General features: G+C 71.3%; 191 protein-coding genes, 44 pseudogenes and 2 riboswitches (2 of these 237 running past the window's edge). Of the genes and pseudogenes, 132 read left to right on the top strand and 103 right to left on the bottom strand.

Going from position 1 to position 227,735, the window contains the following annotated elements:
• Positions 1-133 (top strand): annotated as a pseudogene (locus MTP03_RS17810) (LuxR C-terminal-related transcriptional regulator) (it extends 537 nt beyond the left edge of the window).
• A 9-nt stretch (positions 134-142) separates the two neighbouring features.
• Here the strand turns inward: MTP03_RS17810 and MTP03_RS17805 are convergent.
• Both MTP03_RS17805 and MTP03_RS17800 read right to left on the bottom strand, forming a co-directional pair.
• Positions 143-1,303, bottom strand: a complete 1,161-nt coding sequence (locus tag MTP03_RS17805; RefSeq protein ID WP_248489353.1) for a serine/threonine-protein kinase — start codon at positions 1,301-1,303, stop codon at positions 143-145.
• Positions 1,304-1,319: 16 nt separating this feature from the next.
• Positions 1,320-1,868, bottom strand: coding sequence for a CGNR zinc finger domain-containing protein (locus MTP03_RS17800; RefSeq protein ID WP_248489352.1), 549 nt, complete (start codon positions 1,866-1,868; stop codon positions 1,320-1,322).
• A 49-nt stretch (positions 1,869-1,917) separates the two neighbouring features.
• Here MTP03_RS17800 and MTP03_RS17795 point away from each other — a divergent pair, with 49 nt between their 5' ends.
• The 5 genes and pseudogenes from MTP03_RS17795 (at position 1,918) to MTP03_RS17770 (ending at position 9,902) form a co-directional block, all read left to right on the top strand.
• On the top strand, positions 1,918-3,417 hold the full coding sequence (locus MTP03_RS17795) for an amino acid permease (RefSeq protein ID WP_305852765.1): 1,500 nt from the start codon (positions 1,918-1,920) through the stop codon (positions 3,415-3,417).
• 91 nt (positions 3,418-3,508) lie between these two features.
• A pseudogene (locus MTP03_RS17790) lies at positions 3,509-5,637 on the top strand (DUF6421 family protein).
• Positions 5,634-6,344 carry an SDR family NAD(P)-dependent oxidoreductase gene (locus tag MTP03_RS17780; protein WP_248489350.1) on the top strand — a complete coding sequence of 237 codons (711 nt, stop codon included), beginning with the start codon at positions 5,634-5,636 and terminating at the stop codon, positions 6,342-6,344. Before MTP03_RS17790 ends, MTP03_RS17780 begins: the two are co-directional and overlap by 4 nt.
• Positions 6,341-7,389, top strand: a pseudogene (locus MTP03_RS17775) (low specificity L-threonine aldolase). The gene MTP03_RS17780 and the pseudogene MTP03_RS17775 overlap by 4 nt, the downstream one beginning before the upstream one ends.
• A gap of 927 nt (positions 7,390-8,316) precedes the next feature.
• Positions 8,317-9,902: pseudogene (locus tag MTP03_RS17770) on the top strand (DNA polymerase Y family protein).
• Positions 9,903-9,920: 18 nt separating this feature from the next.
• Here MTP03_RS17770 and MTP03_RS17765 read toward each other — a convergent pair.
• From MTP03_RS17765 to MTP03_RS17755, 3 genes are read right to left on the bottom strand one after another with little or no spacing between them, the layout of a single operon-like run.
• Positions 9,921-10,844 (bottom strand): serpin family protein, encoded by a 924-nt coding sequence (locus MTP03_RS17765; protein ID WP_248489349.1) that lies wholly within the window; start codon positions 10,842-10,844, stop codon positions 9,921-9,923.
• Entirely contained in the window at positions 10,736-11,185 is a 450-nt protein-coding gene (locus MTP03_RS17760; RefSeq protein ID WP_248489348.1) for a hypothetical protein, read from the bottom strand. Before MTP03_RS17760 ends, MTP03_RS17765 begins: the two co-directional genes overlap by 109 nt.
• A 10-nt stretch (positions 11,186-11,195) precedes the next feature.
• On the bottom strand, positions 11,196-11,921 hold the full coding sequence (locus tag MTP03_RS17755; RefSeq protein ID WP_371820798.1) for an amidohydrolase family protein: 726 nt from the start codon (positions 11,919-11,921) through the stop codon (positions 11,196-11,198).
• Positions 11,922-12,180: 259 nt separating this feature from the next.
• Here MTP03_RS17755 and MTP03_RS17750 point away from each other — a divergent pair, with 259 nt between their 5' ends.
• On the top strand, positions 12,181-12,609 hold the full coding sequence (locus tag MTP03_RS17750; RefSeq protein WP_248489346.1) for a hypothetical protein: 429 nt from the start codon (positions 12,181-12,183) through the stop codon (positions 12,607-12,609).
• A 111-nt stretch (positions 12,610-12,720) separates the two neighbouring features.
• Here the strand turns inward: MTP03_RS17750 and MTP03_RS17745 are convergent, their stop codons facing one another.
• Entirely contained in the window at positions 12,721-13,734 is a 1,014-nt protein-coding gene (locus MTP03_RS17745; RefSeq protein WP_248489345.1) for an NAD(P)/FAD-dependent oxidoreductase, read from the bottom strand.
• Between the two features lie 184 nt (positions 13,735-13,918).
• Between MTP03_RS17745 and MTP03_RS17735 the strand changes: the two genes are divergently transcribed.
• The 3 genes from MTP03_RS17735 (at position 13,919) to MTP03_RS17725 (ending at position 16,606) form a co-directional block, all read left to right on the top strand.
• Complete coding sequence (locus MTP03_RS17735; RefSeq protein WP_248489344.1) at positions 13,919-14,452, top strand: hypothetical protein; 534 nt, start codon at positions 13,919-13,921, stop codon at positions 14,450-14,452.
• A gap of 20 nt (positions 14,453-14,472) precedes the next feature.
• Positions 14,473-15,609: a DUF222 domain-containing protein gene (locus MTP03_RS17730; RefSeq protein ID WP_371820797.1), complete on the top strand. Its 1,137-nt coding sequence runs from the start codon at positions 14,473-14,475 to the stop codon at positions 15,607-15,609.
• A gap of 451 nt (positions 15,610-16,060) precedes the next feature.
• Positions 16,061-16,606, top strand: a complete 546-nt coding sequence (locus MTP03_RS17725) for an HNH endonuclease signature motif containing protein (protein ID WP_248489343.1) — start codon at positions 16,061-16,063, stop codon at positions 16,604-16,606.
• Between the two features lie 183 nt (positions 16,607-16,789).
• Here the strand turns inward: MTP03_RS17725 and MTP03_RS17720 are convergent, their stop codons facing one another.
• Together MTP03_RS17720 and MTP03_RS17715 are read right to left on the bottom strand one after the other, a co-directional pair.
• The gene (locus MTP03_RS17720; RefSeq protein ID WP_248489342.1) at positions 16,790-17,371 is read right to left on the bottom strand and encodes a type II CAAX prenyl endopeptidase Rce1 family protein; all 582 of its coding nucleotides are present in this window, start codon (positions 17,369-17,371) and stop codon (positions 16,790-16,792) included.
• A 20-nt stretch (positions 17,372-17,391) separates the two neighbouring features.
• Positions 17,392-17,721, bottom strand: coding sequence for a YnfA family protein (locus MTP03_RS17715; protein WP_248489341.1), 330 nt, complete (start codon positions 17,719-17,721; stop codon positions 17,392-17,394).
• Between the two features lie 88 nt (positions 17,722-17,809).
• On the opposite strand from MTP03_RS17715, the gene MTP03_RS17710 reads away from it, so the two are divergent.
• Positions 17,810-21,094 carry an error-prone DNA polymerase gene (locus tag MTP03_RS17710; RefSeq protein ID WP_248489340.1) on the top strand — a complete coding sequence of 1,095 codons (3,285 nt, stop codon included), beginning with the start codon at positions 17,810-17,812 and terminating at the stop codon, positions 21,092-21,094.
• A gap of 4 nt (positions 21,095-21,098) precedes the next feature.
• Here MTP03_RS17710 and MTP03_RS17705 read toward each other — a convergent pair whose 3' ends face one another.
• Both MTP03_RS17705 and MTP03_RS17700 read right to left on the bottom strand, forming a co-directional pair.
• On the bottom strand, positions 21,099-21,590 hold the full coding sequence (locus MTP03_RS17705; RefSeq protein ID WP_248489339.1) for a pyridoxamine 5'-phosphate oxidase family protein: 492 nt from the start codon (positions 21,588-21,590) through the stop codon (positions 21,099-21,101).
• Entirely contained in the window at positions 21,587-22,024 is a 438-nt protein-coding gene (locus MTP03_RS17700; RefSeq protein WP_248489338.1) for a PaaI family thioesterase, read from the bottom strand. Before MTP03_RS17700 ends, MTP03_RS17705 begins: the two co-directional genes overlap by 4 nt.
• A gap of 56 nt (positions 22,025-22,080) precedes the next feature.
• Between MTP03_RS17700 and MTP03_RS17695 the strand changes: the two genes are divergently transcribed.
• Positions 22,081-22,683, top strand: coding sequence for a TetR/AcrR family transcriptional regulator (locus tag MTP03_RS17695; RefSeq protein ID WP_248489337.1), 603 nt, complete (start codon positions 22,081-22,083; stop codon positions 22,681-22,683).
• The gene (locus MTP03_RS17690; RefSeq protein WP_248489336.1) at positions 22,680-23,108 is read left to right on the top strand and encodes a DUF4440 domain-containing protein; all 429 of its coding nucleotides are present in this window, start codon (positions 22,680-22,682) and stop codon (positions 23,106-23,108) included. Before MTP03_RS17695 ends, MTP03_RS17690 begins: the two co-directional genes overlap by 4 nt.
• Positions 23,109-23,167: 59 nt before the next feature.
• Here MTP03_RS17690 and MTP03_RS17685 read toward each other — a convergent pair whose 3' ends face one another.
• A complete protein-coding gene (locus tag MTP03_RS17685; protein ID WP_248489335.1) occupies positions 23,168-24,634 on the bottom strand; it encodes a patatin-like phospholipase family protein in 1,467 nt (488 codons plus the stop codon).
• A gap of 41 nt (positions 24,635-24,675) precedes the next feature.
• Between MTP03_RS17685 and MTP03_RS17680 the strand changes: the two genes are divergently transcribed.
• Positions 24,676-24,909: a DUF167 domain-containing protein gene (locus tag MTP03_RS17680; protein ID WP_248489334.1), complete on the top strand. Its 234-nt coding sequence runs from the start codon at positions 24,676-24,678 to the stop codon at positions 24,907-24,909.
• 107 nt (positions 24,910-25,016) lie between these two features.
• Positions 25,017-25,150: riboswitch (cobalamin riboswitch) on the top strand.
• Positions 25,151-25,314: 164 nt separating this feature from the next.
• A pseudogene (gene metE, locus MTP03_RS17675) lies at positions 25,315-27,601 on the top strand (5-methyltetrahydropteroyltriglutamate--homocysteine S-methyltransferase).
• 60 nt (positions 27,602-27,661) lie between these two features.
• Here metE and MTP03_RS17670 read toward each other — a convergent pair.
• From MTP03_RS17670 to prpD, 7 genes and pseudogenes are all read right to left on the bottom strand, one after another.
• A pseudogene (locus MTP03_RS17670) lies at positions 27,662-28,465 on the bottom strand (metal ABC transporter permease); the annotation flags it as partial.
• 82 nt (positions 28,466-28,547) lie between these two features.
• Positions 28,548-29,285, bottom strand: a pseudogene (locus MTP03_RS17665) (metal ABC transporter ATP-binding protein); the annotation flags it as partial.
• Positions 29,285-30,217 (bottom strand): metal ABC transporter substrate-binding protein, encoded by a 933-nt coding sequence (locus MTP03_RS17660; protein WP_248489333.1) that lies wholly within the window; start codon positions 30,215-30,217, stop codon positions 29,285-29,287. The gene MTP03_RS17660 and the pseudogene MTP03_RS17665, both read right to left, overlap by 1 nt.
• 54 nt (positions 30,218-30,271) lie before the next feature.
• A pseudogene (locus MTP03_RS17655) lies at positions 30,272-33,653 on the bottom strand (pyruvate carboxylase).
• Positions 33,646-34,768 (bottom strand): annotated as a pseudogene (locus MTP03_RS17650) (bifunctional 2-methylcitrate synthase/citrate synthase). Before MTP03_RS17650 ends, MTP03_RS17655 begins: the two co-directional pseudogenes overlap by 8 nt.
• Positions 34,768-35,670, bottom strand: a pseudogene (prpB, locus tag MTP03_RS17645) (methylisocitrate lyase); the annotation flags it as partial. The pseudogenes prpB and MTP03_RS17650, both read right to left, overlap by 1 nt.
• Positions 35,671-35,707: 37 nt before the next feature.
• A pseudogene (gene prpD, locus MTP03_RS17640) lies at positions 35,708-37,206 on the bottom strand (2-methylcitrate dehydratase PrpD).
• 148 nt (positions 37,207-37,354) lie between these two features.
• Between prpD and MTP03_RS17635 the strand changes: the two are divergent.
• Both MTP03_RS17635 and MTP03_RS17630 read left to right on the top strand, forming a co-directional pair.
• Positions 37,355-38,796, top strand: a pseudogene (locus MTP03_RS17635) (short-chain fatty acyl-CoA regulator family protein).
• A 28-nt stretch (positions 38,797-38,824) separates the two neighbouring features.
• Positions 38,825-40,593 (top strand): annotated as a pseudogene (locus tag MTP03_RS17630) (alpha/beta hydrolase).
• On the opposite strand, the pseudogene MTP03_RS17625 reads toward MTP03_RS17630, so the two are convergent.
• Positions 40,590-41,053: pseudogene (locus MTP03_RS17625) on the bottom strand (tRNA (cytidine(34)-2'-O)-methyltransferase). The pseudogenes MTP03_RS17630 and MTP03_RS17625 overlap by 4 nt on opposite strands.
• A 48-nt stretch (positions 41,054-41,101) precedes the next feature.
• The gene (locus MTP03_RS17620; RefSeq protein WP_248489332.1) at positions 41,102-41,683 is read right to left on the bottom strand and encodes an HdeD family acid-resistance protein; all 582 of its coding nucleotides are present in this window, start codon (positions 41,681-41,683) and stop codon (positions 41,102-41,104) included.
• Between the two features lie 87 nt (positions 41,684-41,770).
• On the opposite strand from MTP03_RS17620, the gene MTP03_RS17615 reads away from it, so the two are divergent.
• The 3 genes from MTP03_RS17615 to MTP03_RS17605 all read left to right on the top strand — a co-directional run bounded on the left by MTP03_RS17615 (position 41,771) and on the right by MTP03_RS17605 (position 44,477).
• Positions 41,771-42,637 (top strand): bifunctional methylenetetrahydrofolate dehydrogenase/methenyltetrahydrofolate cyclohydrolase, encoded by an 867-nt coding sequence (locus MTP03_RS17615; RefSeq protein ID WP_248489331.1) that lies wholly within the window; start codon positions 41,771-41,773, stop codon positions 42,635-42,637.
• Positions 42,637-42,948, top strand: coding sequence for a DUF3017 domain-containing protein (locus MTP03_RS17610; RefSeq protein ID WP_248489330.1), 312 nt, complete (start codon positions 42,637-42,639; stop codon positions 42,946-42,948). Before MTP03_RS17615 ends, MTP03_RS17610 begins: the two co-directional genes overlap by 1 nt.
• A 152-nt stretch (positions 42,949-43,100) precedes the next feature.
• Complete coding sequence (locus MTP03_RS17605; protein ID WP_248489329.1) at positions 43,101-44,477, top strand: hypothetical protein; 1,377 nt, start codon at positions 43,101-43,103, stop codon at positions 44,475-44,477.
• Positions 44,478-44,504: 27 nt separating this feature from the next.
• On the opposite strand, the gene MTP03_RS17600 is transcribed toward MTP03_RS17605, so the two are convergent.
• Positions 44,505-45,647 carry a homoserine O-acetyltransferase gene (locus MTP03_RS17600; RefSeq protein ID WP_371820990.1) on the bottom strand — a complete coding sequence of 381 codons (1,143 nt, stop codon included), beginning with the start codon at positions 45,645-45,647 and terminating at the stop codon, positions 44,505-44,507.
• Positions 45,648-45,662: 15 nt separating this feature from the next.
• Positions 45,663-45,778: riboswitch (SAM riboswitch) on the bottom strand.
• 30 nt (positions 45,779-45,808) lie between these two features.
• On the opposite strand from MTP03_RS17600, the gene MTP03_RS17595 reads away from it, so the two are divergent.
• The 6 genes and pseudogenes from MTP03_RS17595 to MTP03_RS17570 form a co-directional block, all read left to right on the top strand.
• The gene (locus tag MTP03_RS17595; RefSeq protein WP_248489327.1) at positions 45,809-47,065 is read left to right on the top strand and encodes an MFS transporter; all 1,257 of its coding nucleotides are present in this window, start codon (positions 45,809-45,811) and stop codon (positions 47,063-47,065) included.
• Between the two features lie 11 nt (positions 47,066-47,076).
• A complete protein-coding gene (locus tag MTP03_RS17590; RefSeq protein WP_248489326.1) occupies positions 47,077-47,535 on the top strand; it encodes a ribonuclease domain-containing protein in 459 nt (152 codons plus the stop codon).
• The gene (locus MTP03_RS17585; RefSeq protein WP_248489325.1) at positions 47,532-47,960 is read left to right on the top strand and encodes a barstar family protein; all 429 of its coding nucleotides are present in this window, start codon (positions 47,532-47,534) and stop codon (positions 47,958-47,960) included. Before MTP03_RS17590 ends, MTP03_RS17585 begins: the two co-directional genes overlap by 4 nt.
• Positions 47,957-48,765, top strand: a pseudogene (locus MTP03_RS17580) (exodeoxyribonuclease III). The gene MTP03_RS17585 and the pseudogene MTP03_RS17580 overlap by 4 nt, the downstream one beginning before the upstream one ends.
• A 46-nt stretch (positions 48,766-48,811) precedes the next feature.
• Positions 48,812-49,837, top strand: coding sequence for a tryptophan--tRNA ligase (gene trpS, locus MTP03_RS17575; protein WP_248489324.1), 1,026 nt, complete (start codon positions 48,812-48,814; stop codon positions 49,835-49,837).
• Positions 49,838-49,875: 38 nt separating this feature from the next.
• Positions 49,876-50,550, top strand: a pseudogene (locus MTP03_RS17570) (YhjD/YihY/BrkB family envelope integrity protein); the annotation flags it as partial.
• A gap of 323 nt (positions 50,551-50,873) precedes the next feature.
• On the opposite strand, the gene MTP03_RS17565 reads toward MTP03_RS17570, so the two are convergent.
• Positions 50,874-52,364, bottom strand: coding sequence for an APC family permease (locus MTP03_RS17565; RefSeq protein WP_248489323.1), 1,491 nt, complete (start codon positions 52,362-52,364; stop codon positions 50,874-50,876).
• On the bottom strand, positions 52,365-53,669 hold the full coding sequence (locus MTP03_RS17560; protein ID WP_248489322.1) for a D-alanyl-D-alanine carboxypeptidase family protein: 1,305 nt from the start codon (positions 53,667-53,669) through the stop codon (positions 52,365-52,367).
• A gap of 32 nt (positions 53,670-53,701) precedes the next feature.
• Between MTP03_RS17560 and MTP03_RS17555 the strand changes: the two genes are divergently transcribed.
• The 5 genes from MTP03_RS17555 (at position 53,702) to MTP03_RS17540 (ending at position 57,283) form a co-directional block, all read left to right on the top strand.
• The gene (locus MTP03_RS17555; protein WP_248489321.1) at positions 53,702-54,589 is read left to right on the top strand and encodes a sucrase ferredoxin; all 888 of its coding nucleotides are present in this window, start codon (positions 53,702-53,704) and stop codon (positions 54,587-54,589) included.
• A gap of 26 nt (positions 54,590-54,615) precedes the next feature.
• A complete protein-coding gene (locus MTP03_RS17550) occupies positions 54,616-55,089 on the top strand; it encodes a nitroreductase/quinone reductase family protein (protein WP_248489320.1) in 474 nt (157 codons plus the stop codon).
• Positions 55,090-55,201: 112 nt separating this feature from the next.
• Positions 55,202-55,684 (top strand): PadR family transcriptional regulator, encoded by a 483-nt coding sequence (locus MTP03_RS17545; RefSeq protein WP_248489319.1) that lies wholly within the window; start codon positions 55,202-55,204, stop codon positions 55,682-55,684.
• Positions 55,657-55,782 (top strand): hypothetical protein, encoded by a 126-nt coding sequence (locus tag MTP03_RS22900; RefSeq protein ID WP_256465165.1) that lies wholly within the window; start codon positions 55,657-55,659, stop codon positions 55,780-55,782. Before MTP03_RS17545 ends, MTP03_RS22900 begins: the two co-directional genes overlap by 28 nt.
• Positions 55,772-57,283, top strand: a complete 1,512-nt coding sequence (locus tag MTP03_RS17540; RefSeq protein WP_371820796.1) for an MFS transporter — start codon at positions 55,772-55,774, stop codon at positions 57,281-57,283. Before MTP03_RS22900 ends, MTP03_RS17540 begins: the two co-directional genes overlap by 11 nt.
• A gap of 24 nt (positions 57,284-57,307) precedes the next feature.
• Here MTP03_RS17540 and MTP03_RS17535 read toward each other — a convergent pair whose 3' ends face one another.
• Positions 57,308-57,880: a TetR/AcrR family transcriptional regulator gene (locus MTP03_RS17535; RefSeq protein WP_248489318.1), complete on the bottom strand. Its 573-nt coding sequence runs from the start codon at positions 57,878-57,880 to the stop codon at positions 57,308-57,310.
• Here MTP03_RS17535 and MTP03_RS17530 point away from each other — a divergent pair.
• Positions 57,813-58,796, top strand: a pseudogene (locus MTP03_RS17530) (hypothetical protein); the annotation flags it as partial. The gene MTP03_RS17535 and the pseudogene MTP03_RS17530 overlap by 68 nt on opposite strands.
• A 114-nt stretch (positions 58,797-58,910) precedes the next feature.
• Here MTP03_RS17530 and MTP03_RS17525 read toward each other — a convergent pair.
• From MTP03_RS17525 to sdhC, 8 genes and pseudogenes are all read right to left on the bottom strand, one after another.
• The gene (locus tag MTP03_RS17525; protein ID WP_248489316.1) at positions 58,911-59,681 is read right to left on the bottom strand and encodes an ABC transporter permease; all 771 of its coding nucleotides are present in this window, start codon (positions 59,679-59,681) and stop codon (positions 58,911-58,913) included.
• On the bottom strand, positions 59,678-60,472 hold the full coding sequence (locus tag MTP03_RS17520; RefSeq protein WP_371820989.1) for an ABC transporter ATP-binding protein: 795 nt from the start codon (positions 60,470-60,472) through the stop codon (positions 59,678-59,680). Before MTP03_RS17520 ends, MTP03_RS17525 begins: the two co-directional genes overlap by 4 nt.
• A 25-nt stretch (positions 60,473-60,497) precedes the next feature.
• Complete coding sequence (locus MTP03_RS17515) at positions 60,498-61,352, bottom strand: DUF4097 family beta strand repeat-containing protein (RefSeq protein ID WP_248489315.1); 855 nt, start codon at positions 61,350-61,352, stop codon at positions 60,498-60,500.
• Positions 61,353-61,457: 105 nt separating this feature from the next.
• Positions 61,458-61,973, bottom strand: a complete 516-nt coding sequence (locus MTP03_RS17510) for a histidine kinase (RefSeq protein ID WP_248489314.1) — start codon at positions 61,971-61,973, stop codon at positions 61,458-61,460.
• 116 nt (positions 61,974-62,089) lie between these two features.
• Positions 62,090-62,830 (bottom strand): succinate dehydrogenase iron-sulfur subunit, encoded by a 741-nt coding sequence (locus MTP03_RS17505; RefSeq protein ID WP_248492273.1) that lies wholly within the window; start codon positions 62,828-62,830, stop codon positions 62,090-62,092.
• Between the two features lie 25 nt (positions 62,831-62,855).
• A pseudogene (gene sdhA / locus MTP03_RS17500) lies at positions 62,856-64,606 on the bottom strand (succinate dehydrogenase flavoprotein subunit).
• 25 nt (positions 64,607-64,631) lie between these two features.
• Positions 64,632-65,099 carry a succinate dehydrogenase hydrophobic membrane anchor subunit gene (locus MTP03_RS17495; RefSeq protein ID WP_019202496.1) on the bottom strand — a complete coding sequence of 156 codons (468 nt, stop codon included), beginning with the start codon at positions 65,097-65,099 and terminating at the stop codon, positions 64,632-64,634.
• Between the two features lie 14 nt (positions 65,100-65,113).
• A complete protein-coding gene (sdhC, locus tag MTP03_RS17490) occupies positions 65,114-65,521 on the bottom strand; it encodes a succinate dehydrogenase, cytochrome b556 subunit (RefSeq protein ID WP_248489313.1) in 408 nt (135 codons plus the stop codon).
• Between the two features lie 241 nt (positions 65,522-65,762).
• Here sdhC and MTP03_RS17485 point away from each other — a divergent pair, with 241 nt between their 5' ends.
• Both MTP03_RS17485 and MTP03_RS17480 read left to right on the top strand, forming a co-directional pair.
• Positions 65,763-66,164, top strand: coding sequence for a cytidine deaminase (locus tag MTP03_RS17485; protein WP_248489312.1), 402 nt, complete (start codon positions 65,763-65,765; stop codon positions 66,162-66,164).
• A pseudogene (locus tag MTP03_RS17480) lies at positions 66,161-67,467 on the top strand (thymidine phosphorylase). Before MTP03_RS17485 ends, MTP03_RS17480 begins: the two are co-directional and overlap by 4 nt.
• Here MTP03_RS17480 and MTP03_RS17475 read toward each other — a convergent pair.
• Entirely contained in the window at positions 67,464-68,390 is a 927-nt protein-coding gene (locus tag MTP03_RS17475; protein ID WP_248489311.1) for a D-2-hydroxyacid dehydrogenase family protein, read from the bottom strand. The pseudogene MTP03_RS17480 and the gene MTP03_RS17475 sit on opposite strands and share 4 nt — an antisense overlap.
• Before the next feature lie 97 nt (positions 68,391-68,487).
• Between MTP03_RS17475 and MTP03_RS17470 the strand changes: the two genes are divergently transcribed.
• The 4 genes from MTP03_RS17470 to MTP03_RS17455 are packed head-to-tail and all read left to right on the top strand — an operon-like array spanning position 68,488 to position 71,543.
• Positions 68,488-69,522: a sensor histidine kinase gene (locus MTP03_RS17470; RefSeq protein ID WP_248489310.1), complete on the top strand. Its 1,035-nt coding sequence runs from the start codon at positions 68,488-68,490 to the stop codon at positions 69,520-69,522.
• Entirely contained in the window at positions 69,495-69,752 is a 258-nt protein-coding gene (locus tag MTP03_RS17465; protein ID WP_248489309.1) for an ATP-binding protein, read from the top strand. Before MTP03_RS17470 ends, MTP03_RS17465 begins: the two co-directional genes overlap by 28 nt.
• A gap of 9 nt (positions 69,753-69,761) precedes the next feature.
• On the top strand, positions 69,762-70,388 hold the full coding sequence (locus MTP03_RS17460) for a response regulator transcription factor (protein WP_248489308.1): 627 nt from the start codon (positions 69,762-69,764) through the stop codon (positions 70,386-70,388).
• A gap of 36 nt (positions 70,389-70,424) precedes the next feature.
• Positions 70,425-71,543: an adenosine deaminase gene (locus MTP03_RS17455; protein WP_248489307.1), complete on the top strand. Its 1,119-nt coding sequence runs from the start codon at positions 70,425-70,427 to the stop codon at positions 71,541-71,543.
• Positions 71,544-71,554: 11 nt separating this feature from the next.
• Here MTP03_RS17455 and MTP03_RS17450 read toward each other — a convergent pair whose 3' ends face one another.
• From MTP03_RS17450 to MTP03_RS17440, 3 genes are read right to left on the bottom strand one after another with little or no spacing between them, the layout of a single operon-like run.
• Positions 71,555-72,856, bottom strand: coding sequence for a primosomal protein (locus MTP03_RS17450; protein WP_248489306.1), 1,302 nt, complete (start codon positions 72,854-72,856; stop codon positions 71,555-71,557).
• Positions 72,857-72,905: 49 nt separating this feature from the next.
• The gene (locus MTP03_RS17445) at positions 72,906-74,087 is read right to left on the bottom strand and encodes a C40 family peptidase (RefSeq protein WP_248489305.1); all 1,182 of its coding nucleotides are present in this window, start codon (positions 74,085-74,087) and stop codon (positions 72,906-72,908) included.
• A complete protein-coding gene (locus tag MTP03_RS17440) occupies positions 74,084-74,386 on the bottom strand; it encodes a hypothetical protein (protein ID WP_248489304.1) in 303 nt (100 codons plus the stop codon). Before MTP03_RS17440 ends, MTP03_RS17445 begins: the two co-directional genes overlap by 4 nt.
• A gap of 79 nt (positions 74,387-74,465) precedes the next feature.
• On the opposite strand from MTP03_RS17440, the pseudogene upp reads away from it, so the two are divergent.
• Positions 74,466-75,093 (top strand): annotated as a pseudogene (gene upp, locus MTP03_RS17435) (uracil phosphoribosyltransferase).
• Here upp and MTP03_RS17430 read toward each other — a convergent pair.
• The 3 genes and pseudogenes from MTP03_RS17430 to MTP03_RS17420 all read right to left on the bottom strand — a co-directional run bounded on the left by MTP03_RS17430 (position 75,094) and on the right by MTP03_RS17420 (position 78,043).
• The gene (locus MTP03_RS17430; RefSeq protein WP_248489303.1) at positions 75,094-75,642 is read right to left on the bottom strand and encodes a hypothetical protein; all 549 of its coding nucleotides are present in this window, start codon (positions 75,640-75,642) and stop codon (positions 75,094-75,096) included.
• Positions 75,624-77,240 (bottom strand): phospho-sugar mutase, encoded by a 1,617-nt coding sequence (locus MTP03_RS17425; protein WP_248489302.1) that lies wholly within the window; start codon positions 77,238-77,240, stop codon positions 75,624-75,626. The genes MTP03_RS17430 and MTP03_RS17425 overlap by 19 nt, the downstream gene beginning before the upstream one ends.
• Positions 77,241-78,043: pseudogene (locus MTP03_RS17420) on the bottom strand (purine-nucleoside phosphorylase).
• Between the two features lie 51 nt (positions 78,044-78,094).
• Between MTP03_RS17420 and MTP03_RS17415 the strand changes: the two are divergent.
• From MTP03_RS17415 to MTP03_RS17405, 3 genes and pseudogenes are all read left to right on the top strand, one after another.
• Positions 78,095-78,805 (top strand): enoyl-CoA hydratase/isomerase family protein, encoded by a 711-nt coding sequence (locus MTP03_RS17415; RefSeq protein ID WP_248489301.1) that lies wholly within the window; start codon positions 78,095-78,097, stop codon positions 78,803-78,805.
• A 2-nt stretch (positions 78,806-78,807) separates the two neighbouring features.
• Positions 78,808-80,008: pseudogene (locus tag MTP03_RS17410) on the top strand (amidohydrolase).
• The gene (locus tag MTP03_RS17405; protein WP_248489300.1) at positions 80,005-81,198 is read left to right on the top strand and encodes an amidohydrolase; all 1,194 of its coding nucleotides are present in this window, start codon (positions 80,005-80,007) and stop codon (positions 81,196-81,198) included. Before MTP03_RS17410 ends, MTP03_RS17405 begins: the two are co-directional and overlap by 4 nt.
• 209 nt (positions 81,199-81,407) lie before the next feature.
• Here the strand turns inward: MTP03_RS17405 and MTP03_RS17400 are convergent, their stop codons facing one another.
• Positions 81,408-82,160, bottom strand: a complete 753-nt coding sequence (locus MTP03_RS17400; protein WP_248489299.1) for a helix-turn-helix domain-containing protein — start codon at positions 82,158-82,160, stop codon at positions 81,408-81,410.
• A 56-nt stretch (positions 82,161-82,216) separates the two neighbouring features.
• On the opposite strand from MTP03_RS17400, the gene MTP03_RS17395 reads away from it, so the two are divergent.
• A complete protein-coding gene (locus MTP03_RS17395; RefSeq protein WP_248489298.1) occupies positions 82,217-82,429 on the top strand; it encodes a hypothetical protein in 213 nt (70 codons plus the stop codon).
• Positions 82,430-82,456: 27 nt separating this feature from the next.
• Here MTP03_RS17395 and MTP03_RS17390 read toward each other — a convergent pair whose 3' ends face one another.
• A complete protein-coding gene (locus MTP03_RS17390; RefSeq protein WP_248489297.1) occupies positions 82,457-82,957 on the bottom strand; it encodes a gamma-glutamylcyclotransferase in 501 nt (166 codons plus the stop codon).
• An 87-nt stretch (positions 82,958-83,044) separates the two neighbouring features.
• Between MTP03_RS17390 and MTP03_RS17385 the strand changes: the two genes are divergently transcribed.
• A complete protein-coding gene (locus tag MTP03_RS17385) occupies positions 83,045-84,448 on the top strand; it encodes an NAD(P)H-quinone dehydrogenase (RefSeq protein ID WP_248489296.1) in 1,404 nt (467 codons plus the stop codon).
• Here the strand turns inward: MTP03_RS17385 and MTP03_RS17380 are convergent.
• The gene (locus MTP03_RS17380) at positions 84,445-85,311 is read right to left on the bottom strand and encodes a CdaR family transcriptional regulator (protein WP_248489295.1); all 867 of its coding nucleotides are present in this window, start codon (positions 85,309-85,311) and stop codon (positions 84,445-84,447) included. The two genes, MTP03_RS17385 and MTP03_RS17380, sit on opposite strands and share 4 nt — an antisense overlap.
• Positions 85,312-85,330: 19 nt before the next feature.
• A complete protein-coding gene (locus tag MTP03_RS17375; RefSeq protein ID WP_248489294.1) occupies positions 85,331-85,714 on the bottom strand; it encodes a hypothetical protein in 384 nt (127 codons plus the stop codon).
• Between the two features lie 90 nt (positions 85,715-85,804).
• On the opposite strand from MTP03_RS17375, the gene MTP03_RS17370 reads away from it, so the two are divergent.
• From MTP03_RS17370 to MTP03_RS17310, 13 genes and pseudogenes are all read left to right on the top strand, one after another.
• Positions 85,805-86,743 (top strand): TauD/TfdA family dioxygenase, encoded by a 939-nt coding sequence (locus MTP03_RS17370; RefSeq protein ID WP_248489293.1) that lies wholly within the window; start codon positions 85,805-85,807, stop codon positions 86,741-86,743.
• A gap of 28 nt (positions 86,744-86,771) precedes the next feature.
• Positions 86,772-88,214: an aldehyde dehydrogenase gene (locus MTP03_RS17365; RefSeq protein ID WP_248489292.1), complete on the top strand. Its 1,443-nt coding sequence runs from the start codon at positions 86,772-86,774 to the stop codon at positions 88,212-88,214.
• 33 nt (positions 88,215-88,247) lie between these two features.
• Positions 88,248-89,276, top strand: coding sequence for an MFS transporter (locus MTP03_RS17360; protein WP_248489291.1), 1,029 nt, complete (start codon positions 88,248-88,250; stop codon positions 89,274-89,276).
• On the top strand, positions 89,261-89,578 hold the full coding sequence (locus MTP03_RS17355) for an MFS transporter (protein WP_248489290.1): 318 nt from the start codon (positions 89,261-89,263) through the stop codon (positions 89,576-89,578). The genes MTP03_RS17360 and MTP03_RS17355 overlap by 16 nt, the downstream gene beginning before the upstream one ends.
• 5 nt (positions 89,579-89,583) lie before the next feature.
• Complete coding sequence (locus MTP03_RS17350) at positions 89,584-91,248, top strand: long-chain-fatty-acid--CoA ligase (protein ID WP_248489289.1); 1,665 nt, start codon at positions 89,584-89,586, stop codon at positions 91,246-91,248.
• Entirely contained in the window at positions 91,245-91,613 is a 369-nt protein-coding gene (locus tag MTP03_RS17345) for a YidH family protein (RefSeq protein WP_248489288.1), read from the top strand. Before MTP03_RS17350 ends, MTP03_RS17345 begins: the two co-directional genes overlap by 4 nt.
• Positions 91,614-91,686: 73 nt before the next feature.
• A complete protein-coding gene (locus MTP03_RS17340; protein WP_248489287.1) occupies positions 91,687-91,953 on the top strand; it encodes a hypothetical protein in 267 nt (88 codons plus the stop codon).
• A gap of 136 nt (positions 91,954-92,089) precedes the next feature.
• Complete coding sequence (locus MTP03_RS17335) at positions 92,090-93,793, top strand: sodium:solute symporter family protein (protein ID WP_248489286.1); 1,704 nt, start codon at positions 92,090-92,092, stop codon at positions 93,791-93,793.
• A gap of 14 nt (positions 93,794-93,807) precedes the next feature.
• Positions 93,808-94,113 carry a hypothetical protein gene (locus MTP03_RS17330; protein WP_248489285.1) on the top strand — a complete coding sequence of 102 codons (306 nt, stop codon included), beginning with the start codon at positions 93,808-93,810 and terminating at the stop codon, positions 94,111-94,113.
• Complete coding sequence (locus MTP03_RS17325) at positions 94,100-94,894, top strand: DeoR/GlpR family DNA-binding transcription regulator (RefSeq protein WP_248489284.1); 795 nt, start codon at positions 94,100-94,102, stop codon at positions 94,892-94,894. The genes MTP03_RS17330 and MTP03_RS17325 overlap by 14 nt, the downstream gene beginning before the upstream one ends.
• A complete protein-coding gene (galT, locus tag MTP03_RS17320) occupies positions 94,891-95,994 on the top strand; it encodes a galactose-1-phosphate uridylyltransferase (RefSeq protein WP_248489283.1) in 1,104 nt (367 codons plus the stop codon). The genes MTP03_RS17325 and galT overlap by 4 nt, the downstream gene beginning before the upstream one ends.
• A pseudogene (gene galK, locus MTP03_RS17315) lies at positions 95,991-97,084 on the top strand (galactokinase). Before galT ends, galK begins: the two are co-directional and overlap by 4 nt.
• Positions 97,065-97,958, top strand: a complete 894-nt coding sequence (locus MTP03_RS17310) for an aspartate/glutamate racemase family protein (protein WP_371820795.1) — start codon at positions 97,065-97,067, stop codon at positions 97,956-97,958. The pseudogene galK and the gene MTP03_RS17310 overlap by 20 nt, the downstream one beginning before the upstream one ends.
• A gap of 10 nt (positions 97,959-97,968) precedes the next feature.
• Here MTP03_RS17310 and MTP03_RS17305 read toward each other — a convergent pair whose 3' ends face one another.
• Positions 97,969-99,000, bottom strand: coding sequence for an ATP-dependent 6-phosphofructokinase (locus MTP03_RS17305; RefSeq protein ID WP_248489282.1), 1,032 nt, complete (start codon positions 98,998-99,000; stop codon positions 97,969-97,971).
• Positions 99,001-99,176: 176 nt separating this feature from the next.
• On the opposite strand from MTP03_RS17305, the gene MTP03_RS17300 reads away from it, so the two are divergent.
• From MTP03_RS17300 to eno, 4 genes are all read left to right on the top strand, one after another.
• Positions 99,177-100,139 carry a sugar-binding transcriptional regulator gene (locus tag MTP03_RS17300; protein ID WP_248489281.1) on the top strand — a complete coding sequence of 321 codons (963 nt, stop codon included), beginning with the start codon at positions 99,177-99,179 and terminating at the stop codon, positions 100,137-100,139.
• 128 nt (positions 100,140-100,267) lie between these two features.
• Positions 100,268-101,296 (top strand): class II fructose-bisphosphate aldolase, encoded by a 1,029-nt coding sequence (fbaA, locus tag MTP03_RS17295; protein ID WP_248489280.1) that lies wholly within the window; start codon positions 100,268-100,270, stop codon positions 101,294-101,296.
• 82 nt (positions 101,297-101,378) lie between these two features.
• Positions 101,379-102,398: a type I glyceraldehyde-3-phosphate dehydrogenase gene (gap, locus tag MTP03_RS17290; protein ID WP_248489279.1), complete on the top strand. Its 1,020-nt coding sequence runs from the start codon at positions 101,379-101,381 to the stop codon at positions 102,396-102,398.
• Positions 102,398-103,681, top strand: a complete 1,284-nt coding sequence (eno, locus tag MTP03_RS17285) for a phosphopyruvate hydratase (protein WP_248489278.1) — start codon at positions 102,398-102,400, stop codon at positions 103,679-103,681. The genes gap and eno overlap by 1 nt, the downstream gene beginning before the upstream one ends.
• 15 nt (positions 103,682-103,696) lie before the next feature.
• On the opposite strand, the gene MTP03_RS17280 is transcribed toward eno, so the two are convergent.
• Positions 103,697-104,854, bottom strand: a complete 1,158-nt coding sequence (locus MTP03_RS17280; RefSeq protein ID WP_248489277.1) for a PLP-dependent aminotransferase family protein — start codon at positions 104,852-104,854, stop codon at positions 103,697-103,699.
• A 92-nt stretch (positions 104,855-104,946) separates the two neighbouring features.
• Positions 104,947-106,506 carry a glycerol kinase GlpK gene (glpK, locus tag MTP03_RS17275; protein ID WP_248489276.1) on the bottom strand — a complete coding sequence of 520 codons (1,560 nt, stop codon included), beginning with the start codon at positions 106,504-106,506 and terminating at the stop codon, positions 104,947-104,949.
• A gap of 27 nt (positions 106,507-106,533) precedes the next feature.
• Here glpK and MTP03_RS17270 point away from each other — a divergent pair, with 27 nt between their 5' ends.
• The 3 genes from MTP03_RS17270 (at position 106,534) to MTP03_RS17260 (ending at position 110,217) form a co-directional block, all read left to right on the top strand.
• Complete coding sequence (locus tag MTP03_RS17270) at positions 106,534-108,333, top strand: glycerol-3-phosphate dehydrogenase/oxidase (protein WP_248489275.1); 1,800 nt, start codon at positions 106,534-106,536, stop codon at positions 108,331-108,333.
• A 121-nt stretch (positions 108,334-108,454) separates the two neighbouring features.
• Complete coding sequence (locus tag MTP03_RS17265) at positions 108,455-109,468, top strand: sensor histidine kinase (RefSeq protein ID WP_248489274.1); 1,014 nt, start codon at positions 108,455-108,457, stop codon at positions 109,466-109,468.
• 104 nt (positions 109,469-109,572) lie between these two features.
• Positions 109,573-110,217: a response regulator transcription factor gene (locus tag MTP03_RS17260; RefSeq protein WP_248489273.1), complete on the top strand. Its 645-nt coding sequence runs from the start codon at positions 109,573-109,575 to the stop codon at positions 110,215-110,217.
• Here MTP03_RS17260 and MTP03_RS17255 read toward each other — a convergent pair.
• Both MTP03_RS17255 and MTP03_RS17250 read right to left on the bottom strand, forming a co-directional pair.
• Complete coding sequence (locus MTP03_RS17255; RefSeq protein WP_248489272.1) at positions 110,214-110,750, bottom strand: META domain-containing protein; 537 nt, start codon at positions 110,748-110,750, stop codon at positions 110,214-110,216. The genes MTP03_RS17260 and MTP03_RS17255 overlap by 4 nt on opposite strands.
• 50 nt (positions 110,751-110,800) lie before the next feature.
• The gene (locus tag MTP03_RS17250; protein WP_248489271.1) at positions 110,801-112,351 is read right to left on the bottom strand and encodes an MDR family MFS transporter; all 1,551 of its coding nucleotides are present in this window, start codon (positions 112,349-112,351) and stop codon (positions 110,801-110,803) included.
• Positions 112,352-112,479: 128 nt separating this feature from the next.
• Between MTP03_RS17250 and MTP03_RS17245 the strand changes: the two genes are divergently transcribed.
• The 3 genes from MTP03_RS17245 to MTP03_RS17235 all read left to right on the top strand — a co-directional run bounded on the left by MTP03_RS17245 (position 112,480) and on the right by MTP03_RS17235 (position 114,245).
• Complete coding sequence (locus MTP03_RS17245; RefSeq protein WP_248489270.1) at positions 112,480-112,923, top strand: SRPBCC domain-containing protein; 444 nt, start codon at positions 112,480-112,482, stop codon at positions 112,921-112,923.
• Between the two features lie 102 nt (positions 112,924-113,025).
• Positions 113,026-113,634, top strand: coding sequence for a hypothetical protein (locus MTP03_RS17240; protein WP_248489269.1), 609 nt, complete (start codon positions 113,026-113,028; stop codon positions 113,632-113,634).
• Positions 113,635-113,663: 29 nt separating this feature from the next.
• Positions 113,664-114,245, top strand: coding sequence for a dihydrofolate reductase family protein (locus MTP03_RS17235; protein WP_248489268.1), 582 nt, complete (start codon positions 113,664-113,666; stop codon positions 114,243-114,245).
• Positions 114,246-114,265: 20 nt separating this feature from the next.
• On the opposite strand, the gene MTP03_RS23990 is transcribed toward MTP03_RS17235, so the two are convergent.
• From MTP03_RS23990 to MTP03_RS17210, 6 genes and pseudogenes are all read right to left on the bottom strand, one after another.
• Positions 114,266-114,769, bottom strand: coding sequence for a GlxA family transcriptional regulator (locus MTP03_RS23990; protein WP_371820794.1), 504 nt, complete (start codon positions 114,767-114,769; stop codon positions 114,266-114,268).
• 115 nt (positions 114,770-114,884) lie between these two features.
• Positions 114,885-115,217: pseudogene (locus MTP03_RS23985) on the bottom strand (DJ-1/PfpI family protein); the annotation flags it as partial.
• Between the two features lie 16 nt (positions 115,218-115,233).
• Positions 115,234-116,457, bottom strand: coding sequence for an IS110 family transposase (locus MTP03_RS17225; protein WP_248489267.1), 1,224 nt, complete (start codon positions 116,455-116,457; stop codon positions 115,234-115,236).
• 271 nt (positions 116,458-116,728) lie between these two features.
• A complete protein-coding gene (locus MTP03_RS17220) occupies positions 116,729-116,944 on the bottom strand; it encodes a dodecin (RefSeq protein WP_248489266.1) in 216 nt (71 codons plus the stop codon).
• Positions 116,945-116,998: 54 nt separating this feature from the next.
• Positions 116,999-117,385: a PaaI family thioesterase gene (locus MTP03_RS17215; RefSeq protein ID WP_248489265.1), complete on the bottom strand. Its 387-nt coding sequence runs from the start codon at positions 117,383-117,385 to the stop codon at positions 116,999-117,001.
• A 268-nt stretch (positions 117,386-117,653) separates the two neighbouring features.
• Positions 117,654-122,114: pseudogene (locus tag MTP03_RS17210) on the bottom strand (ATP-dependent helicase).
• 302 nt (positions 122,115-122,416) lie between these two features.
• On the opposite strand from MTP03_RS17210, the gene MTP03_RS17205 reads away from it, so the two are divergent.
• Positions 122,417-123,037, top strand: coding sequence for an LGFP repeat-containing protein (locus MTP03_RS17205; RefSeq protein WP_248489264.1), 621 nt, complete (start codon positions 122,417-122,419; stop codon positions 123,035-123,037).
• A 3-nt stretch (positions 123,038-123,040) separates the two neighbouring features.
• Here MTP03_RS17205 and MTP03_RS17200 read toward each other — a convergent pair whose 3' ends face one another.
• From MTP03_RS17200 to MTP03_RS17125, 16 genes and pseudogenes are all read right to left on the bottom strand, one after another.
• Positions 123,041-123,490, bottom strand: coding sequence for a hypothetical protein (locus MTP03_RS17200; protein ID WP_248489263.1), 450 nt, complete (start codon positions 123,488-123,490; stop codon positions 123,041-123,043).
• A gap of 23 nt (positions 123,491-123,513) precedes the next feature.
• Entirely contained in the window at positions 123,514-123,741 is a 228-nt protein-coding gene (locus MTP03_RS17195) for a hypothetical protein (RefSeq protein ID WP_248489262.1), read from the bottom strand.
• 10 nt (positions 123,742-123,751) lie between these two features.
• Positions 123,752-125,560, bottom strand: coding sequence for an acetyl/propionyl/methylcrotonyl-CoA carboxylase subunit alpha (locus tag MTP03_RS17190; RefSeq protein ID WP_248489261.1), 1,809 nt, complete (start codon positions 125,558-125,560; stop codon positions 123,752-123,754).
• Between the two features lie 131 nt (positions 125,561-125,691).
• Entirely contained in the window at positions 125,692-127,155 is a 1,464-nt protein-coding gene (locus MTP03_RS17185) for a condensation domain-containing protein (protein ID WP_248489260.1), read from the bottom strand.
• A 21-nt stretch (positions 127,156-127,176) separates the two neighbouring features.
• Positions 127,177-127,612: pseudogene (locus MTP03_RS17180) on the bottom strand (SufE family protein).
• Positions 127,609-128,501, bottom strand: a pseudogene (locus MTP03_RS17175) (sulfurtransferase). The pseudogenes MTP03_RS17180 and MTP03_RS17175 overlap by 4 nt, the downstream one beginning before the upstream one ends.
• A gap of 23 nt (positions 128,502-128,524) precedes the next feature.
• The gene (locus MTP03_RS17170) at positions 128,525-129,889 is read right to left on the bottom strand and encodes a hypothetical protein (RefSeq protein WP_248489259.1); all 1,365 of its coding nucleotides are present in this window, start codon (positions 129,887-129,889) and stop codon (positions 128,525-128,527) included.
• 9 nt (positions 129,890-129,898) lie between these two features.
• Positions 129,899-131,233: a hypothetical protein gene (locus tag MTP03_RS17165; RefSeq protein ID WP_248489258.1), complete on the bottom strand. Its 1,335-nt coding sequence runs from the start codon at positions 131,231-131,233 to the stop codon at positions 129,899-129,901.
• Entirely contained in the window at positions 131,214-132,692 is a 1,479-nt protein-coding gene (locus MTP03_RS17160) for an MFS transporter (protein ID WP_248489257.1), read from the bottom strand. The genes MTP03_RS17165 and MTP03_RS17160 overlap by 20 nt, the downstream gene beginning before the upstream one ends.
• Positions 132,689-133,507 carry a GDSL-type esterase/lipase family protein gene (locus tag MTP03_RS17155; protein WP_248489256.1) on the bottom strand — a complete coding sequence of 273 codons (819 nt, stop codon included), beginning with the start codon at positions 133,505-133,507 and terminating at the stop codon, positions 132,689-132,691. Before MTP03_RS17155 ends, MTP03_RS17160 begins: the two co-directional genes overlap by 4 nt.
• Entirely contained in the window at positions 133,504-134,931 is a 1,428-nt protein-coding gene (locus tag MTP03_RS17150) for a condensation domain-containing protein (protein ID WP_248489255.1), read from the bottom strand. Before MTP03_RS17150 ends, MTP03_RS17155 begins: the two co-directional genes overlap by 4 nt.
• Positions 134,932-134,944: 13 nt before the next feature.
• Positions 134,945-136,384, bottom strand: coding sequence for a condensation domain-containing protein (locus MTP03_RS17145; protein WP_248489254.1), 1,440 nt, complete (start codon positions 136,382-136,384; stop codon positions 134,945-134,947).
• Between the two features lie 39 nt (positions 136,385-136,423).
• Positions 136,424-137,356, bottom strand: a complete 933-nt coding sequence (locus MTP03_RS17140) for a hypothetical protein (RefSeq protein WP_248489253.1) — start codon at positions 137,354-137,356, stop codon at positions 136,424-136,426.
• Positions 137,357-137,621: 265 nt separating this feature from the next.
• Positions 137,622-138,251 carry a nucleoside triphosphate pyrophosphatase gene (locus MTP03_RS17135; RefSeq protein ID WP_248489252.1) on the bottom strand — a complete coding sequence of 210 codons (630 nt, stop codon included), beginning with the start codon at positions 138,249-138,251 and terminating at the stop codon, positions 137,622-137,624.
• Entirely contained in the window at positions 138,166-138,540 is a 375-nt protein-coding gene (locus MTP03_RS17130; RefSeq protein WP_248489251.1) for an acyl-CoA carboxylase epsilon subunit, read from the bottom strand. The genes MTP03_RS17135 and MTP03_RS17130 overlap by 86 nt, the downstream gene beginning before the upstream one ends.
• Positions 138,537-140,191: pseudogene (locus MTP03_RS17125) on the bottom strand (acyl-CoA carboxylase subunit beta). The gene MTP03_RS17130 and the pseudogene MTP03_RS17125 overlap by 4 nt, the downstream one beginning before the upstream one ends.
• Positions 140,192-140,255: 64 nt before the next feature.
• Here MTP03_RS17125 and MTP03_RS17120 point away from each other — a divergent pair.
• The 4 genes from MTP03_RS17120 to MTP03_RS17105 are packed head-to-tail and all read left to right on the top strand — an operon-like array spanning position 140,256 to position 142,293.
• Positions 140,256-140,435, top strand: a complete 180-nt coding sequence (locus tag MTP03_RS17120; RefSeq protein ID WP_248489250.1) for a hypothetical protein — start codon at positions 140,256-140,258, stop codon at positions 140,433-140,435.
• On the top strand, positions 140,396-141,058 hold the full coding sequence (locus MTP03_RS17115; protein WP_371820988.1) for a biotin--[acetyl-CoA-carboxylase] ligase: 663 nt from the start codon (positions 140,396-140,398) through the stop codon (positions 141,056-141,058). Before MTP03_RS17120 ends, MTP03_RS17115 begins: the two co-directional genes overlap by 40 nt.
• A 3-nt stretch (positions 141,059-141,061) precedes the next feature.
• A complete protein-coding gene (locus tag MTP03_RS17110; protein ID WP_248489249.1) occupies positions 141,062-141,607 on the top strand; it encodes a PH domain-containing protein in 546 nt (181 codons plus the stop codon).
• Positions 141,604-142,293 (top strand): response regulator transcription factor, encoded by a 690-nt coding sequence (locus MTP03_RS17105; RefSeq protein ID WP_248489248.1) that lies wholly within the window; start codon positions 141,604-141,606, stop codon positions 142,291-142,293. Before MTP03_RS17110 ends, MTP03_RS17105 begins: the two co-directional genes overlap by 4 nt.
• A gap of 26 nt (positions 142,294-142,319) precedes the next feature.
• On the opposite strand, the gene MTP03_RS17100 is transcribed toward MTP03_RS17105, so the two are convergent.
• Positions 142,320-143,627, bottom strand: coding sequence for a HAMP domain-containing sensor histidine kinase (locus tag MTP03_RS17100; protein WP_248492269.1), 1,308 nt, complete (start codon positions 143,625-143,627; stop codon positions 142,320-142,322).
• A 34-nt stretch (positions 143,628-143,661) separates the two neighbouring features.
• Positions 143,662-144,207 carry a GtrA family protein gene (locus MTP03_RS17095; protein ID WP_248489247.1) on the bottom strand — a complete coding sequence of 182 codons (546 nt, stop codon included), beginning with the start codon at positions 144,205-144,207 and terminating at the stop codon, positions 143,662-143,664.
• Positions 144,208-144,438: 231 nt separating this feature from the next.
• Between MTP03_RS17095 and MTP03_RS17090 the strand changes: the two are divergent.
• The 5 genes and pseudogenes from MTP03_RS17090 (at position 144,439) to MTP03_RS17070 (ending at position 149,450) form a co-directional block, all read left to right on the top strand.
• A pseudogene (locus tag MTP03_RS17090) lies at positions 144,439-145,622 on the top strand (5-(carboxyamino)imidazole ribonucleotide synthase).
• Complete coding sequence (gene purE, locus MTP03_RS17085; protein WP_248489246.1) at positions 145,615-146,139, top strand: 5-(carboxyamino)imidazole ribonucleotide mutase; 525 nt, start codon at positions 145,615-145,617, stop codon at positions 146,137-146,139. Before MTP03_RS17090 ends, purE begins: the two are co-directional and overlap by 8 nt.
• 250 nt (positions 146,140-146,389) lie before the next feature.
• Positions 146,390-147,283, top strand: a complete 894-nt coding sequence (locus MTP03_RS17080) for a hypothetical protein (protein WP_248489245.1) — start codon at positions 146,390-146,392, stop codon at positions 147,281-147,283.
• A gap of 264 nt (positions 147,284-147,547) precedes the next feature.
• A complete protein-coding gene (locus MTP03_RS17075; protein ID WP_248489244.1) occupies positions 147,548-148,708 on the top strand; it encodes an acyl-CoA dehydrogenase in 1,161 nt (386 codons plus the stop codon).
• A 517-nt stretch (positions 148,709-149,225) separates the two neighbouring features.
• Positions 149,226-149,450, top strand: coding sequence for a hypothetical protein (locus MTP03_RS17070; RefSeq protein WP_248489243.1), 225 nt, complete (start codon positions 149,226-149,228; stop codon positions 149,448-149,450).
• 3 nt (positions 149,451-149,453) lie between these two features.
• On the opposite strand, the gene MTP03_RS17065 is transcribed toward MTP03_RS17070, so the two are convergent.
• Both MTP03_RS17065 and MTP03_RS17060 read right to left on the bottom strand, forming a co-directional pair.
• A complete protein-coding gene (locus tag MTP03_RS17065) occupies positions 149,454-150,203 on the bottom strand; it encodes a TIGR03089 family protein (RefSeq protein ID WP_248489242.1) in 750 nt (249 codons plus the stop codon).
• Positions 150,191-151,717: an LCP family protein gene (locus tag MTP03_RS17060; protein ID WP_248489241.1), complete on the bottom strand. Its 1,527-nt coding sequence runs from the start codon at positions 151,715-151,717 to the stop codon at positions 150,191-150,193. The genes MTP03_RS17065 and MTP03_RS17060 overlap by 13 nt, the downstream gene beginning before the upstream one ends.
• A gap of 299 nt (positions 151,718-152,016) precedes the next feature.
• Between MTP03_RS17060 and rfbD the strand changes: the two genes are divergently transcribed.
• The 7 genes and pseudogenes from rfbD (at position 152,017) to MTP03_RS17030 (ending at position 158,239) form a co-directional block, all read left to right on the top strand.
• Positions 152,017-152,958, top strand: coding sequence for a dTDP-4-dehydrorhamnose reductase (gene rfbD / locus MTP03_RS17055; RefSeq protein ID WP_371820793.1), 942 nt, complete (start codon positions 152,017-152,019; stop codon positions 152,956-152,958).
• A 9-nt stretch (positions 152,959-152,967) separates the two neighbouring features.
• Positions 152,968-153,893: pseudogene (locus MTP03_RS17050) on the top strand (glycosyltransferase).
• Positions 153,893-154,995 (top strand): annotated as a pseudogene (locus MTP03_RS17045) (sugar phosphate nucleotidyltransferase). Before MTP03_RS17050 ends, MTP03_RS17045 begins: the two co-directional pseudogenes overlap by 1 nt.
• A 9-nt stretch (positions 154,996-155,004) precedes the next feature.
• Positions 155,005-155,799: an SGNH/GDSL hydrolase family protein gene (locus MTP03_RS17040; protein ID WP_248489240.1), complete on the top strand. Its 795-nt coding sequence runs from the start codon at positions 155,005-155,007 to the stop codon at positions 155,797-155,799.
• A gap of 99 nt (positions 155,800-155,898) precedes the next feature.
• Entirely contained in the window at positions 155,899-156,810 is a 912-nt protein-coding gene (locus MTP03_RS17035; protein ID WP_248489239.1) for an aminoglycoside phosphotransferase family protein, read from the top strand.
• A gap of 101 nt (positions 156,811-156,911) precedes the next feature.
• Positions 156,912-157,241, top strand: a pseudogene (locus MTP03_RS23980) (AAA family ATPase); the annotation flags it as partial.
• Between the two features lie 14 nt (positions 157,242-157,255).
• Entirely contained in the window at positions 157,256-158,239 is a 984-nt protein-coding gene (locus MTP03_RS17030; RefSeq protein WP_248489238.1) for an ATP-binding protein, read from the top strand.
• A 52-nt stretch (positions 158,240-158,291) separates the two neighbouring features.
• Here the strand turns inward: MTP03_RS17030 and MTP03_RS17025 are convergent, their stop codons facing one another.
• A complete protein-coding gene (locus MTP03_RS17025; protein WP_371820792.1) occupies positions 158,292-158,945 on the bottom strand; it encodes an O-methyltransferase in 654 nt (217 codons plus the stop codon).
• A 208-nt stretch (positions 158,946-159,153) separates the two neighbouring features.
• Between MTP03_RS17025 and sigE the strand changes: the two genes are divergently transcribed.
• The 7 genes and pseudogenes from sigE (at position 159,154) to MTP03_RS16995 (ending at position 163,619) form a co-directional block, all read left to right on the top strand.
• Positions 159,154-159,828 carry an RNA polymerase sigma factor SigE gene (gene sigE / locus MTP03_RS17020; RefSeq protein ID WP_248489237.1) on the top strand — a complete coding sequence of 225 codons (675 nt, stop codon included), beginning with the start codon at positions 159,154-159,156 and terminating at the stop codon, positions 159,826-159,828.
• A gap of 119 nt (positions 159,829-159,947) precedes the next feature.
• A complete protein-coding gene (locus MTP03_RS23155; protein ID WP_305852764.1) occupies positions 159,948-160,325 on the top strand; it encodes a hypothetical protein in 378 nt (125 codons plus the stop codon).
• Positions 160,326-160,932: 607 nt separating this feature from the next.
• A pseudogene (locus MTP03_RS23975) lies at positions 160,933-161,268 on the top strand (S1C family serine protease); the annotation flags it as partial.
• A gap of 92 nt (positions 161,269-161,360) precedes the next feature.
• A pseudogene (locus MTP03_RS23970) lies at positions 161,361-161,423 on the top strand (hypothetical protein); the annotation flags it as partial.
• A gap of 156 nt (positions 161,424-161,579) precedes the next feature.
• The gene (locus MTP03_RS17005; protein WP_248489235.1) at positions 161,580-161,822 is read left to right on the top strand and encodes a PDZ domain-containing protein; all 243 of its coding nucleotides are present in this window, start codon (positions 161,580-161,582) and stop codon (positions 161,820-161,822) included.
• Positions 161,823-161,851: 29 nt separating this feature from the next.
• A pseudogene (gene tatB / locus MTP03_RS17000) lies at positions 161,852-162,265 on the top strand (Sec-independent protein translocase protein TatB); the annotation flags it as partial.
• A gap of 430 nt (positions 162,266-162,695) precedes the next feature.
• On the top strand, positions 162,696-163,619 hold the full coding sequence (locus MTP03_RS16995; protein ID WP_248489234.1) for a hypothetical protein: 924 nt from the start codon (positions 162,696-162,698) through the stop codon (positions 163,617-163,619).
• Between the two features lie 736 nt (positions 163,620-164,355).
• On the opposite strand, the gene MTP03_RS16990 is transcribed toward MTP03_RS16995, so the two are convergent.
• The 3 genes and pseudogenes from MTP03_RS16990 to MTP03_RS16980 all read right to left on the bottom strand — a co-directional run bounded on the left by MTP03_RS16990 (position 164,356) and on the right by MTP03_RS16980 (position 167,603).
• The gene (locus MTP03_RS16990) at positions 164,356-165,492 is read right to left on the bottom strand and encodes an Mrp/NBP35 family ATP-binding protein (RefSeq protein ID WP_248489233.1); all 1,137 of its coding nucleotides are present in this window, start codon (positions 165,490-165,492) and stop codon (positions 164,356-164,358) included.
• A gap of 45 nt (positions 165,493-165,537) precedes the next feature.
• A complete protein-coding gene (locus MTP03_RS16985; RefSeq protein ID WP_248489232.1) occupies positions 165,538-166,866 on the bottom strand; it encodes a lytic transglycosylase domain-containing protein in 1,329 nt (442 codons plus the stop codon).
• Positions 166,867-166,965: 99 nt separating this feature from the next.
• Positions 166,966-167,603: pseudogene (locus MTP03_RS16980) on the bottom strand (dTMP kinase).
• Between the two features lie 52 nt (positions 167,604-167,655).
• Here MTP03_RS16980 and mtrA point away from each other — a divergent pair.
• The 6 genes from mtrA to MTP03_RS16955 are packed head-to-tail and all read left to right on the top strand — an operon-like array spanning position 167,656 to position 172,528.
• A complete protein-coding gene (gene mtrA, locus MTP03_RS16975; protein WP_248489231.1) occupies positions 167,656-168,342 on the top strand; it encodes an MtrAB system response regulator MtrA in 687 nt (228 codons plus the stop codon).
• Between the two features lie 28 nt (positions 168,343-168,370).
• The gene (gene mtrB / locus MTP03_RS16970; RefSeq protein ID WP_248489230.1) at positions 168,371-170,056 is read left to right on the top strand and encodes an MtrAB system histidine kinase MtrB; all 1,686 of its coding nucleotides are present in this window, start codon (positions 168,371-168,373) and stop codon (positions 170,054-170,056) included.
• Positions 170,049-170,849, top strand: a complete 801-nt coding sequence (locus tag MTP03_RS23965) for a hypothetical protein (protein ID WP_371820791.1) — start codon at positions 170,049-170,051, stop codon at positions 170,847-170,849. The genes mtrB and MTP03_RS23965 overlap by 8 nt, the downstream gene beginning before the upstream one ends.
• A complete protein-coding gene (locus MTP03_RS16965) occupies positions 170,732-171,088 on the top strand; it encodes a hypothetical protein (protein WP_371820790.1) in 357 nt (118 codons plus the stop codon). Before MTP03_RS23965 ends, MTP03_RS16965 begins: the two co-directional genes overlap by 118 nt.
• The gene (locus MTP03_RS16960; protein ID WP_248489228.1) at positions 171,088-172,095 is read left to right on the top strand and encodes an LpqB family beta-propeller domain-containing protein; all 1,008 of its coding nucleotides are present in this window, start codon (positions 171,088-171,090) and stop codon (positions 172,093-172,095) included. Before MTP03_RS16965 ends, MTP03_RS16960 begins: the two co-directional genes overlap by 1 nt.
• Positions 171,980-172,528 (top strand): ComF family protein, encoded by a 549-nt coding sequence (locus MTP03_RS16955; protein WP_248489227.1) that lies wholly within the window; start codon positions 171,980-171,982, stop codon positions 172,526-172,528. Before MTP03_RS16960 ends, MTP03_RS16955 begins: the two co-directional genes overlap by 116 nt.
• Before the next feature lie 387 nt (positions 172,529-172,915).
• Here MTP03_RS16955 and MTP03_RS16950 read toward each other — a convergent pair whose 3' ends face one another.
• Both MTP03_RS16950 and MTP03_RS16945 read right to left on the bottom strand, forming a co-directional pair.
• Positions 172,916-173,170 (bottom strand): antitoxin, encoded by a 255-nt coding sequence (locus tag MTP03_RS16950; RefSeq protein ID WP_248489226.1) that lies wholly within the window; start codon positions 173,168-173,170, stop codon positions 172,916-172,918.
• 44 nt (positions 173,171-173,214) lie between these two features.
• Positions 173,215-173,367, bottom strand: coding sequence for a hypothetical protein (locus MTP03_RS16945; protein WP_248489225.1), 153 nt, complete (start codon positions 173,365-173,367; stop codon positions 173,215-173,217).
• A 283-nt stretch (positions 173,368-173,650) separates the two neighbouring features.
• Here MTP03_RS16945 and hpf point away from each other — a divergent pair, with 283 nt between their 5' ends.
• The gene (hpf, locus tag MTP03_RS16940; RefSeq protein ID WP_248489224.1) at positions 173,651-174,379 is read left to right on the top strand and encodes a ribosome hibernation-promoting factor, HPF/YfiA family; all 729 of its coding nucleotides are present in this window, start codon (positions 173,651-173,653) and stop codon (positions 174,377-174,379) included.
• Between the two features lie 116 nt (positions 174,380-174,495).
• Complete coding sequence (gene secA / locus MTP03_RS16935) at positions 174,496-177,198, top strand: preprotein translocase subunit SecA (RefSeq protein ID WP_248492266.1); 2,703 nt, start codon at positions 174,496-174,498, stop codon at positions 177,196-177,198.
• 31 nt (positions 177,199-177,229) lie between these two features.
• Here the strand turns inward: secA and MTP03_RS16930 are convergent, their stop codons facing one another.
• The 3 genes from MTP03_RS16930 to MTP03_RS16920 all read right to left on the bottom strand — a co-directional run bounded on the left by MTP03_RS16930 (position 177,230) and on the right by MTP03_RS16920 (position 179,241).
• On the bottom strand, positions 177,230-177,904 hold the full coding sequence (locus MTP03_RS16930; RefSeq protein ID WP_248489223.1) for a hypothetical protein: 675 nt from the start codon (positions 177,902-177,904) through the stop codon (positions 177,230-177,232).
• Positions 177,905-177,908: 4 nt separating this feature from the next.
• Entirely contained in the window at positions 177,909-178,589 is a 681-nt protein-coding gene (locus MTP03_RS16925) for a 1-acyl-sn-glycerol-3-phosphate acyltransferase (protein ID WP_248489222.1), read from the bottom strand.
• Between the two features lie 64 nt (positions 178,590-178,653).
• The gene (locus MTP03_RS16920) at positions 178,654-179,241 is read right to left on the bottom strand and encodes an Rv3235 family protein (RefSeq protein WP_248489221.1); all 588 of its coding nucleotides are present in this window, start codon (positions 179,239-179,241) and stop codon (positions 178,654-178,656) included.
• A gap of 118 nt (positions 179,242-179,359) precedes the next feature.
• Between MTP03_RS16920 and MTP03_RS16915 the strand changes: the two genes are divergently transcribed.
• The 8 genes from MTP03_RS16915 (at position 179,360) to MTP03_RS22895 (ending at position 187,727) form a co-directional block, all read left to right on the top strand.
• Positions 179,360-180,835 (top strand): wax ester/triacylglycerol synthase family O-acyltransferase, encoded by a 1,476-nt coding sequence (locus MTP03_RS16915; protein WP_248489220.1) that lies wholly within the window; start codon positions 179,360-179,362, stop codon positions 180,833-180,835.
• Positions 180,771-181,292 (top strand): hypothetical protein, encoded by a 522-nt coding sequence (locus MTP03_RS16910; protein WP_248489219.1) that lies wholly within the window; start codon positions 180,771-180,773, stop codon positions 181,290-181,292. The genes MTP03_RS16915 and MTP03_RS16910 overlap by 65 nt, the downstream gene beginning before the upstream one ends.
• Positions 181,293-181,366: 74 nt before the next feature.
• Positions 181,367-181,861, top strand: a complete 495-nt coding sequence (locus MTP03_RS16905) for an META domain-containing protein (protein WP_248489218.1) — start codon at positions 181,367-181,369, stop codon at positions 181,859-181,861.
• A gap of 10 nt (positions 181,862-181,871) precedes the next feature.
• Complete coding sequence (locus MTP03_RS16900) at positions 181,872-183,017, top strand: ferredoxin reductase (RefSeq protein ID WP_248489217.1); 1,146 nt, start codon at positions 181,872-181,874, stop codon at positions 183,015-183,017.
• 90 nt (positions 183,018-183,107) lie between these two features.
• Positions 183,108-184,367 (top strand): fatty acid desaturase, encoded by a 1,260-nt coding sequence (locus tag MTP03_RS16895; protein ID WP_248489216.1) that lies wholly within the window; start codon positions 183,108-183,110, stop codon positions 184,365-184,367.
• Positions 184,368-184,984: 617 nt separating this feature from the next.
• On the top strand, positions 184,985-186,271 hold the full coding sequence (locus MTP03_RS16890) for a fatty acid desaturase (RefSeq protein ID WP_248489215.1): 1,287 nt from the start codon (positions 184,985-184,987) through the stop codon (positions 186,269-186,271).
• Between the two features lie 33 nt (positions 186,272-186,304).
• Positions 186,305-187,570, top strand: coding sequence for an acyl-CoA desaturase (locus tag MTP03_RS16885; protein ID WP_248489214.1), 1,266 nt, complete (start codon positions 186,305-186,307; stop codon positions 187,568-187,570).
• A gap of 34 nt (positions 187,571-187,604) precedes the next feature.
• Positions 187,605-187,727 carry a hypothetical protein gene (locus tag MTP03_RS22895; protein ID WP_256465164.1) on the top strand — a complete coding sequence of 41 codons (123 nt, stop codon included), beginning with the start codon at positions 187,605-187,607 and terminating at the stop codon, positions 187,725-187,727.
• Positions 187,728-187,768: 41 nt separating this feature from the next.
• Here MTP03_RS22895 and MTP03_RS16880 read toward each other — a convergent pair.
• Positions 187,769-188,657: pseudogene (locus MTP03_RS16880) on the bottom strand (universal stress protein).
• Positions 188,654-190,480, bottom strand: coding sequence for an amino acid permease (locus MTP03_RS16875; protein WP_248489213.1), 1,827 nt, complete (start codon positions 190,478-190,480; stop codon positions 188,654-188,656). Before MTP03_RS16875 ends, MTP03_RS16880 begins: the two are co-directional and overlap by 4 nt.
• Positions 190,481-190,699: 219 nt before the next feature.
• On the opposite strand from MTP03_RS16875, the gene MTP03_RS16870 reads away from it, so the two are divergent.
• On the top strand, positions 190,700-191,422 hold the full coding sequence (locus MTP03_RS16870; RefSeq protein WP_248489212.1) for a gamma-glutamyl-gamma-aminobutyrate hydrolase family protein: 723 nt from the start codon (positions 190,700-190,702) through the stop codon (positions 191,420-191,422).
• Between the two features lie 90 nt (positions 191,423-191,512).
• Here the strand turns inward: MTP03_RS16870 and MTP03_RS16865 are convergent, their stop codons facing one another.
• Both MTP03_RS16865 and MTP03_RS16860 read right to left on the bottom strand, forming a co-directional pair.
• Positions 191,513-192,895, bottom strand: a complete 1,383-nt coding sequence (locus MTP03_RS16865; RefSeq protein ID WP_248489211.1) for an aspartate aminotransferase family protein — start codon at positions 192,893-192,895, stop codon at positions 191,513-191,515.
• 35 nt (positions 192,896-192,930) lie between these two features.
• Positions 192,931-194,460 (bottom strand): CoA-acylating methylmalonate-semialdehyde dehydrogenase, encoded by a 1,530-nt coding sequence (locus MTP03_RS16860; protein ID WP_248489210.1) that lies wholly within the window; start codon positions 194,458-194,460, stop codon positions 192,931-192,933.
• Positions 194,461-194,541: 81 nt separating this feature from the next.
• Between MTP03_RS16860 and MTP03_RS23150 the strand changes: the two genes are divergently transcribed.
• From MTP03_RS23150 to msrA, 5 genes are all read left to right on the top strand, one after another.
• The gene (locus tag MTP03_RS23150) at positions 194,542-195,456 is read left to right on the top strand and encodes a PucR family transcriptional regulator ligand-binding domain-containing protein (RefSeq protein WP_305852763.1); all 915 of its coding nucleotides are present in this window, start codon (positions 194,542-194,544) and stop codon (positions 195,454-195,456) included.
• Positions 195,393-196,103, top strand: a complete 711-nt coding sequence (locus tag MTP03_RS16850) for a CdaR family transcriptional regulator (protein ID WP_248489209.1) — start codon at positions 195,393-195,395, stop codon at positions 196,101-196,103. The genes MTP03_RS23150 and MTP03_RS16850 overlap by 64 nt, the downstream gene beginning before the upstream one ends.
• A 75-nt stretch (positions 196,104-196,178) precedes the next feature.
• Entirely contained in the window at positions 196,179-197,549 is a 1,371-nt protein-coding gene (locus tag MTP03_RS16845; RefSeq protein ID WP_248489208.1) for an NADP oxidoreductase, read from the top strand.
• A 98-nt stretch (positions 197,550-197,647) separates the two neighbouring features.
• Entirely contained in the window at positions 197,648-198,580 is a 933-nt protein-coding gene (locus MTP03_RS16840) for a metal-dependent hydrolase (RefSeq protein ID WP_248489207.1), read from the top strand.
• A gap of 44 nt (positions 198,581-198,624) precedes the next feature.
• A complete protein-coding gene (msrA, locus tag MTP03_RS16835) occupies positions 198,625-199,161 on the top strand; it encodes a peptide-methionine (S)-S-oxide reductase MsrA (RefSeq protein WP_248489206.1) in 537 nt (178 codons plus the stop codon).
• Between the two features lies 1 nt (position 199,162).
• On the opposite strand, the pseudogene rsgA reads toward msrA, so the two are convergent.
• A pseudogene (gene rsgA, locus MTP03_RS16830) lies at positions 199,163-200,153 on the bottom strand (ribosome small subunit-dependent GTPase A).
• Positions 200,146-201,447 carry a 3-phosphoshikimate 1-carboxyvinyltransferase gene (gene aroA / locus MTP03_RS16825; protein WP_248489205.1) on the bottom strand — a complete coding sequence of 434 codons (1,302 nt, stop codon included), beginning with the start codon at positions 201,445-201,447 and terminating at the stop codon, positions 200,146-200,148. The pseudogene rsgA and the gene aroA overlap by 8 nt, the downstream one beginning before the upstream one ends.
• Positions 201,448-201,519: 72 nt before the next feature.
• Between aroA and MTP03_RS16820 the strand changes: the two genes are divergently transcribed.
• From MTP03_RS16820 to MTP03_RS16800, 5 genes are all read left to right on the top strand, one after another.
• A complete protein-coding gene (locus tag MTP03_RS16820; RefSeq protein WP_248489204.1) occupies positions 201,520-202,371 on the top strand; it encodes a hypothetical protein in 852 nt (283 codons plus the stop codon).
• 33 nt (positions 202,372-202,404) lie between these two features.
• The gene (gene soxR / locus MTP03_RS16815; protein WP_248489203.1) at positions 202,405-202,857 is read left to right on the top strand and encodes a redox-sensitive transcriptional activator SoxR; all 453 of its coding nucleotides are present in this window, start codon (positions 202,405-202,407) and stop codon (positions 202,855-202,857) included.
• A gap of 9 nt (positions 202,858-202,866) precedes the next feature.
• A complete protein-coding gene (locus MTP03_RS16810) occupies positions 202,867-203,625 on the top strand; it encodes an SOS response-associated peptidase (RefSeq protein ID WP_248489202.1) in 759 nt (252 codons plus the stop codon).
• A 64-nt stretch (positions 203,626-203,689) separates the two neighbouring features.
• Positions 203,690-204,025, top strand: coding sequence for a hypothetical protein (locus tag MTP03_RS16805; RefSeq protein ID WP_248489201.1), 336 nt, complete (start codon positions 203,690-203,692; stop codon positions 204,023-204,025).
• Complete coding sequence (locus MTP03_RS16800; RefSeq protein WP_248489200.1) at positions 204,022-204,276, top strand: hypothetical protein; 255 nt, start codon at positions 204,022-204,024, stop codon at positions 204,274-204,276. Before MTP03_RS16805 ends, MTP03_RS16800 begins: the two co-directional genes overlap by 4 nt.
• On the opposite strand, the gene MTP03_RS16795 is transcribed toward MTP03_RS16800, so the two are convergent.
• Entirely contained in the window at positions 204,257-205,609 is a 1,353-nt protein-coding gene (locus MTP03_RS16795; protein ID WP_248489199.1) for an NAD-dependent succinate-semialdehyde dehydrogenase, read from the bottom strand. The two genes, MTP03_RS16800 and MTP03_RS16795, sit on opposite strands and share 20 nt — an antisense overlap.
• Positions 205,602-206,078, bottom strand: coding sequence for a VOC family protein (locus tag MTP03_RS16790; protein WP_248489198.1), 477 nt, complete (start codon positions 206,076-206,078; stop codon positions 205,602-205,604). The genes MTP03_RS16795 and MTP03_RS16790 overlap by 8 nt, the downstream gene beginning before the upstream one ends.
• A gap of 60 nt (positions 206,079-206,138) precedes the next feature.
• Between MTP03_RS16790 and MTP03_RS16785 the strand changes: the two genes are divergently transcribed.
• On the top strand, positions 206,139-206,837 hold the full coding sequence (locus MTP03_RS16785; protein WP_248489197.1) for an AraC family transcriptional regulator: 699 nt from the start codon (positions 206,139-206,141) through the stop codon (positions 206,835-206,837).
• A 44-nt stretch (positions 206,838-206,881) separates the two neighbouring features.
• Here the strand turns inward: MTP03_RS16785 and MTP03_RS16780 are convergent.
• Positions 206,882-208,998 (bottom strand): annotated as a pseudogene (locus MTP03_RS16780) (SDR family oxidoreductase).
• A gap of 67 nt (positions 208,999-209,065) precedes the next feature.
• Positions 209,066-209,552 (bottom strand): annotated as a pseudogene (gene ybaK / locus MTP03_RS16775) (Cys-tRNA(Pro) deacylase).
• 99 nt (positions 209,553-209,651) lie between these two features.
• Between ybaK and MTP03_RS16770 the strand changes: the two are divergent.
• The 5 genes from MTP03_RS16770 (at position 209,652) to rsrA (ending at position 211,854) form a co-directional block, all read left to right on the top strand.
• Entirely contained in the window at positions 209,652-209,885 is a 234-nt protein-coding gene (locus MTP03_RS16770; RefSeq protein ID WP_248489196.1) for a hypothetical protein, read from the top strand.
• On the top strand, positions 209,866-210,192 hold the full coding sequence (locus MTP03_RS16765; protein ID WP_248489195.1) for a type II toxin-antitoxin system PemK/MazF family toxin: 327 nt from the start codon (positions 209,866-209,868) through the stop codon (positions 210,190-210,192). The genes MTP03_RS16770 and MTP03_RS16765 overlap by 20 nt, the downstream gene beginning before the upstream one ends.
• A 139-nt stretch (positions 210,193-210,331) precedes the next feature.
• A complete protein-coding gene (locus MTP03_RS16760; protein WP_248489194.1) occupies positions 210,332-210,799 on the top strand; it encodes a nitroreductase family deazaflavin-dependent oxidoreductase in 468 nt (155 codons plus the stop codon).
• Between the two features lie 102 nt (positions 210,800-210,901).
• Complete coding sequence (locus tag MTP03_RS16755; RefSeq protein ID WP_248489193.1) at positions 210,902-211,576, top strand: sigma-70 family RNA polymerase sigma factor; 675 nt, start codon at positions 210,902-210,904, stop codon at positions 211,574-211,576.
• A gap of 50 nt (positions 211,577-211,626) precedes the next feature.
• Entirely contained in the window at positions 211,627-211,854 is a 228-nt protein-coding gene (gene rsrA, locus MTP03_RS16750; protein WP_231706929.1) for a mycothiol system anti-sigma-R factor, read from the top strand.
• 96 nt (positions 211,855-211,950) lie between these two features.
• Here the strand turns inward: rsrA and MTP03_RS23960 are convergent, their stop codons facing one another.
• Entirely contained in the window at positions 211,951-212,025 is a 75-nt protein-coding gene (locus MTP03_RS23960; RefSeq protein ID WP_371820987.1) for a 50S ribosomal protein bL37, read from the bottom strand.
• Positions 212,026-212,109: 84 nt separating this feature from the next.
• Here MTP03_RS23960 and MTP03_RS16745 point away from each other — a divergent pair.
• Positions 212,110-213,605, top strand: a pseudogene (locus tag MTP03_RS16745) (sensor histidine kinase).
• 64 nt (positions 213,606-213,669) lie between these two features.
• Here MTP03_RS16745 and MTP03_RS16740 read toward each other — a convergent pair.
• Positions 213,670-213,924 (bottom strand): WhiB family transcriptional regulator, encoded by a 255-nt coding sequence (locus MTP03_RS16740; protein ID WP_248489192.1) that lies wholly within the window; start codon positions 213,922-213,924, stop codon positions 213,670-213,672.
• Positions 213,925-214,325: 401 nt separating this feature from the next.
• Positions 214,326-215,321 carry a diacylglycerol kinase family protein gene (locus MTP03_RS16735; RefSeq protein ID WP_248489191.1) on the bottom strand — a complete coding sequence of 332 codons (996 nt, stop codon included), beginning with the start codon at positions 215,319-215,321 and terminating at the stop codon, positions 214,326-214,328.
• A 40-nt stretch (positions 215,322-215,361) separates the two neighbouring features.
• On the opposite strand from MTP03_RS16735, the gene MTP03_RS16730 reads away from it, so the two are divergent.
• Positions 215,362-216,030, top strand: a complete 669-nt coding sequence (locus MTP03_RS16730) for a hypothetical protein (RefSeq protein ID WP_248489190.1) — start codon at positions 215,362-215,364, stop codon at positions 216,028-216,030.
• A 190-nt stretch (positions 216,031-216,220) separates the two neighbouring features.
• Here MTP03_RS16730 and MTP03_RS16725 read toward each other — a convergent pair.
• Positions 216,221-216,834, bottom strand: a pseudogene (locus MTP03_RS16725) (acid phosphatase).
• Positions 216,835-216,871: 37 nt separating this feature from the next.
• On the opposite strand from MTP03_RS16725, the gene MTP03_RS16720 reads away from it, so the two are divergent.
• The gene (locus MTP03_RS16720) at positions 216,872-217,663 is read left to right on the top strand and encodes a ParA family protein (RefSeq protein WP_248489189.1); all 792 of its coding nucleotides are present in this window, start codon (positions 216,872-216,874) and stop codon (positions 217,661-217,663) included.
• Positions 217,664-217,668: 5 nt separating this feature from the next.
• On the opposite strand, the gene MTP03_RS16715 is transcribed toward MTP03_RS16720, so the two are convergent.
• From MTP03_RS16715 to MTP03_RS16700, 4 genes and pseudogenes are all read right to left on the bottom strand, one after another.
• Positions 217,669-217,971 carry a hypothetical protein gene (locus tag MTP03_RS16715; RefSeq protein ID WP_248489188.1) on the bottom strand — a complete coding sequence of 101 codons (303 nt, stop codon included), beginning with the start codon at positions 217,969-217,971 and terminating at the stop codon, positions 217,669-217,671.
• Entirely contained in the window at positions 217,968-218,903 is a 936-nt protein-coding gene (locus MTP03_RS16710; protein ID WP_248489187.1) for a PQQ-binding-like beta-propeller repeat protein, read from the bottom strand. The genes MTP03_RS16715 and MTP03_RS16710 overlap by 4 nt, the downstream gene beginning before the upstream one ends.
• Positions 218,904-218,927: 24 nt before the next feature.
• Positions 218,928-219,155: a DUF3107 domain-containing protein gene (locus tag MTP03_RS16705; protein WP_248489186.1), complete on the bottom strand. Its 228-nt coding sequence runs from the start codon at positions 219,153-219,155 to the stop codon at positions 218,928-218,930.
• Positions 219,156-219,220: 65 nt separating this feature from the next.
• Positions 219,221-219,890 (bottom strand): annotated as a pseudogene (locus tag MTP03_RS16700) (ferritin-like fold-containing protein).
• 191 nt (positions 219,891-220,081) lie between these two features.
• Here MTP03_RS16700 and MTP03_RS16695 point away from each other — a divergent pair.
• A complete protein-coding gene (locus MTP03_RS16695) occupies positions 220,082-221,719 on the top strand; it encodes a DEAD/DEAH box helicase (RefSeq protein WP_371820789.1) in 1,638 nt (545 codons plus the stop codon).
• Positions 221,720-221,794: 75 nt separating this feature from the next.
• Positions 221,795-222,949: a DUF418 domain-containing protein gene (locus tag MTP03_RS16690; protein WP_248489185.1), complete on the top strand. Its 1,155-nt coding sequence runs from the start codon at positions 221,795-221,797 to the stop codon at positions 222,947-222,949.
• A gap of 8 nt (positions 222,950-222,957) precedes the next feature.
• Here the strand turns inward: MTP03_RS16690 and MTP03_RS16685 are convergent, their stop codons facing one another.
• Positions 222,958-223,659, bottom strand: a complete 702-nt coding sequence (locus MTP03_RS16685; RefSeq protein ID WP_371820788.1) for a TetR/AcrR family transcriptional regulator — start codon at positions 223,657-223,659, stop codon at positions 222,958-222,960.
• Between the two features lie 74 nt (positions 223,660-223,733).
• Between MTP03_RS16685 and MTP03_RS16680 the strand changes: the two genes are divergently transcribed.
• The 3 genes from MTP03_RS16680 (at position 223,734) to moeZ (ending at position 227,001) form a co-directional block, all read left to right on the top strand.
• Complete coding sequence (locus MTP03_RS16680) at positions 223,734-224,690, top strand: alpha/beta fold hydrolase (protein ID WP_248489183.1); 957 nt, start codon at positions 223,734-223,736, stop codon at positions 224,688-224,690.
• 52 nt (positions 224,691-224,742) lie between these two features.
• Positions 224,743-225,744 carry a DUF3152 domain-containing protein gene (locus tag MTP03_RS16675; protein WP_248489182.1) on the top strand — a complete coding sequence of 334 codons (1,002 nt, stop codon included), beginning with the start codon at positions 224,743-224,745 and terminating at the stop codon, positions 225,742-225,744.
• Positions 225,745-225,819: 75 nt separating this feature from the next.
• Positions 225,820-227,001 carry an adenylyltransferase/sulfurtransferase MoeZ gene (moeZ, locus tag MTP03_RS16670; RefSeq protein WP_248492260.1) on the top strand — a complete coding sequence of 394 codons (1,182 nt, stop codon included), beginning with the start codon at positions 225,820-225,822 and terminating at the stop codon, positions 226,999-227,001.
• Here the strand turns inward: moeZ and MTP03_RS16665 are convergent.
• Positions 227,002-227,735, bottom strand: a pseudogene (locus MTP03_RS16665) (acyl-CoA synthetase); it runs 791 nt beyond the window's last position.

The following is a 227,735-nucleotide window of genomic DNA, read 5'->3' as shown; positions in this document are numbered from 1 at the left end:
CGAGATCGCCGAGGACCTGTTCATCTCCGTCAAAACCGTTGAGACGCACGCCTCGAACGTGTTGCGGAAGACCCAGCAGAGCAACCGCAACGCGCTGACGCGCTGGGCGCACACCCGCCACCTCGCCGACTGACCGAGCGGGCTACCCGATCGCGATGATCACGCCCGCCACGACGACGGCGAGGACGAGGAATCCGAGGATGATCCACACGGCCAGCATGGTGTTGGACATCTTCGTCGGCGGCGCGACGGGCGGCGGGACGTAGGGGCTCGGCCGGGGTGCGGGCGGGGCGGGCCGCTTGCGCTCCACCGGTCCCGAAGCACGGTCGGAGAAGGACGCTCCGGACCGTTCCCCGGCGGACCGTCGGAGCCACACGGCGGGGGCGCCCTCGGAGGACTGCAGGGGAGATGCCAGCACCGCGGCGGGGTTCCCGCCGGCGGCGGCGACGCCGGCGAGCCGGTCGCGGGCCTCTTCCAGCGTGGGCCGCTTCTTCGGGCTCGGCTGCAGCATGTCCAGGACCACGGCCATCAGCGGTCCGTCGTGCTTGGGCGGGTTGATCTGCCCGCGGGCCACCTTGTGCAGCAGGGCGATCGAGTCCTCGTCCACGCCGAACGGCGGTGCGCCCTCGACCGCGGTGTACAGCGTTGCGCCCAGGGAGTACAGGTCCGAGACCTCGGACGGCTCGGTGCCGCGCGCCACCTCGGGCGCGAAGTAGGCGGGCGTGCCGGTGATGATGCCGGCGGGTCCGGCCTCGTCGCCCTTGACCCGCGCGATGCCGAAGTCGGAGAGCTTCACCGTGCCCGACGCCCGCCCGCGGTTCGCGATGAGGATGTTGCCCGGCTTGATGTCCCGGTGGACGATGCCCGACTCGTGCGCCTCGACGAGCGCGTCGGCCACCTGCGCACCGAGCTGCGCCACCTGCCGCTCGGGCATGCTCCCGGTCATGTGCAGCACCTGCGCCAGCGACCGCGACGGCAGGTACTCCATCACCAGCCACGGCTCGCCGCGGTCGAGCGCCACGTCGTACATCGCGACGGCGTTGCGGTGTTGCAGCCGCGCCGCGATCCGGCCCTCGTGCAGCGCGCGCTTGCGCAACTCGTCGGCCTCCTCCTGGCTGAGGCCCTCGGTCGAGATCGCCTGCTTGGCCGCCACCTCGCGGTCGAGACGCTCGTCGCGGGCCAGCCACACGGCGCCCATGCCGCCCCCGCCGATCTTCGACCGCAGCCGGTACCTTCCCGCCACGAGATAGTCGGGCCCGGGCACGCCCCTGCCGGTGCCGGTCGTTCCCGTCGTCTCAGCCACGTCGATGATCCTAGGGTCAGGCGCGTCGCGCGCGGTACGCGGCCACGTTGAGCCTGTTGTTACAGCCGTCGTCGCAGAACCTGCGTGAGCTGTTGCGGGAGAAGTCCACCAGGACTCCCGCGCAGTCGGGGGCGGCGCACCGTCGCAGGCGATCGAGCGCCCCGGCGCGCACCATGTCCACCATGCCCATCGCGGGCTCCGCCAGGAACCTCTCGGCTATCGGCGTCGCGTCGTTCCAGCCGTGCAGGTGGTACGGCCAATCGTCGTGGCGCACGAGCTGCGGCAGTACGGCCGCGTCGCGCAGCATCCGGTTCACCAGTTCGACGGTGCGCGGCTCGTCCCCGTCCGCGTCCCACAGGCCGCGCAGCACCCGGCGGGCGGCGTGCACACGGTCCAGTTCGTCTGCGCGCAGCGGGATGGGACCGGTCCAGCCCCAGCGCTCGACGAACGCCCGCAGCGAGGCGACGTCGGGGAGGCGCTCGGCGCGGCCCGTGCGCGCGTCGGGGGCGGTGTTCACCAGGTCGGCCGCGCTGGCGAGCGCGGATCGGGTGTCGTAGGAGAACATGGCGTCCGAATGCTAGCCCGAGCGTCGTTGCGGTCGCTACTCTCATCGGGTGTCCAGCCCCCTTGGAATCACCCCGGACGAGTCCCTCCGGCAGGGACTACAGAGTCGCCACATCAGCATGCTCGCGCTGGGCGGTGCCATCGGCACCGGCCTGTTCGTGGCGTCCGGCGCCACGATCCATGACGCGGGCCCCGGCGGCGCGCTCGCGGCGTACGCGCTCATGGGCGTCATGGTCTTCTTCCTCATGCAGAGCCTCGGCGAGATGTCGGCGTACATCCCGTGCAGCAATCCCTTCGAGGAGTACGGCACCCGCTTCGTCAGCAAGTCGTTCGGCTTCGCCGCCGGTTGGAACTACTGGTTCAACTGGTCCATCACGCTGGCCGCGGAGGTGGTGGCGGCCGGCCTGATCATGAAGTTCTGGCTGCCCGACGTGCCCTCGTGGATCTGGTCGCTGATCTTCATGGCCGGCCTGCTCGCGTTGAACCTGTTCGCGGTCAAGGCGTTCGGCGAGGCCGAGTTCTGGTTCGCGTCGATCAAGGTGATCGCCGTGGTGATCTTCCTGATCGTCGGCGCGCTCATGGTGTTCGGCGTGGTCGGCGGTCCGTCGCCGGGGTTCGAGAACTGGACGATCGGCGACGCGCCGTTCGTGGACTGGCCGCTGGGCATGCTCTCGGTGTTCCTCATCGCCGGATTCGCGTTCCAGGGCACGGAGATGATCGCGGTCGCGGCGGGCGAGGCCGTGGAGCCCAAGAGTGCCATCCCGAAGGCCGTGCGCACGGTGTTCTTCCGGATCCTGCTGTTCTACATCGGCACGCTCACGATCATCGCGTTCCTCATCCCGTACACGAACCCCGACCTGCTGGACGCGTCCGACGAGAACGTCGCCGTCGCCCCGTTCACCCTCGTGTTCAAGCTCGCGGGCATCGACGCCGCCGCGTCGATCATGAACGCCGTCATCCTCGTCGCCATCCTGTCGGCCGGCAACGCCAGCCTGTTCGCCGCCACCCGCGCGCTGTACGGGCTGGGGCTCGACGGCAGCGCCCCGCGGATCTTCGGCCGGGTCAGCCGCACGGGCGTGCCCGCCGCGGCGGTGGCCGCGACCGCCGCGATCGGTGCGCTGTGCTTCATGGCCAGCAAGGTGGGCGACGGCAAGGCGTACACGGTGCTCGTCACCGCGTCGTCGGTGGCGGGCTTCGTCACCTGGATCGGCATCGCCTGGGCGCACTACCGCTTCCGCCGGGCGTGGAACGTGCAGGGCAAGGATCTTGCGGTGCTGCCCTACCGGGCGTGGCTGTACCCGGTGGGGCCGATCGTGGCGCTGCTCATGTGCGTCGCCGTGATCGCCGGCCAGTACTACGTGGCCGTCCGCGGCGGCGAGGAGGGCGGCTGGGAGCTGTGGCTCACTTCGTACGCCGCGCTGATCCTGTTCCTCGGCCTGTGGTGGGGCCACAAGGTGATCACCCGCACACCGACGGTCGACCCGGCCACCGCGGATCTGACGCCCGTCGCCGCGGCCTCGGCGCACCACGATCCCAACCGCGTCGGCTGAGCCCGTCTCCACACCCGTTCGTCGCGCGCCTGTGACTGTGACGCGTTAAGATCGCGTCAATACATGTAAGAGGTGAACGATCGGAACGGTTATGTCTGGTAGCGCTGTCTTCCCGCGGGTCGTGGTTGAACAGGCCCGGAGCTGCTCGTGGGCGACCACGCTCGAGCGCGCTCGCGAGATGGTCCCCGTCAACCCGGGGGACGTGAGCCTGGCCGGAGCCGTCGAGGCCCTGCGGCACCGCGGGACGACGGTGTGCGACGGCCTGTTCCCGCAGGTCACCGTCGATTCCCTGGACGGCACGGACGTGTACGTGATCCCGCACCTGGCCCGCGCCGGGGTCGAGCGCACGACGGGCGATCTGCCGCCGGTGTACGCGCCCGACGAGCTGGATGCGATCGACGCCTACGTGCGGGCCGGGGGCGGTCTCGTGGTGCTCGCGGAATGCGATACGGCCACGTCCGGCAACAACCTGTCCGAGCTGCTCGCGCGCTTCGGCGTGAGCGTCGAGTCCGTGGTGGTCCAGGAGGCGCCCGGGGATCGGCGGCACGGCGGCAACGCCACGTGGGTGCGCTCGGTGGTCGCGCCGGAGCTGGACGGGCAGGGCATCGCCGCGTCGGTCGAACAGGCGTGCTTCTACCGCACCGGCGTTCTCGACGTACCCGCCGAGGCCGTCGTGCTCGCCCGCACCAGCCCCACCGCTTCGCCGGGCGACCGCCCGCTCGCAGCAGTGCTGCAGGTGGGACTCGGTCGCGTGGTGGTGTTCGCCGATTCGGACCTGTTCGGCGACGACTGCATCGACGACTTCGACCATCGCGCGCTCTGGGTGAACGTCGTCACCTGGGCGGCGGGCGCGCACGCCGACGGTGCCGCCCGCCACCCGTCGGGCGCAGCCGGGACGGCGGACTGGGCGGCGCTCAAGGCCGCGGTCGAGGAGTTGCGTGGGCTCCAGGGCGACGACGGGGCCGTTCCCGAGCCCGCGGCGCACCCGCGTGCGGCGGAGCTGGTCGACGAGATGATCGCCCGGATCGAGGCGCTGGCACCGCTGTTCGCGCACGACGCCGAGTACCTGGCGGCCCTGCCGCGCGACTTCCGTCGCTGGGCCGAGGGCGGGTTCGGCCGGCCCGACTTCGGGGCGTCGCTGGCCGCGTTCCGCCCGGACCTGGACCGCGCCGACGGTGCCGAGCATCTCGTGGTGTTCCCCATGTACACGCAGAACGGCAACGCGGGCAAGGTGTTCGAGGCGGTGCTGCTGAACGTGGTGTGGCCGTCCTGGCTGGCCGAGGTGGAGCGCCGGTACGACAACGCGCAGTTCCTCCCCGTGACCTTCGAGGACTTCACGCCCGGCTACGACACGAACTCCGCGGTGCTGTTCCCCGAAACGGTCACGGTGGCGCAGACCCCGCAGTTCCACTGGGGCGCCATCTTCTGCGACCGCGAGGCCGCGCGGTTCCGCGCCGTCACCGGTGCTGCGGCGGAGATCCTCTCGCTGCGGCTGCCGCCCGACGGTGCGCGGCTGGTCGCCTCGCAGGCCCTGGCGCAGAACGCGTTCGCGCTGTGGGACCTGATCCACGACCGTACGCACAGCCGCGGCGACCTGCCCTTCGACCCGTTCATGATCAAGCAGCGCATGCCGTTCTGGCTGTACTCGCTCGAGGAGCTGCGGTGCGACCTGACCACGTTCCGGGAGGCGCACCGGTTGGCGGGGGAGGGCAACCCGTACGGCCTGCCGGTGCAGCTGGCCATCCTGTGCGACCGGCTGTTCCGCTTCCCGATCACGGGTGAGCGGGTGCGCAACTACGACGGCCTCGGCGGCCAGTTGCTGTTCGCCTACCTGCACCGACACGGCGCGCTCCGCTGGCGCGACAACCGCCTTTCCTTCGACTGGAAGGCGTTGCCGGGGCAGGTGATCGCGCTCGGCGAGGAGATCGAGGAGTTGTACCGCACGGGCATCGACCGGTCCAAGGTGGGGCAGTGGCTCGCCACGTACGAGTTCGTCTCGTCGTACGTCGCGCCCGGCCCGGGTCGGTCTGGGCGGAGGGGCGCAAGGCACTCCCGCTCGACGGTGAGCCGCGCGCCCTGGTCGACCTCGTCCTGCCGGACGAGTTCCCGCTCAACGTGTTCTACGAGGCGCTGCGCCGTAAGATGCGGCCGGTACTCGAGTCCGTACGCGGGATCACCGCGGCGGGTCCGGCGTCGACGTCGAGGGAGGTGACCGCATGAGTGGAGTCCAGGGGCGCACCGTCGTGGTGACGGGCGCGAACGGCGCGCTCGGCCAGGAGGTCGTGCGGCGGTTGGTGGCGGAGGGCGCGACGGTCGCCGCGATCGTGCGCGGCGAGGTGGCTGCGGAGATCGCCGAGCTGCCGGGTGTCTCCGGCTACCGCGCGGACCTGTCCGATCACGCGGCCACCGCGGATGCGGGCCGGGCGATCCTCGCTGAGCACGGCGGAGTCGACGGCCTGCTGCACCTGGTGGGCGGCTGGCGCGGCGGCACGCCGATCGACGAGGCGGACCCGGCCGACTGGGACTTCCTGGAGCAGGGGCTGATCCGCAGTCTGCAGAACACCACGCAGGCGCTCTACCCGGCGCTGGCCGCGAGTTCCGATGCGCGGGTGGCGATCATCTCGTCGGTCTCGGTGGCGAAGCCGACGGCGTCCAACGCGGCGTACGCCTCCGCGAAGGCGGCGGCGGAGGCGTGGACGCTGGCGCTCGCGGACGCCTTCTCCGGCGGCTCGGCCGCGGCCGTGATCCTGCGGGTGATGGCTCTGCTGACGCCGCAGATGCGGGCGGATCAGCCGGAGCGGAAGTTCCCGAGGTACACGCCGATCGGCGATGTCGCCGAGCGACTCGTGGGCCTGTGGGACGTGCCGGTCGGCGAGGTGAACGGCACCGTCGTCACCCTGGTGCCGGAGCCGGGGGCGGGCGCGTGACCCGGCTGCACGATCCCGCCAGGCGCGGGTTCGCGAGCGACAACTACGCCGGCGTGCTCCCGGAAGTCCTTGCGGCCGTGGCCGAGGCGAACCTCGGTCACCAGGGCGCGTACGGCGGGGACGTGTACACCGCGGCGCTCGGGGAGCGGGTCGTCGAGCTGTTCGGCGCGGGCGCGCAGTCGTTCCCGGTGTTCAACGGCACCGGCGCGAACGTGGTCGCGCTGTCCGCGGTGAGTGACCGCTGGTCGGCCGTAGTGTGCGCGGACACCGGGCACATCCACGTCGACGAGGGCGGCGCCCCCGAGAAGCTCGCCGGCCTCAAATTGTTCGTCGTCCCCACCGAGGAGGGAAGCTGACCCCCGAGGCGATCGCCGCCGCGGTCCCGGACCGGGCCGGCGACGTGCACTGGGCCCAGCCGCGGGTGCTCTCGGTGGCGCAGTCCACGGAGCTCGGCACCGTCTACACCCCGGACGAGCTGCGGGCACTGGCGGAGTACGCCCACGAGCACGGCTGGCTGCTGCACATCGACGGTTCCCGGCTCGCCAACGCCGCCGCGAGCCTGTCGGTTCCGCTGCGCGCCATCACCACCGACATCGGCGCCGACATCGTGAGCGTGGGCGGCACCAAGTCCGGCCTGCTCGGTGCCGAGCTCGTGGTGGTGTTGAATCCCGATGCGGCGCAGGGGATCGAGTACGTGCGCAAGCTGTCGATGCAGCTCGCCTCGAAGCAGCGTTTCCTGTCCGCTCAGTTCCTCGCCCTGTTCTCCGACGATCTGTACCTGCGGGTCGCCGGGCACGCCAACGCGATGGCGCGGCTGCTGGCCGAGCTGGTGGGCGGGATCGACGAGGTCGAGCTCACTCAGCCCGTGCAGTCCAACGCCGTGTTCGCGGAACTCCCGCACGCCGCCGCCGAGGCTCTGATGGAGCGGGTCCCGTTCTACTTCTGGGACGAGGTCCGCGGCGAAGTGCGCTGGATGTGCTCCTGGGACACCACCGAGGACGACGTCCGCTCCTTCGCCGACCTGGTCCGCGCCCGGCTCGCCTGAGCCGGGAACGACTCCCTCGGCGCTTGACGCCGCCGGAGCGGCGGATCTACGCTTGAATCAGATCGAACAGAAGTTCTAGTCATGTCTTCCCCGTGGCTCGGCTTCCGCACTGATCGGCAATGCGGATCCGAACGTAGGGGAGGGGACTGACAAGTGTCCGTTGCACGAGTTCGCGCGGTGCAGGGCGACCGTGAGGAGAAGCTGGCGGAGCTGCGCAAGCGGCTCGCGGCGCTGCCGGACAGGCACCGTCCGGCCAAGGAACAGGCGCCGCCCGCGGCGCCGGTGGGGGAATCGTCGCAGTTCACCAGGGCTGCGTACCAGTTCTCCGGGGCTGTCCTCCCGGTGCACGAGGAGCTGGCGCGGCTGCTCCCGGCGGCGGCCTGCCGCGCGGCAGCGTGGCAGTGCTCGACGGCGCGGGCTCGCTCGCGGTGTCGCTGGTGGCCTCGGTCTCGCGGGCCGGATCGCGGGTGGCGCTGTGCGGGGTCTCGGGTTTCGGTATGGCCGCGGCCCTCGAACAGGGGGCCGATCCGGAGCGCATCGCCCTCGTCGAGGGCCCGCTGGCAGACCCGGTGTCGGTCGCGTCGATCCTGCTCGACGGTGCCGACGTGGTCCTGTGCGCCCTCGGCGGCATCGCGGTGCCGCCCAGCCGCGGCCGGGCCATCGCGGCCCGCGCCCGCACCCACGGTTCGATCCTGCTCGTCACGGGCGGCCGGTGGGACGGTGCCTCCCTGCACCTCGGGGCCCGGGTGCGGGGCTACACCGGCCTCGGCAGCCGCCCCGGGCGCGGCCGCATCCGCGGCATCGACCTGGTGTTCTCCGCCCGCGGCCGCGGCTGCGCGAACCCGCAGCGCGGCGCGGCACCGTCGGCGGGCCTGGCGGTGGCCGGTGAGCACGCGGTCGCCCTCTGCTCCTGCGCAGCCGCAGCGCATTCTCGCCCTGTGGTGCCCGGACTGGCCGGCCGCCGCGGCGGCCGCGGATGCCGACCTCGCCCCGGACCGCCCCGTCGCCGTGCTGTACGGCAACCGGGTGGTCGCGTGCAACGCCCCGGCCCGAACGGAGGGTGCGCCGCGGCATGAAGCGCCGCGAATCGCAGGCCCGCTGCCCGGACGTGCACATCGCGCAGGCCGACGAGGGACGCGACGCGCGTGTCTTCGAGCCTGTGGCCGGCGCCGTGGCCGCGCTGATCCCGCTCATCGAGGTGCTCCGACCGGGTCTGATCGTGCTCCCGGCCCGCGGCGCCGCCCGGTTCTTCGGCGGCGAGGAGCAGGCCGCCGAACGCCTGGTGGACGCCGCGTCCTCGGTCGGCGCCGAGTCCCTCGCCGGTGTCGCCGACGAGGTGTTCACCGCGGCGCTGGCCGCCCGCCGGGGCGTGAACGTCGCGCCCGGCGGGTCGACCGCCTTCCTGGCCCCGCTCCCCATCGCCGAGCTCGGTGCCGAGCCCGCCCTGGCCGCCGAGGACCGCGCCGAGCTGATCGACCTGCTGCGCCGGCTGGGCCTGCGCACCGTCGAGGCCTTCGCGGAACTGTCCGCGACCGACGTTGCCACCCGGTTCGGGACCGACGCGATCGCGGCGCACCGTCAGGCCCGGGCGGTGGCCGACGAGGCCGCCGTCCACCGCGCCCCTGCCTCCCGGCCTGGAGGTGGAGCTGCGGCCCGATCCGCCGATCGACCGGGTGGACGCGGCGGCGTTCGCCGGCCGCGCCCTCGCGGCGGAACTGCACGGCAAGCTGTCCGCCGCGGGCGTGGCCTGCCTGCGGTTGGAGGTGTCCGCGATCGCCGAGAACGGCGAGCGGAACACCCGCATCTGGCGGTGCGCGCAGCCGCTCACCCCGGACGGCACGGCCGATCGCGTGCGCTGGCAGATCGACGGCTGGCTCACCGGCGGCCGGTCCGCGAGCCGCTCCGCGGAACAGGGAGGGCCGGCCCGGGCGCCCCGATCTCGCTGCTGCGGCTCGAGCCGGTGGAGGTGGTGGACGCGGGCGCGCTGCAGGCCACCCTGGGCGGCGACCTCGACGACGGTGCCGAGGGCGCGGCCCGGTTCCGTCGTGCCCTGGTCCGCGTGCAGGGCCTGCTCGGCGGCGAGGCGGTGCGGGTGCCGGTGCGCAGCGGCGGCCGCGGCCCCGCCGAGCAGGTCGCTTGGATCGCCCTCGGCGACGAGCAGGTCCCGGCCCGGAACCCCGATGCGCCGTGGCCCGGCCGGATGCCGCAGCCTGCGCCGGCGCGGTTGATCGCCGGCGCCCCCGTCATGATGACCGACGCCGCGGGCGAGCCGGTGCGCGTCACCGAGCGGGGTGGCTTCACCGGCGAACCCACGCATCTGGCGTGGGGCTCGCGCGGCTGGGCGCTCAGCTGGTGGGCCGGGCCGTGGCTGGTGGACGAGCGCTGGTGGGAGCCGCCGCCGCGCCCCGGGCCGGGCCCAGGTCCTGCTCGAGCCCGCCCCCGGCCGGGACGACGGTCGCGCTCTGCTGCTGCAGTACGCCGGAGGATGGGAGGTGGAGGGCGTGTACGAGTGAGCGCCCGCCGCACGGCGACTACGCCGGCCGGTTCACGGTGCCCATGATCAGCGGCAGCCCGGTCGCGGTGTCCACCACGGAGTAGGCGAACGCGCGGTCCACGGCGAACGGAGCCGGGCCGGGCGCCGGCTCGGGGGCCGGCGGCGTCCCGGGGGCGACGGTGTCCGCCGCCGTCCCCTTCTCGCCCACGGTGAGCACGGCGGCGGCGCGGGCGTCGGCCACCGTCGGAGCGCCCGGCGCGATGCCCGACAGCCCGGGCCCGGCGAACAGGTCCGTCAGGCCCACCTCGCGGAGCGGGTCGGCGAGCGCGGTCCACGCGGCGGTGCGCCATTTCGGCAGGCTCACCTCGTGCGGGGCCGACGGTGCCGCCGCGAGCGCGACCCGCGCTGCGGTGAACCGGGCCTCGGTGGCGGCGTCGGCGAGCGCGATCCCGGGCGCGGGCAGCACGATCTGCAGCGCCAGCGTGGTGCCGTAATCGAGCTGCAGCGCGGTGAAACCGTCGCCGGCGGCCACCCGGGCGGGCAGCGTGCCGTGCATCGTCGGCGGGTCGAGCACCGTCCCGTCCGCGGCGGTGAACAGGGCCGGGCGGGTGCGGGCCGGGTCGAACCCGAAGCGCCACGCCGCGGCCAGGTACGCGGTCGCCGCCGCCGCGAGCCGGGTGCCGCCGTCCACGCGCAGCGGGGCCGAGGTGAGCGCGCTGCCGGTGTTCACCGCGACCCACTCGCCCAGCGGCTCGCTCACGTCGAGGCCGAAGTCCATCGGGTACACGCCCGTGCCGTACGCGGCGGCCAGCGCGTCCAGGTAGTCCGGCTTCACCGCGGGCTCCTTGGCCGTCAGCAGCGCCACCTGGGACTGGAACAGCGGCGCCGCGGGCGGCGTGGCAGCCGGCACCGTGCCGGGGTCGCCCGCCCACTGCGCGGTCTGGCCGGTGAGCGCGGCCATCGCGCGGGGAGGTCCTTCGCGGCGCCGAGCCCGGCACCGTCGAGCTGCGCGGCGGTGGAGCCCTCCGCGCCCGCCCGGAGCATGCCCAGCAGGCTCAGCACCGACCAGGACGGCACCGCCGTGCTGCCCGCGCGGGTGTCGCGGGTCGCGAGCCGCGCCCCAAGACGCGTGGCCGCGGCGACCAGCGCGGTGACGTCCTGCCGGGTCTCGTCGATCCCCACCTGCTCGAAGGCCTTCTCGGACCGTTCGAGGGCCAGGGCCTTCGGGCTCGACGGTGCGCCGCCGCACGCCGCGAGGGTGGTCGCGGCGAGCAACGCGATCGCGGCCCGTCGGAAGTGCATGACGGCCAGCCTATCGGTCGAGCAGCTTCCGGCCGTTGTGCCACAGGACCTTGCGCATCCACTCGTCGCCGAGGCCCAGGCGCGCGAGACCGAACAGCTGGTGCGCGTACTGGTACGGGATGTTGGGGAAATCGCTGCCCAGCACCACCTTGTCGGCGAGGGCGCCGAGCCGCTCCACGTAGCCCGGCGGCATCGGTGCGCTGCGCTCGGTGAAGTCGGTCGCGGCCATGGTGGTGTCCAGGTACACGTTCGGGTGCTGCTCCGCGAGGTCGGCGAACCGGTCGTACTCCGGCATGCCCAGGTGCGCGATCACCAGCGTCAGGTCCGGGTGCCGGCGCAGCACCTCGGCGACCCGGTCCGGCCCGGTGTACGGGCCCTCGATGGGGCCGGACCCGGCGTGGATCACCACGGGGATGTGGTGGCGCGCCAACACATCCCACGCGGGGTCCAGCAGCGGGTCGTCGGGCGCGAACACGCCCACCTGCACGTGCATCTTGAACAACCGCGCACCGTCGGAGACGGCCCGGGCGACGTAGTCGCCCACGCCGGCTCGGGGTAGAGCGTGGCACAGTGGATCGCGTCGGGCACGCGCCGGGCGAACTCCGCACACCAGTCGTTGAGCCACACCGCCATGCCGGGCTTGTGCGGGTACGTGAGCGCGGGGATCGCGGTCACCCCCATGCCGCGGATCAGCCGGAGGCGGGTGTCCTCGTCGAACCGGTACTCGATGGGCCACTCGCGGCCGTACTCGGTGCTCGCGCGGTCGAAGAAGTCCCACACCTTCACCAGCATCGGCTCGGGGAGGAAGTGCACGTGGATGTCGGCGAGGCCGGGGAGGCCGAGAGCGTCCAGATAGGCGGGGATGTCCGCGTCGGTCACCGGCCCGGAGTGGTGTGCGGTCGGCTCATGCGACCAATGTAGCCACGCCGGTGATCCGCCGTTCACCGAAATCGGTCACGAGTAGGCTTTCCCGGAAAACGACACAGGAGGGCACGGTGCCGGACACGGACGACGCGCGATGGCTGTCCGCCGAGGAGATGGCGGCCTGGCTGCCGCTCATCAACGTCGCGATGCGCCTGCCCGCCAAGCTGGACACGCAGCTGCGCGCCGATGCCGGGATCACCCACTACGAGTTCATGGTGCTGACACAGCTCTCCCAGGCGCCGGAGCGCACGCTCGGGCTCTCCGCGCTGGCCGAGGCGGCCAACTCGTCGCCGTCCCGGCTGTCCCACGTCCTGCGCAAGCTGGGGAGCGCGGCTGGCTCGTACGCCACGCGGACGGCCGGCAGGCGTCGGCGGAGCTCACCGACGCCGGGCTCGCAGCGCTCGACGGTGCCGCCCGCGGCCACGTCGAGGAGGTGCGGCGGCGGGTGTTCGACCATCTGTCCCCGCGCGATGTCGCCGCACTGGAGAAGGCATTGGTGAAGCTGGGGCCGGCGCTCGCCGAGGGACCCTGAGCCGGGCGAGGCGGCCGGAGTCAGGCGACCGCGGCCACCGCCCGGAGCGCGAGGTCGCGCGGCGCCCGCAGCCGCGTCGTCAGCGCGACGTGCCGCATCGCCCGGGAGAGCAGCATCGTGCGCTGCCCTGCGCGCCGGCGCGCCTCCTCGTAGGCGCGTAGCGCCGTGGCTGCGGCACCGCCGGACCCCGAGGCCGTGGCTGCGGCACCGTTGAAGTCCCCTGCCGCGCCCAGAGCGTCGGCGAGCGCCGCCGCGTCGAGCAGTGTTTCGCACGCGCCGCGGCCAGGTTGGGGGCCATGGCGTGCGCGGCGTCGCCGATCAGCGCGACGTTGCCGCGCACGATCCGCGGCAATCGCGGCAGATCGCGGGAGCGGTAGTGCAGGGCGGTCGCCTCGTCGATCCCCTCGATGGTCTCGAGCACGCGCGGCGCCCAGCCGTGGTACAGCGCGCGGAGGAACGCCCGCGGCTCGGTGCCCGGGTCCGCGGTGCCCGCGGGGACCGCTCGCGGGTCGAACTCGGAGTACCAGTTGATGTAGCCGCCGTCGCGCGGCGTCACGCCGAACAGTCGTCCCGGCCCCCAGAATTCGGTGAAGACGTCGGTCTCGCCGGGGCAGCGGCCGATCAGGACGTCCACGCCCAGCGGACGCGGATCCACCCGGCGCCCGAGGACGTGCGTGCGGGCGATGCTGCCGATCCCGTCGGCGCCGACGATCACGTCGTGGTCGAGCCCCGCGAGAGCGGCGCGGCGGTCGCCGAAGCGGACCGTCGGTGCGCAGGCGGCGAGGGCCTCGAGGAGCCGGGGACGGGAGATGATGACGGTGGCGCCCTTCGCCCGGACCTCCGGCCCCAATCTGTGCCCGTCGCGGCTGCGGATCTCCGCGGTCCGCTGGTCGATCCCGATCTCGCGCACCCGGGGCGCCGCGCCGACCCGGTCGAGGACCGCCATGGCCTCGGGCCACATGCCGAGCGCCGTGCCGGTGCTGGGGAGTGAATCGGCGCGCTCGAAGACCTCCACCTCCCAGCCCTGGGCGGTGAGGAGGGCCGCGGTGGCGAGTCCGCCGATGCCGCCGCCGATGATCGCTGCCGTTGCCATCGGGTCACTGTACTACATATGTAGTAGTTGTACTGTTGCGCCTCATGGGACGGCGGGACGAGGTGCTCGACGCGGCGATCGAGGTGCTGGGCACCGTCGGGCTGCGCGGCCTCACGCACCGGGCCGTCGACGGTGCCGCCGGCGTCCCGTCCGGAACCACGTCGAACCACTTCCGGTCCAGGGGGTGCTCGTGCGCGGGGTGGTCGAGCGGCTCGTCGAGCAGGATTTCGCCTTCTGGTCCGGGTTCGACGGTGCCGCCCCGGAACCCGGGTTCGACGGTGCCGCCCCGGAACGCGGGAACGACGGTGCCGCCCCGGAACCCGGGTTCGACGGTGCCGTCCCGGAACCCGGGTGCGACGCGGTGCTGGCACGGATCGCGGCGTACGTGCGCTGGTCGGTGACCGACGGGCGGGTGCGCAGCGTCGCCCGGTTGAACCTGTTCGCGGCGGCGGCGGTCGAGCCGGAACTGCGCGAGCCGTTGCGGCGCGGGCGCGCTGAGGTGGAGCGGATGGGGGCGTCGATCGGCGCCGCGATCGGGCTGGGGGAGGTGGCGTCGGCGCTGGTCATGGACGTGTGCGACGCCCTGATCTCCCGGCAGCTCGCGATGCCGGACGATGCCTTCGATCCGCAGCCGGCTCTCACATCGCTGCTGTCCGCGCTCCTCCCGACCGATGGCAACGATTCGAACACAGTTAACGAAGAGTGGCGTAGATCATAGAACACGTGTATGATTGACGTATGGCACTTCCGGCGGCGTTGCGCGAGTTACCCGGGGATCTGATTCCCGGGAGGCTGGCCGGTGCGTCCGGGGAGCGCGCGATCTCGGAGCTGGTGTTCGAGCGTCGGCGCAGCGAGAACATGGCCTACTGCCACACCCTGGTGAGTGTGTATTCGCTGCACAGGTCGATGTACGCGGATCAGGAGGCGGAGTATCTCGCGGGACCGGGCGATTACGCGGCGGCGGTGGCTGCGCGGCGGAGGTTGTCGGCGGCTGCGGAGGCGTTGCAGGCGCAGGTGTCCACGCTGCTGCGGGTCGGCCAGACGGCGGCGTCGCACGTGATCGAGGTCGCGATCGGCATGGTCGAGCGGGTGCCGCAGGTGTTCGCGCTGGTCGGGCGGAACGTGATCTCGGCGAAAGCCGCGGAGACCGCGCTCGGGGCGTCGCGGACGCTCACTGCGGAACAGGTCCGGCAGTTCGATGCGGCGCTGGCGGATCGGCTGACGGTCGAGTACGAGGTGCTGTCGCTTCCCGCTTTTCGGGAGGCCGCCGACCTGCTGGTCAAGCGGATTGATCCGGAGGCTGTCGAGCGTCGACGCAGCCTTGCTGAGCAGGACCGGCGGATCACGTTCCGGCCGGCGGAGGACGGCATGGCGGCGGCGTTCGCGCTGCTCCCGGCGGCCGATATGAGCGAGGTATCGGCGCGGGTGGAGTACATCGCTGGCACGGTGTGCGATGCGGATCCGCGCACCGTGCCGCAACGCCAGGCCGACGGATTCGCGCAACTGATCCGTGGGTACTCGACGTTGGGCTGCCTGTGTGGGGCCGAGGGCTGCAAGTATCGGACGGCTCGATATGCGGGTGAGCCGGATGCCGATGGCGCGGTCACGCGGTTCATCACGATGATCAACGTGGTGGTCAACGAGAGGGCCTCGTGGAGCCTGCGCCGGCTGAGGCGTCAGCCGCCGGTCGGGCTGCGGCCGACCGTGATACGGCTGAATCCGCCGAATCCGGGCCCGGTCCGCGCCCACCGCATCCGCGCCCACCGCATCCGCGCCTGCCGGATTCGCGTACCTGGCGGGGTACGGGCCGATCGCTGCAGAGCACGCGCGGGAGCTCGCCGCGCGCTCGGATGCGAAGGTGCGCGAGTTCGGTGAGCGTATCCCCAAGCCCTTCTCCACTCCGGGCCTCGACGCCGAATGTCCGGCCGCGGTGAGCGACACGGCTCAGGCGAGCGGCACGGCTGACGCCGAAGCGCCGCACGGGACGATCGACTTCGCGTGGGAGTGGGCCCAGATCGTGCTCGGCTTCGTGCTGCATTCGGGGCCCGATGGGGGCGCCGGTCCCGACAGTTTCGCCGGTCCGGACGGTCCCGCCGGCGGTGGGCCCGACGGTGGTGCTCCTGACGGAGGTGCCCCCGACGGCGGCGACGCTCCTGATCCTGGTGGCTCACCTGATGGCGGTGGTGGACCTCCCCGCGGCGGCGGCGGTTCCGGTCCGGATCCGGGTCCTCAGGACCCGCGGGCGTTGGTGCGGGCGCGGGGGAGTTCGGGGTATCGGCCGTCGGCGGATCTGTTTCGTTACGTGCGGTTGGTGTTCCCGCGGTGCGTGTTCCCGTTCTGTGGTCGGCCGGCGTCGCGTGCGCAGATCGATCACCGGACTGAGTTCGACCATCGCGACCCGGGGCTCGGCGGTGCGACGACGGCGGAGCAGTTGCAGCCGCTGTGTGTGCCGCATCACCAGCTCAAGACGGCGGGCGCGTGGATCGATGCGCGATTGCCTGACGGGCGGATCCTGTGGACGTCGCCGCACGGACGGCGATACATCGTCGATCCCAGCGGGATTGTGCTGCAGCTGTTCCCGGATCTTCTTCGGGTGCAATGGCTGATCCCCGACGGTGCCGTACCCGGTTCGGTCGTGTCGGCGCGTGGACGGCTCGTTCCCGAGGCGGCCCACTCCGGCGGGCGAACCCGACTGCAGCGCGAGCACGCCCGGCGTGAACGCCTCCGCGAGCGCAACGTCGCGGCGCTGCTGGCCGAGCAGTCCGCCGCGGCGCAAAGCCGCAGCGCCGTCGAAGATTCGGTGCTGCGCGCGATCGGTGTCACCCCGCCCCTGCCTCGAATGCCGACGGACGACGAACCGCCGCCCTACTGATCCGCGGGCGCTCTCATGGCAGTGGACGGCGGAGCGTGCGCCGGGGTGCACGGCGCTTCGCGGTCGTTGCCACCCCGGCTAGGAGCGCCGCGGCGCCGGTCATGGCGAGGGCGCTCAGGGCGGGGGAGTACGCGTCTACCTCTTCGGCGGCGGTCCAAGCCACGTTCGACGCCGCGTGTCCGATCACCGCCACGATCGGTGCCGCACAGACCCCGCCTGGCGCGTCCGGCGCCGTGCTCGCCGTGACCATGAGCAGCACCAGCGCCACCCGCAGCGCCACGGTGAACCAGCACTGCGCCACGAGGTCGGGATCGAGTACCCGGCCTGGACGTACGGGATCACGTGCCAGAGCGCCCACGCCACGCCGATGAGCAGACCCGTGGACACCGGACTGTGCCGACGCAGCAGCACCGGCGCGAGCACCACACTCCAGCCGATCTCCTCGAACGCCGCCGCCACGAGGTAGAGCGCCGCCGAGGTGCCGAGTTCCGGCCCCAGCGGCAGCCCGTCCGACGCCGTCGCGATCGCGGCCGGCGGAATCACGAGGGCGCCCAACAGTGGCAGGGCCGTCGGTCGCCGGGCCAGCGCCGTCAGCGGCTCGCGCACCCCGCCGCAGGCCACCATCGCGGCGATGGCGGGGCAGACGAACATCAGTGCGCTCACCGGCAGGCCCGCCGGCCCTACCGCCGCGTCGGAGACGGCGCCCCACGCGTAGAACGGGAGACTGGTGATCGCGAGCGCCACCCAGAAGCGGCGCAGCGACACCCGTCGTCACGGCGATACCGTCATCGCGGGGCGTACATGATCACACCCACGCCCACCAGCGCGATCAGCGCGCCGATCACGTCCCAGCGGTCGGGGCGGAAACCATCGGCCACCATCGCCCACAACAGTGATCCGGCGATGAACACGCCTCCGTACGCGGCGAGGATGCGGCCGAAGTTCGCATCCGGCTGCAGAGTGGCGACGGCGCCGTACAGCCCTAGCGCCGCGACCCCGGCGCCGATCCACAGCCACCCGCGGTGCTCGCGGATACCCTGCCACATCAGCCAGGCGCCGCCGATCTCGAACAGGGCGGCCACGGCGAACAGCAGGATCGACTTCGTCACGGTCACGGCGCCACCCTATCTGCTCGCTGCTCGCCACCACCCATCGTGTTCGAGTGTATGGCGGCAATCGAACGCATGGGCGTACTCTGGGTTCATGGGTTGGGGAAACGGGCCCCGCAGCTGGGCGGAAATGGAACGGGTGTTGTCAGGTCGCGCCCCGGTCCATCGCGCAGAGCCGCCGGGCGACGGGGGTGACGCCCCGGCGTGGTCGCGCAAGCGTGAGCCGTACGTTCCGCTCGGGGGAGGCTCGGGCGCGTCCCGCATCCCGTACGCCGAGCTGCACGCCCACACCGCGTTCAGCTTCCTCGACGGTGCCGCCCAGCCGGAGGAGATGATCGAGCAGGCGCACGCCCTCGGCCTCAAAGCTCTCGCGATCACCGATCACAACGGCTTCTACGGCGTGGTCCGCTTCGCGGAGGCGGCGCTGGAGCTCGGCGTCCCCACCGTATTTGGGGCGGAGCTGTCCCTGCAGCACGACGCGGAACGCACCGGCGCCGAGGACCCGTCGGGCGATCACCTGCTCGTGCTCGCCCGCGGCCAGGAGGGCTACCGCCGCCTCTCGCGCGCGATGGCCGAGGCGCACATGGAGGCGGGGGAGAAGGGCCTGCTCCGCTTCCACCCGGACCGTCTCGCCGAATGGTCGGGCGGCCACTGGCACATCCTCACCGGCTGTCGCAAAGGCGCGGTCCGGCGCGCCCTCGCCGAGCGGGGTCCCGACGGTGCCGCTGCCGCCCTCGCGGGCCTCGTCGACCGGTTCGGCGAGGAGCGGGTGAGCATGGAGCTCACCGTGCACGGCGTGCCGGAGGACGACGAGCGCAACCACCTCCTGGCCGGCGTGGCCGCGCGGATGGGGGTCGGCACCGTCGCCACCACGGGTGCGCACTTCGCCCGGCCCGGCCAGCGGCGCCTCGCGTCGGCCCTCGCCGCGATCCGCGCGCGCCGCAGCCTCGACGAGCTGGACGGCTGGCTGCCGGCGGCGGGCGGAGCGCACCTGCGCTCGGGTGATGAGATGGCGCTGCTGCTTCCCGAGCATCCGGGGGCCATCGCGGCCGCCGCCGAACTGGGCGCCGAGTGCGCCTTCAGTCTCAAGCTGATCGCGCCGAAGCTGCCGCCGTTCGACGTCCCGTCGGGCTACACGGAGGCCACGTGGCTGCGCGAGCTGACCCGGCGCGGCGCGCTGGAACGTTACGGCCCGCCGGAGCGGCACCCGAAGGCGTACCGGCAGATCGCGCACGAACTGAACGTGATCGAGACGCTCACCTTCCCCGGCTACTTCCTCATCGTGCACAGCATCGTCGAGTTCTGCCGCCGCAGAGACATCCTGTGCCAGGGCCGCGGCAGCGCCGCCAACTCCGCGGTCTGCTTCGCCCTCGGCATCACGGCGGTGGACCCGGTCCGCAACGATCTGCTCTTCGAGCGTTTCCTGGCGCCGGAGCGCGACGGCCCGCCCGACATCGACGTCGATATCGAGTCCGACCGCCGCGAGGAGGCGATCCAGTTCGTCTACCGGAAGTACGGCCGCGAGTACGCCGCGCAGGTCGCGAACGTGATCACCTACCGCGGACGGTCCGCGGTCCGCGACACCGCGCGGGCACTCGGCTACTCGCAGGGGCAGCAGGACGCGTGGAGCAAACAGGTCTCCAGCTACGGCTGGCGGCAGGATCCGGTGCCCGAGGGGGTCCCGGACCGCGTGCTGGAGCTGGCCACGCAGATCGCGGACCTGCCGCGGCACTTGGGGATCCATTCCGGCGGCATGGTGATCTGCGACCGCCCGATTGCCGACGTGTGCCCCACGGAGTGGGCCCGGATGGAGGATCGCAGCGTGCTGCAGTGGGACAAGGACGACTGCGCCGCAGCGGGTCTGGTGAAGTTCGACCTGCTGGGTCTCGGCATGCTCAGCGCATTGCACTACGCGAAGGACCTCGTCGCCGAGCACAAGGGCATCGACGTGGACTTCGCGCAGCTCGACCTCGCTGATGCAGGCGTGTACGAGATGCTGTGCCGCGCGGACTCCGTGGGCGTGTTCCAGGTGGAGTCCCGCGCGCAGATGGCCACGCTGCCGCGGCTGAAACCACGGAACTTCTACGACCTGGTGGTGGAGGTCGCCCTCATTCGCCCCGGCCCCATCCAGGGCGGCTCGGTGCACCCGTACATCCGCCGCCGCAACGAGCAGGAGGAGCCCACCGTCGAGCACCCGTCGATGTGGAAGGCGCTGAAGCGCACTCTGGGGGTGCCCCTGTTCCAGGAGCAGCTCATGCAACTCGCGGTCGACGTCGCGGGGTTCAGCCCCGCCGAGGCCGATCAGCTGCGCCGCGCGATGGGGTCGAAGCGGTCCACCGAGAAGATGGAGCAGCTGCGGCAGCGCTTCTACGACGGTGCCGCCCGCCTGCACGGCATCGAGGGCGAGACGGCCGACCGGATCTTCGAGAAGCTCGCGGCGTTCGCCAACTTCGGTTTTCCCGAGAGTCATTCGCAGTCGTTCGCGTCGCTGGTCTTCTACTCCTCGTGGTTCAAGCTCTACCACCCGGCGGCGTTCTGCGCGGCGCTGCTGCGGGCCCAGCCTATGGGCTTCTACTCGCCCCAGTCCCTGGTCGCCGATGCGCGCCGGCACGGCGTCACCGTGCAGGGGCCGTGCGTGAATCGCAGCCTGCCGTGGGCGAACCTGGAGAACGCGGGGCAGGAGGTCCGGCTCGGGCTGGCCGCGATCCGCACCATCGGCGACGACCTCGCCGAACGCATCACCGGTGAGCGGGACGCGCACGGCGCCTACGCGAGCCTCACCGACCTCACGGCCCGGGTCGAGCTCACCGTCGCCCAGTCCGAGGCCCTCGCCACCTCCGGGGCGCTGGACTGCTTCGGCCGTGACCGCCGGCAGGCCCTGTGGGAGGCGGGCGCCGCGGCACGGGAGCGGCGGGATCGCCTGCCCGGCACCGCGACCGCCGGGCTCCCGCCCGCGCTGCCCGGCATGAGCGAGACGGAGCTCGCGGCGGCGGACGTGTGGGCCACGTCGGTCACCGTCGGGAAGTACCCCACGGAATTCCTCCGGCCCACACTGGACCGGCTCGGCGTCGTCCCGGCCGACCGCCTCCTCGCGCTGCCCGACGGTGACCGCGTCCTGGTGGGCGGGGCGGTCACGCACCGCCAGCGGCCGGCCACCGCGGGCGGTGTCACCTTCCTCAACCTCGAGGACGAGACCGGCATGGTGAACGTCGTGTGCAGTCAAGGGCTCTGGGCGCGCTACCGGCGGCTGGCGCAGTCGGCGCCCGCGCTGCTGGTGCGGGGCCGGGTGCAGAACGCGGAGGGGGCGGTCACGGTGGTGGCGGACCGGCTGCAGCGCATGGACCTGGCGGTGCCCTCCCGCTCGCGCGACTGGCAGTGACGGTTCAGGTCGCCGTCATGCGGCCGAGTCGGAGGAAGCGGATGCTGTCGACCCGCAGATCACGCACGCGGGAGAGGTCCGCCCACATCGCGCGGCCGCCGGGGAGGCGACCCAGTGGGCCGACGGCGGAGCGGAAACGAGCCGCCTCGTCCGGCGTGGCGAGCCTGGCTGCCCCGGCCGTGCCGGAGAGCTGCACGCCGGGAGGGACGTCGAACCGGCCACGGAGCATCGCCCGTCCCCACCGCAGCGGCCCGGAATCGACGGCCAGCACCGTGACTCGGGGATCGGCTGCGAGGTTCCGGGCGAGCCGCGCGTTGAACACATCGAAATAGATGCCCGATCTCTCGTCCCGGTCCAGCAGGAGCGAGCCGATCGGAGTCACGTGAGGCGAGCCGTCGGCGTTGCGCGAGCTCACCGCGCAGTGCAACGACGAGCGGATCGCCCGATGCACCGACCTACGCGCCGCCGCCCATTCGGCGTCGTCGTGCGTCGTCACGACGTCGCCTTCGGTGCGGTGACGAAGACCGTGCCGTGCGCGATCGCGCAGAGCCGGGGTTCCCCGTCGCCGGGTTCGTGCCAGATCTCGCCGGTGACCACGGCGTGTCTCCGGCTCCGGTGGGCCACCGACGCAACGGCACGCAGCCGACCTGTGCGGACGGCGCGCAGGTAGTCCACGGACACGCCGCCGGTGATCACGTCCGGGCCGACGGCGGATCCCGCGGCGAAGGTGAGCACGTTGTCGGCGAGATAGGCCATGACGCCGCCGTGGACGACGCCGTACTGCTGCCGGTGCCGTTCTTCGACGTCGAGCACCAACTCCGCCGTGCCGTTGCGGAACGCCGTCACCCTGGCGCCGACCAGGGCGTTGAAGGGCTGCGCGTCGAGTACCGCGACCGCCGGCGCGAGCGGATCGTCATCAGTGGCCGTCATGGTGGATCCTTTCTAGTTACTTCTCTCTAAAACTGGTCTAGCATAGGATCGCGGCCGTGGGAAGGCCGACTCTGCATGACCCGGACCAGCTGCTCGACGCCGCCGTCCGGCTGTTCGCGCGCGAGGGCGCGCGCGGCCTGACCGTGGCCGCCGTCGCACGGGAGGCCAAGGCGCCCAGCGGCTCCGTGTATCACCGGTTCCCGGACAGGCAGGCGCTCCTCGCCGCCGTCTGGCTCCGCACTGTCCGGAGCTTCCACGACGCCTACGTGCGGGAGTTCGCGGACGTCGCCACAGCGCGTGAGGCGATGCGAAGCGCCCGTTGGATCGTCGAGCGGTGCAGGGCCGAACTCGGAGAGGTGCTGGTGCTCCAGGCCGGGGAACACGCCTTCGGCGCCGACTCGTGGTCCCAAGCGGCGGTAGATGAATGGGCCGCCCTGAGCGCCGAGCGGGACGCGACCACGTCGGCGATCGTCCGGCGCGTGGCCGCGGAGTCGAAGAGGCCGCGCGCCGACGTCGCCTTCGCGCTGTACGACCTCCCGCTGGCAGTGGTGCGGCGGCATCTGCTCGCCGGCGAGGCGCCGCCCGGCGGCGCCGCCGGGCTGGCCGAGCGGTTGGCCGGACGGATCCTCGGCGTCGAGGACGATCGGGGCGGTCGATGAGCAAGTGGGATCCGAGTGACCTTCCCGTCGAGCGGGAACCGGACCGGACCACCGCGCGTGAACTGCGTGAGGTGCTGGCCGACCTGCGGCGGCGTGAGCCGGTGTTCCACGGACCGGAGTGGACTACCCGCGAGGCCTTCCTCGCGGGGACGGCGCCCGACTTCTGGGAGGTCGGCGCGTCGGGGTGTCGCTACAGTCGTGACTACGTGTGGTCCGTGATCGAGCGGCGCCAGCAGGATCCGCAGGACGACGAATCGGAGTGGGAGACCAGCGATTTCCAGGTGCGCGCGATGGGGGCCTCGGTCTACCTGCTCACCTACACCCTGACGCAGGGCGACCGCATCACCCGGCGGCTGACCGTATGGCGCCGCCGCGAGAACCACTGGTCGGTGATGTTCCACCAGGGCACGATGGTCGGCGAATAGCGCCGCACCGCCCCCGTGACGGGGAGCGCACGCCGCCGAAGCGCGCAGAACCTCGTCGTCTACGCCCGGTGCAGCGCCGCGGTCGCGGCGTCCCGGCCGATCTGCACGGCGCGGGAGATCAGCGGACCGTCGTTGGAGAGCCGGCCGACGGCCGGACTGCCCTCGGGGACCCAGATCTGCAGGACTTCAGCGGTTCCCGGTGTCGCCGGCACGGGCTCCGGGGCCGCACGCCGGGCCGTGAAATACGCGTCGAGGATCCACTTCTCGGCGCGGGAGGACTTCCGCGGCTCGTTGCAGACAGTGCGCAGCATCATCACGTGCGTCGCGCCCTGCGCGATCGGGGTGGCCAGCGGCACCTTCTCGGCGAGGCCACCGTCGAACCACTCCCGCCCGCCGAGGCGCACGGGCGGACCGGCGAGCAGCGGCAGGGCGGTGGTCGCGCGGAGCGCGGACCGCAACGTCTCCTCGTCGACGATGTGCGGCGCGAGATCGGCGGCACGCCGCGTGTGCGCGTCGACGGCGAGCGGATGGAGCGTGATCGGGTTGGCAAGGATCGCGGCGAAGTCCATCGGCGTCACGGCGGAGTAGACCCGCTCCACCAGATGTCGGGTGTCCACCGCGACACCGCCGCGCAGTACCCGCCGCGGGAGCACCACCCGCTCCGCCAGCACGTCGTCCCAGCCCCACGACGGCAACCATCGCCGCCCCTCGCCGGAGACCAGCCAGGCGGCGTTCAGCGCTCCGCCGGAGGTGCCGTACACGGCGTCGAACGCGGGTAGGAGGCCGAGCTCGTCGACGGCCATCGCCATCCCCGCCGAGTACGCCGACCGCGAGCCGCCACCCTCGATGGACAACGCGATCCGCAGGCCGTCGGAGCGCTCCCCGGGGCGGCTGTCGGAGGCGATGCGCGCGCGGAGTGCCGCGATCACGTTCATGCGACGGGGTTCCCGTACCCGACGATGCCGGCGGTGTCGGAGAGTCGGTAGGTGTACGCCGAGATCCCCGCCCTGATTGCCGCCCACGGTGATGACGGACCCGCCGTCGACGGCGACGACGAAGTTGGTGTGCTGGCCCAGCTGGTGGCCGGGGGCGTAGAGCACCACGTCACCCGGAGCCGGCACGTGGCCGTTGGGGCGGAACGTGTTCCGCTGCTGGAAGTACTCGGTCAGCGTGTAGACGCCGGGGATGCGCCACGTGCCTGAGTTCGGATTGCGCAGTGGCAGACCGGAATCGCGGAGCACCGTCGAGACGAAGTCGGCGCACCACGGCTCCTCCACACCTTCGGAGTAGTGCGTGCCGGGGCGGTTCGCGTCGAACTCGCGGCGCACGTTCTCGAGGATCCGCACCCGCGCGGGCTCCAGCCCTGTCGTCTCGACCGCCGGGAAGACGCGCGGCTTCAGCTCCGCGGGCAAGTGCTTCGTGAGCGGCGTCTCGTACGTGCTGGAGAACCACACCAGACCGCCCACGAGCATCACCAGCGCGGCGATCACGGCGGCGACGCCGAGCACGGCCTTCCTCAGTCCCATGAATCCACTGTACTCAGTGGTGAACCTGCGATCATGGGACGATGAGCCCGCGCACCGTGACCTGCACGATCAAGCCGGGTAGCCGTAAGGGGCCCGTCGTCGAGGTCGACGATGCCGGCGCGCTCACCCTGTTCGTGCGCGAGCCGGCCACCGAGGGTAGGGCCAACAGGGCCGCCGTCGTGCTGCTCGCCTCCCACCTCGGCGTGCCGAAGTCGCGGGTGCGGCTGGTCGCCGGGCAGACCAGCCGGATCAAGCGCTTCGCCGTCGACGACTGAGGCGCCGCCCGGCCACGCGCGACGGCGTGGCATGCTGGACGGGCAGCTGGTATGTCGCGCCGAAGCCTCGGGCCGCGACATCGCTGTGCCGCAGCCGCGACGCAGCGAGGGAACCCGGTGAGAATCCGGGACTGTCCCGCAGCGGTGAGCAGGAACGAAAGTCGCGACGATGCACTGGGTGAAGAACCTGGGAAGCAGCGACCGGTAGGGGCCCAGGGCGTGCCTGCGAGTCCGAATACCTGCCCGTTGTACCGGACGCGCCGCGTCCGGTGGTGTGCCGCCTCGTGGACTGGGTGTGCGACCGCACTGCGGAACGGACGTCGCACGCCGACGGTCCGCGAGTCGTGCGTACGTGCGTCCGGACGGGTGGCCGCCCTGGCTACGCACGAAAGGAACGGTCCTGCAGTGACCGCACCGAATTTCACCCGCACCGTCCTCGGTGTTCCCCGTATCGGACCCCGTCGCGAACTCAAGCGCGCGATCGAGGGGTACTGGAAGGGCTCCACGTCCCGGGCCGACCTCGAATCCACCGCCGCCGGGCTCCGGCGCGCCCAGTGGGCCCGACTGGTCGGCGCGGGGTTGGACTCCGTCCCCACCAACACGTTCAGCTACTACGACCAGATCCTCGACACCGCGGAGATGCTCGGCGCCCTGCCGTCGCGCGTCTCCGGCATCGAGGACCCGCTCGACCGGTACTTCGCCGCGGCGCGGGTACCGCGGAGGTCACCCCGCTCGAGATGACCAAATGGTTCGACACGAACTATCACTACCTGGTCCCCGAGATCGGGCCGGGCACGGCGTTCTCGCTGCACCCGGAGAGGGTTCTCGCGGATCTCGACGAGGCCTTGGCGCAGCGTGTTCCGGCGCGCCCCGTGATCGTCGGGCCGCTCACCTTCCTGGCGCTGTCCAAGGCGGTCGACGGGGCCGGGGATCCGTTGGCCCGCATCGACGAGGTGCTCCCGCTCTACCGGGACCTCCTGGAGCGCTTGGCCGCCAAGGGAGCCCAATGGGTGCAGCTCGACGAGCCGGTGCTCGTCAGCGAGGGGGCCTGGGACTGGCCGACGAGGCGGCCCGGGTGTACTCCGACCTCTCGGGTTCGGCTCAGCGCCCCGCCGTGCTCGTGGCAACCTATTTCGGCTCGCCCGGCCCGTCACTGGCGGCACTGGCGGGCACCGGGGTTGAGGCGATCGCCGTCGATCTGGTCACTGAGACGCACACCGTCGACGCGGTCGCCACCACCCCGGGCCTGCAGGGCAAGCTGCTGGTCGCGGGCGTCGTCGACGGCCGCAACGTGTGGCGCACCGACCTCGAGGCCGCGCTCGGATCCCTCGGAACCGTGCTCGGTTCCGCGGCGGCGGTCGCCGTCAGCACCTCCTGTTCGCTGCTGCACGTGCCCTACACCGTGGCCGCCGAGACCGCGCCGGAGCCGGCCGCCGCCGAGGGGGTCCGGTCCTGGCTGGCTTTCGCCGCGGAGAAGGTCGAGGAGGTCGTCACGTTGTCGCGTGCCCTCGCCGACGGGCGGGAAGCGGTAGCCGCTGAATTCGGCCGGAGCGCCGCCGTGCGGGCGGCCCGCGCGGCCGACGCGCGCCTGAACGATACGACGGTGCGGACCCGTCTCGCGTCGCTGCGCGCGGCCGGGACCGGCCGCGCCGCGGCGGCAGATCGTGCTGCGGCCCAGCGGGATCGGCTCGGGCTGCCGCTGCTCCCCACCACCACGATCGGCTCCTACCCGCAGACCGGTGCCATCCGCGTCGCGCGTGCCGACCTGCGCGCCGGGCGGATCGACGAGGCCGAGTACGTGCGGCGCATGCAGGCGGAGATCGCCGATGTCGTGCGGCTCCAGGAGGACCTCGGCATCGACGTACTCGTGCACGGCGAGCCCGAGCGCAACGACATGGTGCAGTACTTCGCCGAGCGCCTCGACGGCTTCCTCGCGACGGACTTCGGCTGGGTGCAGTCGTACGGCACCCGGTGCGTGCGCCCGCCGATCCTGTTCGGCGACGTCCACCGTGCCGAGGCGATGACGGTCTCCTGGATCACGTACGCGCAGACACTCACCGAGCGCCCGGTCAAGGGGATGCTCACGGGGCCGGTGACGATCCTCGCCTGGTCCTTCGTGCGCGACGACCAGCCGCTGGCCGACACCGCCGATCAGGTGGCGCTGGCGATCCGGGACGAGACGGTCGATCTGGAGGCGGCCGGTGTGAAGATCATCCAGGTCGACGAGCCCGCGCTCCGCGAACTTCTGCCCCTACGGGCGGCGGACCGTCCGGCCTACCTCGGCTGGGCCACCGGCTCGTTCCGGCTGTCCACTTCGGGCGTCGAGGACGACACCCAGATCCACACGCACCTGTGCTACTCGGAGTTCGGCGACGTCATCGGGGCCATCTCCGATCTCGACGCGGACGTCACCTCGATCGAGGCGGCTCGCTCACGGATGGAGATCCTGGCCGATCTCAACGAGGCCGGCTTCGCGAATCAGGTGGGCCCGGGCGTGTACGACATCCACTCGCCGCGCGTTCCGGCGCAGGACGAGGTCGAGGCGTCCCTGCGGGCGGCGCTGGAAGCCGTTCCCGCCGAGCGGCTCTGGGTGAACCCTGACTGCGGCCTGAAGACCCGCGGCACGGAGGAGACGGTGGCCTCGTTGCGCAACCTGGTCGCCGCCGCGAAGGCGGTCCGCGCCACGTTGTGACACTGCCGGGCACGCGGGTGCCGCAGGAGGCTCAGCCTGCCAGCGGCGCCGCGCGCGGCTTCGGGATCGGCTCCGGCGCCGGGACCCGATCACGCCGTGGGACGGGCTGAACACGTACGCGAAGGCGAACACCAAGCCCTGCATGACCACCACCATTCCGCCGGGCGACGTGTCGGCGTGGTACGAGACCAGCAGCCCGACGATCCCGCTGGCGGCCGCGCTCACCGGTGCGATCACCAGCATGCGGGAGAACCGGTCGGTGTAGAGCCTCGCGGTGGCTCCCGGGATGATGAGCATCGCGACCACCAGGACAATGCCCACCACCTGCAGTGCGGTGACGGCCGTGAGCGCGAGGAGGGCGAGGAGCAGGCCGCCGAGCAGCCGCGGGCTCAATCCGATGGCGAAGGCGTGCGTCGGATCGAAGGCGTAGAGCCTGAGGTCGCGGCGCTTGATCAGTAGCACCGCGGCGACGATCGCACCGAGCACCGCGATCTGCAGCAGGTCGGACGGCGACACCCCGAGCAGATTGCCGAAGATGATGTGGCCCAGATCGGTCTGGCTGGGCGTGACCGAGATCAGCACGAGGCCGAACGCGAACAGTGTCGTGAACACGATGCCGATCGCGGCGTCCTCCTTGATCCGACCGCGGTCTCGGACAGCGCCGATCATCGCGACCGCCAGGAAACCGAACAGGACGGCGCCGACAGCGAACGGCGCGCCCACGATGTAGGCGAGCACGACGCCGGGGAGTACGGCGTGCGAGACGGCGTCGCCCATGAGCGACCAGCCGATCAGCACCAGCCAGCACGACAGCAGTGCGCACACCGTCGATGCGATGACGGTGGCCGCGAGGGCCCGCACCATGAAGGTGTAGTCGAACGGGGCGAGGAGCAGTTGCTCGAGGAGGTCCACGGATACTCCTAACCGGCGGCGCGGTCGGCGTCGCCCTGGTCCAGGGGTCGAGTCCGAACGCGCGGATCAGGTTCTCCGGCGCCAGGACCTGCTCGGGCGGGCCTTGCGCGAGTACGCGTCGCATGAGGAGGACCGCCTGATCCGCGAGCCGGGGGAGGGCGTGCAGATCGTGCGTGGACACCAGGACCGTGGCACCGTCGTCGGCGAGCTCGCGCAGGAGCGACGAGATCGTCGCCTCCGTGCGCTTGTCCACGCCGGCGAAGGGCTCGTCGAGGAGCAGAACGCGCGCCTCCTGCGCGATGCCGCGGGCCACGAACGCCCGTTTGCGCTGTCCGCCGGACAGCTGCCCGATCTGCCGGTCGCGGTACTCGGTGAGCTCGACCCGTTCCAGGGCCCGGTCCACCGCCTCCCGGTCCGCGCGGCCCGCCCGCCGCGTGAGCCCCATCCGGCCGTACCGCCCCGTCATCACGACGTCCCGCACCGAGACCGGGAAGCTCCAGTCCACGTCCTCCGACTGCGGCACATAGCCGACGGTGCCGTTGCGCCGGGCCCGCGACGGCGGCGCCCCGTCGATGAGGACCCTCCCGGACTCCGGCTCGACCAGCCCCATGATGGCCTTGAACAGCGTCGATTTGCCCGAGCCGTTCATGCCGACGAGGCCGCACACGGTGCCGCTGCCCAGGGCGAGCGTCGCGCCGTCGAGGGCGATCGTGTCGCCGTAGCGCACGGTGACGTCGTCGACGGTGACGGCCCGAACCGGCCCGGGCGCCATCAGGGCGCCTTGCCGGTGAGCCCGGTGACGATCGTGCGCGTGTCGTGCCGGAGCAGGTCGAGATAGGTGGGGACGGGGCCGCCCGCCTCCGACAGCGAGTCGACGTACAGGACACCGCCGAACCGCGCGTCCGTGGCCTCCACGACCTGCTGCATCGGCTTGTCGGAGACGGTGGACTCGCAGAAGACCGCCGGGACGCGTGCGCTGCGGACGAAGTCGATGGTCGAGGCGACCTGCTGCGGGGTGGCCTGCTGCTCGGCATTGACCGGCCAGATGTAGCGCTCGGTGAGGCCGGCGTCGCGGGCGAGGTACGAGAAGGCGCCCTCGCAGGTGACGAGGGCTCGCTCGTTGGCGGGCAGGGCGGAGAGGTCCCGCGTCAGATCCTGCTGTACGACACGCAGTTTCTCCTGGTACGCGGCGCCGTTGGCGCGGAAGGCGGCGGCACCGTCGGGGTCGAGGCCGGAGAACGCCCGGACCAGGTTGTCGACGTACTTCTCGACGTTGACCGGGCTCATCCACGCGTGCGGGTTGGGCTTGCCGGCGTACGCGTCGCTCGCGATGTCGATCGGCTGGACGCCCTCGCTCGCCACCACGTGCGGGACGTCGAGACCCTGGACGAACTGCTGGAACCACGCCTCCAGATTCAGGCCGTTGTCCACGATGAGTGCGGCCTCGCTCGCCCGGCGGATGTCTCCGGGCGTGGGCTCGTAGCCGTGGATCTCCGCGCCGGCCTTCGTGATCGACTCGACCCGCAGGCGATCGCCAGCGACGTTCGAGGCGATGTCGGCGAGCACCGTGAAGGTGGCGAGAACCACCTTCTTCCCGTCGTCGTTCGCCCCGCGTGCGCACCCGGTCAGCGCGACGGCCGCGACCACGACGACAGCGGCCATCGCCCTGAGGTGCCGGCGGGTTCCCAGACTCTTCTGCGACATGTCCTCAACAATAAGTTCGGACTGCCGAAAAATCTAGTTCGGAGAGTTGTTGACTCAGCTCTCGATCACCGCGACCAGGTCGCCTCCGTCCACCTGGGTGGCGCCGGCCAGAGCGACGCGGGCGACCGTTCCGGCGACGGGGGCGGTGATGGTGGCCTCCATCTTCATGGCCTCGATGGTGGCGATCTGGTCGCCCACTTCGACGGTGGATCCGGCGTGGACGGTGGGGGTGACCATTCCGGCGAACGGCGCGGCGACGTGGCCGGGGTTGCTCTTGTCGGCGCGTTCGGCGGCGGGGACGTCGGCTTGGACCGAGTTGTCGCGGACGGCGACGGTGCGCAGCTGGCCGTTGAGCGTGCAGACCAGCGTTCGGTTGCCGTGCTCGTCCGGCTCGCCGACGCCGTCGAGCTTGATCAACAGCTCGACGCCGGTGGCGAGCTGGACCCGATGCTCCTCGCCCTGTCGCAGTCCGTAGAGGAACTGGTTGGTCGACAGCTTCGAGACGTCGCCGAACTCCGCGCGGTGCTCGGTGAACTCGCGCATCGGTCCCGGGAACAGCAGGCGGCTCAGGGCGGCCCGCCGCTGCTCGCTCGTGCCGGCCAGTTCGGCGGCCTCGTCGGCGGGGACGTCGCTGATCGGCGGCGCGTCGGCCCGGCCCTCGAGCGCCCGGGTCCGCAGCGGCTCCGGCCAGCCGCCGGGCGGGGTGCCGAGCTCGCCGCGGAGGAAGCCGATCACTGAATCCGGGATGTCATAGCGGCCGGGATCGGCGGCGAAGTCGTCCGGGCTGACGCCCGTGCCGACGAGCGCGAGCGCGAGATCACCCACGACCTTGGACGACGGGGTCACCTTGACGAGCCGACCGAGCATCCGATCCGCTGCGGCGTAGGAGTTCTCGATGTCCTCGAACCGTTCGGCGAGGCCCAGTGCTCCGGCCTGCTGCCGCAGGTTCGACAGCTGGCCGCCGGGGATCTCGTGGTGGTAGACCCGCCCCGTCGGGGCCTTGAGGCCGGACTCGAACGGCGCGTAGGCCCGCGCACGGCCTCCCAGTAGGGCTCGAGCGCGCAGACCGCGTCGAGGTCGATGCCGGTGTCGCGCTCGGTGTGCGCGGTCGCGGCGACGATCGACGACAGCGAGGGCTGGCTGGTGGTGCCGGAGAGGAGCTGCCGCGCCGTCGACGGCGTCCGCCCCGGCGGTCCACGCCGCGAGGTAGGTGGCGAGCTGCCCGCCCGGGGTGTCGTGGGTGTGCACATGCACCGGGAGGTCGAACTCCTTGCGCAGTGCGGTGACCAGGGTCGTGGCCGCGGCGGGACGCAGGAGACCGGCCATGTCCTTGATCGCGAGCACGTGCGCCCCGGCCTGCACGATCTTCTCCGCCACGCCCAGGTAGTAGTCGAGGGTGTAGAGCCGTTCGCCTGGGTTCGACAGGTCGCCCGTGTAGGAGAGGGCGCCCTCGGCGACGGCGATGCCGGTCGCGAGGACGGCCTCGATCGCGGGCCGCATCTGCTCGACGTCGTTGAGGGCGTCGAAGATCCGGAAGATGTCGACGCCGGTGGCGGCGGCCTCTGCGACGAAGGCGTCGGTGACCTGCTGTGGGTACGGGGTGTAGCCGACGGTGTTGCGGCCGCGGAGCAGCATCTGCAGGCAGACGTTCGGCAGTCCCTCCCGCAGGGTTGCCAGGCGCTCCCACGGGTCCTCGTGCAGGAATCGCAGCGCCACATCGTAGGTGGCGCCGCCCCACGCCTCCACCGAGAGCAGCTGCGGCGTGAGCCGGGCCTCGTACGGCGCGATCGTCGCCAGCGCCGAGGTGCGCACCCGGGTCGCGAGCAACGACTGGTGCGCGTCGCGGAACGTCGTGTCGGTCACCGCCAGCGCGGTCTGCGCGCGCAGGTCCGCGGCGAAGCCGGAGGGCCGAGCCGATCCAGCCGCTGCTTCGATCCCTCCGGTGCCGGCGCTGAGAGGTCCACCGCGGGAAGCTTGTCGACCGCGTACACCTTCGTCGGACGCACGCCGTGCGGCTTGTTGACGGTCACGTCCGCGAGGTAGCGCAGGATCTTGCTGGCCGTGTCCGAGGAGCCGCGCGCGGTGAGCAGCTCCGGGCGCTGCTCGATGAACGACGTGGTCACCTCACCGGCCACGAAGGCCGGATCGGCCAGGACCGCCTGCAGGTAGGGGATGTTCGTCGCCACACCGCGAATACGGAACTCGGCGAGTGCACGGCGGGCCCGGACGATCGCCGTCGCCCGGTCGCGGCCGCGCGCGGTCAGCTTGACCAGCATCGAATCGAAGTGCGGGCTGATCTCCGCACCGACCGACGTGCCCCCGTCGAGGCGGATGCCCGCGCCGCCCGGCGAACGGTACGCGGTGATCCGGCCCGTGTCGGGGCGGAAGCCGTCGGTGGGGTCCTCGGTCGTGATGCGGCACTGGAGTGCGGCGCCGCTCAGCCGGATCTGGTCCTGCGTCAGGCCGAGTTCGGGCAGGGTGGCGCCCGCAGCGATCTTCAGCTGCGCGGCCACCAGGTCCACGTCGGTGACCTCCTCGGTCACCGTGTGCTCCACCTGGATCCGCGGGTTCATCTCGATGAAGACGTGCCGGCCCTCGGGGTTCACCAGGAACTCGACGGTGCCCGCGCAGCTGTACCCGATCTCCTTCGCGAAGTTCACCGCGTCGTTGCAGAGCCGCTCGCGCAGCTCGTCGGAGATGTTCGGCGCCGGCGCCATCTCGATGACCTTCTGGTGGCGCCGCTGCAGCGAGCAGTCGCGCTCGTAGAGGTGGATCACGTTGCCGGCGTTGTCCGCAAGGATCTGCACCTCGATGTGCCGCGGGTCGATCACGGCCTCCTCGAGGAACACCGTCGGGTCCCCGAACGCGGATTCCGCCTCCCGCGAGGCGATCTCGATCGCGTCCCGCAGATCCTCGATCGCCTCGACGCGGCGCATGCCGCGGCCGCCGCCACCTGCGACGGCCTTGACGAACACGGGGAAGTGCATGTCCTCGGCCGCGCTGAGCAGTTCGTCGATGTCCGACGACGGGGCGGACGAGTCGAGCACCGGCAGGCCCGCCGCCCGCGCCGCCGCGATCGCCCGCGCTTTGTTGCCCGTCAGCTCCAGCACGTCCGCCGACGGCCCGACGAAGGTGATGTCGTTCGCCGCGCACGCCGCCGCCAGGTCGGGGTTCTCCGACAGGAAGCCGTACCCGGGGTAGACGGCGTCCGCGCCGGCCTGGACCGCGATCCGGATGATCTCCCCGACGGTCAGGTAGGCGCGGACCGGGTGCCCTCGGCACCGATCTGGTACGCCTCGTCCGCCTTCTGACGGTGCGGGGAGTTGCGATCCTCGTACGGATACACCGCGACGGTCTTCGCGCCGCTCTCCACAGCGGCGCGCAGGCCTCGGATCGCGATCTCGCCGCGGTTGGCCACCAGGACTTTCTTAAACATACTTTGCTACCACCGGTCTTTGTGGGACTCCGACGTACTCACCAGCGGACGAATCAATGCGTTCGCCGCTGCCTGCTCGATGATATGGGCCGTCCACCCGGTGATCCGGGACATCACGAAGATCGGGGTGAACACCTCGGTGTCGAATCCCAGTAGGTGGTATGCGGGTCCGGTCGGGAAGTCGAGGTTCGGCTGAATCCCCGTCGCATCGACCATCGTCTTCTCGAGGATGTCGTACATCTCGATGAACCGGCCCCCGTCGGTCCGGTTCGCGATGTCGACGAAGGCCCGCTTCATCGTCGGGACCCGGGAGTCGCCGTTCTTGTAGACGCGGTGACCGAACCCCATCACCTTCTCCTTGCGGGCAAGCTTGTCCTTCATCCAGGCCTCGGCGCGGGCCGGATCGCCGATCTCCTCCATGTCGTGCATCACGGCCTCGTTCGCGCCGCCGTGCAGCGGGCCCTTGAGGGTTCCGATCGCCGCGGTGACGGCGCTGTACATGTCCGACAGGGTCGAGGTGACGACCCGCGCCGCGAAGGTCGAGGCGTTGAAACCGTGCTCCGCGTACAGGATCAGAGAGACTTCGAACGCTCGGACCAGCTCGGGTTCCGGGACGGAACCGAAGCACATGTTCAGGAAGTTGGCGGCGAACCCGAGGGTGTGATCGGGAGCGATGGGCTCCTGGTCGTGCCGGCGCCGGTGGTCGGCGGCGACCACGGTGGGGAGCACTGCTAGCAGCCGTAGCCCTTGTCCTGCAACGCCTTGGGGCCGGTGTTCCACTCGTCCGCGTCCTCGGCGCCGAGGACGCTGACGGCGGTCCGCACGACGTCCATGGGATGGCAGGATTCGGGGAGGCGCGCGATCAGGCCGAGCAGTGAGCGGTCGGCGCGGCGGGCGGCGCGTTCCCTCTGCGTGAACTGCTGCAGTTGCGCGTCCGTCGGCAGCTCGCCGTTCCACAGGAGGTACGCGACCTGCTCGAAGCTGCAGCGTGCGGCCAGGTCCTGAACGGCGTACCCGCGATACGTGAGGGAGTTCGTCTCGGGCACGACCTTCGACACCGCGGTCGTGTCGACGACGACGCCGGCGAGGCCCTTGTAGATGGTCGGACTGGTCATCACCGGCTCCTGGACAGGGCGAAGTTGAAGATGCCGGAATCGAAGTCGTTGTACCGCTCGTACTGCAACAGCTCGTACAGGCGGCTCCGGTGCTGCATACGGTCCAGCAGGCCGGACTGGGTGCCCTCCGCGGCGATGGCCCGCAGGCCCTCCTCCGCGGCGAACATCGCCAGGCGCAGGGTGGTGACCGGGTAGATCACCGCGTCGTAGCCGATCGACTCGAGCGTGCCCGCATCGATCAGGTCGGACTTGCCGAATTCGGTCATGTTCGCCAGAAGTGGTGTGTCCACTGCGGATCGGAACCTCTCGAAGTCGGCCGTGGTATGGAGCGCCTCCGTGAAGATGAGATCTGCGCCGGCGTCGACGTACGCCTTCGCGCGGTCGATCGCGGCGTCGATGCCCTCGATCCCCGCGGCATCGGTACGTGCGCAGATCACGAAGTCGGGATCACGTCGCGCCGCGACCGCGGCCCGCAGGCGGCGCGCCGCCTCGTCGACGGGGACGACGGCCTTGCCGTCGAGGTGGCCGCACCGCTTCGGGTTGACCTGGTCCTCGAGGTGCAGGCCCGCGAGCCCCGCGTCCTCGAGGACGGTGACGGTGCGGGCCGCGCTCATCGGCTCGCCGAACCCGGTGTCCGCGTCCACGAGCGTGGGCAGGTCCGTGACTCTGGCGATCTGCTGGGCCCGGGTCGCCACCTCGGTGAGGGTGGTGAGCCCGATGTCCGGAAGGGCCAGATCGGCGGCGACGGCGGCCCCGGAGACGTACACGCCCTCGAAGCCGATCTCGGTGATCAGCTTCGCGGTCAGCGGGTTGAAGGCACCCGGCAGCCGGACGATCCGATCGGAGGCCAGGCCGGCCCGGAAGGCTGCGCGCTTGTCGTTCGCGGACGGCGTCGCGGTTAGAGGCCAGCGACGCCGGAACCACCGTCTCCTCCGCTCATCAGAAGAGCCCCGGGTTCAACGTCGGGGTGCGGGAGAGCGCCTCGTCCGAAGCGGTGAAGGTGAGCCGGTCGAGCTCGCCGGCGGCGAGGCTCGGGGTGCGCTGCGCGACGTCCAGGAAACGGTCCTGCTCGGCCTTCTCGATCACCCCGTCGGCCAGAATGCGGAACTTCTCGATGTACTGCTCGCGAGCGAAGGGCCGCGCTCCCAGCGGGTGCGCGTCGGCCACGGCGAGCTCGTCGACGATGACCTCGCCCGAGCGTAGAGTGATCTCGGCGCGGGCGCCGAAGGCCTTCTCGGCCGGGTCCGTCGAGTGGTACCGGCGGGTCCATTCCGGGTCCTCAGCGGTGGAGATCTTCTTCCACAGCGCGACGGTGTCGGGCCGCTGCGCCCGCTCGGGGCGTACGAGCGCTCATGGTGCCAGCCGCCGTCCTGCAGGGCTACGGCGAAGATGTACATCACCGAGTGGTCCAGCGTCTCGCGGGAGGCGTGCGGGTCGAACTTCTGCGGGTCGCCCGAGCCCGTGCCGATCACGTAGTGGGTGTGGTGGCTGGTGCGCAGCACGATCTTCTCGATCTGGTCCGGTCCCCGACGCGGTCCCGCATGCGACGGGCGAGATCGATGGGGGCCTGGCTCTGGTACTCCGCGGAGTGCTCCTTGGTGTACGAGTCTCCGATCGCGCGCTTGGCCTCGCCCGGCCCGGGCAGGGGCACGTCGTAGCTCGCGTCGGGACCGCCGAGGAGCCGGGCGATCACGCCGTCCTCGCCCTCCCAGATCGGCGACGGAGCGCCCTCGCCGCGCATCGCCCGGTCGACAGCCTCGACCGCCATCTTGCCGGCGAACGACGGTGCGTACGCCTTCCAGCTCGAGATCTCACCCTTGCGGGACTGGCGGGTGGCGGTCGTGGTGTGCAGCGCCTGGCCGATCGCCTGGTAGATGGTCTCGGCGGGCAGGCCGAGCAGGGTGCCGATGCCGGCGGCGGCCGATGGACCGAGGTGCGCGACGTGGTCGATCTTGTGCTCGTGCAGGCAGATGGCGCGCACCAGGTCGATCTGGATCTCGTAGCCGGTGGCCAGACCACGGATGAGGTCCGCACCGGTCGAGCCACGGTGCTGCGCGGTGGCGACGATCGGCGGGATGTTGTCGCCGGGGTGGCTGTACTCCGCGGCGAGGAAGGTGTCGTGGAAGTCCAGTTCGCGGACCGCGGCGCCGTTGGCCCAGGCAGCCCACTCGGGGAGAACCGGCCCGGCACGCCGAAGACCGTGGCGCCGGGGGAGTAGGGGTGCGAAAGCGCCTGCGCCCGGGCGTTCGCGACCGGCCGCCGCGTCAGCGAGGCCGCCGCCACGGATGCGTTGTCGATGATCCGGTTGATGACCATTTCCGAGGTGTCGTCCGGGACCGCGACCGGGTCGGCCGCGACCTGGGCGATCTTCCACGCGAGATGCTCCTCGCGGGGAAGGTCTCAGCTGAGCGGTGGGTGCGCACGTGGTGCGTCTGCACGTCGGGACTCCTTTGTGCTGGGATCGGGTGATTCACACGGTATGCATGACCAGTCCGGAGCGAAACCTGTTGCACGTGTGGAAACGTGTGTACGGCGGGTCGCCCGGTTGCGAACATTGCGAAATTCGTGCGGGGTAGTATTCGCAGCATGCAGAAGCTCTTCGTCGGTGCGCGCATCAAGCGCCTGCGGGACGAGCGCGGGCTGACGCAGACCGCGCTGGCGAAGGTGCTCGGCCTGTCGGTCAGCTACGTCAACCAACTCGAGAACGACCAGCGCCCGCTGTCCGTGCCGGTGCTCCTCAAGTTGAACTCGACCTTCGACCTCGACGTCGGGTTCTTCGCGGCGGAGTCGGATGCCCGTCTCGTCGCAGACCTGCAGGACGCCCTGGCCGACGGCGGTACCGGGGCGGCGGTGACTCCCGGCGAAGTGGAGGACCTGGTGGCGCGGTCGCCCGGGGTCGCACGGACGATGGTCGCCCTGCACCGCCGACTGCGCGGAGCGACGGAGCAGGTGGAGCGGCTGTCGTCCGGCGTCACCGCCGGCGCCGGCGGAGCGGTCGCCACACCGTACGAGGATGTGCGGGACTTCTTCTACGACCACCGCAACCACATCGCCGAACTGGACGACGCCGCGGAGGAGCTCTTCATCAGTCGCGGTCTCGCCATCGGCGGACTCGATCTGCAGCTCGCGCGGCTGTTGCGGGATGAACACGGTGTGACGGTGCGGATTCGGGACGGGGAGCCCGACCGGCCGGGGCACCGGAGGACCTTCGATCGGGATGCCCGCGTTCTGACCCTCGCGCGACGACTCGACCACGGGCAGCGAGCGTTCCAGATCGCCACGCAGATAGCACTTCTCACGCAGTCGGAGGTCATGGACCGGATCGTCGGGGAGTCGGCGTCGTTGCCCACTCGGTCGCGCGCGCTGGCGCGGGTGGGCCTCGCGAATTACTTCGCCGGTGCGCTCGTGCTGCCGTACGAGCGATTCCTGCGCGCTGCTGAAGACCTGCGCTACGACATCGACCTGCTCGGTGTGCGTTTCGAAGTGGGGTTCGAAACCGTGTGTCATCGTCTGTCCACGTTGCAGCGATCCGGTAGACGCGGCGTCCCCTTCTTCCTCGTGCGCACCGACCGAGCGGGAAACATCTCGAAGCGGCAGTCCGCCACCGCTTTCCACTTCTCCAGGGTGGGCGGTAGTTGTCCGTTGTGGGTCGTGCACGACACCTTCGCCACGCCCGGCCGGATCCGGACCCAGGTCGCGCAGATGCCCGACGGTCGTACCTACCCGTGGGTGGCGCGGACGACGTCGGATCGCGGGTCCTCCGGATACCTGGGCCAGGGACGCGATTTCGCCGTCGGCCTCGGCTGCGACATCGCTCACGCGGATCGCCTGGTGTATTCCAGGGCCTCGCGCTCGACGATCCCGAGTCGTTCGTCCCCATCGGGGCGGGATGCAAGGTGTGCGATCGTCCCCGGTGCGCCCAGCGTGCCTTCCCGCAGCTCGGCAGAGTCATCGAGGTGGACGAGAATCGCGCCGAGCAGATCCCGTACACCTTCGCGCCCACAGCGGGCGCCGACGCGGCAGGATGACGGCAACACACGCCGTAGGGGAGGTTCGATGAACGACGACGCTGAGCGCACGGGCGCCGATGTCGAAGACGAAACCGAAGCCACCGCGGTGCCCCCGGCGTTGCCCGAGCGGTTCGGCCGGTGGTGGACGGCGCGGTACATGTTCACCGGCACCGCGGTCGGGCTGGTGTTCGTGTGGCTCTCGCTCACGCCGTCGCTACTGCCCCGTGGGCCGCTGTTCCAGAGCCTGGTGAGCGGCGGGTCCGGCGCGATCGGGTACGGCATCGGGGTGTTCGCGGTGTGGCTCGTGCGGTTCATGCGCTCGAAGGACTCCAGTCCGCAGGCCCCCGCCCGCGCGTGGTGGGCGCTGATCGCGGTCGGCGTCGTCGGCACCGTCGCAATGGTGGTCTTCTTCGACAACTGGCAGGACCAGCTCCGCGACATGATGAGCACGACGCGCCTGGGCGTCGGGGCGTACGTGCAGATCGGCGTCATGTCGATCGTCGTCCTGTACCTGCTGGTCGAGGTGGGCAAGGGCGTGCGGTGGCTGGTCCGGTGGATCGTCGGCCACCTCAACCGGGTGGCGCCGCCGCGGGTGTCCGCGGTGATCGCCGTGGCGCTCGTCGTGTTCCTCGGCATCGAGATCGTCAACGGCGTGGTGGTCCGCGGCACCATGGACGTGCTCAACTCGACCTTCGCGAAGGTCAACGACGAGGGCGGCTCGATCTCCCGGCGCCCACCAGCGGACTGCGATCCGGCGGTCCGGGCTCACAGGTGAGCTGGGCGTCCCTGGGCAAGCAGGGGCGGGTGTTCGTCTCCAACGCGCAGCCCGTGGCCCGTCTCTCCGCGTTCAACGGCGCGCCCGCGACCGAGCCGATCCGCGCCTACGCCGGCCTGGGCTCGGTCCCGGCCGATGCCGACAACGAGTACCGGGCGATCGCCGATCTCGCCGCGTCCGAACTCGAACGCACCGGCGGCCTGCAGCGCGCGGTGGTCGCCGTGGCAACGACGACCGGCACGGGCTGGATCAACGAGGCCGAGGCGGGCGGGCTGGAGTACATGTACAACGGCGACACCGCCATCGTGAGCATGCAGTACTCGTTCCTCCCCAGCTGGCTATCGTTCCTGGTCGATCAGGAGAACGCGCGCCAGGCCGGGCAGTACCTCTTCGAGGCCGTCGACAAGCGGATCAAGTCGCTGCCCGAGGGCAGCCGGCCGAAGTTGGTGGTGTTCGGCGAGAGCCTCGGCTCGTTCGGCGGGGAGGCCCCCTTCCTCTCGGCCAACAACATCCTGGCCAGGACCGACGGTGCGCTGTTCTCCGGTCCGACGTTCAACAACACGATGTGGGAGCGGGTGACCCGCGACCGGGATCCGGGCTCGCCGCAGTGGCTGCCGGTGTACCGGGGCGGCGAGAACGTCCGGTTCGCTGCGGACGCGGCTGATCTCGCGGCGCCCGCGCAGCAGTGGGGCCGCCCGCGAGTGGTGTACCTGCAGCACGCGTCGGACCCGATCGGGCGGTGGAACCCCGACATGGTGTTCAGCGAGCCCGACTGGCTCAAGGAGCGGCGCGGTCGCGACGTGCTGGCGAGTACCCGCTGGATCCCGATCGTGAGCTTCCTGCAGGTGTCCGCCGACATGGCGGTCTCCACGAACGTCCCGGACGGACACGGCCACAGCTACGTCAAGGCGGTCGCCGACGCATGGGCCGCGATCCTGGAGCCGCCCGGCTGGACGGCGGACAAGACCGCGCGCCTGCGTCCTTTGCTCAACGCCCAGACGGGAGATCCGCCCGCGTCGGCAGGACTGCCGGGGCGCTAGAGCGCACCGTCGAACCCGTTCTGCCGCCACGCCTCGTAGGCGACGATCGCGGCGCTGTTCGCGAGGTTGAGGAGCGTCGCCCGGCGAGCATGGGGATGCGCAGGGCGTCGGTGATGTGGGGGTCGGCGAGGACCTCGGGCGGCAGTCCCGTGGGCTCGGGGCCGAAGAGCAGGACGTCGCCGGGGGAGTAGGCGACCTCGTGGTGATGCCGCGTGGCGTGCGCAGTGTAGGCGTACACACGCTCCGGGGCGAGCGCGGCCCACGCGGCGGCGAGGTCGGCGTGGACGCGCACGTGGGCGAGGTCGTGGTAGTCGAGTCCGGCGCGGCGGAGCTTGGGCTCGGACAGGTCGAAGCCGAGCGGCTCCACCAGGTGCAGCTCGCATCCGGTGACCGCGGCGATGCGGATCGCGTTCCCGGTGTTCGGGGCGATCCGGGGCTCGAAGAACAGAATGCGGAACACGGGTGACGATCCTGTCACCCGTGCTCCGCATTTGCGGGACGAGGGCTGCTACCGGCCGGCGAGATCGGACACACGCTGGTCGATCTTCTTGGCCGCGCTGCGCAGCTGGAACGCCGAGAGCACCTGCGCGACGCCGATGGCGATCGCCCAGATGCCGGACACGAGCACCAGCACGCCGACCGAGAACGGCGAGGCGATGAGCACCGCGCCGCCGATCAGGCTGATGATGCCGAGGATGACCACCCAGGCGCGGTTGGGCGCCGCGCTGTCGCTGATGCCGATCGTGATCGAGGTGACGCCCGAGAATATCCAGCTGATGCCGATCCAGATGCCGAGGATCGCGACGGAGTTGATCACATCATCGCGGAAGCAGGACACGCCCAGCACCAGCGACAGGGCGCCGCTGATCACCGTGAGCACCCGGTGCTGGGTCTCTCCGAGGATGCCGGCGATCACCTGGAACGCGCCGCTGACGAGCAGGAAGACACCGAACAGGATGCCGACCACCAGCGTGGTGGGGCCGGGCCACGCCGCGATGATGGCACCGAGGATGATGGACAGGACGCCGAGTGCCAGGATCGCCTGCCAGGTCGCCTTGACGCCCTGTTGGAGGGGAGTTGGGGTTGTCATGGGTTCATTATCGGACGCGGCCCGACCGTGCGCGACTCGAACCAGCGGTAGTCGTCGCACGGAATCGTGCGGGATAGGATGACGGCCGTGACAGCTGAAGTACTGGACGGCAAGGCGACCCGCGACGAACTCTTCGAGAACTTCCGGGAGCGCGTGAGCGCCCTGCGGGCCCGTGGTGTGGCTCCCGGGCTCGGCACCGTCCTCGTCGGTGACGATCCCGGGTCGCGGTCGTACGTCAAGGGCAAGCACGCGGACTGCGCGAAGGTGGGCATCGAGTCGATCCGCCGAGACCTTCCCGCGGACATCTCGCAGGCCGAGCTCGAGGCGGTCATCGACGAACTCAATGCGGATCCCGCATGCACCGGCTACATCGTTCAGCTCCGGTTGCCGAAGCACTTGGACGAGAACGCGATCCTGGAGCGGGTCGATCCCGCCAAGGACGCGGACGGTCTGCACCCGACGAACCTCGGTCGGCTCGTGCTGGGCGCCCCGGGGCCGTTGCCGTGCACGCCGCACGGCATCGTCCACCTGCTGCGCCGGTACGGCGTTCCCATCGACGGCGCGCACGTGGTCGTGATCGGTCGCGGTGTGACAGTGGGCCGCCCCATCGGGCTGCTCCTCACGCGTCGTTCGGAGAACGCGACGGTCACCCTGTGTCACACGGGAACCCGCGATCTCGCGGCCGAGGTCCGCCGCGCCGACATCATCATCGCCGCCGCCGGCGTGCCCGGCCTCATCACCGCCGACATGGTCAAGCCCGGCGCCGCAGTGTTGGACGTGGGTGTCAGCCGCACCGCGGACGGGCTGCGCGGCGACGTCGCGGACGGCGTCGCGGAGGTGGCGGGGCACCTGTCGCCGAACCCCGGCGGGGTGGGGCCGCTCACCCGAGCGTTCCTGCTGGGCAACGTGATCGAGGCCGCGGAGCGCGACCTCGCCCGCGCGGGCGAGGCCTAGTGGCGGACGCCGCCGAGCAGTTCCGCCGCGCGCGGATCGTCCGCGCGGTGGTCGCCAACGTGGGCTTCGCGGTGGTGGTGGCGATCCTTGCGGTCGGCATGGTCCTGGTGGGGCTCGAGTACTGGCGTCGCGGCCTGTACGTCTTCGGGTTCGGAACGGGGTTGGCGGCGGCGCTGCGGGCGGTTCTCCCCGAACATCGGCAGGGCCTGCTGCGGGTCCGCAGCCGCTGGTTCGACGTGTCTGTTCTCGCCCTCGCCGCGGTGGCGATCCTGGCGGTGGCCTACGGGATCAGTTCGCTCGGCACGAAGTGATGCCTCACCTTAATCGAAATCGCAGATTCATATCGCTGTATGTAACGTTTCGGCATCGGGTACGATGTGCTGAGGTAACGGCTCGGTGAGTGACCCTGATCGGAGGTGCCCATGGCGATCTCGTCGTTCGGCGCGTCCGTGGGTCCCGGCCCGTGCACTGCGTACTGCTCGACATCGAGGACGGCCGCATCGTCGGCCAGCAGGCCCGGACCATCGATCCCGGCCCGTACCGCCTCGGTCGTCGCGGAAACCTCCTGTCCTCAGGGTTCGACCTTCTCGCGAGCCATTCGGACCGCGCGGTCGACGCCTCTGCGGTCGCCGTCCGCTCGCGGCGTGACCTTCTGTCCGTGCGCTTCGGAGCGCGCGGCGGGGTGCGGGCCGCGGGCGTGGTCCGCGAACCGGAGGCCGTGCTCCGCGCGCTCGACGAGCGGGGCACCATCGCCCGGTACGGCACGGCACTCGTCGCCGACCTCGGCGCCGGGGGAATGCGCGTGTTCACCGTGTCCGACGGTGCCGTCGCCGCCGAGCGACACACGCGCACCGTCGCCGCCGCACGGCCGGAGGGAGGCGCCGGAACCGCGCAGGGTGCCGCCGACTTCGTCCGGTCGTCCATCGCCCGCGCGTCCGCCGCGCCGGAGGCCGTCGTCCTCGTCGGCAGCGGCGCCCAACTCCCCGCGGTGCGGGAGGCGGTGTCCGACGTGGCGCGCGCCGCCGGCGCGGAGCCCGTCACCGTCGAGGATCCGGAGGGCGTCGCGGCCACCGGCGCGGCGCTGCTGGCGGCGGACCGTCGGGCTGCCGGAACCGCACCGTCATCGGTGGTGGGCAACGGAATCGGTGCCATCGGCGGCCACAGCGTCCGGCTGACCGCCGCGGCAGTGCCGCTCCTGGTCCTGGCCGCGCTGACCGGCGCCGTCCTGGCGGCGGGGTACTTCACGGGGATCATCGGCCCGGCAGGGGAGAGCACTGAGCAGGTACCCACCTCCTCGTACTCGGACACCACCGTGGCGGAGCCCACGTCGATCCTCCGCCCGGCCTCCGTGACGTCCACGCTCCCACCGGCCGAGACGAGCCTGCCGCCCACCGTCCAATCGCCGCGGGAGACCTCGCAGGACGACGGTGTGACCCCCACCATGACCACGTTCGCCCCGCCGCCGGTGGTTCCGACGACCACGCGGCCGGTGCCGACGACCACGCCGTCGCCGACTACGCGCACGCCGACATCGGAGCTCCCGACAACGATCCTGCCGTCCGTCCCGACGGGGCCCCCGTCGGTGTCGCCGTCCGGCTCGGAGACGCCCGGTGGCTCGGTGGCGCCCGGCCCGTCCGGCGGTGCAACGGCCCCGGCCGGGGGTGCACTGCCGGGGAACGGGCTGGTCGCGCCGGATCGGACGGCCGCCGGGTCGAGCTCCGGACCGTCGGCGACGGTGGGTACGAATTCCGCCACCGCGCAGGACCAGTCGGTGACGGTCGAGGGCGACGACGCGGTCGCTCAGGCCGATGCGCCGACGGTGACCGCGCCGGCCCCGTAGGGCCGTCGGCAGTGCCGTGCAGGGCAGTCAGCGGCGGGCGAGATCCAGCGTCCGGCTGAGCAATTCGGCGATTGCATCCATCTCGGTGAGGAAGCCGTCGTGCCCGTCGCGCGAGTGCACGACGACCAGCTCCGCGGTGTTCGGCAGTAAGTCGGCCAGCTCCTGCTGCAGGCGCAGCGGATAGAGCCGGTCCGAATCGATCCCGCCGACCACGACGGGCACCGTGCACGACCGCAGAGCGGCCTCGACGCCGCCGCGGCCGCGCCCGACGTCGTGATGATTGAGAACCTCGGAGAGCACCACGTAGCTGCCGGCGTCGAACCGGTCCACCAGCTTGGCGGCCTGATGGTCGAGGTACGACGTGACGGCGTAGCGGCCGCCGGCACGGGGCTCCTCGTCGTCCTGCGGGTCGTTGCGGAACCGGCTGTCGAGCTCGATCTCCGTGCGGTATGTCAGGTGCGCGATGCGGCGGGCGACGCCGAGGCCGGCCTCGGGCGCAACGCCCGTGCCGTGGTAGTCGCCGCCCTGCCAGTGCGCGTCGGCCTTGATCGCCGCGATCTGCGTCGTCTGCGTGCCGATCTGGTCGGCCGTCGCGCGGGCGCCGACGGCGAGAACCAGCGCCGAACGGACGAAGTCGCCGTACATCAGGGCCCATTCGAGGGCGCGCGCCCCGCCCATCGACCCGCCGACGACGGACGCGATGTCGTGCACGTCGAGTGCGCGCAGCAGTGCCGCCTCCGCCTCAACCTGGTCGCGCACCGTGATCGTCGGGAAGCGGGAGCCGTACGGCCGCCCGTCCGGCGCGATCGACGACGGCCCCGTCGAACCCGAGCAGCCGCCCAGCACGTTCGCCGAAACGACGCACCACTCGTCGGTGTCCACCGCGGCACCGGGGCCGATCAGGCCGTCCCACCAGCCCGCGGCGCGGTGCTCCGCGTCGGCGGGGCCGGTGACGTGCGAATCGCCCGTGAGGGCGTGCAGCGCCAGCAGCACGTTGTCGCGAGCGGCGTTGGGCGTGCCCCAGCGCTGAAAGGCGATCGTGACGTCCTCGAGGACGACGCCGGATTCGAGCACCAGCGGGCCGAGGTCGATCGCCTGCATCGCACCGTCGGGCACCCGGGCCCAGTCCCTCTCGGCACTGTCGACGGGTCGACCTGTACGGATGCTGATGGTCACCGAACCTCTCCCTCGCGCTTGCCCCCGGCACGGCGACCGGGAAACCAGGTCATCACCCGGGGCACCCCACCGCGGCGGAGGGTTGCCGGTCAGCGAGCCGGGGCTTGGCGCTGACACTCATGACCTCGTTCTGCATCATAACCGAACCGTTTCCCGTGAACGAGGTCACAGGCGAGTGGGGAACGCGGGACGGGGCCGCTGCGTTGCACCGACGCGTGGAATCCTCGACCCGCAACGCCCTCGCCGTCGGCGCCATGGCCCTCGGTGGCTTCGGCATCGGAACCACCGAGTTCGCGGCGATGGGCCTGCTGCCTGATATCGCCGCCGACCTGGGAGTCACCGAGCCCGTCGCGGGCCACGTGATCGCGGCCTACGCGCTGGGCGTCGTCGTCGGTGCGCCGTTCATCGCCGCGGCCTTCGCCCGCGTGCCGCGGCGCGCACTGCTGATCGGCCTGATGGTGGCCTTCACCGTCGGCAACGCGCTCTCGGTGTTCGCGCCGACGTACGGCACGCTCGTCGCGGCCCGCTTCCTGGCCGGCCTGCCGCACGGCGCGTTCTTCGGGGTCGCGGCCCTCGTCGCCGCGCACCTGGCCGGACCACAGGGCCGGGGCCGAGCGGTCGGTCGGGTGCTGATGGGTCTGTCGGTCGCCAATGTCGTGGGCGTCCCGCTCGTGACCTGGCTGGGGGCGGCGATGAACTGGCGGTACGCGCTGGGTGTGGTCGTCCTCATCGGCGCGGTGACCGTCATCGCGCTGCTCGCACTACTGCCGTCCGTCGACATCCCCGCGACCAACCCGCTCACCGAACTCGGCGCCCTGGCGCGCCCGCAGGTGTGGTTCGCGCTGCTGACCGGCGTCGTCGGGTTCGGCGGCATGTTCGCGGTGTACACGTACATCTCGACCACGCTGACCTCGGTATCCGGGCTGGGCGCCGGATCCGTCCCGGTGGCGCTGGCGATCTACGGCGTGGGAATGACGATCGGCAACGTCGTCGGCGGTCGCGCGGCGGACCGGTCCGTGGCGCGGTCGATCGCGGGCTCGCTCATAGCGCTGGTGGTGCTGCAGGCGCTGTTCTCGTTGTTCGCGCCGCAGCCGTTCGCGGCGGTGAGCCTGTTCTTCCTCATCGGGCTCACGGCCTCCGCGCTTGTGCCGGCGCTGCAGACCCGCCTGATGGACGTGGCGGGCGAGGCGCAGACACTGGCGGCCACCCTCAACCACTCCGCGCTGAACATCGCCAACGCGCTCGGCGCGTTCCTCGGCGGCGCGGTCATCGCGGCGGGCTGGGGGTACACGGCGCCGGCGCTCGTGGGCAGCGCCCTCGCGGTCGCGGGCCTCGCCGTGTTCGCGGTCGGGACCCTGGTGGCGCGGCGGGGCGCGCGGACGGTCGCGGAACCTGTCGGTGGCCCTCGGTAGGGTCTGGGGCCATGCGAAGGATTCTCGCGCTGTGCGCGATCGCGCTGCTCACCGTCTTCGGACTGGTGGCTTGCGGAAAGTCGTCCGCGCCCGATGCCGAACCGGTCACGTTCGGCGCGGCGGCACCGTCGAAGGCGTCGACGGTGACGGCGAAGCCCGGCCCGGCCCGCGGGACGTCGGCGGGGAAGTCCGCGGTGCCGCAGCGGGTGGCCGCCACCCTGGCGCGGATCGACGCCGGCACCTGGCCGCCGAACGACGGATCGGGAACGCAGGGCGGCCGGCACTTCGGCAACTTCGAGGGCCGGCTCCCGAAGACCGGTGCGAACGGCAGGCCGGCGAAGTACACGGAATGGGACGTCAACGTCAAGAAGCCCGGGCGCGGTCGCGACGCCGAACGCATCATCACCAGCGCCGACGGCGGCGCCTGGTACACCTTGGACCACTACGAGAGCTTCACGAGGATCCGATGAGCACCCTTCCGCAGTTCCTGGCGTCCGGCACGGGCGCGGCCCTGACCGCCGCGGACCTCGACTCCCTCAAGGAGAGCACGCGCCCGCGGGTGCTCGTCGCGCGCGGCAGCCGCATGCGCACGAAGGCCGCACTGCTCGACGAGGTGTCCGCCGCCCTGCAGTTCCCGCTGGACTTCGGGGCCAACTGGGACGCGCTGGCGGACAGCCTCGGCGACCTGTCGTGGCTGGGCGGGCCCGCGCTCGTGGTCCTGGGCGTGGCGCAGGCGGAGCAGGTCATGGCCGATGAGGACGGTCTCGCCGTATTCGTGGAGATCCTGGGCGATCGCGGGGTGCGCGTCCTGCTCGGCGTGTCCGACGCGGCGGCCGTGCCCCGGGTGCGTTCCGAGTGGGCCGGCGCCGGCCTGACCGTGGAGGCACTCGGATGATCATCACCTCGATCAACGTCAACGGCATCCGCGCCGCGGTCAAGCAGCGCTCCGAGGAGAACCTGGGCATGTTGCCCTGGCTCCGGGAGACCGCGGCGGACGTCGTGCTCCTTCAGGAGGTGCGCGCCACGCATAAGCAGACCCTCGCGGCCCTCGCTCCCGCGCTCGAGGAGGGCTGGCACCGGCCGCCGCGGAGTCGTCCACAGCAGGTCGCAATGGCGTCGCCGTCCTGTCCCGGCGTGAGCCGGATGCGGTGCGGATCGGCTTCGGCAGCGCGGAGTTCGATCCCGCCGGCCGGTACATCGAGGCGGACTTCGGCGGTTTCACGGCGGCGTCGCTGTACCTCCCGTCGGGGGACGTGGGCACCGATCGGCAGGACGAGAAGGACCGGTTCCGTGCGGAGTTCGGTGCCTACCTGGCGAAGCTCGGCCGCCGGCGCCGCGAGGTGGTGGTGTGCGGTGACTGGAACATCGGGCACACCGAGCTGGACATCAAGAACTGGAAGGGCAACGTCAAGAACTCGGGTTTCCTCCCCGAGGAGCGGGCGTGGATGAGCGAGTTCATCGGCGAGGGGCGTGCGTTCAAGGACGTGGTGCGCGAACTGCATCCCGGCGAGCCGGGCCCGTACGCCTGGTGGTCGTGGCGGGGCAAGGCCTTCGACAACGACTCGGGCTGGCGCATCGACCTGCAGGTCGCGAACAACGCGCTCGCCAAGCGCGCGTCGACGGCGCGGGTCGAGCGCGCCGCCGCCTACAACCTGCGCTGGTCGGACCACGCGCCCGTCACCGTGGAGTACGCGGACTAGATACGGAGGAGACGGGGCCGCATCGCGCTCGATAGACTCGCTCCCCGTGACCGGAACCGCACCCACCCCCGTGAAGCGGCAGCGCGCGCTGTCGGGCATCCAGCCGACCTCGGACTCGTTCCACCTCGGCAACTACCTGGGCGCGGTGCGGCAGTGGGTGCAGCTGCAGGACGAGTTCGAGACGTTCTACTTCATCCCGAACATGCACGGCATCACCACGCCGCACGACCCGAAGGCGCTGCGCGAGCGCACCGTCTTCGCCGCGGCGCAGCTGCTCGCGCTCGGTGTGGACCCCGCCCGGTCGACGATGTTCGTGCAGTCGCAGATCCCCGAGCACGCGGAACTGACCTGGGTGCTCAGCTGCATCACCGGGTTCGGCGAGGCAAGCCGGATGACGCAGTTCAAGGACAAGTCGGCGAAGAACGGCACCGACAGCTCGTCGGTGGGCCTGTTCACCTACCCGATCCTCATGGCCGCCGACATCCTGCTCTACCGCCCGCAGCTCGTGCCGGTGGGCGAGGACCAGCGCCAGCATCTCGAGCTCACCCGGAACCTGGCGCAGCGCTTCAACACCCGGTTCAAGAAGACCTTCGTGGTGCCCGAGGCGTACATCGTCGCCGATACCGCCAAGATCTACGACCTGCAGAACCCCACCGCCAAGATGAGCAAGTCGGCGGAGTCCGACGCGGGCCTGATCAGCATCCTCGACGACCCGAAGGTGATCGCGAAGCGGGTCAGGTCGGCGGTCACCGACACCGAGCGGGAGATCCGGTTCGACCGCGAGAACAAGCCGGGCGTGTCGAACCTGCTCACCATCGAGTCGGCGTTCACCGGCACCCCGATCGCCGACCTCGAGGTCAAGTACGAGGGTAAGGGCTACGGCGACCTGAAAGGCGAGGTCGCGGACGTTCTGGTCGAGTTCGCGACGCCGCTGCGGGCCGCGGTGAAGGGCTACCTCGACGACCGCGCCGAGCTGGACAAGGTGCTGGCGTCCGGCCGCGAGCGGGCCCGCGAGATCGCTTCGCGGACCCTCGCCGACGTCTACGACAGGGTAGGGTTCCTGGCGCCGTAGCGACTGCACTGCCGCGAACCGCAGGAGGGCGATCGAGAATGCTTCAGAAGTACCGCGAGCGCTGGCCCTGGTTCGACCACCTCGTGGCCGCAGCCATGAGGTACCAGGCCAAGAAGGGCGACTACTTCGGTGCCGGGATCACGTACTTCAGTGTGTTCGCGCTGTTCCCGCTCATCATGGTCGCGTTCGCGATCGGCGGCTACATCCTGGCGGGCAACGCCGAACTGCTCGACGACATCAAGGAGAAGATCGCGGGCGCGGTGAGCGACCAGTCCGTGCGCGATTCCATCAACCAGCTGATCGACCAGGCGATCGACTCCCGCGGCACGGTCGGCGTCATCGGCCTCGCCGGCGCGCTGTGGGCCGGCCTCGGGTGGATGGCGAATGTGCGCGCGGGGCTCACCGAGATGTGGGACAGCGAGGTCCCGGAGAGCAACTTCGTCAAGACCAAGCTCGGCGATCTGGGGGCGCTGGCCGGGCTGTTCGTCGCGCTCGTCGCGTGCGTCGCGCTCATGGCCGCGGGGAGCAGCCCGCTCACGGGCACGCTGCTCGCCGCGGTCGGTCTCGACCACGCACCGGGCCTGCACTTCCTCATCAGCGGCGCCACCCTGCTGATCTCCCTGCTCGCCATGTGGGTGCTGTGGACGTTCGTGATCGCGCGGCTGCCGCGAGTGCAGTTCCCGTGGCGCAACGCGGCGCGCGCCGGGCTGCTCACCGCGGTGGCCTTCACGATCCTGACCCAGCTGGCGACTCTGCTCATCGGGTCGGTGATGAAGGCCCGCGGGCGCCACGTTCGGCCCGATCCTCGGCATCATGCTGTTCATCTACTTCACCGCCCGGATCGTGCTGTTCGCGACCGCGTGGGCCGCGACCGACCCGCGCAACCAGCGCTACGTGATTCCGGCGGCGCCGGACCCGGTGGTCATCTCCCCGGTCGTCCGGCAGGAGTCGGACCCGGGGCGGGCCGCAGTCGCAGGTGCCGCGGGCCTGATCGCGGGCGTCGGCATCGGCTCGCTCCTGCGCCGCAGGCGCTGATTCAGGCCTCGACAGTGGCGCTCTCGCGCGGCAACGTCTCGCCGCGGAAGAACCCGGGGCGCGTGGCCGCGCACGCGAGCATCAACGGCACGCCCAGCACCAGCATGCCGATGCCGATCACGAAGACCCCGCCGATACCGCCGATCACGGTCTCGCCGTAGTCCGGCGCAACCATGTCGATCGCGCTCCGGCAGAACGCCCAGATCATCGCGATCCCGCCCAGAACCGGGAAGATCAACCGCAGCACCAGGTTCCGTAGCGACCGCCGCACGGTCCGCCGGAAGTGCCAGGCGCAGGCGAAGGCGGTGACCGCGTAGTAGAACGCCACCGCGAGGCCCAGCGAGCTGATCGAATCCTCGAGCGTGTTCCGGCTCAGCAGCGCGAGTACGAGGTAGAACACCAGCGCCGACGCCCCCATCATCACCGTGCCGAACGACGGCGTCAGGTACTTCGGTTGCACCCTCGCGAACCGTTCGGGGACGGCCCGGTACACCGCCATCGCGAGGGTGCCGCGGGCGGTGGGGAGCACCGTCGACTGGGTGGAGCTGAGCGCCGAGAGCGCGACGGTGAGAACCAGCAGGCCGGACAGCACCGCCCCGCCCACGGGCTCGCCGAGCACCGTCAGGACGTCGTCGTGGTTGTCGGGGTTGCCCAGTCCCAGCCCCTCGGAACCGAATCCGGAGTAGGCCTGGACTGCGATCGCGACCAGGACGTACGTGCTCATGAGCACCACGGTGGCGAGGACGGCCGCCCGGCCGGGCGTGGACGACGACTCCTTCGTCTCCTCGCCGACCGCCAGGCACGCGTCCCAACCCCAGTACAGGAAGATGCACAGGATGACGGCCGCGGCCACCTGGGACGAGTTCAGCCCGGTGGGGTCCAGCCAATCCCAGCTCGGCCGGACCGCCTGCGGCCCCGCGTCGTCCGCGTACACCGACCACAGTGCGGCGGCCGCCGCGAGCGCGAGCACGGCGAACTGGATCGACATGAGCACGTTCTGCATTCGCTCGGAGACCACGATGCCGCGGTACGATACCCAGGTCATCGCGACGATCAGCAGGCAGCCGAACCCGACCACCGCGACGCGGTCGTCCGCCACCGACCCCAGCCCGGCGAAGCGCAGCAGGTAGGTCGCCGAGATCTCCGCGACGTTCGCCAGACAGATGATGGCGGACACGGCCAGGCCCCAGCCGCCCATCCACCCGATCCACGGACCGAAAGCCCGTGCGCCCCAGGTGAAGGTGGTGCCCGCATCCGGGGTGTCGGCCGCGAGCTCCCGGTAGGCGCAGGCCACCATGAGCATCGGCACGAACGCCACGACGAACATCGCGGGCGCCTTGCCGCCGACGTGCGCCACGACCGCGCCGAGCGTCGCGGCGAGGCTGTACGCGGGCGCCGTCGAGGACAGGCCGATGGCCATGTTGCCGAAGAGGCCCAACGAGTTCGATCGCAGGCCCTTGTCCGGGACGGCGGATGCCCGTGACGCGACCACTCACCTGCTCCGGTTCGTGCGCATCGCCGCACCGACGAGGGCCGCGATCACCGCGAGCCCGCCCAGCCCGATCAGCAGGCGGGTGCCGTTACCCATCCCCGAGGGTCCGCTCTCGACCACGGTCTCGGTCTCGCCGCCGTGCTCGCTCGCCGGCGGTGTCGCCTCGGAGGACACGAGGGTGCCGACGGACTTGCCGCGCAACGCGACTCCGTAGTCCAGCAGCCGTCGGTACTGGTCCCAGTAGGTGTTGCCGGTGTGCGAGAGGCCGAACATCTGCACGATGATGTAGCGGTGGCCGTCGCGGTCGACGGCTCCCACGAACGTCTTCTTCGCATCGTCGGTGTAGCCGTTCTTCCCGGCCACGGCGCCGGGGAAGTCGGTGAGCAGGCGATTCTCGTTGACGATCGGGTACGGCGCCACCGACGTGGGCGACGGCGGCGGGCTCGCGCCCGGCGGCAGCGGAGTGGCCGGCGCCGTGGTCGGGACCGGCGGGTGCCCGGGGAAGGTGATCCGCCGGGTGGACGCGATCTCGACGAACCGCTTGTCCTGCAGCGCGGCCCGTAGGATCAGCGCCATGTCGTACGGGCTCGAGCTCATCCCCGGACCGTCCAGTCCGGAGGGCGTCGCGGCCCGGGTATCGCGCGCACCGAGCGAGGCGGCGAGCTTGTTCATCTTGCGCACCGCCTCGTCCACGCCGCCGAGCTGCCGGGCCAGCGCGTGCGCGGTGTCGTTGCCCGAGATCAGCAGGAGTCCCTCGAGCAGGTCCTTGACGGTGTACCGCCCGCCGGGTGCCACGCCCGCGGCGTCCCCTTCCTGCCCGTCGTCCTCGGCGGTGCCCTCGACGACGGTGTCCAGGTCGAGATCGCGCAGCGCGACCTGTGCCAGCAGCAGTTTGATCGTGCTCGCGGGGCGGTACCGCCCGTGCGGATCCTTCGCCGCGACGACGGCGCCGTCCGTCGCGTCGGCCACGAGCCAGCCGGCCGAGTCGATGCCGGGCGGGACGGGCGGCGCACCGTCGGGCACGACGAGGCCGCACCCGCTCAGCTTCTCGCCCCCGACCGGCGGGTCCGGGACGGGCAGCGGCGACGGTGCCGGTTGCCCCGGCTTCGGGACCTCCGATGCGTCGACGGCGGGCGGCGGCACCTGCTTGTGCGGGCAGGCGTCGGTGACCAGGGTCTTCACGGCCGGTCCGGGGGTGGGTGACGGTGCCGGGACCGGCGTCGCGGCGGCCGGGGCGACGAGGGCGCCGAGGAGGCCGACCGTCGCGATCGTCCGGCCGGCGGCGGAGAGGGTGCGCGCGATCATCGGGGCTCATGCTAGTCCGATACGGTGGCGATATGACGGAGCTGGACGGTCGGGTGCGCTGTTCGGGTTTCGCCGACGAGCCGCTCCCCGGCACAGCTGCCACCGAGACCGGCTGGCTGTGCATCGAGAACGACGGCGGCTGGGGGCGCGACCCGTTCTCGGGCGAGACGTTCACCCCGGAGGCGGGCGCCGCGATCGAGGCGTTCGCGAAGGCCCGGGGATTGCGGGTGCTGCTGATCCGCCGGCCCGGTCGCGCCGGCGGCTTCCGCGCACGGATGCGGGTGTTCGTCGCGACCTCGGTGGTGGGGGAGGCCACGCTGCGGATGTTCACGGTGGCCGATTACGCGGAGGTCCCCGGACTGCCCGTGGACGACCCCGCGGCCGGGGAACCCGCGGAGCCGATCGCGCTGGTGTGCACCAACGGCAAGCGGGACGTGTGCTGCGCGGTGCTCGGGCGCCCCATCGCCGCGTCGCTCGCCGGTTGCTACGCCGACCCGGCGGTCTGGGAGTGCTCGCACACCGGCGGGCACCGGTTCGCGCCCGTCCTGATCGTGCTGCCCACCGGGTACACCTACGGCCGGATGACGGGCGCGCTCGCCAAGGAGGCGTTGGACGCGGCGCGCGCCGGCGTCGTGTCGACCGGCGGGCTGCGCGGGCGCTCGTCGACCCCGCCCGCCGAACAGGCCGCCGAGGTCGCGGTGCGGGAGGTGATCGGTCCGGCCGGGCCCGACGTCCTGCGCACCGAGTCCGACGGTGCCGGCCGGGACGGCGCCGCCGTCACCGTCCGGCACGAGGACGGCCGGGCCTGGGCGATGACGGTGACTCCGCAGGATCTGCCACCACGGCCGGCGTCGTGCGGGAAGCCGCCGGCTGCGGCGCGCGCGTGGCGCGTGTCCGGCCTCCAAGCGGACGAAAACTGACACCAATACCCACGAGACTCGTGGGTATGACTGAGACGACACCGGAACCGGGCTCCTACGACGACCCGGAGATGCCCTGGAACACGCTGACCGAGGAGACCATCGGCGACTGGAACCGGAACGTGATCGCCGAGTTCCGGGCGAACGACGGGGTCGTCGGAGGCGCCTACGAGGGCGGCGCGATGATCCTGCTCACCACGACCGGGGCGCGCTCCGGCCGACCGCACACGGTCCCGCTGGGCCCGCTGTTCCGCGGCGAGCAGATGTACGTGAGTTCGTTCATCGAGAAGGCCTATCCGGCGTGGTGGCACAACGTCCGGAAGAACCCGGCCGTCACGATCGAGATCGGTGCGCGGACGGTCGCGGCGATCGCGCGGGTGCTCGAGGGCGACGAATACGCGGAGTTCGCCGCCTGGGCGCTCGCGGACAACCCCGACCTCGCGGCTTTCCAGGCCACCGTCGACCGGCCGATCCCGCTGGTGACTCTCACGCCTCAGTGATGTGGGTGTCATCACAGGGCGGTTCGTCCGGGTTCGGGCTGACTCCCCCGATTCGAATATTCCATACGGAGTAATAGGGGAGTAGCGTGGCCTCCGGGCGCGACGATCGGAGGTGGCTGTGGGACGGGCGTTGAGTCCGCTGGCGATCGCGGCGCTGGCGCTGCTGATCGAGCGGGACATGCACCCCTACGAGATGTTCACCACCATGGTGGAACGGCACGAGGAGCTCGTGGTCAAGCTCCGCGCGGGTTCGCTCTACCACGCCGTGAAGCGCCTGGCGGACGATGCGCTCGTCGTCGCGGTGGGGACCGAGCGCGACGGGAACCGCCCCGAGCGGACCACCTACGCGATCACGGAGCGGGGGCGGGAGCGGTTGCGGTCCACCGTCGCCGGGATGCTGGCCGGCCCGACCGAGGAGTACCCGCAGTTCCCGCTCGCGATCGCCGAGGCGCACAACCTCGACCGGGGCCTGGTGCTCGACCTGCTCCGGTCGCGGCTGGCGCAGCTCGAGGCGCAACTGGTCGCGATGCGCGACGGGCTGGCCCGGCTCTCGGACGGACCGCCGAGATGTACCTGCTGGACCTCGACTACCTGATCGCCATGCGCACTGCCGAGGCCGACTGGCTGCGGCGCACCGTCGGGCGGCTCGACGACGGAACTCTGACCTGGAAGGTGACCGACGATGGCGAATGACGCCACCACCACGCAGACGTACGACCCGGGCGCGCTGCCCGGCCTGCCCTCGGGCTACCGGCCGTGGCCGGCGCTCTGGGCGCTCGTCGTGGGCTTCTTCATGATCCTCGTGGACTCGACGATCGTCTCGGTGGCGACCGATGCGATCTGGATCGACCTCACGAAGGGCACCGACCTCAACGGCGTCATCTGGGTCACCAGCGGCTACCTGCTGGCGTACGTGGTGCCACTGCTGCTGGCGGGCCGCCTGGGCGACATGTTCGGACCCAAGCGACTGTACTTGCTGGGCCTGACGATCTTCACGCTGTCCTCGGCGTGGTGCGGGCTCTCGGGCACGATCGGCATGCTGATCGCCGCCCGCGTGGTGCAGGGCATCGGTGCGGCGCTGATGACGCCGCAGACGATGGCCGTCATCACCCGCACCTTCCCGCCGAACAAGCGCGGCACCGCGATGGCCCTGTGGGGCTCGGTGGCCGGCGTCGCGATCCTCGTCGGCCCGCTGGCCGGCGGTGTGCTCGTCGACCAGTTCGGTTGGGAGTGGGTGTTCTTCGTCAACGTTCCCGTGGGCATCGTCGCGTTCATCGCAGCGGTGATCCTGGTGCCGAACCTGCCGACCCACAAGCACCGGCTGGACTTCCCCGGCATCGCGCTCAGCGCCGCCGGATTGTTCCTCGTGACCTTCGGCCTGCAGGAGGGGCAGAAGGAGGACTGGTCGACCGGGATCTGGGCGATGATCGGCGGCGGCGTGGTGCTGCTCGTGGTGTTCGTGTGGTGGCAGTCCCGGGCCGCCGAGCCGTTGATGTCGCTGTCGCTGTTCAAGGACCGCAACTTCACGCTCTCCAACGCCGCGATCGCGTGCATGGGCTTCTCCGTGACCGGCATGGCGATCCCGTTGATGCTGTTCGCGCAGAAGTCGATGGGGCTCACACCGACCCGGTCGGCGCTCCTGCTGATCCCGCTCGCGGTGCTCTCCGGGGCGCTGGCGGCACCGTCGGGCAAGTTGGCCGACAGGGTGCACCCGCGCTACCTCACGGGATTCGGCTTCGCCGCCAACGCGATCGCGCTGTTCTGGCTCGCGTTCGTGGCGCACGACACCACGCCCGTGATCGGGATCCTCGCCCCGATCGGCCTGATGGGCATCGGCAACGCGTTCATCTGGGGGCCGCTGGCCGCCACCGCGAACCGGAACCTGCCGCTGCAGTTGGCGGGCGCGGGCTCGGGTGTGTACAACATGACCCGCCAGGTGGGCGCGGTGCTCGGCAGCGCAGCGGTGGGCGTGCTCATGCAGCATCAGGTCGCGGCGAAGTTCGAGGCCGCCACCGGGCACGCGCAGAGCGGTGGCGGCGGTGCGATGGCCACCGGTGCACTGCCGGAGTTCCTGCGCGGGCCCTTCGCCGACGCCATGGGCTCGACGATCGTCCTGCCTGCGGCGGCCCTGGTGGTCGCGTTCGTCCTGGTGCAGTTCTTCGCCACGCCGACGCACCAGAAGGCAGCCGCGTAGCGGGTTCCCGGGCCGCCGGCCGGGCTACGAGCCCGGTACGAGCAGATCGCGCAGGCGCGTGAGGTGGGCCGTCCACGCGGCCCCGGTCGGCAGGCTCGACGGTGCCGCCGCGGCCAGCTGGGCATGGCCGAGGTACAGCGCGACCGCGGCCACGGCGGCGCTCCGGGCGGCGGCCTCATCCAGCCCCGCGGCGCGGTACAGCTGCTCGACGTGGGCGACGCGGCGTTCGGTCACCCGGGCGACCGCCGCGCCCACGCTCGGGTCGTCGACGGCGGCGAGCAGCGCGAGTTCCAGTGGGTCGCCGATGGTGGCGAACACCGCGTGCAGCAGGTCGGTGATGCGTTCGGCCGCGGCCGGGGCCTCCGCGGTCGCGGCGATCACCGCGTCGGTGTGCGCTTGCTCCCAGGCCCGCATCGTGCGGTCCAGCAGCGCGCGCCGGTTTTCGAAGTGCCAGTAGAAACTGCCCTTCGTGGCGCCGAGGCGCTTGGCGAGCGGCTCGACCGCCGCGGCATCGACGCCGCCCTCCGCGATGGCCGCCAGCGCGGCCGCGGTCCAGTCGTCCGCGGTGAGTCGCCGTCGAGGGATGGATCCGTCCATGGGCATACGGTACCGTATGGAAACCATACGCAACCGTACGGAGGTGTTCTGTGGTCGGCCGGATCCACAACGTGCACGAACGAGTCGTCGCGGCACCGCCCGATGCGCTCGCCCCGCTCCTCGACGCACTCGGCGGGACCGAGGACGTCCTGTGGCCGGCGCCGGCGTGGGAGCCGATGATCCTCGACGGTCCGCCCGTCGCCGGGGCCGACGGCGGCCACGGGCCCATCCGCTACCGGGTGGTCGAAGCGGAGCGCGGGCGACGGATCCGGTTCGAGTTCCACTCCACGCCGGGGATCGAGGGGTACCACGAGATCTCGGTGGAGGACGCTGCGGGCGGGGCGACCTTGATCCGCCACGTGCTCGACTGCCGGGCCCACGGCCGGATGCGGCTCGTCGGTCCCGTGCTCCTCGAGCCCCTGCACGACGCCGTGCTCGAGGACCTGCTCGACAACGCCGAGCGGGGCACCACCGGCGCCGTGTCGCGGCCCGCGCGCTGGTCGCGGTGGGTGCGCCTGCTGCGCGTCCTCGACCGGCCCGCGGTGCACGCGGTCGGCGTCCCCGGCGGCGCAGTGCTCGCCCGACGGGCCCTCGCGGACCAGGCGGAGAGCTCCGGAGCGCTCGTGGACGCCTTCGCGGTCCCGGTGTGGCGGGGCTGCCCGTCGACCCGCAGTACTGGGCCGACGCGATCTTCCGGGACCCACCCCGGTGGGTGCGTGCGGCGTTCGCGGTGCGCGGGGTCGTGGCGCGGTTGTGCGGACTCGGCGGCGAGGAATCGGCGGGCGGCTTCGCGACGCGGGAGCGGACGGCGAACGAGGTTCTGCTGGGCGCGGATCCGGAGCACCTGCGGTTCCGGGCCTCGGTCCTCGTGGCGGACGGTGCCGTGACCCTGACGACGGTCGCGGCACCGTCGAACGCGACGGGCCGGAGGTATCTGGCGGTGGTGCGGCGCGTGCATCCGGCCGTGGTGCGCGCGAAGCTGCGCCGCGCGCATCGGCGCGCGGCGCAGCAGCCCCGGTCGGCGCGGCCGTCAGCTGATCCGGCGGCGGTACGCCAGCAGCGCGGCGCCGTAGGCGACCGCGAGGATGCCCGTGCACCACGCGAGGGCGGAGACGAGATCGGCGGTGTCGACGGGGCGCTGCGCGAGCAGTGCGGAGATCGTGTTGACGATCGACGTCACCGGCTGGTGCTCGGCGAAGGCGCGCACCGGGCCGGGCATGGTGTCGGTGGGCACGAACGCCGAGCTGATGAAGGGCAGGAAGATCAGCGGGTACGAGAACCCGGTGGCGCCGTCCACCGACTTCGCCGTCAGCCCGACGGCCACCGCGATCCATGTGAGCGCCAGCGTGAACAGCGCCAGGATCCCGGCGACGCCGAGCCAGGCGAGCGGGCCGGCGGACGAGCGGAAGCCCATGAGCAGGCCCACCCCGATGATGATCACCACCGTGATCGCGTTCGCCACCATCGACGTCAGGACGTGCGCCCACAGCACCGACGACCGCGCGATCGGCATGGACTGGAAGCGCTCGAAGATGCCGCCCTGCATGTCGTTGAACAACCGCAGCGCCGTGTAGGCGATGCCGGACGCGATGGCCATCAACAGGATTCCCGGCAACAGGTAGTTCACGTAGTTCGTGCCGCCCGTGCTGCCCTTGATCGCCCCGCCGAAGACGTAGACGAACAGGAGCATCATCGCGATCGGCGTGATCGCGGTGGTGATGATGGTGTCCGCGCTGCGGGTGATGTGCTTGAGCGAGCGGCCCAGCAGCGCACCGGTGTCGGCGACGGCGTAGGTGGTCATGATCGGTCCTCGGGGGTCGTGGTGGAATCGGTGCGGGCTCCGGTGAGCGCGAGGAAGATCTCCTCGAGCGTGGGCTGCTTCTCGACGTACTCGACCTTCGCCGCTGGCAGCATCCGCTTGAGCTCGGCGAGGGTCCCGTCGGCGATGATCCGGCCGTCGCGGAGGATGGCGATGCGGTCGGCGAGCTGTTCGGCCTCCTCCAGGTACTGCGTGGTGAGCAGCACCGTCGTGCCTCGGGTCGCCAGTTCCTGCACGACCTCCCAGACGTCGATGCGCGCCTCGGGATCGAGGCCGGTGGTGGGCTCGTCGAGGAAGATCACCGCCGGATCGCCGATGAGGCTCATGGCGATGTCGAGGCGGCGGCGCATGCCGCCGGAGTAGGTGGCGACCTTCCGGCCGCCGGCGTCGGTCAGCCGGAACCGTTCCAGGAGTGCGTCGGCGACGGTGCCGGGGTCGCGCTGGTGCCGGAGCCGGGCGACGAGGACCAGATTCTCCCGGCCCGTGAGGATCTCGTCGACCGCGGCGAACTGGCCGGTGAGGCTGATGGATTCGCGCACCCGCTGGGCGTCGGCGGTCACGTCGTAGCCGTGCACCGCGGCGGTGCCGGCGTCCGGGCGCAGCAGGGTGGAGAGGATGCGCACGAGCGTGGTCTTGCCCGCGCCGTTGGCGCCGAGCAGGGCGAAGATGCTGCCGGGGACGACGTCGAAATCGACGCCGCGGAGCACCGGCAGGTCGTCGTAGGACTTCTCGATACCGCGGACCTCGATGGCCGCGGTGGTGGTCATGGTCATGGTGATCTCCTCGGGGTGGGCGCGCTCAGCGAGCACGGCGGATGTCGATGTCGCCGAACTTGGCCCGGGCGCGGACGGCGACGTGGGCGCCGGTGGTCGACTCGGGGAGGCCCTCGTCGAGGTGGTTGCGGACCCGTCCCTCCTTGGAGGAAAGGTCGAGCCACGCCGGGATGCCCTCGGCCACACCGACGGTGAGCTTGCCGTAGCTGCTCTCGAGGTCGATGACGCCGTCGGAGACCTCGTTCACGGTGATGGCGCCGTAGGCCGTCTTCGCCAGCACGGACGCGGTGGCGCGGTCGATGTCGAGGTCGCCATAGGACAGGTTCGCTTCGACGCCGCCGTTCGTCTCTCCGACGCGGATGCTGCCGTGCGAGGCCTTGAGCACGGCATCGCCGGCGATCGAGCCGATGCGGATCTGGCCGTGGTCCGCCGTGATCTCCGCCGAGCCGTCGACGGTGCCGGCCGTGGCGTTGCCGTGCCCGGCGCGCAGCCACAGGTCTCCCGTCGCGTCCAGTTCGACGGTGCCCGTGCTCGCCTTGATCCGGGAGGCGGCGAGCCGGCCCTCGGTGCGGACGCTGCCGACGGAGCTCTCGGCGGTGAACCGGGAGCCCGCGGGGAGCTCGATGACGACGTCCACCGACTCGGTGGCGCCGATGAAGCTCATGAGGCCGAGCTTCGGCTTGGGGCCGATCACGGTGAGCCGGGCACCGTCGAATTCGACTCGGGTGGCTTCGGCGCCGCGCTGATCGGCGGGCTTGTTCGGCGCGGTGGGCGTGACGGTGACGACGGCGTCGGTGCGGTCGGTCGCGATGACCTCGATGTCGCCGACCTGCAGGTTGACGGCCAGGTCGATGGGGTGGGGCGCGGGGAAGACGGGCATGGCGGGACCTTTCGAAGGGTGTGCTCGGCCGACCCCGCGGGAGCGGGTTCTCGTCGGGCTGTGCGGTTGTGTGTGGGGAGTGGGTGTTCCGGGGAGTACTGAGGGTCAGCGGGCCCAGCCGGCGAAGTCGTCGCCGGTGCGCAGGGTCCGCTGCGCGGATCGTCGCTTGCGCGGTGCGAGGGCCGCGGCGACGGCGCGGACCAGCCAGGTGTTCACCGAGACGCCCTCGGCGGCGGCGGCCTCGTCGACCTGCGACTTGAGGACGTCGGGCAGGCGGAGGGTGGTGCGTGAGGTGCTGGTGTCGTCGAACTCGGCGCCGGAGGCGGTCGCCCGCGCCTCGTCGTCCTGCTCGGCGCGCGCCGCGGCGACGACGAAGTCCACGTCACGGCCGCGCAGCCGCAGGTCGACGGAGCCGGGAACCAGGTCGCGGGTGATCTCGCCGGCCGCGGCCGACAGGGCGTCGAGGAGAACGAGCCGGGTCGCGGCGTCGAGGCCCGCGGCGAGGCGCTCCGCCGCGGCTCGGGCATCGTCGACGCCGTTGTCGCCGGCGTCGACGAAGTCCCGCTCGGCGGCGTCGACGAGCCGGCGTTGGAGGTCGCTGACGAAGGGTGTGATGTCCATGACGTCAACTATGACACCACTATGGTGTCACGTCAACCGTTGAATGGTGTCAGAACAGAACGGTGCCCCGGACCTCGCTTCAGGTCCGGGGCACCGTCGGGCTGCAGGGAAATGCTCTAGCGGCTGAACAGGAGGGCGCGCTTGACCTCCTGGATGGCCTTCGTCACCTGGATGCCACGGGGGCAGGCATCGGTGCAGTTGAAGGTGGTGCGGCAACGCCACACGCCGTCGACGCCGTTGAGGATCTCGAGGCGCTCGGCGGCGCCCTCGTCGCGGCTGTCGAAGATGAAGCGATGGGCGTTCACGATGGCGGCCGGACCGAAGTACGACCCGTCCATCCAGTACACCGGGCAGCTGGTGGTACAGCAGGCGCAGAGGATGCACTTGGTGGTGTCATCGAAGCGTGCCCGGTCGGTGGGGGACTGGATCCGCTCGCGCGTCGGCTCGTTGCCCGAGGTCATCAGGTAGGGCTTCACGGCGCGGAAGGCGTCGAAGAAGGGCTCCATGTCGACGACGAGGTCCTTCTCCACCGGCAGGCCGCGGATGGGCTCCACCGTGATGGTGATGTCCTTGTCGCCGTCGAGGAAGTCCTTCATCAGCATCTTGCACGCGAGCCGGTTGACGCCGTTGATGCGCATGGCGTCGGAACCGCACACGCCGTGCGCGCACGAGCGACGGAACGTGAGCGTGCCGTCCAGGTAGCCCTTGACGTAGAGGAGCAGGTTAAGGAACCGGTCCGAGGGGAGCGCCGGGACCTTGAAGCTCTGCCAGCCGGCCGCGTCCGGGTCCTCCGGGTTGAACCGGAAGATCTTGAGCGTGACCATCGTCGAGCCGGGCGGCACGGGGGCTGCACGGATGCGGGGGTGTCAACTGCAGCGGTCATCAGTACTTACGCTCCATCGGCTCGTAGCGGGTCTGCACGACGGGCTTGGTGTCGAGACGGATCTCGGCGCCCGTGCCCTCGCCCTCCTTGTACGCCATGGTGTGCACCATGAAGTTCTCGTCGTCGCGGTTCGGGTAGTCCTCGCGGGCGTGGCCGCCGCGGGTCTCCTTGCGGTTGAGGGCGCCGACGACGGTGACCTCGGCCAGTTCGAGCAGGAAGCCGAGCTCGATGGCCTCGAGCAGGTCGCTGTTGAAGCGCTTGCCCTTGTCGGTGACGGTGACGTGCTCGTACCGCTTCTTCAGCGCGCGCACGTCGGTGAGCGCCCGCGAGAGCGTCTCCTCGGTGCGGAAGACGGCCGCGTTGTCGTTCATCGTCTGCTGCAGCTCGGTGCGGATGGTCATCACGTTCTCGTTGCCGTGATCGCTGAGCATCGCGGCCACCCACTCCTCGACCATGGTCGCGGGGTTCTCGGGCAGCGGCACGAAGTCGTGCGTGTTGGCGTACTCCGCGGCGGCGATGCCGGAGCGGCGTCCGAAGACGTTGATGTCGAGCAGCGAGTTGGTGCCCAGGCGGTTGGCGCCGTGCACCGAGACGCACGCGCATTCGCCGGCGGCGTACAGGCCGGGGACGACGTGGTCGTTGTCGCGCAGCACCTCACCGTGGATGTTGGTGGGGATGCCGCCCATCACGTAGTGGCACGTGGGGTACACGGGCACCAGCTCGGTGACCGGATCCACGCCCAGGTAGGTGCGGGAGAACTCCATGATGTCCGGCAGCTTGGCCATCAGGGTCTCCTCCGGGATGTGCGTGACATCCAGGAGCACGTAGTCCTTGTTCGGGCCGGCGCCGCGGCCCTCGAGCACCTCGAGCACCATCGAGCGGGCGACGATGTCGCGCGGCGCGAGGTCCTTGATCGTGGGGGCGTAGCGCTCCATGAACCGCTCGCCGTCGGCGTTGCGGAGGATGCCGCCCTCGCCGCGGACGCCCTCGGTGATGAGGATGCCCAGGCCCGCGAGGCCCGTCGGATGGAACTGGTGGAACTCCATGTCCTCCAGGGCAGGCCCTTGCGGAAGACGATGCCCATGCCGTCACCGGTCAGGGTGTGCGCGTTGGAGGTCACCTTGTACATGCGTCCCGAACCGCCGGTGGCGAACACGATCGCCTTGGCGTGGAACACGTGGATCTCACCGGTGGCGAGCTCGTACGCGACGGCGCCCGTGGCGACGGGGCCGTTCTCGGTCTCCGTCAGCGCGATGTCGAGCACGTAGAACTCGTTGAAGAACTCCACGTCGTGCTTGACGCAGTTCTGGTAGAGCGTCTGCAGGATCATGTGGCCGGTGCGGTCCGCCGCGTAGCAGGCGCGGCGCACGGGCGCCTTGCCGTGGTCGCGGGTGTGGCCGCCGAAGCGGCGCTGGTCGATCTTGCCCTCGGGCGTCCGGTTGAAGGGCAGGCCCATCTTCTCCAGGTCGAGCACCGCGTCGATGGCCTCCTTGGCCATGATCTCCGCGGCGTCCTGGTCGACGATGTAGTCGCCGCCCTTGACCGTGTCGAAGGTGTGCCACTCCCAGTTGTCCTCCTCGACGTTGGCGAGGGAGGCGCACATGCCGCCCTGTGCCGCGCCGGTGTGGGAGCGGGTGGGGTAGAGCTTGGTGAGCACCGCGGTGCGGGCACGGGGCCCGGCCTCGATGGCTGCACGCATCCCGGCGCCGCCGGCGCCGATGATCACCACGTCGTAACGATGTTCCTGCATGATGCGGGTGAGTCCTTCCTGGCCGCTACTGGGCGGTGGGCACGGATGCCGGTTCGAACGAGAGGAGCGCGTACGAGCCGAGGCCGACCACCAGGATCATCGACAGCACGAGCAGGGTCTTGAGCCAGAACCGGGTGCGGTCCTTGCGGGCGTAGTCGTCGATGATCACGCGCAGGCCGTTGCCGCCGTGCAGCTGCGCCAGCCAGAGCATCGTGATGTCCCAGATCTGCCAGAACGGGCTGGCCCAGCGCTCGGCGACGAACGCGGCGCTGATGCGGTGCACGCCCTGGCTGTCGAGCGCCAGCATGATGAACACGTGCCCGAACACGAGCACGAGGAGTGCGATGCCCGAGAAGCGCATGAACAGCCACGCGTACTTCTCGAAGTTGCCCGCCGCGGGGCGGTGCGGGGAGCGCGGGTTGTCGAGCGACGCCGGGCGGTCGTACTGCTTGAGCAGCGTCTTGGCGAGCTTGGGTTCGTTCGCAGTAGTCATATCTGTTCGTCCCCCTATGCGTGCGAGATCATGATGTAGAGGAGACGCGCCGCCATGCCCGCGCCGGTGATGAGGAAGACGGCCCACACCACGATGGACATCGCCTTCTGGTACTGCACGCCCTTGCTCCAGAAGTCCACGAGGATCACGCGGATGCCGTTGAGGGCGTGGAACAGGATGGCCATCACGAGGCCGATCTCGAGCAGGCCGATGATCGGGGTCTTGTACGTCTTGATGATCGCGTCGTACGCCTCGGGATCGATGCGGATGACCGCGGTGTCGAGCACGTGCACGAACAGGAAGAAGAAGATGGTGACGCCGCTGATGCGATGCAGCACCCAGTTCAACATTCCCGGGTCGCCCTTGTAGAGGGAGACGCGGCGCGGCTCCTCGGCGGCCGCCACCTCGCTTGTACTAGTCATCGAGCCCTGCCTTCGACGTCGTTGATGGACGCGGCGGGATACGGTCGGTCGAGAAGGGCGCTGAGCCCTCTCGGCGACGCCTCACCCGACGTGTACCTGAACCCACGCCTTGACCTTAAACCCACGGGAATGTGGAATCGAAACCACGGTCCCGATCCATTGGGGCCGAACAGATTTAGTTAGGTTTGCCTGACCGAAATTGATCCGGAATCAACAAGGCTCCGGAAGGGAGTGATCGGCCATGCCCGAGATCGACTGGGAGGTCTTGCGGCGCACCGCCGTCGACGCGATGCGGCACGCCTACGCGCCCTATTCGAAGTACCCCGTCGGGGCCGCGGCATTGGTCGACGACGGTCGAGTCGTGTCCGGTTGCAATGTGGAGAATGTCTCATACGGATTGACGCTCTGCGCGGAATGCGGACTCGTGGGCGCGCTCCATTCGACCGGCGGCGGCAGGCTCCTCGCTTTCAGTTGCACCAACGCCAACGGCGACGTCCTGCTGCCCTGCGGGCGGTGCCGCCAACTGCTCTACGAACACGGCGGCGGCGATCTCCTGATCGATCACCGGTCGGGCCCGATGCCGCTGCACCGACTCCTTCCCGATGCGTTCGGGCCCGACGATCTCGAAGAGGTAGACCGATGAGCTCCGACTCCACCGAAGTGTTCGACGCCGTGTCCGTCATCGCGACCAAACGCGACGGGCGCCCGCTCACCGATGGCCAGATCGACTGGGTGATCGAGAACTTCACCACCGGCACGGTGGCCGACTACCAGATGTCCGCGCTCGCGATGGCGATCTTCCTGAACGGCATGGACCGCCGCGAGATCGCCCGCTGGACCGCCGCGATGATCGCCACCGGCGAGCGCATGGACTTCTCCGGCCTCCGCCGCGACGGGCGCCCGCTGACCACCACCGACAAGCACTCCACCGGCGGCGTCGGCGACAAGATCACCCTGCCGCTCACGCCGCTCATCGCGTCCTACGGCGTGGCCGTACCGCAGCTCTCCGGCCGGGGACTCGGCCACACCGGCGGCACCCTCGACAAGCTCGAGGCGATCGCGGGCTGGCGCGCCGACCTCACCAACGAGCAGATGTTCGACCAGCTCGAGCGGGTGGGCGGGGTCATCTGCGCCGCCGGCTCGGGCCTCGCGCCGGCCGACAAGAAGCTCTACGCCCTGCGGGACGTCACCAGCACCGTCGAGGCCGTTCCGCTGATCGCCAGCTCGATCATGAGCAAGAAGATCGCCGAGGGCACCGCCTCGCTCGTGCTCGACGTCAAGGTGGGCAAGGGCGCGTTCATGAAGACCGCCGAGCAGGCCCGCGAGCTGGCCGAGACGATGGTGGCGCTCGGCCACGACTCGGGCGTGAACACCGTCGCCCTGCTCACGGACATGTCCACCCCGCTCGGCCGCAGCGCCGGCAACGCCCTCGAGGTCGCGGAGTCCCTCGAGGTCCTGGCCGGCGGCGGACCGTCGGACGTAGTGGAGCTGACCCTCGCCCGGCGCGCGAGATGCTCGCCCTCGCGGGCGTCGACGCCGACCCCGCCGAGCATCTGGCCAACGGGAGGGCGATGGACAGCTGGCGGGCGATGATCGCGGCCCAGGGCGGCGACCCCGACGCCCCGCTGCCCGTCGCGCGGCACACGCGCACCGTCGCCGCGCCCGCCTCGGGCGTGCTCACCGAGCTCGATGCGATGGGCGTCGGCATCGCCGCTTGGCGTCTGGGTGCGGGCCGCGAGCGGCAGGGCGAACCGGTGCAGGCGGGCGCCGGCGTCACCTGGCATGCGACCGTCGGCGACACTGTGACGGCGGGCGAGCCGCTGTTCACGCTGCACACCGACACCCCGGAGAAGTTCGACGGTGCCCTCGCCGCGCTCGAGGGCGCGGCCGTCATCGGCGACGGCGCCCCGCGCGGTTCGCTGGTCCTGGACCGGGTGTCCGTTTAGGGGCTCATGACGCGGACGGGCGCGCCCGCGAGGTAGGCGCGCACGTCTTCGGCGGCGTCCGCGTAGAACACCCGGTACTGCTGCTCGGTGACGTACCCGACGTGCCCCGTCAGCACCGAATTCGGCAGGTCGCGGAGCGGGTCGTCGGCGGGCAGCGGCTCGGCGTCGAACACGTCCAGCGCGAGGCGGATGTCGCCGCGCCGGGCGGCGGCCGCGGCGGCCGGGGTGTCGAGGACGCCCGCGCGCGACGTGTTGACCAGGAGCGCACCGGGTTTCATACGGGCGATGTCGGCGGCGCCGACGATGCCGCGCGAGCGGTCGGAGAGCACGTAGTGGATCGTGACCACGTCGGCGCGCTCGAACAGCTCCTGCTTGGTGACCGCCGTTGCGCCGACCTCGGCCGCGCGCTCGGCGTCGAGGTTGCTGGACCAGGCGATCACCTCCGCGTCGAAGGCGTTCGCGATCCGCGCGACGCGCCGCCCGAGCCCGCCCAGCCCGACGATGCCGATGGTGCTCTCGTGCAGCTCCCGTCCGACGGTGCCCTGCCACCGCCCGGCGCGGATGTTCGCGTCCTCCGTCGGCACGTGGCGCAGGGCCCCGAGGATCAGGGCCCACGTGTGCTCGGCGGCCGCCGCAGGACGGTATCCGGTGTGGCACACGGTGATCCCGAGCTCCGACGCGGCTGCGAGGTCGATGGCGGCGTTGCGGCGGCCCGTCGACACGAGCAGCCGCAGCGCGGGCAGGGACCGCAGCACGGCGGCGGGGAAGCGCGTGCGCTCGCGCATCGCGACGATCGCGTCGAAGCCGGCCAGCTGCCCGGGCACGTCGGTGAGCGGCTCCGTGAAGACGGTGACGTCCAGGCCGGAGAAGTCCCCGTACTCGCGGGAGACGTCCTGGTAGTCGTCGAGGATCGCGATGCGCATACCGCCACGGTAGCGGCCCGGGGTAGTGCTGGCACCACCCCGGATTCTCCCGCTGGGACCAGGGACTCGCGGCCGTGCGGTACCTACCGTCTACGGCATGATCGAATACGTGACCCCGTCCCCGGTGCTCCGCGAGCCCGAGCCCGAGCGCGGCGCGCTCGCCGCGCCGCTCCGCGAGCCCCTGCGCTTCCTCACCACCTCCGCGCCGTGGCGCGGCCTGGCCTACTTCGCCGGCTCGATGCTCGTCGGGTGGGCGCTCTTCCTCCTGTACGTGGTGGTGGTCCTGCTGCCGTTCGCGCCCGCCTGGTCGTTCGGGCTCGCGAAGCTGGAACGCCTGCGGGTCACCTGGCTCGGCGCACCGGCGATCGGCGATCCGCATCCGCCCGTGACGGGCAGCCTCTCGGCCCGGGCCGGCGCCCGGCTGGGGGAGCGCGCGACGTGGCGCGAGGTCGCGTACTCGCTGCTGCTCGCGGTGCTCACCCCCATCGTCTTCCTCGGTGCGGTCGTCGGCTGGACGGTCGGCCTCGGGCTCGTGTTCGGTCCCCTCCTGTCCGACGAGGTGAACGTCATGGGCACCACGGTCGACGGGGTGATCAGGCAAGCCGTATGGGGCGCGATCGGCGCGGTGATCTGCGCTGTGGGGCTGTACCTCACGTACGCCGTCTCGGTGGCGCAGGCCGCCACCGCGCGACTGCTGCTCGGACCGACCGAGGAGGAGCTGCGCCGCCGTGTGACCGCGCTGGAGACCTCCCGCGGTGTGCTGGTTACCTCGTTCGAGGACGAGCGCCGCCGGATCGAGCGGAATCTGCATGACGGCCCGCAGCAGGACCTCGCGAGCCTGTCGCTGCAGTTGGGCGAGCTGCAGCAGAGCCTGCCGGAGACCGCCGACGAGTCGCTGCGCGGCCAGGTGGCCGAGGCACAGGTGCGGCTCGAGCGCGCCATGGCGGGGCTGCGCGACACCGTGCGCGGTGTGCACCCGCAGGTGCTCGACGACGCCGGGGTCGAGGCTGCGTGCGCCGAGCTCGGCGGGGCGATCCGGGTGGATGTGATCGCCGGTGACGGCTGGGAGCCGGGCGCCGCCTGGCCGCCGAGATCGAGCAGGCCATGTACTACACCGCCAGCGAGGCGGTGACCAACGCGATCAAGCACGCGGGCGCGAACACCGTGTGGATCACCTTCGCGGCGGGCGTGCTCGGGGTGTCGATGACGGTCATGGACGACGGTGCGGGTGGCGCGGATCCCGCCGGCGGCACCGGCCTCGCGGGGCTGATCGAGCGCGCCGAGTCGATCGGCGCGACGCTGACGGTGCTCAGCCCGCCCGGAGGGCCGACCACGCTCTACTGGGCGAAGGCCGTGTCGTAGTCTGCCGCTGTGCGGATTCTGATCGCGGAGGACTCGGTGCTGCTGGCCGAGGGCCTACGGCGGATCGTCGAACGGGCCGGGCACGAGGTGCTCGGCCTGCTCGGCGACGCGGACGCGCTCCGGGCGCACGACCCCGGCACCGTCGACCTCGTGGTGACGGACGTGCGGATGCCACCGGGGCACGGGGACGACGGCCTGCGGGCCGCGCTCGACCTGCGGGCCGGGCGGCCCGACCTGCCCGTCCTGGTGCTGTCCCAGTACGTCGCCGCGGCGTACGCGCGGCGCCTGCTGGACTCGGGCGGCGGCGTCGGTTACCTGCTCAAGGAACGGGTCGGCCGGGTGGACGACTTCCTGCGCGCCCTGGACACCGTCGCGTCCGGGGGAGTGGTGGTCGACCCGGAGGTGGTGGCCAAGATGTTCACCCCGACGGTGCTCGACCGGCTCACCCCGCGCGAGGGCGAGGTGCTCGCGCTGATGGCGGAGGGGCGCTCGAACCCGGAGATCGCGGCGAGCTTCGTGGTGTCGGACGCGGCCGTCGCCAAGCACGTGGCCAACATCTTCGCCAAGCTGGACCTGCCGCCCGAGGAGGGCAACCGCCGGGTCCGCGCGATCCTCGCCTACCTGACGGAGCGGTAGCCGGTGGTACCGGACGGTAGCCGGTAACTTTGCCCTATGGCGAATCCCGTTGGTCCCACCCCGATCGATCTGCCCGCCCTCCGCCGCGCCCCGAAGGTGCTGCTGCACGATCACCTCGACGGCGGGCTGCGGCCCGCCACCGTGCTCGAGCTCGCGGCCGATACCGGTTACGAGAACCTGCCCGCTGCAACGGAACCCGCGCTTGCGGAGTGGTTCCGCGACGCCGCCGACTCCGGCTCACTGGTGCAGTACCTGGAGACGTTCGAGCACACCGTCGGGGTGATGCAGACGCCGGAGGCGCTGGCCCGGGTCGCGCGCGAGTGCGCCGAGGACCTCGCCGCCGACGGCGTGGTCTACGCCGAGGTGCGGTTCGCTCCGGAGCAGCACCTGCAGGGCGGGCTGTCGCTCGACGAGGTGATGGAGGCGGTGCTGTCCGGGTTCGCGTCCGGCGAGTCGGCGGCCGGGGTGGCCGGTCGCCCGATCGTCGTGCGCTGCCTGGTGACCGCCATGCGGCACGCCGCCCGCTCGCGGGAGATCGCGGAGCTGGCGGTGCGCTGGCGCGACCGCGGGGCAGTCGGGTTCGACATCGCGGGCGCGGAGGCGGGCTTCCCGCCCAGCCGCCACCTCGACGCGTTCGAGTACATGCGAGATCACTCGGCGCCGTTCACCATCCACGCGGGTGAGGCGTTCGGGTTGCCGTCGATTCACGAGGCGCTCGCCTTCTGCGGGTGCGACCGGCTCGGCCACGGCGTGCGGATCGTCGACGACATCGAGGGCGTGGAGCCCGGGGCGGCGGACTTCTCCGCTGCCCGGCTCGGCCGCGTCGCCGCGCGGGTCCGCGACGCCCGCATCCCGTTGGAGCTGTGCCCCAGCTCCAACGTCCAGACGGGGGCCGTCGCCTCCCTGGAGCAGCACCCGTTCGACCTGTTGGCGCAGTTGCGATTCCGGGTCACCGTGAACACCGACAACCGGCTGATGAGCGACACCTCGATGAGCCGGGAGATGCTCAAGTTGGTCGAGACGTTCGGGTACGGCTGGTCGGACCTGCAGCGCTTCACGATCAACGCGATGAAGTCGGCGTTCCTGCCGTTCGACGAGCGGCTGGCGATCATCGACGAGCAGATCAAGCCCGGCTACGCCGTGCTGATCGGGTAGCGGCGGGGCGCCTACTTCTTGCTGAGCCGGTCCTCGAACTCGTGCTCGAGGGCCCGCCAGGCCTCCGCCTCGTTGTCGAAGGGACCCGACGGCGCCAGCCGGCGCGGCTGCGGGTCGAGCGCGTACGAGACGAAGAAGCCGAGCGGCGTGGTGGGCCGCAGCGCCTCCCGCACCGAGGCGTCGTCGGCGAAATCGGCGGAGTCGAGCAGCAACTCGACGGCGAGGTCCAGCTGGTCGCGGTCGATCCGGCGCGGACCGTCGGCGATGTCCTCACCGATGCCGGGCAGCACGTACACGTTGTCGTCGTAGACCTCGACCTCGAGCGAACCGTCGGTCGCGGCCACCTGCACCTCGGAGTAGGTGGACACGGCGGCGAGGTCGGTGTCGTTGTCGTCCGCCAGGTACCGCGCGAGCGCGCCCTCGGAGTCGAAGACGAAGATCTTTCCCTTGCGTCCCAGGAAGATCGGGTTGTCGTCCAGGTAGCAGCGCAGGGTGTAGTACTCGCCGTCCGAGGTGATGATCTTGATCGGGTCGATCCCGACCTGGCCCCAGAACGAGTCGTCCTCCTCGAACTCCTCCTCGTCGTCCTCGGTGTCGTCGACGTCCACCGCGTCGAGGTCGTCATCGTCGGCGTCCGCGTCGAGGTCGTCGTCGAGATCGTCGAGGTCGGTGTCGAGCTCGTCCTCCGCGGCGGCGAGCGCGGCGGCCTTCTCGGCGGCCGCGGCGAGCTCCTCCTCCGCCGTGGCGGTGACGCTCGCGGACACCTTCGGCGTGCTGACCACGCCCTCGATCGCGTCCACCACGTCGTCCCACTTGCGGGCGATCAATTCGCCCACCTTGTGCCACATCTCGGCGCCCTCGCGGCCCTCGAAGTTGCGGGTGCCGATCCGGACGGTGCCGAGCACGGGGTTGCCGTTGAAGAACTTGGTGACGTCGATCAGCTCGCACACCTCGCCGATGAGGCCGACGATCTCGAGAGTGTCCTCGAGCTCGGCGATCACCTCGGGGGTGGGGTCCTCGGCGGCCAGCTCGGGCACCGAGATCAGGTCGAAGCTGCGGTCGTCACGCGGGACGAAGGCCTCCGCGGGCAGCGTGGTGAGCGCCTCCCACGCGGGGTGGTCGTCGAGGTCGTTCGCCTTGCCGCTGCGGGCGAAAGCGACGAGCTCCGCCACGGACGAGAAGCCGTACAGGTCCTCGTCGAGGCCGAGGAAGGCCTCCCATTCGTCCTCCCCGTCACGCCACCGCGGTGCCCACAGGGTGTACACCGGGCCGTCGGTGAGGCCGAGCTCGATCGGGACGATGTCAGACGCCATGGCGCCCAGCGTAGTGCACTGGGCGGGCTCGGCGTCGGCCGTACACCCGTCAGCCGGTGGGGCGGAAGAAGCCATGGAACTGCTGGCCGATGTTGTCGGTGCGGACGGAGGAGATCTGCACGGGGTCGCCGGCCTCGATCATGCGTCCGTCGCCGATCACCATCGCCACGTGCCCGCTCCACACCGCGAGGTCGCCGGGGCGTAGGTCGGACGCGCTCACGGAGAAGCCCACCGCCTGCTGGTCCGCCAGCCGCGGCAGCTCGATCCCGGCCTGCCGGTAGGCCCACTGCGTGAAGCCGCTGCAGTCCAGGCCGACGCCCGGGGTGGTCCCACCCCACGCGTAGGGCACGCCGAGTTGCGTCAGCGCGGCCTGGACCGCGGCGGCGGCCTTGGCGTTGGGCGCCTTCACCACCGTGCCGTCGGGCAGCCGCACGTCGAACCCGCCCTTGCCGTCCGCCGTCACCGTCGTCTTCGCCGACGTGCGGGAGGCGCGCACCGTCGACGCCCCGGAGCCGCGGCCCTTGCCGCTACCGGATCCCGAGCCCGAGCCCGTGAGGGCGGAGGTCAGCGCACTCACCGGCGAGCCGGACGATCCAGAGCCGCCGCCGGTCCCTCCGCCCGTCCCGCCTCCGGAGCCTGACGGTGCCGCGCTCGCGGGGAGCGTGGACGCCGACGTCGAGGCCGGGTTCGTGGCGGCGCCGCCGTCGACGGTGCCGGGCGCCGTCGGCGTCGCCGACGCGAGCCCGGCGACCTTGTCGGATTCGCCGTCGAGCTCGCCGCGGGCCCGTTTCAGCACCTCCAGCGCCTGCTGCAGATGGTCCGCGGCCAGGGTGAGGACCGCGATCAGCCCCGTCGGGTTGAGCAGCGTGGGGTTCGCGGTCTCGGCCTTCTGCACGAACGAGTCGAGCACGGCCTTGAGCTCGGTGTGGCCCTTGCGGACCGTCTCGGCGGCCACGGTGACCGACTCGCGGAGCGCTCCCGTGTGCTGCGACAGGGCGGTCGCGGTGGTGCCGCCGGACCCGATCGCGCGCTGCGCGGACGCCGCGTCGACGCCCGTCCATGCGCGGCCGACGGCCACGTTCGTTCCCGCGGTCTGCGCGCCGACCCGCGCCAGCTCGGTCTCGACGGCCCGGATCGCCGCGTCGATCCCCGCGGTCGTCAGGTCGCCGGTGCCGAAGGTGTCCAGCAGCGCCCGCAGGGGTGCGGCCAGCGCGGCGACGATCCCGTTCACGACGCACCCCCGAACAGCCCCAGCAGCGACGCGGCGCCACCGGCCTCGACCGCCGTCGCGGACGCCGCCGTCCGCGCGGCCCCCGCGGCGGCCGATGCGTAGAACGCGGCCAGCCGCACCAGTTCCGCATCGGCGGCCGCCGTCGCGCCCAGCAGTTCGGCCAGGTAATCGCCCCCGACGATCCCCAACACCGGGGTCAGCGCCGCGGCCGACGCCGCACCCGCCCCGGCCGTCGCCGATACCGCCGCCGCGAGCGCCCCCAGCTCGCCGCCCGCCGCCGTCACGGTTCCCACAGTCATCTCGAACGGTTCCATTCGCAATACCCCCTCACTCATTGGACGGCCCAGACCGCCGCCGGGTTCCCGATACGCTGGCGGCATGCAGATCACCGTGGTCGACCACCCCGGCCGCCGTCCGCCTCACCGCGCTCCGCGCCGAGGCCACCGACAACGCCTCCTTCCGCGCCGCGCTCAAGGAACTCACGCAGATGCTGGTTTACGAGGCCATGCGCGATGCGGCCGTCGCGGCCGTCACGGTGACCACCCCGCTCGAGGACACCGACGGTGCCGCCCTCGCCGCGCCGCCGCTGCTGGTTCCGGTGCTGCGGGCCGGGCTGGGCATGGTCGACCAGGCGCACGCGATGCTGCCGGAGTCGCAAGTCGGCTTCGTCGGTATGGGCCGCAACGAGGAGACTCACGTGCCGGAGCCCTACTTCGAGTCGCTGCCCGCCGACCTCACCGACCGTCCGGTGTTCGTGCTCGACCCGATGCTCGCCACCGGCGGCTCGATGGTCGAGACGCTGGGCCTGCTGGCGCAGCGCGGCGCGACCGATGTGACCGCGGTGTGCGTCGTCGCAGCTCCGGAGGGTGTCCGCGCCCTCGAGGAGTGCGGGCACCCGGTGCGCCTGGTGACGGCGACGATCGACCGTGGCCTCAACGAGAAGGCGTACATCGTGCCGGGCCTGGGCGATGCGGGGGACCGCCAGTTCGGGCCCCGCTGGACCTGATCAGTTCGACCAGAAGCCGGTCGCGGGCTCGGTGAACTCGCCGTTGGTCGCGCTGATCACGAGGCCGTGCGGCGTGATGTTGATCGTCGCGTCCGGCGCCCGGGCGACCCACCCGGGTCCGGCCGGTAGGACCCCGTCGATCCGTGTGCCCGAACGGGTGTCCATCCGCCAGCCCGCGTAGTACAGGGCGCCGCCGCGTTCGCACACCACGGCCTGCGAGGTCGCGGTCAGCACCATCATGCGCGCGGTGTCGCCGTCGGCGCAGCGCGCCTGGGTGCCCACGAAACCGAGCCGGTCGGTGCCGGGGATCGCAGGCGGGGGTGTCGGGTCCGGGGCGGGGGAGCCGGGGGCGGACACGGTCACCGTCGGGCCTCCCGACGGTGCCGCCGAGACCTGCTCCGGTGCGGGTCGGGTCCCGCTCACGTACGCCGTCGCGCCCGCCGCGGCGGCGATCACGATCAGCACGCCGACGATCACCGATACGGCGATCACCCGCCTGCGCGCGGGGTCGGCCGGCCGCGCCGGTCGGGTCACCCGAGGGCCGCCCACTCACGGACGGTGTCGGTCACGGCGCCCAGCCGCTCCCTCGCGGTCGCCAGGGCGTCCTTCGTCGCGGTCTCGTCCGTCACGGGTGCGATCACCTCCAGGTAGAACTTCGCCTTCGGCTCGGTCCCGGAGGGGCGCACGGTGACCCGGACGCCGTCGCCGCGGAACACCAGCGCGTCCGTCGCGGGGCGGGCCCGCAGCAGATCCTCACAACTGACAGGAGTATTGGCAACTTCAACAGGCGGGTCGGTGCGGAGCGCCGCCATGATCGCGGCGATCCGGGCGACATCCTCGACGCGCAACGAGTACTGGCCGGTGAGGTGCACGCCGTGCGCGGCGTAGAGCTCATCCAGCGCGTCGGGCAGGGCGCGGCCCTGCGCCTTCAGCGCCGCCGCGTAGGACGCCGCGACCACGGCGGCGGAGATCCCGTCCTTGTCGCGCACCGTCGACGGATCGCAGCAGAGGCCGAGGGCCTCCTCGTACGCGAACGCCAGGCCGTCCCCGGCGCGGACGAGGTTCTTGAACCCGGTCAGGGTGCGCGCGTACCGGGCGCCGCGGCTCTCGGCGATCGCGCCGAGCAGCTCCGAACTCACGATGGTGGTCGCCACGAGCGGGTCCGACAGTGCGCCGCCCAGGGGGGTATCGAGCAGGTGCGCGCCGAGCAGCGAACCGGCCTCGTCGCCGGTGAGCATCCGCCAGCCGTCGTCGAAGCGGACGCCCAGCGCGCACCGGTCGGCGTCGGGGTCGAGCGCGATCGCGAGGTCCGCGTCCACCCGTTCGGCGAGGGCGAGCAGCAGGTCGGCGGCCCCGGGCTCCTCGGGGTTCGGGAAGGTCACCGTCGGGAACTCGCCGTCGGGCGCGAACTGCTGCTCCACGACGTGCACGTCGTTGAAACCGCTGCGGCGCAGGGCCTCGACGGCGACCTGCCCGCCGACGCCGTGCATCGGGGTGAGCGCGATGCGCAGTGCGGTGGTGGGCGCCGGGCGCAGCGAGGAGACGCGGTCGAGGTAGGCGGCGGTCACCTCGGTCGCGCGTGGATCGGCGGGGACCGGAGCCCGCTCGATGGAGGTCGCCGCGGGCGCGGCCGCGATGAGCGTCTCGATCTCCGCGTCGGCGGGTGCCACGAGCTGCGCGCCGCCGTCGAGGTACACCTTGTAGCCGTTGTCGGCGGGCGGGTTGTGGGAGGCGGTGATCTGCACGCCCGCGACCGCGCCGAGCGCCCGCGTCGCGAACGCGACCCACGGTGTCGGGCCGGGTTCGGGCAGCCCGACGACGGAGAAGCCCTGCGCCGCCAGCACTTCGGTGGCAGCGGCGAAGAACACCTCGGAGCCGCGGCGCGCGTCGCGGCCCACGACGACGGTGCCCCCGCCCAGGCACTTGGCCTTCAGCCACTCGCCGAGCGCCCAGGTCGTGCGGGTCACCACCGCGACGTTCATGCCCGACGGTCCGCCGCGCACGGGACCGCGGAGCCCCGCGGTGCCGAACGTCAGGTGCGTCGCGAACCGGTCGGCCAGCTCGTCCGGCGAGAGCGCCTCAAGCTCGGCCCGAGTGACGGGGTCCGGGTCGGTCGCGATCCAGGCGGCCGGGTCCACGGCGCCCACCTACATCGCCTCGATCACGTCGGCCAGCAGCCCGCCCATCCGCGCAGCCGCCTCGCGCCCGGCCTCGAGGACCTCCTCGTGGTCGAGGGGCTCGCCGGTGATGCCGGCCGCGAGGTTGGTCACGAGCGAGATTCCCAGCACGGCGGCGTCCTCGGCGCGGGCGGCGATGGTCTCGTGCACCGTGGACATGCCGACGAGGTCGGCGCCCAGCGTGCGCAGCATGCGGATCTCCGCCGGGGTCTCGTAGTGCGGGCCGGGCAGGCCCGCGTACACGCCCTCGTTCAGGGACGGGTCCACCTGCCGCGCGAGCGCCCGCAGCGCGGGGAGTACGCGTCGACGAGGTTGACGAACTGCGCGCCGACCAGCGGCGAGCGGGCCGTGAGGTTGAGGTGGTCGGAGATGAGCACCGCCTCGCCCACGTGCATGCCCTCCCGCAGGCCGCCGGCGGCGTTGGTGAGGATCACCGTCGACGCGCCCGCCGCGCAGGCCGTGCGGACCGGATGGACCACGCGGGACAGGTCGTGGCCCTCGTACGCGTGCGTGCGGCCGAGAAGGACCAGCACCCGCTTTGCGCCGACGACGAGTGCGATCGCCGTGCCGGAGTGGCCGGCCGCGCTGGGCGGTGCGAAATGCGGCAGGTCGGCCATCGCGACGGTGCCGGCCGTGCTGCCGCGGGCCGCGAGCGCGTCCGCCGCCGGCGCCCAGCCGGAGCCGAGCACGACGGTCACGTCGAACGGTTCGCCGCCGGTGGTGGCGAGGAGCGCCGCGGCCGCCTCCCGGGCGGCCTTGGAAGGATCGTCGATGCCGGGATGTGGGGCCATGGTTCTCGATGCTAACCCGCTATCGTGAACGCCATGCCTTACGTGACTCGGACCGACGACGTCTTCACGCTGTTCCTCGGGGACGAGGGTGTCGAGCTCTCGGAGACCAACCCGGAGAACCGGTTCTCGCCCGACTGGGTCGACGCCGTGCACGCCCGTCTCGACGAGATCGAGGCGCAGGCCGCCGGCTCACCGGCCGCGCTCGTGGTCACCGCCACCGGCAAGTTCTTCTCCAACGGCCTCGACGTCATGTACATCCTGGCCAACGCCGGTGAGCTGCCGACGTACCTGGACCGGGTGCACACGGTGTTCAGCCGCCTGCTCACCTTCCCGATGACGACGGTCGCCGCGGTCAACGGCCACGCCTTCGGCGCGGGAGCCATGCTCGCGCTGTCCTGCGACTTCGCCGTGATGCGCGAGGACCGCGGCTTCTTCTGCCTGCCCGAGGTCAGCCTGAAGATGGGGTTCACGGTGGGCATGGCCACACTGCTGCGCTCGCGCCTGCCGTACCAGACCGCGATCGAGGCCATGACCACCGGACGCCGCTACGGCGGCGCCGACGCCGTGGCCGCGGGCATCGTGCAGGCGGCGGTCCCGGAGGCCGAACTGCTGTCCGTTGCGACGGCGCGGGCGGCCGCGAACGCCGCGGCCGACGGGCCCACGCTGAACAAGATCAAGAACGACCTGCACACGCACCTCATCGCCGACCTCGCCGTTCCCACGACCGAAGTCAAGTTCGGCTGACGGTGACGGCCTCCGTCACCTCCGTTCTCGGGGCGCTCACGGCCGCCGTCGACCGCGTGCGGCCGGACCTGGTCTCGGTCAGTCACGCCGTGCACGCCCGGCCCGAGCTCGCGTTCGAGGAGCACTTCGCGGCGGGCCTAGTGGCCGACGCGTTGGCGGGCCACGGATTCACCGTCGAGCGCGGCATCGCGGACCTGCCCACGGCGTTCGTCGGACGGGCCGGGTCCGGGCCCTGCGCGTCGCGGTCTTCGCCGAGTACGACGCGCTTCCCGGCATCGGCCACGCCTGTGGGCACAACGTCATCGCGGCCGCGGGCCTCGGCGCCGGGATCGCGCTCGCGTCCGTCGCGGACGAGCTCGGGATCACCGTCGAGGTGTACGGCACGCCCGCGGAGGAGTCCGGGGGCGGCAAGGTGCTCATGCTGCAGCGCGGGGTGTTCGACGGTGTCGCCTGTGCGGGCATGGTGCACCCGGCGCCGTTCGACGTGGTCCGGACCCGGACGCTGGCGCTCGCCGACCTCGCCATCCGGTTCACCGGCCGCGAGGCGCACGCCTCCGCGGCACCCTGGGCCGGGCGCAACGCGGGCGATGCCGCCACGGTGGCACAGGTGGCGCTCGGCCTGCTGCGTCAGCACCTGGAGCCGGGGCAGCAACTGCACGGCATCGTCAGTGAGGGCGGATCGGCGCCGAACGTGGTTCCCGCCTCCGCGGAGCTGCTCTACTACCTGCGCGCCGACGACGCGGAGTCGCTGGACCGCCTGGCCGCGCGCGCCGGCGACTGTTTCGCCGCCGGGGCGCTCGGCGCCGGCTGCACCCACGAGGTGGCCGAGGTCTCGCCCGCCTACACCGAGCTGCGCAGCGACAACGGGCTGGCCGCCGCGTACCGCGCCGCCGCCGTGGCGATCGGCCGCGATCCGGTGGCGCCGGAGTTCGAACAGTCGATACCGCTGGGGAGTACCGACATGGGCAACGTGAGCCACGCTGTACCGTCGATCCATCCGCTGATCGGCCTGGAGACCGACGGGGCCGTGACCCACCAGCCGGAGTTCACGGCCGCGGCCGCGACTCCGTCCGCCGATCGCGCCGTGCGCGACGGTGCGCTGGCCCGGCCGCCGCCTTCGCCGCGGCGGCGGAGGACGAGAGTGAGCGCGCGCGGCTGCTGGAATCGGTCGGGCGCCGGATGGACGGGAGCAACGGACGGTGAGCGGCGGTTCAGGAGCAGCGCGGGTCGACGAGTGGCTGCAGCGCAAGGGCGCGTGGTTGCGCGAATTCCGTCGCGATCTGCACGCGCACCCCGAGCTGTCCTGGCGCGAGCAGCGCACGACCAATGCCGTCTTCGAGACGCTCACCGCCGCCGGCCTGCACCCGCGCAAGCTCTCCACGACGGGCCTGGTCGTGGATCTCGGGCCGGTTCCGGGGCCCGGCGACGACGGGCGCGTGGCGCTGCGCGCCGACATGGACGCCCTGCCGATCCACGAGGCCACGGGCCTGGACTTCCAGTCGACCAACCCCGGCGTCTCCCACGCCTGCGGGCACGACGCCCACACCTCGATCCTGCTCGGCACCGCGCTCGCCCTGGCCGAGCTCGACGCCGCGGGCGAGCTCGGCGTGGGCGTGCGTCTGATCTTCCAGCCCGCCGAGGAGGTCATGCCCGGCGGCGCCCTCTCCGCGGTGCGCGACGACGTGATGGCGGGGGTGTCGCGGATCTACGCCCTGCACTGCGACCCGCGGATCGAGGTCGGCCGGATCGGCGTCCGGGCGGGTGCGATCACCTCCGCCGCCGATCACGTGGAGGTCATCCTCCACTCTCCCGGCGGCCACACCTCCCGCCCGCACCTGACCAGCGACCTGATCTACGGCATGGGCACCGTCATCACCGGCCTGCCGGGCGTGCTGTCGCGCCGGGTGGACCCGCGCTCCGGCACGATCATGGTGTGGGGTGCGGCGAACGGCGGCTCCGCGCCGAACGCGATCCCGCAGATCGGTGCGCTGCACGGCACGGTGCGCACCGGCGAGCACCACATCTGGGAGGCCCTCGAGCCGTTGGTGCGCGAAGTGGTGGGGGAACTCCTGGCGCCGTTGCGCATCAAGCACGAGGTGAACTACACGCGCGGCGTGCCGCCCGTGATCAACGACCGGGCTGCAGCGGTGCGGCTCGCGGACGCCGCCCGCGCCGTCTCGCCCGACGGGGTGGTCGACACCCCGCAGTCCGGTGGTGGCGAGGACTTCTCCTGGTACCTCGAAGAGTCGCCCGGCGCGATGGCGCGGCTCGGCGTGTGGTCCGGCGAGGGGCGCCAGTACGACCTGCACCAGCCCGATTTCACCCTCGACGAGCGCGCGCTCGAGATGGGCGTGAAAGTCTTCACGAACGTGGTGCTCGGCTACGCGGAGTGACGGCCGGGCGGAGCTGCATCGGAACCGTCACCGACGTCGTGATGCCGGAACTGTCCTCGAAGTCCTGCGGCATGACATCGCCGGGGAATCGGCACTCGGATTCTGTCCGACGCGGACGGTGCGTCCGGAGCGGACACGATCAGAGGGGCGTCGATGCGCTGCTCACCTTCGTGGCGAGTCGTCGTTGAGTCTCGTGGATGTACGCGAGATCAGCCCTCACCCCGCATGAGAGCTTCGCCGAGCGCGGTGCGGCGGTACAGGACTCGGCGGCCGTAGCGCGAGCTCTCCACGATGCCGTTCGCGCCCAGTACCTTCAGGCTCTGCGATACGGCGGAAGGTGAGACACCCAGCGCCGCAGCGAGGTCCACGACCGCGGCAGGTTCGGTGAGGGCCACCAGCAGGTCGGCCTTGGCGACACCGATGAGTCTGCGCAGCGCGTCGTCGGCGCCCGGGACCCCGTTCGCGAGCTCGCGGCCTCGGAAGGTGACGTCGGACTCCAGGATCCGCTCGATCACGGGCCACAGAGGCGCGATCGCCGAACGGTGATATCCGTCGAGCGCTTCGACGACGGTGCCCACGGGGTCGGCGTGCTCGATCAGTGTGTGCAGCTGCGCCGATGGGGCCTCGCCCTCCGCGAGTTCCAGTAGCTCTGCGCGGGCGACGTCGGCTCCGGTAGCCGCGACGAGCTCGAGATGCGCGTCGAACGAGGGGCGCGTGCGCGCGGTCATCGCGGGCGTGAGGAAGTCGGGGATCTGGTGGCCCGATCGCGAGACCAGCGCGTCGATGAGGCCGCGGTCGTACCGGTCCCGGCGGGTGTCCGCCTCGCGACGCCAGCCGGCCAGGTGCGGGGCCGAGGCGTGCACATGGTTGAGGTGGAACAGGCTGAGGACGGTCTCGTTGAGTGGCGACACCACGAAGCGGGCGTCGGCCAGATCTCCGACGTCGAGCAGGTAGGTCAACATGTAGGCGCCACCTAATTCAGTGGAACCCGCGACGGGGTTCGTGTGTGCTTCTCGGTATGAGCGAATACAGAGAGCACTGGAACCTGACCGCGGATCCTCCGACGGCAGCAGTCTACGCCCGGCTGGCGGACCTGCACGACGAATCCCGGAGGCGCACCGTCGAACTGCGCTCGCGGCGCCTGCGTCCCGGGCTGGCCCGGGCGCTGCGCCGGCTGGCTTCCGCCATCGAGCCCACGCCGACGACACCGACCTGTCCGGACGTCACCTGATCGACGCCCGACGAGCCCGAACCGGTCTCAGTTCTCGGGGGCACCGTCGGCGGAGGCGCCGGGGCCGGGGCCCACGTTGCGGGACTCCCGCGTGCGGATGTCGAGGACGTACTCCTGCGGGGCGCCGGCGATGTACGCGGCGTCGGCCATCACGCCCAGGTAGCGGGCCGAGGGCAGGCCGCCCTCGAACGCGTCGACCACGTACAGCCAGGCCAGGGTCGAGCCACCGTCGATGAGGTCCACCCGCACCTTGAGCTTGACGTGGATCCCGAGCTCGGAGCCCTCCCAGCGGTCCAGCGAGACCTCGTCGTCGGGTGTCACGTCGTAGAGCACCACGAAGACCTTGGCGTCGGGGTCCGACGGGTCCTCGGTGACGGTCGCGAGCGCGCCCTCCCAGCCGATGTCCTCACCGGAGAACGTCAGCCGCCAGCCGCGCAGCCACCCCGTGCCGTACATGGGCGAGTGCGGGGCGCGCTCGGCCATCTGGTCGGGGTGCATGTTGGAGCCGTAGGCGGCGTAGATCGGCACAGTTGGACTTTACCGTGCCCGGGCGCCGGTGGGCCGCGCCCGACGGTGCCCGCACGCGGCGGTGCGGCGGACGCTAGCGTTGCAGCCATGACGAACATCGTGATCATCGGCGGCGGTCCGGCGGGGTACGAAGCAGCACTGGTGGCGGTGGCGCACGGCGGTGACGTCACGGTGATCGAGTCCGACGGGATCGGCGGCGCCTGCGTCCTGTACGACTGCGTCCCGTCGAAGACCTTCATCGCCTCGACCGGCATCCGCACCGAGACCCGGCGCGCCGTCGACCTGGGCATCGAGCTGCATTTCGAGCGCGTCGAGATCGACGTCGAACGGATCAACTCTCGCGTCAAGGACCTCGCGGCGGCGCAGTCGGCCGACATCCGCGCCCGCCTCGCCGGCGAGGGCGTGCGGATCATCCGCGGCCGCGCGACGCTCGCGCCCACGGCGTCGGGGATGGCGCATCACGAGGTGAACGTGGTGACGCCGTCGGGCGGGGAGCAGGCCTTCGAGGCCGACGTGGTGCTCATCGCCACCGGCGCGTCGCCCCGCGTGCTGGAGTCCGCGCAGCCCGACGGCGAGAAGATCCTCACCTGGCGCCAGCTCTACGACCTCGAGGAACTCCCGACCCACCTCGTGGTGGTCGGCTCCGGCGTGACGGGCGCGGAGTTCGTGCACGCCTACACCGAGCTCGGCATCAAGGTGACCCTGGTCAGCTCGCGTGACCGGGTGCTGCCGCACGAGGACGAGGACGCCGCGCTGGTGCTGGAGGACGCGCTGCTCGACCGCGGTGTGTCCCTGGTCAAGCGGGCGTACGCCGACAAGGTCGAGCGCACCGAGGACGGCATCGTCGTGCGACTCACCGACGGCCGCGCCGTCGAGGGATCGCACTGCCTGATGACGGTCGGCTCCGTGCCCAACACCGCGGACATCGGCCTCGAGGACGTGGGGATCGAACTGGACAAGGGCGGCTACATCCCCGTCGACCGCGTCTCCCGCACGAAGGTTCCCGGAATCTACGCCGCCGGCGACTGCACCGGCGTGCTGCCGTTGGCGTCGGTCGCCGCCATGCAGGGCCGCGTCGCGATGTACCACGCGCTCGGCGAGGGCGTCTCGCCCGTGAAGCTGAAGACGGTGTCGTCGGCGATCTTCACCCGCCCCGAGATCGCGACCGTCGGCGTCTCGCAGGCCGCGATCGACGACGGCACGTACCAGGCGCGCACGGTCATGCTTCCGCTCGCGACCAACCCGCGCGCCAAGATGTCGGGCCTGCGCCGCGGGTTCGTCAAGATCTTCTGTCGCCCCAACACCGGGCTGGTGATCGGCGGAGTCGTGGTGGCGCCCAACGCTTCCGAGCTGATCCTGCCGCTCACCGTCGCGGTGCAGAACGGCCTCACGGTCGACGACGTGGCGCAGACCTTCTCCGTGTACCCGTCGCTGTCCGGCTCGGTCACCGAGGCGGCGCGGCAGCTGATGCGCCAGGACGACCTGGCCTAGCCGGGCGGACCGTCGACCGGTGCTTCGCCGCGCGTTCGGCGGAGCCTGTCGACGGTCAGTGCCGCCGAGAGGCAGGTGATGCCCACAACGCTGAACGGGCTGTACGGGGTGAGTTCCGCGATCCTGTTGAGCCGATTGTTCACCGTGTTGGGGTGCACGCCCAGCCGGCGTGCGGTGCGGCCCCGGTCCAGATCGCAGTCGAAGTACTGCTCCAGCGTGGCTCGCAGGTCCGCCTGGTGGAGCACCTGCGTGGTCGACGCGAGGAGGGCGTCGACGCCCGGCCCGGGCCGGGAGAGCTGGTACGCCATGAAGACGTCGGCGGGACGGTGCAGCCCGGCCGGGACCTGCAGCGCTTCGACCAGGTCGAGGACCTCGTCGGCCTGCCGCACGGCCGCCTGCATCTCCCCGATCGGGATGTTCTCGACCGCCGCTCCCTGGATCGCGGCGCCGGCGGCCGAGCGCAGTGCGGCCAGCAGCCGGTCGAGCCGGTCCGGTGACGTCGCATCGCCGTCGGACCGGGGGATCAGGACGTGGCCGCCGTGGCGATCGAGGAGCGGCAGGACGGCCGGGCGGCCGGAGTCGGTGCGGAGCAGCGCCAACATGCGGTGGAGCCGCCTGCGCTCGGCGATCGCCCGGACCGCGGGTGCCGGCCCGGCGTCCGCGGGGGACACGCGCAGTGCCAGGACGTCGTAGTTGTCGACGAGCTCGGTACCCAGGCGATCCGCGTCGGAGCGGGCGTCCTGGCCCAGGATGAGCAGCCGCGCGATCAGCGGCGCCGCTCCCGACCGTTCCTCGGCGATCGCGTCGCGTTCGGCCTGGTACGAGGTCGCCAGTTCGGCGAGGTACATCTCCTGGAGTCGCATCAGGGCACCCCGATCCAGCTCACGGCAGCGGCGCCGTCCGGTCCGCGGCACGCCCGGCCTCCTCGAAGAAGTCCTGGAAACCGCGCTCCCAGATGTGCATCAGGAGGGGCGCCGGCACGCCCTCGCGGGCGCGCTGCGCGGCACGCTCGCGGAGGAAGGACAGGGACTCGGGCGACGGCGTCGTGCAGTTCCGGAGGCTGTCCAGGATCAGGGCGTACGACCGGTTGGCGATCGCGGGCATCTCCGACTCGATGATCTCCGGCGGGTGGGTCGATGCGATCACCGCGGTGCGGATCGTGCGGTTCGCCAAGGTGCCGATCCTGGCCGAGACGTGCGCCAGGACCCGGTCGACCCCGTCGGGGCGCGGTACGCCGCCGGTGATGTCCTGTTGGTAGTGGATCATCGGTCGATTGTGTCACCGCACAATCGGCGCGGGCCGAGGTTGAGGCAAGTCACACCGCGTGGTCATTGTGATCGAACGCACACTTGATGCATGACGACGACCGAGAAACTTCAGTTCATGCGCATCCCGCTGGCGGGCGACAAGGGCTACCCGAAGCTGCATTTCGGGTCCCGCGACCTCCGTCGGACCGCAGGTGAGAGCGTATTTGACCAGTCCTACAGCCGCATCGCTCTCCGGCCCGTGGGGGTCAGCATCGGCGCCGAGGTCCAGGGTGTCGATCTCGCCGATCTGGATGGGGAGACCTTCTCCGAGGTGCATCGTGCGCTCCTGGAATGGAAGGTGCTGTTCTTCCGCGACCAGGCGCTGACTGGGGAACAGCACATCGCGTTCGCGAGGAAGTGGGGATCCATCGAGGTCAACGACTTCTTCCCGAACGGCGAGGTCCGGGAGATCTCCCGGCTCGCGAAGGACGATTCCGCGATCGGGATGGAGAACATCTGGCACAGCGACACCTCGTTCCGTCGCGAGCCCTCGAAGCTGTCGATCCTGCGCGGCATCGAGCTCCCGGCGTCGGGCGGGAACACGATGTGGGCCGACATGGCCGTCGCCTACGACAACCTGCCGGACGAGGTCAAGGAGAAGATCGACGGCCTGACCGCGACGCACAGCTTCGTGAAGTCCTGGGGCTTGACGATGACCGACGAGGCGATCGCCGCCATGAACCGGGTGCACCCGCCGATCCAGCATCCGGTGGTCCGCACCCACCCCGAGACGGGCCGCAAGTTCCTGTACGTCAACGAGCCCTTCACCGTCCGGATCGACGGCCTGCCCCAGGACGAGGCCGATGAGCTCCTCGAGTACCTGCTGTTCCAGGCCCGCGTGCCCGAGTACCAGGTGCGGTACCAGTGGTCGCCGGGCGATATCGCCATGTGGGACAACCGGATCACCCAGCACTACGCGGTGAGCGACTACTTCCCCCAGCGGCGCGTCATGGAGCGCGTCACCGTCAACGGCGACCAGCCGTTCTGATCCGCGCGACGAAGAGAGCAGGACGACCATGATCGAGCAGAAGGCGCTGTTCATCGACGGGGGTTTCGAGGCCCCGTCCTCGGCGGAGAGCATCACCGTGATCGGCGCGGCCACCGGTGATCCGATCGGGTGCGTGCCCGCCGCCGCGCCGGCTGACGTGGATCGCGCGGTCGCCGCCGCGCGCCGCGCGATGGCGCCGGGGTCGGCTTGGACGGGATGGGACGCGCAGGCCCGCGCGGACCTCCTCGACCGCCTGGCGGACGAGGTCGAGGCGCGCGGCGGCACCGTCGCACCGCTCGTCGCGCAGCAGAACGGGATGCCCGTCACCACCGCGATGGCGGTGGAGGTCGCCCTCCCGGCCGCCGTGTACCGGTACTACGCGGACCTGCTGCGCGACACCACCTTCTCGGAGATCCGCCCCGGCATCCTCGGTGGTTCCGTCCGCGTGGACCGGGTACCGGTGGGCGTCATCGGCGCGATCGTGCCGTGGAACTACCCCAATCTGCTCACCGCGTTCAAGGTCGCACCCGCGATCGCGGCCGGCTGCTCCGTCGTGATCAAGCCCAGTCCGGAGACGGTGCTCGACACGTACGAGTTCGCCGAGGCGGTCCTGGCTGCGGGTGTCCCCGCCGGCGTCCTCAACATCGTGCCGGGCGGGGCCGAGATCGGCGAGTACCTGGTCGGGCACCCGGGGATCGACAAGGTCACCTTCACCGGATCGACCGCGGTCGGGCGTCGGATCGGCGCCCGCTGCGGCGAACTGCTCCGGCCGGTGACCCTGGAGCTCGGCGGGAAGTCTGCGGCGATCCTGCTCGAGGACGTCGACCTGGCGGCCAGCGCGGAGGGACTGTTCCAGGCGACGCTGATCAACAACGGCCAGACCTGCGTCGCCAACACGCGGATCCTCGCGCCCCGCTCCCGCTACGACGAGACGGTCGAGTTCTTCGCGGAGCTGAGTCGCGGTGCGGCGATCGGAGATCCGCTCGACCCCACCACGCTCATCGGGCCGCTCGCGACCGCCCGGCAGCGGGATCGGGTGGAGGGTCACATCGCGCGGGGGCTCGCCGACGGTGCGCGGCTGGTCGTGGGAGGCGGCCGACCCGCGTCGCTCGAACGCGGATGGTTCATCGAGCCGACGGTCTTCGCGGACGTCGATCCCGCGAGTGCGCTCGCCCAGGAGGAGATCTTCGGCCCGGTGCTCAGCGTGATGCCGTACGACGGTGTCGACGAGGCGATCGCCCTCGCGAACGACAGTGCCTACGGGCTCGCGGGCACGGTGTGGACCTCCGATCCGACTGCCGCCGAGGCGATTTCTTCAGCGATCGATTCCGGGACCTTCGGGATCAACTACTTCATGCTCGACCCCGTCGCACCGTTCGGGGGTACCAAGGCGAGTGGTCTCGGCAGGGAGCTGGGACCCGAGGGTCTCGAGGCATGCCTGCGTCCGCGTTCCACCTATTCGGCCGTCTAACGGCACCTCAGCCCGTTCCACCTGGAGACACCCATGTCCATCATCGAAACCCACCCACTCGGCTCCCCGGTCGTCGGTCCCGCACGCCCTTCGGCCATGCGAGGTTGGCTGATCACAGCAATGCTCGCGCTGTTCATGATCGTCAACTGGGGCGACAAATCCGTCCTCGGTCTCACCGGCAAGGCCCTCATGGAGGACCTGGGCCTGACCCCCTCCCAGTACGGCTTCATCGGGAGCGCGTTCTTCTTCCTGTTCGGGATCGGGACCGTGCTCGGAGGATTCCTGGTCGACAGGATCAGGACCACGCCGATGCTCCTGGCGATGGGGGTGGTCTGGGCGGTCGTGCAATTCCCGGTGCTCGGCTTCGCTTCGTTCGGCGTCCTGCTGGCCGCGCGGATCGTCCTCGGCTTCGCGGAGGGGCCGGCGTCGCCGGTCGCGCTGCACGCGGTGATGAAGTGGTTCCCCGACGACCGTCGTGACGTACCCGCGGCGATCGTGATGGGCGCGTCGAGCCTGGGGCTGCTCGTCGCAGCGCCGGTGATGGCGTTCGTGCAAGTGACATGGGGTTGGCGCTGGTGCTTCGGTGTGCTGGGCATCGCCGGCCTGGTCTGGTCGCTGCTATGGCTGCTGATCGGTCGGGAGGGGCCGTACGACAAGGCGACCACCTCGGGGCCACAGGCGGGATCCTCCCCGTCCGAGTCGACCGATGCCGATGCCGGCCGCGTGCCGTTCCTCCGGATCCTCCGCTCGCGGACCTGGTTCGCCTTCGCCGTATCCGGGTTCGGCTGCTACGTGGTGACCGCGCAGCTCACCACCTGGGTGCCGACCTACCTGGGCACCGTGGCGGGCTTGGACACCGTCTCGATGGGGAACTGGATGGCCGCCACCGCCGCCGTGGGCGCTGTCGCGATGTTCTCCCAGGGGGCGATCTCCCGATTCCTGATCGCCCGCGGAGTGTCCAAGCGGCGCGCCAGGCCGGCGTCGCCTCCGTGTACATCCTCATCGCGGCGGCGTGCCTGGCCGCTTTCGTGTTCACCACCGGTACCGTGCAACTCCTGCTGATGCTGCCGGCGTTCAACCTGTTCGTCGCGACCTTCCCCGCGGGGAGCGCCGCGATCGCCCAGATCGCGCCGGTGGCGCAGCGCGGTGCCGCACTCGGCGTGCTGTTCGGTGCACTCGGCCTCGCGGGCGTCCTCGCCCCATACGTCACGGGCCGCCTGATCCAAGCGGCGGCGATCCCCGGTGACGGCTACCACCTCGCCTTCCTGATCGGCGCCGGCCTGCTCGTCGTCGCCGGGCTCACCGTCCTGTTCCTCGCCGACCCCGACCGCGACGCCGAGCGGCTCGCGGCCCTGACGAAATGACAGTCATGACCGAGATCATCAGCGGACACGCATCGACCCACGGCGACGATTACCAGCTCAACACGAGCACCCTGCTGCGGCACGCCGCCCGTACGTACCCGGAGCAGGAGATCGTCCATCGCGACCGGAGCGGGGAGTGGAACCGCTACACCTATGCGGACGCCTATGCGGGAGTGCAGAGGTCCGCCAACGTCCTCGCATCGCTCGGGGTGCAGCCGGGAGATGTCGTCGGGATCCTGGACTGGAACACCCGCAGGCACTTCGAGTTGTACTGGGCCATCCCGGGTATCGGGGCCGTCATGCTGCAGATGAACCTGCGCCTGGGCGAGGACGACCTGGCGTACGTCGTGGAACACAGTGGCGCCACGGTGATCCTGGTCGACGAGTCGCTACTGTCCGTAGCCGAGGCCGTCGCGCAGCGCACTCCGGGTGTGCGTCGTTGGGTGGTGATGGCGGACCGTCCGGTCACCGAGATCGAGACCTCCCTACCGGACGTCGCCGACTACGAGGAGATGATCGATTCTGTGCCTGCGACGTACGCATGGCCCGTGATCGACGAGCGCGCGGCCTACAGCGCCTGTTACACGACCGGGACCACTGGTCGGCCCAAGGGCGTCTACTACTCGCACCGGGGCATCGTGCTGCACACGATGGCGCAGGCGTCGAACTACCTGATGTCGTTCGACGACGCGGTCTTCTTGATCACGCCCATGTTCCACGCGCAGAGCTGGGGACTGCCGCAATCCGCGGTCTACACCGCCGCCAAGATCGTGCTTCCCGGGCAGTACTCCGCCGGGGACGTCGGCGTGCTGGTCGACGCGCTGATCGCGGAGGAGGTCACGGTGGCCAACGGTGCTCCCGCGATCTTCGGTCCCATGCTGGAGCACATCATGGCGCTCGACGAGAAGCCGGATCTCGGTCGCACTCGGCTCCTGTCGGGATCCACGGAGCCGCCGCTGGCGTTGATCCGAGGGTTCCACGAGCAGACCGGTGCGGACGTCATCCACGGTTACGGCGCCACCGAGACGACGCCGACCGCAGTGGTGAACCGCGGTACGAAGTTCTCGCTGCGCGAGCTCCCGGAGGAGGCGAAGTGGGATCTCAAACGGTGCCAAGGGCTTCCGATCAACGGGGTCGACATCAAGATCGTGGACGAGAGCGGTGAGGAGCTCCCGCACGACGGAGTGAGCCTCGGCGAGGTGTGGCTGCGCGGCCCGTGGATCACCTCGGCCTATCACGACCGTGAGGTGACGGAGGACGAGTTCGTCGGGGGCTACTGGCGCAGCGGCGACATCGGATCGATCGCGCCGACCGGCCACCTCAAACTCGCGGACCGGCTCAAGGACGTGGTCAAGAGCGGCGGCGAGTGGATCTCGTCCATCGACATGGAGAACGCGATCGTCGGCCACCCGCGGGTGCGCGAGGCCGCGGTCGTCGGCGTGCCGCATCCGACATGGCAGGAGCGGCCGGTGGTCGTCGTCGCCACCGTCGACGGGGATCCGCTGGACGCGGCCGACCTGCACCCCGTTCTCTCGGGCCGGTTCGCGAAGTGGCAGCTACCGGACACGGTGATCGTCGTGCCCTCGGTGCCACGCACCAGCGTCGGCAAGGTGGACAAGAAGGCGATGCGGCTGGAGTACCGGGACCTCTATCACGGAGCGCCGCTGTGACGTTCGTCCGCGGGCTGACGCGGCCGCGCCGGTTCACGCAAGGGGTGGATCCCGACCCGCGGTTCACGCTCGCCAATGAGCGCACTTTCCTGGCGTGGATCCGCACGGCGCTCGGCCTGATCGCCGCGGCGGTCGGGTTCGAGGCGTTCGGTCCCGACGTGTCGGCGCCGGTGCGCGCGATCGTCGTGGTGGGGTTGCTCGTCGCGGCCGTGGTGACGGCGATCGGCTGTTTCGTCCGATGGGGCGCCGTCGAAGCGGCGATGAGGACGGGCCGGAGCCTGCCCGTGCCGGCCCTCGCGCCGCTCATGAGCGGCATCCTGGTCGGTGCGGCCGGCACGCTCATCATCGCCCTCGGGTTTCGATGAGCCATGTGAGGGGGCGCACGCCGCCGCGCGCCGTGACACCGGGCTGCAGCCCGAGCGGACGTCGCTCGCGTGGGTGCGCACTCTCCTGAGCCTCGCGGCCGTCGCGGTGCTCGGCGTGCGGTGCCTGCCCGCGATGGACGACCGGATCTGGAGCGTCGTCGTTCCGGCCGGGGCACTCGCCTACGCCGTCGTCGCTCTCCTCCGGGTTCCCGCACGCCGGCGCCGTACCTGCGCGGCGTTCTCCGACGAACGGGCGGAGGTCGACGTGCTGGGCGCATCGGCCTTGGCGGGGACGGTGGTCGCGGTCGCGTCCACCGCGTTGGTCGCCGTCATGGGCTGAGTGTTCCGGTCCACGCTGCCGAGGGGCGTGGGTAGCGCCGGGCATCGGCTCCGCGGAAAAAGAACAGAAACAACCGCGTAGATGTTCGTGAGTGTTAGATTTCGTGAGAATTCGTTCCACGAACCTTGGAGGCTCGATGCTTCTCGCGGACGGTGCGCTCCGGCTGAACGTCGGACTGCTCGACTACGTCCTGGTGGCGATCTACTTCGTCTTCGTGCTGGGGATCGGCTACCTGGCCCGGCAGCAGGTCGCGTCCAGTCTGGACTTCTTCCTGTCCGGGCGCCGCCTGCCGGCGTGGGTGACGGGCATCGCGTTCGTCTCGGCCAACCTCGGCGCCGTCGAGATCATGGGCATGTCCGCGAACGGCGCCCAGATCGGCCTGTCGACGATGCACTACTACTGGATCGGCGCGATCCCGGCCATGGTGTTCCTCGGCCTGGTGATGATGCCGTTCTACTACGGGTCGAAGGTGCGCAGCGTCCCCGAGTTCATGCGTCGCCGATTCGGAACCGGTGCGCACCTGGTGAACTCGCTGAGCTTCGCCATCGCTCAGGTGCTGATCGCCGGGGTCAACCTGTTCCTGCTCGCGACCGTGGTGAACGCCGTGCTCGGGTGGCCGCGGTGGGTGTCGCTGATCGTGGCCGCAGCCGTCGTGCTCACCTACACCGCCCTCGGCGGGCTGTCCGCCGCGATCTACAACGAGGTCCTGCAGTTCTTCGTGATCCTCGCGGCGCTGGTGCCGCTCACCGTGATCGGCCTGATCAAGGTGGGCGGATGGAGCGGCCTCAAGGCGAAGGTGATCGAGACGACGAAGCCGGACGGCACCGTGACGGCCGCCGTCGGCGAACAGCTGCACACCTGGCCGGGCCAGGCGCTCAGCGGGTTCGATTCGCCGGTGTGGTCGGTGGTCGGCATCGTGTTCGGCCTGGGCTTCGTCCTCTCCTTCGGCTACTGGACCACCAACTTCGTCGAGGTGCAGCGAGCGATGGCGTCGAACTCGATGTCGGCGGCCCGGCGCGCCCCGATCATCGGCGCCGTCCCGAAGATGTTCATCCCCTTCGTCGTCGTGGTGCCGGGCATGATCTGCGCGGCGATGATCGGCGACATGATCCACCTCAAGTCCACCGGCACCGCCGACGGGATCACCTACAACGACGCGATCCTGCTGATGATGCGCGACATCCTGCCGAACGGCCTGCTCGGCGTGGCAGTGGCGGGCCTGATCGCCTCGTTCATGGCGGGTATGGCGGCGAACGTGTCCGCGTTCAACACGGTGTTCAGTTACGACCTGTGGCAGCAGTACGTGGTGAAGAACCGCGAGGACGGCTACTACATCCGCGTCGGCCGGATCGCCACCATCGCCGCCGTGGTGATGGCGATCGGCACGGCGACCATCGCCGCCGGGTACTCGAACCTGATGGACTACCTCCAGACCCTGTTCGGGTTCTTCAACGCCCCGTTGTTCGCGACGTTCCTGCTCGGCATGTTCTGGAAACGGATGACGCCCACGGCCGGCTGGGTCGGCCTGGTTGCCGGCACGCTCTCGGCGATCACGGTGTTCGTGCTGCAGGAGGTCGGCGTGATCGACCTCCCGGGGCAGGGCATGCCGTTCGTCGCCGCCTCCGCGGCCTTCGTGGTCGACATCGTCGTCTCCGTCCTTGTCTCGCTCGTGACCGTGCCCAAGCCCGACTCCGAGCTCGACGGCTTCGTCTACTCGATGACCGACAAGAAGACGCTGCAGGGCGATGAGGACGCGGCCGCGGCGTGGTACGCCCGTCCCGTCCCGCTCGGCGCCGCGGTTCTGTCCGCGACCGTCGCACTCGGCCTGATCTTCCACTGACGAGGAGTGAACGAATGACGAACCAACCCGAGAAGGCGCAGGCCAACGGTGAGACCACGCGGTCCTCGTCGCTGAGCCTGTTGTTCGACATCCGGATGATCATCGCTGCGCTGCTCGGCGTCTACGGGGTGCTGTTGCTCGTCGCGGGCCTCGCACCGGGGCTGGCGGAGCTCGGCGCCCGCGAGATCGCCCACACGCCCGACCGCGCGGACATGGCCGTCGGCAGCGCGGGCAACCTGTGGGTCGGTGGTGCGCTCGTGCTCGTGGCCGCGGGCTTCGCGGCGTGGGCGCTGATAGGTTCGCGGCGTGCTGGCAGCTGAGAGACGACGGGTGATCCTCGCGGCGACGGTCGCGCAGGGGGCCGTGCGGGTGATGGACCTGGCTCTCGAGCTCGGGGTCTCGGAGATGACCATCCGCCGCGATCTGGACCGCCTCGAGGAGGCGGGGGAGTTGACCAAGGTGCACGGCGGCGCCGTCCGCTCGGGCGGCTCGGCCGGACGGGGCCTCGAGCCCCGGTCCGCGCAGAAGGCGGTGCGCGCCACCGCGGAGAAGCGCGCCATCGCGCTGGCGGCGGTGGACCTGGTGGCGGACGGGATGACCATCGCGGTGGGCGCCGGCACGACCACCCTCGAGCTGGCGCGGCTGCTGCGCGGGCGCCGGGTGTCGGTGGTGACCAACTCCATCTCGATCTTCCACGTGCTCACCGACCCCGAGGAGGACAGGTTCACGGGCGAACCCGCCGTGCAGCTGACCGGTGGGCAGCGGACACCGTCGGACGCCCTGGTGGGGCCCGTCGCGAACGCGATGCTCGAGCGGGTGCGCTGTGACCTGGCGTTCGTCGGTGCGCACGGCATCGATCCGCGGGCCGGGTTCACCACCCCCAACATCGGTGAGGCGGAGACGAATCGGCGCCTCATCGGCAGTGCACGGTCGACGGTGCTGATGGTCGACCACACCAAGTTCGGCGAGATCGGCGCGCATCTGTTCGCCCCGTTCGCCGACGTGGACGGGCTGATCATGGACGACGGCGTCAGCGCCGCAGCGCGCGACGTCCTGGCCGCCGCAGTGCCGCTCACCGTCGCGAACGGAGGCACGGCGTGAACCGGGATACCGTGGAGCCCACCGCCACCCGGCTCGCCGACGGCCGCGCGATCCTGTTCTTCGGCGACGGCGGTGCGCCCTCGGTGGGCGTGGATCGCCGCGATCTGCCGGTCCGCCCGGCGGAGCCCGCCACCACGATCCGGCGCGACCCGACGACCGGCGACACCGTGATCGTGGCGCCGGCCCGCCAGGAGCGCACGTACAAGCCGCCGCGCTCCATGTGCCCCCTGTGCCCGGACCCCGACGGACTGTCCAGCGAGATCCCCGCCGCGGACTACGACGTGGTGGTTTTCGAGAACCGGTTCCCGTCGCTCGCGACGCCCGCCGGGTTCGTACCGGCGCCGACAGGCGGGGTTGCGGACCCCCTGCGCGTGGAGACGCCGGGCGTCGGCCGCTGCGAGGTGGTCTGCTTCACCAGCGATCACGAGGGCGCGTTCGCGGCGCTGTCGCCGCGGCGCGCGCGGCTGGTGCTCGACGCCTGGGCGCACCGTACGGCGGAGATGTTCGCGCGCGACGACATCGAGGAGGTGTACTGCTTCGAGAACCGCGGCGAGGAGATCGGGGTGACGCTGCCGCACCCGCACGGCCAGATCTACGGCTACCCGTTCCGGACGCGGCGGACCGCCGCGCTGCTGCGGACCGCAGCGGCGTACCGCGCCGAGCGCGGCGGGGACCTGTTCGAGGCGGTCGTCGCCGCGGAGATCGCCGACGGCGCAAGGGTCCTGGTGCGGACCGAGCACACCACGGCCTTCGTCCCGTACGCGGCGAAGTGGCCGGTCGAGGTGCACGTGTACCCGAACCGTCACGTGCACAACCTGACCGAGCTCAGTTCCGCCGAGGCCGACGATCTCGCGGCGGTGTACCTGACGATCCTGCGCGCCTTCGACGCGCTGTACGGCTCGCCGTTGCCGTACATCGCCTCCTGGCACCAGTACCGCACCGGTGCCGCGGAGGGGTATCTGCACGCCGAGCTGTTCTCGATCCGGCGCAGCGCCGACAAGCTCAAGTACCTCGCCGGTTCCGAGTCCGGCCGGGACGCCTTCATCACCGACAAGACGCCAGAGAACATCGCCGCGCAGCTGCGGGAGGCGATCGGATGACGGTGCGAGCCTACGCCCCCGGGCGGGTGAACCTCATCGGCGAGCACACCGACTACAACGCCGGGTTCGCCCTGCCCATCGCGCTCCAGTTCGGCGCCGTCGCCGAGTTCGACGGTGCGCGAACCGGCTCCGCCATCGAGGTCACCTCCGCGCAGGAGGACGGAGCCGTGACGGTACCGCTCGACACGGTTCCGCGCGGCGTGCCGGGGTGGGCCGGCTACGTGGCCGGGTGCGTGTGGGCGTTGCGGGAGAACGGGATCGATGTGTCCCCGGGATCGCTGCACATCGACTCCGCGGTGCCGGTCGGGGCGGGGCTCTCGTCCTCGGCGGCGATCGAATGCGCGGTGCTCACGGCACTCACCGCCGCGACGGACGGGCTGGACCGCACGGCGCTCGCGCGGACGGCGCAGCGCGCGGAGAACGAGTACGTCGGCGCGCCGACCGGTCTGCTCGATCAGATGAGCAGTCTGTACGGCGCGGAGGACACCGCCCTGCTGCTCGACTTCCGTTCCCTCACGGTGGAACCCGTGCCGCTGCGGCTCGGCGACGACGTGCTGCTCGCGATCGATTCGCGCACCCCGCACCAGCATGCGGCGGGGGAGTACCGGGCACGCAGGGAGGCGTGCGAGGCCGCGGCGGCGGCGCTGGGCGCGGCGTCGCTGCGGGACGTCGACGACGACGCCTGGCGTCGGCTGGCCGACGACACGACCCGCCGCCGGGCCCGGCACGTGCTGACCGAGAACCGCCGCGTGCTCGACGGTGCCGCGGCGCTGCGGTCGGCCGACCACACGAGGTTCGGCGAACTGATGAACGCGTCGCAGGAGTCGATGCGCGACGATTTCGAGATCACCGTGCCCGCCATCGATCTCATCGCGGAGGCGGCCGTGGCGCTCGGCGCGTACGGCGCCCGGATGACGGGCGGCGGGTTCGGCGGCACCGTCATCGCCCGGCCCCCGCGGCCGCCGCCGGCCGGATCACGGCCGAACTCCCCGCCCGCGTCGCCGGCGCCGGGCATCCGGAGCCGACCGTCACAGAAGTCCGTCCGGGCCGAGGGGCTCACCTCCTGGAGGATGCACGATCGAGTCGATGACACCGGTTTCGCCACAGCCCCGCGATACGGAGAGTATCTTCCGCAAAATGGAATACCCGGTCCGGGCGGGTCGGGTGGAAAGAGGTGCGACATGGCTCGACGACCCGGGGCAGTGCGTGCCGTGCTGGTGGGTGTCGTTGCGACGGCGGCGCTCGCCGGGTGCGGGACCGACGGCGAGGGCGCGGCGGTGAGCTCATCGAACGCGGCGGAGCCGCTTAAGACGATCGTGCTCATCAACCCGAACTCGAGTGGGAGCGCGACCGCCTCGATGGTCGAGCTGGCGACCGCGGAGGCGCGGGGCGCCGCGCGAATCGTGGGGATCACCAATGAGGGCGCGCCGGCCCTGCTGACGACGCCGCAGGACATGGAGACCGCAGCCCGGGGAGTGGTCAGGCGCGGTGTCGAGGCCGCTCGCGATCCGGAGGTGGCGGCGATCGTCGTCTCCGCGTTCAGCGACCCGGGTATGGCGGAGCTGGACGATGCGGTGACGGTCCCGGTGTTCGGCATCGGGACGGAGGCCTTCCGGGAGGCCGCTCAGGGCGGCCGCGCGTTCGGCATCGCGACGGTGACCTCCGATCCCGCTCTGGTGGAGTCCTTCCGGCAGAAGGCCGCCGAGCTCGGCATCGAGGGGCAGTACCGCGGCGTCCGCGTCACGCCCGGCGATGCGACGCAGCTGGTCACGTCGCCGGACCGGCTCGACGCGGCGCTCCGCGAGGCCGTGCGGCAGTCGGTGGATCAGGACGGCGCCCGTGCGGTGATCATGGGCGGCGGGCCGCTGTCGCCGTCGGCGCTTCGGCTGCAGCCGCAGTTCGACGTGCCGCTGGTAGTCGCAGTCAACGCCGCGATCCGGAGTGCCCTGAAGGTCGTGGAGTGAGGGGCACCGATCAGCCGAAGAATTCGGCGGCGTCGTCGTAGCGTTCCCGTGGGACGCGTTTGAGCTGTTTGACGGCCTCGGCGAGGGGGACCAGGCCGATGCCGGTGCCGCGTAGGGAGACCATCTGGCCGACCTTGCCGGCGTGCGCGGCGTCGGCGGCGTTGACGCCGTAGCGGGTGGCCAGTACCCGGTCGGCGGGGGTGGGCGTGCCGCCGCGCTGGACGTGGCCGAGGACGGTGGTGCGGACCTCCTTGTTGATCCGCTTCTCGATCTCCACACCCAGTTGGTGCGCGACGCCGGTGAACCGTTCGTGACCGAACTCGTCGGTGCCGCCGAGGCGCAGTTCCATGGTGCCCTCGGCGGGTTTCGCGCCCTCGGCGACGACCACGATGAAACTCGAGTGCCCGCGCTGGAAACGGCGTTTGATCAGCCGGCACACCTGTTCGACGTCGAACGGGACCTCGGGGATGAGCACCATGTGCGCACCCGACGCGAGCCCGGAGTTCAGCGCGATCCAGCCCGCGTGCCGGCCCATGACCTCCACCAGCATCACCCGCTGGTGCGATTCCGCGGTCGAGTGCAGCCGGTCGATGGCGTCGGTCGCGATGGTCAGCGCGGTGTCGAAACCGAAGGTGACGTCGGTGCAGTCGATGTCGTTGTCGATGGTCTTCGGCACCCCCACCACCGGGACGCCCTCGTCGGCGAGCCAGGACGCGGCGGTCAGGGTGCCCTCGCCGCCGATGGGGATGAGGACGTCGATGCCGTTGTCGTCGAGGGTCTGCTTGATCCGGTCCAGGCCGGCGCGCAGCACGTCCGGGTGGGTGCGGGCGGTGCCCAGCATCGTGCCGCCCTTGGTGAGCAGGCGATCGTTGCGGTCGTCGTTGGACAGTTGCACCCGCCGGTCCTCGAGCAGCCCACGCCAGCCGTCCTGGAAACCGACCACCGCCGACCCGTACCGGGAATCACTCGTCCGCACCACCGCGCGGATCACCGCGTTCAGGCCCGGGCAGTCGCCGCCGCCGGTGAGGACTCCGAGTCGCACTGCTCTCCCTTCGTCGTGGGAACGAGACCGTCCGGCCGTCGTCGTACTCGACTCATGAGACGTGACTCGGAACGTTTCGACAATGTCCGTGCCCATATGGGCGCGGATCGGCGCCCGGAGGATCTACCCTGAGGACGGCGGGATCGTCCCGGCCGCGACCTTCGGAGGAGGTTTCGATGAGGTCCATGGGGCCGGCCGAGGTGGTCCAGGCCGCCGCCATCGCGCGGCGGTTCTACTTCGACGGGAAGTCGAAGATGGAGATCGGCGCAGAGTACGGGCTGTCCCGATACAAGGTGGCGAGGATCCTCGACGCCTGTATCGAGTCGGGTCTGGTCCGAATCGAGGTCAACACCGATGCGGCGATCGACGCGGACCTGTCGGAGCGGCTGCGCCGCGCCTACGGCTTACGGCGCGCGCTGGTCGCCACCGGCTCCTTCACCGACTTTGACGGCCTGCGGCACGGCCTCGGACGCGTCGCTGCGGACCTGCTCAGCGAGGTCGTGACCGAGTCGGACGTGCTCGGCGTCGGCTGGGGGCGCACTCTGGACGCCATGGCGCAGCACGTCCGGGACCTGCCGCCGTGCACGATCGTCCAGATGTCCGGCGTGGTGGGCGACGTCCAAGCCAGCTCGGTCGACCTGGTGCGCCAGCTGACCTCGGTCTCGCGCGGCCCGCAGTACCCCATCTACGCCCCGCTCATCATGTCGGACCAGCGGATGAAGGCGGCTCTCGCGCGGCAGCCCGGCGTGTCCGCGGCGATGGCGTTGTGGAAGCGGATCACGGTCGCCGTGGTCGCCGTCGGCAGCCTGGACCTGACGGGCTCCCAGGTGTACGCGATGCTGTCGGATCAGGGTCGTGCGGAACTGGATTCGCGGGGAGTCGCCGCCGAACTGTGCGCGATCCAGTTCGACGCCGAGGGGCGTCCGGTGCGCACCAACTACAGCGGGCGCACGCTGGCCATCTCGTATCGCGAACTGAGCGCGGTCGACGAGGTCATCGCCATCGCCGGCGGCCACCAGAAGGTGGAGGCGATTCGTACGAGTCTGATCAGCGGGGTGGTCACGTCGCTCGTCACCGACCGCGAGACAGCGATCTCGTTGCTGCGCGTCGCGCCCGCCGAATCGACCGATCGTGCGTGATGCCCATATGGGCGTGACGGTTGTCACTCCGAATCGGGATGCATAGGTTCCGTCCTGTGACTCGTCGACCACTGAGCATCTGAACCTCCCTCGCTCTTCACGTCGACTCCGTGAGAAAAGGACCGACCATGCCCATCGCGACCCCCGAGGCCTACCGGGAGATGCTGGACCGTGCCCGTGAGGGCGGTTATGCGTACCCGGCGATCAACTGCACGTCGAGTGAGACCGTCAATGCCGCGATCAAGGGCTTCGCTGATGCCGGCAGTGACGGGATCATCCAGTTCTCCACCGGCGGTGCCGAATTCGGTTCGGGGTTGGGGGTCAAGGACATGGTGGTCGGTGCGGTCGCGCTGGCCGAGTTCGCGCACGTGGTCGCCGCGCAGTACGACGTGACCGTCGCGCTGCACACTGATCACTGCCCGAAGGACAAGCTGGACACCTATGTCCGCCCGCTGCTGGAGATCTCGCAGGAGCGGGTGGACGCGGGTCGGAATCCGTTGTTCCAATCGCACATGTGGGACGGCTCGGCGGTGCCGCTGGAGGAGAATCTGGAGATCGCCCGGGAGCTGTTGGCGAAGGCGAAGGCCGCGAAGATCGTTCTGGAGATCGAGATCGGTGTGGTCGGCGGTGAGGAGGACGGCGTCGAGAACGAGATCAACGACAAGCTGTTCACCTCCGATGAGGATTTCGCGAGGACCGTGGACGCGCTCGGCGCGGAGGGGTATCTGCTCGCGGCGACGTTCGGCAACGTTCACGGCGTGTACAAGCCGGGGAATGTGAAGCTTCGCCCGGAGGTGCTGCGTGACGGTCAGGCGGTCGCGTCGGAGAAGTTGGGGCTGCCGGCGGGGAGTAAGCCGTTCGATTTCGTGTTCCACGGTGGCTCGGGTTCGCTCAAGAGTGAGATCGAGGAGTCGTTGAGCTACGGGGTGGTGAAGATGAACGTCGACACCGACACCCAGTACGCGTTCACGCGTCCGGTGGCCGGGCACATGTTCGCCAACTACGACGGTGTGCTCAAGGTGGACGGCGAGGTCGGCAACAAGAAGACCTACGACCCCCGCAACTATTTGAAGAAGGCCGAGACCTCCATGGCCGAGCGCGTCGTCGAGGCCTGCAACGATCTGCACTCCGCCGGCAAGTCCATCAGCACGACGTAGTCGGGACCGGCTGCGCCCCAGACTCATCCCGTCCGTCGCCGCGGAGACACCGCGAACGGACACACCCGAAAGGAACACGACCATGACCATTCGCGTAGGCATCAACGGTTTCGGCCGGATCGGCCGCAACTTCTTCCGGGCCGTCGCCGCCCAGAAGGCCCTCGGCGGCGCCGCCGACATCGAGATCGTGGCGGTCAACGACCTCACCGACAACGCCATGCTGGCGCACCTGCTCAAGTTCGACTCGATCCTCGGACGCCTCGACGCGGACGTGGTCGCCGACGGCGACTCCATCCGGGTGGGCGATCAGGTCATCACCGCGCTCGAGGTCCGCGAAGGCCCCGCCGCCCTGCCCTGGGGCGACCTCGGCGTGGACGTCGTCGTCGAGTCCACCGGCATCTTCACCGCGCGCGACAAGGCGCAGGGCCACCTCGATTCCGGCGCCAAGAAGGTCGTCATCTCCGCCCCCGCTTCGGGTGAGGACATCACCATCGTGATGGGCGTCAACGACGACAAGTACGACGGCAGCCAGAACATCATCTCCAACGCCTCCTGCACCACCAACTGCCTCGGCCCGCTCGCGAAGGTGGTCAACGACGAGTTCGGCATCGTCAGCGGCCTGATGACCACCGTCCACGCCTACACCCAGGACCAGAACCTGCAGGACGGCCCGCACAAGGACCCGCGCCGCGCCCGCGCCGCGGCGATCAACATCGTGCCCACCTCCACCGGCGCCGCCAAGGCCATCGGCCTCGTCCTGCCCGAACTCCAGGGCAAGCTCGACGGCTACGCCCTGCGCGTGCCGATCCCCACCGGCTCGGTCACCGACCTCACCGTCGAACTGGGCAAGCGGGCCACCGCCGACGAGATCAACGCCGCCATGAAGGCCGCGGCCGAGGGGAAGCTCAAGGGCATCCTCAAGTACTACGACGCCCCGATCGTCTCCTCCGACATCGTCACCGACCCCCACAGCTCCCTGTTCGACGCCGGCCTGACCAAGGTCATCGACGACCAGGCCAAAGTGGTCTCCTGGTACGACAACGAATGGGGCTACAGCAACCGCCTCGTCGACCTCACCGACCTCGTCGGGAAGTCGCTGTGATGGCGTCCGGTGAGATCGTCCAGGTAGGCGCCCGCGAGATCCTCGATTCCCGTGGTAACCCCACGGTCGAGGTCGAGATCGTGCTGGCCGACGGCAGCTTCGCCCGCGCGGCGGTGCCGTCGGGTGCGTCGACGGGTGAGCACGAGGCGGTGGAGCTGCGGGACGGCGGTGACCGCTACCTGGGCAAGGGTGTGACGAAGGCTGTTGAGGGGGTGTTGGAGGTGATCGCGCCCGAGGTGATCGGCATCCCGGCTGATGAGCAGCGGATCATCGATCAGACCCTGTTGGATCTGGACGGCACCCCGGATAAGAGCCGTCTCGGCGCGAACGCGCTGCTCGGCGTCTCGCTGGCCGCGGCGAAGGCCGCCGCGGAGTCGGCGGCGTTGCCGTTGTTCCGTTACTTGGGTGGGCCGAACGCGCACATCCTGCCGGTGCCGATGATGAACATCCTCAATGGTGGCGCGCATGCGGACAGTGGTGTCGATGTGCAGGAGTTCATGGTCGCGCCGATCGGCGCGGAGACTTATCGGGAGTCGTTGCGGTGGGGTGCGGAGGTGTATCACGCGCTGAAGTCGGTGCTCAAGAGCAAGGGGCTGAACACCGGTTTGGGTGATGAGGGTGGTTTCGCCCCGTCGGTGGCCGGTACTCGTGAGGCGTTGGAGTTGATCTCGGAGGCGATCGGTAGGACGGGCCTGAAGCTGGGCACCGATGTGGCGCTCGCGCTCGATGTGGCGGCGACCGAGTTCTACGGCCCGGAGGGCTACACGTTCGAGGGCAAGGTGCTCAGCGCTGCTGAGATGGGTGAGTTCTACCGTGGTCTGGTGGGGGAGTTCCCGCTGGTGTCGATCGAGGACCCGTTGTCGGAGGACGACTGGGAGGGCTGGGTCGATCTGACCGACGCCATCGGTGACAAGGTGCAGTTGGTGGGTGATGATCTGTTCGTGACGAACCCGGAGCGTCTCGAGGACGGTATCGCCCGCGGCGCCGCCAATGCGCTGCTGGTCAAGGTCAACCAGATCGGCACGCTGACCGAGACGCTGGACGCGGTGGCGCTGGCCCACAACAACGGGTACAAGTCGATGATGAGTCACCGGTCGGGTGAGACCGAGGACACCACCATCGCTGATCTGGCGGTCGCCGTCGGCAGCGGCCAGATCAAGACGGGTGCTCCCGCCCGGTCGGAGCGGGTGGCGAAGTACAACCAGCTGCTGCGCATCGAGGAGGAGCTGGGCGACGCCGCGCGGTACGCCGGCGACACCGCGTTCCCCCGCTACGGGGCCTGACCGGCCCGTCGTCGATCACAGCACCGTTGCCAATCGCCGGACGGCCTCGCGGAGGTCGTCCGGCGATCCGGTCGTGAAGCAGAAGCGCAGTGCATGGCCGAGGTCGCGCTGCACCGCGAACGCGGCGCCGGGGACGTAGGCGACGCCGGCGTCGACGGCCCGGGTGAGCACTTCGGACGTCGCTGTGCCGTCGGTGAATTCGCCCCACAGGAACATCCCGCCCTCGGGGGTGGTGAGGCGCAGCCGGTCGCCGAACGCGTCGGTCAGCGCGGTGTGCAGGGCGAGGGCGCGCTCGGAGTAGACGGTGCGGATCCGCCCGACGTGCTCATTGAGCCACGCGGTGTCGGCGAGCAGGTCCGCCGCGATCGCCTGGGTCAGGCTCGAGCCACACAGGTCGGCGCCCTGCTTGAGCCTCTCGACCAGCGCGAGAACCCCTGCGTCGCCGTGCATCCAGCCGACCCGCAGCGCGGGCGCGACGATCTTCGACGCCGACGACAACCGCAGCACCCGATCCGAGAACGACGCGACGGGCGGCACCGTCGAACCTGCGAACCGCAGGTCCCCGTACGGATCGTCCTCGACGATCCAGAAGCCGAATTCATCGGCGAGGCGGGCGAGTTCGCGGCGTCGCTCCTCGGTGAGGGTGGCACCGCCGGGGTTGTGGAAGTTCGAGACCGTGTGCACGATGCGGACGCGCGGGCGCTCGAGGATCGGTCGCAGCTCGTCGACCCGCATGCCCGCGGAGTCCATCGGGATGCCGATCACTTCGGCACGTGTGGTGTCGAACGCCTGCAGCGCGCCGATGTAGCCGGGGTCCTCGACGATCACCACATCGCCGGGGTCGAGCAAAGCCTGCGCCAGGAGCGAGAGCGCCTGCTGCGAACCGTGCGTCACCACCACCGATCCCGCGTCCCGGCCGAGCCTCGCCGACTCCCGCGCGTGCACCACCTCCCGTAGGGCGGGGCTTCCGGTGGTCACCCCGTACTGCAGGATCGACGGGGCGGCGAGCGCGAGTTCCGCCGCGCTCGCGACACGGTCGGTCGGCAGCAGCTCCGGCGCCGGCAGGCCACCGGCGAGCGAGATCACGCCGGGGCGCTCGGTGATCGCGAGCAGGTCGCGGATCGCCGAGCCGCGCACCGCCCGGACGGACTGGGAGCCGAGTTCTGCGGACATGCGGACATACTTCCACGACTATCTCAGAATTCAAGAATCGTGTCTCAATATTCGAGATTCCGATGGAGTCGATCGCTGCGGCGGACCGGGTGTCAGGCCCAGTTCAGCGTGCGCTCCACCGCGCGGTTCCACTCGGCGTACAGGTGTTCGCGCTCGTCGGCGGGCATCGTGGGCAGCCAGCGCGCGTCCTCGGCCCAATTGGTGCGGATCTCCTCGAGCGTCCACACCCCGGTCGCGTAGCCGGCGGCGTACGCCGCGCCGAGCGCGGTCGTCTCGATCACGCGCGGCCGGATGACGGGGACATCCAGGACGTCGGCCTGGAACTGCATCAGGGTGTCGTTGACCACCATGCCGCCGTCCACCCGGAGCTCGGTGAGCGGAATGCCGCTGTCGGCGTTCATTGCCTCGATGACCTCGCGGGACTGGTACGCGGTCGCCTCCAGTGCCGCCCGCGCGATGTGGCGCTTGTCCGAGAAGCGGGTCAGGCCCACGATCACGCCGCGCGCGTCCGGCCGCCACCGCGGCGCGAACAGCCCGGAGAAGGCGGGGACCACGTAGACCCCGCCGTTGTCCGGCACGCCGGTCGCCAGTTCCTCCACCTCCGGGGCGGTGGAGATGATGCCCAGGTTGTCGCGCAGCCACTGCACCAGCGAGCCGCTGACCGCGACGGAACCCTCCAGCGCGTACACCGGCGCGTCCGCGCCCAGCCGGTAGCAGACGGTGGTCAACAGCCCGTGCTCGCTGAAGACCGGCCGGGTACCCGTGTTGACCAGCAGGAAGTTCCCGGTGCCGTAGGTGTTCTTCGCGGCTCCCGGGTCGAGTGCGGCCTGCCCGAACATGGCCGCCTGCTGGTCGCCGAGGATCCCGGCGATCGGCACCCCGCCGAACACGCCCCGCTCGCGCACGGTGCCGTACACCTCGGCGCTCGAGCGGATCTCGGGGAGCATCGACATCGGGACGCCCATCGCCGCGCAGGTCGCGGGGTCCCACGCGCCGTCGGCCAGATTCATCAGCATCGTGCGTGAGGCATTGGTGATATCGGTGATGTGCAGGGGGCGGCCGGAGTTCGCGTCCCTGACCCGGCCGCTGCCGTAGTCGTCGGTGGTCAGGTTCCACACCAGCCACGAGTCGATCGTGCCCGCGCACAGCTCGCCGCGCTCGGCGCGCTCGCGGGCACCGTCGACGTGATCGAGGATCCAGGCGATCTTCGGCCCGGAGAAGTAGGTGGACAGCGGCAGTCCGCAGGACGCCTTGAAGCGGTCGCGGTCGGGTTCGTCGAGGCCGACCGAGGCCAGTTCCTCGCACAGCGATTCGGTGCGCGTGTCCTGCCAGACGACGGCGTTGTGGATCGGCTCGCCGGTGGCGCGATCCCACACCACCACCGTCTCGCGTTGGTTGGTGATGCCCACCGCAGCGATGTCGGCAGCGGTGAGGTCCGCGGAGGCGAGCGCCTCCGCGCTGACAAGGCGCGTGTTGAGCCATATCTGCGTGGCGTCGTGCTCGACCCAGCCGTTACGTGGGAAGATCTGGTCGTGTTCCCGTTGCTCGGACGCCACGATGGTTCCGCGCTTGTCGAAGATGATGCACCGCGTCGAACTGGTGCCCTGATCGATCGCGGCGACGAACTGCGGGTCGCGAGAGGTAACTGCCACGCCCGAATACTGACATGGTGATCGCTGATGAACGCTGCTAACCCTGAAACCGCCACGGCCGCGGGCGCGTCCGCGACGGTGACGACCGCGTCGCTGCTGTCGCCCGATTACCGCGCGCAGGCCTGGGGCCGGCTCGGCGCCGAGGAGTTCGACGTCGTCGTGATCGGCGGCGGCATCGTCGGCGTCGGTTCGGCGCTCGATGCGGCGACCCGGGGCCTGAAAGTGGCGTTGGTGGAGGCGCGCGACTTCGCGTCGGGCACCAGCTCGCGGAGCTCGAAGATGTTCCACGGCGGCCTGCGCTACCTCGAGCAACTCGAGTTCGGCCTGGTCCGCGAGGCCCTGCACGAGCGCGAGCTCTCCCTCTCGACGCTGGCGCCGCACCTGGTGAAGCCGCTGCCGTTCCTGGCGCCGCTCACCAAGCGCGTCGTCGAGCGGCCGTACATGGCGGCCGGGATGTTCCTCTACGACACCATGGGCGGCGCCAAGTCGGTCCCGGCGCAGAAGCACCTGACGCGCGCGGGCGCCCTGCGGCTCGCGCCGGGGCTCAAGCGCGGCGCGCTGGTCGGTGGCATCCGGTATTACGACACCGTCGTCGACGACGCCCGGCACACCATGACCGTCGCCCGGACCGCCGCGCACTACGGCGCAGTGGTGCGCACCTCGACGCAGGTCGTGGACTTCCTCCGCGAGGCCGACCGCGTGTCGGGGGTCATCGTGCGGGACAGCGAGACCGGCGAGACCACCGAGGTCCGCTCGACCGTGGTGATCAACGCGACCGGCGTGTGGACCGACGAACTGCAGGCGCTCTCGCACCAGAAGGGCCGCTTCCGCGTGCGCGCGAGCAAGGGGGTGCACATCCTGGTGCCGCGCGACCGCATCGTCAGCGATGTCGCGCTGATCCTGCGTACCGAGAAGAGCGTGCTGTTCGTGATCCCGTGGGGCATTCACTGGATCATCGGCACCACCGACACGGATTGGAACCTCGACCTCGCCCACCCGGCCGCGACCGCGACCGACATCGACTACATCCTCGATCACGTCAACAAGGTGCTGATCACCGAGCTGACGCAGGACGACATCACCGGCGTGTACGCGGGCCTGCGGCCCCTGCTCGCGGGTGAGTCCGACGAGACGAGCAAGCTCTCGCGCGAGCACGCAGTCGCCGCGATCGCGCCCGGTCTGGTGACCATCGCGGGCGGCAAGTACACCACCTACCGCGTGATGGCGTCGGACGCCGTCGACGCCGCCGAGGCGTACCTGCCCCACAAGATCCCCGCCTCGTGCACCGAGAAGGTGCCGCTGCTGGGGGCGGACGGTTATTACGCACTCACCAACCAGACCACGTCCATCGCCGCGGAGCACGATGTGCATCCGCATCGCGTCACCCACCTGCTCGACAGGTACGGCTCGCTCATCGGGGACGTGCTCGCGCTCGCCGAGGGTGACCGCGGGCTGCTCGAACCGCTCGCCGGCGCCCCGCAGTACCTGCGCGTCGAGGCCCTGTACGCCGCGCGGGCGGAGGGGGCGCTGCACCTCGAGGACGTACTCGCGCGGCGCACCCGGATCTCCATCGAGTACCCCGACCGCGGGCTGGAGGCGGCCGCCGAGGTCGCCGAGCTGATCGCGCCCGTGCTCGGCTGGTCCGCCGCCGACGTGGCACGCGAGCTCGAGAACTACGGCGCCCGCGTCGCGGCCGAGATCGAGTCGCAGAACATGCCCGACGACGAGACCGCCGACGCCCTGCGCGCAGCCGCGCCCGAGGCGCGGCGCGAGATCCTCGAGCCCGTTCCGGTGCCGGGCAAGGACACGCCCGCGGTACACCGATAGATCGGCCGAACGGCCGACCCGTGGCGCGAGCATCCGGACGAACGGGGAGGGCGGGGCACTGTCGAGCCTGTTGACTGACCTGTGGGAGACGTCGACGGCGGGAGTCGATAGCAACATGATCATGACGCGCGCGAACCGGATCACCATCGTGGTGCTCCTGGTGGCCGGGTGGTGCTTGGGCACGTTGCTATCGATCTCCGCGGAACCGTCACTGCTCGGCATCGTGGTGAACGCCGTGGGTACGGCGGGGGCCGTGATCACGCTGATGGTGGTGCTGCGCGGCGGAGTGACGCCGTGGGCCTGGGCGGGCTGCGTGCTCGCCGTCGTCGCCTGCGCCCTGGGGTCGTTCGTGCCCGAGTCGCCCGTCTGGCCGGCCGGCGTGTGCTGGGTGTTCGTGATCATCGCGGGCATCGTCGCGTCCTACGCCGACACGGTGCTCGACGGCGCGATGGAAGTGGTCGCGGGCGGCATCGCGGTGCTGCCGTTGGTCCCGCTCGCCCGGCTAGACGCGACGCTGTGGATCGTCTGCGCCCTCGTCGCGGGTGCGGTGAACGTCTCCATCATGTTCGGGCACCGGCATCGGACGGCCGAACGGCGGCTGGTCCAGGCCAGAACGGAGGTCGCCATGGCGGAGCGAACGGCGATGGCGCGGGAACTGCACGACGTCATCGCCCACGAGGTCACCGGCATCGTCGTCCTCGCCCAGGCGGGGATCGCCGCGGGCGCCGACCCGCACGGCGTCCTGGCGCGCATCGAGCGCAGCGGCGCCCGCGCGCTCACCGACATCCGGGCGATGGTCGACACCCTGCGCGATGCGTCGGCCGCGGCGCCCGCGCGAGCGCCGTCGGCCTCCGGGGCCTCGGGACTGGGCGCGACGCTCGCGGGACTTGCCGACGACGGCGTCGCGGTCGCCGTCGCGCCCGAGGCCGACGCCGATGACGTCCCGGACCTGGTCCGGCTCGTGGCGCATCGCATCATCGCCGAGGGCATCACCAACGCCCGCCGCCACGCGCCCGGCTCGCCCGTGCAGGTCACCGTCGGGCGGTCCGACGGTGCGCTCGACGTCGACGTGACCGACGACGGCGCCGTCGCCGGTGCGCCTCCCGGCCCGGTCCGGGCGGTGGCACGGGCCTGATCGGCCTGACGGAGCGGGTCGGCACCGTCGGCGGGACCGTGACCGCCGGCCCCGACGGACCCGGCTGGCGCCTCCGGCGCGGCTGCCCCTGGAGGTGGCGTGAGATGACGATCCGCGTGGTGCTGGCGGACGATCAGGAGATGGTGCGGATCGGCTTCGCGATGATCCTGGGGGCCGCCGCCGACGTCGAGGTGGTCGGCCGTGCCGCGGACGGCGTGGAGGCCGTTGCGGTGATCGCGGAGACCCGGCCCGACGTGGCCCTGCTGGACATCCGCATGCCGCGCATCGACGGTATCGAGGTGTGCCGTCGGGTGACCGAGGCGGGGACGCGGGCGGTGATGGTGACGACGTTCGGCGAGCCCGACTACGTGGATGCCGCGCTGGCCGCCGGCGCCTCGGGATTCCTGCTCAAGGACGCGGGCCCCGAGCTCCTGCTGGCCGCGGTCCGGGCCGCCGCGAGCGGCGACGCCCTGATCAGCCCCGAGCTCACCGTCGACCTGCTGGCCCGCAACCGGGCCGCCGGGGCGCGGGACGCGGAAGCCGCGGCGGCGCTCGGCGAGTTGACGGCGCGCGAGCGCGAAGTCGCCCGCTGCGTCGCGCGGGGCCGCACCAACGCGGAGATCGCCGACGAACTCGTGATCAGCCTCGGCACCGTCAAGACGCACCTGGGCGCGGTCACGCGCCGGTTGGGGGCGCGCAACCGCGTCGAGGTGGCCGCCGCCGTGTGGGCCGCCGGGGAGATGGACTAGCGGCGGACGGCCTGGGACGGGGCCGACGGTGCCGTGCTCGTCGACGGTGCCGCGCTCGCGGACGAGGAGGCTCCGGCGGGGGTCAGGACGAAGGTCCACGACCGGTTGTTGTCCGGGTCGGTGAGCACGAGCTCGGTGCCGTTGCGGGACCAGAGCCGCTCGCCCTTGAGGGCCTCGCTGATCGCGGTCTGCGTGCCCTTCGGGTCGGGGCAGTAGCGCATCGTCGAGGCCAGGCCGGCGCCGAAATCGACCCGATCGGCGCTGGCCAGCGAGGTGGCCGTGCCGGTGAGGGTGTTGCAGGAGTCGTTGCCCGAGATGTTCGAGCCCAGCACGCGGAACCACGCGCTCGGGTCGGTCTTGAGGCGCCACTGCGCGCCCACGAGCGCCGGCTTGCCGGGCTGCGCCGCGGCGGACGAACCGGCGGGCGTGGAGGGGTTCGCGGGGTCGGCCCCGGCGTAGCCGGCGCACCCGGCGGTGAGCAGCGCGGCACCCGTGACGAGGGGGAGGACGAAGGAGGCGGTCGTACGCGTCATGCTTGCGATTATGCCGCCTCCTTCGTCACAGTGGAAACTTCAGTAACACCCTAGTTGTTCTTGGTGAGATCCAGCGGGGCGTCCTCCCCGGGGTCCTCGATGTCGATCGTGGTGCGCAGCGGCTTGTTCGGCAGCAGCGCGACGGCGAGCAGGGTGACGATCGCGCACGCCGTCGAGACCAGGAAGATCCGCCCCGTCGCATCGCCGAATGCAGCATTGGTGATCTCCGCGACCAGCGGGTTGTGCGGGTCGGGGATGCGGATCCGATGCTCGATGAGCCCCGACTTCACGAGCTCCGTCACGCGGGCGGTGAGCACGGCGCCCAGCGCGGAGACGCCGATCGCGCCGCCGAAGGTGCGGAAGAAGGCGACCGAACTCGACGCGGCGCCGATGTTCTGCACGCTGACGGTGTTCTGCACGGCGAGCACCAGGTTCTGCATCAGCGCGCCGACGCCGAAGCCCATGATCGCGATGTACACCTGCACCTGCCAGATCGGGGTCAGGTGATCGATCGTGCTGAGCAGTGCGAACCCGATGGCCAGGACGATCGCGCCGCCCACGACGTAGCGCTTCCACTTGCCCGAGCGGGTGATGAGCTGGCCCGAGACGACGGACGAGAGGAGCATGCCGACGACCATCGGGATGGTGAGGATGCCGGCCATCGTCGGGCTGTAGCCGCGCGAATTCTGGAAGTACAGGCCGAGGAACGACATGGCGCCGAACATCCCCACGCCCACGGCGATGGAGGCGATGATCGCCAGCCCGGTGGTGCGCTCGGTGATGATGTCGAGCGGGATGATCGGATCCTTCGCGCGCTTCTCCACCAGCACCGTCGCGGCCAGCAGAGCGAGGCCGGCCGCCAGGTACACCGCCGACGACACCGAGAGCCAGCCGTAGTTCTTGCCGGCGAACGAGACCCACACGAGCAGTACCGACACGCCGGCGGTGAGCAGGGTGGCGCCGAGCCAGTCGATCGTGACCGCGTCCTTGCGGTTCGTGGGGAGGTGCAGGGTGCGCTGGATGACGACCAGCGCGATCACGGCCAGCGGCACGCTGACGTAGAAGCACCAGCGCCACCCGATGTGGTCGGTGATGACGCCGCCCAGGATCGGGCCGCCGGCCATCGATACGGCCATGACCGCGCCCATGTAACCGGAGTACCGCCCGCGCTCGCGGGGCGGGATGATGCTGCCGATGATGGCGACGACCAGCGCGGTCAGGCCGCCCATGCCGATGCCCTGGATCACGCGCGCGACCATCAGCACCTCGACGTTCGGTGTCGCGCCGGCGAGGATCGAGCCGGCCACGAAGATGACGAGTGCGCTCTGGACCAGGATCTTCTTGTTGAACAGGTCGGCGAGCTTGCCCCAGATGGGCGTGGACGCCGCGTTGGCGAGCAGTGCGGTGGTGATCACCCAGGAGAACGCCGTGGTCGAGGCGCCCAGGTCGGAGATGATCCGCGGGAGCGCCGTCGAGACGACGGTGGTGCTCAGGAGTGCGGTGAACAGGCCTGCCAGCAGCCCCGCCATGACCTCGAGAATCTCCCGGTGGGTCATGGGGGCGGGGGAGTGGGGCGGGGTTTCCGCCGTGATCTCGGACATCGGACCTTCCTTCAAGCCTCTAAGTAATAACGTGCAGGGTGCAACTGTAACGGTCGCGAAGCTATTCCTCCAACAGATTCGTTGTGATGCGGCTCCCACTTCGATGGAACGTGTTCTAGGTTGGTGGCATGGCCTTCGTCATCGACCACGCCCGCGAGATCGTCGCGCCCGCCGCCCTCGTGTGGCAGGCGCTCACCGACTTCGATTCCTACGGCGAGTGGAATCCGTTCGCCGTCTCGGCGACCTGCGACCTGCGGCCCGGCGGCGCGATCGTGATGCGGGTGGCGCTACGACCGCCGAAGGTGATGACACAGAAGGAGTACATCGTGGCGGTCGACGAGGGACGCGGGTTCTCCTACGCGATGAAGCCGGCCCCGATGGGCCTGCTGCGCAGCATCCGCGAGCAGGGCATCGTCGACCTCGGGGACGGCCGGTCGCGCTACACCTCGCACTTCCAGCTCGACGGTCCGCTGTCCCCCGTCGTCGGTGCCGCGCTCGGCGCGAACCTCCGGCGCGGATTCGACGGCAACGTCGACGGCCTGGTCCGGCGGGCGGAGCACCTCGCCCGCTGATGCACGGCACAGGCGCGCCGCCACGGACCGACATTCCACGCTGACGGACCGGTACCGTCGTCGGCTCGTGACGCCGCCGGCGCAGGCGCGCACGATCGGGGCATGAACGAGAGCAGCGCGCCCGCGGTGACACCGCCGGACACGGCGGGAGAACGGGGGATCGCGGCGTTGGCGGCCTCCCGCTGGCCCGCCGGCCTGGCCGTCGCCATGTCGGTGGACACGTTCTCGTCCGAGGTCACCGACGAGCTCGTCCGCAACCTCGCGGCGGCGATGGCGCTGCTGCCCACCATGTACGTGATCATGGTGGCGCTCGACCGGAGGCGTCTCACGTGGCCCGTGCTCGTCGTCCTGCTCGTCTGCTTCGTCGGCCTGGAGATGCAGGACCTGGTTCCACCGGTGGTAGTGGTCCTCGGGGTCGCGCTGGCGTTCGCCGCCGTCGGTCACGTGCGCGGCCGGTTCGCCGACGGGGTCGCCCGCCTCCAGCTGGTGGGGCTGGCGGCCTTCGGCGCACTGTCGGTGCTGGGGCTGCTCGCCGAGCCGCAGCTCGCGCGCTACGTCGTCGCGGCCGGCTGGTTCGGCCACGGGATCTGGGACCTCGTGCACCTGATCCGCGACCGCGTCGTGGCCCGCTCCTGGGCGCAGTGGTGCGCGGTGCTCGACATCCTGATCGCGGTGGCGCTCGTCGTGGTGCCGCTGTACCTGCCGTCGTAGACCAGCACTGAACCGGAAGGAAAGAAGAGATGACCGCTACGTACACCTGGGACGTGTTCAGCACCCTCGACGGCTTCGGCTCGTACGGCGCCGAGGGCGACTGGGGCGGCTACTGGGGGAAGCAGGGGCCGGAGCTCCTCGCGCACCGCGCGCAGATCTTCGACAGTGCGCAACGGATGGTGTTCGGAGCCACCACCTTCCGGGAGACCGCTCCCGTTCTCGCCGGCGGCGACGACCCCAACGCTCTCGACGAGTGGAACGTGAGGACACTGCGCACCCCCGCGACCGTGATCTCGTCGACGCTGCGGGACACCCTGGGGTGGCCCGACGCGACCATCGTGAGCGGGGACGCCGTCGACATCGTGACGCGACTCAAGGAGGAGTCCGACGTTCCGCTCCGCTCCCAGGGAAGCCTGTCGCTGAACCGGACCCTGCTCGCCGCCGGCCTCGTCGATCGCCTTCAGGTGACCGTCTTCCCGGTGATCTCCGGCCGTTCCGGCACCAGCCCGATCCTGCAGGGCGCGGACGACTTCGACCTCGAGCTCCTCGAGTCCACGACGCTCGACGGGCACACGCAGGAGCTCGTCTACCGGCCGACCCTGCACCGGTGAACGCCGCCCGGTGACCGGCGCTACAACCGGAAACGGTGACGGTACGCCGACGGCGAGATCCCGAGCACGCGGTGGAACGCGCGCCGCATGCTCTCCGCCGTGCCGAATCCGGCCGCCCGGGCCACGCCGGGCACCGTCGACTCCTTCGACTCCAGCAACTGCTGCGCCGCGCGCACCCGCAGGTGTTCCAGGTGCTGCCCCGGGGTCCTGCCGAGTTCGCGGCGGAACAGACGGGCGAGGTGGCGTTCGCTGATGGCCAGCGCGGCCGCCAGCGCCGGCGGGCTGTGGTCGGCGGTGAGGTCTGCGGCCATCCGTTCCGTGGCGGCCCGCACCAGCGGGTGCGCCGGCCGGATCGCCTCGGGCGGCCCGTACTGCTGCTGGCCACCGGGGCGTTGCAGGAACACCACGAGGTACCGCGCGACCGCACGTGCGCGCTCCTCGCCGTGGTCCTCGCCGATCAGAGCGAGCGCGAGGTCGATTCCCGCCGTCGCCCCGGCGGAGGTGATCACCGGTCCGTCGCACACGTAGATGGCGTCGGGCTGCCACGCGACCGCGGGGAACCTCGTCGCCAGCAGGGAGGGCCTGCCAGTGCGACGTGGCCCGCCGCCCGTCGAGCAGCCCCGCAGCGGCGAGGACGAACGCGCCCGTGCAGACCGAGACCACCCGGCGGGCGCCGGCGGCGATCCGCGAGACACTGGCGAGGAAGTCCCCGTCGACGTGCGTGAGCGCGCCCGGCGGGTAACCGGGCACGAGGAGCGTGTCCACCGGGGCGCACTCGACGTCCGCCCACGAGCAGTCGGCGACCAGCGGCACGTGCGCGTCGGTGACCACGGGGCCGCCGTCGCGCGAGGCGATCCGGACCCGGTAGCCGGCCGCGTCGCTGAGGGCCTGGACCGGGCCCGCGACGTCGATCAGCGTCACGCCGTCGCAGACCGCGACCGCCACCTCCCGGACGCCGGCGGGGTCAGACATCCCTGGACGTTGAGTGTCAAGCAGCGACGGGATGTCGGTGGGCCCATGCGACTGCCGAGTCGTATTGGGCACCGTGGATGAGGCAGCCGTGGAGGATGCCGACGAGGCGGTTGGCGAGCTGGCGCAGGGCGGGGTTGTGCTTGAGGCCGCGGGCGCGGAGCTGGTCATAGTAGGTCTTCGCGTCTGTGTCGTGCAGCAGGGCGCAGGAAGCCTGCAGCTGGAGCGCGTCGATGAGGCGGTCGTTGTGCACGTATCGGGCTGCGACGACTCTCGTTTTGCCGGACTGTTTGGTGATCGGGCTGGTCCCGGCGTAGTTCTTGCGCGCTTTGGCGCTGCGATAGCGGCCGGGAGCGTCCCCGAACTCGGCGAGCACCCGGGCACCGAGGATCGGTCCGAGGCCGGGCTGGCTGCAGATGATCTCAGCGGCCGGGTGCCGGCCAAAATGCGCCTTCACCTCCTCTTCGAGGACGGTGATCTGCTCGATGACCACACCCAGCACTGCGACCGAGGAACGCACCGAAGCCGCATACGCGGCGGTGACCACAGCAGGTTGCCCGAGGTGCTCGCCGCGCAGGATCTGCTGCACCCGAGCCGCTTTGGCGTCCTTGTTACGGCAACCCTTGAACATCGGGAGGATCTGCCGCGGTGTGAGTTTCGCCGCCGACCCAGGATCGGGTGCCTTGGCCAGCAACGCCAGAATCGGGCGGCTGGTCAACGCCAGGTCCAGCTCCGAACAGAGGATCAGGATCGCGGGGAAGTACTCCCGCAGAGCTGATCGCAGTCGCAGCATGTGTCGGGTGCGGTCCCAGATCATGCTCTGATGCGCGCGGGTGACGACCTTGACCGCCTCGGAGATCTCCGAGTCCCGACCGGCCTCGAGGAGCTGATGCCGCCGCACCCGGACCATGTCGGCCAGGGCGTGCGCATCACCCTTGTCGCTCTTCGCGCCGGAACTGGACAGGATCTCCCGATGCCGATGCGCCTGCCGCGGATCAACCCCGAACACCCGGTACCCGGCGGCGATCAGAGCGTTCACCCACGGGCCCCGGTCGACCTCGATGCACACCAGCACGTCAGCGGCTTCACCGTCCTCGGGCAGGAACCGGCCGACGAGTTCACCGAACGCGGTGATGCCCTCGATACCCTCCCGCAAACGGGCGCGGCGCAGGACGCGGCCGTGTTCGTCCTGGACCTCCACATCGTGATGGTCCTCAGCCCAATCGTCTCCGATGAACAACATTCCCGACACCTCCCTTGGCTGCAACAACACGGAACTTGCTCCGGCAGCCCTGCCGGGGAAGGTAAGTCGCGGACTAATGGACCAGTACTCACACACCTGCCGAGCAGGGCCGGCACGACATCCCAGCAGCGATCGACCTTTCCTGGCGCACCGCTGGGGGCACGATCTGACCCAAGGGCTCGAAGGCCCAGTCCGCGAGAGTGCTCACCCAGCAGCGGCTACCAGTTGCCAAGTCTGCCGAACATCGATCCAAGCTGACCGGCACTTCCCATTAGTCCGCGCCATCCATCCGGAACCCGATCTTCAGCGTCACCTGCGTGTGCGCGACCGCGCCGTCCTCTATGTGCCCACGCGTGGACACCACCTCGAACCACTCCAGGTTCCGCATCGTCTGCGAGGCGCGGTCGACCGCGTTGGCGACGGCCGTGTCGAACCCCTCGGTGGAGGTCCCCACCACTTCGATCACTCGATACACGTTGTTCGTCATACCTCGTCATCCTCCGCCATTCCGGCGGGCGGGGAGGCCGAACGGCTAGCGCGGTTATCGGGAGCGGGCGCGCCGGGTGAAGCGGGCGGAGGCGCGGGCGATCGCATCGCCGCCGGCGTCGGTCACGCGGATGACGAAGACGTCCTCCTTGGGGAGGCGCTCGCCGACCGTCGCCTCCGCGCGCAGGTGATCGCCGAGGCGGGTGGGCCGCAGGTAGTCGATGTGGATCGCGCTGGCCACGCCGGTGTGCTCCTCGTCGTTCGCCGCCGCGGCCACGGCCGTGCCCACGAGGGCGAAGACGAACGCGCCGTGGGTCGTGTCGTGCGGGTTGAGGTGGTCCTCGGTGACGGTCACCGTCGACACCGCGCGACCGCCGCCGTGCCCGGTCACCTCGATGCCGAGGAACTGCGCGTACCGGTCCACGGGCTGCTGATCGCTCATCGGTCCATCTTCGCCGATCGCTCCGCGGCGTGAGCACCAGGCGGGCGGCGGCCGCGCTCGGACTCCGGCCGGCGGTGTCGGTGCCGTCCGGTGTCCGCCGATTCGTCCTCCCCGATTCGTTCCCGCCCCACCGGAACGCGCGGCGTATCAGTCGGGGCAGAACGAATCGGGGGGAGCGGGGCGTTCCGGCGGGGCTGCGACGAAACGGGGGGACCGCGACGAAACGGGGGGCGACGAAACGGGGGCCACAAGGGGAGGCGATGCCGGGTCAGCGCGCCCGCAGGCCCTTCGGGGTGCGGGCGAAACCGGCCGCGCCGAGCGCCCCGCGAGGGGCGAGGTGAGGGCGGGGGCACCGTCGACCTTCTCGATGGTGAGGCCGCCGATCCCGGGCGCGGCCCCGGCGAGCGCGGCGAGCGCCGCCTCCGACGCGTCGGTGAACGTGCGCAGCGTGCGGCCGCCCCGCTCGACGAACAGCGCCAGCGCCCCGCCCACCAGGACCACGAGCGCGCCCGCCTTGCGGCCCGGACGGGCACCGTCGTCGCCGCGGTCGGGCCACGGCAGCGCGGCGCCGTACGGGTTGGCCGGATCGGTGGCGGCCAGGACCAGCGCGGCGGTCTCGCCGCGTTCCTCGGCCCGCTCGAGCGCGGCCGCCGCGTCCCGCAGGGCGTCGACGGTGCCGCTCCGCGCGAACTGGGCCGCGCCGAGGCGCTCGATGAAGTAGCCGCGCCGCGCCTTCCCGGACTCCTCGAACGCGGCCAGGGTGCGGTAGACGCGGGCGAAGCCGCCCTCGACGCGCTCGGCGGCCGCCGCGCCACGGGTCACCACGCCGTACCGCTCCAACAACTGCTCGGCGATCGCCGCCGACTGCTCCGTGGCGCTCGCCTCCGCGGGCGCGGGCGGCAGCGACCACCGTCCCGCGACCAACGGCGGGGCCTGGTCCACCGCGACCCGGAACCGCGCGCGGGGCGCCCGGCGGGGCGTGCGGTGGGCGGTCGCGCGCCGGCCGCCCGCCAGCCGCGCGCGCACCGGCGCGAAGGTGTCGCCCGTGAGCCGGCCCGACCACACCAGGTCCCACAGCGCCTCCGGGGTAGCGCCGGTGAGCTGCCGGTAGAAGTAGGCGCCGCCGCCGCGGACGGCGTCCTCGATCGCCTCGTGCGCCGCCGTCGTGTCCAGCGGCGCCGGCGGCCCGAGCGTGAGCGGCGCCAGGTCCGCCGGGTGGAAGGCGATCCAGCCGTCCTGCGCGCCGATCGCACCGTGCCCCGTCCAGACGACCTCGCCGGTGCCCGTGAGCTCGTCGAGCATCGCGGGGGAGTAGTCGGCGACCCGCTGCGGCAGGACCAGGGACTCCCACGCGGACGCGGGGATCGGGACGCCCGCGAGCTGGTCGATCACGGTCGCGACGCCGTCGATGCCGCGCAGCGGGGTCGTCAGGTGGTGCCAGCCGGCGAGGAACTCGGCGTACGCCCGCTCGGGCACCGGCTCCACGTCCTGCCGCAGGCGCGCCAGGCTGCGCTGGCGGATGCGGCGCAGCACCTCGGCGTCGCAGAACTGCGGCGCCTCGTCGTCGGCGGGGACGAACCGGCCCTCCACCACTCGGCGCGCCGCGACGAGATCGGTCAGGGCGCGCTGCACCACCGCGACGCCGAGCCCGTACCGGCCCGCGACCTCGGCGGCCGGGAACGGGCCGTGCCGGCGGGCGTAGCGGGAGACCAGGTCGGCGATCGGGTCCGGCACGGATTCGGTGAACGCGGACGCGATGCCGGGCTGCAGCGGTACCCCCAGCCCGTCGCGCAGCCGCGCCGCGTCCTCCACCGCCGCGATCCACCCGTCGCCGTACGCGAAGACGCGACCCGCGGCGAGCAACTCGTCGACCGCGGTCGGCGCGCCCTCCGAACGCTCGTCGACCTCGGCGCGGGTGAGCGGGCCGAGCTCGCGGATCAGGTCGGCGACCTGCTCGGTGGTCCGCGCTCGGTACCCGGGGCGGTGCGCTGCAGTTGGGCCGTGACCTCGGCCAGCACGTCGGCGTCGAGCAGTTCGGTGAGCTCGACCCGGCCGAGCAACTGCGACAGCACCGCCGGGTCCAGGCTCAGCACCGCCGCGCGACGCTCCGCCAGCGGCGCGTCGCCCTCGTACATGAACGCACCGACGTAGCTGAACAGCAGCGACGCCGCGAACGGCGACGGTGCGACCGTCTCGACCTCCGCGAGCCGGACGGTGCGCGCGGCGAGCGCCCGGTGCACCGCGATCAGCTCCGGCACGTCGTACACGTCCTGCAGGCACTCGCGGACGGCCTCGAGCACGATCGGGAACTGAGGGTACTGCCGCGCCACCTCCAGCAACTGGCTCGCGCGTTGGCGCTGCTGCCACAGCGGGGCGCGCTTGCCGGGGTCGCGCCGCGGTAACAGCAGCGCGCGGGCCGCGCACTCGCGGAACCGCGACGCGAACAGGGCGCTCGACCCCACGGCCGCGGTGACCAGGCCGTCGATCTCGTCCGGCTCGAAGCGGAACAGCTCGGTGCCGGGCGGGGAGTCGTCGGTGTCGGGCAGCCGGACGACGATGCCGTCGTCCGTCGCGGTGACGGCGCCGGACAGGCCGAGCGCGGCGTTCAGCCGCGCGCCGATGGCCAGGGCCCAGGGCGCGTGCACCTTCATCCCGAGCGGGGAGTGGAGCACCACCCGCCAGTCGCCCAACTCGTCCCGGAACCGCTCGACCACGAGCGTGCGGTCGGTGGGCAGGACCCCGGTGGCGAGGCGCTGCTCGTCGAGCAGTGCGATCAGGTTGTCGGTGGCCCACGCGTCGAGCCCGGCCGCGTTCGCCCGCTCCCGCTGTTCACCGACGGCGAGCGCGGTGAACTCGCGGGTGAATCGGCCGATCGCGCGGCCCAGCTCCGCGGGCCGGCCCACGGTGTCGCCGATCCAGAACGGCAGCCGGCCCGATTGTCCGAAGGCGGGCGAGACCAGGACCCGGTCGTGCGTGATCTCCTCGATCCTCCAGCTCGTGGCGCCCAGCGCGAAGACGTCGCCCACCCGGGACTCGTAGACCATCTCCTCGTCGAGCTCGCCCACGCGGGAGGCCTTCTCGCCCACCATGAACACGCCGAACAGGCCGCGGTCGGGGATGGCGCCGCCGGAGGTGACGGCCAGTCGCCCGGCGCCGGGGCGGCCGGTGAGCGTGCCCGCGTCGCGGTCCCAGACCACGCGCGGGCGCAGCTCGCCGAAGTCCTCCGCGGGGTAGCGGCCCGAGATCAGGTCGAGCACCGCTTCGTACGCCGAATCCGGCAGCGCCGCATAGGGGTGTGCGCGGCGCACCAGGGCCAGCCACTCGTGCACGTCCAACTGATCCATGGCCGCGGCGGCGATCGTCTGCTGAGCCAGCACGTCCAGGGGATTCCGGGGCACGCGCAGCGCTTCGATCGCCCCGTCGCGCATGCGCTGCACCGTGACGGTGCTGTGCAGCAGGTCGGTGCGGTGCTTGGGGAAGAACACGCCGCGGCTGGGCTCGCCCACCTGGTGGCCGGCGCGGCCCACGCGCTGCAGGCCGGCCGCCACCGACGGCGGCGCCTCGACCTGGATCACCAGATCGACCGCGCCCATGTCGATCCCCAGCTCCAGGCTGGACGTCGCGACCACGCAGCGCAGGCGTCCCGATTTCAGGTCGTCCTCGATGATCGCGCGCTGCTCCTTGCTCACGGAGCCGTGGTGCGCCCGCGCGAGCACCGGCGCCGCGCCGTGGGTCTGGCCGCTCGCGAGGAGCTGCGCGGGCGCCCCGCCGGCCACGTGCGGATTGGGGCCGCCGGCGTGTACTCCGGCTGCCAGTTCGTTGATCCGGGCGGTGAGCCGCTCGGCGAGGCGGCGGGAATTGGCGAAGACGATGGTGGAGCGGTGCCGCTCGATCAGGTCCACGACGGACGATTCCACGTGCGGCCACAGCGATCCCTGCTGCGGGGCGTCGTCCTCGTCGGAAACGACGTCGAGCTCCGTCATGTCCGGCACCGGCACCGTGACGGTGAGTTCGAACTCCTTCTGCGCCGGTGGCCGCACGACGGTCGCGGGGCGCGGCCCGCCGAGGTAGGCCGCGACCTCCTCCGCGGGCTCGACGGTGGCCGACAGGCCGATCCGCTGGGCGGGTACGGCGAGCAGCTCGTCGAGCCGCTCCAGCGAGAGCGCGAGGTGCGTGCCGCGTTTGGTGCCGGCGACGGCGTGCACCTCGTCCACGATCACCGTGTGCACGTGCGTGAGGGTCTCGCGGGCCTGCGAGGTGAGCATGAGGTACAGCGACTCGGGCGTGGTGATGAGGATGTCCGGGGAGTGCGGACCAGCTGCCGCCGCTGCTGCGCGGGCGTATCCCCCGAGCGCACCCCGACGGTGACCGCGGGAGCGGGTTCGCCGCGCCGTTCCCGCACGCGGGCGATCCCGGCGAGCGGGGCGCGGAGGTTGCGTTCCACGTCCACCGCCAGGGCCTTGAGCGGGGAGACGTAGAGGACGGACGTGCCTGGCGGGGGGACGCGCGCACCGTCGGGCTGTGACGGTGCCGGGCGGTCCGCGAGCCGGTCCAGGGCCCAGAGGAACGCGGACAGCGTCTTCCCCGAGCCGGTGGGCGCCACGACCAGTGTGTTGTTCCCCTGTGCGATGGACCGCCAGGCACCGGCCTGCGCCGCGGTGGGCGCGGCGAAGGACTCGCGGAACCATTCGGCGGTGGCGGGCGTGAACGCCCGGAGGGCGTCCGGCATGGGTCCATCATGGCGCACCCCACCGACATGTTCCGGGCCCGCGGCTCTCTTCCATCGCACCCGCCTCGTATTCGTCGTGCGGCCCCTGATTCGTCGCGGTCCCACCGAAACGCCACCCGTCCCCCGGTTCGTCGTGGTCCCCCCGGAACGCCGGACGCAGCGGGGGGACGGCGACGAATCGGGGGGCGAAGCAAGGGGCGGGCGCCGCTGCGGACCCAGGCTCCGACACGCCCGTGACTGTTGTTGTTTGTGTGATTGATGTGATTCATGATGAACGGGAGATCAGAACTTGAGGAGCAGGTATGACCGCGCACGTCTCGTCGAACAGTCACCGCCGCGCCTGGTTCCGCGGCGCCGTCGCCGCGGCCGCGATCGCGGTCGGCATCAGCGGCACCCTCACCGCTGTGGCCAAGGCCGACCAACAGGTCGGCCGGTTCCTGGTCAAGGGCCAGATCGAGGTCTCCTACTTCGCCACCGGCGGCACCCCCACCTGGGGCGTGCCGACCATTCCCGAGACCAACGCGGGCCGGGGCGGCAAGTTCCAGATCTTCAAGAACCAGGCCTCGTTCTACTGGCACCCGACGGCCGACGGCGGCAACGCCCATCAGATCGGCGGCGCGATCCGCGCCAAGTGGGGCGAGAACCGCTGGGAGAACGGCCCACTCGGCTACCCGATCACCGACGAGACGCGTGCCCGCGGTCCGTTCAACGCCGTCACCGGCGCGATGAACGCGTTTCAGGGCGGCGTCATCTACTGGTCGCCCGCCACGGGCGCCTGGCCCGTGTGGGGTGAGATCCTGGTCAAGTGGAGCTCCGAGAAGCGCGAGGCCGGCAGGTACGGCTATCCGACCGGCCCGGAAGTCCGCTCACCGAACGGCAGCTACTCGCAGACCTTCCAGGGCGGCACGATCACCTGGCCGTAGCGGTCACCCGGCCGGAGCGGTCACCGGGGCGCGGGCCCGGACGAATCGCCGATCCCCGTGACCTTCTTGAGCTGATTCACGCCCGGCAGCTTCCCGACGCCCCGTTCCACACCACGCTGCACGTCGCTCAACTTGTTGGTGACGTCCACGAGCGGGGAGCACCGCGTCGAGGGTGTTGAGCGCGGGGTCGGCGACGGCGGTGAGCCGCTCCACGCGGTCGATCACGTTGTTGGCCCGCTCGATCATGTCGGCCATCGCGAGCATCACCTTCGGCAGCTCCGCGATGAGCTCGATGGTGTCCGGCGGGATCGTGCTGAGCTTGCCGACACTGGTCACGGTGCGACCGGTGTTGCCCATCGCCTTGCCGGCGGCGACCCGCACGGAGTCGACGAGGTCGTTGACCGATTCGCTGATGCTGGGTGGGGCCTTCGGGGGCTCCGGCTTTCTCGCCATGGGACGATCATCGCATCGTCTGGCTACAGAGTGGCGGAGAACCGCTCCACGGCCGCGCGCGCCGTGCGCAGGCCCTCGCTGTCGGGTCCGTCGACGGTGACCTCTCCCGACGGCAGCAGCACGACCTCGCCGATCGACTCGCCCGTCGTGTTCACCCGGACCGCCCACGCGTAGGCCTCGTCGGCCAGCCAGGCGTCGGGGCGCAGTTCCGTGAGGTACCACGCCCCGACGTTCAGGCCGATCGGGTCCATGCGGGGAGGGTCACTCGTCGGCCGACTTGATCTCGAGCAGGACGGTGCCCTGGGTGACGGCGGTGCCGGGCTCGACGGCCAGGCCGGTCACGATGCCGTCCTTGTGCGCGGCGACCGGGTTCTCCATCTTCATGGCCTCGAGCACCACGACCAGGTCGCCGGCGCTGACCTGCTGGCCGTCCTCGACGGCCACCTTGACGACGGTGCCCTGCATGGGCGCGGTCACGGAATCGCCCGTGGCCGCGACGCCGGCGCCGCGGTCGCGGGTGCGGGGCTTGGGCTTGCGGCGGATGACGCCTGCGCCGCCGGCCGCGCCGCCACCGCCGAGCGAGAGCTCGCCCGGCAGGGAGACCTCGACGCGGCGGCCGTCGACGACCACGACCACGTTCTGGCGGGGCAGGGAGTCGTCCTCCTCGATGGCCTGGCCACCGGTGTAGGGCTCGATCGGGTTCTCCCAATCGGTCTCGATCCACTTGGTGTAGACCTCGAAGCCGTTCTCGTCGCCCACGAAGGCCGGGTTGGAGACGATGTGGCGGTGGAACGGGATGACCGTCGCGAGGCCCTCGACCTCGAACTCGGCCAGCGCGCGCCGGGAGCGCTCCAGCGCCTCCTGGCGGGTCGCGCCGGTCACGATGAGCTTGGCGAGCATCGAGTCGAACTGGCCGCCGATGACGTCGCCCTGGTCGACGCCGGAGTCGACGCGCACGCCGGGGCCGGTGGGCTCGCGGTAGACGCTGATCGGGCCGGGCGCGGGCAGGAAGCCGCGGCCGGCGTCCTCGCCGTTGATCCGGAACTCGAAGCTGTGGCCGCGCGGAGCAGGATCCTCCGTGATCGTCAGCTCCTTGCCCTCGGCGATGCGGAACTGCTGACGGACCAGGTCGATGCCGGCGGTCTCCTCGGTGACCGGGTGCTCGACCTGCAGGCGGGTGTTGACCTCGAGGAAGCTGACGAGGCCGTCGGCCGCGACCAGGAACTCGACGGTGCCGGCGCCGTAGTAGCCCGCCTCGCGGCAGATCCGCTTGGCCGACTCGTGGATGGAGGTGCGCTGCTCGTCGGTGAGGAACGGCGCGGGCGCCTCCTCGACCAGCTTCTGGAAGCGGCGCTGCAGCGAGCAGTCGCGCGTGCCGGCGACCACGACGTTGCCGTGCTGGTCGGCGATGACCTGCGCCTCGACGTGGCGGGCCTTGTCCAGGTAGCGCTCAACGAAGCACTCGCCGCGGCCGAAGGCGGCGACGGCCTCACGGGTGGCCGACTCGAACAGCTCGGGGATCTCCTCGACGGTGTACGCGACCTTCATGCCGCGGCCGCCGCCGCCGAACGCCGCCTTGATGGCGACGGGCACGCCGTACTCCTTCGCGAACGCGACCACCTCGTCGGCGTCCTTGACGGGATCCTTCGTGCCGGGCGCCATGGGGGCCTCGGCGCGCTCGGCGATGTGCCGCGCGGTCACCTTGTCGCCCAGGTCGCGGATCGACTCGGGGGACGGGCCGATCCACGTCAGGCCCGCGTCGATGACGGCCTGCGCGAAGTCGGCGTTCTCGGACAGGAAGCCGTAGCCGGGGTGGATCGCGTCGGCACCCGACTTGCGCGCCGCGTCCAGGATCTTGTCGAAGACGAGGTACGACTCGGCGGAGGTCTGGCCGCCCAGGGCGAAGGCCTCGTCGGCGAGCCGCACGAACTTGGCCTCGGCGTCGGGCTCGGCGTACACGGCGACGCTGGTCAGGCCCGCATCGCGTGCGGCGCGAATGACGCGCACCGCGATCTCGCCGCGGTTGGCGATGAGCACCTTCTCGATCTTCTTCTCCGCGTGGGCTGCCACTGACATCTCCTCGTTCGTCTCGGCGCTGCGGGGTGCGCGCCGCCTTCGTCGTCCCACCGGGGGATCACACACTCGCGTGGAGTCTATGCCCCGGCCGGTGCGGTGCGTACGACAGTCCCCCTCGGAGTCGGTTACCCCCGAGTAACTGTTGCATCGCCGATTTCGGTCACCATCGAACGTAGCGCGCCGAGGTACAGCGTCACACTCCGGCGTGCGGTGTCGAAGCCCGGAAACCGCGCCGCGACGTGCAGCCCGGACGGGGTGCGCAACATCCAGAGGTACACGTCCTCGATCGAGTAGTCCCGCGACCGCAGCGCGCCGGCGCCGCCCGCGTCGTTGACGTCGGAGCCGGGCGCGGACCGGGTGTCCATGAACGAGACCACGAATCTCGGCGGGGGCGCCTGCGAGTGCCCGGGCTCCGCGGCCAGGACCTGCGCGATCCGCAGGTACGGCAGCGTGCTGCCCACCTTCGAGCGCTTCCACTCGGCCTGCGCGCGTTGGGCGAGCTCGCCGAAGCTCGGCGACCCCGTCGTGTCCAACCGGAACGGGGCGATGCCGACGAACCAGCCCAGCGCGGCGATCCACTGCTCCGCGTCGCGCGTGTGCCGCGTCACGGCGCACCGGAACACCGGCCCGAAGCCCAGGTCGGTGTTGATCTTCGCCATGCACGCCAGGACCCCAGTGACCAGCGACGCACCGGACTCGGAGCACACCCGCGCGAAGTTGTTCGCCCGCTCGTCGTCGAGGAGGTGGAAGTTGAGCGCGCCCTGCGGCAGCCGGGGCACCCCGTCGGGGTCGCGGCTGAGCGCCGCCCGGGTCTCGTCGGCGAGCACCTTCGCGCTGAGCGGCAGCAGCGGCATGGGGAACGGGTCGGGCCGGAACCCGGTCTCGCTGAGGTACTCGTCCCACATGCGGACGGCCGGGTGGTCCGCGCCGGCCCGGTCGGCGACCTGGCGGTCGGTGTCCGAGTAGTCCACGTAGCTGCCGGTGGGAATCAGCCGCACCGGGTCGCCGTGCACCGCCTCGCGGTACGCCTCGCGCAGCTCGTAGGGGCTCAGGATCAGCGAGTAGCCGTCCAGCAGGGAGTGGTCGGCGGCGAAGAACAGCGTGAACGAGTCCTCCCGCGCCACCGTCGAGAACATGTACGCGGGCCAGGTCAGCGGGGCCGTGGACCGGTCGAACTCGCCCAGCAGCTGCTCGGCGAGCGGGCCGGTGGAGCGGTAGGTGCCGACCGTCTTGACCCTCAGGTCGACGGTGGCCGGCTGTGCGCTCCGGCGGCGCGGCGCGTCCTGCTCGTCCAGGAAGACGTGGGTGCGCAGGACCTCGTGCCGGTCGATCCACGCCCGCAGCGCGGTGCGCAGCCCGGGGATGGACAGCGGCTCGTCGAACTCGATCCCGAGGCCCAGCCAGGATTCGCGGCCACCGTCGATGTGCCGGCGCCGGAGGATCGCCTGCGCGCCCCGCAGGTGCGCCTCGTGCACGTGGGAGGTGTTGCGGGGGTCGTCGCGCCAGCGCGCCGCGGGGCCCGTGGTGGGGAACCAGTTGCGCAGCTCACCCGGGCGCAGCGGGTAGGCGTCGATCTCGGTGAATTGCATGGCCGGCCCCGGCGGGCGGTCCTACGCGGCGAGCCGGCGCTTGATGCGCGCCAGCATCGCCGACATGCCGCGCAGCCGCAGCGGGCTGACCACGGTGTCCAGCCCCAGCGCGTGGTGGAAGTCGTCCGGGACCGCCGCGATGGCGTCGGCGGACTGCCCGTCGAGGCCCTGCGCGAGGATCGACGCGAAGCCGCGGGTGGTCGGCGCCTCGGGCGGTGCGCTGAAGTACAGGCGGACCGCGGCGCGATCGGCGGCGTCCACGTCGAGGAACAGCGGCGACTGGCACTCCGGGACCGGTTCCATCGCCGCATCCGTCAGGTGCGGGGAGGTCGGGCAACTCGCGAGAGAACTCGAGCAGCAGTTCGAGCCGGTCCTGCTCGCCCAGCGCGGCGAAATCGTCGATGATCTCCTGCAGCGGAGCGGGCGTCGAGCCGGGCCCCGGCGTCCCGGCGCTCATGCGCCCGGCGCGGCGCCGGGCTCCTCGCCCCGCGCGATCGGCGCGCGCACTGTGTTCCCCACTCCGTCCAGGAACCGTCGTAGTTCTTGACGTCCGCGAAACCGAGCAGGTGGGTGAGCACGAACCACGTGTGGCTCGACCGCTCGCCGATCCGGCAGTACGCGGTGACGGGGGCCGCGGGATCGAGGTCCGCGTACACCTGCGTGAGTTCGGCGTGCGGGAGGAACCGGCCGTCGGCGCGGGCCGCCTTCGCCCACGGGATCGACACCGCGGTGGGGATGTGGCCGCCGCGCAGGGCGCCCTCCTCCGGGTAGTCGGGCATGTGCGTGCGCTCGCCGGTGTACTCCTGCGGCGAGCGCACGTCGACCAGGGCACGTGCGCCGATGTCGGCGCGGACCTGATCCGCGAACGCCCGGATCACCGTGTCGTCGCGTTCGACGACGGGGTAGTCGCTGCGGGGGTAGTCCGGCTGCTCCAGCGAGACGTCGCGGGCGTCGCTGATCCACTTGTCGCGGCCGCCGTCGAGGAGGCGAACGTCAGGGTGCCCGAAGAGGGTGAACACCCACAATGCGTAGGCGGCCCACCAGTTCGACTTGTCGCCGTAGATCACCACGGTGTCGTCGCGGCTGATCCCCTTGGCGCGCATGAGCTCCGCGAACTGCTCGCCGGTGATGTAGTCGCGCGTCACCGGGTCGTTGAGGTGCAGGTGCCAATCCACCTTCTGCGCGGTCGGGATGTGCCCGATGTCGTAGAGGAGCACGTCCTCGTCGGACTCGATCACCTTGAGGCCGGGGACACCGAGGTGCCCGCTCAGCCAGTCCGCGGTGACGAGGCGCTCGGGGTGTGCGTAGTCCTGCAGTTCCGCGCTCGGATCGGTCTCGATAGCCACGTCCGCCAGCCTAGCGTGTGTGCTCACACCAAGGATGCCAACGTCGCGCTGAGATCGCGCGCGTACTCGGCGAACCCCGTGACTGCGACGTCCGTTCCCGGGCACTGCGTGCCGATCTCGAGGCCGTCCGCCTCTCGCGTGAGCCACAGCGAGACGTTCGCCGTGTTCCCGTCGCCGGGGAACATGATCGCCGCCCCCACCTCGGGGAGAGCCGCGGAGAGCGGGCGCGCGTCGAGGTACGAGATCAGCGGCGGGCGGGCGACCGCCGCCGGGTCGATCAGCCGCTCCGCGAACAGCGCGCCCAGTGCCGCGGCGGTGGGGACCGCGCCGGCCCGGCGGGCGGCGCGGACCGCCTCGCCCGCTTCGGCGACGAGTTGCTCGGGTCGTTTGCCCGTGAGTCCCTCCAACAGGAGCGGCGCGAAGCCCACGATCCAGCCCTGCGTCAGGCTCAGATCCGTACCGGTGGAGCTGAACTCACGCCGCAGGTCCTGCACCACGACCCGCATCCAGGTGTCGGATCCGGTGCGGGCGTGGTCGGTGATCGCGAGCGCGGCGTACAGCGCCGCCGACAGCCGTGCGGGCGCGATCGCGGCCTCGAGGGCGGACACCGCGTCCGCGTCGAGCAGCCGGTGGTGCAGCGCCCGCACGGGCGCCGATTCGCCGGGCCCGAGTCCCGTGGCGATCGGCAATCGCTCGATGCCGCCGCCGGACGCGGTGAAGGCGCTGCGCCACGTGTCCAGCGCGGGCGCACTCGGATCGGTCCGCGCCGTCCGGTCGCCCTCCTCCCGCGCGAAGGCCGAGTGCGGTGCTGCGACGGGGGCCGAGCCGACGGTGCCCGCGCGGTGCGCGCGGTAGCGGACGACGATCTCGTTCAGCCCGAGCAGCAGCGAGGCGCCGTCGGTCGCGCTGTGGTCGGCCGCGAGATACAGGTCGAAGCAGTCCTCGCCGGCGATCGCGCCGATCGCCGCGCTCGGCACCCGGGACGAGGCGGCCTCCGTCGAGAACCGCCGGCGCAGCCGGGCGGTGAGTTCGGCGCCGCCGGGCGCCGGGCCGGCGTCCACCGCGGTCAGGGTGACGGCCTCGGCGGGCGTCACGATGCGCGTCCACCCGGCGCCGGAGCGCGCGAACCGGGTGCGCAGGGCCTCGTGGCCGCGGACGAAATCCGTGACCGCCGCGGTGAGGGCCGGGACGTCCAGCGCGCCGCGCACCCGGGCGGCGAACCCGACGTACGCCGTGTGCCGCTCGGTCTTCTCGGCGGCCGCGAGGTGCTCCGCCTGCAGGAAGGTGGGGCCGGTGCCGCAGTCCTGCTCGCCCGGCCCGACCGTCGCGGCGAAGTCGATCATCGTCCCCTGTGGGAACTCCCAATCGTCCAGTGCTGCACCGATCATCGTTCCTCCTCAGATGTTCCAGAACTCGGGGACGATCCCGAAGCGCGCGGCGGTCGCGGCGATGTGCCGCTGCGCGTCGGCACCGTCGGCGAAGCACAGCGGGTCCAGGCACACGACGCTCAGCGTCACCGTGTCGCCGGCCCCGTCGAGCCACGCCGCGAGTCCGCCGCCGCCGCGCAGCAACCGCTCCTCGGTCACCGGGGTCGGCGCGGCGAGCATGAGGATCCGGTCCGCGGCGGGGCCGAAGAGGGTGCGGAAGTCGGGGGCGACGGTGCCCATGTTGGAGCAGGTGAGCAGCGACATCGGGTGGGGGCCGGCGAGCCGGTCCACGAGCGCGTCCGGGATGAAGTGCGCCGCCACCTCGAGCGGCGCGGGCCGCCGCTCGGCGCCCGGCCGGTTGCCGCTCGCGACGAGGGCCGCCTTGATCGTGGCGTGCAAACCGGCGAGGTCCGCTCCGACCGCGTCCCGCGGGACGGCGACCGTGGCCGAGGCGGTGTTGTTCGCATCGCGGGAGCCGTCCACGCGCACGTCGATCGGGATGGTGGTGGGGACGGTACTCAGCCCGGCGTAGCGGGCGGTGTTCAACAGCAGGTCCGACATGAACGCCACGAGCAGCGTGTTCCCGCTGGCGGAGCGCTCCTGCGCCGCCGCGCGCCACGCCGCCGCCGGGGTGGAGAACGCCGCGATCAGCGGCGCGGGCCCGCCCGTGTGCGGCAGGACGTCGGCGCGGCCGGGGCGCTCGACGGGCGGCGTCGGCGGGTGCCCGCCGTCGTGCTCGCGCACGGTCCGGAGGAGGCGGCGGAGCTGGCGGCCGGCGTCCACCAGGTCGTGGGCGAGCCGCGGCCGCGGCGCGGCGTCGTCCGGCGTGCGCGGGCCCGTCGTTCCGCGCGATGCGGCGAGCAGCGCGGCGTACATCGCCCCGCCGTCCGCCGCGGTGTGCGGGTACTGCACCGAGACCAGCGTCCGCCCGTCGGTGCGCCGAGCCCGGGAGATGCAGACACGCCCCGGGCCCCGCCGGTCCGCTCGCGTTGCTCCTGCAGCCACGCGGTGGTCGCCTCCGGCGCCAGCGGCTGGTCGCGCAGGTGGACGGGGACCGTCGGGGCGCCGGGCCGCCGAGCTCCGCGCGCCCGGGACCGGGGTGCGGCGCAGCGTGCGGTTCAGCGGCCCGCGGGCGAGGTGGCCGGCGGTGCGGCGCAGGTCCGCGATCGTGGGCTCGTTCCCGGTGGCGTACTCGAAGACGGCCTGGGAGATCAGGTGCCCGCGGAGCACCACGCCGGCGAGCTCGATCGTCCGGTCGTCGTCGGTGACGCGGTTGGCACGGTTCTCATCGCGCAGGACGGGCATGCAAGTCTCCTTCAGTCGTCGGGGCCGCGCCGTCACCGGGTTCGACGGTGCCGGCGCCGGGCCGGAGCCGGAACGCGAAGGCCGCGCACGCCCCGGTGAGAATCGCGCACAGCAGGACCGTGGCGCAGAACGCGGTCCGCGCGGCGCCGCCGTCGGTCAGCTGCGCGTACAGGGTCCCCAGCGCGCCCGTGCCGACGGCGGAACCGGTCTGCTGGCACACCGCGAACACCGCCGTCGCCGTGGCGGCTCGGGCGGTGGGGATGTCGGTGAGCACCACGCCGAGCGCGGGCGCGGCGCACAGGCCGAGTCCGGCGGCCGCCAGCGTCGAGGTGATCACCAGGAGCGAGGCGCCGGGACGCCGGCGACCAGGCCCGCGAACATCGCGGTGAACCCCGCCGCCGTGGCCGAGGCGCCGCTGATGATGAGCAGTCGTGCCGGAACGGCGGCCAGCACCATCCCGAGGGCGATCCCGCCGAGCGCGCCGCACCCGGCGGGGACCAACAGGGCTCCCGCGCGGAGCGGGGCAGTCGAGACCGTCCTGGAGGTAGAGCGTCAGGCACAGGTAGAAGCCGCCGATCGCGGCCTGCCCGAACAACTGGATGATCACGCCCCAGCGGAAGTTCGGGCCGGAGAACAGATCCGGGTCCACGATGGGGCGCAGCGCCGACGCGCGGTGGAGAAGGTGACGCTGCCGGGCGAGGAATCCGGCGAACGCCGCGCCGAGGACGCCGAGCAGCACGACCGTCGTGGGGAGCGCCTGGCCGGAGAACGCCGACAGTGCGGCGGTGATCGCGATCACCAGCAGCGCGAGTCCCATCCAGTCCAGGGGATCGGACTTCTCGCCCGACCGGGGTCGGGCGGGGAACGGCGCGGACGAAAGCACCAGTATCGCCAGCGCACCCACGGGCAGGTTCACGAAGAAGACGGCCCGCCAGCCGAGGCCCCACGCGTCGATCGACAGGAGCCCGCCGCCGACCAGGGGGCCGAGCAGGACGGCCGCCACGGAGGTGGCGCTCACCGCGGAGAGTGCGCGCGTCCGCCAGGACAGGGGCAGGATCTGTTTGACCATCGCCGTCACCTGCGGAACGATCATCGCGGCGCACGCGCCCTGGAAGACCCTGCCCGCCAACAGGACCGACAGCGTGGAGCTGGCCGCGACCAGTACCGAGGCGAGCGTGAACACGGAGATCCCGGTCAGCATCGCGGCGCGCGGGCCCACGCGATCGCCCAGCGCGCCGCCCGGGATGAGGCACGCCGCGAAGCTCAGGGCGTACGCCTCGGCGATCCAGACGGCGCCGCCCGGGGTGAGCCCGAGGTCGCGCTGGATCGACGGCAGGGCGATGTTCGCGATGGTGACGTCCACGGTGGCCATGAACAGCACCAGCAGACCCACGCCCAACAGGGCCGCCGCGGCACCGTCGGTGATCCGGGCGTCGTCCCGGGACACGGCCGCGGTCATGGCCGCACCATCGCACGCGTGAGCGTCGTGGCCAGGTGCGCCGCGAGAGCGGCGCTGCCGAGGGCGGTGGGATGACGCGCCGGGGTGCGGGAGAACGAGGTGTTCCCCTCGAACCACCGCTCCGCCGGCCGAGCGGCACCGTCGTGCCCGCGCGCGATGTCGAGGACCGGGACGAACCGCACGCCCGTCCGGTCGCAGGCCGCCAGGTACACGGCGTCGAGGGCGTCGAAGAACTCCGCGGCCGCCCGCAGCGAGAGTTCCGAACGCGGTGCGGCGCTGTGCGGTACGCCGGGGCGGCGGTAGTAGCCGCCGTGGCCGACCAGGAGCACCGTCGCGGCCGGGGCGCGCCCGCGGACCTCGGCGAGGGCGACGGTCAGGCGCACCCCCAGCCCGGCGAGCGCGGCGTCGATCCGGCGGGCGCTCCCGGGGCCGGAGCCGAGACCCGCCGCGCCCGGGCGCCGCGCGAACGCGCCGCGGATCAGTGCGTGCCAGCGGATGTCGTTGCCGCCGATCGAGATCGTGACCAGGTCGGTGCCGGCGTTCAGCGCCGCGCCCTGCGGTGCGAGGACCACCCGGCGCAGGCCCTGGTACCGCACCTGGCCGCGCCGGAACAGGTGCTCGGTGGTCGCGCCGACGCTGGAGCGGTCCTCGAATCGGAGCGGGCGCAGGAGCGCGGCGAGCTCGTGCGGATAGCCGTGGCCGCTGCGGCCGTCGGCGCGGCGGATCAGGCTGATCCGCGTCGGCGCCGCCGCCCGCGAGTCGCCGAGCGCGACGTACTCGGCCCAGCGGCCCGGCGCCCGGGCGGGGACGGTCACGCGGCCCACTCACTCCGGTCGGAGGCGGTCGCAACGCCGGCGAGGACGGCGCGCAGGCCGCGCAGGACGGTGCGCATCGTGCGATGCGCCTGCGGGGTGTCGGGGTGCCGGGTCCGCACGGCGATGCCGTCGTCCGTGCGGGAGAACCACAGCTGGACGTCGTCGCACCGCGTGACGTTCGAGACGTGCGTCCGGTTCGAGCCGAAGGCGTTGGCGGCGGGCGCGATCCGCCGGTAGTCCAGGTACGACGCCATGAACACGTCCTGGCGCCGCGGCCGGTACCCGCCCGCGGTCGCGGCGATCACCTGACGGAGCGGGACCTCGGCCAGCTCGAGCGCGTGGCGGAGCTCGCGGGCGGTGTCCGCCACCGTCCGGTCGAAGATCGTGCGGGGGTCGGCCGGCCGGCCGGCGTCGTGTACCGAGACCGTGATCGGGGCGCTGGTGACGAACCAGCCCAGCGCGCGGCGGTACCGCTCGTCGTGGCGGGTGTGGGCCGGGAACGTGAGCGGCAGCAGATCGGATCCGCCGGCGGCGTGCGTGGCGAGCGCGAGCGCCGTCAACAGGCCCGCGTACGTGGTGCCTCCGGACCGGGCCGCAGCGGCGGAGAAGTCGTCGGCCTCGGCGGCGTCGAGCAGCCGAACCTCGTCGCTGTACTGCGGCGCGGTCTCGCCGATGGGTACGCCCAGGTCGAGGGGGAACTCCGGCGCGTGGCCGCCGGCGTCGGCGAGGAACTCGACCCACTCCGCCAGCCGCGGATCGTGGGGGTCCACCTGCGCGGCGTCGGCCTCCTCCCGGCAGTAGTCCAGGTGCCCGGCCCCGCCGGCCCCGCCGGCGCCGACGGTACGCGGGGCGTGCGGGCCGCCGGCGTACGCCGCCGCGACCTCGTCGATCGCGATCGCCAGTGACAGGGCGTCGACGTGCACGTGGTCGAAGCCGCAGACGATCGTCGAGGTGTCGGGACGGCTGATCGCGGCGAGGACGTAATTGGGGAAGCGCAGCGGCCTGCAGTGCGCGTCCAGCCGGTCGCGCAGCAGCCCGGCCACGTCCTCGTCGTCCTCGCTGCCGGAGCCGGGGGCGGTCACCGGACGGCCCACGTGGATACCGCCCTCCAGGTACACCGCGCGCCGGACGGTGCGCGCGTCGTCGTCGGACACGGAGAACTCGGAGCGCAGGGTGGCGTGCCCGTCGACGAGCCGCTGGAAGGCGTCCCGTAATGCGTCCTCGTCGACGGGGCCGGGGACGTCGAAGACCCCGCACAGCCACGTGCCGGGGGCCCCGCCGCCCGCGTCCGCGGCGCGCAGATGCGACTCCTGGTTGAAGCACGGCGGGATGCTGCTGGGGAGCGCGGCGGCCGCGGGCAGCACCGGGAACTCCAGGTACCGACCTGGAGCAGTGCGCAGGCCGTCGATGGTGGTGACGCGCATGGATCCTCCCGGGTCAGACGGCGTGGCCGGACAGTGCCGCGGCGACGTCGCTCGTGTCGTCGATCACCTCGGCGAGCTTCTCGCGCAGCGCGGCGATGAGGCGGAAGACGTTCGCCGAGGCGACGGGGTTCGAGGGGAAGCGGGCGGAGAAGAACAGGCCCGTGTGCGAGCGACTGATCCAGATGTACAGTTCGTCGCCCGCAGTGCACTCCGAGCGCAGTACCGCGGCGTTCTGCTCGGCCCACGCGTCGGCGCCCGGTACGTACCGCACGTCGACGTAGCTGAGCACGTAGCGCGGCGCCGGAAGGCCGCGGCCCGTGCGGTTCTCGATGATCGACGACAGGTGCGGGTAGGGGATCGGCACCACGTCGCGATGACGGCGCAGCGCGTCCGCGACCGACCCGAGGAGCTCGCTGAGCGCGGAGGTGGCGGGCAGCGCGACGTCCACGGGCATCAGGCCGACGAACCAGCCGGCAGACGTGGCCCATCGCTCCTCCGAGCGGGTGTGCATCGGCATGACGAAACGCACGTGCTCGCGCCCGGTCAGCGCGGCCTCGGCACGCGCGAAGGCGCCGACCACCCCGTTGCCGGCCTTGCCGCCGGCGGCCTTGCACGCCGCGTCGAACGCGGCGGTGCGCTCGGCGTCGAGCAGCTGAAGCGAGAGGCTGGACTGGAACACCCGGAGGTTCGGACGGTCCGGGTGCTCGGTGAGCGGCAACCCGAAGCGGGGCGAGTCCCCGTCGTCGGCCGCGAGGTAATCGAGCCACGTCCGGACCGCCGGGTGCTCGAAGTCGATGTGCTCGAACCGCTCCCGCTCCAGCGAGCAGAAGTCGAGGAAGCTGCCGGACGGCGGCAGCTCCGCCGGACGGCCCGCGAGCTCGGCGCGGTAGAGGGACGTGAGCTCGCTGATCGCGAGGACCTGGGTGTAGGCGTCCATCACCGAGTGGTCCGCGCCGAAGACGACGGTGAATCCGGGCCGCCCCGGGTCGTCGACGGTGGCGAGGACGCAGTGCGGCCACCGGGACGGCGTGATGGTGGCGTCGAAGTAGTTCTTGAGGTGCTGGTACACCCTCAGCGAGGTGTGCAGCTCGCCCACCGGCTGCGCGGTGAAGTCGATCGACTCGGGCGGCGTCGTGGTACGTACCAGGGTGCCGTCGTCCGTGCGGGAGATCAGGCTGCGGAAGGCCTCGTGGCGGGCGAACCAGCGGTTGAGGGCGCGGCGCAGCACGTCGGGGTCCAGGTTCTCGGCGATCTGCCACACCCCGCCGATCCACTCGCCGGGCCGCACGACAGCGCTGCTGTGGAGCGCTGCGCGCCGCACGTGATCGGCCTGATTGTGGCTCGGCGGCCGGTGGTCTACGCGCCATCCGGTGTCCGGATCGACGACCACGGGGATCCACTCGGTGACGTGGCCGGTCGTGAGCGGGTAGTCGGCCAGTTCGGTGTACTCCACGGTGCTCCTCCTCGATGTGGTGGGTGATGGTGCGTCGGATCAGGCGGCCGCGCCCACGGTGAGCAGGTGCCGGGCCTCCTGCACGACCCGCTGCAGGATCGGATCCAGCGGGCCGCCGGGCGTCTCGGGGCGGCCGCGCAGTTCCACCGACAGCCGGCCGGCGAAGACGGAGAGCACGTACGAGACCGCGTGCTGCGCGGGATCGCTCCGCTGCGAATGGAAGTCGAGTACCGCGATCCCCGCGGGAACCGCCGGGACGGGGACGGTGCCCAGGTCGTCGATCCGGCCGGCCGGCGCGTCGGCACGGCCGATCAGCTCGTCGATCAGGTCGATGAGCGGGATCGCCCGTGCCCGAGCGCAATCGATCAGTCCGGCGGTTTCCGCCGCATCGAAGCGCACGCGGCGGGCATCGTCGGCGCGCGTGCGTCCGCGCTCCCGCGGCTCCCGCCCGGCGGCTGCGGCCAGGCGCTGCGGCTCGGTGGGGAGACCGAAGGTCCGTGCGCCCGTCGGGCGGTGCACGAGCGGCCGGGCGCCGCCCGCCAGTGCGGCGTAGAACTCGAACAGCCGCGCCGCCGGAGCGATTACGCCGACGGGGGCGGCCGCGACACGGCCGATCCACAGAGTGAGGCGGCTCTCGTCGCCGATCCCGGTGAGCGACAGGGCCGAGAGCTGCTCGGAGCCGACGAACTCCGGGGGCGCCTGGGTGAAACCGCCCCACGGTGCCGCCGCATCGCGGAAGCCGATGGCCGCGGCGACCGCCGGATCGCCAGGGGCGAACCGGAATCGATCGCGCTCCGCGATCATCCGGGCGGCGAAGGCGGGGTACTCCTCCAGCAGGGCCGCGTACGCCGCGCGGAGCGCGGTGACGTCGACCCGGCCGTGCAGGGCGAACGAGCATCCGTCCGCCCCGCGGATCGCGGAGGGCGGTACCGGCGCCCCCGGGGCGGCGAACGGGCGGATCGGCGTGGTCATGGCAATGACGCTAAAACGAGGTTGATTCCGTTCGCGAGCCAAACGAGTAGTGTCGATCGTCACTGCCCGAGACTCTTGACCCCGGTTGCGTTAAACCGGCGAACGGAACGAAGTGGACGTTCCCGCAGCTTGAACAGTGTAAAAAATTGAAGCTTCGAGTGTGGATGCCAGCTGGGGAAACGTGCCGATTCCGCCGTGTTAACGCGATGCTAACGTGATTCGGTGATCGAATCTTATGATGTCGGACACATCGCGACCGCGAAGATCACCCGCCGGCGGTCCAGAGCGCGATCACGTCGACGCCCAGGCTCGTCAGAAGGTCGCGCGTGAGCGGGAGGGAGATCCCGATGACCGAGCTGGGATCGCCGTCGATCCCCTCGATGAACCAACCGCCGAGCCCGTCCAGGGTGAACGCGCCGGCCACCTGGAGCGGTTCCCCGGTCGCGACGTACGCCTCGATCTCCGCGTCCGACGGTGCGCCGAACCGCAGCGTCGTCGCTCCGGTCCCGACCGCCTCGCCGGCCACGGCGCCGTCGTCGAGGAGGACCGCGCAGTGACCGGTCAGGAGGCGGCCCGTGCGCCCGCGCATCGCGCGCCAGCGCGCCGCCGCGACGTCGGGGGTGTGCGGCTTGCCGACGAGCTCGCCGTCGATGGACAGCATCGAGTCGCAGCCGATCACGACGGCGCGGCCGGGGACGGCACCGTCGGACACGATGCGGGAGACGACGTCCCGGGCCTTCGCCCGGGCCAGCTCGGTGACCGAATCCTCATGCGTGGCTCCCGGACCCAGGGCGGCGAGGACCGCGTCCTCATCGACCTGCGAAACCGATACCAGCGGGGAGGTGCCGGCCGCGCGCAGCACCGACAGCCGCGCCGGGGAGGCCGACGCGAGCACGAGGCGCACGGGAGCGGGGATCAGGACCCCTTGGTCCAGAACAGGGGGTCTGGCTGGTGAACGCGTTGGGGCCGTTGAAGTACTGCGGCCGCATCCGGTCGCGGTTGTCGCCCCACAGCGACTTCGGCGCCGTGCCCGGCTGCGGCGCGGAGCCGCTCGCGGCGGCCAGCACCGCGACCACCGCGGCGACGTCCGCGTCGGACGGGTTGCCCTTCTCGAACCGGATGGCGGCGCGGAGCTTCTCGACGTCGGCCGCGCTGGGCTCGACCGGCTTCTGCTCGCCGGTCACAGCGGGATGTTCCCGTGCTTGCGGGGCAGGGTGGCGACCACCTTGCGCTCGAGCATGTTCAGCGCCGTGACGATCTGGCCACGCGTGTGCGACGGCAGGACCACGGCGTCGACGTAGCCGCGCTCGGCCGCCACGTACGGGTTCACCAGCGTGTCCTCGTACTCCTGCTGGAGCTTCAGGCGCAGCGCGTCCACGTCCTCGCCGTTCTCGGCGGCCGCGGCCAGCTCCTTGCGGTACACGAAGCCGACCGCGCCCGACGCGCCCATCACGGCGAACTGGGCCGTGGGCCACGCGAGGTTGATGTCGGCGCCCATGTCCTTGCTGCCCATCACGCAGTACGCGCCGCCGTAGGCCTTGCGGGTGACCACGGTGATCTTCGGGACCGTGGCCTCGCCGTAGGCGTAGAGCAGCTTCGCGCCGCGCCGGATGATGCCGTCGTACTCCTGGCCGGTGCCGGGCAGGAAACCGGGCACGTCGACCAGCGTGACGATGGGGATGTTGAAGGCGTCGCAGAAGCGCACGAAGCGGGCGGCCTTCTCCGAGGCGTCGATGTCGAGGCAGCCGGCCAGCTGGGTGGGCTGGTTGGCCACCAGGCCCACGCTGCGGCCGTCGATGCGGCCGAAGCCGACGATGATGTTCATCGCGCGCTGCGGCTGGATCTCGAGGAACTCGTCGTCGTCGAGCAGGCGGCGGATGACCTCGTGCATGTCGTACGGCTGGTTCGGCGAGTCCGGGATCAGGGTGTCGAGCTCGCGGTCCTCGTCGGTGAGCGAGTCCTCGATCGAGCCGGTGAGCGGGTCGGTCGGGACGAAGCGCGGGGCCTCGGCGCGGTTGTTCGACGGCAGGTAGGTGAGCAGCTCGCGGACGTAGTCCAGCGCGTCCTGCTCGCCCGAGGCGACGTAGTGCGCCGTGCCGGACTTGGTCATGTGGGTCTGGGCGCCGCCCAGCTCCTCCTTCGAGACCTCCTCGCCGGTGACGGACTTGATGACGTCCGGGCCGGTGATGAACATCTGGCTCTCGTGGTCCACCATCACCACGAAGTCCGTCAGCGCGGGGAGTAGACGTGGCCGCCGGCGGCCGCGCCCATCACCACGGAGATCTGCGGGATGACGCCCGAGGCCTGCGTGTTGCGCATGAAGATCTGGGAGTACAGGGCGAGCGAGACCACGCCCTCCTGGATGCGCGCGCCGGCACCGTCGATGATGCCGACCAGCGGGCGGCCGGTCTTCATCGCCAGATCCATGACCTTGACGATCTTCTCGCCGTAGACCTCGCCGAGCGAGCCGCCGAAGACGGTCGAGTCCTGGCTGAAGACGCACACCTCGCGGCCGTCGATGGTGCCGTAGCCGGCCACCACGCCGTCGCCGACGGGGCGCCGCGCCGCCATGCCGAAGTTGGTCGAGCGGTGCTGCGCCAACTTGTCGAGCTCCACGAAGGAGCCCTCGTCGAGCAGTGCGAGCACGCGCTCGCGAGCCGTGAGCCGGCCCTTCTCGTGCACCTTGTCGATCGCGGCCTGCCCCATCGGGGCCATGGCCTCGGCGTCCTTCGCGCGAAAGGCGGCCAGCTTGCCGGCGGTGGTGTGGATGCTGGGCTCGGCGTCAGCGGTGTTGCCGGCGCCGGCCGCGCCGTCGGTGGTGGAGGCACTCGTCATACCCCTGACTGTAACCAATAGAGTCGGCGTGAAGCCGCACTGCCCATCGATGGAGGAGGCCGTGGTGCCCCTGGATCAGATCGCGATCGCCGATGCCGTGCGCGGCACCCGCTGGCACGAGGTGTCGGTGGTGCCCAGCACCGGCTCGACCAACGCCGACCTCGCGGACGGCGTGCGGGCGGGCGACGCCCCGGGCGCGTCCTCATCGCCGACGTCCAGACCGCCGGCCGGGGCCGTCACCTGAGGCCCTGGTCCGCGCCGGCGGGGACCCAGCTGTCGGTGTCGGTGACGGTGGCCGTGCCCGCCGCGGTCGCGCCGCGCGCCGGCTGGCTCTCGCTCGTCACCGGCGTCGCGGCCGTGGCCGCGGTGCGCGAGGTCACCGGCCTGGCAGCGGGCCTGAAGTGGCCCAACGACGTGCTGCTCGACGCAGCGCCGGGCAAGCGGGGCGGCAAGACCGCCGGCATCCTCTCGGAACTCGCGACGGCGCCCGACGGTGCCCTCGTAGCCGTGATCGGGACGGGCCTGAACACCACGCTCGCCGCGGCGGACGTGCCGGTGGAGACGGCCACGTCGCTGCAGCTGGCCGGCGCCGAGGCGCCCGACCGGACCGCGCTCGCGATCGCCTACCTCCGCCACCTGGACGCGGGCCTGGGCGCCTGGACGTCCGATCCCGCGTCCGCCCGGGCCGCCTACCTCGCCGAGTGCGTCACGATCGGCCAGCGGGTCACGGTGTCGCTGCCCGCCGACGGGACGCTGGAGGGCACCGCCGTCGACGTGGACGCCGAGGGCCGCATCGTGGTCGCGGACGACGCCGGGACCCGGCACGTGCTCTCCGCCGGCGACGTCACGCACCTGCGGCCGGCCTGACCGATGGGTTTCCCGGGCAAGGCGCTGATCGACGACGAGCGCGTGCTGCTGCACACCCGGCCGCACTGGCGCCGAATGGTCGCCCCCGTGCTCGTGCTGTTCGCGGCGTGCGCCGCCGGGGGGATCGCCCTGGGCCTCATCACCAGGGTGAAGCCCGACGGTGCGCTGTCGTTCTGGCTCGTGCTCGCCGTCGTCGCCGCCTGGGTCGCCGTCGTGCTCTGGTGGACGGTGCGCCCCTGGGTGTCGTGGCGCGCGACCCACCTCGTGGTCACCGACCTGCGGATCATGTTCCGCTCGGGTATCGCGCGTCGCCGCGGGATCGACATCCCGCTGCGGCGCATCAACTCGGTCCAGTACCACCAGCGGCTCGTCGACCGGGTGCTGCGCTCGGGCGTGCTCACCGTCGAATCGGCGGGCGAGGACCCGCTCGACTTCCCGGGCGTGCCGCGCATCGCGGCGGTGCACGCGCTCGTCCTCGACGCGCTGGACGACGCCGATGACTTCACCGGACGCGACGGCGGCTCCGCGGAGTACTCTCGGCGCCCATGACCACCACCCGCGTGCTCCTGGCCGAGGACGACGAGGCGATCGCGTCGCCGTTGGCGCGGGCGCTCTCGCGCGAGGGCTACGACGTGACCGTGGCCGGCACCGGCACCGAGGCGCTGTCCCGCGCGCTCGACGAGGAGTTCGCCCTGCTCATCCTCGACCTCGGACTGCCCGAGATGGACGGGCTCGAGGTGTGCCGCGAGGTGCGCGCCGCGCGCCCCGACGTCGCCGTGTTGATGCTCACCGCGCGCACGGACGAGATGGACTTCGTCGTCGGGCTCGACGCCGGCGCCGACGACTACGTGGGCAAGCCCTTCCGCATGTTCGAGCTGATGGCCCGCACCCGAGCCCTGCTGCGGCGCAGCGCACCGGCGACCGGCGCGGCCGAGGTGCTCGACGCGGGTGGGATCCGGCTGGACGCCACCGCGCGGCGCGTCACCGTCGAGGGCGAGGACGTGAGCCTGGCCAACAAGGAGTTCGAGCTCCTCAAGTTCCTCATGGAGCACGCCGGGCGGCTGCTGTCCCGCGAGGAGATCCTCACCGAGGTGTGGGGGGATTCCGACCTGCGCGGGTCGAAGACCCTGGATATGCACATCTCCTGGTTGCGCCGCAAGATCGGCGACGACACCGGCCAGCAGCGGCGCATCGTCACCGTGCGCGGCGTGGGCTTCCGGTTCGACGCGGAGTAGCCCGGCGGTCGGTGCCGCGGCAGGGCTCAGCGGGGCTCGGGCTCGGGGCGGACGGAGCGCTCGGGCGGCACGTCCGGGTCCGCAGCGGGTAGGAAGATCGCGAACGTCGTGGGCTTGCGGCTCTGTAGTGTCAGGCGGCCACCGTCGCCCTCGATGAACGCGCGGGCGAGCGCGAGGCCCACCCCGGTCCCGTTGCCCGCGGAATAGCCGCGCCGGAAGATGCGCTGCGCGTCGGCGTCCGAGATGCCCGAGCCCTCGTCGGCGACGGTGACCAGCACGGTGCGCGCGCCGACAGATCCGAAGGTGACGGTGACGTCCCCGCGGCCGTGGGCGAGCGCGTTGTCGATCAGCACCGCGACCGCCTCGCGCAGACGGGCGGGAGTGGCGCGGGTCGGGAGCGCTGCCGACGTTCCGGGTGCGACGGTGAGCCGCCGGCCCGCCCGGGCGAACGGGGGCGCGAGGTCGGCGATGAGCGCGGTCAGCTCGGTGCGGACGTCGATCGCGTCGAGCGAGTACTTCTCGGCGCGGGCGGCCCGCACCATGTCGCCGACGGCGGACGTGAGCCGGTCCACCTGGTCGAGTGCGGCCTGCGCCTCCGAGACCACCTCCGGGTCCGGGTGCAGCGTGAGCTCGTCGAGCCGGATGTGCACCGCGGTGAGGCGGCTGCGCAGCTGGTGCGAGACGTCGCCGACGATCTGTCGCTCGCGCTGGAGCCGGTCCGAGATCTCCTCGGTGGCGGCGTCGAGAACGTCGAGGACGCGGTCGAGCTCCTCGATGCCGTGTCGGTGCGGGTCCGGCCGGAAGTCGCCGTCGGCGAGGCGCTGCGCCCGGTCGGCAACGTCCTGGACCGGGTCCGCGACGCGGCTCGCGGTCACCGCGGCGACCACGAAGCCGGCCGTGACCGACAGGGCCATCACGATGAGCTCGATGGTCAGGGCGCGGTACTGCTCGCTCCGGACCGTCGAGTAGTCCTGCTCCAGCCGCAGCACTCCGGCGTCGCCCAGGGAGGTGCCCTCGACCATCGGCCGCTCGATCGGATCCTCGGCGCCGACGGTGAGCTCGTGCGGTGTGCCGGAGGCGTCCGTGTAATTGAGCACGAGGCGCCCGCCGGACGGGACGAGCAGCCGTAGCGCGTCCACCGGGGGATCACCGACGGTGCCGGTGCGCTGCTCGTGCCCGAGGATCTCCGAGGACGCCCGCTGGAGGCGGTGCTGCAGGTCGGTGCGGGCGGTGTCGTCCAGCCAGCGCCACGTGTAGAACATCAGCGGTAGGCCCAGGAACAGGCCGGTGACGGCGACGACCGTGATCGTCGAGCGGAGAATCCGGTGCCGCACGCTGCGGTCGGTCGAGCGGCCCACGCCGCAGACGCTACCGCTCGGACGAGGCGGCCGGATCGCCCGTGGTGAGGATAGTCTCCTGCGCCGGGGCGTCGCGCTGGTCCTCGGGGAACGCCCAGCGGCGCAGCGCCCAGAACCGGAACGCCATCTGCAGCAGGTTGCCGACGATGTAGTTGAGCACGAAGTCGACCACGATCAGCGTGGTCTTCGAATCGACGTTGCGCAGGTCGAAGAAGTTGTTCGCGATGAAGATCGGCGCGGCCATGATGAGCACGCCGATGCCGGAGATCGCGAAGAAGAGCAGGGCCTCGTGGTGCTTCTCGCGGCCGCCGCGATGCTTGAAGCTCCACTCGCTGTTGAGGATGTACGACAGGATCACGGCGCAGACGCCGGAGAAGACCTTGGCGACTGTGGGCTTGTCGTCGAGCACCGTGAGAACCAGGCCGTAGAAGATGGCCAGGTCGAACACGCACGTCGTGGCGCCGACGATGGCGAACTTGATCAGCTCGTGGTGTTGCATGACGAGCCCGCGGAGGGGTGCCGGGGTGCGATCCAGAATCGCCTCGATGAAAGCCACGTGCGCCACTGTAACGGAATCCGAAATAGTACCGCGCCCAGTGTGACGCGGTCGGGTGGGGGCCGTCACGGCGCGGCGGGTGCCCGGCGGGCTACGCGGACCTGCGATTATGGACCGGTGACTGTTCCGTATCGCGGCCGTGAGCGGCCTGTGGAATCCGGCCGTGAGCGGCCTGTGGAATCCGGCCGTGAGCGGCCTGTGGAATCCGGCCCGGGGCGGCCGGTGGTGGCGATGATCGGCGGGGGACAGCTGGCCCGCATGACGCACCAGGCGGCGATCGCGCTCGGGCAGTGCCTGCGTGTGCTCGCGGCGTCACCGGACGAGCCGGCGGCCCAGGTCAGCCCCGATGTGGTGCTCGGTGACCACGACAGTCTCGCCGACCTGCGCCGCGTCGCGACCGGAGCGCACGCGGTGACCTTCGACCACGAGGGCGTGCCCTCGAGCACCTGCTCGCGCTGCAGGCCGAGGGCGTCACGGTCAACCCGCCGCCGCAGGCGCTGCTGTACGCGCAGGACAAGCTGGCGATGCGGCACCGTCTGGCCGAGCTCGGAGCGCCCGTGCCGGGCTTCGCCGAGGTGACCTCGGTCGACGACGTCCGCGCGTTCTGGGCGCGATACGACGGTGCCGTGGTCCTCAAGGCGGTGCGCGGCGGGTACGACGGCCGCGGTGTGTGGCTGCCGGACACGCTCGCCGAGGCGTTGTCGGTGGCCGAGGAGCAGTTGGTCGCCGGTGTGCAGCTGATCGCCGAGCAGCGGGTCGAGCTCTTCCGCGAGTTGTCGGCGATGGTCGCGCGGTCGCCGTTCGGGCAGGGCGCGACGTGGCCCGTGGTCGAGACCGTGCAGCGCCACGGGCAGTGCGCGGTGGTGCTGGCGCCCGCACCGGGGCTGTCCGACGAGGACGCGTCGTTCGCGGAGGCGCTCGCACTGCGCCTGGCGAAGGAGCTGGGCGTGGTGGGCGTGATGGCGGTCGAGCTGTTCCAGACCCCGTCGGGCGAGATGCTGGTCAACGAGCTCGCCATGCGCCCCCACAATTCGGGGCACTGGTCGATGGACGGCTGCGTCACCAGTCAGTTCGAGCAGCACCTGCGCGCGGTGTTGGACTACCCGCTGGGCGACACCGCGGCGCGGGCGCCGCTGACCGTCATGGCGAACGTGCTGGGGGCACCGTCGGAGCCCGCGATGAGCATGGACGAGCGGCTGCACCACCTGATGGCGCGGATGCCGGACGCGCGGGTGCACCTGTACGGGAAGCAGGGGCGGCCGGACCGGAAGATCGGGCACGTGAACCTGGTCGGTGCGCTCGACGGCGACCGGGACGACCCGGCGTACGTCGCGGAGCTGCGGGAACGGGCGGAACGGGCGGCCACCTGGCTGGCGACCGCCGAATGGACCGATGGATGGAGTGTGCATGGCTGACAACGGTGGATCGACCGGGGGACCCCGGGTCGGACTGATCATGGGCAGCGACTCGGACTGGCCGACGATGGAGGCCGCCGCCGAGGCGCTCGCCGAGTTCGGGATCCGCTTCGAGGTGGGCGTGGTCTCCGCGCACCGGACGCCACAGCGGATGCTGAACTACGCGTCGGGCGCCGCGGAGCGGGGTGTCGAGGTGATCATCGCCGGCGCCGGCGGGGCGGCGCACCTGCCGGGCATGGTCGCGTCGGCGACGCCGTTGCCCGTGATCGGCGTGCCGGTGCCGCTGAAGCACCTGGACGGCATGGACTCGCTGCTGTCGATCGTGCAGATGCCCGCCGGTATCCCGGTCGCGACGGTGTCCGTGGGCGGCGCCCGCAACGCCGGCCTGCTGGCGGTGCGGATCCTCGGCGCCGCGGATCCCGCGTTGCGCGCGCAGATGGCCGCGTTCCAGGCGGATCTGGAGCAGATGGTGCTCCGCAAGGACGACGCGCTGCGCGCGAAGCTGCTCGAGGGCTGAATCTGCCCGGTTCTCCCACCCTTTTCGCGGGAGCCTGCGGGATTCCCACCCTTTTCGCGGCAGCCCACCCCGCACGCGAGGTGTGCTGCCGCGAAACGGGTGGGACGGGCGACCTGGGGCCCTGTGGATGAGATCGACGACCCTCGATCGTGGCTTCACCCTGCTGTGGATGAACAGTGTTCATAGCCGTACGGTGCCGAGGGGTCCGTGTTCACTGGCGGCATGGGAGATTCGACCGCGAGCAGAGCTGATGGCCACCGGGTGGACCACCGACAGGCTGACCGCGGCCGTGCGCGCCGGCCGGTTGTACCGTCCGGCGCCCGGGAAGTACGCGCCGAACGTGGCGGAGACCGCTGCGGAGCGCTATCGCACGCGGGTACTCGCGACGGCGACCGGGCGCTCCGCGGTAGTCAGCCACGAGAGCGCGGCGGCGCTGCACGGGATCCCCTACCTGAGACCGACGCGCGACAAGATCCACTTCACTGTGAACCGTAGCCACGGCGGAGGGTTGCGGGGCAAGGTGCACCTGCATTCGCGACCGTTGCGCGACGACGAGATCATGGTCGTCGATGGGGTTCGCGCCACCGACCGCGCGCGCACCGCCGTGGACTGCGGGATGACCGGCGACCTCGAGCGCGCGGTCTGCGCCTTCGACGCCGTCCGGCACGTGCTGCGGTACCCGAACCCGGAGGATCCGGAACCCGTCCCGCTTGAGGAACTGCGGCTCTGCATCGATCGACTGGGGCGTCGACGTGGGGTCGCGTCCGCCCGCCTCGGGCTGGAACTGTCGGTGACCTGTAGTGGGTCGCCGGGAGAATCGTGGTCGCGGATCCAGATGCGCGGCCGGGGACTGCCGACGCCGCAGCTGCAGACCGAGCACGTGCTGGCGGGCTGCACGTTCTACACGGATTTCGAATGGGGCGGCTCCCTGGTCGGTGAGTTCGACGGCCGCGACAAGTACGGCGAGACCGATGACGAGGTCGAGGAGGCGCTCGCCGCGGAGAAGGCCCGCCAGGAACACCTCGAGGCAGCTGGATTCGAGGTGATCCGTTGGCGATGGCGGGTGTTGAACACGCCCGGTCGGCTCGAGCAGCTGCTGCTGCCGGCGATGCGTCGCCACGGCGTGGTCCGGGCGTCCGCATGACCGCGGGGCGCGCGGCGCGGGCGACACGGAGCGGAGGAACGAAGCCTCCCACCCTTTCGCGGCTACCCACCCCGCGTGCGAGGTGGGTAGCCGCGAAAAAGGTGGGAGAACCGCGAGGGGTCGCGGATCGGGTGGGAGACGTGCCGTTGTGCCGGAGGACAACGGCACCGTCGGGAAACGGTTACGAGCGACTAACTGGCGGCGGAGCCGGCATGGATACAATCAGCGGCGGACGAAACACGTAGACCCCTGATGGAGGCCGTCATGGCAGGTAACCCCGACTTCGACCTGTTCCAGCTCCCCGAGGAGCACGAGGAACTGCGCGCGGCCATCCGGGCGCTCGCGGAGCGCGACATCGCGCCGCACGCCAAGGACGTCGACGAGAAGGAGCGGTTCCCGCAGGAGGCGCTGGACGCGCTGGTCGCCAGCGGCTTCAACGCCATCCACGTGCCCGAGGAGTACGGCGGCCAGGGTGCGGACTCGGTCGCGACCTGCATCGTGATCGAGGAGGTGGCGCGCGTCTGCGGCAGCTCCTCGCTGATCCCCGCCGTGAACAAGCTCGGCACCATGGGCCTGATCCTCAACGGCTCCGAGGAGCTCAAGCAGCACGTGCTGCCGTCGCTCGCCGAGGGCGAGGCCATGGCCTCCTACGCCCTCTCCGAGCGCGAGGCCGGTTCCGACGCCGCGTCGATGCGCACCCGCGCCCGTCGCGAGGGTGACGAGTGGGTGCTCAACGGTTCCAAGTGCTGGATCACCAACGGCGGCAAGTCCACCTGGTACACGGTCATGGCCGTCACCGACCCCGAGAAGGGCGCCAACGGCATCAGCTCCTTCATCGTCCACAAGGACGATCCGGGCTTCTCCGTGACCGGCTACGAGCACAAGCTGGGCATCAAGGGCAGCCCCACCGCCGAGCTGGCGTTCGAGGAGTGCCGCATCCCCGCGATGCGCATGATCGGCGACGAGGGCACCGGCTTCAAGACCGCGCTGCAGACCCTCGACCACACCCGCCCGACCATCGGCGCGCAGGCTGTCGGCATCGCGCAGGGCGCGCTCGACGTGGCGATCGAGTACATCAAGGACCGCAAGCAGTTCGGCAAGTCCATCTCCGAGTTCCAGGGCGTCCAGTTCATGGTCGCCGACATGGCGATGCGCCTCGAGGCCGCCCGCCTCATGGTCTACACCGCGGCCGCCCGCGCCGAGCGCGGCGAGAAGAACCTCGGCTTCATCAGCTCCGCGTCGAAGTGCTTCGCCTCCGACGTCGCGATGGACGTCACCACCGACGCCGTCCAGCTGCTCGGCGGCGCCGGCTACACCCGCGATTTCCCGGTCGAGCGGATGATGCGTGACGCCAAGATCACCCAGATCTACGAGGGCACCAACCAGGTCCAGCGCCTGGTCATGTCGCGCCAGCTGCTGCGCTGAACCGTCGGCGGGCCGGTTCCAGCTCGCCGTCGATTCGATAACGATTCGCCCCCGCCCGGCCCGTGCCTAGCCTGGACCGGACGGAAGGGGCTCTCGTGCTTCGTGGGGCAGGTGTTCGCAGGTCAGCCGGTGCGACGGTGACGGTGCTCGCGCTGGGCGCGGTCCTCACGGCGTGCTTCGAGGACGGGCCGGTGACGGCACCGTCGGGCGTGAAGCTGCCGCCGGTCTCGGCGACGACCACGGCGCCATCGGGAACAGTCACCGCGACCACGACGAGCGCGCGCGGCACCTCCAGCACGAGCGTGCGCGTCACGACGTCGCGCGCGCCGAGCACGAGCGCGCGCACGGCACCGTCGTCGACGATGCTCTCGGACCTGCGGATGGGCCGGCACGACGGCTACGACCGGCTGGTGCTGCAGTTCACCGGCGACGTGCCGCCGTACACCGTGACTCGCGCGGCCGGTCCGATCACCGAGTGCGGCTCGGGGCTCGACGCGGGCGGACCGGGGAGTACCTGGTGCTCAGGATCGAGCCGATCGCCCTGTTCGACGACGACGGCAAGCCTGCCTACACCGGCGCGAACACCGTCGCCGGTCCCGGCCGGGCGATCTCGCGGGCGATCATCTCGTGCGCGTTCGAGGGACAGCTGCAGGTGGCGGTCAAGCTCACCGGCAACGACCAGCGCTACGCCGATTCCACGCTCGCCGGGCCGTCCCGGATCGTGCTCGACGTGCGGCAGTAGGTCTCAGGCCACGCGGGCGGTCGCCTTCTCGACGGTGAACTTGTCCGTCAGCGTCGCCGGGTCCGGATTCGACACGTGGATGACCGAGGCCGACGCGGCGAACGGGGCGAGCAGGCCGTCGTACAGGTCGTCGACGGTGCGCCACTCGCGCGTCGAGAGCACCCGGTCGCCCGCGGCGTAGCCGGCGGAGGCGGACAGGGCGGTGCTCCGGGCGACCACGATCTCGGCGGAGTCCCCGGCGAGCACCGGCAGATCCGCGCCGGCTCCGCCGGGAGTGAACGCGTCGGGGTGCACGCGGACCTCGGTGGTGTAGTCGTCGATGCCCGGCGGGAGATCGCGGACGGCCAGGCCAAAGGCGTCGAGGCCCACGGCGAGGATCTCGTCGGCGTCGCCGGCCTCGTCGATCCGGTCCGGGGCGCAGAAGTTCACGTCGCCGGGCTCGCCGAACCGCACTTCGCAGCCCGCCCACCAGGCGCCGAACAGGATCCCCGCGGTCTGCCAGTGCGCGGGCAGGAGCACCCCGACGGGGTCGCCCGGGCCCAGGCCGTACTGGTCGCGCAGCAGGTTCCCGCACTTCGCGGCCCAGTTTCCCAGCGTGATCGCCGACAGGCCCATGCGGGCACCGGCTCGATTCGGCCCGCTCGCTTCGCTCCCGGCGCCGTAGGCGTCGTCGTACCAGGTGAAGCGAGGCGCGGCGGGCTCGGCCTCGACGATCGGCACCAGTAGCCGATCGGTCACCGTCAGTCCACGCACGGGACGCCTCCGTTCTGCTCGGCGGTGAAGCCGGGGCGGTTGAGGAGCGAGCTGATCCGGGCCGCCTCCTCGGGGTCGAGGGCCTCGGTCATGCCGGGCGGGATCGACTTCGTCGTGGTGGTCGTCGCCGCGTCGGAGCCGGAGTAGTTCGCGGAGCCGGGACCGGAGTAACCGTCCTGCAGCAGGACCTTGACGTGGCCCGCCTCGACCGACGTGCTCGCGACCACCGGGATTCCGCCGAGCAGCGCGGCGACGGCCTTGGCGCCCTGGTCGTTCGACGAGCTGGCCAGCACGGCGCTCTGACTGCTGAGCCCGGCCTCGCCGGTGGTCGCGTTGCTCGTGCCGCCCTTGGCGAAGCCCTTCCCGGCGAGGAAGGAGGAGACGCCGCCCGCGAGGCCCGTGGTGGAGCCCGCGTTCACCACGTCGACGGTGTACGACCCGCGGTCGACCGACGGCACGGACGCGGAGGACGGCGTGGCCTTCTTGGTCTTGGTGTTCGGGTCCTCGCCCAGCAGGCCGGACACGTACGCCTGCACCTGCTTCGGGTCGACGACCACCACGGACTGCATGCCGTCGTCGCTCCAGCCGTCGTCGCGGACCACGGGCACGGTCGAGAACTTGATGTTGCCCGCCGACAGGTTCGCGAGCTCCTTCGCGAAGTTCATCACGTCCCAGTCGCTGTCGAGCGTGACCGACGTGGTGAGCGCGTTCTGCAGCTGGCTGAGCTTGTTCGGGCTCGTGAGCGTGCCGGTCGAGAGCACTTTGCTCGCGAGTGAGGCCATGAACACCTGCTGGCGCGTCACGCGGTCCAGGTCGCCGCGGGGAAGTCCGTGCCGCTGCCGGACGAAGCTCAGCGCCTGCGGGCCCTTGAGGGTCTGCTTGCCCGCCTTGAAGCGGGCGCCCGAGAACGAATCGTTGACGGGCCGCTTGAGGCACACCTCGACGCCGCCCACGGCGTCGGTGAGGCGCGAGAACCCGACGAGGCCGATCTCGGCGTATCTGTCGACCGAGACGCCGGTGAGGTCGGCGACGGTGTCGATGAGCGCCTTGCGGCCCTCCTCGTTCCCCCGGTGCACCGCCTCCTTCTCGTCGACGCCCTCCTCCATGAGTTTGTCCCGGGTCACGTTGGCCGCGCCGGCGAACGCCGAGTTGATCTTGCCCTTGCCCTGGTCGGGGATGGCGACGTACGCGTCGCGCGGGATGGAGATCGCGGTGGCCGACTTCCCGTCGTTGGGGATGCGGATCAGGATGATGGTGTCGGTGTTCAGCGTGCCGTCGTCGAAGCCCGCGTTGAGCCGCGCGAGCTCCTGCTTGGTGAGCGGATTGCCCTTGGCGTCGGTGCGCGAGTCGGTGCCGACGAGCAGGATGTCGGTCGCGCCGTCGGGCTTGGCGGCCAGCGTCGGGCCGCGCTCGATGTCGCCCGCGAACCGCGACCACCAGAACCAGGCGACACCTGTCACCACCAGCACGATCGCCGTGAGCAGTGCGATGGCGGCCTTGCCGCTGCGCTCCACGCGCTCGCGGGTGTCGGCCGAGAGGTCCGCCGCGCGGGGACCTGCCGGGACCGGACCTTCGGCTCACCGTCGGCGACGCCCTCGTTCTCCGCCCGGACGCTCCGGCGCGGCGCGCCGGAGTTGCGGGAATGCCGCGCCCCACGGCGATTCGGGCTGTCGGCCACCACCACTCCTTCTCGACGGAAAACATCGCGTTCTCACGGGCCGACTGCTCCGGCCGCGCTCGATCACATCCCCATAACGGTACCGACCGAACCTGGCGAGGTACGCAGACGTGGCCGTCGCGTACGGTTCGCGGTGTGGACGTGGTGGTCACCGGCGCGGCCGGGCAGCTCGGATCGGCCCTGGTCGCGGCGGCTCGCGAGCGGGGTATCGAGGCCCGCGGGCTGCGTCGCGCCGACCTCGACGTGACTTCGCCACACGCCGTCGCGGGCCTCGATCTGGGGCCGCGAACGGTGCTGATCAACTGCGCCGCGCACACCGCCGTCGACGCGGCCGAGTCCGCGCCGCAGGCCGCCGGGGCCCTCAACGCGCTCGCCCCCGGCTTGCTGGCCCGACGGTGCGCCGCCACCGGCGCCCGGCTGGTGCAGGTCTCGACGGACTACGTGTTCGGCACCGCCCCGGTGCCGCCGCGGCCGTGGGAGCCGGGCGACCCGACCGGCCCGGCGAGCGTCTACGGGCGCACCAAGCTCGACGGCGAGCGGGCGGCGCTCGCGGAGGATCCGCGCACCGTCGTCGTGCGGACCGCCTGGGTGTACACCGGTCGGCGTCCCGCGCCGGGCGGCGCGGGCGGCGCTAACGGCGCTAACGGCGCGGGCGGCGTCGGGTGGGCGCCGGACTTCGTGGGGACGATGGGGCGGCTCGCCGGGCAGGGCGTGGATCCGAAGGTGGTCGACGACCAGACCGGCTCGCCCACCTATGCGCCGGACCTGGCCGCGGGCCTGCTGGACCTGGCCGAGCTGCTGGGCGTCGATCCCACGCGACCCGGAGGGGTGCTGCACGCGGCGGGCGGCGGCGCGGCCTCGTGGTTCGACGTGGCCCGTGGCGTCTTCGAGCGGGTGGGCGCGGATCCCGGGCGGGTCTCGCCGTGTACGACCGCGGAGTTCCCGCGGCCCGCGCCGCGGCCGGCGTACTCGGTGCTCTCGTCGCGGGCGTGGGTGGACGCGGGCCTGCGGCCGCTGCCGGATTGGCGGGACGCGCTGGACCGGGCGCTCGGCGCACCCCGGGGAACCGACCGGTAACCTGTGCGCGTGCCCGGAACCGACGAGACGACCGCAGTGCCCCCTGCCACGCTGGCCGTGATCACCGTCACCTACTCGCCGGGTGAGCACCTGGAGAACTTCCTGACCAGCATCGACGGTGCGTTCTCGGGGCGGCGCCGCGCGTGCTGATGGCCGACAACGGGTCGGTCGACGGTGCGCCGGAGGCGGCCGAGCGGGCCCACCCGCAGGCCGAGCTGCTGCGCACCGGAGCGAATCTGGGATACGGCGGGGCGATCAACTTCGCCGCCGCGCGGCTGGGGCTGGACGGCGCCGACGCGCCCGACTACCTGCTGATCAGCAATCCCGACGTGGTGTTCGGGGCCGGCGCGATCGACGAGCTGATCGCCGCGGCAGAGCGGCACCCCGACGCGGGCTCGCTGGGGCCGCTGATCCGCGACCCGGACGGCACCGTCTACCCGTCCGCGCGGCGGGTGCCGAGCATGCGGTTCGGGATCGGGCACGCGCTGCTCGGCTCCGTGTGGAAGTCGAATCCGTGGACGCGCGCCTACCAGCAGGCCGAGGCGGACCTGTCGGAGCGTGAGGCGGGCTGGCTCAGCGGGTCGTGCCTGCTGGTGCGGCCGAAGGCGTTCGAGTCGATCGGCGGCTTCGACGACCGGTACTTCATGTACATGGAGGACGTCGACTTCGGTGACCGGCTCGCCCGGGCGGGCTGGCGCAACGTGTACGTTCCGTCGGCGGGCATCGTGCACGCCAAGGGGCACGCGGCGGGGAAGGTGCCGGAGCTGATGCTCCCGGCGCACCACGATTCCGCGTACCGGTTCTTCGCCGACCGGCACCCCGGTCCGGCGGCGGCGCCGCTCCGCGCGGCGATGAAGGTGGGGCTGGCCGCGCGATCGCGGGTCAGCGTGTTCGCGGCGGTGCGCGCCCGGCGCACGTCCGATGAGGGGGAATGATGAACTCGATCGAACCTGATGCCGCCGTGGAGCTCGGCGACGTCGAGGCCGTGATCCTGGTGGGCGGCAAGGGCACTCGCCTGCGACCGCTCACTCTCTCGGCGCCCAAGCCGATGCTGCCGACGGCGGGCAAGCCCTTCCTCACGCACCTGCTCTCCCGCATCCGTGACGCCGGCATCCGCCGGGTGGTGCTGGGCACCTCGTTCAAGGCGGAGGTGTTCGAGGAGTACTTCGGCGACGGTTCCGAACTGGGACTGGAGCTTTCGTACGTGGTGGAGACCGAGCCGCTGGGAACGGGCGGTGGCATCCGCAACGTGCTGTCAGCGCTGCGCGCCGAGAACGTGCTCGTGTTCAACGGGGACGTGTTGGGCGGCTCGGACATCCGCGCCGTCGTCCGGACGCACCGCGAGAAGGACGCCGACGTCACGATGCACCTCGTGCGCGTGGCAGACCCGCGCGCCTTCGGGTGCGTGCCGACCGACGGCGACGGGCGCGTGACGGCGTTCCTGGAGAAGACCCAGGATCCCCCGACCGACCAGATCAACGCCGGCTGTTACGTGTTCAAGCGGTCCGTGATCGAGGAGATCCCCTCCGGGCGCCCGGTCTCCGTGGAGCGCGAGGTGTTCCCGAAGCTGCTCAACGACGGCCGCAAGCTGTACGGGCACGTGGACTACGGGTACTGGCGCGACATGGGCACGCCGGAGGACTTCGTCGCCGGCAGCTCGGATCTCGTGCGGGGATCGCGCCGTCGGCGGCGCTCGACGGCACCCGCGGCGAGTGCCTGATCCACCCGGGCGCGTCGGTGGCGCCCGGGGCGCTGGTGATCGGCGGGTCCGTGGTGGGCCGCGGTGCCGAGATCGGCGCGGGCGCACGGCTCGACGGTGCCGTGGTCTTCGACGGGGTGCGGGTCGAGGCCGGGGCGATCGTGGAACGGTCCATCATCGGCTTCGGCGCGCACATCGGGCCGCGGGCCCGGATCCGCGAGGCGGTGATCGGCGACGGTGCCTCGGTGGGCGCGCGGTGCGAGCTGCTGCACGGCGCGCGGGTGTGGCCCGGTGTTCAGCTGCCGGACGGCGGCGTGCGGTTCTCGACGGACGTATAGGAGTTTTCGGTGGCTGAGTTCCTGCGATACGTGGCGATCGGGGATTCGTTCACCGAGGGCGTGGGCGATCCCGATCCGACGGGGACGCACGAGTACCGCGGATGGTCCGACCGGGTGGCCGAGGTGATGGCCGCGCGGTCAGCGGATTTCGGCTACGCGAACCTGGCGATCCGCGGGAAGAAGATGGATCAGATCGTCGCCGAACAGCTCGATCCGTGCCTGGAGCTGCGGCCGGATCTGGTGACCGTGTACGCCGGGGCGAACGACCTGATCCGGCCGTCGGTGGACGTGGACGCGGTGGTCTCCGCCTACGACGCGATGCTGGGGCGGCTGGCGGAATCCGGTGCCACGGTGGTGGTCTGGACCGCGGCCGACACGCACGGCAGCGGCATCTTCGGCGCGCTCCGCGGGCGGTTCGCCATCTACAACGAGCTGGTGCGCGAGATCGCCGCCGACCGTGGGCTGCTGCTGCTCGACTACTGGCGGATGAAGGAGTACCGGGACCTGCGGATGTGGGAGTTCGACCGCATCCACATGTCCGTGCCGGGGCACCTGCGGATGGCGATCGAGGTGCTGGACGTGCTGGGTGTGCCGCATTCGCTGTCCGTGCCGGATCTCGGTCCCGCGCCGTTGATCACGCCGGCCGAGGACCGGGAGATCAAGCGCCGCTGGCGCCGCGAGTTCGCGTATCCCTGGATCTCCCGCCGCGTGCGCGGCATCTCGACCGGCGACGGCCTGCCGCCGAAGTACCCGACGTTGATGCGGCCGGTGGGTGCACCCGCGGGCGGGGCGTCGGAGGTCTGAGGCCGGGGCGGAGGGCCGTGGCGCGGCGCGAGTGACAGGCGTTCGGCAGCAGCACTCTCCGATTCTGTCCGCGGCGGACCGTCGGATAGCGTGGCGGGAGTGGAGATCCCGGCAGAGCTCGAGGCGCAGCGGCGACTGGGCCCGGACTGGGCGGCGTGGTTCGACCGGTTACCGAAGCTGCGCGATCAGCTGCTGTCCGACTGGGGCCTGACGCCGTCGGGCGAGGCGATGTTCGGGTTCACGTCGCTGGTCGTGCCGGTGCGGGGTCCGGACGGCGAGGCGATGCTCAAGATCGCGTTCGACGGTGCCGAGGAGCTCGAGCACGAGCACCTCGCCCTGCAGTACTGGGGCGGCGACGGTGCCGTGCGTCTGTACCGCGCCGACCCCGCGCGGCGCGCGATGCTGCTGGAGAAGCTGGGGGACCGCGACCTCACCGGGGAGTGGGACCTGGCCGCGTGCGAGATCGTCGCGGGGTTCTACGCCCGGCTGCACAAACCGGCCCCGGGGCGGCTGCGGCCGCTCACCGGCATCCTGACCCGATGGCTCGACGCGCTGGAGGCGGACCGTCGGGATGTGCCCGTGCCGCCCCGGCTGATCGACCTGGCCCTCGCCCGCGGCCGGGCGTTCGTCGGCGACCCGGAGTCCGTCGGGCGGATCATCCACGGCGACCTGCATTATGAGAACGTGCTCGCGGCCGATCGCGAGCCGTGGCTCGTGATCGACCCGCAGCCGATGTCCGGCGACCCGCACTACGAGGTGGCGCCGCTGCTCTGGAACCGCTGGGAGGAGATGGACGGCTACCTGCGCGAATCCATCCAGCGGCGGTTCTTCACCGTGGTCGAGGCCGCCGGGTTCGACGAGGACCGCGCCCGCGACTGGGTGACCGTGCGGATGGTGCTCAACGCGCACTGGGCGGTGGAGGACGCGAAGCGTGTCGACCGCGCGCTGGATGTCGGCGAGCGGGACTGGATCACCCGCTGCATCAGCGTGGCCAAAGCGGTCCAGCGGTAGCGGCTGACCTAGCGCGAGATGAGCGGCCAAACTAGCATGCAACATGCGGCCAAACTAGCGTCAGTAGTGCGGCCAAGCTAGCGCAGAGGGGTGGCGAGACCATGAACAATCACTCTCCCATTGGACGAATCTTGCCTCGTCACGGCACTCGCATCGTGGAGGAGGCACTTGCCGACACGCGCGTGGTTCTGGTCAACGGTGCGCGGCAGTGTGGGAAGAGCACACTCGTCACTCGCGTCGGGGCGGATCGGCCGTCGGTCTGGCGCAACCTCGATCGGTCATCGACTAGGCGGGCCGCAGAGTTCGACCCGACGTCTTTCGTCGACGAGCCGGACTTGCTGATCATCGACGAGGTGCAGCGGGTTCCCGAACTGTTTCTCGCGATCAAGGAATCGGTGGACGGGGATCCCCGGCCCGGGCGATTCCTGCTGTCGGGGTCGGCTAGGTGCTCGGCCTCCGGGGGCTGCCGGACGCGCTACCCGGGCGAATGGAGACGATCGAGTTGTGGCCGCTCTCGCAGGGGGAGATCGACGAGAGGTCGGACGGCTTCGTCGACGCGGTGTTCGCAGCGGGCGCCGAGTTGCGCCACGAAAGCGGTGAGAACCGGCGCGGGTACATCGACAGGGTCGTCCGCGGCGGCTTTCCCGAGTCGGTCGCGCGGACCGGCCGCAGACGGCAGGCGTTCCTCGACAACTACCTCGCCGACCTGGTCAATCGCGACGTCATGCAACTGTCGGAGATCGAGCACGGGCCGCAGATGCGCGCCCTCATCAGGCTGCTCGCCGCGCGCTCCGGTCAGCTCCTCGTCCCCGGGAACCTGGCGCGGTCGCTCGGCCTGCCGCAGAGCACCGTCGACCGGTACGTGGGCCTGCTCGAGGAGGTGTTCCTGATCAAGCGGATTCCGGCCTGGTCGAGGAACCTGTCCGCGCGGGCGGTGTCCACCGCGAAGGGCGCGATGGTCGACGCGGGGATCGCGGCGAACGTCCTCGGCCAGGACGAGGCGGCGCTGGCACGACCCGACAGTCCGCTCGGGGGACTCCTCGAAGGCTTCGTAGCGATGGAGATCGCACGGCAACTCACCTGGTCGGAGACGCGCGCCGAGCTGTTCCACTACAGGACTAAGGACCAGGTCGAGGTGGACATCGTGCTCGAGGACAGGCAGGGCCGTGTCGTGGCTATCGACGTCAAAGCGGCTGCCACCGCCCGCTCCGACGACTTCCGCGGCATCGACCACCTGGCCCGTCGTCTCGGTGACGACCTGCTGGTGGGGATCGTGCTGTACACGGGTACGGAGACCTTGTCGTTCGGCGAGCGCAAGCTCGCCGTCCCGGTGAGCGCCCTGTGGGAGCTCGGCGGGGAGGCTACGCCCACTCCGATTGCTAGTGGATTCAGCAGGAAAACCGCAGGTGAACGTAGCCGAAACCGCTAGCAATACGCAGCGGGAGGTGAGGGCACCGTCGGGCTCGGGAACAGGACCCGCGCTACTGCTCCGGGACGAAGGCCTTCGCGGCGGCCACGATGCCGCCGGACAGGGGGATCACGACGGGGAGGAGGTTCTCGTCGGCCGCGATGATGCGGGTGGCCTCGCGGGCGGCGAAGGCCTCGTCGTCGAAGGCCTCGGAGTCGGGGATGCGGTAGCCGGCGTCCCCGAGGTTGACCACGACCACGCCGCCGGGGCGGAGCAGGCGCACCGCGTCGATCACGTACCGCGGGTGGTCGACGGGGTCGCCGTCGATGAAGATGAGGTCGTACGCGGCATCGGCGAGCCGGGGCAGCACCTCGAGGGCGTGCCCGTTGATCAGCCGCGTGCGGTTCGACGAGACGCCGGCCTGCTGGAACCCGATCTTCGCGGCGGCCTGGTACTCGGACTCGGAGTCGATGGTGGTGAGGACCGCATCCGGGCGCATGCCCGACAGCAGCCACAGCCCGCTGATCCCGGCGCCGGTGCCCACCTCGACCACGGACTTCGCGCCGCCCGCCGCGGCGAACACCGACAACAGCGCCCCGACCGCGGGGGAGATGGCGTCGACGCCCAGGTCAGCGGCCCGCTCCCGCGCGGAGACCATCGCATCGTCCTCGACGATGGCGTGCTCGGCGAAGGACACGAGGGCGGCGGAAGCGGCGGAATTCGACACGCACCGAATCCTAACCGGTCCCGCGCCGGTAACCCGGCCGTGACGCGATCGTTAGCTTAGGTGATGCATGCACAGGCAACGCTCAGGGAGGAATCAGTGATCCCACATTGCGATACGGAACAGTGAACGTCGACGCTGAACACGTGTCGCCCACGGTGGGAACAATTCGGGCGGCTCGGGAGTTCTCACTAGCGACAGCCCGCTGCAGATGCGCGGGCACGAGGAGGAGCGCATGGCCCTGGCCCGCAAGGCCGGAACCCGGCACGACCCGCAGCCGGAGGCTCGGTACGCCACGTTCGACGACGACGTCGCCGAAACCACGGGGACCGCCGCCTTCGACGCCTCGGGCGACCAGGCCGACATGCCCTCCTGGGACGAACTCGTGCGCGAACACGCCGACCGCGTCTATCGGCTCGCGTACCGCCTCTCCGGCAACGCGCAGGACGCCGAGGACCTGACGCAGGACACCTTCATCCGTGTGTTCCGCAGCCTGCAGAACTACGAGCCCGGCACCTTCGAGGGCTGGCTGCACCGCATCACCACGAACCTGTTCCTCGACATGGTGCGCCGGCGCAACCGCATCCGCATGGAGGCGCTGCCCGAGGACTACGAGCGGGTGCCGTCGTCCGACCCGGACCCCGGCCAGATCTACGCCGACGCCAACCTCGGCCCCCAGTTGCAGACGGCGCTCGACGCGTTGGCGCCCGAGTACCGCGCCGCGGTCGTCCTCGCCGACATCGAGGGCCTGAGCTACGAGGAGGTCGCGGCGACGCTGGGCGTCAAGCTCGGCACCGTGCGCTCACGCATCCACCGCGGCCGCAAGTCCATCCGCGAGGCACTCGCGAATCAGGGTCTGACCAGCAGCGCGTCGCTCGCGTACTAGGCCGGGCGGCGCACCGTCGGGAACTTCCACGGCGACGCGGGCGTTGAACCTACGAACCCCGGGTACTGTGGCGGTAGGCCCCGCACAGGGGATTCGGCTCGAGTAAGGAGGGGAGCGGAGTGGAGCACCTCAGTGGCAGCTTCAAGCGGGCGTTCGCCCGTCGCCCCGGCGAGTTCTCCTCCACGGAGCACCTCGCGTACGAGGCCGTCGTGGCGTTCGTCGACGGCGAGCTGCGGATGAACGCGCACCTGCGCGCCGGGACCCACATCGCGGAGTGCCCGGTGTGCGCCGCCGAGGTCGACGCACAGCGCCAGGTGCGCACCGCCCTGCGCGAGTCCGGCGAGATCACTGTGCCGCACCGCCTGCTCGGCCAGCTCGCGCAGATCCCCACCGAGTGCCGCGGCGCCGCGCCGTTCGAGGGATTCCCCACCTTCAAGCCCGGAGCGTCGGCGCGCGACGAGCGCGGTAAGCGCGGCCGCCGGCGGAACGCTCGGTAGATTCGAATCCGTGACGCCCGATCCAGACGGCCAGCGCCCCCACGAACCCGGCGCGCCGCGCCTCGCGCCGCGCCCCACGCATCGTCCTTCGGTGTCGGAGGGCGAGCAGGCGGTCTTCGGCAGGCCCGACGGTGTCGAGGGCGCGTTCGAGCCCGAGGCGGCGCGGCGCACCGTCGGACGGCCGCAGCCGCAGGCCGCGGCACCCGACCCGGTCCTGACCGAGGCGTTCTCGCGGCCCGCGGGCGCGACGGAGGCGCTGCAGCGCGACCCGTACGCGGGCCCGCTGCACCCCGAGCCCGAACCGGAGCCCGAGGACCCGTGGCGCGACACCGAGTCCCTGGCCGCCCTCGGCGAGCCCGGGGTGAAGGCCCCGCCGCGGGTCGTCGCCGAGCGTGACCCCGAGCAGCTGGGCGTCCGCGACGTCCTGTTCGGCCGGCGGGTGTCGGTGCGCGCGCTCGCCGTGCTGGGCGTGCTGGCGCTGGTCATCGGCCTCCTCGGCGGGGCCATCGGGCGCATCACGGGCACCACCATCGAGAAGCTCACGGACTCGCGGGTCACCCTGCCCGAGGCCGAGGGCGAGCCGTCCGATCCCGGCGCAGTGTCCGGCATGGTCTCCAAGGTGGGCGCCAGCGTGGTCACCATCGAGGTCCGCACGCGCACGTCGGGCGAGACGGGGTCCGGGTCCGTCATCGACGCCGGCCGCGGCTACATCATGACCAACAACCACGTCGTCGAGACCGCGTCCAACAACAAGGACGCGAAGATCGAGGTCGTGTTCTGGAACGGCACCCGCACCCCGGCCCAGTTGGTGGGCACCGACCCGTACACCGACGTCGCGGTCGTCAAGGTCTCGGTCGACGGCCTCCAGCAGATCGCCCGGGGTGATTCCGGCGAGCTGTCGCCCGGCCAGCAGGTGGTGGCGATCGGCTCCCCGCTGGGGCTGCGGCGCACCGTCACCTCGGGCGTCGTCTCGGCCGTGCATCGGCCGGTCCAGGGCCCGCGAGCGGCCCGAACCCGCCCGCGACCTTCGACTCCGTGCAGACCGACGCGTCGATCAATCCGGGCAACTCCGGCGGGCCGCTGCTGGACCTCAACGGCCGGCAGATCGGCATCAACACGCTGGGCCTCGCCCCCTCGGGCGGGTCCATCGGCCTCAACTTCGCCATCGCGTCGAACGTCGCGTGGCCGATCGCCGAGTCGATCATCCGCGGCGAGAAGGTCGTCCACGCCGACCTGGGCATCAACGGCCGCGAGGTGAACAACGAGACCGCGTCGGGCGTGCGCGTCGAGAACGTCAAGAAGGGCGGCGCCGCCGACAAGGCCGGTATCCGCGAGGGCGACGTGATCACCAAGGTCGGCGACACCGAGGTCGCGGAGGCCGCGGACGTCATCGTCGCGATCCGCGCCACGGGCGTCGGCAAGGAGACGACGGTGACCGTCGCCCGGGACGGCCGTCAGGTGCCGATCACCGTGCGCCCGGAACCGCTGTCGACGTAGTGTTCGTTGCTCTGCCGTAGCATGGCGGAGTGTTCTCGAATCTCGGCATGGGCGAAATCCTCATGCTGGTCGTCGTGGGTCTGGTGATCCTCGGGCCGGAGCGGCTGCCGGGGGCGGTCAACTGGTTCTTCACCGCGCTGCGCCAGGTGCGCGACTACGCGACCGGCGCCCAGCAGCAGCTCAAGAACGAGATGGGCGCCGACTTCGATTCGATCCGCGAGCCGCTGCAGCAGATCCAGAACCTGCGCGGCATGACGCCGACGGCCATCGTGACCAAGCACCTGCTCAACGGCGACGACTCGGTGATCCGCGAGATGGGCGAGCAGGTGCGGTCCACCGCGGACGCGCTGAATCTGAAGAAGGCCGTGGACGCCGCGGCGGGTCCGGCGGCGCCCGGCGCAGTGGCGACCGCGACGTCCACGGCGAGCGGGCCCGCCGCGCCGCTCGAGGTGCCCGACGGTCCCGTGCCCACGATGCCGCGGATGCACAAGCCGCTGGCCCCCGAGGAGCGCCCCCGTTCGACCCGGACGCCACGTAGCGCCGCGCCGGTTCGCGGGTTCGACGGTGCGCGGGTGGGGCGTCGGGTGCGCGGGTGTCGGGTGCGGTGCGGGCATCGCGGTGGTGGGGCAGTCGTTGTGCCCGCTGTCGCCGGGGATTGCACCCGTTCTGCTCAAAGACACCCTGCGTGGCGGGTGTCTACGTGCGTTTCGGGTGCCCTATCCGGAATCGCGGGCGGATCGGGTGTCTGAGGGGCGGATCGGGTGTCCGGACTGCACGCGCACGAAGGAAAACCTGTGGATGGAGCCTCCCGTCCTGTGGATGAACGCCGCTTCGCGCGGCTGTGCGATACCAGTGGTGGGGTTCAATTCGGCCATGAGGGAGATCACGCCGAGGGCACAGCTGCGGATCGACGGGTGGAGCACCAACAAGATCACCGCTGCGGTGCGCGGACAGAAGCTGCATCGCGCTGCGCCGGGCCTGTACGTCCTGCCCGACGGCATCGACGAGTATGCGTTCTATCGGATCCGGGTCCGTGCGACGATGCAGCGGCGGGGCGGGGTGGCCAGTCACGTGAGTGCCGCTGCACTGCACGGGATTCCATACCACAATCCGGATCGCACCCATGTGCACATCACGCTCGACAGGGCCAGTGGCGGCGGTCGGCGCGGCAAGGTTCATCTGCACGCCCGGCCGCTTCCGCCGGAGGACGTCACGGAGGTCGACGGTGCCCTGGCCACATCCCGGGCGCGCACCGCGATCGATGCGGCGATGACCGGGGACCTGGTCCGCGGGGTCTGTGCGATCGACGCGGTGCGGCTGGTTCGCCGGTACCCCCGCCCCGAGGATCCGGATCCGGTTTCGGTCGAGGAACTGCAGGCGTGCATCGATCGGATGGGGTCGCGTCGCGGGGCCGGCGTCGTGCGCCGGGCGCTGGCGCTGTCGGTGGACCGCAGTGAATCGGCGGGGGAATCGTGGTCGCGGATGCAGATGCACGCGTCGGGTCTGCCGATGCCCGAGCTACAGGTGGAGTACCACTTCGGTGAATCCGTGTACTTCGCGGACTTCACCTGGCCCGGGCTCGTCGGAGAGTTCGACGGTCGCGGTAAGTACGGCGACGACGTCGGCGAGGAGGCGGAGGTCCTCGAGCGGGAGAAATCGCGGCAGGAGACGTTCGAGACCGCGGGCTTCGAGGTGCTCCGGTGGAGCTGGCGTGTGCTCAACCACGACGGGGCCCTCGCTTCGATGTTGAGGCCCGCGCTGGATCGACATGTGGGCCCCGCCTCGGCGTCCGCGTGAGAATCGGCGGCGTGGCTACCGGAACGCCCTGTCGTGCCGCCCGCGACACCAGGTCTGCTCGCAGGTGTGGGCGGGACACCCGGATTGCCCGCTGGATCGGGTGCGGCACCTGAATTGCCTGCTGGATTGGGCTGCGGCATCTGAATTGCCTGCTGGATGGGCCCTCGACACCCGAATTACCCGCTGGACCGGACCGCGACACCCGAAATGCCCGCTGGATCGGCCCTCGACACCCGAAATGCCCGCTGGAGTGGGGTGTCCGAGTATGGAATCGCGGGCAGTTCGGGTGTTTCGCGGGTAGATCGGGTGTCGGAGCGCCGGAAACTGGAGCTCGGACTGTGCTCGTACGCCCGCCGCCCAGGCCCCGCAGCCTGCGCCACCGCCCGCGAGGCCGCCTGCAGCCGGAGAGTGCACAGCCCGCAGCCCGCCGCAGATCACCTGCGCCGCAGCTCGCCGCGCGCCGCAGATCACCCCGCGCCGCAGCCCGCCGCGCGCTGGAGAGTGCACAGCCCGCAGCCCGCCGCATCCCCGCGGCCCGCCTGCGGCCGACCGCGGCCCGGGCCCGCCGCCCGCCACATCCCCGCCGCCCGACCGCCGCGGCAGCCGCCTACTCCTCGGCCGCCCGACCGCCACGGCAGCCGCCTACTCGGCCGCGGGCGCCGACTCGGCCGCGGGCGCCTACTCGGCCGCCCGCGCCGACTCCGCCGCCCGCGCCGACCTGTCGGACGACCGACGGCTACAGGTGGCGGGTGGTGTCGATCCCGAGCGACATGCCGGCCAGGCCGCGCTTGCGGACGGCCAGCTTGTCGGCGATGGCGCGCAGGGCCGAGCCGGTGGGGGAGTCCGGCGCGGACAGCACCACGGGCACGCCGCCGTCGCCGGCTTCGCGGAGCTGCGGATCCAGCGGGATGGACCCGAGCAGCGGCACCTCGGCGCCGACGGCGCGGGTGAGCCGCGCCGCGACCTGCTCGCCGCCGCCCGAGCCGAAGACGTCCAGCACGGAACCGTCGGGCAGCGTGAGACCGGACATGTTCTCGATGACGCCGGCCACGCGCTGGCGGGTCTGCAGCGCGATGGCGCCGGCCCGCTCGGCGACCTCGGCGGCAGCGGTCTGCGGGGTGGTGACCACCAGGATCTCCGCGCCGGGGATGAGCTGCGCGATGGAGATCGCGACGTCGCCGGTGCCGGGCGGCAGGTCGAGCAGCAGCACGTCGAGGTCGCCCCAGAAGACGTCGGCGAGGAACTGCTGCAGCGCGCGGTGCAGCATCGGGCCGCGCCACACGACGGGTGTGTTGCCGGTGGTGAACATGGCCACCGAGATCACCTTCACGCCGTGCGCCTGCGGCGGCATGATCATCGAGTCGACCTGCGTGGGCCGCGCGTCGGTGCCCATCATCCGCGGCACCGAGTGGCCGTAGATGTCGGCGTCGAGCACACCCACGGACAGCCCGCGGTCCGCCAGGGACGCCGCGAGGTTCACGGTCACGGAGCTCTTGCCCACGCCGCCCTTGCCGGAGGCGACTGCGTACACGCGGGTCAGCGATCCGGGTTGAGCGAACGGAATCACGGGCTCGCCCTTATCGCCGCGCAGCGACTTGCGCAGCTCAGCCCGCTGTTCGTCGTTCATCACGTCCAGCTCGACGCGCACCTCGCCCGTGCCCTGCACGTCCGCAACGGCCGTGCGCACGCGATCGGAGATCTGCTCGCGCATCGGACAGCCCGAGGTGGTCAGGTACACCACGACGTCGACCGACGAGTCGGCCTGCACATCGACCGACTTCACCATGCCCAGGTCGGTGATCGGCTTGCCGATCTCGGGGTCGTTCACGGTGGCCAGGGCCGACCGGATCGCGTCTTCGGTTACCGCACTCATAACGCCCACCATCGTATCCACGCCGCTGGGGCGGGGGAATCCGCCTCAGCGCGGGGGACGGGGCACCGTCGGCGACGAGGACGGGACGGACGTGCCCGACGGTGCCGGGCGCGCGGCCGGGGTCCCGGGGCGGGGCGCCGGCCGGGCGGTCGTCGGCGCGCCGGGTCGTGCGGGCGGCGGCGCGGGGCGCACGCTCGACGGGTCGCTCGGAGGCGCGATCGCGAGCGCGCCGCCGGGGCCCGCGGGCGGGGGACCGGCCGAACGCGGGGGCGTGGCCGACGGTGCGCCGGGCGTGCTCGGGCCGCTCGCCGGGGTGTCGCACTCGGTGACGGTCGTGGGCGACGGCTTACCATCCGGACCGCGGGCGGCGCTGGACGGCGCGACCGGGCCGGAGGGCTTCGCGGAAGGGCTCGGTTTCGCGGTCGGCTTCACCGACGGGGTGGGACGCACGGGCGCCGTCGGCCGCCCCGACGCGTTCGGCCGCCCCGACGCGTTCGGCGGCACCGCGCCGGGGGTGGGGGCACCATCGGGCACGCCGCACCCGACGACGACCACCCGGCCGGGTGGCAGCGGCTTCGGCAGCGTGGACGGCGGCGCGACGGGCGCGGTCATGTCGGGGATGCCGCCGACGGGGATCGCGCGGTCGCGGTACGCCTTCGCCCAGGCGACCACGTTGTCGACGTAGGAGTTCGATTGGTTGTAGGCGAACACCGCGACGCGTTGGTTCGCCTCCGCCTGTAGGCCCGACGAGCTGGAGCACAGGTAGCGGGCGGCGCCGTAGGCGGCGTCGCGCACGTTGTTGACGTCGGCCTTGCCGTCGCCGTTGTTGTCGCCCCCGAACAACGACCAGGTGGTGGAGAGGAACTGCATCGGCCCCAGGGCGCGCGCGAACCCCGCGCCGTCGCGGATCACGGCGTTGCCCGCGAGCGAACCGTCCAGCAGGGGGCCTTCGATCGGTGTGAGGGTGTCGCCGCGCGCGTCGACGTTGCCGCCGTCGGCGTGGCCCGATTCGATCCGGCCGATCGCCGCGACCAGGTTCCACTCGATGCCGCAGCCGGGCGCTTCGAGGGCCATCCGGTCGGCGGCGGCCTGGTAGGCGGCGTACGCGGCGCCCGGGATGCCGAGCGGCCCGGGCGCCACCTTCACCGCCTCGGGTCGGGGCGGGATGGGCACGTGCCGCGGGGCGGGCGCCGGCGGGGCGTCCGACGGTGCCGGCGGCCGGATGTCCGCGAGGCCGACCGCGGCCTGGGCGACCAGTTCGGGCCCGGTGGGGCGGGGCGGCGCCGGGGCGGACGACGGGCCGGTATCGGCGCCCGTCGCGCCCAGCAGCAACGCGGCGGCGCCGGCGGCCGCGGTGGCACCGAGGATTCGCACGTGACCCCTTCCGGTTACTGACGCGTCAGTTTCGTGGCGCACGTTACTGCGCGTCAGCACCGGTGCGGGTGGGACTTCAGTGAATAACAGGCATGAATTTCAGGAAAGCGCTGCGATCGCGTCGGCGAGCAGGCCCGGATCGTCGTCCGCCCCGTGTACGTGCCAGGGCGAGACCCATGCGTTCGCGGCCAGACCGGCGTAGACCGCGCCGGTGCGGGTCTGCAGGTCGGCGTCGGTCTCGTAGGCGTCGCGCTCGCGGCTCGCGTCGGTGGCCTCGCGGGAGCGGCCCGCTCGGCGGCCAGCGAGACCGGGACGTCGAGGTACACCTGCAGGTCCGGCGCGGGCAGTCCGAACCGCTCGAACTCGAGCGCGCGCACCCACGCCGCCACGGCACCGTCGGGCCCCTCGTGCAGGCGGGCGGCGCTGTACGCGGCCGACGACGCCGCGTACCGGTCCAGCAACACCACGTCGTGCGTCCGCAGCGCCGCCCGGACGTCGGGGGCGGCCGCCTGCCGGTCGAAGGCGAACAGCAGGGCCATCCCGTACACGGATTCGGCGACGTCGCCGTTGTCGCCGCGCAGCGCCTCGGCCGCGAGGTCGGCGAACTGCGTGCCGTACCGGGGGAAGGCGAGCGCGGTCACGGTCCGGCCGGCGGACCGGAGCTGCGACGTGACGGCCCGGGTGAGCGTGTTCTTGCCGGCCCCGTCGAGGCCTTCGATCGCAACGAGTCGTCCCATGGTGACCGATGCTATGTGTCGGAGAACCGGCCGGCGCCCGACAGGTGACAGTATGGAGGGCATGAAACCCCGCATCCTGGTGATCGACGACGATCCCGCGCTGGCGGAGATGCTCACCATCGTCCTGCGGAACGAGGGCTTCGACTCGTTCGTGGTGGGCGACGGCACGCAGGCGCTGAGCGCCGCCCGCGAGTTCCGTCCCGACCTGGTCCTGCTCGACCTGATGCTGCCGGGGATGAACGGCATCGACGTGTGCCGCGTGCTGAGGGCCGATTCGTCGGTGCCGATCGTGATGCTCACGGCGAAGGCCGACACGGTCGACGTGGTACTGGGCCTGGAGTCGGGCGCGGACGACTACGTGATCAAGCCGTTCAAGCCGAAGGAGTTGGTGGCGCGCGTGCGGGCGCGGCTGCGCCGCACCGACGACGAGCCGAGCGAGCTGCTGTCGATCGGCAACGTGATCATCGACGTTCCGGCGCACAAGGTGACTCGCGACGGCGAGGTCATCTCGCTCACGCCGACGGAGTTCGACCTGCTGGTCACGATGGCCCGCAAGCCGCGGCAGGTGTTCACCCGCGACGTGCTGCTGGAGCAGGTGTGGGGCTATCGGCATCCGGCCGACACCCGCCTGGTGAACGTGCACATCCAGCGGCTGCGCGCGAAGATCGAGAAGGACCCCGAGAACCCGGAGATCGTCCTCACGCTGCGCGGCGTCGGGTACAAGGCCGGCCCGGCATGACCCGCGGGACCGCCGGCGCCGGACCGACATGACCGGATCGCGTCGGTCCGAGGCGCTCGGGCAGGCGCGATCGGCTTGGGAGTGGTTGCGTCGGCGGGACCCCGCGGATCTGGTGCGCGACGGTGCGCGGTTCGCGGGGATGGGCCTGTCGTACGCGGGGCGCGTGTGGCGCCGCTCGCTGCAGTTGCGCGTCGTCACCCAGACGCTGGTGCTCAGCCTGACGGTGCTGCTGCTGCTCGGCTTCGTGCTCACCTCGCAGATCGCGAACCAACTGATCGAGGCCAAGCTCACGGCGGGCAAGGAGGAGACCGCTCGCGTCAAGCAGAACGTCGAGATCGCGCTCGCCCGGACGGAGCCGCGCACCGAGGGCATCGAGTCGGTGCTGCGCACGGTGCGGTCGAGCCTGGTCAGCCAGGGCCTGGACACCGGGCCCACAGCGGCGCGATCGGGCAACTACGACCCGGTGCTCATCGTGCCGCACGGCACGGGCCGCGCGCCCACGGTGATGGGCAGCGAGAGCGAGGTGCCGCAGTCGCTGCAGACCTTCGTGCGCAGCGGTCAGACGGCCTACCAGCACGCGACGGTCACCGACAGCACCGGCCGGTACGGCAAGGTGCTGGTGATCGGCACCCCGGTGCAGTCCGCGATCCAGGGCCTGGAGCTGTACCTGGTGTTCCCCCTGACGCAGGAGGAGACCACCCTGTCGCTGATGCAGGGCACGCTGTACACGGGCGCCGCGGTGCTGCTGGTGCTGCTGGCGGCGGTCAGCCTGCTGGTCGCGCGGCAGGTGGTGCTGCCGGTGCGGTCGGCCGCGCGGATCGCGGTGCGCTTCGCCGAGGGCCGGCTCAAGGAGCGGATGCCGGTGCGCGGCGAGGACGACATCGCGCGCCTCGCCATGAGCTTCAACGACATGGCGGAGTCGCTGTCCAAGCAGATCAACCAGCTGGAGGAGTTCGGCAACCTCCAGCGCCAGTTCACCTCGGACGTCTCGCACGAGCTGCGGACGCCGCTCACCACGGTCCGGATGGCGGCCGACATGATCGCCGACTCGGCCGACGAGCTGGACCCGGGCCTGCGCCGCACCACCGAGCTGATGCAGAAGGAGCTCGACCGGTTCGAGACCCTGCTCGCCGAGCTGCTGGAGATCTCCCGGCACGACGCCGGCGTCGCCGAGCTGCACGCGGAGCGGATCGACATCGACGTGCCGATCGCCTCCGCGGTGGCCACCGTCCGGCACATCGCGGAGCAGTCCGGCACCGAGCTCATCGTCGACCTGCCCGACGATCCCGTGGTGCTCGAGGCCGACACGCGCCGCGTCGAGCGCGTGCTGCGCAACCTGCTGGCGAACGCCATCGACCACAGCGAGGGCAAGCCCGTCATCCTCACCATGCGCGCCGACGACGACGCCGTGGCCGTGACCGTCCGCGATTACGGCGTGGGCCTGCGGCCCGGCGAGGAGAAGCTGGTGTTCAACCGGTTCTGGCGGTCCGACCCGTCGCGCGTGCGCCGGTCGGGTGGGACCGGGCTGGGGCTCGCAATCAGCATCGAGGACGCCCGTCTGCACAACGGCCGGCTCGAGGCGTGGGGCGACCCCGGCAACGGCGCCTGCTTCCGCCTCACGCTCCCGCGGGTCCGCGGCAAGAAGGTGCAGGTGAGCCCGCTGCCGCTGAAGCCGACGATGCGGCGGTCCACGGAGGGGGCCGACGATGACTAGGCGGGTGATGGCGGTCCTGCTGGCGGTGCTGCTCGTCGTCTCCGGCTGTGCGACGATCCCCGAGTCGACCAGCCCGCGGGTGATAGGGAACCTCGGCGGCGAGCCGGCGCGGGATCAGGACATCGTGCCGCGGCGCGACGCGGGGCCCGAGCTCATCGTCCGCGACTTCCTCAAGGCGAACGCCCTCGCCGACGGCAACCACGCGGCGTCGCGCAAGTTCCTGCTCCAGAACGCGAACTGGCAGGTGCCCAAGCAGGCGGTGGTGGTCAAGGACATCGACGTGCTGCCGACCGAGCGCAGCGCCAACTTCATCAAGGCGACCATCCGCGCGCAGGCCACCGGCTTCTTCGGCGCCGACGGCACCTTCTCGCCGGCCTCCCAGTCGATCACCCAGAACGTGCAGCTCGTGCAGGTCGACGGGCAGTGGCGGATCCAGGGCCTGAGCTCCGTCGGCGACACCCCGATGCTGGTGATCGACACCGAGCAGTTCCGGTCCGTCTACCGCCGCTACCTGCTGTACTTCCCGGATCCGACGGGCCGCACCCTGGTCCCGGACGCCCGCTGGCTGGCCAGCCCGCGCAGCAAGCTCGCGGCCGACCTGCTGATGTTGCTGGTCCGGGGCCTCGGGCCGACCTCAAGGACGCGGTGTTCAACCCGTTCGGCACCGGCGCCGCTGTGCGCGGGGCGGTCACCGATGCGCAGGGCGAGCAGCGCGACCCGGGCGTCGGCTTCGCCGGGGTGCGGGTGGACCTCACGGGGCTGCCGCGGATCGAGCCCGACGCCGCGAAACTGATCGCGGGCCAGGTCGTCTGGACGCTGGCCGGTGCGGACGTGCAGGGACCGTACGTGATCACGGTCGACGGGACGCCGCTCGACAACCGCCACACGGCCGGCTGGAACCCCAACGACGTGGCCGCGATCAGCCCGAACGCATCGTCCGACCTGGCCGTCGGTCTGCACGGCGTGCTCGACGGCAGGTTCGTCAAGGTGGCGGGCGCCCAGGTGACGCCGGTCGCGGGCCCCTCGGGGTGATGAACACGATCCGTTCGATCGGCCTGTCCGGTTCGGGCCGGCAGGTTGCGGCGGTCCTCGACTCGGGCGCGCGCGGCGGCCCCGGTACGGCGCTCATGCTGGGGCCGTACGGTGGCGTGCCGACGCGGGTGCTCACGGCCGGTTCGATGACCAGGCCGTCGTGGACACCCGACGACGCCGGGGTCTGGACGGTGCTCGACGGTACGCGGGTGGTCCGGCTCCGGCAGGACCAGACCACCGGCGAGGTGACCACCTCCGACGTGGATTCGGCCGCGGTCGCCGCGGCCGCGCCGGGCCCGATCACCGAGCTGCGCCTGTCCCGCTCGGGCGTGCGGGTGGCGATGGTGGTCGGTGGGCGGGTGCTCGTCGGCGTCGTGCAGACCGCGCCGGACGGGCGTACCACGATCTCGCACGTCCAGGCCGTGGTCACCGACCGGGAGTTGGTGGCGTCGTCCGTCGACTGGCAGACGGGCGACTCGTTCGTGATCGGCCGCAACACCTCCGACTCGCCGGTGCTCCTGGTGCACCCCGATTCGGGCGACGTGAACGCGCTGCCCAGTCGCAACCTCTCGCCGCCGGTGTCGAACGTCGCGGCCACGTCGACCACGGTCTACGCGACGGACTCGTCGGGGTGTGGGAGATCGGCGTCGGGCCGGACAGCGGCGCCCAGTTCTGGAGCCAGGTGGACCGCCTGGCCGGTGGTCGCGCGAACCCGGTCCTGCCCGGCTGACAACGCGCGATACTGGACGACGTGGGGATCGCTCGGGGGACGATCCGCGGGATCCTCGGGGAGTGGACGACCTCGTCGAGCTCGCGGTGCCGCGCACGTGCGGCGGCTGCGGCGCGCCGCGGGTGCGCTGGTGCGCGCGCTGCGAGGCGGCGCTGCACGACGTGCCCGCGCTCATCCGCACCACGCTTCCCGTCGGGGCGCCCGTCTGGACGCTGGGCCGGTACGACGGTGCGCGGCGGCGCGCGGTCCTGCAGCTCAAGGAGCGCGGGCGGGGTGATCTGGCAGCGCCACTCGGGCGCGGACTGGCGCACGCGCTGCTGCGGCTCGAGGCCTGGGGCGAGACGGGCGGATCGTGCGGTCCGCTCGTGCTTGTCCCGGCGCCCACCACCGCGTGGGCTGCCCGCCGCCGCGGCGGCGACGTGGTGACGGCGGTGTGTCGCGCCGCCGCCCGCACGGCGGCGCCGGTCCGCCCGATGACGGTGTCGCCCGTCCTGCGGTCCGTGGGCGCGCGGGACTCGGTGGGCCTGTCCGCCGCCGCGCGTGCCGAGAACGCCCGCGGGACGGTGCGCGTGACCGCCCCACCCGCGCCCGGCACCGTCGTCCTGGTGGACGACGTGGTGACCACCGGGGCAACCCTGGCGGAATCCGTCGCCGCCCTGGCCCGACGGGGAGTCCCCGTCGCCGCCGCGATCACCCTGGCTGCGGCGTGATGTCAGTACGGGGAGGCCAGGCCTTCGAACATGGGAAAGTGCTTCAGGTTCCGGGTCCACAGTTCGGCGTGGGAGACGGTCGTCGTCGCGGCGATCACGTAGTCGGCGATGTCGATCCCGGTGTGCGACGCTCGATACTGGCGAGCCAGCGCGCCTGCGGCGTCCGCGATCTCCTCGGTGACCTCGATCCACCCGAAAACCGCGAGGAGCGCGCGAGTGGGGGCTTCTCCGACGCACGCATGCCGCCGAGGATCTCGGTGCGAGTGAGGACCGATCCGAGCAGTCGGCGGTTCTCGCGCCGCGCCGTGGCAACGGCATCGCGGGCCTCCTCCCGACCGCGGAGGACGTCGATGAAGATCGAGGTGTCCAGCAGGACAGGAGGGCCCGCTACCACCGGTCGAACCGGTCGGTCCGTGCGGGCCGGATCGCGTCCACGTACTCGGCGCCGTCCGGAGTGTCGGGCCCCCACGTGCCGAAACTCCGGTCGAGCGCGGCCTCGAATTCCTCGACATCCGCGGCGCCGTAGGTCTTGTCGACCGCGCGCCGGATCAACTCCGCGAGCCCGAGCCCCGACATGCGTGACTCCGTGAGGAGGCGCTCGTACTGCGCATCCTCGAGGGTGATCTGCGTGCGGTGGCTCATGATGTAATCTTACATCGCTCGGGCTCGACGTGTTCGGGTGAAGGTCAGCGTTCGGTGACTGCGATCGACGCGATGCACCCGGTGGAACTCGGGACGAAGAATTCCACCGCGCCGCCTTCGACGGCTGCGCGATAGCCGAAACCGGATTCCGGCCGTTTGAACGCGCGCGCGTCGATGGGGGTGGCGTCGAACCGCATGCGGATCTCCTCGCCGATGGTCGCGCTGCAGTACTGGCTCTGCGGTTGGAAGATGACGCGCGGGTGAACTCACAGCGACCAAATCCTGGCGGGAAGTGAGAACGCGGGCTATCTTCGGGGGTACCTTTCCGGCTCGAGGAAACGGAGGTGATGCCCACCCTCCTGACGCCCGGCGGTCCGCCCGGCGTTCGAACCTGAGCCTGCCCGTCACGCGCATCTGACCAGCGGTGGAGTAGTGATCCGGCCGCGCGCGCAAGGTTAAGGCCCGCACGAAAGGTTTCACATGACCCTTCTGTCCCCGCGCGACACGAATCGCGCTCACGCGACGCCCAACGTCGAAGTCGATCCCTTCCGCGAACCCGGCCACGTGGCCGACGAGCGCGACAAGGAATACCTCACTCCCAACGCCCCCGTGGCCATCGACGGCCGCAACGTGGATGTGCCCGACCACTTCCGCGTCTACATCGGCGACAAGTTGGCGCGCCTCGAGAAGTTCCGTTCCACCATCACCATGTTCGAGGTCAGCCTCTTCCACGAGCCGAACCCGCGCCAGTCCAAGTCGTGCCAGCGGCTGGAGCTCACGGTGCGCGGCAAGGGCGGCGTCGCCCGCGCGGAGGCCGCTGCCGAGAACTTCTACGCCGCGTTCGAGACGGCCCTGACGCGCCTGCAGAGCAGGCTGCGCAAGGCGTCGGACCGTAAGAAGGTGCACTACGGCAACCGCAGGCCCGTCTCGGTATCGGAGGCGACGGCACCGTCGGCCCTGCCGGACGGCCCGCCGACGGCGGCCCAGGAGGACGACGATCCGTACGCCGCCCTCGTCGAGGACCACCTGCCCGGGCAGATCGTCCGCATCAAGGACCACCCGGGTACCCCGATGACGGTCGACGACGCGCTGTCGCAGATGGAACTGGTCGGTCACGACTTCTTCCTGTTCTTCGACAAGGAGACGGAGAAGCCGTCCGTGGTGTACCGACGCAAGGCGTTCGACTACGGCCTCCTCCGGCTGACCTGACGTTTCGCCTACCATGGATCCCGGCCCGCACTTCGGGCCGGGATTCTTGACTGTGTTCATGGGATTGGGGTTGCTCAGTGGTTCTCTCCAAGGTGCTGCGGTTCGGCGAAGGCCGGATGGTCAAGCGGCTCGACGGTCTGGCCTCCTACGTGGAGGGCCTGAACGACGAGTACGAGGCGCTCTCCGACGAGAAGCTGCAGGCCAAGACGGAGCTCTTCAAGGAGCGGCTGGCGAAGGGGGAGAGCCTCGACGAGATCCTCCCCGAGGCGTTCGCCACCGCCCGGGAGGCGGCGTGGCGTGTGCTGGGCCAGAAGCCGTACCACGTGCAGATCATGGGCGCCGGCGCGCTGCACCAGGGCGACATCGCCGAGATGAAGACCGGCGAGGGCAAGACGCTGACCTCGGTGATGGCCGCGTACGCCAACGCGCTCACCGGCGACGGCGTGCATCTGGTGACCACGAACGACTACCTCGCCAAGCGCGACGCGGACTGGATGGGCCGCGTGCACCGCTTCCTCGGGCTCGAGGTGGACTGCATCCTGGCCGGGCAGGACCCGGACCGCCGCCGGCAGGCCTACCAGGCGGATATCACCTACGGCACCAACAACGAGTTCGGCTTCGACTACCTGCGCGACAACATGGCGCACAGCGAAGAGGAGCTCGTGCAGCGCGGCCACAACTTCGCGATCGTCGACGAGGTGGACTCGATCCTCATCGACGAGGCACGCACCCCGCTGATCATCTCGGGTCCGGCGGACGCCTCGAGCAAGTGGTACACCGAGTTCGCCCGGATCGTGCCGCTGATGGAGAAGGACACCCACTACGAGGTGGACATCCGGAAGAAGACCATCGGCGTCAACGAGGCCGGCGTCGAGCTGGTCGAGGATCAGCTGGGCATCGAGAACCTGTACGACGCGCAGAACTCGCTGCTGGTCAGCTACCTCAACAACGCGATCAAGGCCAAGGAACTCTACGAGCGCGACAAGGACTACATCGTCCGGTCGGGCGAGGTGCTCATCGTCGACGAGTTCACCGGCCGCGTGCTGGCCGGCCGCCGCTTCAACGAGGGCATGCACCAGGCCCTGGAGGCGAAGGAGAACGTCGAGATCCAGGCGGAGAACCAGACACTCGCCACGATCACGCTGCAGAACTACTTCCGCCTCTACGACAAGCTCTCCGGCATGACCGGTACGGCCGAGACCGAGGCCGCCGAGCTGCACCAGATCTACAAGCTGGGCGTCATCCCGATCCCCACCAACAAGCCGATGATCCGCAAGGACCAGACGGACCTGATCTACAAGACGGAGGAGGCGAAGTTCGCCGCCATCGTCGACGACATCGCCGAGCGCCACGAGGCCGGGCAGCCCGTTCTCATCGGCACCACCTCGGTGGAGCGGTCCGAGTACCTCTCGCGTCAGCTGGACCGCAAGAAGATCCCGCACACCGTGCTCAACGCCAAGTTCCACGAACAGGAGGCGGCGATCATCGCCAAGGCCGGCACGCCCGGCGCGGTCACGGTGGCCACCAACATGGCCGGCCGCGGTACTGACGTCGTGCTCGGCGGCAACCCCGACATCATCGCCGACCTCAAGCTCCGCGAGCAGGGACTCGACCCGGTCACCACGCCCGAGGAGTACGAGGCCGCGTGGGACGAGGTGATCGAGCAGGTCAAGAAGGAGTCGAAGGCCGCGGGCGACGACGTCCGCGACGCCGGCGGCCTGTACGTGCTCGGCACCGAGCGGCACGAGTCGCGGCGCATCGACAACCAGCTGCGCGGCCGCTCCGGCCGCCAGGGCGACCCGGGCGAGTCCCGTTTCTACCTCTCGCTGGGCGATGAGCTGATGCGGCGCTTCAACGGCGCGCAGATCGAGGCGTGGATGAACCGCGTCAACCTGCCGGACGACGTGCCGATCGACAACAAGTTCGTCTCCCGCGCCATCCGCAGCGCGCAGACGCAGGTCGAGCAGCAGAACTTCGAGATCCGCAAGAACGTTCTCAAGTACGACGACGTGCAGAACGAGCAGCGCAAGGTCATCTACGACGAGCGCCGCAAGATCCTCCGCGGCGAGGACCTTTTCGACCAGGTCAACCACATGACCGACGACGTGGTCTCGGCGTACGTCGACGCCGCCACGTCCACCGGCTACGTGGAGGACTGGGACCTCGACGAACTGTGGACCGCGCTCAAGACGCTGTACCCGATCCAGCTGGACTGGAAGCAGGTCGTCGGCGAGGACGAGAACGGCGACCGCGACGAGATCACCAGCGCCGAGCTGAAGGAGATCCTCCTCAAGGACATCCACGAGGCGTACGACGCGCACCAGGAGGGCATCGAGAAGGCCGCGGGCGAGGGCACGATGCGTCAGGTCGAGCGGTCGGTCCTGCTGTCGGTCCTCGACCAGAAGTGGCGCGAGCACCTCTACGAGATGGACTATCTCAAGGAGGGCATCGGCCTGCGGCAGATCGCCCAGCGCGACCCCGTGGTCGAATACCAGCGCGAGGGCTACGACATGTTCAACGGCATGCTCGAGGGCCTCAAGGAGGAGTCGGTCGCCACCCTGTTCAAGGTGCAGGTCCAGGAGCCGGACGAGGGGCAGCAGGCCGACGGTGCCGCTTCCGCGCTGACGAGCCCCGTCCCCGAGCCGGACCCGGAGAAGGTCACCCTGTCGGGTCCGTCCGAGTCGGGCGATCTCACCGAGATCTCCCAGTCCGCCGACGAGCCGCAGGGCACCCGGTCGGAGCGCCGCGCCGCCAAGCGCGAGGCCGACCGCGCCGCGCAGAAGGCGTCCGCGGCGCGCGCCAAGCACCGTCGGAAGTAGGCCGAGGTCCGGCGCCGTGGGCCGGCGGGGGCTAGGCGGTCCCGTCGGTCCGGCGTCGCATCGCGAACGCCCGCCCCGCGGCGAGCGTCGCCGCCACGATCACGACGACCGTGGTCACGGTGCGCACCCACGTCCCCGTATCGGTCGAGTAGTCGGTGAGGGACGCGATGCCCACGCCCGCCGCCGTGGCGACGACCGCGCCGATCGGCAGCATCCACGCGAGCGCGACGACGGTGGCGCGGATCCGCTCGGCACTGAGCACGCGGAGCGCTGCGGCGACCGCGGCCAGCGCACCGGCGTACGCCAGTACCCCGCCGCCGGCGTAAATCGCCATGATCCACACCGTCGACGGTGCCGACACCAAGTCGGCGAACGCGGATCCGACGAACCCGAGCGCCGGCACCGACCCGATCACCGCGCCGAGCAGCCCGGCGAGCACCACCGACGCGATCCGGTCGCCCGCGCGGACCTGCGGGCGGACCCCGATCAGCCACAGGATCATGCCGGCGCACGCGCCAGCCGCCGCACCGACCAGAGCGGGACGCGCGATGACCTCGGAAACCGGGTTCGCGCCGAGCCCGGCGACGAGGCCGTCGGCCGCCAGAATCTCACCGGACACCACCACGGTGCTCGCCGACGTGGCGCCGATCAGCGCGAGGACCGCGCCGAAGAGCGCGAAGCCGATCGCCTGGCGCAGTGCCGCCATTGCGCTACTTGCCGCCCTTCTTCGCGTACTCGGCCACCCGGGTCTGCCCGGTGCGGGCGCCGATGACGTCCATCAGCCGGTCGGTGGCGCGGCGGATCGACTCCTGATCGTCGGCGGTGGCGTCGCTGAGGTCGAGCGCCGGCAGCACCTCGACGGTGATCCGGCTCTTCCAGAAGTTCTTCAGCGTGCGGTGATCGGTCCCGGTCAGCGCGATCGGGACGACCGGTGTGCCGGTGGCGAGCGCGACCCGCACCGCGCCGGTCTTGCCCTTGTACAGCCGACCGTCGGGGGAGCGGGTGCCCTCGGGGTGGATGCCCCACGCGCCGCCGTCCTCGACGATCCTGGTCGCGGCCTCCAGCGCCGGCGCCGAGACGGACCCGCCGCGCCGGTCCACCGGGATCTGGCCCATACCCGAGAAGAAGACCTTCTTGAACTTCCCCTTGATCCCCGGCTGGGTGAAGTAGTCGGCCTTCGCGAGGAACATGACGGGCCGGCGCGCGCTCTGGACCACGTAGAAGGAGTCCGAGATCGCGAGGTGGTTGGCGGCCAGGATCACTGGTCCTGTGCGGGGGACGTTCTCCAGCCCCGTGTACTCGGGGCGACCCCAGACCCACAACGCGGGGCCGATCAGCAGGTGGCGCGCGACCCGGTAGCGGAACGCGGCACGCAGGGAACTCAGCGACATGAGACGTGTATACCGCTCCGCGGGCCGCGTTGTTTGCGATGTCGCGGATACTGTCGGTACGGCGCTACGCCGCGGTCGTGAACGCGACCCACCGCCACCGTCCCGCCGCCGCCTCGACCCGGCCGGCGGCCGCGAGTACCCGCTCGCCGCGGCGGTAGGTCAGGAAGATCTCGGCGCCCACCTCCGGATCGCCCGCGCGGGTTCGAGGCGTTCGTGGGCACCTGCGGGGCGTGCCCACGTGCACGTTCCCCCAGCCGGACACGGTGCCCTCGGGCCCCGTCTCGGCCAGCGTGCGGAGCACGTCCACGACGGTGTTCGACGCGATGGCGGTCAAGTGCTTGGCCGGGCGCCGCCGGTCGAGCACCTCGAAGACGGGACGCAGCGTCGACAGGACGAACCGGTGCGCGTCGGGGTGCACCGCTGCGACGGGTCCTGGGACGTCGCCAGGCGCCCGTCGCGCCGCTTCCGCCGGTTCCGGCGGGGTCGGTGGAGGCGGCGGCGGTAGCGACGGTGCGGGCGGTGGAGCCGGACGGGCCCCGACGAGCGGCCGCGCGGGCGGCTCCGCGTCCGGTGCGCGCAGAACGGTGAAACCCGGCCCCGTGAGCGGCACCGGGCGCTCGGCCCGGTCGACCGCGATGATGATCGCCCCCATACTTATTAGACGCATCAGGGGCCCGTCAGGATCCCGTTGCTTCCGGCCGGACACGGGCCGGGCGTGTCGCGGGCATCCCGTATGCTGGCGCCGACATCAGTACTCCGGGGAGGTGCAGGTGAAGGGCAGGCTCGGCCAGTCCGATGCGGAGTTCTACGCGTTGGAGGACTCCACCACGCCGACGCACGTGGGGTCACTCGCGGTGCTGCGGCGCCCCGACGAGGACGGCGCGGGGCTGGACTACGAGCGGTTGCTCGCCACGATCGAGGAACGCCTCGCGGAGGTGCCCCGGTACCGCCAGAAGGTCCGGACGGTGCCGTTCGGCATCGCGCGGCCCGTGTGGATCGAGGACCGCGATTTCGACATCACCTACCACGTGCGGGTATCCGCGGTGCCGCAGCCGGGCAGTGACGACCAGCTGCACGACCTGGTCGCGCGCCTGAACTCCCGCCCGCTCGACCGGGAGCGGCCGCTGTGGGAGGTCTACCTCATCGAGGGCCTCGCCGACGATCGCCTCGCGGTCTTCACCAAGACCCATCTCGCCCTTGTGGACGGGCGCGCCAACGTCGACCTGATGCAGCAGCTGCTCACCGACACCCCCCGCACCCCGGAGTCGCCCGAGGACCTGTGGATGGGCCAGCACGAGCCGAGCGACGGCGAGCTGGTGATGGGGGCGGTCATCGACATGCTCTCGCGCCCAGCGCGCACCGCGTCGATGATCCAGGGGCTGGTCGGCGAGGTCGCCGAGTCGATCACCGGGCTGCAGGAGGACGCCGCGAACGTGATCGAGCGGGCGTCGAGCCTGGTGCGTGCGCGGACCGCGGTGACCCCGGTGCGCTCGCTCAACGTCCCGATCTCGCGGAGCCGGCGGTTCGCCGTCGCGACCATGGACCTCGCCGAGTTCCGGCGCCTGCGCGCGGCGTTCGGCTGCACCGTCAACGACCTCCTGCTGTCGGTGGTGGCGGGCGGCCTGCGGACGTGGCTGATCTCGCGCGGCGAACCGATCAGCGCGGGCACCGAGGTCCGCGTGCTGGAGCCGATCGCCGTCGACGACGTCGGGCTGGGCGTCGGTGAGCAGGTGCGGGCCTACATCGTCCGGCTGCCCGTCGCGGAGAGCAACGCGGTGGTGCGGATGCGGCAGATCGCGCACGGCGCGGCGGCGCAGGTGGACCGCAACCGCCAGGTCGCGGCGCGGGCGCTCGCCACCAGCGGCGGATTCACCCCGGCCACCCTGCACGCGCTCGGCGCTCGCACCGCGATGAGCGTGTCGCCGCGTTCGTTCAACATCCTGGTGACCAACGCGCCCGGCCCGCAGGCACCGGTGTACCTCGCGGGGATCGAGGTGCTGCAGGTGTACCCCGTTCCTCCGCTCATCGCGAACCAGGTGGTGTCCATCGGGATCACGTCGTACAACGGAAGGGTGTACCTCGGTCTCAACGCGGATCGCGACGGCATGTGGGACGTGATCTCGATGACCGAGTTCCTGTACGAGGCGCTGGACGAGCTGGCGGCGTCCGCGAAAGGAGTAGATGACGGTCCGCGTGTACGTTCCCAGTACCCTCGCCGGGCTCCAGGCGCTGCAGCGCGACGGTGAGCTGTTCCCGTTGGGCGGCACCGTCTTCGGGGTGACACCCGCGTTGCGTGAGGCGTACACGTCGGGCGACGACGAGGAGCTCGCCGAAGCGGCCATGCGGCATGCCGCGCGCGCCTCGCTGCGGCTGCTCGCCGTCGACGGTGCCGAGCCCGCGCCCGGCGAGCAGCCCGATCCCGTGCGCCGCGTGGTGATCACCGCGGACGTCCCGGCCGCGAAGGAGCGCGCCGACCTCGACGACGCCGTCCTCAAGGTGACCGAGCCGATCCGCCTGCGGGACGTCCTGGCCGTGCACGTCGACGTCTCGGAGGCCGAAGAGGCGGTGGTCCGCGCGGCGCAGGTCGTGGACGCCGCCGATCTGGGCGATGAGGACGCCGAACTCGCCGTCGGCGACGCCGAGGATCACGACCTCGCCTGGTACGCCACGCAGGAGCTGCCCTTCCTCCTGGAACTGCTCTAGCCCGGACGCGGGAGGCGGTCGACCTGCTCGAGCCGGGGTGGCCACGCGTCGACGCCCCGGGCTACGGTGGGGGAATGACGGTGCGCGGTATCCGGTTCGGAGCAGCCCTCCTGGTGGGGGCGGGCGTGGTCGCGTCCGCGCCCGTCGCGGCTGCGGCGCCGGTCCCGCTGACCGGCACCCAGTGGAGGTTCGAGGCGAGCGGGTACGCGCGCACGGCGCCGATGAAGTACACCGGTGCGCCGGCGTTCTTCCGCATCGGCGGCTCCCGCGCGGGCGGGAACGACGGGTGCAACGTGTTCGGCGTGAACGCGGTCGTCGCGGGTGAGCGGGTCACGTTCAGCGACATGATCTCGACCCTGCGGATGTGCATCAGGCCCGGCGCGGGCACGCAGTTCGCGGCGGCGTTCAAGGACGTGCGCACGGTCCGGATCACGGGGACCGGCTCCGCATCTCCGACGGTCCGCGGGGCTACTGGGACTTCGTCGCGAACGATCCCGCGAAGCGGTAGCCGCGCCGCGGCGCATGGGACAACCCACGAGAAATTGTCCCAACAGGTTACGGCACCGTAGGCTCACAGTCATGAGCAACAGTTTCCGCGCCTTCCGTGATTGGCTCGAGGCCCCGGCCAAGAACGTCTCCGCCGAGCATCCCCGCACCAATCTGGTGCGCGGTGCGGTCGCGCGGCTCACCACTCCGCTGCTGCCGGACGACTACCTGCACCTGATCAATCCGCTGTGGTCGGCGCGCGAGCTGCGCGGCAAGATCGTCGGCGTCCAGCAGGAGACCGACGAGTCGGTCACGCTCACCATCGAGACCGGCTGGGGCTTCAACACCAAGTACGAGGCCGGCCAGTACGTGGGTATCGGTGTCCTCGTCGGCGGCAAGTGGACGTGGCGGTCGTACTCGCTGACCTCCGTGCCGGACATGGGAGAGGGCCGCGCCCCGCGCGAGGTCTCGATCACCGTCAAGGCGATGAGCGAGGGCTTCCTGTCGAACCACCTCGTCAGCGGCGTGTCCGAGGGCACCATCGTGCGGCTGCAGGCACCGTCGGGCGACTTCACGCTCCCGAACCCCTTGCCTCCCAAGGTCCTGTTCCTCACCGCGGGCAGCGGCATCACGCCCGTCATGGCGATGCTGCGCACGCTCGAGCGCCGCGGCATCCCCACGTCGACCGACATCGTGGCCGTGCACTCGGCCCCGAACGCCGATTCCGCGCTGTTCCGCGAGGAGCTCGAGGCGTTCGACGCGAACCACGCGAACGTCGCCGTGCAGCTCCGCTACACCCGCGACGCCGGGCGCCTGACCCCGCAGAACATCGGCGAGGTCGTCCCGGACTGGCAGGAGCGGCAGACCTGGATCTGCGGGCCGGGCGTGTTCCTGGGCGATATGGAGAAGGCGTGGAAGGACCGCGGAATCGAGTCGCGCCTGCACCAGGAGCGGTTCACCGTGGAGCGCGCGGACGTGTCCGCGAGCGGCGGCGACGTCACCTTCCTCAAGGCCGGCAAGACCACCGAGGTCGACGGTGCCACCACCCTCCTGGAGGCCGGCGAGGCCGCGGGCGTGCAGATGCCGTTCGGCTGCCGCATGGGCATCTGCCAGACCTGCGTCGTGCAGCTGGCCGACGGCCAGGTCCGTGACCTGCGCAGCGGTGACCTGCACACCGAGGGCGAGCGCATCCAGACCTGCATCTCGGTCGCCGTCGGCGACTGTACTCTGGACGTCTGAGCTGCGGTTCCGCCACGTCCGTTGACAGCTTACGGCGCCGTAACTTACGGTTGCGTAGGTTAGAGACGGACCACTGGAAGGCGGCCCCGCATGGCGATCACCGACATCCCCGAGTACGCGCACCTCACAGAGGCCGACGTCGAGACGCTCGGCGCCGAGCTGGACGCCATCCGGCGCGACATCGAGGCCGTCCGCGGCGAGACCGATGTGCGGTACCTGCGGCGGACGATCGCGGCCCAGCGTGGGCTGGAGGTGGCGGGCCGGGCGATGCTGCTCGGGGCGCACAAGCGGGGCTTCTGGTGGGGTTCGGCGGTGTCGCTGGGCCTGGCGAAGATCATCGAGAACATGGAGCTCGGGCACAACATCATGCACGGGCAGTGGGATTGGATGAACGATCCCGAGGTGCACTCGACGACATGGGAGTGGGACAACGCGGGCACGTCGCGGCTGTGGAAGCACACCCACAACTACGTGCACCACAAGTACACGAACGTCCTCGACATGGACGACGACGTGGGCTACAAGACGCTGCGCGTGACCCGTGACCAGCCGTGGACGCCGTTCAACGCGGGCAACCTGGTCTACAACACCCTGCTGATGTTGCTGTTCGAGTACGGCGTGGCGATCCAGCACCTGGAGATCGGCCGGGCGGTCCAGAAGTGGAACAAGCCCTGGTACGACCAGGAGAAGTTCAAGGCCGACGCCGGCGAAGTGGGCCGCAAGATCGGCCGGCAGGCGCTCAAGGACTACGTGGCGGCGCCGCTCGTCGGCGTGCCGTTCGGGGGCAAGCGCGGCTGGCGCAAGGCGCTGACGGCCACGATCACCGCGAACGTGATCCGCAACGTGTGGACCAACGCCGTCATCTTCTGCGGGCACTTCCCCGACGGTGCCGAGAAGTTCACCGAGCAGGACGTGGACAACGAGACCCAGGCCGAGTGGTACCTGCGCCAGATGCTGGGCAGCGCCAACCTCTCCGGCGGCCCGGTGATCGACTTCCTCTCCGGAAACCTGAGCTACCAGATCGAGCACCACCTGTTCCCCGACCTGCCGTCGAACCGGTTGGCGGAGATCGGTGTTCGCGTGCGGGCGTTGTGTGAGAAGTACGACCTGCCGTACACCATCGGCCCGCTGCACGTGCAGTACTACAAGTCCTGGCGGACCATCGCCAAGTTGTCGCTGCCGGACAAGTACCTGCGCGACACCGCCGACGACGCCCCGGAGACCGCCTCCGAGGCGATGTTCGCGGGCACCGAGTTCGCGGAGCCCCGCGTCGACGCCGCGACCGGCCGCCGGTTCGGACTCAAGGCCGCCCGCGCGGCCGTGCACGCCCGCCGTCGCCGCCGCGCCTGACGGTCGCGTTCCGAGTCCCGCGCGGGGAGTCGGCTCCGGGTGCCGCGCCGGTCCGGATGAGGCCGGTCGCCGCCTGCGTGTGGTGTCCTGCTCCCTACGGGGAGCTGGCGTCCCCGAGTTCGTGTGGTGTCCCCTTCGCTGCAGCTGAGGGGACGCCGGATCTTGTCGGGGACACCGGCTCCCTATAGGGAGCCGGAACCCGGAACGCGGAACCCGGAGTGCGCCGTTGCCGCTCGCGCCGCCGTCCACGCCCGTCGTCGCCGGGTCTGACGGTGCGCCGCCGCCGCGCCTCCCGATCCGTTCCCATCCCCCGATTCGTCGCACCCCACCCGAAACGCCACCGTCGCCCCCCGATTCGATGCATCCCACCCGAAACGCCGGCCGAATCGGGGGGAGTGCGACGAATCGGGGGGCGACGGCTGGCCCGCCCGCGCGCGCCCACGCCCGCCAGGCCCGACGGTGCGCCCGCCGCGCCCGCCGCGCACCGTCGAACCGGCGGACGTGTGATGCGCGCCTCCTGAAACAAGATCGATGACTTTGTCCTACCCGGCTGCTACAGTGGAATCGTTCTGTTCTTGAGGCCGCGCCATGCGGTCTGACCGATTGGGGATCGCCTCGTGGCCATCACTGACATCGCGGAGTACGCGCACCTGACCGACGCCGATATCGAGGCGCTCGGTGCTGAACTGGATGCGCTGCGTCGCGAGATCGAGGAGAGCCGCGGCGAGGAGGATGCCAAGTACATCCGCCGCGTGATCAAGAGTCAGCGCATCGCCGAGGCCGCCGGCCGCGTGTTCGGCCTGGGCGCGGGCATGAAGGGCTGGAAGGGCAAGGCCGCGTGGGCCGCCTCCGCCGCGTGCCTGAGCTACGCGAAGGTCATCGAGAACAACGAGCTCGGCCACAACATCATGCACGGCCAGTGGGACTGGATGAACGATCCGGAGATCCACTCGGCGAACTGGGAGTGGGACAGCGCGTCGGACGGCAAGTTCTGGCGGCACACCCACAACTACATGCACCACAAGTACACCAACGTCACCGACATGGACGACGACATCGGCTACGGCATCCTGCGCGTCACGCGCGACCAGCCGTGGGAGCCGTACATGCTGTTCAACCCGGTGTACAACCTCATCCTGATGACGGGCTTCCAGTACGGCAAGGCCGTGCAGCACCTCGAACTGATGAACGCCATGAAGGCGGCGCTCAACGGCGGCGAGCAGTACGCGAACTACGACTGGGAGGAGTTCCGCAGCCGGCTCAAGGTGGTCCTCACCAAGATCACCAAGCAGACGGCGAAGGACTACGTCCTCTTCCCGGCGATGGCCGTTCCCTTCACCGGCGCCCGCGGCTACAAGAAGGCCGCCTCGGCGAACCTCGTGGCCAACACGGTGCGCGACGTCTGGGACCACATGACCATCTTCTGCGGCCACTTCCCGGACGACGCCGAGAAGTTCACCATCGAGGACATCGAGAACGAGACGCTCCCCGAGTGGTACCTGCGCCAGATGCTGGGCACCGCGAACTTCGAGGGCAGCGACGCGCTGCACTTCATCACCGGTCATCTGGGCCGCCAGATCGAGCACCATCTGTACCCGGACCTGCCGTCGAACCGCTACAACTACATCAACTCGCGGCTCGTCGAGATCTGCGATAAGTACGACCTGCCGTACAACACCGGGCCGATGTGGAAGCAGTACGCCGAGTCGTGGCGCACCATCATCAAGCTCTCGCTGCCGGACCGCTTCCTCAAGGACACCGCCGACGATGCGCCCGAGACCCACTCGAACAAGCGCTTCTACGACGAGAACGGCGTGACCACCGTGGTCAAGGGCGAGATCGATGCACAGGGCAACCGTCGTGGCCTGCGCTCGCACGTCGAGGAGTTGGCGGCCGCGAAGTAACGCGGACGGCCGCACTACGCGTAGCCTGAAGACGTGGCTATCACAGATGTCGGCGAATACGCACACCTCGATGACGCCGACATCGAGCAACTCGCACGCGAGCTCGACGCGATCCGCGCCGAGGTCGAGGCGTCCCGCGGTGAGCGGGATGCGCGGTACATCCGTGGCGTGATCCGAGCCCAGCGCGCCCTCGAGGCGGCGGGCAGGCTGACCATCCTCGGCTCCAGGAGTCGATGGTTCTGGGCGGCGGGCGCGGGCATGCTCGGGGTCGCGAAGATCATCGAGAACATGGAGCTCGGGCACAACGTGATGCACGGGCAGTGGGACTGGATGAACGACCCCGAGATCCACTCCACCACGTGGGAGTGGGACATGGCGTGTCCCGGTGCGCATTGGAAGCACTCGCACAACTTCCTGCACCACAAGTACACCAACGTCGTGGGCAAGGATCTCGACGTGGGCTACGGCGTGCTCCGCGTCACCCGCGACGAGCAGTGGCAGGCCAAGCGCTCCGCGCAGTTCCTCAACAACCTCTTCCTGGGGCTCACCTTCGAGTGGGGCATCGCCCTTCACGACATCGAGCTGGCCGAGGCCATCGCCGGCAACAAGCCGTGGCCGCAGACCCGCAAGCAGCTCCGTGAGCTGGGCGTGAAGGCCTCGCGGCAGCTGGGCAAGGACTTCCTGCTCTACCCTGCGATCAGCAAGGCCGTGGGCGGTTCGTTCGGGCGCACGCTCTCGGCGAACCTCACGGCCAACGTGATCCGCAACATCTGGACGTACGTCGTCATCTTCTGCGGGCACTTCCCCGACGGTGCCGAGAAGTTCACCACCGAATCCATCGTCGATGAGACGCCAGGCGAGTGGTACCTGCGCCAGATGCTGGGCAGCGCGAACATCTCCGGCGGCCCCGCCATGGACTTCATGACGGGCAACCTGAGCTACCAGATCGAGCACCACATGTTCCCGGACCTGCCGTCGAACCGGCTGTCCGAGATCGCCGTCGAGGTCCGCGCGATCTGTGAGAAGTACGACCTCCCCTACACCGAGGGCCCGCTGCTGCGGCAGTACTACCTGTCGCAGCGCACCATCGCGAAGCTGTCGCTGCCCGACCGCTGGCTGCGCGCCACCTCGGACGACGCGCCCGAAACGGCCTCTGAGCTGCGGTTCGCCGCCGTCAAGGGGCGCCTCGCGCACGCGCAGGAGGCCGCGCACGAGCGCCTCGTCCACGCCCGAGTCCGCCCAGGAGCGGCTGGCGCATGCGCAGGAGAGCGCGCACGACCGCCTCACCCACGCCCGTGAGGCGGCGCACGCCGCCCAGCAGGAGGTGGAGCGCGTGGGCCTGCGTACCGCGATCGCCGAGGCGGCGCGGCACAAGGTCGAGCAGAAGCGCCTCGAGGTCGAGGCCAAGCGCGCCCGTCGCGCCGCGCGCCGTCGCGGCGGCGCCGTCGCGGGCTGACCCGGCCCCGCGTCCGGCCCCGTCGACCGCGATCGGCGGTTTCAGTCCGCGGCGCGGCGGGGCAGGATCATCACCGGGACCGGCGAGGCGCGGATGATCCGTGCGGCCGCCGATCCGAGGAACACGTGCTGCAGCGGCGCCGCCGCCCGGACCCGAGGAGCAACAGGTCCCCGGGCCGCCACTCGATGCTCTCGACGGCCGCCCGCCAGTCGGGGCCGGTGCCCAGCTCGATCTGCACGTCCGCAGCCGACGGTGCGCCGCCGGTCCGGGCGAGGCGCTCGTCCACGTCCGCGCGGGTGCGCTCCCACCAGCTGCGCAGCACCAAACGCTCCGCTTCCGCGGTGTTGATCATCGCCGAGTACGCGGCCACGTCCCGCACTGAGAACGAGACCACCCGCAACTGCACGCCCCACCGCCCGGCGAGCTCCGCAGCCGCCTCGAGTAGGCCGTTGGCATCGGCGTTGCCGCCGTACGCCACCGTCAACCGGCGCACGGGCACCGGCCCCGGGCGGTACGCGCGGGGTGCGATCGCGACGGGCACCGCGGCGGTGTGCACCAGCCGGTTCGTGACGCCGCCGAGCGCGACCCGGCCGAGCAGTCCGGACGACGACGATCCACGGTCACCACGCTGACGTCGTGCGCCGCGGCGAGCGCCATCAGGCCGTCCGGGACCGATCGCGCGTGTTGCACCTCGACGGTGATCCCGGTGCCGCGCGGCAGTTCGTCGACGGCGCCCAGCAGGGCGCGTTCCGCGGCGGTCGCGACGTGCCCGGCGTACTCGTCCTCGATCGGATCGGCCTGCGGCGGCAGGCGGCGCTCGATCACCGACGCCGCGATGATCGACTCGCCCGTGGTCCGGGCGATCTGCGCGGCCAGCTCGACCGGGGCGGAACTGTGCCGGCTGGCGCTGAACCCGGCCATGAGCGTCATGCGGGCGACCCCTGTGCGTGCGCCGTGGCGATCACGTGCGTGACGGGCAGGTGGTGCTCCGCGCGAGCGCGGTCGACCACGTCGAACCGGTGCCACACCGAGGTCTCCGGCGGCAGCGTCGAGATGACGATGTGATCGGGCCCGAAGGCCGCGACCGCGGTCGCGAGCGCCCGCAGCGGCCGGTAGTCGCCGAGCTCACCGTCGGCCTCGAAGCCGTCCTCCCGCAGGGCGTCGACGGTGCGCTGCAGCCGCTTCTCGGCGCGGTGCCGGGTCTCGTCCCAGATCTCGAGCGGGCCGTGCGTCTCGCCGGTACCCATCTCGATGGGGTTGACGGGCACGACCACGTGGAAGCGGGTGTGCTCGGTGGCCCCCATGCGCCGCAGCTCGGCGAGCAGTTCGCCGGACTCGACGGTCTGGTTGGCCAGGACGACCACCCGCGCGGGGGCGGCGGCACCGTCGGACTGCGCGGCGGGTGCGGGGCGACGGCTCAGGAACCACCGGTTCGCGAAGAACAGGCCGATGATCACGGCCCACGCCCCGAGGCTGAGCAGCAGCTGCGAGCGGGTGCTGCCGTCGATGTACATCTGCACGAGAACGGCGATCATCGCGACGATCGTGACCAGCGACAGCACGGGGAACAGCCACATCTTGACCGACAGGCCCTCGGAGCCGTTGCGGAACCGGAGCACCGTCTGCGAGATCGCGATCAGCAGGTAGACGAAGATGATCACGGCGCCCGACGAGTTCAGCAGGAACGTGAAGATGGTGCTCTCCCAGAACGCCGCGGCGATCACGCACAGGAAGCCGATCACCGACGACGCCAGGATCGCGCGCACGGGCACGCCCGATGCGGACACCTTCATCAGCTGCGGCGGCGCCTCGCGGCGGGCGGCCAGCACGAACAGCATCCGCGACGCGCTGTACATGCCGGAGTTGAGGCAGCTCAGGACGGCCGTGAGCACGACGGCGTTCATGATGTGCTGCGCGTACGGGATGCCCATCGCCTCGAATGCGGACACGAACGGCGACGCGGCGAGCTCGGGGCCGTTCCACGGCAGGATGCAGGTCAGCAGGAACGCCGAGCCCACGAAGAAGACCGCGATGCGCACGATCACCGAGTTGGCGGCGCGGGCCACGGCCTTCTGCGGATTCTCGGACTCCGCCGCCGCGATGGTCGCGATCTCGGCGCCCATCATCGAGAAGATCACGGTGACCACGCCCACGGTGACGGCGCCGGCGCCGAGCGGGAAGAACCCGCCGTGCTCGGTGAGGTTCGACAGGTCCATCGACTTGCCCGGCCACAGGCCGAACACGAAACAACTGCCGAGCACCAGGAACGCGATGATCGCGGCCACCTTGAGCCCGGCGAACCAGAACTCGAACTCGCCGAACGACGAGACGGAGAACAGGTTGGTCGCGGTCATCAGCGCCAGCAGGATCATCGACGTCAGCCACAACGGCGCCCCGGGCATCCACAGTTGGATGATCTTCGCGCCGGCGATGGCCTCGAAGCCCACCACGACCACCCAGAAGTACCAGTACAGCCACCCCGTCGAGAAGCCGGCCCAGTCGCCGAGCGCGGCGCGCGAATAGTCCGAGAACGAGCCTGTCGACGGGTTCGACACGGCCATCTCGGCGAGCATCCGCATGATCATGATGACCAGGACCCCGGCCAGGCCGTAGGTGAGGAACGCGCCGGGGCCGGTGGCGCGGATGACCACCCCGGAGCCCACGAACAGGCCGGCGCCGATCACTCCTCCGATCGCGATCATCCGCAGTTGTCGCTCGCTCAGAGCCTTCTTGAGTGCCGGGGACTCGCCCACGTCTTACCTCCGGTTGTGCAGGACGCGTACCGGGAGGCCGCGCCGCATCGTGATTGGGATCACAGGATCCGATCACAAGCGTGACCGCGGGGAGGGCCTTCGGGGTCGGACGGAATGTCAGGGATCGGTCATGATGCGCTACAGATCGTAAATCTTCCAGGTGGTGCTGGATGGCTACGATTCGCGAATACCCCTCTGAATCAGGAGCGAGCAGTGTCGGTGACGCCCGTGATCGGCGTGTGCGGGATCCGCACGCGCGCCCGCTACGGCGAGGTGTGGGACCGCGAGGTCACCATGCTGCCGAAGGTCTACAGCGCGGCCGTGGCGCGCGCCGGCGGGGCCTGTCTCGTCGCGCTGCCCGACGGTGCCCTCGCCGCGCGCCCGGAGTTGCTGCTCGATCGCGTCGACGGTCTCCTGCTGGCGGGCGGGGCGGACATCGCACCGTCGAGCTACGGGGCACCCGATCACCCGCGGACCGGGCCCACCGACCCGCTGCGCGACAGCGCGGAGATCGCCCTGACGCGCGTCGCGATCGAGCGCGGCGTACCGCTGCTGGGGATCTGCCGGGGCATGGAGGTCCTCAACGTGGCGCTCGGGGGCGGGCTGGTGCCGCATCTCCCGGACGCGCTCGACGGTGACCGCTCCCACCTTCGCCGCGACGGCGAGTTCGCGGAGCATCCGGTGCGGATCGTGGCCGGTACGCGGACGGCGGATCTCGTGGGGGCGGAGGAGGTCGTGGTGCAGTCGCACCATCACCAGGCGGTGGCGGGGCTGGGCGAGGGGTTGCGGGCGACGGCCTTCGCGTCCGAGGGGCGCGTGATCGAGGCCGTCGAGCGTCCCGGCGGGGCGCTCGTGGTCGGGGTGCAGTGGCATCCCGAGGAGGACCCGTCGTCGACGGTGATCGCCCGGTTCGTTGCGCACGCCGCCGCCTCCCGGTCGTGACGACAGCGCCCTGGGCATGACGACAGCGCCCCGGCCGGATGGAGGATCCGGCCGGGGCGCTGTACTTTTCGGGTGCTCGTCCGTCGGCGGTTACGCCGTGTGCGCGTCCGCGAGGTGGAGGGCCTCGTCGAGGATGCGCAGGCCCTCGCGGGCCTCGGCGGCCGTCACCGTGCACGGCGGGACCACGTGGATGCGGTTGACGTTGACGAAGGGCAGGAGGCCGCCCTTCTTGCACGCCGCTACCGTCTCGGTCATGGCGGCACTGGTGCCGCCGTAGGGCGCGAGCGGCGCGCGGGTGGCGCGGTCCTCGACGAGCTCGATCGCCCAGAACACGCCGGTGCCGCGGACCTCGCCGATGGACCGGTGCTTGGCCTGCATCCCGCGCAGCGCGGGGCCGATGACCTCGGCGCCGACCCGCGCGGCGTTGTCGACGACGCGCTCGTCCTCCATCGCCTCGATGGTGGCGACCACGGCCGCGGTCGCCAGCGGATGCCCGGAGTAGGTGAGTCCACCCGGGTAGGCGCGGTCGGCGAAGGTCGCGGCGATCTCGTCGCCGATCGCGACGCCGCCGAGCGGCACGTACCCGGAGTTGACGCCCTTGGCGAACGCCAGCAGGTCGGGCACCACCGGTCCCGCCGCGGTGGCGGCGTGCTCGATCCCGAACCACTTACCGGTGCGGCCGAACCCCGCCATCACCTCGTCGGCGATCATGACGATTCCGAACTCGGTGCACAGCTCCCGCACCCCGGCCAGGTAACCGGGTGGCGGGATCATGATCCCGGCGGTGCCGGGGATCGACTCGAGGACGACCGCCGCTATGGTCGACGGGCCCTCCAGCTCGATGACCCGTCGCAGCTCCTCGAGCGCGCGCTCGCACTCCTGCTGTTCGGTCTGCGCGTGGAACACCGAGCGGTACAGGAACGGGCCGTTGAAGTGGACCACGCCGTGCGCGCCGCGGTCGTTGGGGAACCGCCGCGGATCGCCCGTGAGGTTGATCGCGAGGTCGGTGCCGCCGTGGTAGGCGCGGTAGCGCGAGAGCACCTTGTACTTACCGGTGTGCAGCCGGGCCATGCGCACCGCGTGCTCGATGGCGTCGGCGCCGCCGTTGGTGAAGAACACCCGGTTCAGGTCGCCGGGGGTGCGCTCGGCGATCAGACGGGCGGCCTCGCTGCGCGCGGCGTTCACGTGCTGCGGTGCGATGGTGCACAGCTTCGCCGCCTGCTCCGCGATCGCGGCGACGACGCGCGGATGCTGGTGTCCCACATTGGTGTTCACCAGCTGAGACGAGAAGTCCAGCAGCCGGTTGCCGTCGCCGTCCCACACGTAGGAGCCCTCCGCCGCGATCACGGTCATCGGGTTCAGCTGCGCCTGCGCGGACCAGGAGTGGAAGACGTGGGCGCGGTCGAGTTCGCGGGCGCGGGCGCCCTCGGCGACGGCGGCCTCGAGCGGCGCGCCGCCCGGGAGTGCGGTCATCGTCGGTTCTCCTTCTCTCGTCGGGGTTTCGGGGGTCAGACGTTCTGCGGGAAGCCGAGGTCGATGCCGCGGTTGGCGGGGTCCTGCCAGCGGGTGGTGACGACCTTGCCGCGAGTGAAGAAGTTCACGCCCTCGGTGCCGTAGGCGTGGGTGTCGCCGAACAGCGAGGCCTTCCAGCCGCCGAACGAGAAGAACGCCGTCGGCACGGGGATCGGGACGTTGACGCCCACCATGCCCACCTCGACCTCGTTCTGGAAGCGGCGGGCCGCGCCGCCGTCGGCGGTGAAGATCGCGGTGCCGTTGCCGTACGGGCAGTCTGCGATGAGCCGCATGCCCTCCTCGTAGGTATCCACGCGCAGGACCGACAGAACGGGGCCGAAGATCTCATCGGTGTAGACACTCATGTCGGTGCGCACGTGGTCGAGCAGCGTCGGGCCCACCCAGAAGCCTTCGGCCACGTCGGCGGCGTCGGCGCCGGCCGCGGGGCGGATGTTCCGGCCGTCCACGACCACGGTGGCGCCGTCCTGCTCGCCGGCGTCGATGTACGCGGCGACCTTGTCGCGGTGCGCGCGGGTGATCAGCGGGCCCATGTCGGCGGAGCCGGTGCCGTCGCCGGTCACCAGGCCGCGGGTGCGCTCGGCGATCTTGGCGACCAGCTCATCGGCGATGTCGCCCACGGCGACCAGCGCGGAGACGGCCATGCAGCGCTCACCGGCCGAGCCGAAGCCGGCGTTGACCATCGCGTCGGCGGCGATGTCCAGATCGGCGTCGGGCAGCACGATCGCGTGGTTCTTGGCGCCGCCCAGTGCCTGCACGCGCTTGCCGTGGGCGGTGCCGGTCCGGTACACGTACTCGGCGATCGGGGTGGAGCCGACGAACGAGACGGCCTTGATGTCGGGGTTGACCAGCAGCTCGTCGACGGCGGTCTTGTCGCCCTGGACCACGTTGAACACGCCGTCGGGCAGGCCGGCCTCGGCCAGCGTGCGGGCGATCCACAGCGCGGCCGACGGATCCTTCTCGCTGGGCTTGAGCACCACGGTGTTGCCGGCCATGATCGCGATGGGGAAGAACCACATCGGCACCATCGCGGGGAAGTTGAACGGCGAGATCACGGCGACGGGGCCGAGCGGCTGCCGGATCGAGGCGACGTCGACCATGGTCGAGACGTTCTCGCTCATGGTGCCCTTGAGCAGGTGGTTCATGCCGCAGGCGAACTCGACGACCTCCTGGCCGCGCATCACCTCGCCGAGCGCGTCCGAGTGCACCTTGCCGTGCTCGGAGGTCAGGATCGCGGCCAGCTCGTCGCGCCGGGCGTTCAGTAGCTCGCGGAAGGCGAACATGATCGTGGTGCGCTTGGCGAGCGACGTGTCGCGCCACGCGGGGAAGGCGTCCTTCGCGGCGGCGATCGCGGCGCGGGTGTCGTCGACGTCGGCGAGAGCGACGCGGCCGGTGACGGCGCCCGTCGCGGGATTGGTCACGGGGGCGTACGCGCCGGAGGCGCCGGGAAACGGGGCGCCGGCGACCCAGTGGTCGATGGTGGTCGTGGTGATCTCGGTGATGGTCATGCATCCACTGTGGGGCCCGCGAGGGGGTCGAATCCCCGACATTCCGTCAGCGATCGCCGACCCGGTTTTACACTTCGTCACATGAGTCTGACAGTGGCGGAGATCCTCGCCCTGCCCGTGGTGCGGGCCGGAGACCCCGAGGTCCACGTGGCGGCGGGGCTGGACCGTCAGGTGCGCTGGGTGCACGTCGGCGACGCCGCCGAGGTCGCCGAGCTGCTGACCGGCGGCGAGCTGATCCTCACCACGGGGCCCGCCCTGGCGGCCGACCCCGGTGGCTACTGCGCAGCGCTCGCGGAGGCGGGCGCAGTGGGGTTGGTGGTGGAGTTGAGCGCGCGGCTGCCGCGGATGCCGGCGGCCGCGATCGCCGCGGCGGAGGCGGCGGGCATGCCGCTCGTCGGACTGCGGCGGGGCATCCGGTTCGTCGCGCTCACCGAGCAGGTGCACCGCGCGATCGTCGCCGACCAGTTCGACGAGGTCGAGTTCGCCCGGCACGCCCACCAGGTGTTCACCGAACTATCGATGCGCAGGGCCGACGCCGACGCGATCGTTGCAGGGGCGGCGGAGCTCATCGGCACCCCGGTCGCGCTCGAGGACACCGCGCGCCGGGTGCTCGCGCTCGCAGCGCACGGCCACCCGACCGCCGACCTCCTGGCAGGATGGCCGACCCGGTCGCGTTCCGACGGGGTCGCAGTGTCGGTCGGCGCGGACGGCAATGTCTTCGCCCGCCTGGTGGCACCGCTCGCCGAGCCGACGACCCGCGTCGAGATGGTGCTCGAGCGGACGGCGCAGGCGCTGGCGCTGCGCGAGATGGTCGAGCGGGACCGCACGGCGCTGGAGCAGCAGGCGCAGCACGGCCTCCTGGACGATCTGCGGACCGGCCGCATCCCTGACGAGGCCTCGGCGTCGGCCCGGGCCGGACCCTGGGTTTGCAGGTGGCGCGGTTCTACGTGCCGGTGTGCGTCGGCGTCGACGTCGAGTCCGGACACGACGAGCTGAGTACCCGCCGGCGCAAGGTCCACGTGCACGACGCGGTGCGGCACGCGCTGGGCCTAGCCCGGCTCACCGCGATCAGCTCGGTCACCGGGACCGGAGTCGACGCCGTGATCGCCTGCGCCGGAGTCGACCCCGATGCCGCCGTCGACCACGCCGGCCGGTTGATGATCGCGGAGGTCGGGCGGGTGCGCGGGGTGCGCGGGGTGACGATCGGGGCCGGGCCGGCCGTCGGCCGCATCGTCGACGCGGTGTCGGGCCTGGCCGACGCGGAGCACGTCGCGGCGGTGGTGGCGGCGATGCCGCACGCCGAGGGGCGGGTGCACCGCGCCGCCGACACCCGGCTGCGCGGCCTCGTCGCGCTGCTCGCCGACGATCCGCGGACGCGTGCGTTCGCGGCCGTCGAGCTGCGCCGCGTGCTGGACGGGCCGGAACCCGAGGGGAACCTCGAACTGCTCCGCGCGTTCCTCGAGACGTCCGGGAACAAGACGGAACTCGCGCGCCGGCTGCACGTCTCGCGGCCCACGCTGTACGCGCGACTCGCGGGCCTGCAGGAACGGCTGGGCGTCGATCTCGACGACGGCGAGTCCCGGACCTCGCTGCACGCGGCACTGCTGTTCCGCGACGCGGCGGCGGCGACCGCGTCACCGTGACCGCGCGGTGGCGTAGAATTCCTACTTTGGGCAGCCTAAGAAGGTTGCGAGTCGTCGATGTCGGGAGTGCCGTAGATGAAGCCGTTGCGCGTCGCGATCGTGGGTTCCGGGCCGTCGGGGTTCTTCGCCGCCGGCAACCTGTTGGAGCAGGACGATGTCGAGGTGCAGGTCGACGTGTTCGACCGGCTGCCCACGCCGTTCGGCCTGGTCCGCTACGGCGTCGCGCCCGACCATCCGGCGATCAAGTCGGTCACGAAGATCTTCGACCGTACGGCGCAGCACGAGAACTTCCGTTACTTCGGCAACGTCGAGGTGGCCACCGACATCCAGGCCGCCGAGCTGGCCCAGTGGTACGACGCGGTGATCTACGCGATCGGCGCGTCCGGCGGCCGCCGTCTCGAGGTCGACGGTGCCTGGCTCCCCGGCAACCACCCGTCCAGCGACTTCGTGGGCTGGTACAACGGGCACCCCGACCGCTGCGACCTCGACGTCGACCTGGGCGTCGAGCGCGCCGTGGTCATCGGCAACGGCAACGTCGCGCTCGACGCGGCCCGGATCCTCGTCACCGGCACGGAGAAGCTCGAGGGCACCGACATGGCCGAGCACGCCCTCGCCGCGCTCAAGGATTCGAGAGTGCGGGAGGTCGTCGTCCTCGGCCGGCGCGGCGCCGAGCAGGCTGCGTTCACGCCGGCGGAGGTCGCGGAGCTGGGCAAGCTGCCCGGCGTCGACGTCGTCGTCGACCCCGCCGACGTGCCCGCCGAGGACAAGGAGCGCGACAAGGCGCGTCCGCCGGTCGAGCGCAACAACCTCAAGCAGCTGCGCAAGCTCGCCGCGCTCGAGCCGAGCGGGGCGGACCGTCGGATCGTGCTCAAGTTCCTGCGCTCCGTGGTCGGTATCGGCGGGGCCGGCCGTGTCTCGTCGGTGTCCGTGGCGACCAACGAACTCGTCGCGGGAGAGGACGGCGCCGTCGAGGCGCAACCCACCGGTGAGGTCGCCGAGCACGACGCGGGCCTGGTCATCCATGCCGTCGGATACCACGGCACGCCGATCCCCGGCATCCCGTTCGACACCGAGCGAGGCGTCTTCCGCAACGCCGACAGCCGGATCGTCGGGTACGACGGTGCGCCCCTGCCGGGCCACTACGTGGTCGGCTGGATCAAGCGCGGACCGTCGGGCGTGATCCCGACGAACCGCGACTGCGCGCGCGACACCGTCTCGGTCCTGCTCGCCGACGTCGCCGAGGGCAAGCTGACCCGCAGCGAGTTCGACGGTGCCCAGGTGGAGAAGCTCATCGTCGAGCGGGTTCCGAACCTGGTCGAGTACGACGGCTGGATGGCCATCGACGCCCACGAGACCTCACTCGCGCAGGAGGACGATCGTCCCCGCGTGAAGCTGACCAGCGTCGACGCGATGATCGACGCGGCCCAGGCGTCGTCCGCGGAGTGACGCAGCCGGGTTCCATCACCGGCCCCGACCCTTGACACCGCGAAGCAAATGATAGAAGGTCGTCATTATTCTCTCATGTAGGAATGATGGAGGCCGCGATGACCGGAGCGAAGAATCAGGAGTCCCTGGAGCTGCACGCACGGGACGTGACGTTCGACTGGTCGGCCACGCCGCTCGAGTGGATCACCGGGGAGCCGTTCGCCAGCATGGGGATCGCGGGCGTGCTGCACCTGGTACTGCCCGAAGGTGAGCGGTGGTTCTGCGAGGCCTTCACCGAGGCGCTGCCCTCCATCAAGGACGAGGAGCTCGCGCGCACCGTGCGCGGGTTCATCGGGCAGGAGGCGATGCACGCGGCGTCGCACGACACAGCGGTCACCGAGTACCTCGAGCGGCAGGGGGTGGACACGGGGCCGTTCGTGCGGCAGATGGAGTTCGCGTTCCGGCACATGCTCGGGCCCCGGACGTACCGCTCGAACAAGGCGCGATACAACGACATGGTCGAGCGGCTGTGGCTGATCGCCGCCATCGAGCACTACACGGCGATCCTCGGGGTGTTCGTGCTCAACAGCCGCTGGGACGAGTTCGAGATCGATCCGGCGATGGCCGACATCTGCCGCTGGCACGGGGCGGAGGAGGTGGAGCACCGGTCGGTGGCGCACGACGTGGCGATGTACTTCGACCCCAGTTATCTGCACCGCTGCCGCGCGATGCTGACCGTCGTGTTCTTCATGCTCACGTTCTTCCCGCGCGCGGCGAGGTTCGTCGAGCGCGCGAGCACCGGGCGGCGGATGCACCTCCCGCGATTCCTGTGGGAGTACATGCGCGCGGGGCGCAAGGGACTCGTGCCGCCGATCCGCTCGGTCGTGTGGTTCACACTGCTCTACTTCGATCCGCGGTTCGACCCGGAGACCATCGGCTCCACCGATCAGGCCGTCGCCTACCTCGCGAGTTCCCCGGCCGTCCGCGGCTCCGGCACCCTGAGCGCCCAACGGCGAGTACCGTCGGAATCGTGGGGCTGCGGAGGTTGTTGAATCGAGCTGCGGGAGCATCGCTCTCCCGGAGGAAGGGACTGCGCATGACGGATACCGGCACCATCACCACCACCCCCGGCACGGAGACGGCGGTCCTCGCGGGCGGTTGTTTCTGGGGCATGCAGGACCTGATCCGCAAGCAGCCGGGCGTGCTCGCGACGCGCGTCGGCTACACGGGCGGCGGCAACGACCACGCCACGTACCGCAACCACCCGGGCCACGCCGAGGCGGTGGAGATCGTCTTCGACCCCACGAAGACCGACTACCGCGCGATCCTCGAGTTCTTCTTCCAGATCCACGACCCGTCCACGAAGGACCGGCAGGGCAACGACGTCGGCTCGAGCTATCGCTCGGCGATCTTCCCGCTCAGCGACGCGCAGCGGGACACCGCGCGCGACACCATCGCCGACATCGACGCCTCCGGCCTGTGGCCGGGGAAGGCGGTCACCACGATCGAGCCGGCGGGCCCGTTCTGGCAGGCCGAGCCGGAGCACCAGGACTACCTGGAGAAGTTCCCCGACGGCTACACCTGCCACTTCCCGCGTCCGGGCTGGAAGCTCCCCAAGCGCGCGCAGGCGTAGCTCAGGCCCAGTCGGGGGCGGCGGTCAGGTCGGTCAGCAGGCCCGGACCGCCATCGCCCGACGGTGCGCCGTCCCCTCCAGTCGGTCGAGGGCGCACTCCGGGTCCGCGGGCGGCCCCAGGTGTCCGCAGCCGCGCGGGCAGTCCTCGACGGCCACGGCGAGGTCGGGGAACGCGGCGACCACGTCGTCGGTGGAGATGTGCGCGAGGCCGAAGCTGCGGATGCCCGGGGTGTCCACGACCCACCCGCCGGCGGGTAGCCACAGCGCCACCGACTGCGTCGAGGTGTGCCGGCCCTTGCCCACGCCGGAGACCACGCCGGTGGCCCGGTTCGCATCGGGCACGAGCCGGTTGACCAGTGTCGACTTGCCCACCCCGCTGTGCCCGATCAGCGCCGTGACGCGGCCGGTCAGCAGGTCGTGGGCCTCGTCGAGCGGATCGCCGCGGCCGGCGGCGATCACCTGCAGGTCGAGGTCGGCGAACGCGGCGGTGAACTCCTCCGCGTCGGCGAGGTCGCCCTTGGTCAGGCACAGCACCGGCGTCAGGCCGCCCGCGTATGCGGCGATGAGGGTGCGCTCGACGAAGCCGGTGCGGGGCGGGGATCGGCGAGCGCGGTCACGATCAGCAGCTGCTCCGCGTTGGCGACCACGATCCGTTCGTACGGGTCGGTGTCGTCGGCGGTGCGCCGCAGCACCGTCGACCGCTCGTCGACCCGCACGATCCGCGCCAGGGTGTCCTTGCGCCCCGTCAGGTCGCCGACGACGCCCACGTGATCGCCCACCACGATCGGGGTCCGGCCGAGCTCGCGAGCCCGCATGGCGGTGATGACGCGCTCGGGGTCACCGTCGAGCGCGCAGCCCCAGCGGCCCCGGTCGACCGAGACGACCATGGCGGTGGCGGCGGCGCTGTGGTCCGGTCGGTTCTTGGTGCGCGGCCGACTGCTCTTGCCCGGGCGCACCCGGACATCGCTCTCGTCGTACTCGCGCTTACCCAAGGCTCGCTGATTCGCCGCCGAGGAGCGAGTTCCACAGGGCGGGGAAATCGGGCATGGTCTTCGCCGTGGTGGCGATGTCCTCGACCTGTACACCGGGCACCGCGAGGCCGAGAATGGCACCCGCTGTGGCCATCCGGTGGTCGGCGTAGCTGTGCCAGATGCCGCCGTGCAGCGTCGCGGGCTCGATGTGCAGTCCGTCCTCGGTCTCCGCGCACCGTCCGCCCAGCGCGGTGATCTCGGCGGTGAGGGCGGCCAGCCGGTCGGTCTCGTGCCCGCGCAGGTGGGCGATGCCGCGCAGGTGCGACGGCGAGTCGGCGAGCGCGGCGAGCGCGGCGACGGTGGGCGTGAGCTCACCGATGTCGCGCAGGTCCCAGTCCACGCCGCGCAGTCCGCCGGTGCCGCGGGCGGTGATCGCGCCGTCGGCGTACGAGACCTCCGCGCCCATCTCGGTGAGGATCCCGGCGAACTGCACGCCCGGCTGGGTCGAGTCCGGATCCCAGTGCGGCACGGTGACGGCGCCGCCGGTCAGGGCCGCGGCGGCGAGGAAGACGGTGGCGTTGGACAGGTCGGGCTCCACGGTCCAGTCGTGGGCGCGGAGCCCTCCGGGCGCCACGGTCCAGGAGTTCGGCCGCGAGGTGTCCACCTCGGCGCCCGCGGCCCGCAGCATCGCGACGGTCATCTCGATGTGCGGCATCGAGGGGACGGGCTTCCCGTCGTGATGCACCGTGACGCCCTCGGCGAAGCCGGGAGCGCTCAGCAGCAGCCCGGAGACGAACTGCGAGCTGGCGGAGGCGTCGATCGTCACCGCGCCGCCGCGGATCGGTCCCTCGCCGTGCACGGTGAGCGGCAGTCCGTCGCCGTCGATCCGGGCGCCGAGGCCGCGCAGCGCATCCAGGACGGTGCCCAGCGGCCGGGCCCGGGCCTGCGGGTCACCGTCGAATTCGACGGTGCCGCGCGCCCCCGCCGCGAGCGAGGGGAGGAAGCGCATAACGGTGCCGGCTAGGCCGCAGTCCACGCTGCCACCGTGGAGCGGGCCGCCCGTCACGGCAACCGTGGTGTCGGTTACGAACTTCACATCGGTGCCGAGAGTGCGCAGGCCATCGGCCATCAGATCGGCGTCGCGGCTGCGCAGCGCGTTGGTCAGCGTGGAGGTCGACGGAGCTTGTGCCGCAAGGACGTACGCACGATTGGTGATCGATTTCGAGCCGGGCAGGGCGACGGTTCCGGTCACCGGCGCGTCGGCGAAGGGCGCAGGCCACAGCTCGATTTGCTCCACGCGGCCATCCTTGCACATGAGGGTGCCCTGAGCGCCGTGCTACCTTGCTGGTCGGAAACCTCAGGTTCTTCACACCGCCGGGAGATCTCGATGAAGCGCACTTCTCTGTCCGTGGGCGTCGCCACGACCGTCGCCGCGCTGGCGACCGCCGCCGGCCTCCTCGCACCGGCCGCGTCGGCCGATCCGAAGCCGGCGGAGCCGCCCAAGAACAAGGCGGGCGAGCTTGTGATCGGTTCCGGCAACCTGCCCGATTCGATGAACTTCGGCGGCGCCGTCCTGTCCGGCGCGTCGGCGGGCTGGAACGCGGCCTGGGCGTCGCTCAATTCGGCCAAGGTGGAGCCGGCGGAGTGCAAGGTGCTCTACGCGGGCCTGCCCATCCCCAAGGGCACGGACACCGCGCAGACCAACGGCTCCGTGCGCGGAGTCACCTGGTCGATGGTGGTGTCCAAGTTCGCGATCGACGTCGCGCCGCAGCGCGCCGCGCTGCCCAAGTGCGCCACGTTCAAGGCCACCAAGAACGGTGTCACCAGCGAGGTCGCCGTGCGGTCGATCGCGGTCACCGGCGCGTCCGACGGTCTCGGGCTGGAGTTCACGCAGAAGACCAAGCGCGGCAACCAGACCCAGTACCTGCAGTCCCGCCAGTACACCGCGGTGGTCAACGGCGTCACGATGTCGCTGCGCGGCGGCCGCGAGTCGCGTGAGCCCGCGCCCTTCGTCGGTGCGGACGACCAGCTGGCCGTCGACCTCCTCGGCGTGCAGATCGCCATCCTGAAGAACCCGCCGGAGCCCGCGGCGGCCGCGCCGGCGCCGGCGTCGGCGAAGCCCGGCGCACCGTCGGCGAAGCCCGGCGCACCGTCGGCCAAGCCTGCGGCGTCCGGCGCCGCCAAGCCCGCCTCGTCGTCCGCGAAGCCGGCACCGTCGTCGGCGGCCAAGCCGCGCTGATCTCTGAACTAACGTTCAGGTAGTCTCCCGGGTGTGGAATCCACCCGGGAGTTCAGCGTCGGCCAGCTCGCCGCGCGTAGCGGTGTCGCGGTGTCCGCGTTGCACTTCTACGAGCGCGAGGGGCTGATCACCGCGCGTCGTACCGCGGGGAACCAGCGGCGGTACCCGCGCGAGATGCTGCGGCGCGTGGCGTTCATCCGGATCAGTCACCGAGTCGGCATCCCGCTCGCGACGATCCGCGAGGCCCTCGCCACGCTGCCCGACGGCCGCACGCCCACGAAGAAGGACTGGGAGCGGCTGTCGCGGTATTGGCACGACGACCTCTCGCACCGCATCGACGAGCTCACCCGCCTGCGCGACAACCTCACCGACTGCATCGGTTGCGGCTGCCTCTCGATGGCCTCCTGCGCACTGGCGAACCCGCACGACGCCCTCGCCACCACCGGTGTCGGCCCGCGACGCGTGTTCGACAGCTTCGAGTCGTAGCCTGGGGACATGTGCGGACGGTATGCGGTCACCACGGACCCGGCGCTGCTGGCGGCGGAGATCGACGCCGAGGACGAGACCGAGGGCACTGCGCTGGACGTGCCCGGCTACAACGTCGCACCCACCACGAACATCGTCGCCGTCGTCGCGCGACACTCGCGTGAGCAGCCCGACGATGCTCCCACCCGCCGGCTGCGCGGCATGCGTTGGGGCCTGCTGCCGTCGTGGCAGAAGACGCTGAGCGGGCCGCCGCTGTTCAACGCCCGGGCCGAATCGGTCGCGGAGAAGCCGGCGTTCCGGAACGCGATCAAGTCCAAGCGCTGCCTGATCCCGATGGACGGCTGGTACGAGTGGCAGGTCCTGGAGCCGGACGTGAAGAAGCCGCGCAAGCAGCCGCTGTACATGACGCCGCGGGACGGCACGCGGATGTACATGGCGGGCCTGTGGTCGGTGTGGCGCCCGGCCGGCGCGGGGCTCGACGTGCCGCCCGTCCTGTCGGCGACCGTGCTCACGACCGACGCGGTCGGTCCGCTGCGCGAGGTGCACGACCGGATGCCGCTCGTGCTCACGCCCGACGTCTTCGACGAGTGGCTGAATCCCGACGGTGCCGCCGACCCGCTCCTGCTCGCCCCTCCGGCTCTGGACGTGGCCGAGCGGATCGAGATCCGGCCGGTGTCCACGCTGGTCAACGCCGTCGCGAACACCGGTCCCGAGCTGATCGAGCGCGTCGAGCCGGGCAGTGAGCCGGGCCAGCTGAGCCTGCTCTAGCGCACTTGTCGGACCGGAGTTCTACCCTGCGGGGTATCGGAAGTCGAACCTTGGGGGAGGAACGATGGGGGCACCGCAGTGGGTGATGCTGATTGTGGCGGTCTTGACGGCCAGTGGCGTACTCGGCACGCTCTGGCAGAAGCAACGGTCCGAACACGCCGACCGCGCACTGAAGGCTGAGCACGAAGCCAGAGTCGAGTGGTGGCGGCGATTTCAGTGGGCAGCCGAGCACACCGCTGGGCTCGGCAATCCCGAGAGCCGGGTAACGGGTCGCATTGTCATGCGGGAGCTGATTCGATCGCCGTTGATCACTGCCAGCGACCGCGATATCGCTCGGGCCGTAGCGGCGGGTCGGCAGCCGGGTAATAATCGGAAGAACAGGAAGGGAGGCGCCAGATGACGGACTACGAGCCGAGTGCAAATGAGCGTGACGAGGCCGATCTCGAGCGCAGTGCTCGTGAGCGTGACGAGGCGGACTTCTTCCTGCGGGGACAATCGGAGGAAGAGCGCATGATCAGCGCCCAGATCCTGATCGAACTCGACCGCCAGGAGGAAGAAGACGCCGCAGTGGGTGATCGACGTCGCGGAGGGGCGGCTCCTGGCTTGACTGGGCCGGAACCGCCCCGTCGACCTACTTCACCGTGCGGATGAGCTTCTTGTTGAGGAACTCCTCGATGCCCAACGGGCCCATCTCGCGACCGAACCCGGACCGCTTGACGCCGCCGAAGGGCAGCTCGGCGCCCTCGGCGAGAACGCCGTTGACGAACACCATCCCCGCCTGCAGTGCGTCTGCCACCCGCGCGGCCTGCTCCGCGTCGGTGGTGAACACGTAGGAGCCGAGGCCGAACGGGGTGTCGTTGGCCAGCGCGACCGCCTCGGCCTCGCCCGCCACGCGGTAGACGGTGGCGACGGGACCGAACAGCTCCTGGCGGAACGCCGGGTTCCCCTCGGTCACCCCGGTGAGCACGGACGGCGGGTAGAAGGCACCGTCGCGCCGGCCCAGCGTGGCGACGTGCGCGCCGGCCTCCACGGCCTCGTTCACCTGGCGCTCCAGGGTGATCGCGGCCCGCTCGGACGAGAGCGGTGCGATGCCCTCGCTCGCGGCCAGCAGCTTCTCGGTGAAGGCGGCGAGGAACTCGTCGTACAGGTCGTCGGCCACGATGAAGCGCTTCGCGGCGTTGCAGGACTGCCCGGTGTTGTCGAGGCGTGCGGCCACCGCCGAGTCCACGGTGGCGGCGAGGTCGTCGGTCGAGAGGAGGACGAACGGGTCGGACCCGCCGAGCTCGAGCACGCACTTCTTGAGGTTGCGGCCCGCGACCTCCGCCACGGCCGCGCCGGCCCGCTCGGAGCCGGTGAGCGAGACGGCGGCCACGCGCGGGTCGGCGATGATCTCCGCAGCCTGATCGTTGGTCGCGCGGATGTTCACGTACGCCCCGGGCGGGAATCCCGCCTCGGTGAACAGCAGCGCGATCGCCTCGGCCGATTCGGGGCACTGCGGCGCGTGCTTGAGCAGGATCGTGTTGCCCGCCACCAGGTTCGGTCCGGCGAACCGCGCCACCTGGTAGTAGGGGAAGTTCCACGGCATGATCCCGAACAGCACGCCGATGGGGGAGCGGCGGACCACGGCGGAGCCGTCGCCCTCGAGCAGCTCCACGGGCTGGTCCGCGAGCAGGCGCTCGCCGTTGTCGGCGTAGTAGGTGTAGATCGCGGCGGCGAAGTCCACCTCGCCGAGCGCGTCCTCGAGCGGTTTGCCCATCTCCCGCTGGATGATCCGGGCCAGCATCTCGCGCCGCTCGGTGTGCAGTTCCGCCACCCGGCGCACCAGCGCCGCGCGCTCGGCGACGGTGGTGGTGCGGGCCCAGCTCCGCGCGGCGCGGGCGGCCGCGTCCAGCGCCGCCTCGATCTCGGCGGGCTCGGCGGTGGGGTAGGTCTGCACGACCTCGCCGGTGGCGGGATCGGTCACTGCGTACTGGATGTCAGCCATCGCGCGTGCTCCTCGGTAGGGCGGTTCGGTGCACTCCACGATAGGGAGATCGGCCGCGCGGCGCTGCCGGTCGGCGGCTACTGCCAGGCGAAGAGCTGCACCTGGTAGCCGTCCGGGTCGAGCACCCCGCGTACCGCTGTCCCCACGGCGCGTCGAAAGGCTCCATCGCGCTCGGACTGCCGGCGGCGACGAGCTCCGCGTGCACCTCGTCGACGACCGCGGGCGACGCGCACTTCACACACAGCGTCGCGTTCTGGCCGGGCTGCTTGACCCAGCCGGGCTCCATCGAGCGGATCACCTCGACCGAGTCCCACATCAGCCGCATCCCACCGGGTAGCTGTGCCTCCACGTGCGGCTCGTCCTCCGCGACCGAGGGGATGTCGAGCCCGAGTCGGCGGTAGAAATCCAGTGCGGCGGGCAAGTTCTCGGTCACCATGCCGATGGCGTCGAAACGCAGTCGATCAGTCATGGGCGCAACGGTATCCGCCGCAGCCGGGCGCGTCTTGAACGTTTCGGACATACTCGAGGTGTGGAATCCGGCCCGCTCGCTCCGCGCCCGGCGCTGCTGTACCGCGAGTGGCGCTCCGCGATCCCCGGTGCGGTGCGGTGGCGCACCGTCGGGTCCGCCGGGCCGGCCCTGATCCTGCCCGACGGCTGCATGGACGTCATCGTCATCGACGGCCGCGCGATCGTCGCCGGTCCGGATGCCGTGGCGGCGCGGGTCCCCGGGCACGAGGGGGCACCCTATGACGGTCTGCGGTTCCCATCCGGCCTGCTGCCGCAGCTGTTGGGGATCGCCGCGGACGAGCTGACCGGTCTCCGGGTCGATCTCTCGGACGTCCTGCCGCAGAGGAGGATCACGCATTCCGCCGAACCGGAGGACCTCGCGGCCGCACTCCTCGACGGCGTCGACCTCGATCCGCGGATCGACGTCATCGCCGCACGGCTCCAGGAGGGGCGCACCGTCGGCGAGGCGGCGAGCGAAGTGGGCCTGGGGGAGCGGGCACTGCATCGTCTGGCCCTGCGGTCGTTCGGGTACGGCCCGAAGACCCTCGCTCGGATCCAGCGATTCCAGCGGGCGGCACGCCGGATCCGCGCGGGAGGCGCGCTCGGTGAGGTTGCCGCATCGTCGGGCTACGCGGATCAGGCCCACCTGACTCGCGAGGTGCGCGTTTTGACGGGGAGCACCCCGCGGGTGTTGTTCGCCCCGGAACGTGTGCACCGTTGATCAAGTGTGAGTTGATCAACGGTGCACAGAACGGAGCGTGAGCCTTACCAGTTGATGCCGGGCAGGCGGTTGAGGGTCTTGCGGGCGAGGCGCCGCAGGCCCTGGTCGCCGGAGATGCCGAACAGTGGGCTCACCGCGGCGGTGGAGATGTCCTTGGACAGGTCCTTGGTGGCCGCGAGCCGGCCGCGGGGTGTGTCCACCTCGGCGACGTCCACCTCGACGGGCGGCACGATGTCGGCACCGTCGGCGTCGCGGCCCTCGGCGGCGGCGGACTCGGGGAACAACAGGTAGCCCTGGTGCTGCGCCGCGGCGGCGATACGCGGCGAGAGGAACTGCCCGAACTGGGCCAGCGTGCCGAGCGGGGTGTCGATGCGGCGCGGCCGCTCCACGATGGCGCGCACCACGATCTGGCCGGCCTTCTCCACCGACAGCGCCATCGCGTTGTCGTAGCCCTCGGTGGGTTCGATCATCCGGGTCCGGGTGAGCGGCATGTGGATGTTCGTGAACGTCACGTGGTCCGACATGGTCTCGGCCGCGGTGATGTCGCTGAACGCCTCCAGTGCCGACTTCGACGCCACGTACGCCGCGAACCGCGGTCCGCGCACCTGGACCCCGATCGACGACACGTTGACCACGTGCCCGGACTTGCGGGAGATCATGTGCGGCAACAGTTCCAGGATCAGGTACACGGCGCCGAAGTAGTTGACGGCCATCGTGCGCTGGTAGTCGTGCGCGCGGTCCACCGAGTTGATGGTGGCCCGGCGGATCGACCGGCCGGCGCTGTTGACCAGCACGTCCACGTGCCCGTGCTCGGCCAGGATCTGCGCGACGGTGGTGCGCACCGACTCCGGGTCGGTCACATCGCACTGGTAGGCGCGGACGATGCCCTTGGGTACGCCCGGCAGCCCGGGCTCGGCCTCGATCTGCAGGACGGCGTCGGCCAGGTCCTCCGGTTTGCGGGCGACGATGAAGACGTTCGCCCCCTTCTGCACGGCCTGCTTCGCCGCCTCCCGGCCGATCCCGGAGGAACCGCCGGTGAGCAGGATGTGCTTGCCCACGAGGGGGCCCGCGGATCGTCGCGACGGTTGCGCGACGGATCGAGGTGCTCGGCCCAGTAGCGGAACAGCCTGGGGCCGTACGACTTCAGGTTCGGCAACGCGACCCCGAGCCGGTCGAGTACCTCGTGCGTGGCGCGCGAATCGAAGCGGGTGTTGTAGAACGGGTGGTCCAGGATCGACGGCGGGATCCCCAGCTGGCGGGCCACGGTATCGCGCAGCGCGCGCAGCTCGTTCCGCCGGCCGATCCGCGCCGCGAACTCGCCGAGCGGCGCGCTGGGCACCGGCAGCGTCTTCGGACCGGAGAAGGCGGGCGCGATCGCCTCGTAGATCGTGGCCATGCTCTGGCCCTTGGGGTCGGCCAGGTGGTAGACGGTGCCCGGCGTCGCGGGTGCGGTGACGAGCGCGACGATCGCCGACGCCACGAAGTCCACCGGCACCACGTTGGTGTAGCCGAGGTTGGCGAAGGGGACGTGCAGGTGGTGGGGGATGGTGCCCATGAGCCGCAGGAACGGGAAGAAGTAGTACGGCCCGTCGATCTTGTCGGCCGCGCCCGTCATCGAGTCGCCCATCACGATGGAGGGGCGGTAGATCTGCCACGGCACGGAGGACTCGCGCACCAGCCGCTCGGCCTCGTACTTGGTGCGGTGGTACGGCGTGGGGAAGTACTGGGCCACGTCGAAATCGGACTCGGAGAACCAGCCCTCGTGGTTGCCTGCGACGGCCAGCGACGAGACGTGGTGCATCGTGGCGCCGAGGCGCTGGGCCAGCGCGAGCACGTTGCGGGTGCCCTCGACGTTGCTCAGCTGCTGCAGGTCCTCCGGCGCCTCCATGTCGTACACGGCGGCCAGGTGGATCACGTGGTCGATGTGCTCGGGCAGGTCGCCGGGCGTGATTCCGAGACCCGACACGGTGATGTCACCCGCCACGGGAACCACCTGCGGGGCCAGTTCGTGACCCAGGTCGGCGATGACCCGTTCGAACCGGGGGAGTGAGGCGTCGCGCACCAGTAGGTAGATCGTGCCCTCGCGGTCCGCGGCCGCGAGTCGCGCCACGACGGCACGGCCGATGAAGCCCGTCCCGCCCGTGACGAAGTAGCTGGCCATACCACGAACCTACTTTCCTCCGCGGCAGCCGCCAAACCGGTGGCGAGAGCCGCTCATCACTTCACTATCACGGCGCGGCCAGCGGCGCCACCACTGCGGACGTCACCGCGACGAGGTCCGCGGGCGCCAGTTCGATTTCGAGCCCTCCGGCCGGCGGAGCAGAAGACGGTCGGGAAGCCGAGCGCCGACTCGTCGATCGCGGTGGGCAGGCGCTTGCGCTGCCCCAGCGGGGACACGCCGCCGAGCACGTAGCCGGTCACGCGCCGCACGTCGGCGGGATCCGCCATCGCCGGGCGGTGCAGGCCCAGCGCGGCACCCGCCGCCTTGAGGCTGAGCTTGCCGGAGGTGGGGACGATCGCCACGGCCAGATTCTTCCCGTCGGTGATGACCAGCGTCTTGAACACCCGCGCCGGGGCGTGCCCCAGCGCCTGCGCCGCCTCGCCTCCGAACGACTCCGCCCGCGGGTCGTGCGCGTACTCGTGCACGGCGAACTCGATCCCCGCGGCCTGTAGTGCCGCGATCGCCGGCGTGGCCGCGCCGCCCTTCTTGCCCATCGGTCCAGTCAACCATCCCGACGGTCCACGGGACGCCGCGGTCCCGGGGCGTAAGGCGATGTGTAAGACAGGTCTACTCACGCGGAGTATCATGAATGCATGACAGCATCGATCACGTTCCGTCCTGACGAGGAGGCCCGGCGCGCGCTCGATGAGCTCGTTGAGGACGGCTCCTCGGTATCGGCGGCGATCCGCGATGCGCTGATCGCCGCCGCCGACCGCCGCCGGCGCGAGCGCTTGCGCGCTGAGGTGGCCGAACTCGCCGCGGATCCCGAGGATCGAGCGGAGCTCGCGCGCATCCGAGAAGACATGGATGCGATCCGTGCGTGGTGACATTCATCGGCTGAAGGCGCCGCGGGGTGTTCGGGGGCACGAGCAAGCGGGAAGGCGGTACGCGGTGGTCGTGCAGTCGGACGACTTCGCGGAGCAGTCGACCTGGCTCGTTTCGCCGACGTCGACGTCTGCGAGACGGGCCTCGTTCCGCCCCGCGATCACGTTCGGCGGCACGGAGACTCTCGTGATGGTGGAACAGACCGCGGCGGTCGACGTCGCGCGATTGGGCGAGGTAGTGGGGCACCTGACGTTCGATGAGTTGCGCGCCGTCGACGCGGCGCTCACGACGATCTTCGACCTTCGCTGATCCGGTGTCTGTTCCCGCGGACGTTCCCGACTCCTCACCCCTGGTGCAAACCGGGGTACCGGGGAAACCACCGCGGGAGGGCCGGTCGGCACGCCGAGGTGCCGACCCTCGCCGTTGATCCCGGGCGTACCGTCGGATCATGGGACGGATCCTGGAGAACCTGACCCCGAACGCGCTGGCGGCGCGGGCGCTGCGGACGCGCAGGCTGGTGCGGGCGCCGATCTGGCTGTATCAGCACGGGCTCGGCGCGCTGCTGGGGCCGCGCATGGTGATGGTCGAGCACATCGGCCGGACATCGGGACAGCCGCGGTACGTGGTCCTCGAGGTGATCGAGCGGGACGCCGACACGATCGTGGTCTGCAGCGGCTTCGGGGAGACCGCGCAGTGGTACCGCAACCTGCGCGCGCACCCGGAGTGCCGGGTCACCGTCGGGAAGAACGAACGGCGGGCGCGCGCCGAACTGCTGGACCGGGCGGCGTCCGATGAGGTGCTGGACCGGTACCGCACGGAGCATCCGTTCGCCTGGGACCGGCTGCGCGGCGCGATCGAGCAGGCCGTCGGGCACCCGGTGGACGGCCTGCCCATGGTCCGTCTGTCACTGCACTGATCGGATCGTCCCGGGAACAACCCGACATTCCGCGCTGTTGCAGAGACCGTGAGTGCAGGTAGCGGAGTAGCGGTCCTCGAGCGACCGGTAACCTTCGACGGTATGACGGACCGGGACATCGCGGACCTAGCGGAGTTGGACTCGACCACCGACGAGGTGGCCGAGACCGAGGAGCAGCTCACGGCCCGGTTCGAAGCCGACGCGCTGCCGCTGCTCGATCAGCTGTACGGCGCGGCGCTGCGGATGACCCGCAACCCGGCCGACGCGGAGGACCTGGTTCAGGAGACGTACGTCAAGGCCTACAGCGCTTTCCGTAGCTTCAAGAAGGGCACCAACCTCAAGGCGTGGATGTACCGCATCCTCACCAACACCTACATCAACGGCTACCGCAAGAAGCAGCGGCAGCCCGCGCAGTACCCCACCGACGAGATCACCGACTGGCAGCTCGCGGCCACGGCGGAGCACAGCTCCACCGGCCTGCGCTCCGCGGAGATCGAGGCGCTGGACGCACTGCCCGACGACGAGATCAAGCAGGCTCTCGCGAAGCTCCCGGAGGAGTTCCGTATGGCGGTGTACTACGCCGACGTGGAGGGATTCCCCTACAAGGAGATCGCCGAGATCATGGGTACCCCCATCGGCACGGTGATGTCGCGGCTGCACCGCGGCCGGCGGCAGCTTCGCGCCGAGCTCGAGGGCGTCGCGCGCGAGCGCGGCTTCCTCCGGGGGCAGGAATCCGACGGTGCCGCGGGCTCCGCCGAGCAGGAGGATACGAAGTGACGTACTCGTCGGACGGCAACCCGGACCTGGAGCTCGACTGCTCCGCCGTGATGGCCGACATCTGGTTGCTCCTGGACAACGAGTGCGACTCGGAGGCCAAGGAGCGGCTCAAGGCGCACATCGACGGCTGCTCGCAGTGCCTGTCGCACTACGGGATCGAGCAGCAGATCAAGTCGCTCGTGAACCGCAAGTGCGGCGGCGAGCGCGCGCCGGAGGGGCTGCGCGAGCGCCTCACCATCAGCATCCGGCACACCGAGGTGCGCTACCGCAGCGAGTAGCCACCGCGCCCGGCCGCGGCCGGACGGACAGGACGAGGGCCGTCGACATTCGATGTCGACGGGCCCTCGTGCGCAAGTCACATGAAACCTGACAGGTCAGGAGTTCGGGCGCTTGCCGTGGTTGGCGGCGTTCTTCTTGCGCCCACGCTTCTTACGTCCACGCTTGCCCATGGCGGTCTCCTTCCTGTCCGAAGCCTCTTCGCAGTACCGGCTATTGTTTCACGACGGCACCGACGACGACAAAAGGCGTATCCCATGGCCTCCCTCGCCGACCTCCTGGCGATCCACACCGACCTCCCCGGACGCGCGGCGCGGCGCCTGCAGCGGATCGCCGGCGAGTGGCAGCTGCTGGCCGACCTGTCGTTCGCGGACCTGCGGTTGTGGGTGCGCGAGGACCCCGAGGGCGACTCGGCCGAGCCCGCGTACATCTGCATCGCGCAGTGCCGGCCCAACACCACGCCGACCGTCTACGACTCCGACGGTGTCGGGGTGGTGGTGCAGCCCTGGGAGGCCCCACGCTGCACGCCGCCTTCGAGGGCGCGAACGTGGTCAAGGGTGTGGCCCCGGCGTGGACCGGGCCGGCCCGGGTGCGCCGCGAGGCGGTGCCCGTCCCGTCGAGCGGCGCGGTGATCGCCGTGCTGACCCGCGATTTCAACGTCACGCACCCGCGCACGCCGAGCCCGCTCGAGGTGGCGTACTCCGAGTGCGCGGACGACCTGTGCACGATGGTCGCGGAGGGCACCTTCCCGGAGGCGGAGGAACTGCCCACCGGCGAGGCCGCGCCGCGCGCGGGCGACGGGTTCATCCGGCTCGACCCACAGGGCCGCGTGGTCTTCGCGAGCCCCAACGCGCAGTCGGCGTACCGTCGCATGGGCGCGCCCACCGACCTCGAGGGCAGCGACCTCGCGGAGCTCACGGCCGAGCTGGTGGGGGACAGTTTCGAGTCCGAGGACCTCGCCACGGCGCTCGACGGTGCCCTCTCCCGCGGCGAGGGTTCGCGGATCGAGCTGACCAAGGGCGGGGTCACCGTGGTGCTCCGGGTCCTCGGACTCCATCCGGGCGGCCGGCTCGCGGGCGCGGCGGTGCTGCTGCGCGACGTCACCGAGCTCAAACGCCGCGACCGGGCGCTGATCTCCAAGGACGCGACGATCCGCGAGATCCACCACCGGGTGAAGAACAACCTGCAGTCGGTCTCGGCGCTGCTGCGGTTGCAGGCCCGGCGCACCCGCAACGACGAGGCCAAGCGGGCCCTGTACGAATCGGTGCGCCGCGTGGCGTCGATCGCGCTGGTGCACGAGACGCTGTCGATGAGCGTCGACGAGCACGTGGACATCGACGGGGTGATCGACCGGCTGATCCCGATCATGGCCGACGTGGCGCCGGCCCCCGGCGCCGCCACGGTCACCGTCGTGCGGCGCGGCGACGTGGGCCTGCTCGACGCGGACCGTGCGATGCCGCTGGTCATGGTGATCACGGAGCTGATCCAGAACGCGATCGAGCACGCCTACCGGCCGGGGGACGAGGGCACCGTCGAACTGCTGGCGCACCGGTCCACGCGGACCCTGGCCGTCACGATCCACGACGACGGTGCCGGGCTCCCGTCCGGCTTCACGATGGAGGCGTCGGACCGGCTGGGCCTGCAGATCGTCCGGACGTTGGTGAAGTCCGAGCTCGGCGGCGAACTGAGCCTCGGCCCGGGCGCCCACGGCGGCACCGACGCCGTGGTGCGCGTGCCGCTGCAGCCCCTCTGACCGGGCCCGACGCACGAAAGGGCCCGGTGGCGGAACCACCGGGCCCTTTCGCAGCAGATCCGTGTTACACAGCGGTGCGCGTACGGGTGCGCGCGTTGCGACGCTTGAGCGCGCGGCGCTCGTCCTCGCTCATGCCGCCCCACACACCGGCGTCCTGACCCGACTCGAGTGCCCAGGAGAGGCAATCGGCGGTCACGGGGCAGCGGTTGCAGACCAGCTTGGCGTCCGCGATCTGCGCGATGGCCGGACCGCTGTTCCCCACCGGGAAGAACAGCTCGGGGTCCTCGTCGCGACAGATGGCCTTATGGCGCCAATCCATGTCAGTACACTCCTTCAGGCGCCCGCGGGCGCGCTCATCGCAGGTGCCTATCGGGCACCGAATTTCCAGGCTGTTAACGCAGAGAGAACCGAACTGTTTCCGCGTTGTTACGTCATGAATATTTCCACGTTCCCGACGAGAGTCAATAGATTCCGGCTCAGAGGTGGGGGATCTCACAGCGGGGGCGGTGCGATCCTGCCTCGTCAGTGTGTACTACACTCCCGGCGGTCCGGCGGCGTGCCCGCAAGAATAACCTCACACGCTGGGGGTTTGCAACGGTTTTCCGGCGTCGGGTGACGAACCCGTCAATCGGGTGCCGCGATCGGGTCACGTGGAGTCTGTGGGGAGTGCCCTCGGCCGCCGGTGGCGCAGTCCGACGGTGCCCCGCCCGCGCGGAGCGTTCAGCGCACCCGCGGTAGCGGCGGAAGGTCTGCGACCACGCGGATCCGCTCCGGCGAATACCAGAACCGGAGTTCGGTGCGATCGCCCAGATGATCGCCGTCGACCTGCGCCGGCACTGGTGCGTCGCTGCTCACCCGCAGTTCCGGGAGGTCGTCGTGCCGGACGACGTGGCGCACCGTCGGGCCCTTGGTGCGGCGCGCCGAGAGCATCTGCCGGACCAGCATGAGGTTCGGGATCGTGCGCATCGAGCGGGACGCGAACACGCCCAGACCCGTGCCGTAGTCGGTGCCGGGGTTGGTGAACACGGCGCGGTTGTTCAGGAACGTCCACGGGCTGGCGTTGGAGACGAACGCGAAGTGCACGCCGTCGACGTCCTGCCAGGTGCCGCGCTCCTCACCGGGCAGGTGGACGGTGAGCCGTGGCTCCCGCCGCGCGGCGGCGAAGAACGTGCAGATGGACGTGCGGACGTACCGCGAGGAGGTGGCGGCCCTGCCCTTCGCGCGCAGCGCCTCCATGTTCGCGATCACCTCGGCATCCACGCCCATCCCGGCGTTGAACAGGAAGTAGCGCTCGTCGGCGCAGCCCAGGCCGATGGTGCGGAAGCTGCGCCGCGCCAGCAGGTCTGTGAGGTGGACGGTGGCCTCGTCGGGCTTGCGCGGCACCGCGAGGGAGCGCGCGAAGACGTTGGCGCTGCCGCCGGGGATCACGGCGACGGCGGGCAGTTCGTCGGCCGGGACGGGCGGCGGACCGTCGGGCAGGCCCTCACGGCCGAGGATGCCGCAGACCACCTCGTTGACCGTCCCGTCGCCGCCGTGCACGATCACCAGGTCGGTGCCGTCAGCCCGCGCGGCCGCGGCGAGTTCCGCCGCGTGACCGCGCTGTTCGGTCTGCACCAGCGTCACGTCGAGGGCCGAGGCCAGCGCCATCGCCACCAGGTCCCGGCCGGCCGGGGTGATGTTGGTGGCATTGGGGTTGACGATCAGCAGCGCGCGCACACCGGTCAGCGTACCCAGGCCGCCCCGATACCCTGGTGTCGTGACTTCCACCAACGGCGAGGGCCGCGCCCGCGCCACCCGATCCCGCACCGCGCGCTCCGGCGCCACTCGTACCGCGGCGCCCGTCACCGTCCGCGTCGCCGGTGTGCTGGTGGCGGTGGAGGGCCTCGCGGCGCTCGTGCTCGGCATCGTCGAGCTGGTGCGCGGCCTGACGGACTCCGCGGACACCCGCACCGGCGCGTACGGCCTCGCGTTCTGGATGATCCCGATCGGCGCCGCGGTCCTGGCCGGCGGGATCGCCCTGCTCCGCGGGCAGCGCTGGGGCCGCACCGTGGGTGTGCTGACGAACCTGCTGCTGGGCTTCACCGGCGTGAGCGGTGCGTTCGCGCAGAGCTCACCGCTCCTGGGCTATCCGCTGCTCGTGCCGGCGGTGATCGTGCTCGCGCTGATGTTCAGCCCGCCGACGGTGGCGTGGCTGGAGGGGAGTACCGCCGCGACTGACCGCGCCGACCGGCGCGCCGAAAGTGCGTGGCTCACCGGGCTGGAATTCCGGCGTCCCTGTGAGTGGCCCCGTGGCGGACGTAGCGGTGGCGGTCCACCCCGTTGGATGCGGTCACGCGCCGCGGCGGCGGCAAGGGCGGCCGATGGCGGAGGCGGCGATGGCATCGGGGCGAACAATCGGGTCGACCGGAGCATCGCGCGGGCGTAGGGCGTCAGAGCGATCTGGCGTCAAGCGCGCTTCCGGACCGACGCCGCGTTCGTCCCCCGCGCCGCGCCGAAAGGCGAACCGGGCGTTCGCTCCCCGGTCCTGCGTCGTCCTCTCAGGAGGGGCTCGTCCGTCCCCCACGCGGCGCCGATTCCCCCGCCGGGAGCCGGTGTCCGCTCGCGGCCCCGCCGGTTCAGCGCCCCGAGTAGTGGGCCGCGGCGTAGCCGGTGAGCCCGAACCGGGTCAGTTGCGGCACGTCGTCGCGGTCGAAACCGAACACGGCCGCCGACGCCGGCAGGATCATCACGTGCCGCCCGAACTCCGGCGGTTGCTGCAGGAACCGCGCCGTCAGTACCCGGCCGAGGTGTCCGTGCGCGACGAGGACGACGTCACCGTCGGCCATCGCGGCTCGCGCGTTCGCGATCACCCGGTCGACCCGCGCACACACCTGGTCCATCGACTCGCCGCCGGGCGCCCCGAGCGCCACACCGTCCAGCCGGGGTCGCTCTCGCGGATCTCTGCGCTGGTGCGGCCCTCGTAGTCGCCGTAGTCCCACTCGGCGAGGTCGGGCTCGACCGCGGAGACGGTGAGCCCCGCCAGCTCGGCGGTCCGGGCGGCGCGGGCGCGCGGGCTCACCCACACCGTGGGGTCGTGCAGGGCGAGCGAATCCAGTACCGCGCGCAGGGACCGGGCCTGCTCGACGCCGGTCTCCGTGAGGCCGATGTCGGTGGTGCCGGTGTGTCGCCCCGCGCGAGACCATTCGGTCTCGCCGTGGCGGATGTACACGAGACGGTGCGCGGTGCTCATCCGGCCATCTTGGCGCATGAGTGGGTAGGGTCGCAGCATGACCTTCGTTCTCGCCGTCGCCAACCAGAAGGGCGGCGTCGCGAAGACGACGACCGTCGCCAGCCTCGGAGCGGCGCTGGTCGAGCTGGGCCTGCGCGTGCTCGTGGTCGATCTGGACCCGCAGGGCTGCCTCACGTTCTCGCTCGGCCACAACCCCGACCGGATCGACCACAGCGTGCACGACGTTCTGTTGGGTGACAAGACGATCGACGAGGTGCTGCTGCAGACCGAGGACGGCGTCACGGTGCTGCCGGCCACGCTGGACCTGGCCGGGGCGGAGGCGCTGCTGCTGATGCGCGCGGGCCGCGAGTACGCGCTCAAGCGGGCGCTGGCCGATGTGAGCGAGCCGTTCGACGTGGTGATCATCGACTGCCCGCCCAGCCTGGGGGTGCTCACCCTCAACGGCCTCACCGCGGCCGACGCGGTCGCGATCCCGCTGCAGTGCGAGACGCTGGCGCACCGCGGCGTGGGGCAGCTGCTCAAGACGGTGCGCGACGTGCAGGCCATCACCAACCCCGAACTCACGATGCTCGGCGCCATCGCCACGCTCTACGACGCGCGCACCACGCACAGTCGCGACATCCTCTCCGACGTCGCCGACCGCTACGGCCTCGCTGTGCTCTCCCCGCCCATCCCGCGCACCGTCCGGTTCGCGGAGGCCAACGCCGCCGGCCGCACCGTGCTCGCGGGCCGGAAGAACAAGGGCGCCACCGCGTACCGCGAGTTGGCGAGCAGCGTCAAGGCCCACGTGTCCGACGGTGCGCCCCTGGTCGCCTGGGCGCCCGAGTAACGCGCTCAGGCCGGACGGTGCGCCTGCACCGTCTCGCCCCATTGCGACACGATCGTGTCGCCGGTGACCGCGAGGAGGACGGGGCCGCTGGAGTGGCCCGGCCGCGCGACGGGGACGGAGCGCACGAGGGCGCGGGAGTTCAGGTCGTACGCGGTGAGCGTCGTGGGGCCGGGAACGACGATCTGGCCGCCGACCACGGCGCCGGGGCCCAGCGTCCCGGGGATCACCATCTGCGCGGTCAGCGACGGCGCGTCGACCACCACCGTCGACGTCCCGGTGAAGAACGACGCGATGCCGGCCTCCGTCACCACCGGCGCATCGGGGGCGCCGCCGGGGAGGTGGTCACGTCCACCGAGCGCACCGTCCGGCCCCGGAGGTCGACGGTGACCACCCGCGCGGGCCGGCCGTCCTGCGCGGGGACGTAGACCACCGCGCCGCCGGCGGTCGCGGTGATGAGGCGGGGACGGTCACCGTCGGTGGAGAAGGCCGCACCGAGATCGGGGGCGACCGCCGAGTTCGTCTCCTGTGGTTCGGACGCCTCCTTGGGTGATGCGCCGATCACGGTGAGTCGCGGATTCGGTTCCGTGGGACAGGATTCGAGGATCACGATGGACGCGCCCGCCGGGAGTGCGGAACCGATCGTGCAGCCCGAGCGGGGCTGGACGTCGGGGTTCACGGGCACGTCGGGCTTGCCGTACTCGACGGTCCGGACGAGGTCGTTGCGGAACACGTCCACGCGGGTGGGGCCACGGACGACGACGTGATTGCCGTCCCCGGTGAGCGTCACGTCGTGGTCCTCGCGGCCCGAGCGGCTGTAGCGCCGCTGCCCGGTCGCCGGGTCTAGGGCGGTGACCTCGCCGCAGCCGCGCGCGTCGCGGTAGAAGGCGAGCACGAGCCCGGAGTTGGCCGTGAGCCCGCACACGTCCGTGTCGCGCTGGTAGCGCCAGGTGCGCTGCCCGGTCGCGGGATCGTGCCCGGTCACCTCCCCGCGCCGCGCGGTCACCACGGTGCCCGCGATCGACAGGACCGGCTGGTCGGCCCGCGCCGTCCACGCGTCGCGCAGGGTCGCGGGGAGCTCGACCAACCCGACCGGCAGGTTCGACGGTGCCGGCACCGTCTCGTTCACGGCCCTGCGGGCGGAGCTGAAATTCCACACCGCGAACCCAGCGAGCAGCACCGCCACCACGATCGCGGCCGACACCGCGAAGTCGACTCGGGTCCTGCGTTCGGGTTTCACCACGCGCCCGAGCCTAGCGGCGAACCGTCAGCTGGCGTTGAAGCCGACCGCGCGGCTCTCGGACGTGCCGAGCTCGACGTAGCTAATGCGGGTCACCGGCACCAGGTACTGCTTGCCCTTCTCATCCGCCAGCTCCAGCAGCTCGGAGCGGCCGGCCAGCGCGTCGGCCACGGCCTTCTTGATGTCGTCCGCCGAATCCTTGCTCTGCACCACGAGTTCGCGGTTCGATTCCGCGATACCGATCTTGATCTCCATGGCACGAGGTTATCCGCCGCCGGGGTTGCGGCGCCGAGAGAGCCCGCCGATTCTGCTCAGGGCAGTCAGCCGAGGCTCAGGGTGGCCATGCGCTCGGCGTGGCGGGTCTGCAGGGACTCGAAGAACTGCGCCACGCCGGGGAGGTCCCCGGTGCTCGAACAGCAGCGCTGCGAGCTCATCCCGGGTGGCGAGGACCTCCTGGGCCTGCGTGATCGCCTCGGAGAGCAGCCGCCGGCCCCACAGCGTGAGCGGGGATCGGAGCGCCGGATTCGCGGTCACCGCAGCCCGGACGCGGTCGACGGCGAAGTCGGATTCGCGCGTGTCGGACAGGACGGCCGAGACCACCGCCGCCGGCTCGCCGGGCAGAGCGCGGGCGATCTCACTGTAGAAGTCCGCGGCCAGACCGTCGCCGATGAAGGCCTTGACCAGCGCCTCGTTCCAGTTCCGCGGGGTGGTCCGGGCGTGGTAGCGGGTGATCACGGGCGCGTACGGCGCGGTAGCGACGACTACGTCGTGACCGCGCCGGTCCAACTCGGTCTGCAGCAGCTCGAAGTTCCGCATCTGGACGGCCGCCATCGACGAGACCGCGATCCGGCCCCGGAGGTCCGGGGCCATCTCCGACTCCCTCGCGAGCCGCTCGAACGCCGCCAGCTCGCCGCACGCGAGGACGGCGAACAGGGCCGCGACGCCGGGATGCTCGGCAGGGGAACCCGGGTGCTGCGGCTGCTCGCTCATACCGCACATGCTAGTGGTCGGCGCCGTTCGGGGTACGATGGTCCTGCGCGATCCCCGAGGTCGCCGGTATGTTGTGCGCGCACTCCGCCCGATCCCGGGCGTGGAGCCCGAGGATGACGGTCCGTCAGATCGCCCATTCGTTGGCCGGAACAGTGCGCGCGAGTGAAACAAGCGCGACGCATACGCCGCCAATGAAAGGCAGAACCATCACCACCTCGAACACCACCGAGAACAACGACATCCACACCGAGCCCGCCGCCGAAGAGGGCATGCCGGACGTGCACGTGATCGGCGACGATCACGTCTCGCCCAGCTTCGCCGAGCTCGGCGTCGACCAGAGCATCGTCGGCGCCCTCGGCAAGCGCGGCATCGAGCGCACCTTCGCGATCCAGGAGCTGACGCTCCCGCTCGCGCTCGCCGGCAACGACCTCATCGGCCAGGCCCGCACGGGCATGGGAAAGACCTACGGTTTCGGCGTCCCGCTGCTCAACCGTCTCATCACGCAGGCCCGGGCCGAGGTCGGCGAGGACGGCCTCCGGGCGCTCGACGGTACGCCGCGCGCCCTCATCATCGTCCCCACCCGCGAGCTGTGCGTGCAGGTCGCCGACGATCTGGAGCAGGCCTCCGACGGCGTGCGCGTGCAGACCACCAAGGGCGAGCGGGACCTGAAGATCACCTCGATCTACGGCGGCCGCCCCTACGAGTCCCAGATCGAGGCGCTGCAGAAGGGCGTCGACGTGGTCGTCGGCACTCCCGGCCGCCTGCTGGACCTCGCGAACCAGGGCCACCTCGTGCTCGGCAAGATCCAGATCCTCGTGCTCGATGAGGCCGACGAGATGCTCGACCTGGGCTTCCTCCCCGACATCGAGCGCGTTCTGACCATGGTCCCCACCGACCGGCAGACGATGCTGTTCTCGGCCACCATGCCCGGCCCGATCATCACGCTGGCCCGCACCTTCCTCACCCAGCCCACCCACGTGCGCGCCGAGCACCACGACGACTCCGCGGTGCACGAGCGCACCACGCAGTTCGTCTACCGCGCCCACGCGCTGGACAAGGTCGAGCTGGTCGCCAAGGTGCTGCAGGCCGAGGGCCGCGGCGCCACGATGATCTTCACCCGCACCAAGCGCACCGCGCAGAAGGTCGCGGACGAGCTGGCCGAGCGCGGCTTCAAGGTCGGCGCCGTGCACGGCGACCTCGGCCAGGTCGCCCGCGAGAAGGCGCTCGGCAAGTTCCGCGACGGCTCGATCGACGTGCTCGTCGCCACCGACGTGGCCGCGCGCGGCATCGACATCGACGACGTCACCCATGTCATCAACTTCCAGTGCCCCGAGGACGACAAGACCTACGTGCACCGCATCGGCCGCACCGGCCGCGCGGGCAAGACCGGTACCGCCGTCACTCTCGTGGACTGGGACGAGCTGCACCGCTGGGAGCTCATCGACAAGGCGCTCGGCCTCGGCAAGCCCGAGCCGGTGGAGACCTACAGCTCCAGCGAGCACCTGTTCACCGACCTGGGCATCGACCCGAAGGTCAAGGGCAGCCTGCCCGGCGTCCGCAAGCGCGCGGAGGGCGAGATCGTCGAGCGTAAGCCGCGCGAGAAGCGCACCAGCACCCGCACGCGCACCCGCACTCGTGGCGGCCGCAAGGCCGACGGTACCGCTCCCGAGGCCAAGCCCGCCGGCAAGCCCGCGACGGACGGCCCGGAGGGCGAGGCACCGTCGGACCAGGGCGAGAGCGACGCGCCCGCCCGCAAGCGCCGCCGGCGCCGGCGCTCGGGCGCGAAGAAGGCCGAGGGCACCGTGACGGCGGAGGCCTCCGCCGAATAGGTCCACCGAAAGACGGACCCCACGATCACCGAACGGCGGTCGTGGGGTCCACTCGTTTTCGAGACGGTGGTGGGCATGGCTTCGACAACGACCGACACCACCACGCCGGCGCCCACGACGCGCCGCATCGCCTCCCTCGACGTCGCCCGCGGCCTCGCGATCCTCGGCACCTTCGGCACCAACGTCTGGATCTTCACCGAACCCGCGGGGATGGTCGGCTACCTCGACACCGTCGGCGCGGAATCGCTGCCGATTCGCGTGCTGCAGACCCTGGCGCAGGGCAAGTTCCTGGGCCTGCTCAGCCTGATGTTCGGCGTGGGCCTGGCGATCCAGCAGGCCTCCGCCGCCCGGCACGACCGCCCCTGGCCCGGCCGGTACTGGCGCCGCGCCCTCGTGTTGTTCCTCGACGGGCTGGTGCACTTCCTCCTGGTCGCCGAGTTCGACGTGCTCATGGGCTACGCGCTGGTGTCCTTCGTGGTGTCGGCGATGCTGATCCTGCGGCCGCGGGTGCGCCTGCGCTGGGCGGTCGGATGCGCCGCGCTGCACCTTTCCATGGTGGCGCTGGTGGCGGTCGGGATGGCGATGGAGGGGTCCGGCATGGGCACGGGCGGCGACGCCTCGCGCGCCAACCCCTACGCCGACGGTTCCTTCCTCGACCTCGTGCTGTTCCGCCTCGACCACGCGCTGCTGTTCCGCGTCGAGACGATCTTCATGATCCCGCTGACCATCGCCATGTTCCTCACGGGCGCGGCCCTGTTCCAGGGCGGGCTCTTCGGCCCCGACGGTGCCGCGCTGCGCCGCCGCATGATGCTGATCGGCGTGGTCGCGGCCCCGACCGACCTGCTCATCGGGATTCTCGGGGCGCCGCTCGGGCACGCCGGTGTCGCGGTCTTCGTCGGACGGTACGCCGTGGCCCCGCTGGTGGCGCTCGGCCTACTCGCGGTGATCGCGGAGTTCTACCAGCGGCGCGCGGTGGGCCGTGTGGGCGGTGCGCTGAGCAACGTGGGCAAGACCGCGCTCAGCGGTTACGTGCTGCAGAACCTGCTCGCCTCGGCGCTCTGCTACGGCTGGGGCCTCGGGCTGGCGGCCCGGTTCGGCGCGGAGCACCGCCTCGTGTTCACGGTGGCCGTGTACGTCGCGGTGATGGCCTGCCTACTGGCGGGGTCCGCGCTGTGGACGCGTCGGTTCTCCCGCGGTCCGATCGAGATCCTCATGCACCGCGCGGCGTGACCGCGCCGCTACTGCGCGCGGCGCTGGGACTGCAGCGGCACGTGGCTCAGCCCGCCCCACAGCAGTTCGACGGTGGTGGCGACGGCCTCGTCCTTGGGGATCGGGCGGTCGGCGTAGAGCCAGTAGCGCGCGCTCACCTGGCTGGCGCCCACGAGCCCCACGGCCAGCATCCGCGCGCGGTACGGGTCGAGGCCCGAGTCCTGCGAGACCAGGTCGTACACGGCGTCGATGCACGCGTCGACCGCGCCCTCGACCCGCTCCTGCACCACGGGCTCGAGCACGTCCGACTCGAAGATCAGCTTGTAGCCCTGGCTGTCGCGGTCGACGAAGTCGAAGAACGAGCGCACGGCGCCGATCACGCGCTCGTGGTTGTCGGTGGAGCTGCTCAGGGCCTCCCGCACGCCGGTGACGAGCGCCTCGCTGTGCGAGTTCAGGACCGCGACGTACAGCTCGAGCTTGCCGGGGAAGTGCTGGTAGAGCACGGGCTTGCTCACGCCGGCGCGGACGGCGATCTCGTCCATGCCGGCGGAGTGGTACCCGAGATCCACGAACACGCTGCTCGCGGCCTCGAGCAGTTGGATGCGGCGGGCACTCCGCGGGAGGCGGGCGGTGCGGCGCGGCGCAGGATTCGCTCCGCCGCGGGAATCGCCCGCTGCGGTCGTCGCGCCCAGGTCCGCCATGAATCCACCTCGCCGTTCCGTGGGCCGCACCGTGCGGCCCTGACCTGTGAACAATACTCCCGCCCGGTTCGCCGACCTCGGCTCGCTCTGGCAAGCTGCCCGGTGTGTCGGAACTCGCACAGGTGAATCGGACCAGTGAGGTGTGGCCCGGGGAGTTCATCACACTCCGGGGCCGGCGGGTGTTCGCGCGGCACGTCGACGACGCCGCCGCGACCACGGCACCGTCGGATCCGAGACCGACGGTGGTGCTGATCCACGGCCTCGGCGGCTCGTCGATCAACTGGACGGACCTGGGGCAGGTGCTCGCGCCGATGGCCGCGTCGTACGCCCTGGACCTGCCCGGATTCGGGCTCTCGGACCCGCCCGCGGACGGCGACTACTCGATCGACGAGTTCGCGCAGACGGTGATCGCGTACCTGGAGACGGTCGTCGCGGTGCGTGGCGGCGGCGTGCACCTGGTGGGCAACTCGCTCGGCGGGGCGATCGCCGTGCGGGTCGCCATGCTCCGGCCGGACCTGTTGCGCAGCCTCGGCCTGATCTCGCCCGCCTTTCCGGACCTGCGCCCGCGGGTGCGGCGCCTGCAATTCCTGCCGCTGTCGCTGGTGCGGCTGCCCGGGGTGGGCCCGGCCGGCTTCCGGCTGATCGCGAGCGCCTACCCGGAGCGGCAGGTGGACCAGACGTTCCGCGAGATCCTGGTCGACCCGGAGGTGATGGGCCCGGTGCGGCGGCGGCAGGCCATCGATCAGGCCGCCGCGCGCGCGTCGATGCCGTGGGCGCCCGACGCGCTGGCCGCGAGCTTCAACGCGCTGGTCCGCAGCTGGGTCGTCGACCTCGGCGCGGCGCACTGGGCGGCGGCCCGCGCGGTGTCGGTCCCCACCGCCGTCGTGTGGGGCGCGCGCGACCTGCTGGTGAGTGTGGGCGTCGCGCCGAAGGTGGCTCGCCACATCAAGGGCAGCACGCTCACGGTGTTCGAGGACGTGGGCCACGTGGCGCAGATGGAGAAGCCGGTGCAGACGGCGAAGATCCTCGCCGACCTGATCGTTTCGTCCGAATCGCGCTGAGCGTGCGTGTCGGTTCCACGGCCGATGTGCCGCTCGTGGAATTGTTGACGACGTGAGCAGTCCTTCGAACCCGAGGCGTCCCCGGCCGGACGGCCGCGCGCCGCTTCGGGCGGAGTGGGACCCGATCAACCCCGGGGGCGCCACGTCCGGCGAGCACCGCAACCGGCCGCTCCGCGAGCGCAAGTACCGCAAGCAGGGCCGTCTCGGCCGCGTGCTGAGCACCTACGGCTGGCGCGCCTACGCGGTGCCGGTACTGGCCGTGCTCACGGTGCTGGCGCTGATCGTGACCTTCTGGGGTAACCCGTTCGAATCGAAGACCACCACCGACGGCTCCACCGAGAACCTCTCGCGCAACCCGACGCCGGGCAAGACCATCGTCGGTGCGCCGACGAAGGCCGTACAAGGGCCGGTGCCGCCCGCGGGCATGCTGCCGGTGGGCGGCGCCTTCACCGAGAAGGGGCAGGGCATCTGGCACGTGGTTCCCGGCGCGACCCCCAAGGTGGGAGAGGGCAAGCAGCAGACCTTCACGTACATGGTGGCAGTCGAGGACGGCGTCGACATGGGGGCGCTCGGCGGCGATCAGCCGTTCGCGACGATGATCGACCGGACGCTGGCCGATCCGCGCAGCTGGATCCACGACCCGGCGGTCGCGTTCCAGCGCATCGACAAGGGCACCCCCACGTTCACCATCTCGCTGACGTCGCCGATGACCACGCGCTCGGCGTGCGGGTACACGATCCAGCTGGAGTCGTCCTGCTACAACGGCGAGCTCGGCCGCGTGGTGATCAACCTGGCCCGCTGGGTCCGCGGCGCGAACGCCTTCGAGGGCGATCTCACCGGCTACCGCCAGTACGCCATCAACCACGAGGTCGGCCACGCCATCGGCTACCCGCAGCACGTGCCGTGCCCGGCCAACGGGGCGTTGGCGCCGATCATGATGCAGCAGAGCTTCGGGGTGAAGAACCGCGACATCTTCAACCTCGACAAGTCCGACGGCTTCGACAACGATCTGGCCTGCCGCCCCAACGCGTGGGTCGCGCCCGTCCTCAAGTGACGGTTCCCCGGGCCCGACGGTGCCGTGCCGGGGAATGGAGCGGGGCGCACCGTCGTTGAGCAGAACGTGAGTACGCTGCCGCCCTTGGTCGAACCCGCCGCGGAATTGACGCGTGACGAAGTCGCGCGGTATTCGCGGCACCTGATCATCCCCGAGATGGGAGTCACGGGGCAGAAACGCCTGAAGAACGCGAAGGTGCTGGTCATCGGCGCCGGCGGGCTGGGCAGTCCGGCGCTGCTGTACCTGGCGGCGGCGGGCGTGGGCACCATCGGCATCGTCGAGTTCGACGAGGTGGACGAGTCCAACCTGCAGCGCCAGGTGATCCACGGCGTGTCCGATCTGGGGCGCCCGAAGGCCGAGAGCGCGCGCGATTCCATCCTCGAGATCAACCCGCTGGTCACCGTGAACCTGCACCGGCACCGGCTGGAGCCCGAGAACGCGGTGCAGTTGTTCGAGCAGTACGACCTGATCCTGGACGGGACAGACAACTTCGCCACCCGCTACCTGGTGAACGACGCGGCGGCGCTGGCGCACAAGCCGTACGTCTGGGGCTCGATCTTCCGGTTCGAGGGACAGGCGTCGGTGTTCTGGGAGGACGCCCCGGACGGCCCGAACGGCGAGAAGCAGGGCCTGAACTACCGCGATCTGTACCCCGTCGCGCCGCCGCCCGGGATGGTGCCCTCGTGTGCCGAGGGCGGCGTGCTGGGCATCCTGTGCGCGTCGATCGGCGCGATCATGGGCACCGAGGCGGTCAAGCTGATCACCGGCATCGGTGAGCCGCTGCTGGGCCGGCTCATGATCTACGACGCGCTGGAGATGAGCTACCGGACCATCAAGATCCGCAAGGACCCGGCGTCGCCCGTGATCACCGAACTCATCGATTACGACGAGTTCTGCGGCGTGGTGTCCGACGAGGCCGAGCGCGCCGCGGCGGGCAGCACCATCACCCCCAAGGAGCTCGTCGAGATGGGTTCCCCCGGCGTCGATTACGAGCTGGTGGACGTGCGCGAGCCCGTCGAGTGGGAGATCGTGCACCTCGACGGCGCGAAGCTGGTTCCCAAGGGCGCCTTCGAATCCGGGGAGGGGCTGGGGCAGGTCTCCGCCGATAAGAAGATCGTGCTCTACTGCAAGACCGGCATCCGCTCGGCGGAGGTGCTCGCCACCGTGCAGGGCGCCGGGTACCGCGACGCCGTGCACCTGCAGGGCGGCATCAACGCCTATGCCCGGCAGGTGGATCCGTCGCTCCCGGTGTACTGATCAGGTCTCGATCAGGCGCTTGACCAGCTTGCCGGTGGGCGTGCGGGGCAGGCTGTCGACGAAGCGCACGGCGCGGGGCAGCTTGTAGCGGGCGAGTTCCCGGCCCGCGTACTCGATCAGCTCCCGCGCCAGCTCGTCCGACGGTGCCGCGCCCTCCGCGAGTTGCACACAGGCCAGGGCGGTTTCGCCGAGTTCCTCGTCGGGGACGCCGATCACGGCCACGTCCGCGACGGCGGGGTGCATGATGAGCGCGTTCTCCGACTCCTGCGGGTACACGTTCACCCCGCCTGTGATGATCAGGAAGTCCTTGCGGTCCGTGAGGTACAGATAGCCGTCCTCGTCGAGGTAGCCGATGTCGCCCGTGGTCGCCCAGTTCTCGTGGTCGGGATGCTGTGCGGCGCGAGTCTTCTCGGGGGCGTTGTGATATTGGAAAGGCATGGCGTCGCGCTCGAAGTAGATCGTGCCCACCTCCTGCGGGGAGCACGGCACCGTCGTCCCCGCAGATCCGGGCGATGCCCAGCCCCGCGCGCCCCACGGAGCCCGGCCGTTCGAGCGCCTCCTGCGGGGAGATGAACGTGGCGCCCGCCGCCTCGGTCGAGGCGTAGTACTCGTGGATCACCGGGCCCCACCACTCGATCATTCTCCGCTTGACGTCGGCGGGGCAGGGCGCGGCGGCGTGGACCGCGGCGTGCAGGCTGCTCACGTCGTACCGCTCGCGGGTGGCGTCCGGCAGC

Origin of the sequence: Tsukamurella sp. PLM1 (assembly GCF_023168325.1) — a bacterium.
In the GTDB taxonomy this organism is placed as follows: Bacteria; Actinomycetota; Actinomycetes; order Mycobacteriales; family Mycobacteriaceae; genus Tsukamurella.
This window is presented reverse-complemented; position numbering and strand designations above follow the sequence as displayed.

What these genes read in the sequence shown, in the direction of transcription:
- MTP03_RS17800 (WP_248489352.1), bottom strand. Translation starts at nt 1,868, where the DNA reads ATGTTCTCCTACGACACCCGATCCGCGCTCGCCAGCGCGGCCGACCTG.
- MTP03_RS17780 (WP_248489350.1), top strand. Translation starts at nt 5,634, where the DNA reads ATGAGTGGAGTCCAGGGGCGCACCGTCGTGGTGACGGGCGCGAACGGC.
- MTP03_RS17765 (WP_248489349.1), bottom strand. Translation starts at nt 10,844, where the DNA reads ATGGCCGCGCTCACCGGCCAGACCGCGCAGTGGGCGGGCGACCCCGGC.
- MTP03_RS17760 (WP_248489348.1), bottom strand. Translation starts at nt 11,185, where the DNA reads ATGCACTTCCGACGGGCCGCGATCGCGTTGCTCGCCGCGACCACCCTC.
- MTP03_RS17745 (WP_248489345.1), bottom strand. Translation starts at nt 13,734, where the DNA reads ATGGCAACGGCAGCGATCATCGGCGGCGGCATCGGCGGACTCGCCACC.
- MTP03_RS17730 (WP_371820797.1), top strand. Translation starts at nt 14,473, where the DNA reads ATGGCACTTCCGGCGGCGTTGCGCGAGTTACCCGGGGATCTGATTCCC.
- MTP03_RS17710 (WP_248489340.1), top strand. Translation starts at nt 17,810, where the DNA reads ATGGGTTGGGGAAACGGGCCCCGCAGCTGGGCGGAAATGGAACGGGTG.
- MTP03_RS17700 (WP_248489338.1), bottom strand. Translation starts at nt 22,024, where the DNA reads ATGACGGCCACTGATGACGATCCGCTCGCGCCGGCGGTCGCGGTACTC.
- MTP03_RS17690 (WP_248489336.1), top strand. Translation starts at nt 22,680, where the DNA reads ATGAGCAAGTGGGATCCGAGTGACCTTCCCGTCGAGCGGGAACCGGAC.
- MTP03_RS17685 (WP_248489335.1), bottom strand. Translation starts at nt 24,634, where the DNA reads ATGGGACTGAGGAAGGCCGTGCTCGGCGTCGCCGCCGTGATCGCCGCG.
- MTP03_RS17680 (WP_248489334.1), top strand. Translation starts at nt 24,676, where the DNA reads ATGAGCCCGCGCACCGTGACCTGCACGATCAAGCCGGGTAGCCGTAAG.
- MTP03_RS17660 (WP_248489333.1), bottom strand. Translation starts at nt 30,217, where the DNA reads ATGTCGCAGAAGAGTCTGGGAACCCGCCGGCACCTCAGGGCGATGGCC.
- MTP03_RS17620 (WP_248489332.1), bottom strand. Translation starts at nt 41,683, where the DNA reads ATGACAACCCCAACTCCCCTCCAACAGGGCGTCAAGGCGACCTGGCAG.
- MTP03_RS17590 (WP_248489326.1), top strand. Translation starts at nt 47,077, where the DNA reads ATGCGAAGGATTCTCGCGCTGTGCGCGATCGCGCTGCTCACCGTCTTC.
- MTP03_RS17585 (WP_248489325.1), top strand. Translation starts at nt 47,532, where the DNA reads ATGAGCACCCTTCCGCAGTTCCTGGCGTCCGGCACGGGCGCGGCCCTG.
- MTP03_RS17560 (WP_248489322.1), bottom strand. Translation starts at nt 53,669, where the DNA reads ATGATCGCGCGCACCCTCTCCGCCGCCGGCCGGACGATCGCGACGGTC.
- MTP03_RS17555 (WP_248489321.1), top strand. Translation starts at nt 53,702, where the DNA reads ATGACGGAGCTGGACGGTCGGGTGCGCTGTTCGGGTTTCGCCGACGAG.
- MTP03_RS17550 (WP_248489320.1), top strand. Translation starts at nt 54,616, where the DNA reads ATGACTGAGACGACACCGGAACCGGGCTCCTACGACGACCCGGAGATG.
- MTP03_RS22900 (WP_256465165.1), top strand. Translation starts at nt 55,657, where the DNA reads ATGTACCTGCTGGACCTCGACTACCTGATCGCCATGCGCACTGCCGAG.
- MTP03_RS17540 (WP_371820796.1), top strand. Translation starts at nt 55,772, where the DNA reads ATGGCGAATGACGCCACCACCACGCAGACGTACGACCCGGGCGCGCTG.
- MTP03_RS17535 (WP_248489318.1), bottom strand. Translation starts at nt 57,880, where the DNA reads ATGGACGGATCCATCCCTCGACGGCGACTCACCGCGGACGACTGGACC.
- MTP03_RS17525 (WP_248489316.1), bottom strand. Translation starts at nt 59,681, where the DNA reads ATGACCACCTACGCCGTCGCCGACACCGGTGCGCTGCTGGGCCGCTCG.
- MTP03_RS17520 (WP_371820989.1), bottom strand. Translation starts at nt 60,472, where the DNA reads ATGACCATGACCACCACCGCGGCCATCGAGGTCCGCGGTATCGAGAAG.
- MTP03_RS17515 (WP_248489315.1), bottom strand. Translation starts at nt 61,352, where the DNA reads ATGCCCGTCTTCCCCGCGCCCCACCCCATCGACCTGGCCGTCAACCTG.
- MTP03_RS17510 (WP_248489314.1), bottom strand. Translation starts at nt 61,973, where the DNA reads ATGGACATCACACCCTTCGTCAGCGACCTCCAACGCCGGCTCGTCGAC.
- MTP03_RS17495 (WP_019202496.1), bottom strand. Translation starts at nt 65,099, where the DNA reads ATGACTACTGCGAACGAACCCAAGCTCGCCAAGACGCTGCTCAAGCAG.
- sdhC (WP_248489313.1), bottom strand. Translation starts at nt 65,521, where the DNA reads ATGACTAGTACAAGCGAGGTGGCGGCCGCCGAGGAGCCGCGCCGCGTC.
- MTP03_RS17485 (WP_248489312.1), top strand. Translation starts at nt 65,763, where the DNA reads ATGCCCGAGATCGACTGGGAGGTCTTGCGGCGCACCGCCGTCGACGCG.
- MTP03_RS17475 (WP_248489311.1), bottom strand. Translation starts at nt 68,390, where the DNA reads ATGCGCATCGCGATCCTCGACGACTACCAGGACGTCTCCCGCGAGTAC.
- MTP03_RS17470 (WP_248489310.1), top strand. Translation starts at nt 68,488, where the DNA reads ATGATCGAATACGTGACCCCGTCCCCGGTGCTCCGCGAGCCCGAGCCC.
- MTP03_RS17465 (WP_248489309.1), top strand. Translation starts at nt 69,495, where the DNA reads ATGTACTACACCGCCAGCGAGGCGGTGACCAACGCGATCAAGCACGCG.
- MTP03_RS17455 (WP_248489307.1), top strand. Translation starts at nt 70,425, where the DNA reads ATGGCGAATCCCGTTGGTCCCACCCCGATCGATCTGCCCGCCCTCCGC.
- MTP03_RS17450 (WP_248489306.1), bottom strand. Translation starts at nt 72,856, where the DNA reads ATGGCGTCTGACATCGTCCCGATCGAGCTCGGCCTCACCGACGGCCCG.
- MTP03_RS17440 (WP_248489304.1), bottom strand. Translation starts at nt 74,386, where the DNA reads ATGACTGTGGGAACCGTGACGGCGGCGGGCGGCGAGCTGGGGGCGCTC.
- MTP03_RS17415 (WP_248489301.1), top strand. Translation starts at nt 78,095, where the DNA reads ATGCCTTACGTGACTCGGACCGACGACGTCTTCACGCTGTTCCTCGGG.
- MTP03_RS17400 (WP_248489299.1), bottom strand. Translation starts at nt 82,160, where the DNA reads ATGTTGACCTACCTGCTCGACGTCGGAGATCTGGCCGACGCCCGCTTC.
- MTP03_RS17395 (WP_248489298.1), top strand. Translation starts at nt 82,217, where the DNA reads ATGAGCGAATACAGAGAGCACTGGAACCTGACCGCGGATCCTCCGACG.
- MTP03_RS17385 (WP_248489296.1), top strand. Translation starts at nt 83,045, where the DNA reads ATGACGAACATCGTGATCATCGGCGGCGGTCCGGCGGGGTACGAAGCA.
- MTP03_RS17380 (WP_248489295.1), bottom strand. Translation starts at nt 85,311, where the DNA reads ATGCGACTCCAGGAGATGTACCTCGCCGAACTGGCGACCTCGTACCAG.
- MTP03_RS17375 (WP_248489294.1), bottom strand. Translation starts at nt 85,714, where the DNA reads ATGATCCACTACCAACAGGACATCACCGGCGGCGTACCGCGCCCCGAC.
- MTP03_RS17370 (WP_248489293.1), top strand. Translation starts at nt 85,805, where the DNA reads ATGACGACGACCGAGAAACTTCAGTTCATGCGCATCCCGCTGGCGGGC.
- MTP03_RS17365 (WP_248489292.1), top strand. Translation starts at nt 86,772, where the DNA reads ATGATCGAGCAGAAGGCGCTGTTCATCGACGGGGGTTTCGAGGCCCCG.
- MTP03_RS17360 (WP_248489291.1), top strand. Translation starts at nt 88,248, where the DNA reads ATGTCCATCATCGAAACCCACCCACTCGGCTCCCCGGTCGTCGGTCCC.
- MTP03_RS17350 (WP_248489289.1), top strand. Translation starts at nt 89,584, where the DNA reads ATGACCGAGATCATCAGCGGACACGCATCGACCCACGGCGACGATTAC.
- MTP03_RS17335 (WP_248489286.1), top strand. Translation starts at nt 92,090, where the DNA reads ATGCTTCTCGCGGACGGTGCGCTCCGGCTGAACGTCGGACTGCTCGAC.
- MTP03_RS17330 (WP_248489285.1), top strand. Translation starts at nt 93,808, where the DNA reads ATGACGAACCAACCCGAGAAGGCGCAGGCCAACGGTGAGACCACGCGG.
- MTP03_RS17310 (WP_371820795.1), top strand. Translation starts at nt 97,065, where the DNA reads ATGCACGATCGAGTCGATGACACCGGTTTCGCCACAGCCCCGCGATAC.
- MTP03_RS17300 (WP_248489281.1), top strand. Translation starts at nt 99,177, where the DNA reads ATGAGGTCCATGGGGCCGGCCGAGGTGGTCCAGGCCGCCGCCATCGCG.
- fbaA (WP_248489280.1), top strand. Translation starts at nt 100,268, where the DNA reads ATGCCCATCGCGACCCCCGAGGCCTACCGGGAGATGCTGGACCGTGCC.
- gap (WP_248489279.1), top strand. Translation starts at nt 101,379, where the DNA reads ATGACCATTCGCGTAGGCATCAACGGTTTCGGCCGGATCGGCCGCAAC.
- eno (WP_248489278.1), top strand. Translation starts at nt 102,398, where the DNA reads ATGGCGTCCGGTGAGATCGTCCAGGTAGGCGCCCGCGAGATCCTCGAT.
- MTP03_RS17280 (WP_248489277.1), bottom strand. Translation starts at nt 104,854, where the DNA reads ATGTCCGCAGAACTCGGCTCCCAGTCCGTCCGGGCGGTGCGCGGCTCG.
- MTP03_RS17270 (WP_248489275.1), top strand. Translation starts at nt 106,534, where the DNA reads ATGAACGCTGCTAACCCTGAAACCGCCACGGCCGCGGGCGCGTCCGCG.
- MTP03_RS17265 (WP_248489274.1), top strand. Translation starts at nt 108,455, where the DNA reads ATGACGCGCGCGAACCGGATCACCATCGTGGTGCTCCTGGTGGCCGGG.
- MTP03_RS17260 (WP_248489273.1), top strand. Translation starts at nt 109,573, where the DNA reads ATGACGATCCGCGTGGTGCTGGCGGACGATCAGGAGATGGTGCGGATC.
- MTP03_RS17255 (WP_248489272.1), bottom strand. Translation starts at nt 110,750, where the DNA reads ATGACGCGTACGACCGCCTCCTTCGTCCTCCCCCTCGTCACGGGTGCC.
- MTP03_RS17250 (WP_248489271.1), bottom strand. Translation starts at nt 112,351, where the DNA reads ATGTCCGAGATCACGGCGGAAACCCCGCCCCACTCCCCCGCCCCCATG.
- MTP03_RS17245 (WP_248489270.1), top strand. Translation starts at nt 112,480, where the DNA reads ATGGCCTTCGTCATCGACCACGCCCGCGAGATCGTCGCGCCCGCCGCC.
- MTP03_RS17240 (WP_248489269.1), top strand. Translation starts at nt 113,026, where the DNA reads ATGAACGAGAGCAGCGCGCCCGCGGTGACACCGCCGGACACGGCGGGA.
- MTP03_RS17235 (WP_248489268.1), top strand. Translation starts at nt 113,664, where the DNA reads ATGACCGCTACGTACACCTGGGACGTGTTCAGCACCCTCGACGGCTTC.
- MTP03_RS17225 (WP_248489267.1), bottom strand. Translation starts at nt 116,457, where the DNA reads ATGTTGTTCATCGGAGACGATTGGGCTGAGGACCATCACGATGTGGAG.
- MTP03_RS17220 (WP_248489266.1), bottom strand. Translation starts at nt 116,944, where the DNA reads ATGACGAACAACGTGTATCGAGTGATCGAAGTGGTGGGGACCTCCACC.
- MTP03_RS17215 (WP_248489265.1), bottom strand. Translation starts at nt 117,385, where the DNA reads ATGAGCGATCAGCAGCCCGTGGACCGGTACGCGCAGTTCCTCGGCATC.
- MTP03_RS17205 (WP_248489264.1), top strand. Translation starts at nt 122,417, where the DNA reads ATGACCGCGCACGTCTCGTCGAACAGTCACCGCCGCGCCTGGTTCCGC.
- MTP03_RS17200 (WP_248489263.1), bottom strand. Translation starts at nt 123,490, where the DNA reads ATGGCGAGAAAGCCGGAGCCCCCGAAGGCCCCACCCAGCATCAGCGAA.
- MTP03_RS17195 (WP_248489262.1), bottom strand. Translation starts at nt 123,741, where the DNA reads ATGGACCCGATCGGCCTGAACGTCGGGGCGTGGTACCTCACGGAACTG.
- MTP03_RS17185 (WP_248489260.1), bottom strand. Translation starts at nt 127,155, where the DNA reads ATGCAATTCACCGAGATCGACGCCTACCCGCTGCGCCCGGGTGAGCTG.
- MTP03_RS17170 (WP_248489259.1), bottom strand. Translation starts at nt 129,889, where the DNA reads ATGATCGGTGCAGCACTGGACGATTGGGAGTTCCCACAGGGGACGATG.
- MTP03_RS17165 (WP_248489258.1), bottom strand. Translation starts at nt 131,233, where the DNA reads ATGCCCGTCCTGCGCGATGAGAACCGTGCCAACCGCGTCACCGACGAC.
- MTP03_RS17160 (WP_248489257.1), bottom strand. Translation starts at nt 132,692, where the DNA reads ATGACCGCGGCCGTGTCCCGGGACGACGCCCGGATCACCGACGGTGCC.
- MTP03_RS17150 (WP_248489255.1), bottom strand. Translation starts at nt 134,931, where the DNA reads ATGCGCGTCACCACCATCGACGGCCTGCGCACTGCTCCAGGTCGGTAC.
- MTP03_RS17140 (WP_248489253.1), bottom strand. Translation starts at nt 137,356, where the DNA reads ATGACCACGCCGATCCGCCCGTTCGCCGCCCCGGGGGCGCCGGTACCG.
- MTP03_RS17110 (WP_248489249.1), top strand. Translation starts at nt 141,062, where the DNA reads ATGGGTTTCCCGGGCAAGGCGCTGATCGACGACGAGCGCGTGCTGCTG.
- MTP03_RS17105 (WP_248489248.1), top strand. Translation starts at nt 141,604, where the DNA reads ATGACCACCACCCGCGTGCTCCTGGCCGAGGACGACGAGGCGATCGCG.
- purE (WP_248489246.1), top strand. Translation starts at nt 145,615, where the DNA reads ATGGCTGACAACGGTGGATCGACCGGGGGACCCCGGGTCGGACTGATC.
- MTP03_RS17080 (WP_248489245.1), top strand. Translation starts at nt 146,390, where the DNA reads ATGGCCACCGGGTGGACCACCGACAGGCTGACCGCGGCCGTGCGCGCC.
- MTP03_RS17075 (WP_248489244.1), top strand. Translation starts at nt 147,548, where the DNA reads ATGGCAGGTAACCCCGACTTCGACCTGTTCCAGCTCCCCGAGGAGCAC.
- sigE (WP_248489237.1), top strand. Translation starts at nt 159,154, where the DNA reads ATGCGCGGGCACGAGGAGGAGCGCATGGCCCTGGCCCGCAAGGCCGGA.
- MTP03_RS16995 (WP_248489234.1), top strand. Translation starts at nt 162,696, where the DNA reads ATGAGGGAGATCACGCCGAGGGCACAGCTGCGGATCGACGGGTGGAGC.
- MTP03_RS16990 (WP_248489233.1), bottom strand. Translation starts at nt 165,492, where the DNA reads ATGAGTGCGGTAACCGAAGACGCGATCCGGTCGGCCCTGGCCACCGTG.
- mtrA (WP_248489231.1), top strand. Translation starts at nt 167,656, where the DNA reads ATGGAGGGCATGAAACCCCGCATCCTGGTGATCGACGACGATCCCGCG.
- mtrB (WP_248489230.1), top strand. Translation starts at nt 168,371, where the DNA reads ATGACCGGATCGCGTCGGTCCGAGGCGCTCGGGCAGGCGCGATCGGCT.
- MTP03_RS23965 (WP_371820791.1), top strand. Translation starts at nt 170,049, where the DNA reads ATGACTAGGCGGGTGATGGCGGTCCTGCTGGCGGTGCTGCTCGTCGTC.
- MTP03_RS16960 (WP_248489228.1), top strand. Translation starts at nt 171,088, where the DNA reads ATGAACACGATCCGTTCGATCGGCCTGTCCGGTTCGGGCCGGCAGGTT.
- MTP03_RS16950 (WP_248489226.1), bottom strand. Translation starts at nt 173,170, where the DNA reads ATGAGCCACCGCACGCAGATCACCCTCGAGGATGCGCAGTACGAGCGC.
- MTP03_RS16945 (WP_248489225.1), bottom strand. Translation starts at nt 173,367, where the DNA reads ATGCGGTTCGACGCCACCCCCATCGACGCGCGCGCGTTCAAACGGCCG.
- hpf (WP_248489224.1), top strand. Translation starts at nt 173,651, where the DNA reads ATGACCCTTCTGTCCCCGCGCGACACGAATCGCGCTCACGCGACGCCC.
- secA (WP_248492266.1), top strand. Translation starts at nt 174,496, where the DNA reads ATGGTCAAGCGGCTCGACGGTCTGGCCTCCTACGTGGAGGGCCTGAAC.
- MTP03_RS16930 (WP_248489223.1), bottom strand. Translation starts at nt 177,904, where the DNA reads ATGGCGGCACTGCGCCAGGCGATCGGCTTCGCGCTCTTCGGCGCGGTC.
- MTP03_RS16925 (WP_248489222.1), bottom strand. Translation starts at nt 178,589, where the DNA reads ATGTCGCTGAGTTCCCTGCGTGCCGCGTTCCGCTACCGGGTCGCGCGC.
- MTP03_RS16920 (WP_248489221.1), bottom strand. Translation starts at nt 179,241, where the DNA reads ATGGGGGCGATCATCATCGCGGTCGACCGGGCCGAGCGCCCGGTGCCG.
- MTP03_RS16910 (WP_248489219.1), top strand. Translation starts at nt 180,771, where the DNA reads ATGACGGTCCGCGTGTACGTTCCCAGTACCCTCGCCGGGCTCCAGGCG.
- MTP03_RS16905 (WP_248489218.1), top strand. Translation starts at nt 181,367, where the DNA reads ATGACGGTGCGCGGTATCCGGTTCGGAGCAGCCCTCCTGGTGGGGGCG.
- MTP03_RS16900 (WP_248489217.1), top strand. Translation starts at nt 181,872, where the DNA reads ATGAGCAACAGTTTCCGCGCCTTCCGTGATTGGCTCGAGGCCCCGGCC.
- MTP03_RS16895 (WP_248489216.1), top strand. Translation starts at nt 183,108, where the DNA reads ATGGCGATCACCGACATCCCCGAGTACGCGCACCTCACAGAGGCCGAC.
- MTP03_RS16865 (WP_248489211.1), bottom strand. Translation starts at nt 192,895, where the DNA reads ATGACCGCACTCCCGGGCGGCGCGCCGCTCGAGGCCGCCGTCGCCGAG.
- MTP03_RS16860 (WP_248489210.1), bottom strand. Translation starts at nt 194,460, where the DNA reads ATGACCATCACCGAGATCACCACGACCACCATCGACCACTGGGTCGCC.
- MTP03_RS23150 (WP_305852763.1), top strand. Translation starts at nt 194,542, where the DNA reads ATGAGTCTGACAGTGGCGGAGATCCTCGCCCTGCCCGTGGTGCGGGCC.
- MTP03_RS16845 (WP_248489208.1), top strand. Translation starts at nt 196,179, where the DNA reads ATGAAGCCGTTGCGCGTCGCGATCGTGGGTTCCGGGCCGTCGGGGTTC.
- MTP03_RS16840 (WP_248489207.1), top strand. Translation starts at nt 197,648, where the DNA reads ATGACCGGAGCGAAGAATCAGGAGTCCCTGGAGCTGCACGCACGGGAC.
- msrA (WP_248489206.1), top strand. Translation starts at nt 198,625, where the DNA reads ATGACGGATACCGGCACCATCACCACCACCCCCGGCACGGAGACGGCG.
- aroA (WP_248489205.1), bottom strand. Translation starts at nt 201,447, where the DNA reads ATGTGCAAGGATGGCCGCGTGGAGCAAATCGAGCTGTGGCCTGCGCCC.
- MTP03_RS16820 (WP_248489204.1), top strand. Translation starts at nt 201,520, where the DNA reads ATGAAGCGCACTTCTCTGTCCGTGGGCGTCGCCACGACCGTCGCCGCG.
- MTP03_RS16810 (WP_248489202.1), top strand. Translation starts at nt 202,867, where the DNA reads ATGTGCGGACGGTATGCGGTCACCACGGACCCGGCGCTGCTGGCGGCG.
- MTP03_RS16805 (WP_248489201.1), top strand. Translation starts at nt 203,690, where the DNA reads ATGGGGGCACCGCAGTGGGTGATGCTGATTGTGGCGGTCTTGACGGCC.
- MTP03_RS16800 (WP_248489200.1), top strand. Translation starts at nt 204,022, where the DNA reads ATGACGGACTACGAGCCGAGTGCAAATGAGCGTGACGAGGCCGATCTC.
- MTP03_RS16795 (WP_248489199.1), bottom strand. Translation starts at nt 205,609, where the DNA reads ATGGCTGACATCCAGTACGCAGTGACCGATCCCGCCACCGGCGAGGTC.
- MTP03_RS16790 (WP_248489198.1), bottom strand. Translation starts at nt 206,078, where the DNA reads ATGACTGATCGACTGCGTTTCGACGCCATCGGCATGGTGACCGAGAAC.
- MTP03_RS16770 (WP_248489196.1), top strand. Translation starts at nt 209,652, where the DNA reads ATGACAGCATCGATCACGTTCCGTCCTGACGAGGAGGCCCGGCGCGCG.
- MTP03_RS16765 (WP_248489195.1), top strand. Translation starts at nt 209,866, where the DNA reads ATGCGATCCGTGCGTGGTGACATTCATCGGCTGAAGGCGCCGCGGGGT.
- MTP03_RS16760 (WP_248489194.1), top strand. Translation starts at nt 210,332, where the DNA reads ATGGGACGGATCCTGGAGAACCTGACCCCGAACGCGCTGGCGGCGCGG.
- MTP03_RS16755 (WP_248489193.1), top strand. Translation starts at nt 210,902, where the DNA reads ATGACGGACCGGGACATCGCGGACCTAGCGGAGTTGGACTCGACCACC.
- rsrA (WP_231706929.1), top strand. Translation starts at nt 211,627, where the DNA reads ATGGCCGACATCTGGTTGCTCCTGGACAACGAGTGCGACTCGGAGGCC.
- MTP03_RS16740 (WP_248489192.1), bottom strand. Translation starts at nt 213,924, where the DNA reads ATGGATTGGCGCCATAAGGCCATCTGTCGCGACGAGGACCCCGAGCTG.
- MTP03_RS16720 (WP_248489189.1), top strand. Translation starts at nt 216,872, where the DNA reads ATGACCTTCGTTCTCGCCGTCGCCAACCAGAAGGGCGGCGTCGCGAAG.
- MTP03_RS16705 (WP_248489186.1), bottom strand. Translation starts at nt 219,155, where the DNA reads ATGGAGATCAAGATCGGTATCGCGGAATCGAACCGCGAACTCGTGGTG.
- MTP03_RS16695 (WP_371820789.1), top strand. Translation starts at nt 220,082, where the DNA reads ATGAAAGGCAGAACCATCACCACCTCGAACACCACCGAGAACAACGAC.
- MTP03_RS16690 (WP_248489185.1), top strand. Translation starts at nt 221,795, where the DNA reads ATGGCTTCGACAACGACCGACACCACCACGCCGGCGCCCACGACGCGC.